The sequence below is a fragment of the Mycolicibacterium sediminis genome (genome assembly GCF_010731735.1).
GTDB classification, from domain to species: Bacteria; Actinomycetota; Actinomycetes; order Mycobacteriales; family Mycobacteriaceae; genus Mycobacterium; species Mycobacterium sediminis.
The window spans coordinates 3,988,279-4,218,964 of the sequence record NZ_AP022588.1 but is presented as its reverse complement, the minus strand read 5'-3'; the positions used below and the strand labels follow the sequence as shown (position 1 = coordinate 4,218,964).

The window sequence follows — 230,686 nt, the reverse complement described above, 5'->3', positions numbered from 1 at the left end:
TTCCGTTCACTGCGGACCCATACAGCAACTGCATCGATCTCGGCGCCGCCGGGGCGTTGACGACGGTGGGCTGGGAACGCACAGTCGACAAGGAAGGCTCCGAAGCCAAAGCGATCAAGCACGCCATCAACACTCAATGGATCTACCCACCCACCGACTCGGCTGACGCGCTGCTCGCGAAGGCCGGCCATTTCAGTAACAGCGCCTACGCACAGGAGATCTCGTGACCACCACCGTTGTAGTCGTCGGCGGCGGATACGCCGGCGTCCTGGCCGCCAACCGGCTGAGCCAGCGTTCCGATACCGACATCGTCATGGTCAACCCTCGGCCGCACTTCGTCGAGCGAATTCGTCTACACCAGTTGGTGGCCGGCAATGACGACGCCGTGCAGGACTACGCGACGGTGCTGACCGACCGCGCCAAGCTGGTGGTCGACTCCGCCACGCGCATCGACGCCGCCAGCCGTCAACTGCACCTGGCTTCGGGAGCCACGATGGGCTACGACTACCTGGTATATGCCGTCGGCAGCACCGCACCGCTGCCCGATGCGGTGCCCGGTGCCCGCGACCACGCCGTCCCTCTTGGTGAATATGAAGCGGCGCAACGGCTTACACAACGCCTGTCGGATGTCCCGTTGCAGGCGCCCATCGTCGTCGTCGGCGGAGGTCTGACCGGGATTGAAGCGGCGTCTGAGTTCGCCGAGGCCGGCCGACGCGTCACCCTGGTCACCGGTGCCTTGGGCCCGTCGCTGGCAAAGGGGGGCCGCCGCTCGGTGGCGAAACGCCTGAAGATGCTGGGCGTCAACGTGGTAGAGAACGCCACCGTCACCCAGGTGCACGCGGATCGAATCACGTTGCGCGACGGCACAGACTTGCCCAGTGCAGCGACGGTGTGGACAGCTGGTTTCGGTGTACCGAACCTTGCCGCCGCGAGCGGCCTGACCACTGACCGGCTCGGCCGGCTGCTCACCGACGAGACCCTCACCAGCGTCGATGATTCCTCGATCATCGCCGCCGGCGACGCCGCCTCCCCGTCGGGTGTGCCGTTGCGGATGAGCTGCCAGCTCGCCATGCCGCTGGCCTCACACGCCGCCGACACCCTCCTGGCCCGCCTGGAGGGCAAGAAACCCACGAACCTGAACCCTGCCTCAGTGGGTCAGTGCATCAGCCTGGGCCGCCACGCCGGCACCATTCAAATGTCGCATTTCAATGATGTTGCCATGCCGATGCATCTCGGCGGGCGCCTCGCGGCCACCATCAAAGAGCAAGTGTGCAAGGGCACTGTGTCGTTCTTGACCAAGGAGGCTCGTAAGCCGGGTAGCTACTCCTGGCCCAAAGGCGGTAAGAGACAAAAGAATCTACAGAAGGGTGCGGCACATGTCTGAGGTCATGGAAAGGCTCACGAAGGCCATGACGGTCATCCAGTCCGTCACACCGCCGATCATCCCCCAGGACGCCGATGCGATGACCGCGATCATCGAATGGGGCCCCGGCGACGCGGGCGCGCCGCCGCACCGTCACCCCGGCGGACCGTGCTTCGGCTACGTCCTGGAAGGCGAGATGCTCTTCGAGCTGGAAGGTGAAGCGCCGCGGGTCATCAAGGCCGGCGAAGCCTTCTGGGAACCGGGTGGCGACGTCATCCACTACTCCGATGGCAACAACCGCGAAGACGTCCCGCTGCGGTTCCTGGTGACCATGCTGTGCCGACCGGGCGTCGACATGTTCGTCCTCGTCGACGACGCCGAACTCGAACAACGCAAAGACCGCCGCATCCCGAAAGGACACTGATGAAGATCACCGTTGTGGGCGCCACCGGACAGATTGGCTCCCAGGTTGTGAAATTGCTCTCCGAAGCAGGCCATCAGGTCGCCGCGGCGTCGCGCTCGTCAGGGGTGGATGCCTTATCGGGCGATGGTGTGGCGGCCGCGTTCGGCGGCGCCGACGTCATCGTCGACGTCCTCAATTCGCCCAGCTTGGAACCCGGCCCGGCATTGGAATTCTTCACCGGCTCGGCGACCACGCTGCTGTCGGAGGCCAAAACGGCACAGGTGAAGAACTACGTGCTGCTGTCGATTGTCGGCGTGGACGGCATCGAGGCCGACGGCTACTTACGCGGCAAACACCTGCAGGAGGAGCTAGTGGCCACCTCCGGTGTGCCCTACACCATCGTGCGGGCCACCCAGTTCCACGAATTCACCGAAGGCATCGCCGGGTCACTGATGGTCGACAAGGAAGTCCGCGCGCCGGATGCGCTTATCCAGCCCGTCGCCGCGGCCGAGGTCGCCGGCTTCGTCGCGCGGGTTGCCGCCGAGGCGCCTCGCCACGGCGTGCTGAATTTCGGCGGGCCGGAGAAGATGCCGTTCACCGAGATGGCCCGCACCGTCTTCACCCATCAGGGCAAGAATTTGCCCATCACCGTCGACCCACAGGCGACCTATTTCGGCGTTCCCGTCCAGCAGAACAGCCTCGTCACCGACGACGGTGCTGAGCGGGGCAGCACCCGCCTGGTCGATTGGCTGAGTCAACAGTGATCGAAGGCGAGCTGGCAGGCCGCACCGCGCTGGTCACCGGCGGCACCGCCGGCATCGGGCTTGCCACCGCTCGTCGACTGGTGGACGCCGGCGCCTTCGTCGTCGTCACCGGACGTAACCGGGAACGCGGCGAACATGCGCAGGGCGAACTCGGACCGCACGCCCGGTTCGTTGCCGTCGACATGGCCGATCCGGCCGGCGTGGACCGGCTCTCCCGTGACCTTGAACTCGACATCCTGGTCAACAATGCGGCACGATTTCCCGCCGCCCTGACCGTCGACCAGGACGAGAGCGACTTCGGTCACACGTTCGCCACCAACGTGCGTGGTCTCTACTTCCTGGTTGCTGCAACGGTTCCCGCGATGATCCGCCGTGGTGGCGGGGCCATCGTCAACATCACCTCCATGGTGGCGTCCAAAGGTGTTCCCGGCGCCTCGGTGTACAGCGCGTCCAAAGCCGCGGTCGAGCAGTTGACCCGGACCTGGGCCGTCGAATTCGGCGCCCACAACATCCGGGTCAACAACGTCGCCCCGGGCCCGACCGCCACCGACGGCGTCGTCACCGAATGGGGCGAAACCAACGACGAACTCGGCCGCGCCCTCCCGCTGGGGCGCACCGCAGATCCCGCGGAGATCGCCGAGGCGATCTACTTCCTGGCCTCACCGAGCGCCAGTTTCATCACCGGCACCACATTGCACGTCGACGGCGGCGGCACCGCCGTCTGAAAGGATCATGATGGACTTCGATGATGTGGTGATTCGCCGCCACTCCTCGCGTATGTTCCTGTCCGACAAGCCCGTCCCGCGAGAATTGCTGAGCGAAGCTCTGACGCTGGCCATGCGGGCACCGTCGAATTCGAATGTTCAGCCCTGGCGGCTGTTTTTGGCATCGGGCGCCCGCCGTGACCGCCTCGCCGCGTCGTTGGCCGCGAAGGTGCGCACCGACCCGCCGCCCACACTGGGTCTGCCCGACTCCCACAGCCACCTGCGCCGCCAGCTCGGCGCCCTGCTCTACGGTGCGATGGGCGTAGCACGCGACGACAGCCAGGGACGCTGGAACGCCCAGCTGCGCAACTGGGACTTCTTCAACGCCCCGGTCGCCGGAATCGTCTGCATGCACCGCGACCTCGGACTGCCCGACGCCGTCGGGGTGGGTATGTTCTTGCAGACCCTGCTGCTCGCCCTGACCGAACGCGGTCTTGACAGTTGCGTGCAGGTCTCGACCGCGCTCTACCCGGACCTGGTGCGCCAGCAGCTCGACATTCCCGACGACCTGACCGTTCTGTGCGGCATCTGCATCGGCTACGCCGACCCTGCCTTTTTGGCCAACAGCATCGACACTCCGCGAAATCCAGTCTCCGAAAACGTCGTTCTTCTTGACGAATAACGTGACTGCAGACCTTCGAGACGAGCTTCGGACAGTCTTCATCTTTCAATTCCTCACCGACGAGCAACTCGATGCGTTGTGCAGCAATGGAAGCGTCCACACTGTCGGGCCGGGGCCGGTAGCTCGTGAAGGTGAGCCGGCCAGTTTCTTCTACGTGTTCCTCGACGGCGGTGAAGTGGTTGCGACCAAGCGATCCGGCGGCCGTGACGTCGAGTTGCATCGCACTTCCGAGCTCGGAACGTACTTCGGCGCGATCTCCAGTTCCACCCACGTCCACGACGTCACTGTCCGAATGACGCTGCGTTCGCGGCTATTCGTGGTTGAGGCCGAGTCGTTCGCCCGCTTTACTCAGAGCTGGTGGCCGATCGCGATGCACCTGCTCGACACCAGTGTTGCCCGCAGTCTGAGTCAGCGTCAACTGCTCGGTTTGCAGGAACGCCAACACGCCTTGGCGACCATGACCGCCGGCCTCACCCACCAGCTGAACAACCCGGCTGCAGCCACCGTCCGGGCGGTGGCCGACCTGCGCGACAGTATGGCTGAGTCCGACCGGAATCTCAGGGCGCTCGCCATGACCGCCCCCGAAGCATTGGGCGACCTGCTCGACATCCGTGCCGGCATCACCAGCTTGGTGGCGACCCCATCACCGTTGTCTCCGCTGGAGACCGCGGACCGCGAAGAAGCACTCGACGACTGGCTCGCGAGGCGCGGTATCGCCGACAGTTGGCGCTACACTTCGGCGTTCGTCGACGCAGGCGTCGACGAAGAGTGGCTTGAGCGCATCGAGACGGCGGTGACAGCGGCGACTTTGGAGTGCGCCGTGAGCTGGATCAAGCAGTTCGTCGACACCGAGATGAGGGTCCGTGAGATCTCCGAGGCCGGCGCCCGCATCGCAGCCCTGGTCAACGGCGTCAAACCCTACTCGCAGATGGACCGCGGCCCATATCAGTGCATCGACATCCACGAAATGCTGCGCAGCACCGTCCTGATGTTCGGCGACAAGATCGCCATGGCCGACAAGGGAAAGCCGGTCACCCTAGTCAAGGACCTCGATTTTTCTCTACCCGAAATACATTGCTATCCCGCTGATCTCAACCAAGTGTGGACGAATTTGATAAGCAACGCGCTCTACGCAATGGACGGGCGCGGCACTCTCACCGTCCGCACCCGGCGCGACGGCGACGCCATGGTCCGGGTGGAGATCTGCGACGATGGTCCTGGGATCCCCCAGCACATTCTCGGTCGCATCTTCGATCCGTTCTTCACCACGAAGCCTGTCGGATCCGGCTCCGGCCTGGGTCTGGACTTGGCGTGGCGGGTCGTGGTGAACCGGCACCGTGGCCACATCACCGTGCAGTCCGAGCCGGGTGACACGCGGTTCATCGTGTGCCTGCCCCTGGAGGCTCCGGCCCCTGACCCCGGTTAAGCGAACTTCTGCCGGAGTTCACGTCGGGTGCGAACGCCCATCTTGGTGTACACCTTGCGCAGATGCCAATCTACGGTGTGTGCACTGAGAAACAGCTGGCTGGCGATCTCCTGGTTGGTCAGACCCTTGCCTGCCAGTTCGGCGATCTGGCGCTCTTGAGGGCTCAGGTCATCGCCGACGGCGGTGGGCGACTTCCTGGTCTTCTGCCCCGCAGCTTGCAGCTCGCGGCGGGCCCGCTCAGCGAACGCCATCGACCCCATCGTGACTAGATCCCTGTGGGCAACTCGCAGCGGCTCTCGCGCCGCAGTCGCAGGACCGTTGCGGCGCAACCACTCTCCGTACAACAGCCGAACCCGAGCCAGTTGCACCACCTGGGAGGTGGCCTCGAAATACCCGATGCTCTGCAGATAGAGCGCTTCGGCGCGCTTTCCGCTGTTGAGAAGCGCTTCCGAGCGGGCCAGCGAACCCAGCGCCCGCGGCGTGCCGGCCGCCAGTGTCCGCTCGCGCAGTTGCTCAAGTGCTTGCTCGGCGAACTGCAAGTCGTTGGTGCGCACAGCCGCTTCGATCGCTTCGACCAACACGTAGCCGTGGAAGCCGAGGTCGTCATACTCGAGTCCTCGGCGTGCGGCGGCAAGGGCGTCGGGGTAGCGGCCACGCCCATTGTTGACCAACGCCGTGGCGTAATGCGCCAACCCAATGGCGCGGCCCTCGCCGCGGAGTCGACTCGACTCGATTGCGGCGGTTGCGAGCGCGGCAACCTCGGTATCGTCACCCTTCCATGCCGCCACGCTGAGGCCGTGATACCGCAACGGGACGTAGTTGATGGCGTTCGACAAATCACCGGCCTCTGCGACTAACCCAGCGGCTGTGGTCAATTCACCGTTGTCTACGTGTGCACCGGCGCGCGACAGCAGCGCCGACGGCAGCAGTGCCATTGCCCCGGCATCAGAGGCCAACCGCACGGCGTGCGCCGACACCGCGCTCCAGCCGTCCTCCCACGTCTCGTGGATCAAGCATTCGTGCACCAGCGGAAAGGCTCGCCAGAACCATCCTGTATCCGAGCGGACGCACCCCATGAGGGCATCCCGTGCGCGGCGCATCGCCGGCATCGCCGCCGCGGCGCCCAGGACCAGGCGATCGGCAAGCGCGTGGGTGATCACGTCGAGTGGCGTCTGCGGTGGCAGGTTCGCCAGCGCTGCCCGGGCGGTCTCGGCGATCTGCACAGTCAGACCGGGCGCGCTGCGACCCACGTACATTGCCGCACTCAGCGCCTCCAGGTACGTCTCGGTAGCCAGAGCAGCGTCCAGGACCTTCAGTTGCGCGGCCACCGCCGTGAATTCGGTGACCGCCTCGGACAAGGCAGCGGCATGCCCGCTGGCCCGTGCCGACGTGAACGCCAATCGCGTCCGCAGCTGGGCCAATCGTGCCCGCTGCAAGTCGGTCAGCGGACCCAGTTCGGCCGTTGCCAGCAGGTGGCGTGACTGGTCGAAGGACGCGATCTCGTGGTGAGCTTCCGCGGCGGCCAGCGCGCGAGTGCTGCGCATGGATGGGTCGGGTGTCAACTCGACTGCCCGCGTCAAAAAAGCTGCCGCGGCGGCTGTTCCGCCCCGTTGCCGCGCTCGGCCCGCCGAGGCCTCCAGGTCGAGCGCTACCGGTTCGTCAAGTGCCTCGCAGGCCAGCGCACGATGCCAGGCCCGACGGTCCGGATCCACCGCGGGGTCGGTCACTGCGGCCAGCGCTCCATGCGCGCGCCGCCGTTGTTCCGGGGTAGCCGATCGGTAGGCGACCGAACGTGCCAGCGGGTGATGAAACTGCACGCGGGTGTCGATCCTGAGAAGTCCAATGTCCTGCGCCGGCAGCATCGCGACGGGTTTGAGGTCCAGGTGCGCCAGCGCGCCGAACAGCAGCGCCGGATCACCCACTGGTTCCGCGGCCGCCGTCACCAGACACATCTGCGTTTCGGCGGGTAGTTCCGACACCAGTTGGAGGTATCGCCCTTCGACGCCAGCGCTCACCGGCCCGTGTTGCGCTCCGGTGGAATCGAGAAGACTGAGGGCTCGTGAGCTTTCGAGCAGTGCCAAGGGGTTACCGCGCGACTCGGCGACGATGCGGTCCGCGACGGCGGAGTCAAGGCGCCCAGGAAGGGCCGACTCCAGCAGCTTGCGGGCGTCCCCGTCGGTGAGCCCGCCGACCGCCAGGGTCGGCAGACCTGCCGTGCCGTCGATCGCACTGCGCTGCGCGAACACCAGACCGACCGCCTCGGCGTCCAGGCGACGCGCGACGAAGAACAGCGTCTGCGCGGACACCGAGTCCAGCCACTGCGCGTCGTCGACCAAGCAGAGCACCGGCCGTTCCTCGGCGGCGGCAGCCAGCAGCCCTAGCACCGCTAGCCCGACCAAGAAGCGATGGGGCGCACCGCCGGCATCGCTGATGCCGAAGGCGTGCTCCAGAGCCTCGCGTTGCGGTAGCGGAAGTCCCACGCGGAAGCCGAGCACTGGTGCGCACAGCTGCTGCAGACCGGCGAACGCCAGATCCATGTCGGACTCCACGCCAGCCACAGACAGCACAGTGCAGTCAGCCGCCGAGTCCCGGAGATTCTGCAGAAGAGCGGTTTTGCCGATACCAGCTTCGCCGACGAGCACCAGAACCTCGCTGCGGCCAGACCGCAGGGCGGTGAGCAGCTGCTGCAGCCTTTGCCACTCGGGATCGCGGCCCGACAACGCCACGACCTGGTAGGAGGTTGTCGTCAACTCACGACCCGTGGGCCAAACACGGGCAAATTCTGCCACGCTTGCGCACGGACGGCAGAGCTACGTGCGATCCCCGGATGCCGACAAACACGGAGCCCGGGTCGAGCCCTGCGCAATGAAATGCAGTAAGCCAGCCGCCCCGTTGATTGGGCGGCGCGAACTCTCCCGAACCGGTGTCGACTGGTCTCGCGGGCGTTGCAGCGCATTCGCAGCGAGGCCATTCACCGCGGTTCAGCGCAACGGCGAAGCAGCGCGTATACAGGGCGGTCCACCATGCCACGCCGTTCCACGGCGGCCACGATCGTGTCGCGGTCTACGGCGAGCAAATAGTCGATGACCGGCGCCCGGTCATAAATCAGTGCGCTGCTGACCACGCCGCGGTACTCGATCGAGCGCACCCGCCCGTTCGGCGTCATGGTCTCGACGTCCCTTCTCCGCGCCGAGACGTCCCGCGAACCCGTGTCGAACAGCGCAAGCAGCGACACCAGGTCGGCGGCGAACACTCCTGTGCCGTCCGTGTCCGGGTACAACAGCGGATCGACGGTCTCGGAGTCGACGAATCCCACCCCCCCCACCAACCACTCTCGATGAACATCTTGCCGCCCGGCGTCTCGGCGTAACTGGGGTCGACCTTCCAGGTACCGATCAACGCCTCCATCCCCACGGGGTCCAGCTCGTCGTAGGAGACCTCCAACTCGCGCTGGGTCACAGCTGTCGTTCCACAGCACTGGATCGGAGTCATCGTGGAGTCCTTTCGCTCTCGGGCGCCCCGGCGGGGCCGATCGGCACAACCGGCCAGGGAACTGGAATAGTCCGCGCTCAGCAACCCCAACGTTCGGGAATAAAACTGAACGATTGACGATTATGTTCAGTATGACTACCGAACAAGCAGCATCGGAGCGACAAAGGTCCGACAACAACCGCGCCCTGGTGGTCGGAATGGGTGTCAGCGGGATCGCCGCAGCAACGCGTCTGCGCGCTGCGGGGTGGACGCCCGTGATCATCGAGCGCGCCGCAGAACGCCGACGGGGCGGCTACTTCATCGGACTCTTCGAGGCAGGAATGATCGCCGCTGATCGACTCGGCATCCTCGGCCACCTTCACGACCGCAATCCCGGCGCCCTCAGCTACCTCATTGACCGCAGCGGACACCAGCTGCGCACCTTCTCCATGAAGGATCTGCCGGGGCGTCCGTGGTTGATGTTGCGTGGTGACGTCGAGCAAGCCGCTTTCGCGACGCTGCCCGCTGATGTGGAGGTCCGTTACTCGACGATGCCGACGGCCATCACACAGGACGACCAGGGGGTTCACGTCACCTTGCTGAACTCGCAGTCCGGCGACACCGTGATCGAACGCTTCGACCTCGTGGTCGGCGCCGACGGACTGCGGTCAACGGTACGGTCCCTGGCATTCGGCCCACATGAGAACTACCTGCATCGCTTGGGGTACATGGTCGCCGCATTCGAATTTCCCGGCACTCCGGCCGGTCTCGAGCCGGGCGTCAGCGTGCAGTTGGTCGAGCCCGACCGGGCGATGTGGGTGTTCGCGTTCGAAGACCACAACCCGACCATCATGATCTCCTACCGGACCGACGACGTAGACGCCGAGTTCACCCGCCCCGCCCCTGAACGCATCCGTGAGGTCTTTTCCGATCAACCCCTCGGAGCCACGCTCGCCGACGTGCTCGGCGTCCTCGACCACGCCGACAATGTGCTCTTCGATTCCGCCGAGCAGGTCCACATGGACCGTTGGCACGAGGGGCGGGTGGTGCTGCTCGGCGATTCAGCATGGTGCGTCACGCTCTATGCGGGGATGGGCGTCTCGGCCGGTCTGATCGGCGCCGACCTGCTGGGTGAGCTTCTTGAACGCCACCCCCACGACACCGCGACCGCGTTGAGCGAATGGGAGCAGGGGCTGCGCCCCTATGTCCAGGAATATCAGGCGGTGGGCCTGAATCAGCGGGCGTTCTTCGTTCCGGACACGTCGGGCCAGGTCCGGCTGCGGCGGGCGATGTCCGTGGTGACACGCTTCTCGATTGGGCGTCGGGTTCTCAGCGCCATCCTGGAGGGCGCCGTGGAGGCGCGGACCGCCGACATCACGGCCACGGCGCTGCAACGTCTCGGAATCAAGCCGCCGCCGACGGTATGAATACAGACGTGACATCCGAACTCCCGGAGCACCATTCTCCGACGGCGGCACGCATCGTCGACGCTGCTCAGGACTTGTTGCAGCGGCGCGGCAGCAAGGCGGTCACCATCGCCGCCGTCGCGCAGAAGGCGCACGTCGGCACGGGCACCGTATACCTCTACTGGTCCAGCAAATCCGAACTCCTTCTCGGTCTGATCGGTCGCGACTTCCTCGATCTGGCCGAACAGTTCATCGGCGACCTGCGGACCGACCCAGATTTGGCCCGGCCCTCTCGGCTGTTCCCGAGCCTGATGAACCGGGCAGCACATCGACCGTTCGTCAAAGCGATGCTGCGCGACGACGACGAACTGCTGGGGTCGCTTGCCGAGGACCCGACGTCCGCGGCACTCGTGGACGCCTTGGGGCCCGACGCGCTGATGAACGCGCTGCTGCCGACCTGGCGGGACAACGGCCTTGCGCGCACGGACTGGAGTCTTGACGCGCAAACCTATGCACTCATGGCGCTCTACCGCGGCTTCCTGCTTCTCGGCGACGAGAAGCACACCGAACCAGCGACGTCGGATCCTGCGACTGTCTTGGCCCAGGCCGTCACCGCGCTGTTGGGACCTGAACGTCCGACGAAGACGCAGATGCGCAGGGTCGTCGCGGACGGCATCGACTTCCTGGAACGCGGTGCCGCATTAGTACGGGAGATCATCGCTGGAAAGAACACGCACTGACCCGCGTATCGCACTGGCGGGGCGACAACAGAAGCGTGCTCGACGGACACCCGGCGGACTTCTAGATGCGCCGACACCCGGTGGTGACGGCGCCCCGGGCGAACCGAAGGTCGTCGGCTAGCGTGCCTGCTCGCGGACTACGGGGTTTCCGTGGGCCTTACCGCCGGAGCGCCTGACAGTGTTGACCCAACGCGGTATTGGAGGCTACGTGAGCGTTGCGGAACTAAGGGGTTGCACCGCCCTGGTGACAGGCGGGACTTCGGGCATTGGACTGGCCACCGCGCAACTACTTACACACGCCGGCGCCCACGTCATCGTCAGTGACGAGGACCCCGACCGGGGCAAGCTAGCCGCAACTCGGCTCGGCAGCGGCACGCGGTTCCTCCCCGCTAGACTTGCCGACCTAGGTGACGTCGATTTTCTTGCGCGGCAGACCCCGATCGACATCCTGATTGCCGCCGCCGTCATCGCCGACCTGCACCTTCTCCAAGGGGTGTATTTCCTCGTGGCCGCGGTGGCCCAACCGATGATCCGCCGTGGCGGCGGCGCGATAATCAACGTTCTCCCCGGCGCGCCCGAGTTCAGCGCTGCCCTCCGATCTCTAACCCGCACCTGGGCGGCCGAATTCGGTCCGCACGGCATCCGGGTCAACAGCGTCGCTCCCGGCCCCCCGGGAACCGACAACGTACTCGGGCGCACAGCGGAGCCCAGTGAAATCGCCGCAGCCATCGCATTTCTCGCTTCACCCCGCGCAAGCTGCATCACCGGCACCACCCTGAGCGTTGACGGTGGAGCCGCCATCGGGCGTACGCGTCAGCGGGTCGCGCGTACGGATCGCTCACGATGGACTGACCCCCGGTCGGGTGACTCCTAACCCGTGAGAACCCGTCCCGACTGACTACGCACCAGTCCAAAGCCGAACACTATGTAGCGGAACACTTTTCACTCGCGTCATCTCGACAGAAAGGCAGCACGGCAATGGCCGAACCCACGACGAGCATTACCGTCATCGGCGCTACCGGCCTGATCGGCCGTCAACTCGTCCCCCTACTCCGCGACGCTGGTCACAACGTCACCGCAGCCTCCCGTGACTCCGGTGTTGACCTGCTCACCGGACAGGGCCTTGACGATGCCCTCGCCGACGCTGAGGTCATCGTCGACGTGATCAATTCCGCCACCCCCGAGGACTCCGCTGAAGCCTTCTTCCATCAGACCGCGGCCAACCTGTCCGCTGCCGCTGCCAAGGCCGGCGTCAGACATTACGTCGTGCTGTCCATCGTCGGCGCAGACGAGATGGCCCTCAAAGCCGGATACATCCGCGGCAAGCTCGCCCAGGAGGGCGCGGCCGCTACCTCGGGGGTTCCTTGGACTGTCGTGCGGGCCACACAATTCCACGAATTGGCTGAACCCATCACCGAATCCCTGATCGCCGCCGACGAGGTGCACGCCCCGGCCGCACTGATCCAGCCCATCGACTCCTCCGAGGTCACCGCGATCCTGGCCCGCGTTGCCGTCAACGAGCCACTCAACACCATTCACAACGTCGGAGGCCCGCAGAAGATGCCGTTCTCCGACATGGCCCGCGCCGTGCTACGCCACCAGAGCCGCACGCTCAACGTCCTCGACGACCCGTCGGCGACGTACAGCGGGCTAAACATCGATTACACAACGCTCGTCACCGACGACGAGGCCGAACTGGGCACCACGCGGCTGGTCGACTGGCTGGCGCGCCGCTGATCTGCTCGGCCCCTTCCACCGCCCGACACCCACGACCCACTACCCACGAAAGGATCTGCGGACATGTGTGCAATCGTCGGCTATGTGGGGCGCCGGCCCGCCTGCAACATTCTGATGGGCGCTCTACACCGGATGGAATATCGCGGCTACGACTCGTCGGGCATCGCGCTGCTCGGTGGAGACGGCGGGCTGACCGTCCGGAGACGTGCCGGCAGGTTGGCCAATCTTGAGGCGGCGCTAGACGATACGGACGGCGACGTTCTCGCCGGCAGCACCGGCGTGGGCCATACCCGCTGGGCTTCGCACGGCCGTCCCACCGACCGCAACGCCCATCCACATCGGGACAGCAGCGGCAAGTTCGCCGTGGTGCACAACGGCATCATCGAGAACTACGCGGCGCTGCGCGCCGACCTGGAGGTCGCCGGCGTCGAGCTCACCAGCGACACCGACACCGAGGTGGCCGTCCACCTGGTGGCGCAGGCCTACCGCGACGGGGAGACCGCGGGAGACTTCGAGGGCTCGGTACTGTCGGTCCTGCGCCAGCTCGAAGGCCACTTCACCCTGGTGTTCGCCTTCGCCGAGCAACCCGGCACCATCGTGGCCGCGCGCCGCTCCACCCCGCTGGTGATCGGCGTCGGTGAGGGCGAGATGTTTCTCGGCTCCGACGTGGCAGCGTTCGTCGAATACACCCGCGAGGCAGTAGAACTCGGCCAGGATCAGGCCGTGGTCCTCACCGCCGACGGCTACCACATCACCGACTTCCACGGTGTCGACGCCTCCAACCACGCTCGCCCGTTCCACATCGACTGGGACCTCTCGGCCGCAGAGAAGGGCGGCTACGAGTACTTCATGCTCAAGGAAATCGCCGAGCAGCCCGCCGCGGTCGCCGACACCCTGCTCGGACACTTCGCCGACGGGCGCATCGTGCTCGACGAGCAGCGCCTCTACGATCAGGAACTCCGCGAGATCGACAAGATCTTCATCGTCGCCTGCGGCACGGCGTACCACTCGGGACTGCTGGCCAAGTACGCCATCGAACACTGGACGCGGCTGCCCGTCGAGGTCGAGCTCGCCAGCGAGTTCCGCTACCGCGACCCGGTACTGGACCGCAGCACGCTGGTGATCGCCATCTCGCAGTCCGGCGAGACCGCCGACACCCTGGAGGCCGTGCGCCACGCCAAGGAGCAGAAGGCCAAGGTGCTGGCCATCTGCAACACCAACGGCAGCCAGATCCCCCGGGAGTGCGATGCGGTGCTCTACACCCGCGCCGGACCCGAGATCGGCGTCGCGTCGACCAAGACGTTCCTGGCCCAGATCGCCGCCAACTATCTCGTCGGTCTGGCGCTGGCGCAGGCCCGCGGCACGAAGTACCCCGACGAGGTGGCCAGGGAGTTCGCCGAGCTGGAAGCGATGCCCGATCTGATCGACCGGGTGTTGACGTGCATGGAACCGGTGACCGCGCTGGCCCATCGGTTCGCCACGTCCCAGACGGTGCTGTTCCTCGGCCGTCACGTCGGGTACCCGGTGGCGCTGGAGGGCGCGTTGAAGCTCAAGGAACTGGCGTACATGCACGCCGAGGGCTTCGCGGCCGGAGAGTTCAAGCACGGTCCGATCGCGCTCATCGAGGACGGCCTGCCCGTCATCGTCGTGATGCCGTCGCCTAAGAATGCTGCGATGCTGCACAGCAAGCTGTTGAGCAACATTCGGGAGATTCAGGCCCGCGGGGCGGTCACGATCGTCCTCGCCGAGGAGGGCGACGACACCGTCCGGCCCTACGCCGACCACCTCGTCGGAATGCCCGCGGTGTCGACGCTGTTTCAGCCGCTGTTGTCGACTATTCCGCTGCAGGTGTTCGCCGCAGGGGTGGCCCAAGCCCGTGGGTACGACGTCGACAAGCCCCGCAACCTCGCCAAGTCCGTCACCGTCGAGTGAACCGACGACGTCTCGATCAGAACTACTGAGCCTGCGCTGGAGGCAGCGGCAACCGCCCTCATTTATCTTTAGTGCTAGTATCTAGTGCACTATGGAATCGCGCGCTGGACACCTGCACTCGGCTAGGCCGATGTGCTCGAACAACACGCTGGGCGAGCAACTGTCGTTTGCGCTCTACGGTGCGGCGAATCGAATGATTCGGCTGCACAAGCCATTCCTGGAGCCGTTGGGGCTGACATTCCCCCAATACCTGGTCATCTTGGCGTTGCTCGACGGTTCCCCGCAGACCGTCGGCGCGCTCGGAGCCCGGTTGCACATGGACACGGGCACGATCACGCCGCTGGTCAAACGCTTGGAAGCAGCGGGGATGGTCTCGCGCGTGCGTGATCGCGCCGACGAGCGGCGGGTGCTCGTCGACCTGACCGCTGCGGGTCGACGGCTCGAATCAAAGGTCCGCGACGTCACCGACCAGATCAAGTCAGCGTGCCAACTCGACGACGCCGGCCTGCACGACCTGCGACGGACGCTTGAAGGACTCGCGTATCCGGCCGTCGACTAACCAACACCAAAATCAAGGAGCCAGAATGAGAATCGGCATCGTCGGCGCCGGCAACATCGGCAAGACGCTGAGTCACAAGCTGAGCGCAGCGGGGCATGACGTCAAGATCGCCAACTCCCGCAGTCCGCAGACGATCGACCCCGAAGCACTGTCCACCGGTGCCCGCGCGGTCGAAGCGGCCGACGCGGTGCGCGATGTCGAGGTCGTCATCTTGTCGATTCCCCTCAATCGCATGCCGGCGTTCGCATCAACTGTCCGCGGCACCGCCCGCCGTCGTCGTCGTCGACACCTCGAACTACTACCCGATGCGCGATGGGCGGATCGGAGCCCTCGACGACGGCGAAATTGAGAGCGTGTGGCTGGCCGAACAGATCGGACGCCCAATCGTCAAGGCGTGGAACGCATCGGGTCGGCGTCATTCGCCGGCGGCATCCCAGCGGTCGATGTCCTCGAGTGAAACCGTCACGTGCCCAACCGACTAGAGGTCGATGCTGGGCGGAATCCGCTCCCCTGCGGCGTCGACGGCAGCTCCATTGTCGGTATCGGCAGCGCTGTATTCGATCGCCCCGGTCCGCAGACCCGTGCTGTGGTCGACCATCCGAGCGAAGAGTGCAGTGCTGTCGGCTTGCCACTTCGCGACGGCGCCGCTCAGAATGGCCGCCGAACCTGCCGGAAGACCGCGCTGGGCAGCTTCAATGCGACCATCCGCGGTCGCGTGCGCCACGCGCACCGTGTCAGCGCGCAAGTCAATCGTCGAAGCCGACAGTTGCAAATCCTCCGGAACAACACGAAGATTTTTCGGCACAGACCCGCTCCTAACTGTGCGGGCACCAGCAGTGCATCCGACGATACCGCGAGCTACAGGAGCCCTCTTGCATCAATCTGTCGACTACTGCCTATCGCCGAATGCAGTTCTTGCCGCCTCGCTGCGCTCATCCAGCAGCGCATCCTTACGGCTTACCGCCCTCCTGTTGCCAGACGCGCGTGGCCGCATTCTGGCCTCTCTGTCAACCTCAAAGAGCCACATTGAACTGCGCGGATGACATGTCTCATTATCGCCGCTAAGACCGCGGATTAGCCCCTACAACTCCGTGGCGGGCTATCCCCGGGCGCGACAGTGCCGAGCGCCGCAAGGCATGCGACGTCGACGCCGGAGACTGGACTGTGGTGCTGCCCGCTGTCGTCGCCTTCCTCGCGCCTTTCCCGGCCAATGCCGACACTGGCGCCATCTCCGAGCCGCGCGCGACCACGAGCCGTTCGTCACCCTCACCGCGGCGGACCGCCTGCTGACGCTGGCACCGTTGAGCTGCGGCGACTCGCTGCGCGTCTACTCCAACGGTCACGGCCAGCGCGAAACGATTGGCCAGCACCGCATCTGCTGGGCCTGCACAGCCAGTGTGCGCGCGCTGCCCGTGTGGTTCGACGCCACCACGGTGCAACCGCCGCGCGCAGCGACGATCCTGCAGCGCGGCTAAATCCTTGCTCGGTCGCTGTCGCGGCCCGCCCAACTCGGCGGTGCGACACCGCCCGCCACGGCTCTGTAAACCCCGCCCAGCTCTTCGCTGTTGAATGCTGCGCCACTCCCCCTCAGTACGACGCGAAACTCACCACAAAGTGGGCTGGTCGCCAAGCAGCGCCGCCTGCACCGCGGCGGCATCCCAGCTATGGCGCACGGCCTCGCATAGCGCCACCGATCGCTCACGCCGAACACCGCGACTGTCGCAGCGGCGCACCGCATGGCCGCCACCGCGACGCATCCGCGCCATCCACTCCATGTTGTCGCCCTGGGAGCCCGACACGGAGTGCTGGTGCGGGTCGGTGTCGGCCGCGATCTTCACGCACACCGGGTTGTCGCATTCATGCAGACCCAGCACGCCCGCTGCGACGCTTCCGCCGGCAATGGCCAACGCGTAGCGGTGCGGACGCACACAGAACCCCACGCTGTCGCGGGTGAGGTAGAACCGGCCGTAGCCATCGGGGCCGATGGCTACGGTCCAAATGTTGCAGCCCGAAGGTGTTGGCCAGCAGACAACGTGGCTGTGCAGGCGCGCGATCTCAGCGGCGTGCACCTGCCGATCGACGACCAGCTCGCCCGCCCTTCTCATGACCGCTGACCTTAGGTCCGGACACCGATACACGGCCGCGCCGCAGGAGCGTACAAGGCCGCCCCCGTGCCGCCGCCGCCGACCAGGAGCTGGCCGCCGTGGACGGTGCTCCCTCGCCGCGTGTTGGACCGCTCGACGCTGCGCACTCGCGCCGCACCGCGTGCCACGCTGCGCGGTCGGGTGGTAGCGGCACCTGTGCTCCACGCCTGCGGCGCAGCGCTGCAGGCCATTTCAGTCATCACGCCGAGGCGGCCTGTGGGCTGTCGGGTTCGCCGTCGCTGCGGCCTGGTGGTGGATCTGCCATGGCGCCGTCCCCGCCTAGTGCATGCAAACCGTTGCTGGGAGCGGTCTTTCCTTCTTCGGAGCGTGCCGCAGCATCGTGCGCACGATACCGATCCCAACCTCGGTGTTCGCGGCGATCGTCGTCAGCGTCTCACCGCGGTCCTGCATGCGCGCGACCGCCGCGCCGGCCTCGGTTCGATGGCCGGCGACTTTCTTGGCTGCCTCGGCGTCGACCTGCGCGCGCAGCTGGGCTAGGCGCTCCTTCTTCCACTGTTCGACTTCGGCGATCTTGCCGACCTCGTACATGAAGGTGGTCGCGTCTTTGATGTTCGCCTTGTCTCGCGCAGCGCGGGCTGCGTTGGCGCGCCGGTTCGCTTCCACGGCTCGTCGCCGGGCCTCCAACTTGGACGTTCCTGCTGCTGTCATGACCGGGACACTAAAACCGGCCGGGCCGAGCTGACCACCACCACAGCCACATTCGCCCTCCACCAAATTTTCGTCGCCGCCCCTGCCGCAGCACCGCTGCCGCCTCACCCCACCGCGCAGCCCGTCCCGTCGCCGCCGCCGCTGCGCCGCCTCAGCTCACCGCCCCACACCCCCGTTCCACGGCCCACCGACAGACCACACACCTCTTGCACTCAGGAAACCCGGCTTTCTGAGACTTTTCTAAGAACCCCCGGTTTGGTGGTGGCTTCGCTAACCCCGGAGTTCGTAGCGTGCGGCGCATGCGGACACCGGCGTGCGCGTCATGGTGATGACGCTGCACAAGCTGACCGCCGGGGACGGCTACCTGTACCTGGTGCGGCAGGTCGCTGCCGCCGACAGCACCGAACGGGGCCGCTCCACCCTGGCTGACTATTACTCCGCCAAGGGCGAGTCGCCGGGCCGCTGGATGGGCCGCGGCCTGGCAGCACTCTCGGACACCGGCCGCTGCGAGGTCAGTCTGCAAGCCCGCGAGGAACTTTGGACTGTCGAGGAAGGTTCGGGGGTCAGCGAGGCGCAAATGCGCGCCCTCTACGGGGTGGGTCTGCACCCCAACGCCGAGCGCATTCAGACCTACGTCACCGGCCGCAACATGGGCAGCCAGCGCGCGGCCAGCCGCCTGGGGCGCGAGTTCGCGGTCCGCGACGGCAAGCCGGAGTTCGCGCGCCGCTTGGCCGTCGCCTTCCGTGATCACAACGCCGAGATAGGTGCGCACTGGAACGCCTCCATCACCCCGGAAGATCGCGCGCAGATCCGCACCCGCGTGGCCGTGGAGCTGTTCGGCGAGGAGTACGGTCGCCCGCCCGCCGACGACCGCGAACTGTCCGGGTTCATCGCCCGCAACACCCGCGCGAAGACCACCGCGGTCGCCGGGTACGACCTGACGTTCTCGCCGGTGAAATCGGTGTCCGCACTGTGGGCCATCGCCCCGCTGTCGGTGGCCGAACAGATCGAAGCAGCCCACGATGCGGCGGTCGCCGACGTCCTGGAATGGCTGCAGGATCAGGCCGCGTTCACCCGCACCGGCGCCGGCGGTGTCGCCCAGGTCGACACCGAAGGGCTCATCGCCGCGGCGTTCACCCACCGCGACTCCCGGGCCGGGGATCCGGATCTGCACACCCACGTCGCGATCTCCAACAAGGTGTCCTATGTCGACGCCAACGGCGTACGCCGCTGGCTCGCATTGGACGGCCAACCACTGCACCGCGTCACCGTCGCGGCCTCGGAGTTGTACAACACCCGACTGGAAGCCCACTTGATCGCCAGCCTGGGTGTGCGCTTCGTTGAACAATCGCGTGGGCGCGGCAAGCGAGCGGTGCGCGAAATCGCCGGAATGTCGTCGGAATTGATGTCGCGGTGGTCGAGCCGGCGCGCGGCGATCAAGGCCCGTACCGCAGAGCTGGCCAAGCAGTTTCAGGCCGATCACGGCCGCGAACCGACCAACGTGGAGATCATCTCGTTGGCTCAGCAGGCGACGCTGGAATCGCGCGAAGCCAAGCACGAGCCGCGCTCGCTGGCAGAGCAGCGCCACGTGTGGCGCACCCAAGCTGTCGAGGTCCTCGGACACCACGGCGTGAGCCAGATGTTGGCCGACACGTTGGCCGCACCGCTGACCACGCGCGAGACCGTGACGATCGACGAGGAATGGATCGCGTCGCGCGCTGGCGAACTCATCGCCACGGTGGCCGAAACACGGTCCACCTGGCAGCGCCACCACGTGCGCGCAGAAGCGCTGCGCATGGCCCGCTCCCACGACGTGGCGCACGATGTCGCATTGGTCGACACGCTCACCGAAACCGCCCTCGGGCACACATTTTCCATACCGCATGCCCGCGTCGCTGACGCCGAGCTGGGCGAGCCCGTGGCGTTGCGTCGCCGCGACGGTGCCAGCGTCTACCGCCGCCACGGCGTCGAGGCCTACACCAGCCGCGAAACACTGACCGCCGAGCGCCGACTTCTGGACGCGGTGCACCGCAGCGACGGCCGTGTCGCATCTGCGACAGATGTCGAACTGGCACTAGCCGATTCGGCCGCGCGGGGGCGCATACTCAACCCCGGCCAGGCCGCGTTGGTCTCGGAAATGGCGACCGCGGGGCGCCGTGTCGCACTCGCACTCGCCCCGGCCGGAACCGGCAAAACCACGGCCATGGCGGCGCTGGCACATGCGTGGCGCAGCTCGGGCGGACACGTCATCGGATTGGCCCCCACCGCCGATGCAGCGATCGTGCTCGGCGAGGACCTCGGCGCGGTCACCGACACCCTCGACAAGTACGTCTGGTCGGCCGACCCCGCCAAGTCCGCGACATCCCGTGTGCCCGACTGGTTCACCCAGGTTGGACCCGACACCCTGATCGTGGTCGACGAGGCCGGCAAGGCCGCCACTGCCGGGCTGGACGCGATGATCACCGACGCGCTGCGCAAGGGTGCCAGCGTGCGCCTGGTCGGTGATGACGGGCAGCTCTCCTCGATCTCGGCCGGCGGCATTCTGCGTGACATCGCCGAGGCCACTGACGCGCTCACCTTGAGCGAAGTGGTGCGGTTCAAGTCGCCCGCCGAGGCCGCGGCCGGGCTTGCCTTGCATGACGCCGACCCGGCCGGAATCGGCTTCTACATCGACCATCACCGCATCCATGTCGGCACCGACGAGACCGCCGCCGACATGGCCTATCAAGCGTGGCGCGCCGACCTTGCCGCCGGCGGGGATTCCATCCTGCTCGCCCCCACCAACGACATCATCAACGAGCTCAACGCCCGCGCCCGCGCCGATCGCCTCGCCGCGGATCCGGACGCGGCAACGGCCCCCTCTGTGGTGCTGGCCGACCAGCTCCACGCCAGCGTCGGCGACACCATCCGCACCCGCAAGAACAACCGACGGATCACGATCGGACGCAACGACTTCGTGCGCAACGGCTACCGCTACACCATCACCGAAGTCCTGCCCGAAGGCGGCGTGAAAGCCCGACACTTGCGCAGCGGGCGCATCGTCACGCTGCCGGCGAAATACATCGCCGAGCACGTCACACTCGGCTACGCGCAGCCACCATCGACTCCGCGCAGGGATTGACCGCAGGCGGGCGCGCTACTCGAGGCACCTGCCACATCGTCGGCTCAGACATGCTGACCCGCCAGCACCTCTACGTCGCCATGACCCGAGGCACCGACGAAAACCACCTCTACCTGTCCACCGCCGAGGGCGACCCCCACCGGCTGCTCTCGCCCAAGGCCACCCACCCCGACACCGCAGTCGACGTCCTGACCAGCACGCTGGCCCGCGACGGCGCCCAAGTCTCGGCCACCACCGCCGCCCGCCAAGCCGCCGACCCCGCCGCGCGCCTGCAAGCTGCGGCCGACATGTACTACGACGCACTCGGCGCGGCCGCCGAGAACTGCCTCGGCGTCGGCGCCCGCGACCGCCTCGATGCCATAGCCGACGAGATCATTCCGGCACTCAGCCGCGCGAAGCCTGGCCGGTGCTGCGCCGCAACCTGTCCATCCTGGCCCTTCGCGGGGCCGACCCGCGCGAGCTGCTCACCGAGGCGCTGGCCAAGGGCAGCGTCGCCGACGCCGCCGACCCTGCCGCGGTCCTGGATCACCGCATCGACCCCGCCGGCACCCATTCGGCCGGCATCGGAGTGCTGCGCTGGCTGCCCGCAATCCCCCAGACCCTGGCCGACGATCCGCAATGGGGCGCCTACCTAGCCCGGCGCGAGGAGCTTGTTGAGGGATTGGCCACCGAGATCCGGACACGCGCACGCGCCTGGACCAACGCCACCGCCCCCGCCTGGGCGCGCCCGCTGATCACCGTCAACCCGGTCTTGACCGCCGAAATCGCGGTGTTCCGCGCCTGCACCGGAGTCGACGAGGCCGACACCCGCCTCACGGGTGCTCGCCAATTCCCGGTGCGCACCCGGGGCGTCCAGGCCGCGCTGCAGCGCCAAGCCTCCGCCGACATCGGTCGACGCAGCGCCGACACCACTCGCTGGAACGACCTCATCGACAGCATCGACCCAAGGCTGCGCTCGGACGCCTACTGGCCGCAGCTGGCCACCCAATTGGTCCAGGCCGCACGCACCACACCCGACCTGCGCCAGATCATCACCACCGCCGCGCGCCAGGGCCCGCTGCCCGACGAGCTGCCCGCCGCGGCGCTGTGGTGGCGCATTGCCGGCGCGCTGTCCCCGACCGCCACCCTGGCCACCACCCATTCGCGGCTACGCCCGCCCTGGGTGAGCGACCTCGACGTCGTGTTCGGGACCGCGCTCGCCGAGACCATCACCTCCGATCCCGCCTGGCCCGGCCTGGTCGCCGCGATCAGCGCCGCGGACCCGCGCAAGTGGACACCGCGCGACCTGCTCCACGTCGCCGCCGAGCAGCTCGCCGACGCCGCACACGACGACCAGCCGATCCCGCCCGGCGACTACGCCCGCCTGATCACCTACACCGTCGATGCGTTCACCCATCGCCTGCACGCCCGACTCGGCGTGGACTTCGACGACCTGCCCACCCCGCAGGACGCGCCGCCCGATCCCGCCGACGAAGCACTGTTCCCCCCGGACCCCGAAGACCCCTCCACCCACAGCCTCGATGAGCATTCGCCATTCGATGATCATTTCGACATTGCCCCGCCCGAAGACTTCGACGCCATCGAATACGGGTCAGAAGAATATGCCGGTCTTGAATTCGAAGACCTCGCAGCTAATCGCCCTACCCCGGAATTGGGCATCACCATGGAATCACTTACTGCCCTGCGCGACGAATACCGCACTGTTCACTACCACATCAAAACGTTGGCCGCCGAAATTCGCGCCGGAAATGGTCCCGCGACGCGCGCCGCCGCAGGCGACCTGCTGCGCATGCGCCGCCAGGTCGACGCCGACCGTCCCTACAGCCTCGCCGTTACCAACGTGATGGCGCAATGGGCCGATGCCGACGCCGCCTACAACGACATCCTGCGTCTGGTCGAACACTGGCGCACCCAGCTCGACCTCCTACTGGCCACTCCCGACGCCGACGAACTCGACATCATCTCGGCGCGCCAACAGATCGGGTTCTACACCGGACTGCTTTCCGCTCAACCGCCGTCGCTGCAATTCCAGCAGGCCCTCGCCGACGCTCAAGCCGCCCGCTCGGCGGCAGCCGGCGGCAGGATCGTCACCGAGAACGACATCGCCATCGCCCGCGGCGACGCCGAGCGCGCCGACCTGGCCACCCTGGCCGCACTGCGCCAGCGTCGACGCGAGCTGCACCGCGACATCGAACGCGCCGACCGCGACATCGCCACCACGTTCGCCGCCGCCCAAAGCGCCACCTCCGACACCCTCGAACAGCTCCTCGAATCCGCCCGCGCGGAAGTCGAACTCCTGCACATCGCCGGCCACCTCGACCCCAAGAGCGTTCCGCTGCTCATCCCCGGCTCCGCTCTGTCCGGCCTCGAACCTCAGACCGGCGATCGGCTCAAGTCCCTGGCCGCATTGCCCTACCGGCTCGCCGTCATTGGTGCCGACATTGAGGACAGTGAAACCGCCGCAGCGCTCTACACCCTGCGCAGCGCCGCCAATGCCGACGACCGGAGGGTGTTGTGGCTGGCAGCATCTGAGTCCAGTTCGGCCCCGGCCCGCGATGCTGAACTGGCCGACACCATCACCACCATCGGCCATGCGCACCAGCAGGTCAGCGAGCAGCAGTGGATGCTGCCGCCCGGGGCCATCGTCGTCATTGACGATCCCGCGACCGCTGACCCCGGCCAGCTCATCGGCCTGGCCCGCCACGCGGTGGCCGCAGACGCCCGGGTCATCCTCATCGACCACGGCACCGATGCAGGGGCCAGCTCGTCGGCGGTGCAGCTGCTCGCTCACTCGCTGCCGTGGAACACCACCCTCACCACCGCGCCGTCCGAGCCCACCGATCCGCTCCTGGCATCGGTGCCAGCAGTCACCCTCGCCGACCGCCTCGGCCGCAAGCGCCTCAGCGAACCATGGCTACACCTGCTCACCCAATACGACGCCGCCGCCAGCGCCGTCCGCTCTGCCCAACGACGCCAACTCGTCCTAGGGTGGCGCGCACGCGAAACGGTCGGCCGCGACCACGGTCGTGAAGCCGGTGCTGGCATCGACGAATAGCTAGGCGATTCTCATTCGCCAGCCGGCATGGGCAAACTGTTGTCAATGGCCAAGTTGAAGTATCCGCTGGTGGCCAGATGAAAGTATCCACCCCGTGCGGTGATTCTTAGGTTGGTGTGGGTTGCTCCTTCCGGTGTTTGGCGTCTTTCATGCGGTAGGAGTCGCCGTCGGTGATGACGACGGTGGCGTGGTGCAGGAGTCGGTCGAGGATGCTGACGGCGGTGGTCTGCTCGGGCAGGAAGCGGCCCCATTGTTCGAAGGGCCAGTGCGAGCCGATGGCCAGGGATCGGCGTTCGTAGGCGCCGGCGACGAGGCGGAACAGCAGCTGGGTGCCGGTGTCGTCGAGCGGGCGAAGCCGAGTTCGTCGAGGATGATCAGGTCGACTCGTAGTAGGGATTCGATGATCTTGCCGACGGTGTTGTCGGCCGGCCGCGGTAGAGGGTTTCGATGAGGTCGGCGGCGGTGAAGTAGCGGACCTTGTGCCCGGCGTGGATCGCTGCGGTTCCTAGGCCGATCAGGGTGTGGGACTTGCCGGTGCCGGCTGGGCCGATGATCGCCAGGTTCTGTCGTGTCCGAATCCATTCCAGGCTCGACAGGTAGTCGAATACCTTTGGCTGGATCGAGGATGCGGCCACGTCGAAGCTCTCCAACGTCTTGGGCACGGGGAACGCGGCGGCCTTGAGGCGGTTGACGACGTTGGAGGCGTCGCGGGCCGCCAACTCGGTTTCGATGAGGGTGCGCAGGACTTCCTCGGGGGTCCAGCGTTGAGTCCTGGCGGTGATCAACACCTCCGGTGCGGTGCGCCGCACCGCGGCCAGCTTCAACCGCCGTAACCCGGCATCGAGGTCGGCGGCCAGTGGTGGAACCGACGGTGGTGCAACGGGTTCGGTGGCAGTCACCGGTGGCGGCTTGGTCATGAGATCACCTCCCCGTCGACTACGGCTGGTGTGATCTTGTAGGCGTCCAGGGAACGGGTCGGGGCGACCGGAAGATCCAGAATCAACGCCTCACCGGCCGGGCGTGGCTGCGGTGCGCCGGTCCCGGCGGCCAGGATCGAACGCACGTCGGCCGCCCGAAACCGGCGAAACGCTACCGCCCGGTGCAGTGCGGCGAGGAGGGCGTCGGTGCCGTGGGCAGCGCCGAGAGCCAGCAGGATCTCCAACTCCGAGCCCAGACGGGTATTGCCGATCGCCGCGGCGCCAATCAGGAACGCGCGCGCATCCTCACCGAGGCCGCAGAACTGTTTCTCGACGGTGGTCTTCGGGCGCGGCCCGCGGCTGGGTGCCGGCCTCGGGCCGTCGTAATGCTCGTCGAGTATCGACACACCACCAGGTGCGACGAGTTCGTGTTCGGCCACGATGACTCCGGTGGCGGGCTCGAGCAGGCACAGTGCGTCGTGGTCGACGACCACGGTCACCGTGGTGCCGATCAGCCTCATCGGCACCGAGTAGCGGGCCGACCCGTACCGGATGCAGGACAAGCGGTCGACCTTGCGTCTCACCGACGGCGCCCCGATCTGCAGACGCAACGATGGAAGTGGTTGCAGCAGATCACGTTCGACTACCAGCCGCTCATCGGGAATCGCACAGATCTCCGAATGGTTCGCGGCGTTCACTTCGGTGCACCACGCCTCGGCCGCAGCGTTGGCATCGCGCAGAGTGATCGGCTTCCCGGTGACCGCGGCCTCGGTCAACAAGGGCACGGCCAGATCGTCCTGGGCGTAACCACACAGACGTTCCACGACGCCCTTGGACTGCGGATCGCTGGCATGGCAGAAATCCGGTGCGAACCCGTAATGGCCGGCCAACCGGACGTAGTCCGGGGTGGGAACGACGACGTTGGCCACCACGCCGCCCTTGAGGCAGGCCATCCGATCGGCCAGCACCCTCGCCGGCACCCCGCCAGCGGCGGCCATGGTCTCGGCGATCAACGCCAACGTGGTCGAAGCCCGCTCATTGGTGGCGAAGCGCACGAAGCGCCACCGGGAGAACGCCAGCACCGCACAGAACAGGAACAACCCCGGTGCGGCTTGTGCCCAGTCGATCACAGGTACTCACCCGGTTCCCACACCGCGGGACGACGTCCGCGATGATTGGTGCTGCGCCACAATGCTTTCGCTTCGGCAACGAGGCGGCGGAAGTTGCGGTCAGAACCCGTGTACCCGGCGGCTCGGGCCTTCGGGAGCAGCCGCTTGGCCGAGATCCGGCCATGCGACTTATCCACCCGTTCGGCCACCAGGTCGGCGACCGAATCGTAGTTGTGCGCCCGTTCGGCTCGCGGTGGCGGCGGCACACCGGCCTGGTCGGCCTCGAACTTGTCGACGATCTTCTTGACCGTCCGGTGGGTGGTGCCGCACTCGTCGGCGGCGGCTCGGTAGGACCCGAGCTGGTGGTAGGCAGAAATGACGTCCATGCGGTCCTTCGCAGACTTCAATGGAACTCCCCGGTGGTGATGGCGATTGGTTGGCGCCTTCACCGTCACCATCGGGGCCCGCAGTTCCTGATCGACACGACGAACACGGGGTGGATACTTTTACCTGGCCAAAAACGGATACCTCTACGTGGCCACCAGTGGGTACTTTTTCATGGCCACGGACAACTGTCGTCGACACGATCTGTGTCACTAATCAAAGCGAGAAAGCGGTCAGATGCGGGCGATAAAACGTCAGCGGCCGAGAGTAGAAGGACTCGCCCGGAACTGGACAGTTAATGAACTATCTAGCGGGTGGTTTCAATGCGAGCATGAATAATCTTCATTATCCATGAACCATTGGCTGAGACGACTTTGCTGCAGACTGCTAAGAGTGTTTGACGCTATGCGGCTGATCAACGTTGATCGACGCGCATATACCTGCCGCCGTGATGACCGGCGGCCCGCCTCCCGCGCCATCCCGGAGAGGTGCGTTGGCCCCTCTTAGGACCTGTGGGCACGGTGTCGTCCAACGCCTGTCTTGATTGCGGTTGGGTTTGTGAGTATCGCCCCAGTTTTGATGCATACCGCGCCGAGGGGGGCGCCCTGCGATGGATCGATGTCGCCATCGGGTCTGATCCAGGCTCGATATTCCCTACCGTTCGACGTGCGGCTGACGACGAGAAGGTCGGTGCTGATGCCCGCGTTGTGGGCAATGGTCCGGAGTTTGCGAGCATTGGCGGCGCATTTCGAGACGCGGTGCTGGCGGCTGTAGAAGCTCTCGAGGGCGGCTTGCGTGATGAACCGGCCGCCGAGTTCCACGTGGTCCACTGTTCGTCCTGCTTCACGCGCGGCCCACCAGCGGTGTGTGGACTGCTCGACAGCGAGCTTTAAGGGGACTTCGACGTCGATGATCGTCAGTTGCTCGTAGTCGTCGGAGGCCAAGTCGGTGACATAGCTGTCTGCTAGGGGCAGCCAGGAGAGGGTTCCCTCCATGACGAAGTTCTCCCCCCGGCGCAGTGACACTGCCCGCACGCGGTTGGCAGCCTCGGTGGAAGCATCATGCACCCATATCGCCAGTTCGCTGGGATGTACCGGCTTGCCATCTGCGAGAACGTAGTTGTGCCGAATGTCGAGAAGGCCGGCCTGGTCCAGTCGCAGCAGGATGAGGTCTTTAATGTCGTCTGGGTCAATGCGACGGTGGTTGGCGGCCAAGTTGTCAATCGCGACCGATTTGCCCGCACCAGGCACGCCGGCGGTGATGATCGCGGCGCGACCGTGCGATGGCGCGTCGTGACTTCGACTTCGGTACTCGAGTGCAATTTCGTCGATCAGCTGATCGCTGAGATAGCGCACAACCGAGCGTGGAACAGCGAACTGCCCTCCTTGGTGGAGGGCAGTCAGCTGAGAATGGACGCTATTGCGCAGTCGGCGGTTGGACTGCGGAGCTGACACTCTCGTATTCCTCGTCGCTGAGTAGTCCGAGTTGGTGGGCAGTGCTTACCTGGGTCCATGTCCCTGGTATGGATCCCTCATGGGGATAGGGTGCGAACTGGGTGAAGGTGTAGTCGAAACCGCGAAGCTGTTCCACCAGCTTGCCGCGGGGAGTCCCGTCGACAGTGGCGCGCAGGATGACTTCCTCGGGACTCGGTGCGTCTCCGAGCGCGCTGGCTCCACGCAGCAGCCGACCCACTCGCGGCTGCGTAGTGGAGAGGACGTCAGCGATTTCTCGTTGGTTCATACCCGACCGCTTAAGCTGGCTTGCTGCCCGCATGTCATCGATGCGCAGCAAGCGTTCGAGTGCCCGGCGAACCTGCGCTCCGTGGGCAATGGCTTCAACTGTGTGTTCGGATTCAACTGTGCGTTCGATCGTTGCAGGCATCATTCCTCCATCTGATACAGAGCGTATCAGCTCCTGAAACGTTGCGTATCACGCCAGCGCGTGGCTGTTGCAAGCACCTAAAGGGTGGCCCGCTTGCGCCGGGCCCGCTCCACGACCTTGCGCGCGCCACTGTGATTCATGCGCCAGCGGGCGACCGCGAGGCTGACGTCAAAAAATTCGGCTGCTTGCTGGTCGGTCGCATTCGCTCGGGCAAGGCGGAAGGCGCCATCGGAGGGAATGAGCATCTCGCCGGAGAGCCAGTCGGCTTCGTCCTCTTGGTCGCCGCCCAGGCCGCACCTACGTTCGTCGGCGGACAGGGAGACGCCGAATTCGTGTTCGAGCACGACGTGGGCAAGCTCATGGCACATCGTGGTGCGTCTGCGGGTCGGCGGTTGGGCATCGTTTTCCAGGATGGCCACACCGGTGCCGATCGGGACCAGTGCTCCCGATAGCGCACTCCCATCTGCCTGGAGAAAGTGATCGCGCGCCGGACCATGTAGGTTGCTCAGTTGGATTACCGGAATCCCGTATTCATCGGCGAACGCGTACGGGTTGAACGGCGAATGTGCGCCGAGGCCAATCTCCGCCCGCAGTTCGAGTGCAAGGCGCTTTGCCTCGGTCTTGAATCCACGTCGCACAGCTCACCCTTGGGCCCGCGCACGTTCGACGGTCGCGCCGATGATCTGCTGAAGGTACCTGACATCGGTCTCGCTCAAGTCTTTTCTGGCTCGCAACAGGGGCGCGAGCTGAGCCATTAGGTCAGGTTCGCGGGTCTGGTCATCGACGGAGTCCATGCCATCGCGCTCGAAGAACTGCTCGGCGGGCATTCTAAGCCACCCGACGATGGTCGCGAATCCGTCGGTGTCTGGCTTCAATCCATTGCCGAGCCTGGAGAGAAGTGAGGGACTGACGCCAATCTCGCCAGCCAACGCACGCCACGACAACTGGCGTTGCTGGCGCGCAGCGTCGAGGGCCGAATACAACAAGGCCGTGTTGATCGTCGTCTTGGCCATATCTCAGTGTCTCACATTTACAACACCGCGTCGTTGTCGGCACGCTGTGTTACAATTGAAACAGCAGATCGGATTTAGAACAGACACCGGAGGTCTCATGCCTGGCAAACGAGGACGCAGCGCCATCACCGGCCGGTTCGTGAAGCAGTCCACGGTGAAGAAGAACCCGAAGACCACGACCAACGAGAGCACCGGCAAGGCTCACAAGAAGAAGAAGTAATTCTGGGTCGCGGCCTGGCCCGACTGCGTTGTCGGTGGTGCGGGCCAGACTAGTCACAACGCACGCGTACCAACACGATCGGAGGGCGGATGGCTCGCCTCAAGCAGCAGTTCAAGGATGCGCTGATTGCCGTCGAACTTGGCGGCGACACATTCAACGCACCCAAGGCCCACCGGCTCGTCCTCGGCGCGCTCGCGGCATTCGCTCCAATGCGCTCGCCAGGTTCGCGGAACCCGGTGCCCAGCGAGGAGATTCTCGATGCATAGCCATGTCACCCACGCTGACCTGTCGGCTTTCGCGGTGAATAAGGTCAACGTGCCTTCCGAGACAGCGAAGTCGCGGCGCACACAGGTTGCGCACCTGCGGACTCGCCTCGAGTCCTACATTGCCGACCATCCCGATTACGACCTTGTGAAGATGCGCGGGTCCGGCAGCGTCGCCAAGCACACCGCCATCAAAACGAGCTCCGACACTGACATCGCCGCATACGTCCGCGCCGGCGCAGTCGGCGGCGTGGACGTCGACGAGACCAAACTTCTCGAATGGCTACGTGACCGCTGTGTAGAGGTCTACGGCGCAACCAAGGACGCCAGCGACTTCGAGATCTCGCACCATGCGGTCGGCATCACGATGCGCGTCAGCGGCCTCAAAATAGACGTGGCTCCGGTCCTCTATGAGGGTGAACCAGAGGACCGTGGATACCTCGTCACCCCAACCGGCGACCGGGTACTCACATCGGTCACCCTGCACAAGGATTTCCTCAATCGGCGGCGTGCGCAGGCCGGCCCCCAATACAAGGAATTCATCCGGCTGGTCAAGGCGTTCGTCCACCGCGCAAAGACCGAGGCGGCAGCCGCCGGGCCCGAGCTTCGATTCAAGTCCTTCCTTGTCGAACTCATCGTTGCGCACCTGTGGGACAACGGCTGGCTGTCGAAACCGTTCGCAATTGACGACTACCCGCGCGCTTTCGAGCAGTTCCTCGCCCATATCGTCATGACCGAACTCAAGGAGCCGATTCTCTTCACGGACTACTACGAGGCCAACAACATCGACACTTGCACCGACGCTGTGCAGGTCTGGGACCCGGTCAACCCGAGCAACAATGTGACACGCGGCTACTCAGACAACGATCGCCAACGCCTAGTCACGCGGTGCTCCGAAGCGCTCGACAAGGTCAACACCGCCTCAGCGGCCGCAAACAAGACCGCCGCCGTTGCAGCGTGGAAAACGCTCTTCGGCCCGACTTTCCCAGGGGCGTAGTGACTACTTCCTCGACGCGCTCGTCCACTTTCACGATCACCAACGCCCGCGAGATCGCAGCCAGCGTCGGCGCCGACCTACGCAACCTGTACTCCAAGTACGGCGATCCCGACCCAGGCCGCATCGAGAAGTTCACCGAGGAACTTGCCCTGTACCTCAAGGCCGGGTACCTCGACTACGTGCAGTTTGGATTCCGCGACGGCGACCGCTGGGTGCTAAAACTCCAATACACCGCGGTCGCAGGCGGATACCTCCGCAACGACACCCCCGGGAACCTACCCAGCGCGATGGCGGTCATCGGTCACGACTTCCACAGCTTCCTCGAGCAGAACTCAGAATTTTTCGCGCTTTCACCTGCGGAACGGGCGGCGTTCAAGGCGACTCTTCCCACGAACCGAACCCCGGGTACAGCTCCGACCGCATACCGCACGATCTCGACCACCGGTGTCCAATTCTCGAACAACGGCCGCGGCCTTGACCGCACCGTCTACCTCGACATCTAACCACGAACCAAAGTCACCGCCTTTTGCGGCTTGTGGCCGCCGCACCACGCCTTAGGGAGCAGACTCAATGCCCAATCCGACCAGCCTTTTTCACCCCGTCATCACCCTGCCCGATGACGTTCGTGCTGACCGCTACGCCCGGTTAGTGGGTCTCGACTCGATCAAGGCCAGGCTGCGAAAAGAGGCCGCCGTTCTCGCCGACCCGTCGACGCTGACCACGTGGGCGGCGAAGAACCACCCCGCGGTGACGCCCGACGACCAGGCGATCACCCTGCTAAAGGACCGCGCGCCTCTGCTGCTGTTCGCCGGCGATGTCGGCTCGGGCAAGTCCGCATTGGCGGAGAGCTTCGGATGTGATCTAGCCACCCACATGGGCATCGAGGTCGAACTGTGGCGACTCAAGCTCTCGACCCGCGGTTCAGGACACGTGGGCGAAATGACCGGCTTGATCAACTCGGCATTCGAGGAGGTCACCTGCGAGGCCAAGCTCGGCCGAAACTACAGCACAGGAAAAGTCACAAAGGTCACGATTATGGTCATCGACGAGGCCGACGCACTCGTCCAGTCCCGCGAAGCGACACAAATGCACCATGAGGACCGTGCAGGTGTAGACGCTTTCCTGGCCGAGATCGACAGCCTGGCGGGCTCCGGCAACCCTCTGCTCGTCGTGATGTGCACAAACCGGCTCACGGCGCTCGATCCCGCGGTTAAACGGCGCGCTGCAGCAACATTCGAGTTCGGTCGACCGAACGACGAGCAGCGCCGCCAGGTCATCACGACGGCGTTCAAGAATTACGATCTCGCCGCGGATACGATCGACAAGCTCGTCATCGCGACCGGACCTCAGGCACCCGACCGTTGCGGCTTCACCTACTCGGACCTTACGCAGCGCCTCGTGCCCACCGCCATCTTGGCCGCCTACCCTGACGACGCGATCACCACGGACCTCTTGCTGACGGTGGCTTCCGACCTCGGTCCCACCCCTGCGTTCAACGACCAGGCCTCGGCATAGCCGGCCTATCAAACCCAATTCCACACGGACCAGGGAGCACCCATGACTCGTTCTTTTGATGTCGCCGCGGCGTTTCGTCGTAAACAATCGACGCTTCTCAACTCCCACGCCTCGATTCGCGACGTAACCAGTCATCCCACGACTGTAGGAACCCACTCTGAGGCTGACTGGGTAGGCGTGTTGAGGGGCTTTCTGCCCGAGCGCTACATCGTCGGGCCAATCTTCGCGGTTGACGCTGAGGGCGCGACCAGCGAACAGATCGATGTAGCGGTCTACGATCGCCAGTACTCGCCTCTCTGGTTCGGATCGCAAGCCGGGGCAGACTTCGTGCCCGTGGAAGCCGTCTACGCGGTTTTTGAGGTCAAGCCGACCATCAATACGACGTACATCACCGCCGCACGCCAGAAGGTCGCGTCGGTCCGTCGGCTGCGCCGGACGTCGGCGCCAATAAAACACGCCGGCGGAAGCTACAGCGCTGTAGACCCCTCGGCCAAACATGTTATCGGCGGACTTCTAGCGGCGGAGGCGTCTTGGGTGGATCGCAAGGCAACCATCGCGAAGCTCCTGGAGCACCTCCCGGCAGTTGGCCTGGTCGACTCGCTGGACATCGGTATTGCCGTCGACACGGTCGCATTCGACTACACACCGGTGCCAGTCGAATTGGGGAGCCGCGAGGACGCGATTCCGCTGCAGTTCAGCGCCGAGAACGATCAATTGATTCACTTTGGGATCCGGCTGTTCCGCCAACTCCAGCAGCTCGGCACCGTGCTTGCGATAGACATGAGTGCGTACGAGACGGCGCTAGCTCGGGAGTAGAACCTCGGCAAACCCCGCCACATCGTTACCTCGCGAAAACCGCTACGCTGCAACAGGATACGCTTAGAGAGGCCGTTCGCACCAGTTTAAAGCCCGGTCCAACCGGGATCTCATCCCAGAGCGAATCGGCCTGGGTCGGGGCGCCGACGCCGTATTGGGCCCCGCCGCTCACAAGTGCGGAGTCCGCACCGGTCATCGACCACAAGTCGGTACGGCGGTCCAACAGAGCAACGCTGCGTCAGGGCGGTCGCCACGGTGAGGCAATGGGAAAGGAGCGCAACAGGCCCGCGCCTGACGGCCTCGGCACTCATTGCATATCGTCAACCCTCCGACGCCAATTCACGGGTTGCGTCACACCCTTGCCACCGGCGATCTAATAACCGCGACTTGCACTATCACATGGATAACCGTCGATATCCACTATTCGCAGCAGAGAGTCACGCAGTGAGAGCCAGAGTGTCCGCAGCGTTCAACTAGCCGCGCTTGCGGCGTCATCACTCCTGCCCCGTGTAGCCGTCACTGCCGCCGTAGGCGACGGCGAAGGACGACTGCGGACTTCTAAGCCGAAGGGCTCTTTCGCGCGGTAGCCAGACTGTGTCAGTCCCACCTGAACGCGTTAACGGAGAGCACTCGCCGTTAGCTATCGTAAAGCGATGGCGAGCCATGGCGGCGACGATAATGGGTCAGGACCTTCCCTACCCACACCAGCACGCCGCTTCGGTCGACTGCCCAACCTCGATGTTGCCGTTGACTTCGACGAGCCGCTGCCTCCGGCCGAGTTAGATGCTTGGGAATGCGCCGATCCGGGCCACCACCAGATCGGTGAACCTGAAACCTAGGTGGCCCGCGCAATTTCGCGTAGCTCCAAAGCCTGCCGAAATTCCCGCTCGCTAGGGATTGCGTTGGTCGCTTATGGCGACGTCGGCCAGCTCAACCAACCATGGGGGTTGCAGTCTTCGACCTTGAAACCAGTCGTCGATGATGCTTCGTCCGATTGCCCGCAATAGTTCTTGTCGTTCAAGCCACGACTCTTCGAGAGCCTGGTTCTGACGGTCCTGATGGTCACGGAACCGTTCGCGTTCAGTAGGCGCACTGTGCGAATAGCAATGTTGCGCAAAGGATCCTGCGCCCAGGTAGAGAGCCGTATTGGTGCACCGTTTGCCCGTCTTGGCCACGAATCCTGTGCATTCCGGTCGGTATCCGGAGAAGTTTTGCGACAGGTCTACATGCGGGAGCCGCTCAAGCTCAGCCTCTAATCGCCCTATCAGACTCTGAGCCGGAGCTCGACGCAGAGCACCTGCTTTCACGGCAGCAGCATGTCGGGCATAAATAGCTCTGGGTCTCGACGGACCCGCGGACCACGAGGACTGGAGCGCCGCGTTCTGCAACAGCAGGCTCGCCGCCCCCCACGTGTGACCTACGAGTCCTCGGACTGCGGTCAGGCCGGCTAGACACTCTTCAAAATTCAGATCGATCTCATCTGCCACCGAAATCAGCACCAGCTCGCACTCGAGAAGAACCACTCGAAGCTTCTCCAGGGTTTCGACGCCCAACGGCGACGCCGAGTCGACTTCCGGTGCGTTGCTGTCGGTCACAGTTGAGCAATGTACTACTAGTAGGGCAGATTCGAAGCCTCGGGCGCCGATTACTAGTTGGTGTGCCAACGCGACCCAGCCAAAACGATCCACAGCGGGTCACGGCGTGGGCAGCTCACCGCCGTGCCGTCGGGGAGACTATCCGCAGCCTGCGCGTCGCCCGCGGGATGACGCAGGAAGCCCTTGCCCTGCAGTCCGGTGTCACACGAAATGTGCTCATCGATGTAGAACATGGCCGACGCGGACTGCTCTATGAGCGGCTGTTCGATATTGCCGAGGCGCTCAGTGTGCCTGCGAGCCGACTCCTCGACCCCTAACCGACGGACCTCCCGGGCTGTCCTCATTGCGCTGCGCAGTCCCGGTCGCGGACAAAGTTAGCGTCGCTTGTCCACCTAGTCGGTTGGCATCGAACACCGCTGGGCCGTGTCGCTACATCCTCCTCGCCGCTCCATATTGGCCGACGACTAACGGGTCGGGGTCGAGAGGTGACCAAGCTGCACCGGTGTCGTCACTTGTCCTCGGACGACGCGGACAGTCGACGAATTCTACGTTTTAGCATGACTTTTCGAGCTAAAGGTCGCGATCCTGGTGGACGCGTCGGTGGGAACTCTCATACGCTCCATCCATCGGCTGAGGTCCCGGCCACCCTCCGAATGGGTCGGGCGGCGTGCACACAGTCGGACGGACAGTGAGGAGGTGAATCAAATTGAAGAAGAATAGTTTTGACGCACTGCCGCTGCTGCTCCCTGTGCCACAGGCGGCCAAGATGCTCGGCATCAGCCGCGCTTCTGCGTACCGGCTAGCGGCTGCAGGCGAACTACCGTCGCGTCGGCTCGGCGGCCGCATCTATATCGTCACTTCAGAGCTTCGCACATTCGTCGCAGCATGAGCCGGCGCCAAGCCATCTGCCGTCTCGCAGCGGGACCGCGCGTTGGTGTCTACCACCGCATGCGGCCTTCTGCGTCATTTCGCGTCTGATTGGTTGGATGGCCTCAACGGGAGAAAGAAATTGTGGTGAGCATTCAACCCTCCGTCCCCGAAAATGCCGGTTCCCAAATAGTCAAGCGTGCACGCCGTGCGGAGCCCATCACAAAACGAACGGCGACGAACGGTTCGGTCACCTACGAATTCCGGGCAGACGTGGGCACGAAGCCTGACGGCACTCGGGATCGGAGGCGCTTCACTTACCGAACTCTCGCTGAGGCGAAGCGCGAATACCGCCGCATCACTACAGAAGTCGCCGCAGGCCAATACGCAAAGAAGTCAACTATCACTGTGGCCGAAGCGTGCGACGAATGGTTGGCCGGCCGCCGAGGCATCCGTAGCGTGACGTTGCAGGGCTACACCCATGACCTCGCCGCAGTACGTCGATTCCTGGGCGGCAAGAAGCTGCAGCAGTTGACCAAGGCCGACGGCGACGCGCTGGTCGACTGGATGCTCACACAGGGGCGCAGCTCACGAAAGCGATCCCGTCCGGGCAGTCTCGCGGGACGCGTCGCGGAACAGATCGCGAGACACCCTGAGGGACTCTCCGCAGCAAGCCTCGCGGCTGCCTATCCGGGTGAGGATGTCCATACCTGCTTGGCAGGCTTGCTCCGAGCCAGTCGCATCACCCGGCTGCGCCGAGGCGTCTACGCCACAAAAGCAGCCAGACCAGAGGGGTCGTCTGTGCGCGGGGTCAAACCCGTAACTGTCCGCTCGACACTAACCACCTTCGGAATGGTGGTTCAGTCCTTCGTCGACCAGGGTGCGCTCCCGCGCAACGTCATTGCGCTCGTAGAGCGCCCAGCTGACGAACTCATCGTGGACCAGCCTCAGACCTCGAAATCCTGGACCCCCGCGGAGGTCCAGAAGTTCCGCACCTCGGTTCGCAACGACAGATTGTTCGCCTGCTGGCTCCTGAGTTGTTACGGGCTTCGCCGCTCCGAGGTTCTCGGTATTCGGTGGTCTGCAATTGAAGGCGACACCCTGTCGATCCGCCGCAGTCGTGTCGCTGTCGGAAAGGAGGCCATCGAGGGGCTGCCGAAGTCGCGCCGTAGCGTTCGGGAACTGCCTCTGCCCGCCGAGCTGGCGAGCGCTTTGGAATACCTCAAGAAATGCCAGCAGGACGAAGCCAAAGCCTTCGGAGTTCCGTGGTCGGACGACCGTCTGGTCGCGGTACGCGAGGATGGCTCCCCCGTTCGGCACGAGTGGTACTCCGGCGAATTTCAACGACTACGCGAACGCGCCGGCCTGCGCCGCATCCACCTCAAGGGTCTTCGCAACACCAGCGTGAGCCTGATGCTGGCCGCCGGTTTGCCGGTGCATGTCGTGGCCGCCTGGCACGGCCATGATCCGGCGGTCTCTTTGTCGATTTACTCCAACGCCCAACGCGACGATCTGCGCGCCGCCGGCGCCGCACTCTTCGGATAGTTCCTGACCCACCAAGCTTCGCTCGGGACACTCTTGGCCCACTGACTCAAAATCACAACAAACTGTTGAAACACAAAACCCGCTCTGACCCCCGTCAGAGCGGGTTTTTCACTGTCGGGCTGACAGGATTTGAACCTGCGACCACTTGACCCCCAGTCAAGTGCGCTACCAAGCTGCGCCACAGCCCGCGGCGCTGCCGGGATCGCCGGCAGCGGTCGAAATGCTACCCCACGGTCCGCCGTCTCCCCGAATCGCACGGCGCGTGCGTCACCGGGCCCCACCCGGGGTAATAGGAACGGGTGACGAAGGTTGGCGACGACACCCCGCTCTGGCTGTTCGCCGATCAGCTCGGCACCTCGACGTATGGCGGCGAGCACGCCCACCGCGAGGTGTTGCTGGTCGAGGCACAGTCCGCGTTGCGCAAGCGGCGCTACCACCGCCAGAAGCTCCACCTCGTCCTCTCCGCGCTCCGGCACGCGGACAAGGGCCTCGGTGACCGGGCGACGCTGTTACGGACCGACGACTACACCGACGCGCTCGAACAATTCGGCCGACCCGTTCTGGTCTACCAACCCACGTCGTTCGCCGCCGAGCGCTTCGTCAACAAGCTCAGCGAGCAGGGCCTGGTCGCCGACGTGCTGCCCACCCCGACGTTCGCGCTGCCGCGCAGTGACTTCAAGGAGTGGGCAGGCGAGCGCACCCGCTTCCGCATGGAGGACTTCTACCGCGACCAGCGCCGCCGCTTCGACGTGCTGATGGAGGGCAAGGACCCCGTCGGGAACCGGTGGAACTACGACGAGGAGAACAGGGGTTCACCTCCGAAGAAGCAGAAGACGCTCGGCGTCCCCAAGCCCTATCAGCCGCGCGAGGACGAGATCGACGAACGGGTCCGCGCCGACCTCGACGCGATGGACCTCGACACCGTCGGCGTCGACGGTCCGCGCCTGTTCGCGGTCACGCCCGTCGAGGCCAAGCGCGCACTGGACCGCTTCATCGAACAGCGGCTGCCGCTCTTCGGCCAGTACGAGGACGCGATGATGGGCGACGACTGGGCCATGTCGCACTCCCTGCTGTCGGTGCCGCTGAACCTCGGCGTCCTGCACCCCCTCGACGCCGTGCACGCCGCCGAACGCGCCTACCGCGAGGACGGCGCACCGCTGTCCGCCGTCGAGGGCTTCATCCGGCAGATCCTGGGCTGGCGCGAGTACATGTGGCACCTCTACTGGCACTTCGGCGAGGACTACGTCGACGAGAACCAACTCGGCGTCCACCAGCCGCTGCCGGACTGGTGGACCGACCTCGACGCCGACGCGATCACCGCTGAGTGTCTGCGGCAGGCGATGGCGGGTGTCCGGGACCGCGGCTGGACTCACCACATCCAGCGGCTGATGATCCTGGGCAACCATGCGCTGCAACGGGGATACCAACCGCGGGACCTCACCGAGTGGTTCTCCACCGCCTTCGTCGACGGCTTCCGCTGGGTGATGCCGACCAACGTCGTGGGCATGAGCCAGCACGCCGACGGCGGCAGGCTCGCGACCAAGCCCTACGCGTCGGGCGGCGCGTACATCAACAAGATGAGCGACCACTGCGGTGACTGCCAGTACGACCCGAAGAAGCGCCTCGGCGACGACGCGTGCCCCTTCACCGCCGGCTACTGGCAGTTCGTGCACCGCAACCGGAACCTGCTGGCCGGGAACAACCGCACCCAGCGAGCCGTGTCGTCGATGGACCGGCTCTCCGACCTCGAACCCGTCCTCGAGCAGGAAGCCGAACGCACCCAGTTCTAGATGGTGACCAGCCGGTAGAGCCCGATCAGGCCGACCACCACGATGACCGCGCGCAACGCGTTCGGCGACAGCCGGCGACCGTAGTGGGCGCCGAGGAATCCGCCGATCAGCGAACCGATCGCGATCAGGCCTGCGGCCGGCCAGCTGATCCGGTCGAACGCCACCAGCGTGTAGGCCACCGCCGCAACGACGTTGACGATCAGCGACAGCAGGTTCTTCGCGGCGTTCATCCGCTGCATGTCCTCGGGCAGCAGCGCCCCCATCACCGCGATCAGCAGGATCCCCTGCGCGGCGGTGAAGTAGCCGCCATAGATGCCCACGGCGAAGGTCCCGAACACCAGCGCCGCCATCCGGCCCCGCGAGATGTGCTCCAGCGACCGGCCGGCGCGCTCGGACCGCGCCCGTGCCCACGCCTGGATCCTCGGACCGACGAGCACCAGGATCAGGGCACCGATGAGCAGTACCGGCACGACGGTGATGAACACCTTCTCGGGCAGGTGCAGCAGCAGCCACGCGCCGCCTATCGCGCCGAGGAGGGACCCGGGGATCTGCCACTTCAGCCGGTGCCACTGGCCCCGGAGTTCCCGCCGATATCCCCACGTGCCGGAGACGCCGCCCGCGACCAGACCGACCGCGTTCGACATCGTGGCGGTGACCGGCGGATAGCCCAGCGCCACCAGCGTCGGAAAGGTGATCAGCGTGCCGGATCCGACGACGGCGTTGATCGCACCGGCTCCGACGCCCGCGAGGGCTATGAGGATCATGTCGAGGACGGGCACCGCCCAGACGTTAGCGGGTCACCCTGAGCCCGCCGTCGGCGAGCGTCCTCTCCGCCGCCGAACGTGCGGTGGCGGTGGGGGAACCGGCCGAATCGCCGCCGTACTCGCACGTACGAGAACCGCCCCGGGCACCGCGGACGGCTCAGCGCGCGTCGTCGACGACCTCGGCCGGCTGCTGCACGTCGTCGACGCCCGCCTCGAACTCCTCGGGCACGAACGCCGGTGCCTTGGACAGCCTCCAGGCGAGGTAGACGAACGTCGCCCAGACCACCACGATGGCCCCGTAGATCAGCGTCGACCACGGGCTCTCGACACCGAAGTACTTCACCAGCTTCTGCGAGTTGGTCAGCACGATGACCCCGCCGACGGCCGTGCCGAGCAGCGCCGGGCTGATCCGGCTCACCAACCACGCGGCGAACGGCGCGGCGATGACGCCACCGACCGCGAGGCCCACCACGATCAGCAGGTTGTCGAAGAACTCCTCGCGCAACCCGATCAGGAACCCCAGCGACGCCGAGACCGCCACCAGGAACTCCGAGGCGCTGACCGAGCCGATCACGGTGCGCGGCGCGGTCTTGCCGCTGGACAGCAGCGTGCTGGTGGTCACCGGACCCCAGCCGCCGCCTCCCGACGCGTCGATGAAACCGCCGAAGAGCCCGAGCGGGGCAAGGAACTTGGCGCCGTGCTTGGTCGTGCCGATCTTCACGGCCGGCGGCGTCTTCAACGAGAAGCGCACCAGCACGTACAGGCCGATGGCCAACAGGATCGCGGCCATGACCGGCGCAGCGTCCTCGGTGGACAGCGACGAGAGCACGGTCGCACCCAGGAACGCCCCGATCGCACCGGGCACACCGAGCTTGAGCACGATGTGCCAGTCGATGTTCTTGAACTTCCAGTGCGACAGCCCGGACGCGAAGGTCGTCCCCACCTCGGCGAGGTGGACGGCGGCGCTGGCCTGCGCGGAGGCGACGCCACTGAGGACCAGCAGGGTCGACGCGGTGACGCCGAAGGCCATGCCCAGGGCGCCGTCGACGAGCTGCGCGCCGACGCCGACGAGGGTGAAGATGATGAGCGAACGCATGGGCTCGACGACTTTCGATGGCGAGGCCGCTCGACGGCGGCCCGGAATGGGTGTGGACGCGTATCAGCTACGCGGACGACACCATTCGTCGAAGGCCACCAATCGCCGGGACGGCCAGAACGGCTCCAGCGCGAACGCAGACGACGGCGCGGTGCGGTAGGCGATCTCGGCCACCAGCGCTCCCCCTGTCTCGTGCGTTCCCGCCACTGTAGTCGTGAGCACCGCCGACGTGCACGGTTGGGATCACCGTGCGCGGATCAGCGCTTGGCGCCCCTCTTCTCGCGGACCCGGACGTTGATCCGGATGGGGCTGCCCTCGAACCCGAACGTCTCGCGCAGCTTGCGCTCCAGGAAGCGGCGGTACCCGGCCTCCAGGAAGCCCGACGTGAACAGCACGAACGTCGGCGGACGCGCCGTCGCCTGCGTGGCGAACAGGATTCGGGGCTGCTTGCCGCCGCGGACCGGTGGCGGCGTGGCGGCGACGATCTCCTTGAGGAACGTGTTGAGTCGTCCGGTCGAGATGCGGGCGTCCCAGGACGCGAGCGCGCCCTCGATCGCGGGCACCAGCCGCTGCAGCGCGCGTCCGGTCTTCGCGGAGATGTTGATGCGCTGCGCCCACTGCACCTGGGCGAGTTCTCGGTCGATCTCCTTGTCGAGCGTGTAGCGGCGTTCCTCGTCGACCAGGTCGGCCTTGTTGAACGCCAGCACCAGGGCGCGGCCCGCTTCGATCACCATGGTCAGGATCCGCTGATCCTGTTCGGTCAGCGTCTCCGAGGAGTCGATCAGGACGACGACCACCTCGGCGGCGTCGATCGCGCCGCGGGTACGCACCGAGGCGTAGAACTCGTGCCCACTCGCCTGCCCCACCTTGCGGCGCAGGCCCGCCGTGTCGACGAAGCGCCAGGTCTTGCCGCCCAGTTCGATCAGCGAGTCCACGGGGTCGACGGTGGTTCCCGCGACGTCGTGCACCACGGACCGCTCGTCACCGGCCAGCCGGTTCAGCAGCGAACTCTTCCCGACATTGGGCTTGCCGACCAGCGCGACGCGGCGCGGTCCCCCGCCGGTGGTCGCGACGGCCGAGGCCTCCGGAAGCGCCTCGAGGACCACGTCGAGCAGATCGGCGACGCCGCGCCCGTGCACCGCGCTGACCGAGTGCGGTTGTCCCAGGCCCAGCGACCACAACGCCGCCGCCTCCGACTCGACGCGCTCGGTGTCGACCTTGTTGGCGGCGAGGAACACCGGCTTGCCGGACCGCTGCAGCCGCTTGGCGGCGGCCTCGTCGGCGGACGTCGCCCCGACCACCGCATCGACCACGAGGATGATCGCGTCCGCGGTGCGCATCGCGACCGTCGCCTGCTCGGCGACCAGCGCCTGCAGCCCCTTGGCGTCGGGCTCCCACCCGCCCGTGTCCTGCACGACGAACCGGCGTCCGAGCCAGTTCGCGTCGTAGGAGACGCGGTCCCTCGTGACGCCGGGGATGTCCTGCACCACTGCCTCGCGCCGACCGAGGATCCGGTTCACCAGCGTCGACTTGCCCACGTTGGGCCGGCCGACGACGGCGACCACCGGCGGTGGCGCGAACTCCTCCTCGAGGTCGGCTGCGAACTCGTCGGAGCCCAGCTCCCATTCGGTCTCGTCGACCCAGGTTCCGTCGTCGTCGCTCATCTGTTCCTCACTCCGGCCCCCTGATGGGTGACCCTCTGCTGGACGAGGTCGACGAGGTGGGCGACCACCTCGGACTCCGTCATGTCACTGGAATCGACTACCACGGCGTCGTCGGCCGCGCGCAGCGGCGACGTGGCTCTGGTCGAGTCGAGGTGGTCGCGGCGGCGCACGTCGGCGAGTACCGCGTCGAAGTCGCCGGGCAGACCGTTCGCCACGTTCTGGTCGTCGCGGCGCTTCGCCCGTTCCTCCGCCGAGGCGGTCAGGAAGATCTTGAGGTCGGCGTCGGTCAGCACCACGGTGCCGATGTCGCGGCCCTCGACGACCACGCTGCCGGGACCGTCGGCCAGGGCGCGCTGCAGGCGGACGAGCTTGGTGCGTACGGCGGGGACGGCGGACACCGCCGACACCGCCTTCGTCACGGCGTCGCCGCGGATCTCCGCCGACACGTCGTCACCGGCGAGGTAGGAGCGGCTGTCGTCCGGATCGAATCCGACCGTCGGTTCGACGGCGGCCGCCACCTCGGCCACTGCCTCACCGTCGTCCGGATCGACTCCAGCGCGGAGCACCGCGAGCGTGACGATCCGATACATCGCCCCCGTATCCAGGTAGCGCGCACCCAGCTGGCGAGCCAAACCCCGTGCGACGGAAGACTTTCCGGTACCCGCCGGTCCGTCGATGGCGACGATCGCGTCACTCACATTCCCACCGCCTTGTACAGTTCGCCGATCTCCTTGCTGGTGAGGACCCGGATGCTGCCCGGCCTCTGCTCGCCGAGGGTGACGGAACCGATGTCGGTACGCACGAGTTCCTGCACCGGGAAGCCCACTTCGCCGAGCAGACGACGCACGATGTGCTTGCGGCCCTCGTGCAGTGTCACCCGCACCATCGACTTGCCCGGTGCGGTCCCGACGACCGCGAAGTCGTCGATCACGACGGGACCGTCCTCCAATTCGATTCCGGCGCGCAGTTTCTTGCCCAGACCGCGCGGCACCGCGCCGAGCACCGTCGCCACGTAGGCCTTGGGCACCTCGAAGGAGGGATGCATCAACCGGTGCGCCAGTTCGCCGTCGTTGGTGAGGATCAGCAGACCCTCGGTGTCCGCGTCGAGACGTCCGACGTGGAAGAGCTTCTGACTGCCACGGATCCGGTACTCGACGATGTCGCCGATGCACGGCCGGCCCCGGTCGTCGGACATGGTGGACTGCATGCCCTTCGGCTTGTTGATCGCCAGGTGGACGAGGGTGTCGTCGAACTTGATCCGGACGCCGTCGACTCTGATGAGAGAGTTCTCGGGATCGACGCGGGTGCCGAGTTCGGTGACGATGTGCCCGTCGACCTCGATGCGGCCGTCGAGGATCATCCGCTCGGCGACGCGCCGCGATGCGACGCCGGCCTGCGACAGCACCTTCTGCAGTCGGACGCCTTCTGTTGGCTCGTTCACGGTAGGTCCTTGTCCACGTCGAAGGCGAGCGGTTCGCTGGTGGGCGCACGGACGCCACCCAGCTTCACGAATCGTGGTTCGCTGCTCAGGGTTTGGGTGATGTCGTCGATGACGTCGACGTCGGGTAGCAGTGGAGCGATGTCCGGCAGGTCGGCCAGCGACGACAGACCCAGGCGCTCCAGGAACAGCTCGGTGGTGGCGAACGTCACCGCTCCGCCGTCGGGGTCGACGCCGGCCTCGGTGATGAGGCCGCGCGCCACCAGCGTCCGGATGACGGCGTCGACGTTGACGCCACGCACCGCGCTGACGCGGGCCCGGGTGACGGGTTGGCGGTACGCCACCACGGCCAACGTCTCCAGCGCGGCCCGGGTCAATTTGGATCGCGTGCCGTCGAGCAGGAGCCGCTCGACGTAGGGCGCATAGCGGCTGCGGGTGTACATCCGCCAGCCACCGCCCGCCTCCCGCAGGTCGATGCCGCTGTCGCGGGCCGTCAACTCCTCCGCTATCTGGTGCAGCTTGGCCGTCACCCGCTGGACGGACTGGTCGACGGCGCTCGCCAGCGCGTCGACCGGAACGGGGGCGTCGACCACCAGCAGGAGCGCCTCGAGGGTTGCCCCGAGTTCGTCGTCGGTCAGCTCCGGTGCCACCGGGACGTCCGAGCCGAGGTCGCCGAGATCGAGGACCGCGGAATCCTGGGCCGTCACCTCGTCCTCGCGCTGCTGATCGTCGTCGTCACTCATGAGTCTTCTTCCACCGCGGCCGCGAGGTCGTCGGTGGACGGCCGGTCGCCGGTCCACGAAACCTGCAGGTTTCCCAGCGGTTCAGGTTGTTCGAATGCTACCGCCCGAGCCCGGTACAGCTCGAGTAGCGCCAGGAAGCGGCCCACGATCTCCAGTCCGCCGGTGCAGTCGGCCACCAGTTCGGAGAACGACGCCCACTCCCCCTCGCCGCGCAGTTGAAGCAACGCCAGGAGGCGTTCGGCTTGTTCCGGCACCGACACGCCGGACACGTGCATGTGGTCGAGCGCGACGGTCGGCACCGGGCGCGGGGTGAACGCCGCCGCGGCGATCTGCGCGAAGTCGTCGGCGTCGACGCCGAGCATCACCTCCGGCAGCAGGTCGGCGTAGCGGTCCTCCAGCGACACCGACCTGGGGTAGCTGCGCATGGCCGCGGCTTCGAGTTCGGCGAACATCTCGGCGACGTGCTTGAACGCGCGGTACTGCAGCAGCCGCGCGAAGAGCAGGTCGCGGACCTCCAGCAGCGCGAGGTCCTCCTCGTCGTCGACGTCGCCTGCGGGTAGGAGGCGGGCGGCCTTCAGGTCGAGCAGCGTGGCGGCGATGACCAGGAACGCCGTGGTCTCGTCGAGTTCGAGCTGGCGGCCGATCGTGCGGGTGTAGGCGATGAAGTCGTCGGTCACCTGGTGCAGCGCCACCTCGGTGACGTCCATCCGATGGGCGAAGATCAGCTGGAGCAGCAGGTCGAACGGTCCCTCGAAGTTGGTCAGCCGAACCTGGAACCCCGCCTGCGGCGCTGCCTCCTGCGACGTCTCCCGATCCGTGTCGGTCGTCACGCGCCGAACCGGTCGATGACCTCACGCGCGAGCGACCGGTACGCCAGGGCACCGCCGGACTTCGGGGCCCACGTCGTGATCGGCTCGCCGGCGACGCTGGTCTCCGGGAAGCGCACCGTGCGCGTGATGACGGTGTCGAACACCAGGTCGCCGAACCGCTCGACCACCCGCGCCATGACCTCGCGGGCGTTGACGGTGCGCGGGTCGTAGCGGGTGACCAGGATGCCGCTGATCGACAGCCTCGGGTTCAGGCGGTCGTGCACCTTGTCGACGGTGTCGGTGAGCAGCGCGAGCCCGCGCAGGGAGAAGTACTCGCACTCGGTGGGGATGATGACGCCGTCCGCGCACGCCAGCCCGTTCACCGTCAGCAGACCCAGCGAGGGCTGGCAGTCGATCAGCACGAAGTCGTAGCGGTCCAGCACCGGATGCAGCGCACGGGCCAGGGACTGTTCGCGGCCGACCTCGTTGACCAGCTGGATCTCCGCCGCGGACAGGTCGATGTTGCTCGGCACCAGATCCAGGCCCTTGACCCGGGTCGTGACCAGCACTTCGTCGATCGACACACGGGGCTCGACCAGCAGGTTGTGCACGGTGTGGTCGAGTTCGTAGTGCGGCACGCCGAGGCCCGCCGACAGCGCGCCCTGCGGGTCGAGGTCGACCAGGAGGACCCGGCGGCCGTACTCGGCCAGCGCGGCGCCCAGGTTGATCGTCGACGTCGTCTTGCCGACGCCACCCTTCTGGTTGCACATCGCGACGACCTTCGCCGGTCCGTGCGTGGTCCTGGGTTGCGGTTCGGGGATGGAGCGGGAAGGGCGCCCGGTGAGGCCGGTTCCGTCGGTCGTGCCGGCTTCGTCACTCATGCGCGATCCGCTCCGCTTCTCGCTGGTGTTCTCCTGCGCGGCCCGCGGCTGGTCAGACGACCTCGGGGGATGGCGGACATCCGCAGAAGTCTAATGGCGACGACGCGCCCGGAATGCCAGACCCGCGGGGAACCGCGCCTACCGTGCGCGGGGATGCGCGCCGGCCCACACCTCGCGCAGCGCGCTGACGGTGACCAGCGTGTAGATCTGCGTCGTGGTGACCGACGCGTGGCCGAGCAGTTCCTGGACCACGCGGACGTCGGCCCCCCCTTCGAGCAGATGCGTGGCGAAGGAGTGCCGGAGCGTGTGCGGCGACACCGCCGCGGAGATGCCCGCCCGCTGCGCCGAGTCCTGCAGCACCTGCCAGGCGCTCTGCCGCGACAACCGGCCGCCGCGCGCGTTCAGGAAGATCGCCGGCGTGCCCTTGCCGCGGCGCGCCAGGTCCGGTCGACCCCGGACGAAGTAGGCGTCGAGCGCGCTCACCGCGGGCCTGCCGATCGGCACGAGCCGCTGCTTGCCTCCCTTGCCCCGCAGCAGCACCGACCGGGAGTGCACGTCCACGTCGTCCACGTCGAGGCCCACGGCCTCCGAGATCCTCGCGCCGGTCGAGTACAGCACCTCGAGCAGCGCACGGTTGCGCAGGGCGAGCGGACCGTCGGCCTCGCCGTCACCACCCGCTCCGTCGAGCAGCGCGAGTACCTCGTCGACGGTCAGGCTCTTGGGGAGGCGTCGCCCAGGCGTGGGCGGCTTGACGGCGCGGGCGACGTCGACGTCGGTGAGTCCCTCGGCCGCCGCGAACCTGTGCAGTCCGCGCACGGCGATCAGCGCACGGGCCGCCGACACCGCCGACAGGGGGGACGCGCCGGCGTCCGGATCGCCCGTGCGCAGCGCGACGAGGAAGTCGCTGACGTCGGTCTCGGAGATGTCGCGCAGGTCGCGGATGCCACGCGAACACAGGTGGGCGGCGTAGCGCCGCAGATCGCGCCGGTAGGAGCTCAGCGTGTTGGCCGCCACGCCACGCTCGATGGTGAGGTGGTCGAGGTAACCCTGCAGCTGGTCGTCCAGAACGGGCGCGACGGCCGTCACGACCGGCGGGCCCGGAACGCCGTCGAGCGGTCGGGCCACGGCGCGTCGACGCCGCGCAGCGCCGTGACGTCGGTGGCGACCGAGGCCGCCAGGATGCCCGCCACGGCGAGCGAGTTGATGATCTCCCCCGCCAGCACCATGTCGACCGCCTCGGCCAGCGGGATCCGCGTGATCGTCAGGTCCGCTTCCTCGTCGTGGGCCTCGGGACGGCCCACCTCGGAGAGGCCGGTCGCCAGGTACAGCCGTACGCTCTCGTCGCTGAACCCCGGCGCCGAGACGACGTCGGACAGGACGTGCCAGGTGTCGGCCGCCAGTCCCGCCTCCTCCTGGAGTTCGCGGGCCGCGGTGAGGTGCGGCGGTTCGTCGCCCATGTCGAGCAGGCCCGCCGGGAGTTCCCACAACCGCCGGCCGACGGCGTGCCGGTACTGCAGCACCATCACCACGTTGCGGTCGTCGTCGAGTGCGACGATGCCGACGGCCCCGAAGTGCTCGACGATCTCCCGCCGGGCGGTGCCGCCACCGGGCATCCGCACCTCGTCGGCGCGCAACGCGAAGATCTTCCCGACGTACAGCGTCTCGCTGGCGACGGTCTCGAAGTCGTGGTCAGCCACGGGTCGCGTGCTCCTCGACGCGCTCGGCGCCGTTGGACCGCTGCTCGTCGAACTCCATCGGAAGCCGTTCGGCCGCCTTGTAGTCGAGCGCGGCCCCTACGAACGCCGAGAACAGGGGGTGCGGCCGGGTGGGTCGACTCTTGAGCTCGGGGTGCGCCTGGGTGCCGACGACGAACGGGTGGACCTCGGCGTCGTACTCGACGAACTCGACGAGGTGCCCGTCCGGCGAGGTACCCGAGAAGCGCAGACCGCTCTCGGCGATTCGGTCCCGGTAGGCGTTGTTGACCTCGTAGCGGTGCCGGTGCCTCTCGGAGACGTCGGTGGACTGGTAGGCCCTCGCGACGATGGAGTCGGGCTCGAGCACCGCGGGGTAGGCGCCGAGGCGCATGGTGCCGCCCAGGTCGGCCTCACCGGCGACGATGTGTTCCTGATCGGCCATCGTCGCGATGACGGGGTCGGGTGTGTCCGGGTCGAACTCCGCCGAACTGGCCCCCGACAGACCCACCGAACGGGCCGCCTCGATCACGATGCACTGCAGGCCCAGACACAGCCCGAGTACGGGCACGCCCTGCCGTCGCGCGAAGGAGATCGCACCGATCTTGCCCTCGATGCCGCGGATGCCGAAGCCCCCAGGGATCAGCACGCCGTGCACGTCGTTCAGCGCGGCGGCCGCGCTGACGTCGGTCTCGCAGTCGTCGGACGCCACCCAGTGGATCTCCACCTTGGCGTGGTGCCAGAAGCCGCCCGCCCGCAGCGCCTCCGCCACCGACAGGTAGGCGTCCGACAGATCGATGTACTTGCCCACCAGCGCGATTCGCACGGTCTCGTTCGGCTCGTGCACCCGCTGCAGCAGGTCGTTCCATTGCGTCCAGTCGACGTCGCGGAACGGCAGGTTCAGCCGGCGCACGACGTAGGCGTCCAGCTCCTCGCGGTGCAGCACCTTCGGGATGTCGTAGATCGACGGCGCGTCCGGCGTGGAGATGACGCCGTCGACGTCGACGTCGCACATCAGGGCGATCTTGTTCTTGAGCGGTTCGGGGACGTCGCGGTCACAGCGCAGGATGAGCGCATCGGGCGAGATGCCGATGCTGCGCAACGCAGCCACCGAGTGCTGGGTGGGTTTGGTCTTCAGTTCGCCCGACGGCGCGAGGTAGGGCACCAGCGACACGTGCAGGAAGAAGCAGTTGTCGCGACCGACCTCGTGGCGGACCTGGCGCGCGGCCTCGAGGAACGGCAGGGACTCGATGTCGCCGACGGTGCCGCCGATCTCGGTGATCACGACGTCGGGACGGTTGCCCTCGTCGTCGGGCTCGGACATCCACAGGATGCGGCGCTTGATCTCGTCGGTGATGTGCGGGATGACCTGCACCGTGTCGCCGAGGTACTCGCCGCGACGTTCCTTGGCGATGACCGTCGAATACACCTGCCCGGTGGTCACATTCGCCGACCCCGACAGGTTCCGGTCGAGGAAGCGCTCGTAGTGGCCGACGTCGAGGTCGGTCTCCGCACCGTCCTCGGTGACGAACACCTCACCGTGCTGGAACGGGTTCATCGTTCCTGGGTCGACGTTGAGGTACGGGTCGAGCTTCTGCATCGTCACCTGCAGACCGCGCGCGGTCAGCAGCTGGCCGAGGCTGCTGGCGGTGAGCCCCTTGCCGAGTGACGATGCGACTCCACCACTGACGAAGAGGTGCTTGGTCGCGGTGTGTGGGTGCTTGCGTAGCGCTGGCAAGGCCTACCTCCGTGGCAACTGGGCAGGTCTTGGTTTCTACGCTGGAAGTCCAGCTCGGGGCCTGCCGACCCACGGAATCTCACCCTAACACCGACGCCGACAGCGCGCGGCTGACGCGCCGGTTCGCTACTGGGCGACCGTGACCGCGGTGGCGCCCTGACCGGTCCCGTACTGCCCCGTCGCGCCGCCCCCCGAGAGATCCCCAAGCGCCAGGACCGCGGTCAGGCGACCGGCCTGGGCGTCGACGTCGTCCACGGTGGCGACCTGACTGCTCAACGCGGGGTCGGAGCGGACCACGGCCACGGCCGACGTGCCCGTCGCCGATCCGCTGCGGCCGGCGACGACGGTCCCGGTGCCGTGCGGCGCCATCGCGGCCGCCAGCCTGGCGACGGTGGCGCCCTGGTTCCCGGCGTCGTCGGCGAGGCCCGCACCGGTAACGATCAGAGCGGTGTCGGCAGCGCCGATCCGCTGATCGCCGTAGGTGAGGAAACCGGTGTCGCGCAGGGTCGCGAGGACCGTGTCGCGCTGGGCGTCGTCCACGGCGGCGCCGGCGGGGCCCTTGCCGCGCAGCAGCGAGATCCCCAGGAGGTCGCCCGCCTGGGAACCCTGGTCGACGAGCGTGGTGCTGAGCTGTCGGCCCGCGGGGACGATCGGCGAGTTCACCACCGACAGCAGCTTCTCCGCCGAGTTGGCGTCGACGAACTCCTGTGTCAGCGCGACGGTGCCCGTCACCGTCCCACCCGATACGCCGACGTAGCGGGTCAGCGCGTCGACGTCGTCGTCGGCGGCATCGGGCGTGCGGAACACGACGACGGACTTGTCCTTGAACGCGTCACGCAGGATCCGCGGCGACATCTGCGCATCGAACTCCCCTGCCGCACCGAGTCTCTCGTTGAGCCCGTTCTTCTCGTCGGTCAGATCGTTGATCTCGTTCTGCATCTCGTGCTTGTCGTCGCGCAGACCGGACAGCAACGTGTTCGAGAGCAGACCGGAACCGAGCATCACGCCGATGGCCAACGCCAGGAACACCGCCGCGAGCGAGATCGCATGCGAACGTAGGGATATCACCGGGCAACTCCTGGTTTGGTCTCGTCGCGCGGGCGGCTCATCGGGGCACTGCTAGGTCACGAAGCCCTGGACCCAGAGCGAGAACTGATCCCAGTAGACCGAGACCCACTGCAGCACGGCCGCGTCCGCGCGCGACACCCACAGCGCGACGATGACGGCGGTCAGCATCGCGAGCACCAGCAGCGCGATGGCGCCACCGGAGATGCGGCTGCGGTACAGGGTGGCGACGGCCTTCGCATCGACCAACTTCTCGCCCACCTTCAACCGGGTGAGGAACGTCGACGGATTGCTGTGCTGCCGTGTGCGATCGAAGAACTCCTCGATGCTGGCGCTGTGCCCCGCGGTCACGATGAGCGACGCGCCGTGGTGGTCGCACAGCAGCAGGGCGAGGTCCGCCGCGGAACCGGCCGCCGGGAAGGTCATGGCACCCACGCCGAGGTCCTGGATGCGTTCGAGCCCCTTCGCGTGTCCGTCGGCGTCCGCCGGCAGCACGACCTGGGCACCCGAGCGAAGCACCTCGACGCTCATGACGTCCGGGTCTCCGACGATGAGTGCGGGCCGGTAGCCGGCCTTGCGCAGCACGTCGGCGCCGATGCCGACGCCGACGAGGACCGGCTGATATTCCTTGATGAAGGGCTTGAGCGCCTTGAGATCGTCGGCGGCGCAGGCGCCCTCGGCAACCACGACGACGTGCCTGCGGCTGACGTCGACGTCGATGTCCGGGATGCCCATGCCGTCGATGAGCAGGGGGCTCTCACTGCGGATGAACTCGATGGTGTTGCCCGCGAAGGCCTCGAGGTGCGCCACCAGGCCGGTCTTCGCCTCGACCATCAGGTCGTGGATCTCCAGGTCGGTGCGTTCGTGACCGAGCGCAAGGCGACGGTCACCGGAGTAGACGCCGCCGTTGTGCAGCCGGACGCGCGCGCCGTCCTTGATCTTCTTAAAGACCTCGGGGCCGGTCTCGTCGATCAGCGTGACGCCGTTGGCGACCAGGACCTCGGGGCCGAGGTTGGGGTAGCGCCCCGAGATCGACGGGGAGGCGTTCACCACGGCGGCCACCTGGGCCTCGACGAGGGCGTCGGCGGTGATGCGGTCGAGGTCGAGGGCGTCCATCACCACGATGTCGCCGGGACCGACGCGACGCAGGAGACGGTCGATGTCGCGGTCGACGCGGGCGGTACCTGTGACACCGGGGCGCGTGCCGGTGTTGCGGGAGAGCAGCGCTGACATCTTCATGCGGCGATTCTGTCGGCCAACCCTCAACTACAGGTGGAGGCGCGCCGTAACACCAGCCTCAGGAGTTGCATTCAGTCACATCTGCAACACGCTTGAGGCGCAGTTCGATGACGGCGTGGGCGCTCAGGCGTCCTGATGCGACTCCTGGCGCGCCGCCTCGAGGAGTTCCCGAGCATGCGCGCGACCACTGTCGGACTCGCCGAGCCCGGCCAGCATCCGGGCGAGTTCGGCGACGCGATCGTCGTCGTCGAGGCGCCGCACCTCGCTGGACTTGCCGCGCCCGCGGGCGCTGTCGACGATGAGGTGGGCGTCGGCGTAGGCGGCCACCTGCGGGAGGTGGGTCACGACGATCACCTGGTGCGTCCTGGCCAACCGGGCCAGCCGGCGTCCGATCTGCACGGCGGCCCGCCCACCAACGCCGGCGTCGACCTCGTCGAAGACCATCGTGGTGCCCTCGGCCGACGCGGCGAGCACGACTTCCAGGGCGAGCATCACCCGCGAGAGTTCGCCGCCGGACGCGCTCTTGGCCAGCGGCAGGACGTCGGACCCCGTGTGCGGGGTGAAGCCGAATTCCACGGCGTCGACGCCGTCGTGACCGGCGTGCACCGTCTCCCCGGTGGGCAGTGTCAGCGGTGCGGAGTCATCGGTGCGCGCGGGAAGCGGCGTCACGGTGATCGCGAAGCCGGCGCCTGCCATCGCGAGGCCGGCGAGTTCGGCGGTGACGGCCTTCGCCAGGGACTTCGCCGCCTTGGTCCGCGCCTTCGTGATGACGGCTGCGGAGGTCACCACCGCCGACTCGAGTTCGGTGACCCGCGCGGCGAGCGCGGCGAGCGCCTCCTCCGACACGTCGAGCTGGGCCAGCCTGCCGCGCGCATCCTCGGCCCACGCCAGCACGCCCGAGATGTCGGCGGCGTACTTGCGGGTGAGTGTGCGCAGCTCGGCCTGGCGACTCAGCTTGGTCTCCAACGTGCTTGCATCGCTGGGCAATTCGGCCAGGAAGTCACCGAGTTCGGTCGACACGTCGCCGATCACGGCCATCGCCTCGGTCAGCCGGCCGGCCAGGCCGCGCAGCGCATCGTCGTCGGTGCCGCCGAGCGCGGCCTGCGCCCGACCCACGCCGTCGGCCGCCGACGAGCCGTCCGAGGTCGGCTCGTCCAGCGATCCCGACAGGGCGGCACGCGCCACGGACGCGGCCTCGCGCAGTGCGTCGAGTTCGGACAGTCGCCGGATGTCGGCCACCAGACCGTCGTCCTCGCCCGGTTGCGGTGCAATGGAGTCGATCTCGTCCAGGCCGAACTGCAGACGGTCGGCCTCCTGCGCGAGTTCCCGGGCCCGTTGCCTGCGGTCAGCGAGATCGCGACGCGCGGTCAGCCACTCTGACCGCGCCTGCCGGTAGCGCGCCAGCGCCGCCTCCACGTCGACGAACCGGTCCAGCGCGCCGAGCTGCTCGTCGGGCCGCATCAGCCTCAGCTGATCGTTCTGCCCGTGCAGCGCCAGCAGTTCGGTGGTGAACGTGCCCAGCGACTTCGCGGGCACGCTGCGACCACCCAGGTATGCCCGCGACGGTCCGTCGCGGCTCACCGACCGCGCCGCGATGACGCTGCCGTCGTCGTCGCGCTCTGCACCCGACGAGTCGAGTACCTCGTCGATGCGGGCTGCGACGCGGGCACCCACGTCATCGGTGGTGAAACGGCCCTCGACGACGGCGCGTTCGCTCCCGGAACGCACCCGGGTGGCGTCGGCGCGGGCGCCGCCGAGCAGGTGCAGGCCCGTGACGACCATCGTCTTGCCGGTGCCGGTCTCCCCCGTGAGAACCGTCAATCCGCGGTCGAACTCGGCGGTCGCGGAGATGATCGCGCCGAGCGACTCGATCCTGATCTCGGAGAGCACTACTGACCGCGCCAGCCCGTGGTCGGCAACCGGAACTTGCGGACCAGCCGGTCGGTGAAGGGCGCACTGTCGAGCCGCACCCACTTCAAGGGCGTCCCGCAGCGCCGGACCTCGAGGCGTCCACCCGGCGGCACGACCATCTCGCGGCGCCCGTCGCAGAACACCATTGCGTCGTAACCGCCCGCTTCGGTCTCGATGGCGATCGCCGCGTTGGGGCTCGTCACCATCGGACGGGCGAACAGCGCGTGCGCATTGTTGGGCACCACCAGGATCGACTCGATGTCCGGCCACAGGATCGGGCCGCCGGCGGAGAACGCGTACGCGGTCGACCCGGTGGGCGTGGAGACCAGCACGCCGTCGCAGCCGAACTCGGAGACCGGGCGCCCGTCGACCTCGAGCACCACCCCGAGCACCCCGAGCCGGGGCCCCTTCTCCAGGCTGGCCTCGTTGAGCGCCCACCCGCGGTGCACGATCTGCCCGTTGACCCGGACGGCCACGTCGAGCGTCATGCGCTCCTCGACGCTGTAGTCGCGCTTCACCACGTGGTCCAGCACGGAGTCGATGGCCTCGGCCTCGGCTTCGGCGAGGAAGCCGACCTTGCCGAGATTGACTCCGAGGACCGGGATCTCGACGTTGCGGGCGAGTTCGGCGGCGCGCAGGAACGTGCCGTCGCCGCCGAGGACGAGCACCAGCTCGCAGCCCTCCGCGGCGCGTTCATCGGCGTCGACGACCTCGATCTCGACTCCGAGCGCCCGGACTCCGTCGGGCGTCGACTGCGCCGAGCTGCGGTCCACGGACTCGGCGGCCAGCACCCGCAGCGCGATGCCGTTGTCGCCGAGCACCTTCTCGACGCGTCTCGTGGTGTCGAAGACGTCATCACGGCCGGTGTGTACCACCAGGAGCACGCATCGTTCGCTGGTCACTGTGGGCCCTCCACGACGGCGCGACGGACGGCGTCGTCGAGTGCGACGCCATCCAAGGACTCCGGCGTGCGGGTTCGCAACCGGAGGAAGTACTCGACGTTGCCCGACGGTCCGGGAAGAGGGCTGGCCGTCACGTCGACCGCCGGCCAGCCCAGGTCGGCCGCACGCAACGCCACGGACGTGACGGCATCGGCGCGCAGTTCCGGATCGCTGACGACGCCGCCGGCGCCGACGCGATCCCTACCGACCTCGAACTGTGGTTTCACCATGGGAACGATATCGGCGTCCGGGGACGCGCACGCGGTCAGCGCGGGCAGAACCGTAGCCAGCGAGATGAACGACAGGTCAGCGACGACGAGGTCGACGAGTCCGCCGATGGCCTCGGGTGTCAGGGAACGCACGTTGGTGCGCTCCAGGACCTGCACCCGGTCATCCGAACGCAGGGACCACGCGAGCTGGCCGTACCCGACGTCGGCGGCCACGACCAGCGCGACTCCGCGATCGAGCAGCACTTCCGTGAACCCGCCGGTCGACGCGCCGGCGTCGAGACAGCGCCGGCCGCTCACGTCGACCCCGAAGGCGTCGAGCGCACCGATCAGCTTGTGCGCACCGCGCGACACCCACGTGCGTTCGTCCGCCGCGACAGTCAGCCGAGCGTCGAGGGACACCGCGGTCGCGGGTTTCGCGGCGGGCATCCCGTCGATCCGCACCCGGCCCGCGCCGATCAACTCGGCCGCCTGCTGCCGAGACCGCGCGAGACCGCGCCTGACCAACTCGGCATCAACCCGGGCACGCCGCGTCACGCCGGGTCACCCGCGGTGCGTCGACGCCGCGGCGCCCCCGCCCGCCTGGCCGTGCTCGACCGATTCCAGCGCCCTGACGAGCAGGTCGTTGGCCTGCTCGAGTCGCGCGGCTATGACGTCGACGTCGGCGTCGGGAGCGTGCGGCGCAGGCATGTCCGCGAGCAGTGCCTCGATCTCGTGGCGGATCTGGTCGGGCTCGATGGTCATCTCGATTCTCACGCTAGCCGATCGGCGGACCGGAGCAGCGACCAGCGTTCGAGGGCGTCGTGTGCAGCGGCGTCGCCGGCGTCGACGGTGATGCGAGCCGAGTCGAGCCCGGCCGCCCAGAGCGCGTGCGCGGTGGCCCGCACCACGGTCAACGGGTCGCCGACGTCCTCGCCGGTGGAGTGCACGGTGACCGCGTCTCCGGACACGTCGACCCGCCAGGCGGGATGCGGTGCGACGCGCAGGGCGTCCGCATCGTCATACAGCGAGCGCAGATCCGGGCCGACGTAGTCCGGGCGCTCGGCGGGGATCGCGTGCACCATGTCGGCGGCGGTACTCACGCCGGTGAGGACGAGCAGGCTCGGCAGGTCGGCGGCTGTCGCACCCGCGATGTCGGTGTCCAGCCGGTCGCCCACCACCAGCGGCGTCCTGAACTCGCCGCGAGCCCGCGCGTCGTCGAGCAGCGCGGGCGCCGGCTTGCCCGCCACCTGCGGATCACTGTCGGTGGCGGTGCGGAGCGCGGCGACCATGGATCCGTTGCCGGGCAACAGGCCTCGCTCCGAGGGCAGTGTGCGGTCGACGTTCGCCGCGACCCAGAGGGCTCCGGACCGGATGGCGAGTGCCGCCTCGGCGAGGATCGCCCAACCCGTGTCGGGCGAGTGACCCTGGACGACCGCGACGGGCCCCTCGTCGAACGTCCGGACCGGCTCCAGGCCGACGTTCGAGACCTCGGCGGCGAGCGAGTCGGTGCCGACGACGAGCACCTTGGCGCCGGGGTCGAGCTGGTCGGCGAGCAGACGGGCGGCGCTCTGCGCGCTGGTCACCACGTCGTCGGCGGTCGCGGCGAAGCCGAGCTCCCTGAGGTGCTCGGCGACGCCCTCGGGCGCCCGCGAGGCGTTGTTCGTGACGTAGAGGGTGCGTGCGGTGATCGACGCGAGCGTCTCCACGGACCCCTCGGTGGCCTGACTGCCTCGGAACACGGTGCCGTCGAGGTCGAGGAGCAGACAGTCGTGATCCTGCGCGAGCGTGCTCACGTCAGGACAGTTCCGTGATGCGCTCTTCGGCGTCAGTCTGACCCTCGAGGTCGGCGGCCGCCGCATTCATGAACCACTGCAACGCATCCGAGGTCCTGTCGAGCGCCAAGAGCGTCTCGGCGTATACGTAGAACAGACGCGCCGCCGTCAGACCGGTGCGGGTCCGATCGAGCGGCGGACTCGACAGAGCGGCCAGCGCCTGTTCGTGCTGACCGAGATCGGACCTCGCGCCTGCGAGGACGATGCGGAGTTCGTCGGCGTCGTCACCGGTGAGTTCCGCGGCCTCCGGGCTGCGGCCGAGTTCGATGGCCTTCTCCGGCCGACCGACCCCGCGCTCGCAGTCGGCGATCAATGGAAGCAGAGCGGACTTGCTGCCCATTCTCCTGGCGGCACGCAATTCGGCGAGGGCCTGTGACCAGTCGCCGTAGTGGTAGGCGGCGATGCCGACCGCTTCCCGAACGGCGGCGATGCGCCCCGCGCGGGTCCGTGCCGCCTGCGCGTGCGCGAGGGCGGCTTCCGGGTCGTCCTCGAGCAGGTCGCCCGCGGCGACGAGGTGCCGGGCGACGAAGTCGGCGGTCGACTTGTCGAGTGTCAGGAGTTCACTGCGCACGTCCGGCGCGAGCTGCTTGGCCTCGATGTCGGGCGGGATCGGCGGCCCGGAGCGTTCGAAGTCCTGGTCGTCGCGTGGTTGGGTACGGCGAGCACGGTCGGGACCCGACGACCGGGGTGCGCCCTGGCCGGAGCGTGCCGGCCGACGTGGACCACCACCGTTCGACGGTCGCTGCGATCGGCGGTCGCCGCCGCCCTGCCTGTCCTCGGCCACGTTGCGCCTCTCTGGTTCGACACGTCGTCTCGAGAAGAATACGGCCTCACTGCGAAACGAGCGAAGACGAACAAATTCAATTCGACGATTAAATGGTCGACAACCCAATAAAGAGAATCACCCCCCACAGTTAAGTGGGGGGTGATTCCTAATGTGTGTTCGGCGGTGTCCTACTTTTCCACCCGTAGGGGTAGTATCATCGGCGCTGGTAGGCTTAGCTTCCGGGTTCGGGATGGGTCCGGGCGTTTCCCTGCCGCTATTACCGCCGTAACTCTATTTTATTTTCAGCCCCGTATTGGTGTTATTTGGTGGTGGGGTGTGGTCTGTCTGATCCTCGTGTGGATGCGTGGTTGCGTACGCGTGTTGTGGTGTGACTTACACGTTTCCTTTGAACCCCCGAGGGGGGTGGTTGTGTGTGTAAGTTTTCGGCCGGTTAGTGCCAGTTCCCTGCACCCATTGCTGGGCTTCTAGGTCTGGTCTATCAATCCCGTGGTCTGCGGGGGGCCTTATCCCACTTAATGGGTGAGAAGCCTGGTCTTGGAGGGGGTTTCCCGCTTAGATGCTTTCAGCGGTTATCCTGTCCGAACGTAGCTATCCAGCGGTGCCCCTGGTGGGACAACTGGTAGACCAGAGGTTCGTCCGTCCCGGTCCTCTCGTACTAGGGACAGGTTTCCTCAAGCTTCTGACGCGCGCGGCGGATAGAGACCGAACTGTCTCACGACGTTCTAAACCCAGCTCGCGTGCCGCTTTAATGGGCGAACAGCCCAACCCTTGGGACCTGCTCCAGCCCCAGGATGCGACGAGCCGACATCGAGGTGCCAAACCATCCCGTCGATATGGACTCTTGGGGAAGATCAGCCTGTTATCCCGGGGTACCTTTTATCCGTTGAGCGACACCCTTCCACTCGGGGTGCCGGATCACTAGTCCCGACTTTCGTCCCTGCTCGACATGTACGTCTCGCAGTCAAGCTCCCTTGTGCACTTACACTCAACACCTGATTGCCGTCCAGGTTGAGGGAACCTTTGGGCGCCTCCGTTACTTTTTTGGAGGCAACCGCCCCAGTTAAACTACCCACCAGGCACTGTTCCTGAACCGGATATACGGTTCGAGGTTAGAAGCCCAATACGATCAGAGTGGTATTTCAACGATGACTCCACCCACACTGGCGTGCGGGTTTCACAGTCTCCCACCTATCCTACACAAACCGTACCGAGCGCCAATACCAAGTTGTAGTGAAGGTCCCGGGGTCTTTTCGTCCTGCCGCGCGTAACGAGCATCTTTACTCGTAGTGCAATTTCGCCGAGTCTATGGTTGAGACAGTTGAGAAGTCGTTACGCCATTCGTGCAGGTCGGAACTTACCCGACAAGGAATTTCGCTACCTTAGGATGGTTATAGTTACCACCGCCGTTTACTGGGGCTTAAATTCTCAGCTTCACACCCCGAAGGGCATTAACCGGTCCTCTTAACCTTCCAGCACCGGGCAGGCGTCAGTCCGTATACATCGTCTTGCGACTTCGCACGGACCTGTGTTTTTAGTAAACAGTCGCTTCTCACTGGTTTGTGCCACCCCCCACCGCTGCCGGCCGCGAGGGCCATGACAGTAAGGGTCCTCCTTCTCCCGAAGTTACGGAGGTATTTTGCCGAGTTCCTTAACCATAGTTCACTCGTACGCCTTGGTATTCTCTACCTGACCACCTGTGTTGGTTTGGGGTACGGGCCGTGTCTGCACTCGCTAGAGGCTTTTCTTGGCAGCATAGGATCACCGAATTCGCCTCAATCGGCTATGCATCACCTCTCGGACTTGTGTGACATCCGGATTTGCCTAGATGTCGTCCTACGGGCTTGCCCCAGTATTACCACTGACTGGTACGGCTACCTTCCTGCGTCACCCCATCGCTTGACTACTACCAGCGAAGGTCCCGCGCAGCCCCACGAACCCTCACACCCGAAGGTGATCGGTGATCGTGGTTTTGGGCGGTTAGTACCGCTGATTCATCACGGGCGCGCATACACGGGTACGGGAATATCAACCCGTTGTCCATCGACTACGCCTGTCGGCCTCGCCTTAGGTCCCGACTCACCCTGGGAGGACTGGCCTGGCCCAGGAACCCTTGGTCTTTCGGCGGGCAAGGTTCTCACTTGCCTTATCGCTACTCATGCCTGCATTCTCACTCCCACACCCTCCACAGCTCCATCACTAGGCTGCTTCATCGGCGTGCAGGACGCTCCCCTACCCATCCTTGCGGATGCCGCGGCTTCGGCGGTGTGCTTGAGCCCCGCTACATTATCGGCGCACAATCACTTGACCAGTGAGCTATTACGCACTCTTTCAAGGGTGGCTGCTTCTAAGCCAACCTCCTGGTTGTCTTCGCGACTGCACATCCTTTTCCACTTAGCACACGCTTAGGGGCCTTAGCCGGCGATCTGGGCTGTTTCCCTCTCGACGCACGGAGCTTATCCCCCGCCGTCTCACTGCCGCACTGTTGACTTACCGGCATTCGGAGTTTGGCTGACATCAGTAACCTTGTGAGGCCCATCCGCCATCCAGTAGCTCTACCTCCAGTAAGGACCATGCAACGCTGCACCTAAATGCATTTCGGGGAGAACCAGCTATCACGGAGTTTGATTGGCCTTTCACCCTACCCACAACTCATCCCTCAGTCTTCAACCTAAGTGGGTTCGGGCCTCCACAACATCTTACTGCTGCTTCACCCTGGCCATGGGTAGATCACTCCGCTTCGGGTCCAGAACACGCCACTACACCACACACTCTTGTGCGGATACGCCCTATTCAGACTCGCTTTCGCTGCGGCTACCCCACACGGGTTAACCTCGCGACATGTCCCTGACTCGCAGGCTCATTCTTCAAAAGGCACGCCATCACCCCACGACGAATCGAAGGCTCTGACGGCTTGTAGGCGCACGGTTTCAGGTACTATTTCACTCCCCTCCCGGGGTACTTTTCACCATTCCCTCACGGTACTAATCCGCTATCGGTCATCAGAAGGTATTCAGGCTTACCGGGTGGTCCCGGCAGATTCACAGCAGATTCCACGGGCCCGCTGCTACTCGGGAACACCACACAAGGCAGACATCGGGTTTTCACGTACCGGGCTCTCACCGTCTACGGCAGGCCATCCCAAGCCACTTCCGCTAACCACGACATTTTCTCACTGCCCTCCAGTCGGATAGAACTGGAAACATGGGTCCCACAACCCCGCACACAACCCCTACCCGGTATCACATGCATGCGGTTTAGCCATCCTCCGCTTTCGCTCGCCACTACTCACGGAATCACTGTTGTTTTCTCTTCCTACGGGTACTGAGATGTTTCACTTCCCGCGTTACCTCCCGCACCCTATGTATTCAGATACGGGTAACACGACATCACTCGTGCTGGGTTTCCCCATTCGGACACCCTCGGATCAACGCTCGGTTGGCAGCTCCCGAGGCATATCGCAGCCTCCCACGTCCTTCATCGGCCTCTGATGCCAAGGCATCCACCATGCGCCCTTAAACACTTACAAAGCACAAAACCATAAACAAAGAAAAAATCACACCACAACAAACCGACACACTCAGTGCAGGCGCCACCCCCATGACGGGAACGGAACCCACGACGCATGCCAGCTTGATGCTCGCAACCACTATCCACGAATCAAACACCACACCCCACCACCAAAACCTGGGGCAACAACCAAACCACCCACACTCTCGTGCGAGCCGGCGCCCCGACCCCACCCCCGACCATCCCCACACAGGGAACGGTCTTACATTCGGGGTGGCGTACACGCGCCGCGGGCTTGTTGTCTCAAAGCCCAATAGTGTGTTGGTGATTCGCGGGCCGGCATCTTCTCCTACCGGTACCCGCACTGCTTGCCATGTGCACCAGACCCCCACCCACTACAGGCACGACCCAACGGAATGTCGAGTCTTGGGGGCCATCCAACGAATCGCCCGGCGCACCGAACCCCCACACGATGTGGGCGGGGCCGAGTCTCGTGGTGCTCCTTAGAAAGGAGGTGATCCAGCCGCACCTTCCGGTACGGCTACCTTGTTACGACTTCGTCCCAATCGCCGATCCCACCTTCGACGGCTCCCTCCCACGAGGGGTTAGGCCACCGGCTTCGGGTGTTACCGACTTTCATGACGTGACGGGCGGTGTGTACAAGGCCCGGGAACGTATTCACCGCAGCGTTGCTGATCTGCGATTACTAGCGACTCCGACTTCACGGGGTCGAGTTGCAGACCCCGATCCGAACTGAGACCGGCTTTGAAGGGATTCGCTCCACCTTACGGATTCGCAGCCCTCTGTACCGGCCATTGTAGCATGTGTGAAGCCCTGGACATAAGGGGCATGATGACTTGACGTCATCCCCACCTTCCTCCGAGTTGACCCCGGCAGTCTCTTACGAGTCCCCGCCATGACGCGCTGGCAACATAAGATAGGGGTTGCGCTCGTTGCGGGACTTAACCCAACATCTCACGACACGAGCTGACGACAGCCATGCACCACCTGCACACAGGCCACAAGGGAACTGATATCTCTACCAGCGTCCTGTGCATGTCAAACCCAGGTAAGGTTCTTCGCGTTGCATCGAATTAATCCACATGCTCCGCCGCTTGTGCGGGCCCCCGTCAATTTCTTTGAGTTTTAGCCTTGCGGCCGTACTCCCCAGGCGGGGTACTTAATGCGTTAGCTACGGCACGGATCCCAAGGAAGGAAACCCACACCTAGTACCCACCGTTTACGGCGTGGACTACCAGGGTATCTAATCCTGTTCGCTCCCCACGCTTTCGCTCCTCAGCGTCAGTTACTGCCCAGAGACCCGCCTTCGCCACCGGTGTTCCTCCTGATATCTGCGCATTCCACCGCTACACCAGGAATTCCAGTCTCCCCTGCAGTACTCAAGTCTGCCCGTATCGCCCGCACGCCCACAGTTAAGCTGTGAGTTTTCACGAACAACGCGACAAACCACCTACGAGCTCTTTACGCCCAGTAATTCCGGACAACGCTCGGACCCTACGTATTACCGCGGCTGCTGGCACGTAGTTGGCCGGTCCTTCTTCTGCACATACCGTCACTTGCGCTTCGTCTGTGCTGAAAGGAGTTTACAACCCGAAGGCCGTCATCCCCCACGCGGCGTCGCTGCATCAGGCTTGCGCCCATTGTGCAATATTCCCCACTGCTGCCTCCCGTAGGAGTCTGGGCCGTATCTCAGTCCCAGTGTGGCCGGTCACCCTCTCAGGCCGGCTACCCGTCGTCGCCTTGGTGAGCCGTAACCTCACCAACAAGCTGATAGGCCGCGGGCCCATCCCACACCGCAAAGCTTTCCCCACCAACCATGCAGTCAATGAGGTGTATTCGGTATTAGACCCAGTTTCCCAGGCTTATCCCAAAGTGCAGGGCAGATCACCCACGTGTTACTCACCCGTTCGCCACTCGAGTACCCCGAAGGGCCTTTCCGTTCGACTTGCATGTGTTAAGCACGCCGCCAGCGTTCGTCCTGAGCCAGAATCAAACTCTCCAAACAAAAACAACCCAACCCAACAGGTCAGGTGAATTCGCAATCAGAAAAATCCGATCAACAAACCAGAACACCAAACAAACTGGCATCCAAAAAACCATGCCCCCCTAAACGAGAAAAAAGGAGACACAGATAAAACAACAAACAAAAACCACCAAACACACTATTGAGTTCTCAAACAACACACCCGCTCCGACCGCGCACGAACCCCGCGGCTGAAAGCCGCTAGCTAGTACTGCGGGCGGATGAGGACCCTCACCGAAGTGCGGGTTTCCCTCTGGGAGTCTGCCGCGCTCCCCGGTCCGAAGTCCGTGTCGCGGCGACCTGAGATAAGTTACGTCAGTGGTAACTCGGAGTCAAATCCGCTGGTAGACGCTCTTTTTCTCGTCGGTCTCATCATCCAACGCGTCGGACTCCGGAAATGTTCCGCTTGCCACGGCGCAGCACCAGCCACCGGCCGTGCAGGAAGTCGCCGGCCTCCGGTGTCCACTCGTCGCTCTCGATCCGGACGTTGTTGACGTAGACGCCGCCTTCGGCCACGGTCCGTCGGGCCGCGCCCCTGCTCGGGACGAGACCGGTCGCCACCAGGAGGTCGGTGATCGCATCCGGTCCCCCGGGCGCCAGTTCGGCGACCTGGTCGTTGCCGGCCTCTCGCAGAGCGGCCGCGAGCGTCGGCTCGTCGAGGTCGGTCAGTTCGCCCCGGCCGAACAGCGCTTGGCTCGCCAGCTCGACCGCATCCGTCGCCGATTGCCCGTGCACCAGGGTGGTCAGTTCCCGGGCCAGTCGGCGTTGGCCGGCGCGTTCGTGGGGACGTGACCTGGTCGCCTCGTCGAGTTCCTCGACCTCGTCGCGCGAGAGGAACGTGAACCACTTGAGGTAGGGCACGACGTCGGCGTCGGCGGTGTTCACGAAGTACTGGTACCAGGCGTACGGGCTGGTCATCTCCGGATCCAGCCAGAGATTGCCGCCGCCGGTCGACTTGCCGAACTTCCTGCCCTCGGAGTCGGTGACCAGGGGGGTCGTCATCGCGTGCACCGTCGCTCCGGCCTTCTGGCGGACCAGGCGTGCTCCGGCCACGATGTTGCCCCACTGATCGGAACCGCCGATCTGCAACGCGCAGCCGAACCGCCGATGGAGTTCCACGTAGTCGTTGGACTGCAGAAGCATGTAGCTGAACTCGGTGTAGGACATGCCATCACCCTCGAGGCGCCGCCGCACGGTCTCACGGTCGAGCATGACGTTGACCGAGAAGTACTTGCCGACGTCGCGTAGGAACTCGATGGCCGACAGTTCGCTGGTCCAGGTCAGGTTGTTCTGCGTGACCGCACCCGTCGGCGTCTCGTCGAACTCGACGAAGCGTTCGAGCTGGCCTCGGATGCGGGAGGCCCAGTCCGCGACGGTGTCCGCGGTGTTCAGCGTGCGCTCGCCCGTCTCCCGCGGGTCGCCGATCATGCCGGTGGCTCCGCCGGCCAGGACGATCGGACGGTGGCCCGCCTGCTGGAACCGCCGGAGGACCAGCAGCGGGACGAGGTGTCCGGCGTGCAAACTCGGCCCGGTCGGATCGAACCCGGAGTACAGCGTCAGCGGACCTGCGGCGAGATCCGCCGCCAGGGCATCTCGATCAGTCGACTGTGCGATCAAGCCGCGCCAGTCCAGTTCATCGAGGATGTCGTCAACCATGCGTCGATCTTCGCGCATCGGCGCCCTCGACCCGTAACCAGTCAGTCGCTCGCTCCCGGGGCCGGCGCCCGCGGGCTGCGACGGAAGGCGGACACCTCCGAACGGCCACCCACCCAGAACCGCCACGGGCGGTCCGCGGCCGTACTCACCCCCACCCGAGGTCCACTCGAGCCCTCGATCGACTCGCCGAGCCGAAGCCGCACCGGGCTCGTCTCGTCGAAGAGATCGATCCCGTTGTCCTCGAGCGCGATTCCCAGCGCAGAGCACAGGTTGCCAGGGCCCCTGGCGAGTTTGGCCGCCGGCACCGCCGGGCCGCGCCGGGTGGACGCGACGACGTCTCCGTCGTCGATCACGGCCGCCCTGAGCAGTACCGCACCTGCGACGCCGTCGAACCCGCACACCACGTTCGCGCACACGTGGATGCCGTGGCTGCGGTAGGTGTACAGCCGGCCCGGCGGTCCGAACATGACCGCACTGCGGGGCCGAGGACCGCGGAACGAGTGCGACGCGGAGTCCGGCCATGGTCCGTCGGGCGGCCCGCCGTAGGCCTCGACCTCGACGATCGTGGCCGTGACGTCACGACCGGTCAGTTCCGCGCCGAGGAGCCGCCGAGCGGCGGCGACCGGGTCGGCGGGCAGGCGGTCGGGAGACACGGTGGCGATTCTGCCGCGTTCCGTTGACAGACCCGGCGACGGGGCGCATTATTCATCGCATGATGACTTCATCGTCCGATGAATTTCAGCGACCGGCCGCGCAACCCGACGATGCGGTGGTCGTCGACCGGCTGGTCGTGATCCGCGGCGGGCGGCGCGCACTCGACGACGTCTCGCTGCGGGTGGGTCGCGGAACCATCACCGGCCTGCTCGGCCCGTCCGGATGCGGCAAGACGACCTTGATCCGCTCGATCACCGGCACCCAGGTCGTCGCCTCGGGATCGGTCACCGTGCTCGGCATGCCCGCCGGCAGTGCCGCTCTCCGTCACCGCGTCGGCTACGTCACGCAGAACGCCACCATCTACGGCGACCTACGAGTCGTCGACAACGTCCGCTACTTCGCTGCGCTGTACGGCACGGGCAAGGCCGCCGCCGACGAGGCGATCACCGCCGTCGGGCTCGGAGACCATCGGGCCGCGCCGTGCGCCGGCCTCTCCGGCGGCCAGCGGAACCGGGTGTCACTGGCCTGCGCACTGGTGTCGCATCCCGATCTGCTCGTACTCGACGAACCCACCGTCGGCCTGGACCCCGTGCTGCGGGTCGACCTCTGGCAGCGCTTCCACGACCTGGCGCGAAACGGCACCACACTGCTGGTGTCGAGCCACGTCATGGACGAAGCCGACCACTGCCGCGACCTGCTCCTGATGCGCCACGGTCGCCTGCTCACCCGTACCACCCCGACGACACTGCGAGAGGACACCGGATGTCAGTCACTGGAGGACGCGTTCCTGACCATCATCCGGCGCACCACCGGGCACGTGGGCGCCGCGGCGGGCTGAGCCCGGTCCCCTACGTCGCCACCACGACGCGGATCCTCCGGCAGCTGGCCGGCGACCACCGCAGCGTCGCCATGATCGTGGTGGTGCCGAGCGCCATCATCGCGCTGATGTTCTTCATGTTCCAGGACGCCCCGCGACGGCCGGGTGTTCCGTCGCCGTTCGACGACGCGTGCCTGATCATGCTCGGCGTCTTCCCGCTGGTCGTGATGTTCCTGATCACGTCCATCACCATGCAGCGGGAGCGCGCGTCGGGCACCTTGGAACGCATCCTCACCACTCCCCTGCGCCGCCTCGATCTGCTCGCCGCGTACGGCACCGCGTTCTCCATCGCCGCGGCCGCGCAGGCCACGCTGGCATGCGTCGTCTCGTTCTGGCTGCTCGGGCTCGACACCGCGGGCAGCCCGGCGCTCGTGTTCGTGATCGCGATCATCAACGCCGTCCTCGGCGTGGGACTCGGGCTGCTCTGCAGCGCGTTCGCGCGCACCGAGTTCCAGGCCGTCCAGTTCATGCCGCTGGTCATCGTGCCGCAGCTGCTGCTGTGCGGGATCATCGTGCCGCGCGACGTGCTGCCCGGCTGGCTGCAGTGGATCAGCGACGTCCTGCCCGCCAGCTACGCGCTCGAGGCTCTTCGGGAGGTGGGCGCGCACCCGGAGATGACTGCGACCGCGGTGCGCGACGTAGCGGTGGTGGTGGGATTCGCCGTCCTGGCCATGGGCCTGGCGGCGGCGACGCTCCGCCGCAGGACTCCGTGAGCAGGCGACCGGGACGCCCCGCGGGCGGGTCCGACAGCCGCGACCGCATCCTCGACCACGCTCGGGAATTGTTCGCCCGCAACGGGTTCGACAAGACCTCCGTACGCTCCATCGCGGCGGGCGCCGGTGTGGACGCGGCGCTCGTCCATCACTACTTCGGCACCAAGCAGCAGTTGTTCGCCGCCGCGATCCACATCCCGATCGATCCCATGCAGGTCATCGGTCCGATGCGTGAGACGCCCGTGGACCAGCTGGGGCTGATGCTGCCGTCGACCCTGTTGCCGCTGTGGGACTCCGAGCTGGGCGCCGGTTTCATCGCGACCCTGCGCTCACTGCTGGCGGGCAACGACGTCGGCCTCGTGCGGTCGTTCGTCCAGGAGGTGATCGCCGTCGAACTCGGAGGTCGCGTCGACGACCCGCCGGGCTCCGGGCGCGTCCGGGTGCAGTTCGTCGCCTCGCAGTTGGTGGGCGTCGTGATCGCGAGGTACATCCTCGAGCTGGAACCGTTCGCGACGCTGCCGGTCGATCAGATCGCCCGGACGATCGCGCCGAACCTGCAACGCTACCTCACAGGCGAACTGCCCGGGCCGGCTCAGGAGTCGTGACGAAGTTCGGTGGGGGCGTCGCCACCCAGCGTGACGACCAGTCCCGCGAGGAGCGAGTCGAGGTGGCGGCCGACGGCCTCGATCTCGGTCGAGCCGTAACTGCCGAACAGCAGGCTCGGCTGATCGACCGCCAGGTTGGTCGTCCCCGCGGGATCGACGTACAGCAGCGTTCGCAGTGGTGCGTGCAGCATCACGGCCGGATCGTGCCGGAACATCCGTTCGGCGATGGTGTGGTTCCCCATCAGGTACTGGCGGCCGGTCCACGGCGCGGACGCCGTGGCGAACACGGCGGTGAGATCGACGCCGTAGTACCGCATGAACCCGTAGGGGGCGGTGCGTTCGGCGAGGTCGAGGTGCTCCTGCCAGGACGTCAGGGCCGCGAAGGCAGCGAGGTCGGCCGTCGGCACGACCTGTTCGTACTGCTCGACGAAGTCCGCGAGGTCGCGGTCGAACGGGATGATGAGGCGACGGTTGGCGTGCTCGACGGAGCCGTTGGTGGTCATGCCCTAAGTATGATCGTGCATACCCAGGGCCGCATTACCGCTAGCTGCAATCACGCACCGGCGAGGGTCACCAGGCGGTCGTGCTCGGCGTCGTCGGTGACGTCGACGGCCTCGTCGACCAGGAGCACGGGAACGTCGCCCTCGATCCGGTAGGCACGACGCAGTCGCGGGTTGTAGAGGACGCCCTCGTCGGCGACGAGCAGCAGCGGCCCACGGTCCTGCGGGCAGACGAGGATGTCGAGCAGCCTCTGGTCCAGTGCCATCGCTCAGCCCTGGGGGATGTCGAGCGGACTCTGGATCGGCTGGCCGTTGCCCGGCGGGATCTGCCCGATGCCGAACTGGGTGGGGCTCTGCGACTGCTGCATCATCCCGCGCTGCTGGGCGCGGCGTTGGAACGACAGCGTCTGCTCGAGCGCCGTCCGCAGGGGCACCTGGTTGGGCCGCTTCGCCAACCCCTCCTGCAGCGCGATCACGTTGCCCTTGGACGGGTAGTAGCCCTGCGACCGCAGCATCATCACGCTGTGGATCAGCTGCGACACCTGGCCGCCACCGCTGCCGGTGTCGTAGTCCGCGGCGATCGTCGCCAGCGCCTGATCGCCGGCCTGCGCATCGCTGGACATGGCGCCGGCACCGCCCGGCGTGATCGGGCTGCCCGGTGCGGACGCCACCGGGGTGACGGGGTTGGTGGGTTCGACGGGCGAGGGTTCCGACAGCGCCGCCGGCGCGGCCGCGAGAAGTCCGGCGACCAGGGCGCCGGAGGCGACCGCTCCGGTTGCGGCGCGACGCCAGCGGGTATTCGTGCTGGTCAGCGAAGTCATCGATCCTCCACGCGAACGGGGCCTGCGACGCTCTGCCGCCAGCCGGGAGCCTAACAGTGTGACCAAGGTGACGCACGGCCTCAGCGGGCCGAGCCCTCCCCCAGCAACTCGGTTCGCACGGCGGCCGTCAACCGCTTGTACACCCCTGTGTCGTCGTCCCGGTACCAGGCGTTACGGGACGGCTTCGGCAGCCCGCCGGACCGCAGCGGACCGAGCAGCGGACGGTAGGACGCGCTGAGCTTCATGTCGGGGACCACGTGCACGACGTCGGGGTGCACTCCCGCCGGCAGCGTCGCGAGCGCCTCGTTGAGGTCGGCGGTCGGGACGCTGCCTCCGGGGGCCAGCGCGAGGGCGGTCACCGCGAGGGCCCTGTCGTCGACCTTGACCTCGTAGGTCGCCGCGAGGTCCACCGCGCCGATCCGACCCGCCGCGTCGTTGACCGTGGCGCTGAACACCGGACCGCGCTCGGTCCGGATGACGCTGCCCCGATGATCGACCAACCAGAAGTCACCGTCCGCGTCGCGGCGGAACAGGTACTCCGTCGACACCCAGAAGTCGGCCGGGGCGAACACGCCGCGCTTGATCGATGCCCTCGGGTCGACGGGACCACGGGGGTGCGCGAGCAGGACGCCCACCTCATTGGTATCGGCGAGCCGGACGAAGCCGCTGTCCTCCTCGAGGATGAGGTCGTCGTCGACGTCGTAGGCCGCGAGTTCGACGCGTCCACCGCCCGGAAGCGGTCGGCCCTCGCTGCCGATCTTGGCTCCCGAGACGTTCGCGAGGACGGCCTGACCGTCGGTGGTCGCGAAGAACTCGACGATGTGCGCCGGCGCGAATTCCTCCTCGATGCGCTTCCAGAGGCCGGTCGGCATGCCGGAGCCGATGAAGAGCCGCACCGGGTGGGTGCCGTTGAGCACGAAGGACGGATCGTCCACCACGTCGCGGAGCATCGCCCAGGTGTAGGACACGACGGTGACTCCGTACTGCCGCAGCTCGTGAACGAAGCGGTCCGGGCGCAGCCCGCGGGACAGCGCGATCCGGGTTCCGCCGACGACGGCGCCACCCACGCTGACGAGCAGCCCCGACTGGTGGTGCAGCGGCGTCAGGCAGTAGACGGTGTCACCGCGTTCGAGGTTCGCCGCCGACGCCGTCCCGAATGCGGACAGCGCCCACCGGAAGTTCGTGATCTGGCGTGCGACGAGTGCGCCGCCGACGGTGGCGAAGGCGACGTAGGCGAGGTCCTTCGCGAAGCCGGGGTTGGGCCGGTACCAGCCGGGCAAGGCGACGACGTCGGGGTCGATCCGCTCCATGTCGACCACGTTCGGGTTGCCCTGCGGGTCCAGGTCGCGGTTCTCACCACCGCCGAGAACCAGCACGCGCAGGGGCAGCCGGGTGGCCGCGTCCAGGTTGCCGGGGTCGGCGATGACGTCCGACACGCCACCCAGCCGGGCCGCCTCGGCGAGGTCGGCATCCGGCGGCATCAGGACCGCGACGGCGCCGAGGCGAGACAGCGCGGCGATCGCGACCAGCGCGCTCGGCCTGGTCTCCATCAGGACGCCGACGTGCGCACCCTGGCGGACCCCGACGCTGATGAGACCGCGGACGACGTTGTTGATGCGGCGGTCGACCGCCTCGTAGGTGTGCACCCGCCCGTCGAACAGCAGGAACTCGCCCTCCGGCGTCGCGACGGCCTGTTCACTCATGATGCGGCCGAGGGAGATTCGCGTGTGGTCGTTGATCTGCCCGAGCCGGGCGAGCCTGGGCAGCGTGCGCGCCGTCTCGACGACCAGCGCACGTGCGGACTTGTTGGCGGTGATGAAGGCGTCTGCGGCCGAACGGGCCACGTTGAAGGTCAGCTCCGCGGCGGCACCGGCGCCGTGGACCAGGCGGGAGGTGAGCGGCACGCCGGTGTCGCTGCCCTGCGGGGGCTGCAACGCCATGGGCACGACGTCCGAGGGCATCCTGCCGTCGCCCGACAGCCACTTGACCCAGCCCGCCACGGTCGGCCAGGTCTGGTCGGCCGCCCGCGACCCCACGACGAGGCCGAAATGCCCGGCGCGGATCAGGTATTCGTAGACGTCGGCCTGCGGCGAGGCGCGCCTGATCCCGCGGACCGACGCGGGCTGGCCGATGTCGTCCACCTCGCCGACGACGGCGAGGATGGGGCAGTCGATGTCGGCGAGCGTGACGAGGTCACCCCGGATCGAGAACCCGCCGCTCATCATCCGGTTGTGCGCGATGAACTGCTTGAGCAGTTCCGCGATCGCCGGCCCGGACCACGCGATGTACCCGTCGGAGGCCAGGAAGCGCCGCTGCTGCTCGCGGGGCAGCAGCGCCTCGCGGTCGTGCAACTGCCGCACGAACTCCACCCGTGACTGGGCGGTCTTGATCGGGTCGAGCAGTTGGAAGCCGGTGCGGGCCATCCAGCCGGGGATGTCGATGCGGCTGAAGACGTGGTCGGCCATGAAGTCGGCCGCACCGACGGCCAGGCCGGCCGGCAGATTGAAGGGCAGCGCGGCCAGCGTGTCCACCGGCGAGCCGAAGGCGACGATGCTGGCGATGCCCTCGGACCGCCGGAACGCGGCGGCCTGGTAGCAGAACATGCCGCCCTGCGAGTAGCCGGCGAGGTGGACGTCACTGTCGGTGAGCTTCTTCACCGTGTCGACGGCCTCGCTGAGGGCGACGATGTGGTCGGAGAGGTTGCGCTGCATGCCGCCCTCGACCTCGTCCGGGGAGCCGAAGTCGATGACCCAGGGGTCGATTCCCGCGGCGTGCAGGATGCCCACGGCGCCTTCCGCGCGGGTGACGTCCCACATGTCGGCCGACATCATCATCGGGTGCACCATCAGGACCGGCGGACCCGGCTCGGCCGCACCCGGGCGGACGTCGGGTGGGAAGTACCGGCGCAGCCGGTACATGGGGACGCTCTCGACGATCTGGAAGGGCGATGGCAGCGCACCGGTTTCGAGTCCGCCGTAGCGCAGCACCTCGAGGCCGTTCTGCGCCGTCGCCATCAGCCGCCCCACGGGTCTGGTGAATGCCGACAGGTCGACCATTGTGCTTCCCTTCACGCTCCCCCGGACCCGCAGTTTTCCGTCGTCATCATGGCACAGCGGCCTGACGGCCCCACCGGCCTCGGTGCGACGGCGGCCACCGGTCGCCGCCTATGATCGGAGGCCGATGGCGAACCTGATCAACGTCGAACGCGTCAGCGTCGGCTACGGCACCCGAACCCTCCTCGACGGCGTGAGCCTGGGCATCGACGAGGGCGAGGCGATCGGTGTCGTCGGCCGCAACGGCGACGGCAAGACGACCCTGCTCCAGATCCTCACCGAAACACGTCCTCCCGACTCCGGACGCGTCACGCACACGTCCGGGACGTCGGTCGGGTACCTGCACCAGGCCGACGACTTCGCCGCCGAGGCCACGATCCGTGACGTCATCGTGGGTGGCAGACCCGACCACATCTGGGCCGCGGAGGCCGAGACCCGCGCCGTGGTCACCCACCTGCTGTCCGAGGTGTCGCTCGACCAGACCGTCGACGATCTCAGCGGTGGCGAGCGGCGACGCGTCGCGCTGGCCGCCGTGCTGCTGGCCGGCCATGACGTGCTGGTCCTCGACGAGCCCACCAACCACCTCGACGTCGAGGTGATCGGCTGGCTGGCGGGTCACCTCGCCGGCAAGCGCACCCAGTCGATCGTCGTGGTCAGCCACGATCGCTGGTTCCTCGACGCCGTCTGCACGAAGACCTGGGAGGTGCACGACGGCACCGTCGACGCCTACGACGGCGGCTACGCCGAGTACGTGCTCGCCCGGGCCGAACGCTCGAGGATCGCCGCGGGCACCGAGAGCCGCCGGCAGAACCTGATGCGCAAGGAACTGGCGTGGCTGCGGCGGGGTCCGCCCGCGCGGACGTCCAAGCCGCGATTCCGCATCCAGGCGGCCAACGACCTGATCGCGAACGAGCCGCCGGCGCGGGATTCGCTGTCGCTGCAGCGCTTCGCGACGGCACGGCTCGGCAAGGACGTGTTCGATCTGCACCGCGTCGACCTCGAACTCGGCGGCAAGACGCTGCTCGACAAGCTGGACTGGTCGATCGGGCCGGGCGCCCGGATCGGTCTCGTCGGGGTCAACGGCACCGGCAAGTCGTCGATCCTCAAGCTCCTCGTCGGTGAGATGCCCCCGACGTCGGGCACGGTCAAGCGCGGTCAGACACTGTCGATCGGCTACCTGAGTCAGGCACTCGCCGAACTGAATCCCGACGAGCGGGTGCTCGACGCGGTCGAGAGCAAGAAGCGGCTCACCGAGGTCGCGGGCGGGCGCGAGGTCAGTACGTCGACGCTGCTGGAGGACTTCGGCTTCACCGGCGACAAGCTCACCACCCGGCTGGGCGACCTGTCCGGCGGCGAGCGACGGCGGCTGCAGTTCCTGCGCCTGCTCCTCGACGAGCCGAACGTGCTGCTGCTCGACGAGCCGACCAACGACCTCGACATCGACACGCTGACCGTCATCGAGGATTACCTGGACGGCTGGCCCGGCACGCTCATCGTCGTGACCCACGACCGCTACTTCCTCGAGCGCGTCACCGACGTCACCTACGCGCTGACCGGCGGCGGCCGCTGCGACCTGCTACCCGGTGGCATCGAGCAGTACCTCGAGGGTCGCATCGCCGCGGAGTCCGCCGCGCCGGCGAAGACCGCCGACCGATCCGAGTCGGCGTCCGCGCGGGAGCGCCGGACCGGAAAGGAGCTGTCGCGCATCGAGAGTCAGCTTGGCAAGCTCGACAGCAGGATCGCGACTCTGCACTCGACGATGGCGGACGCCGCCGCCGACCACGTGAAGGCGGCGGCCCTCAACGACGAACTGCGGGACCTGACCGCACGCAAGGAGTCCCTCGAAGAGGAGTGGCTCGAGCTGGCCGACGGCTGAGTCCGGGCGTCACACCGGGTGGCGCAGTGCCACCCGCAGCCGGTCCGCGGTGTCCCGGACGATGCCCAGCTGCCGGGCGACCTGCACGGGTGCGGTGCCGCCGCGAGCATCGCGCGAGTCGACCGAGCCGGCGACGGTGAGGACCTCGCGCACCTCCGCGGTCAGTCCCGGGTGGATGCCGGCGAGTTCGTCGTCGGCCAGCTCCTCGAGACCCACGCCGCGCGACTCGGCGGTACGCACCGCCGCGCCGGCCGCCTCGTGGGCGACGCGGAACGGGATGCCCTGCCGGACCAGCCATTCCGCGACGTCGGTGGCCAGGGTGTAGCCGAGCGGCGCGAGTTCGGCCATCCGGTCGGTGTCGAAGACGAGGGTCCCGACGAGACCGGCGACCGCGGGCAGCAGCATCTCGAGTTGCCCGACGGAGTCGAACACCGGCTCCTTGTCCTCCTGCAGGTCCCGGTTGTAGGCGAGCGGTTGCGCCTTCAGCGTCGCGAGGAGGCCGGTGAGGTTGCCGATCAGACGTCCGGACTTGCCTCGGGCCAGTTCGGCGATGTCCGGGTTCTTCTTCTGAGGCATGATCGAGCTGCCGGTGGACCATGAGTCGTGCAGCGTGACGTAGCCGAATTCCGTGGTGCTCCACAGGATCACGTCCTCGGCGAGCCGGGACAGGTCCACCGCGATCATCGCCAGGACGAACGCGGCCTCGGCGGCGAAGTCCCTGGCGGCGGTCGCGTCGATCGAGTTGTCGGCCGCCGCGTCGAAGCCGAGTTCCGCGGCGATGGCGTCCGGGTCGAGACCGAGCGACGACCCGGCGAGCGCCCCGGAACCGTACGGCGACACGGCCGTACGCACATCGAAGTCGACGATGCGCGAGACATCGCGCAGCAGCGGGTGGGCGTGCGCCAGCAGGTGGTGCGCCAGCAGGACGGGCTGCGCCGACTGCAGGTGGGTCTTGCCCGGCATGATCGCGGTCGGGTGCGCGGCGGCCTGGGTGGCGAGTGCGGCGACGACGTCGAGGGCGCCGTTGCCCACCCTGGCCATCGCATCGCGCAACCACATCCGGAACAGCGTGGCGACCTGGTCGTTGCGCGACCGGCCCGCGCGCAATCGGCCACCGAGTTCGTCGCCCACCCGGTCGATGAGGCCGCGTTCGAGCGCGCCGTGCACGTCCTCGTCGGACGGCAGCGGCCCGAAGGTACCGTCGGCGACGTCCTCCCCCAGGCTGTCCAGGCCGGCGAGCAGACCGTCGCGTTGGTCCTCGGTCAGCAGTCCCGCACCGAACAGCACCCGCGCGTGCGCCTTGGAGGCGCGGACGTCGTACGGCGCCAGCACCCAGTCGAAGTGCGTCGACTTGCTCAGTGCGGCAAGGGCGTCGGACGGTCCGTCGGCGAATCGTCCGCCCCACAGGGACCCCTCGTTGGTGGTGCTCACGTGGTTGCCTTCCTCCCGCGAGCGTGCGTGAAGTCGGGTTTCCTTGCGGCGTGTCGCCCGCAGACACGCACGCTCGCCGGAGAGGTCGGAGGAGTCACGTGCCCGCCAGGTCCCGCTTCGCGGCGATCTTCGACGACAGGCCGTGCACGTGGACGAAGCCCTTGGCGCTGGACTGGTCGAAGGTGTCGCCCTCGTCGTAGGTGGCGAGGTTGAAGTCGTAGAGCGATTCGGCGCTGCGCCGGCCGTTGACGGCGATGTGTCCACCGTGCAGGACCAGGCGGATCTCTCCGCTGACGTGCTCCTGGGTGTGCGCGACGAACGTCTCGAGCGCGCGCTTCAGCGGCGAGTACCACAGGCCGTCGTAGACGAGCTCGCCCCACTTCTGGTCGGTGTTGCGCTTGAACCGGCCCAGTTCGCGCTCGAGCGTGACGTGCTCGAGTTCGGTGTGGGCGGTGATGAGCACCATGGCGCCCGGCGCCTCGTAGATCTCGCGGCTCTTGATGCCGACCAGGCGGTCCTCGACGACGTCGAGACGCCCGACGCCCTGCGCGCCCGCGCGGCGGTTCAACTCGACGATGGCCTCGAGCACGCTCACCGGCCTGCCGTCGATGGACACCGGCACGCCCCGCTCGAACCCGACGACCACCTCGTCCGGACTGCTCCAGTTGACCGTCGGATCCTCGGTGTAGTCGTAGACGTCCTTGGTCGGGGCGTTCCAGAGGTGTTCCAGGAAGCCCGTTTCCACGGCGCGGCCCCACACGTTCTGGTCGATCGAGAACGGCGAGCGCTTGCTCACGTTGATCGGGATCGCGTTCTCCTCGGCGAAGGCGATGGCCTTCTCCCGCGTCCACGCGTAGTCGCGGACCGGTGCCAGCACCTCGAGATCCGGTGCCAGCGAGGCGAACCCGACCTCGAAGCGCACCTGATCGTTGCCCTTGCCGGTGCAGCCGTGCGCCACGATGCCGCCACCGTGCTCCCGTGCGGCCTCGACGAGGTGCTTGACGATCAGCGGGCGGCTGATCGCCGACACCAGCGGGTAGCGGTCCATGTAGAGCGCGTTGGACTGGATGGTCGGCAGGCAGTACTCGTTCGCGAACTCGTCGCGAGCGTCGACGACGACGGCCTCGACGGCTCCGCAGTCGATGGCGCGCTGCCGGACCACCTCCATGTCCTCACCGCCCTGCCCGAGGTCGATGGCCACGGCCACGACCTCGCGACCGGTCTCCTTGCCGATCCAGCTGATCGCGACCGAGGTGTCCAGACCGCCGGAGTACGCCAGGATGACGCGTTCGGACATTGAATCTCCTTCTCGTTACTACTGAAGCGTTGACGTGCTGGGGTGCGCTCGATGAGCTTCTTCGAAGCGCTCGGCCAGTTGTGCTCCGGTCATCGGGTCGCGGGCGACCACCAGGATGGTGTCGTCGCCGGCGACCGTGCCGACGACGTCCGGCAGGGCCGCGCGGTCGATGGCGCTGGCCAGGTAGTGCGCTGCGCCGGGTGGGGTGCGCAGCACCGCGAGGTTACCGCTGGCATCGGTGGACACCAGCAGGTCACCCAGGAGTCGCGACATGCGCTCGGTGCCGCCCGACACTCCGCGCACCGGGCTGCCGTCCTCCGGCACCACGTACACACCGGTGCCCCCGTCGGCCCCGCGCAGCTTGACCGCACCGAGTTCCTCGAGGTCCCGCGACAGGGTGGCCTGGGTGACGTCGATCCCGTCCGCGGCCAGCATGCCCGCGAGTTCGACCTGACTGCGCACCGAGTGCGACGACAGCAGCGTCACGATCCGCGCCTGCCTGCCTGCCCTGGTGGAGGTCGTCACGACGGTCTCATCCGCGTCGCTCCAGCAGCCACACCAGCAGCGCCTTCTGGGCGTGCAGCCGGTTCTCGGCCTCGTCGAACACCGCGCTCTGCGGTCCGTCGATCACGTCGTCGGTGATCTCGTGACCGCGGTGCGCCGGCAGACAATGCAGGACGACGGCCGCGGGGTCGGCGAGTTCGAGCAACCCCGCGTTGACCTGGAAGGGCCGGAACGGCCGCACCCGGTCCAGGCCGTCGTTCTCCTGCCCCATCGAGGTCCAGGTGTCGGTGACCAGGACGTCGGCGCCGTCGGCCGCGGCGCGGGCATCCGAGGTGACCGTCACGGTGGTGCCCGTGTCGGCGGCGCGCGCGCGGGCGGCGGCGACGAACATCGGGTGCGGTTCGAACCCGACGGGCGCCGCGATCGTCACGTCGATGCCCGCGGTCACGCCGCCCAGCATCAGCGAGTGCGCCATGTTGTTGGCGCCGTCGCCGAAGTAGGTCATGCGCAGTCCCGCCAGCGCGCCTCGGCGCTCGATCAGCGTCTGCAGGTCGGCGAGCACCTGGCAGGGGTGGAACTCGTCGGAGAGCGCGTTGACGATCGGCACCGTCGCGCCCGTGGCCATCGCGGTCAGCCGCTCCTGGGCGAAGGTCCGCCAGACGATGGCGTCGACGTAGCGCGACAGCACCACGCCCGTGTCCTCGAGGGTTTCCTCCCGGCCGAGCTGGGTGCTGCGGCCGTCGACCACCACGGAGTGTCCGCCGAGTTGGGCGATGCCCATCTCGAACGAGAACCTGGTCCGGGTCGAGTTCTTCTCGAAAATGACGGCCACGCCGCGTGGACCCTCGAGGGGGCGCGCGCTGAACGGCGCCTTCTTCAGCTCGGCGGCCAGGGCCAGCACCTCGGCCTGCTCGTCGGGGTTCAGGTCGTCGTCGCGCAGGAAGTGCCGCACTGCGGATGAGGTGGTCACCGTGCCTCCATGGCGTTCTGGGTCGCGGTGTCGAGGATCGCGGGCAGGGCCGTGACGAACGCGTCGAGCTGGTCCTCGGTCACCACCAGGGGTGGCGCGAGGCGCACGACGTCGGGGGTGGCGGCGTTGACGAGGTAGCCGGCGTCGCGGGCGGCCATCTCGACGGCCTTCGCGTGCGGGGCGGTCAGCACGATGCCGCGCAGCAGGCCGCGGCCCCGGACGTGGTCGACGAGCGGGTGGTCGTGCGCCTCGATGCCGTGCGCGAGGGACTTGCCGAGGACGTCGGCGCGGCCGATCAGGTCCTCGTCGGCCAGGGCCGTCAGCACCGCGAGCGCGGCCGCCGTGCAGACGGGGTTGCCGCCGAACGTGCTGCCGTGCAATCCGGGGGTCAGGAGGTCCGCGGCGTCACCGATCGCAAGGCAGGCGCCGATCGGCAGCCCGCCGCCGAGACCCTTGGCGAGCGTGACGACGTCGGGGGTGACGCCGTCCTGCTGGTGGGCGTAGAAGGTGCCGGTGCGTCCGACGCCGGTCTGCACCTCGTCGAGGATCAGCAGCGCGCCGTGCCGAGCGGTGATCTCGCGCGCGGCGACGAGGTAGCCCGGCGGCGGTGTCACGACGCCGCCCTCCCCCATGATCGGTTCGAGGAACACCGCAGCGGTCTCGTCGGACACGGCGGCCGCCAACGCGTCCGCGTCGCCGTAGGGCACGTGGGTGACCTCGCCCGGCAGCGGCGCGAACGGTGCCTGCTTGGCCGGTTGTCCGGTCAGGGCCAGCGAGCCCATGGTGCGACCGTGGAAGGCGTTCTCGGCGGCGACGAGCCGGGTCCGACCGGTCAGGCGGCTGATCTTGAACGCGACCTCGTTGGCCTCGGTGCCGGAGTTCGCGAAGAAGACGCGGGCCCGGACGTCGGCGCCGAGGTGCGCGACGAGCGCCTCCGCCAGCGCGATCCCGGGTTCGGTCGCATAGAAGTTCGACGTGTGACCCAGCGTGTCGAGTTGGCGGGTGACGGCCTCGATGACGGCCGGATGCCGGTGGCCCAGCACGTTGACGGCGATGCCGCCGAGCAGGTCGACGTAGGACTTCCCGTCGACGTCGGTGACCACCGCGCCGTCCCCGCTGGCGAGCGCGACGGCGGGAGTCCCGTAGTTGTCCATCATCACTGCCTGCCAACGGGCCTGCAGCGCCTGGGTATTCGTCATCTCGGCACCACCTTGGTCCCCGACCCTTCGTTGGTGAGCAGTTCGACCAGCACGCAGTGCTCGACGCGGCCGTCGATGACGTGGGCGCTGGGCACTCCGCCTCCGACGGCGCGCAGGCACGCCTCGATCTTCGGCACCATGCCCGACTCGAGTGTCGGCAGCAGCCCCATCAACTCGGCCGCGTCGATCTCGCCGACCAGCGAGCCGCGGTCGGGCCAGTTGGTGTACAGCCCCTCGACGTCGGTGAGCATCAGCAGTTTCTCCGCGCCGAGCGCCTCCGCCAGCGCGGCTGCGGCGGTGTCGGCGTTGATGTTGTGCACCACGCCGTCGACGTCGGGCGCGATGGTCGACACCACCGGTATGCGTCCGGCGCGGATCAGGTCGAGAACCGCGGAGGTGTCCACCTTCTCGACGTCCCCGACGAGGCCGATGTCGGTGGCCACGCCGTCGACGACGACGTCGCGCCGGATGGCGGTGAAGAGGTGTGCGTCCTCGCCGGTGATGCCCACCGCGTACGGTCCGTGCGCGTTGATGAGGCCGACGAGTTCGCGACCCACCTGACCGAACAGCACCATGCGCGCGACGTCGAGGACCTCGGGCGTGGTGACGCGGAAGCCACCCTTGAACTCCCCGGAGATGCCGAGCCGCTTGAGCATGGCGCTGATCTGGGGCCCTCCGCCGTGCACGACGACGGGGTGGATGCCGCAGTTGCGCAGGAAGACCATGTCGGCTGCGAACGCGGACTTCAGGACGTCGTCGGTCATGGCGTTGCCGCCGTACTTGACGACGACGACCTTGCCGTTCAGCTCGGTCAGCCAGGGCAGCGCCTCGGCGAACACCGCGGCCTTGGTCGCGGTCGGGATCGACACGTCTTCGGTGGCGGTCACGAGGAGTACGCCGAGTTCTCTTCGACGTAGGCGTGCGACAGGTCGGTGGTGCGGATCGTCGCGGATCCCGAGCCGACGCCGAGTGCGACGACGACCTCGACGTCCGCGCCGGACAGGTCCACGTCACGGGCACCCGGCGCCCCCACGCCGTCGATGCACACCGGAGATCCGTTGAAGGACACGCTGATCCGGTCCGGCTCCAGCTCGACGGGCGCCATGCCGACGGCGGCCAGCACGCGGCCCCAGTTGGGATCCGAACCGAACAGGGCCGTCTTCACCAGGCTGTCGCGGGCGATGACACGGGCCGCGGTGACGGCATCCTCCTCCGACGCCGCACCGGTGACGGTGATCGCGATCCGCTTGGTCATGCCCTCGGCGTCGGCCTGCAGCTGGGCACAGAGGTCGTCGCAGACGGCGAGGATCGCGGCGTCGAACTCGTCCGGGTCGGGGGTGACCTCGCTGGCGCCGGAGGCGAGCAGCAGCACGGTGTCGTTGGTGGAGCAGCTGCCGTCGACGTCGAGCCGGTCGAACGTCCGTGCCGTCGCCGCGCGCAACGCGCGGTCGAGGGCGTCGGCGTCCACGGCGGCGTCGGTGGTGATCACGCAGAGCATGGTCGCCAACGACGGCGCGAGCATGCCCGCCCCCTTGGCCATGCCGCCGACCGTCCAATCCTGGGCGTGATGCAGCGCAACCTGTTTGGGCACGGTGTCGGTGGTCATGATCGCCGTGGCCGCCTCGGTGCCACCCGACAGGCCACCGGCCATCTCCTGGACGACGACCGTGACGCCGGCCAGCACCTTCGCCATCGGCAGCCGGTCGCCGATCAGACCCGTGGAGCAGACGCCGACCTCGATGGCTCCGGTCTCGCTGCCCCAGTCCGACAGTGCCGCCGCGACGGCCTCCGCGGTCGCGTGGGTGTCCTGGAATCCGCCGGGACCCGTGCAGGCGTTGGCGCCGCCGGAGTTCAGGATCACTGCGCGCAGCCGCCGCGTGGTGATGGCCTGCTGGGTCCACAGCACCGGTGCGGCCTTGACCTTGTTGCGCGTGAACACCGCCGCCGCAGCATGATCGGGGCCCTCGTTGAACACCAGCGCGAGGTCGGGGGTGCCGGAGGCCTTGATGCCCGCGGCGATCCCGGTGGCCCGGAAGCCGGCCGGCGCGGTGACGCCCTGCGTGCGCACGAGGTTCTGGGCGCTGGTGCTCGTCACGGTGCCACCCCCACGGTCGACAACCCGTCCGTCTCGGCCCATCCGAGGGCGAGGTTCATCGATTGCACCGCAGCTCCCCCGGTGCCCTTGACCAGGTTGTCGATCGCGCAGATCGCGACGAGGACACCGGCGTCGGCATCGACGGCGACCGCGATCTGGGCGGCGTTGCTGCCGATCACCGAACCGGTCTTCGGCAGTCGTCCGTCGGGCAGCAGGTGGACGAACGGCTCGTCGCCGTAGGCCTTCTCGTAGGCGGTCCGGATCTCCGAGGACGTCGCCGAGGTCCGCGCCGTGCAGGTGGCGAGGATGCCGCGCGACGTCGGGATCAGCACCGGGGTGAACGAGACGGTGACGTCGCGGTCGGTGACCGCCCGCAGTCCCTGGGCGATCTCCGGCGTATGGCGGTGTGCACCGGCGACGTTGTAGGCCCGCGCGGAGCCGATCACCTCGGAGCCGAGCAGGTCGACCTTGGCCGCGCGGCCGGCACCGGAGGTGCCGCTGACGGCGACCACCGTGACGGCGGGCTCGACGAGGTCTGCGGCGACGGCGGGCAGCAGCGCGAGCAGCGCCGCGGTGGGATAGCACCCGGGCACGGCGATGCGCTTCGTCGTGCGGAGGGTGTCGCGTCCGCCGGGCAGTTCGGGTAGCCCGTAGGGCCAACTGCCCGCGTGCTCGGAGCCGTAGAACCGCTCCCAGGCGGCCGGGTCGGTGAGCCGGAAGTCGGCACCGCAGTCGACGACGAGGACGTCGGATCCGAGCTGCTCCGCCAGCTCGGCGGAGTGGCCGTGCGGCAGTGCGAGGAACACGACGTCGTGACCGCGGAGGACCTCGACGCTGGTGGCGTCGAGCAGGCGGCCCTCCAGCGGCAGCAGATGCGGGTGGTGCTCGGTGACGTCGGTGCCCGCGCTGGCAGCGGCCGTCAGGGCGCCGATCGTCAGGCGACCCTCGCGGTAGGCGGGATGGCCGAGTAGCAGGCGAAGGATCTCGCCGCCGGCGTATCCGCTGGCTCCGGCCACGGCGACGGTGACCGCCTCAGAAGTCATGCACGAAGTCTGCATGTTTATGCAGATGGTTGCAAATTGATTACTTCGGAGGTTCGACCCGTTGTTACGATCGAAACGTGTGCACCGCCGTGACGTGGAACGCGGTCGGAGTGCCGGTGATCATCGTCTCGGGCACGCTACTGCACTTCGCCTTCGATCGGTGCGGCCGCCATGCGTTGGTCGGCGTGTTCGCACCCGTCAACGAGAGCGTTTGGGAACACCTCAAGATGGCGTACTGGCCAACGGTGGCCTACGTCCTCGTTCGATGGACCGTCACAGACGACGTTCCTGCCGACTACTTCGCGGTGAACGCGGCGGCCGTCTACACGATGGGCGTGGTGATACTCGGCCTCTACCTCGTGACGTCGGCAGCACCCTGGCGGCCAAGCCTGAAGGCAAGCCTCGTCACGGATGGTCTGATCTTCGTGGCGGCGGTCGCCGTCGGACAACTGGTTGGACACATCGTCCACTTCTCGAACGGCTGGGCGGGCACCGCCATCGGCGTCGCTGCATTCGCATTGCCCGCCGTCGGATTGGCCGTGACGACGTTCTGGCCGCCACGGCGCGAATTGTTTCGCGACCAGCAGGACCACACGTTCGGGATCCGGCACAGCCCCTAGTGGGCGGCTACCTGCGCTGCGTGGCACCGACGCGTTCGGCCGCCACCGCCACCGCCGCGTCGCGGGCCGCGCTGGCCTCGTCCTCGGTGAGCGTGCGGTCACCGGCGCGGAACCGCAGCGCGAGCGTCAGCGACTTGCGACCCTCGCCGATCTGCGGGCCGGTGTAGACGTCGAACAACCGGACGTCCTCGAGCAGTTCGCCCGCCCCGGCGCGCACCGCGTCGACCACGGACTGCGCGGCGACGTCGGCCGCCACCACGAGGCTGACGTCTTGGAACACCGCGGGGAAGGGTGACACCGCGGGAGCGGGTAGCCGCTCGGCGATCGGCACGGCCGCGAGGTCGAGTTCCACCGCACAGGTTCCCCTGGGCAGTCCGGTGCGTTCCACGACCGCCGGATGCAGTTGGCCGGCATGCCCGACGACGACGTCGCCGACGACGACCTCGGCGCACCGGCCGGGGTGCCACGGCAGCTGCTGGGAGGCGCGCAGCGTGACCTCGACACCGCAGGCCCGTGCCACGATGCGAACCGCCTCGAACGCGTCGGTCGCCTCGACGGGCCGTCCCGGCCCCCACGGGCCCGCGGGTTCGCGCAGTCCGGTCAGCACGATGCCGACGTGCAGGGGTTGGTCGGGCAGCGAGTCGTCGATGGTGGCGATCTCGGCGGCGGTCGGCCGTCGGTCCACCGGGATCCGGTCGAGTGCCCGCGTTCGCGGCGTCGCGACGACGACCTGCTCGATGCCGAACAGCGCGACGTCCACAGCTCCGCGAGACACGTTGCGCGTCAACGCCTCCAGCAGTCCGGGAAGCAGCGTCGAGGCGAGCTGGGGCCGGTCGGACTCCAGCGGGTTGAGCACCGCGACGGTGGCGCGACGTGGATCGTCGGCCGGCAGGCCCCAGGCGTCGAACACTCCTGCGGGCAGGAACGGCGTCGGCAGGACCTCCACGAAGCCGTTGAGCGCCAGGGCCCTTCCGATGGCGCGGCGACGGTACTGGCCCGCCGTGAGGCCACGTCCGGCCGGCGCGGTCGGCAGTACCGACGGGATCCGGTCCAGCCCCTCGAGCCGGAGCACCTCCTCGATGAGGTCGGCGGGCTCGCGAAGGTCGGGTCGCCAGCTCGGCGGCGTCACGACGAGCGACCCGTTCGAGGTCTCCACGCGGCCGCCGATCTGCGTCAGCCGCCGGGCCGCCGCTCCCTCGGCATAGGAGATGCCGGCAGTGCGGTCGGGCAGGTCGATCGGCATGGTCACAGGTGGCGGCGACCAGTCGGTACGCGGGGGGTCGCCGCGCCAATCGGTGAGCGTGGGTTCGGCGGTGCCGCCCGCGATGTCGGCGAGCAGAGCCGCGCAGCGGTCCAGCGCGGCGACCGGGATCGCCGGGTCGACGGTGCGCTCGTAGCGGCGGCCCGCCTCGCTGACCAGACGGAGCCGACGCTGAGTGCGGGACACCGCCGCCGGATCCCACACCGCGGCCTCGAGCAGGACGTCGGTGGTGGTGTCCCGGACCTCGGTGGTACCTGCGCCCATGATGCCGCCGATCGCGGCCGTGGCGACGTCGTCGACGATGAGCACGTCACCGGAGTTCAGCTTGCGTTCGACGTCGTCGAGGGTGACCACGGTCTCGCCCTGTTCGGCGAGGCGTACGTCGAAGCCGCCCGTGATCAGCGTGCGGTCGTGTGCGTGCATCGGCTGGCCGAGTTCGAGCATCACGTAGTTGGTGACGTCGACCGCCGGTGAGATGGCGCGGATGCCGCTGAGCAGCAGGCGGCGCTGCAACCACCACGGCGACACCGCCGTCGGATCGATGCCCGTCACGGGACGCAGACCGAAGCGCAGCACCCCGGTCTCCGGACGCACCACGAGCGGCCACGCCTCGCCCTCGGCGGGCAGCGGTGGCACGTCGGCCGGATCGACGAAGTCGAGGTCCAGCGCGCAGCAGATCTCCCGCGCCATGCCCCTGATCGACAGGCAGTAGCCGCGGTCGGGCGTGATGGCGAGGTGGAACACGACGTCGTCGAGGCCGAGGACCTCGGCCGCCGCGTCGCCGGGTTCGGCGGTCCCGGGCGGCAGCACGATGATGCCGCTGTGGTCGACGCCGAGGTTCAGTTCGGAGGCCGAGCAGATCATCCCGTCCGAGGTGCGGCCGTAGGTCTTGCGCTTGGCGATGGTGAAGTCGCCCGGCAGCGTAGTGCCCGGCAGCGCCACGACGACGAGGTCACCGACGGCGAAGTTCGTTGCCCCACACACGATGTCGCGGGGCTGACCGTCGACGCCGTGCACTCCGACGTCGACCTTGCAGGCGCGGATCGGCTTCTTGAAGTCGGTGAGTTCCTCGATGTCGACGACCCTGCCGATGGTCAGCGGACCGGTGACCGGTCCGACCGGCAGGATCTCCTCGACCTCGTGGCCGATGTCGATGAAGGTGCGTTCGAGGTCGTCGGTCGACACGTCCCAACCGGGTGTCCCGACCCGGATGACGTCGCGCAACCAGCCGTAGGGGAAGCGCATCAGGCACCCACCCCGAACGGCAGGGAGAAGCGGACGTCGCCCTCGACCATGTCCCGCATGTCGGGGATGCCGTTGCGGAACTGCAGCGTCCGCTCCAGGCCCATGCCGAAGGCGAACCCGGAGTACTCGGACGGGTCGATCCCACACGCGCGCAACACGTTCGGATTCATCATCCCGCAGCCACCCCACTCCACCCAGCCGGGACCGCCCTTCTTGTTCTCGAACCAGATGTCGACCTCCGCCGACGGCTCGGTGAAGGGGAAGAAGTGCGGCCGGAAGCGCGTGCGCCCACCCGGGCCGAACTGTGCCCGCGCGAAGGCGTCGAGGGTGCCCTTGAGGTGCGCCATGGTCAGCCCGCGGTCGACGGCCATGCCCTCGACCTGGTGGAACACCGGCGTGTGGGTGGCATCGAGCTCGTCGGTCCGGAAGGTCCGCCCGATGGACACGATGTACACCGGCAGCTCGCGTTCGAGCAACGCGCGCACCTGCACCGGCGAGGTGTGCGTGCGCAGCACCTGCCGAGAACCGTCGGGCGCGACGTGGAAGGTGTCCTGCTCGCTGCGCGCCGGGTGGTCGGGCGGGAAGTTCAGGGCGTCGAAGTTGAACTGCTCGGTCTCGACCTCCGGACCCTCCGCGAGTTCCCACCCCATCGCGACGAACGTGTCGGCCACGTGCTCGGCCAGGATGGTGATCGGGTGGCGGGCGCCGAGCGGCTGCCGGGTCGACGGGAGCGTGACGTCGATGCGCTCGGCGACCAGGGCGGCGGCGTCGCGCTCGATCCGGAGCACGTCCAGCCGTTCGTCGTAGGCGGCCTGAGCCCCCGACCGCGCCACGTTGACCAGGCGACCCGCATCCGCGCGGTCGGACTTGGGCAGCGCGCCGAGCGACTGACGCGCCAACGCGATGGGCGACCGATCGCCGAGGTGGTCGGTCTTCGCCCGCGCCAGGGCGTCGAGGTCGGTGGCGGCGTCGAAGGCGCGCCGCGCGGCACCGACGGCGTCGGTCAGGGCCTGCTCGGTCAATCCCGGCGCCTCCGGGGTCTTCTCGCTCGACGGCTCGGACACCCGGCGATCATAGCTACGGCGCGGGTGTGACTTGCGCTGCCCTCGCGGCGGGTTGGTGGAGATCGAGCCGACCGGAGGGGACGTCCGGGAGCCGGACCAGGAACTCCGTGCGGCCGGGCCGGGACTGCGCGCCGACGGTGCCGCCGTGCGCCTCGACGATCGAGGCGACGATCGCCAGCCCGAGGCCGGAGCTGTTCATCTCCCTCGATCGTGCCTTGTTCGCGCGGACGAACCTGCCGAACAGATCCGGCAGCAGTTCGGGTTCCACCCCGGGGCCGTCGTCGACCACGGACACGGCCACCCACCCGTCGGGATCCTCGGACGGAGGGCGGACCGTGGTCGTCACCGAGACCCCGGCGGGTGTGTGGTTGCGCGCGTTGGTGAGCAGATTGCTCACCACCTGGTGCAGGCGGGCGCGGTCGCCCTCCACCCACACCGGGCCGTCCGGCAGATCCGCCTGGAAGTCGTGGTCCGGCGCGGTGACGGCGACGTCGTTGATCGCGTCGACCACCAGCGCGCACAGGTCGACGGTCTCGATCTCGAGGCCCTGGCCCTCGTCCATCCGGGTCAGGAGCAGCATGTCGCCGACGAGCGCCGTCATCCGGCGGGACTCGGACTCGATGCGCGCCAGCGCGTACTCGGTGGTGGCCGGCAGGCTGGGCCCGTCCTGCCGGGTGAGTTCGGCGTAGCCCCGAATCGCGGCGAGCGGGGTGCGTAGTTCGTGACTGGCGTCGGTGAGGAAGCGCCGCATCCGGCGGTCCGACTCCGCGCGTACCGCCAGCGCCGAGTCGACGTTCGCGAGAAGCCGGTTCAACGTCTCACCGACGATGCCCACCTCGCTGTCCGGGTCGCTGTCGGCGCGACGGACCCGGGTGGTGATGCGGTGGTGCTCGTCGGCCAGGGGTATCCGGGCCGCCCGGGCCGCGGTGGCGGCGACCCGGCGCATGGGCCGCAGCGCCTGGCGAACCAGGACGACGGTGCCCACCGCGGCGAGCACGGCGGCGATCGCGGTGATGCCGAGCACGGCGACGACCTTTATGGCGATGGCCTCGTTCGCACTCTCCATGGACACGGCCGACACCAGGCGCAGCCCGTCCCCGGTCTGCGTGCTGGCGACCCGGAAGCCGCCCTCGTCACCGAGGTCGAGGGTCGCGGGGTGGCTGCCCGTCCAGTCGACCGACTCGAGGTCGGCGATCAGGTCTGGTGGCGCGGACTGCGGACCGTCGTCGTCGAACATCGCGGACGACAGGACGTCGTCTCCGCTCATGACCGCGATCAGCGTGCCGGGCGCTTGACCGGTGAAGTCGGTGAGCGCGGTGACGGGCCGGCCGTCACGGTCGAGATAGGAGTGCTCGAACGCCGCCAGGGAGTGGGCGACCTCGCTGTCGCTGTAGGCGTCGACGTAGAGGTGCATGGTGTAGACCGACAGGGCGCCGACCGCCATCACCAACGTGGTTACCAGGGCCGAGACCCACAGCATCAATTGCCGGCTGAGGGTCCGTGGGCGCCACCACGGTGCCCTCCGCCGCGTCGTCACCGATCCGACCGCAGTTGATATCCGACGCCGCGGATCGTGTGGATCATGGGTTCGCGCCCTGCGTCGATCTTCTTGCGCAGGTACGAGATGTACAGGTCGACGATGCTGGTACGACCGCCGAAGGAGTAGTTCCACACCCGCTCGAGGATCTCCTCGCGGGTGAGCGCGCGGCGCGGGTTGCGCATGAGGTAGCGCAGCAACTCGAATTCCGTGGCGGTGAGGTCGATGCGTTCGCCGCCGCGGGTGACGTCCCGACTGACGCCCTCGAGGACCAGGTCACCGACGCGCAGCGTCTCGTCGTCCAGCGGCGTGGTCTCCCCCGCCCGCCTGAGGAGGCCGCGCAACCTCGCGACGAGTTCCTCCAGGCTGAACGGCTTGGTCATGTAGTCGTCGGCGCCGGCCGTCAGGCCCGTCACCCGGTCGGTGACGGAGTCGCGGGCGGTGAGGAACAGCACCGGCGTGTAGTTCCCGGTGGCCCGGACGCGCTCGAGTATCTGGAGACCGTCGAGGTCGGGGAGCATGATGTCGAGCACCACGATGTCCGGCGTGCTCGCGTCGTACTTCGAGATCGCCTCCTGGCCGTCGTGCGCGACCTCGACGACCCAGCCCTCGTAGTGCAGGGCCATCTTCACCAGATTCGTGAGCGCACGTTCGTCGTCGACGAGCAGGACGCGGATCGGAGATCCGTCGCTACGCCGGATAGGGGGCAACTGGCCAAGGATCGCGGGCCTCGGCGGCGGGTTGCGAGGGTTCACCGACATCGTCGTCATGACACCGATTCTCCGGACCACCCGCTGGACTGTCACGCGGTTCATACGCGATTCTCATAAACCCCAAATGCCGACATGGCCGTTTGGGACGTCGATCACTGGGTACGGGCCGCGTAATCGGCATCACCGCTTGCCAATTGAACCGTCACCGACGACGGTGCGACGCGACACGCCACTGCGCCGGTGTGACGGCGACGACACGGCACGCACGCTCGATGCGTCGTCCGATCTGGTCGATCTCGGTGACCCGCCATACGCTCTCCGGCGCTTGCCAATTGGCCTTCATGGCATCGTATGTTCCCGTAAGGCAACGACCTTCGAGGACCATTCCGGGAACGTCGACGAGCGTCAGGGCCCTCCCGGTGGCACGGTCAGGACAGCGCGTGCCGCTCGAAGTCCGGCACCATGTCGGTGGCGCTCGGCGTCGGCCGGGTTCGCAGTGCGGACAACCGGGAGGCCAGGCCGCCGACCAGCGCGCACAGCAGCCCGCAGGACGTCGCGGGCACCAGGGCGGCGGTAGTGCTCACCACCATCGCGAAGCCGAACCACGACGCGACGGCTAGCATGCCGAGCCGCCACCTGGTCCATGGCTCGGGTGCGCCGAAGCGCGTGGCCACCAGGGCTCCCAGCACCAGCGCGAGACCGTGGCCGGCGTCGGTGAAGTCACCACCGGTGGCGACGACCGCGGCGCCGACCCCGATCCACCAGCCGATCCAGAGTGCCTGCCACCGTCGTGGGAGTGCAGCGGTCATCGCACCGAGCACGGCCATGGCTCCGTAGCTGACCCCGACGTCGGTGGCTCGGGTGATGTCGGTCGACGTCCACCCCTCCTTGACAGCGGCGATCAGGCCGGCCGCCACGAGCAGCGTCGCCCCGACGTGGCCCACCATGAAGGCGACCACCAGACGAGTACTCCCCCAGAGCAACTCGGCAAGCGCCAGGAGGCAGAGCAGGTTCGGCAGCCACACGGCGATCGCGCCGGCATCGACGACGAACGCGCTGCCGAGCAGAGTCCCGAAGTGCCCGTGGGCGAGGTTGTGCAGGTTGGTGCTCGCCTTCTCGACGATGCGTTCCCGTGCCAGCGGATCGAGGGTGGCCAGCGCCGACGTCACGACGAGCAGCATCGCGCCGTATGCGAGGGTCACCCGCAGTCGAGCAATCCGCATCAGACCTGCGCGCACCATTGGATCAACTATGCCCCCGGGGGCGACGCTTCCTCCGCATCGGCGGCTGGCAGATCCCTGCGAATCTTCAGCCAGTACATCGCGAGATCCTCGGGTACGCCGGAGATCCTGGGGGCGAACAACTGCTTGCGGATCCGCTTCGCGGTAACCCCCAGCGCGTCCAACTCCTCCGCCGGAATCCGTTCCAGGGTGGAGTGCGACACCACCACGCCGCCGCGGGTGGCGCGGTCCATCACGCGCGCGGCGATGTTCACGTCGATGCCCAGCCAGTCCGAGCCGATGCGCTGGGGGCGGCCGGTATGAACCCCGGCGCGCACCCGCAGCGTGTATCCGTCGACCTCGACGGTCTTGGCCGCCTCGAGGACCTGGAGCACCGCGCGCACGGCGGTCGTCGGATCGCCGAAGACCGCCATGGCGCCGTCACCCATGCGCTTGACGATCTGCCCACCGGCCGCGAGGAGCGGCGGCTCCATCACCTGGGTGACGCGGCGGAGCAGTCTGAGCGTCGCGTCGTCACCGGCGACCAACGACCAGTCCGAGAACCCGACGAGGTCGGTGAAGACGAGCGTGACCTCGCGGTACGCGGGCTTGCCCGACACCCGCTCGGTGAGTGCCTGCCATACCTGGAGGGCGCCGAGGCTCACTTCGCGGGACGCGGCCTCGCGGTCCAGGATCCGGTCGGCCGCGCGGGCGGCGGCCCGGGGACCGCCGACGCCCGCCGCCGACAATGGATCACCGAAGTCGGGATCCCCCGGCAGCGCGCGCCTGGCCCGCCGCAGGAAGGCCACCACGCCCGGACTGTGGTTGGTGGCCTGCAACCACCCGAACGGGCCGCTCGCGCCGTACCCGGAACCGGTGCGCTGCTGCCCTCCCGGTCGTTCCTCGAACGACTCGACATCCACCCCGCAACCCTAGGTGCCGGTCGGAAGGACCGGCAACGACGGCCCGCCGCCGCGCGCCGGTCACGGTCGGACCGTCAGTCTCGCCATGTGCGGCCGCGCTTCGTGGACAACACGCGTTGTCACCCATATCGTGAGGACACGACCCGGAGTGAGAGATGGGTGACGACGCCATGACCATTGGTTCCACGACCGTCGACGGACGCGCCACGGCTCCCGACCCGCTCGGTCCGGATTCGCTCACCTGGAAGTATTTCGGGGATCTGCGGACGGGTCTGATGGGCGTGTGGATCGGCGCGATCCAGAACATGTACCCGGGTCTCGGGGCGGCCGTGGAGGACCACTCCGTCGTCCTGCGGGAACCGTTGCAGCGGGTTGCCCGGTCGGTCTACCCCATCATGGGCGTCGTCTACGACGGTGACCGCGCCGCACGGACGGGCGCCCAGATCCGCGGTTACCACGACACGATCAAGGGCGTCGACTCCCTGGGTCGGAGGTACCACGCGCTGGACCCGGAGACCTTCTACTGGGCGCACGCGACGTTCTTCATGCTGATCATCAAGACCGCCGACTACTTCTGCGGTGGCCTCACCGACGCCGAGAAGCGGCAACTGTTCGACGAGCACGTGCGGTGGTACCGCATGTACGGGATGAGCACGCGCCCCATGCCGGCGACGTGGGACGCGTTCTGCGAGTACTGGGACAAGACGTGCCGCGAGGACCTCGAGATCACCAAGGCCGCACGCGACATCTTCACCATCCGCATCCCGAAGCCGTGGTTCGTGATGGTCCCCACGCCCGTCTGGGATCAGGCGTTCAAGCCGCTGGTCGCCGGCCAGCGGTGGATCGCGGCCGGACTGTTCGATCCCGTCCTGCGCGAGAAGGCCGACATGCGGTGGACGCCGAAGGACGAGGCGGTGCTGCGACTGCTCGGCAAGCTCGTCGACCTCGCCTTCGTCGCCGTACCCGACGAGATCCGACTGCATCCCCGGGCCCTGGCGGCCTACCGCCGCGCGGAGGGCCGCATCCCGGCTGATGCGCCACTCGTCGAGGCACCGGCGTTCACGGGTCCGCCGCGCGACCGCCGCGGCCTGCCGATGCACTACGTACCCCGCGGTCCGTCGCTCGCCGAGCGAGCTGGATCATTGGTGCACGCCACGTTCTCGCTGGGCGGTCTCCGACCCGCGAGCGCCAGACGGATCAGCCGACGAAGGGTTGCGTGACAGATGCTGGAATGGTCCGACGTGGACGTCGCCGTGCGCGACGCGGTTCGCGAATTCGTCGACAGGGAAATCCGGCCTCATCTCGACGAACTCGAGAGCGGCGACATGGCGCCCTACCCGATCGTGCGGAAGCTGTTCTCCACGTTCGGGATAGATGCGATGGCCAAGGAGTCACTCGAGCGGCGGTTGGCGAAGCTGCGCGACGGGGGCAGTGCGTCCCAGACGTCGTCGGGCGGCATGTTCGGCGGCGGCGGCGACCAGGCGGGCATGGGCTTCGTGCTGATCAGCGAACTGTGCCGCGTCAGCATGGGCCTCGTCACCGGCGTCGGCGTCAGCCTCGGGCTGACCGTTCCGACCATCGCGTCCCGGGGCACCCTGGACCAGCAGCAGCGCTGGCTGCCGGAACTGGTCACCTACGAGAAGGTCGGGGCGTGGGCCATCACCGAACCCGACTCCGGGTCGGACGCGTTCGGCGGCATGAAGTCCTACGTCGTGCGCGACGGTGACGACTACGTCCTCAACGGCCGAAAGACGTTCATCACCAACGGTCCGGACGCCGACGTCACGGTCGTCTACGCGAAGCTGAACGAGGACGGAGCCCCGACGGCGGACCCACGTCGGCGCAAGGTGCTCACATTCGTGCTCGACCGTGGCATGCCGGGATTCGTGCAGTCCGCACCATTCCGCAAGATGGGGATCCACAGTTCGCGGACGGGAGAATTGTTCTTCGACAACGTGCGACTCGGCCGCGATCGACTGCTCGGCGAGACCGAGGACAACGAGGCCGGAGACGGGCGTGACAGCGCCAAGTCGAACTTCTCCTCCGAGCGCATCGGCGTGGCCGCCATGGCGCTCGGCGTCATCGAGGAATGCCTGCGGCTGTCGGTCGACTACGCCAGGGAGCGCACGCTGTGGGGCCAGGAGATCGGCCAGTTCCAGCTCATCCAGCTGAAGCTGGCCACCATGGAGGTCGCGCGGATGAACGTGCGCAACATGCTGTTCCGCGTCATCGAGGCCGCGCAGTCCGGTCACCCGATCTCGCTGCCGGAGGCGTCGGCGATGAAGTGGTACTGCTCGCAGGCCGCCACCGACGTCGCGATGGAAGCCGTGCAGTTGTTCGGCGGCAACGGCTACATGACCGAGTATCGCGTCGAGCAGTTGGCCCGCGACGCCAAGTCGCTGATGATCTACGCCGGTAGCAACGAGGTGCAGATCACCCACGTGGCCAAGGGTCTGCTCAGCGGCTGACGCGGGCACTCTCGTACAGGCAGATCGCCGCCGCGGCGGCGACGTTGAGACTCTCCGCGCTCCCCCGCATCGGGATGCGGACGCGCACGGCGGCGGCAGCGGCCACCTCGACGGGCAACCCGTGGGCCTCGGAACCGAACAGCCAGGCCGTCGGCACGTCGAGATCGAGGTCGTCCAACGATCGCTCACCGTCGAGTGTCGCCGCCATCACGACCAGTTCCGCGTGGACGAGGTCGGAGATGAGCGCGAGCGTGTCGGCCGCCTCGACGACCGGCACCGAGAAGATGCTGCCCGCCGAGGCCCGCAGGCACTTCGCGTTGTAGGGGTCGACGCCGTCACCGGCCAGGATCAGCGCGTCGGCGCCCATCGCGTCGGCGAGCCGGATCAGCGTGCCCGCATTGCCGGGGTCGGCGGTGTCGACGGCGACCGCCACGAGTCGTGGCGTCGACAGCACGTCCGCCAACGACGCGTCCAGCATCCGGCAGACCGCCACCAGCCCGACCGGGGTGACGGTGTCCGACAGCGCCTTTGCGGCGCGTTCGGTCACCAGGTGCACGGGGGCGTCGACCAGCAGGTCGCGGTAGCGATCGGCGGCGGCCTCCGTGGCGAAGACCTCGTCGACGAGACCACGCCGCAACGCCGACTCGACGAGGTTGGAGCCTTCGGCGAGGAAGCGTGCGGCGTGGCGTCGTCCGGCGGGACGCTGCAGCTTGATCGCCGCAGCTACCCGATTCGACCTCTCGGTCAGGAGTGTCAGGCGGCTTCGCCCGACGGTGCGTTGACGTCCTCTGGCAGGGCGCCCTTCGCGACCTCGACGAGGGCGGTGAAGGCGGCCGGATCGCTGATGGCGATCTCCGACAGGTTCTTGCGGTCCACCTCGACGCCCGCGGCCTTGAGACCCTGGATCAGGCGGTTGTAGGTGATGTCGTTGGCCCGGGCCGCGGCGTTGATGCGCGAGATCCACAGCTTGCGGAACTCACCCTTGCGGGCGCGGCGGTCGCGGTAGGCGTAGGTCAAGGAGTGGAGCTGCTGTTCCTTGGCCTTGCGGTAGAGCCGCGAGCGCTGGCCGCGGTAACCCTTGGAGGCCTTGAGGACTGTGCGCCGCTTCTTCTGGGCGTTGACTGCGCGCTTCACGCGTGCCATGGGGTGTTCCTATTCTCGATCGGTCGAATGGAAGGCCGCGGAGGGCCTGCGGGCTTGGTCAGCCGTTGAGCATCTTGGTGACGCGGGCGGTGTCGTTCGCAGCGACCGTGGTGCGGCCGTCGAGACGACGGGTGCGCTTGGTCGCCTTGTGCTCGAGCAGGTGTCGCTTGCCGGCCTTCTGGCGGACGATCTTGCCGGTTCCGGTCTTGCGGAACCGCTTCGATGCGCCGCTGTGGGTCTTCGCCTTGGGCATTGCAGTCCTCAGTTCTGTGGTGTGTCGGTCGGTGCTTCGTCGGCCGGCGTCGTCGTGGCCGGAGCTGGGGTCGCCGGGGCGGTCGGTGCCTGCGTGTTGGTACGCGGTGCGGCCGGGGCGTCTGCGTCACTCGCCGCCTTGGCGCGGGTCTTCGCGCCGCGGTGCGGTGCCAGCACCATCGTCATGTTGCGGCCGTCCTGCTTCGCGGAGGTCTCGACGAAGCCGTAGTCGGCGACGTCGGCGCCCAGCCGCTGCAGGAGCCGGTACCCGAGTTCGGGCCTCGACTGCTCACGCCCGCGGAACATGATCGTGACCTTGACCTTGGACCCCGCTTCGAGGAAGCGGACGACGTGACCCTTCTTGGTCTCGTAGTCGTGGGGGTCGATCTTCGGCCGGAGCTTCTGTTCCTTGACGACGGTCTGCTGCTGGTTCTTGCGAGACTCGCGAGCCTTCTGAGCCGTCTCGTACTTGAACTTGCCGTAGTCCATGATCTTGCACACCGGAGGCTTGGCATCCGGTGCTACTTCGACAAGGTCGAGATCGGCATCCGCGGCGACGCGGAGGGCATCTTCGATGCGCACGATGCCTACCTGCTCACCACCCGGTCCAATGAGGCGGACTTCGGGTACGCGAATGCGCTCGTTGATGCGTGTCTCAGTGCTGATGGGGCCTCCTATGTAGTCTTCGAGGAGACCTACCACCACGGCACCCAAACAGGACGGGCCCCGTCGATGACAGGGCCCGATGCCGACCGGTCGCGACGCAGAGGCGTCGCCTGTGCATCGCACAGAACGGGTACCTCGCGGTACCTGTGACCGGACCGTCGAGCCGGTGAGGGCCGACGGTGGGAGCGGGACTCCACTTGTTGTCCCGGCATTCGCCGAGACGGTCGCGCATGCCACTCTAGCAGCCATGACCGAAGTTCCCGAACTGCCCGACGAGACAGCAGGCCCTCCCACGCGCGAGTTGGCCGAGATCCCCGCCGTCGAGGTGATCACCCGGGCGGCCGTCATGTTGATGTCGGCGGCCGCCGAGAAGCTCGGTCTGGGCGACGACGATCCCGACGAGAGCCCGCACCGGGACCTCGACGAGGCCCGTCGGCTCATCGAGGCACTCGCGGGCCTGCTCAAGGGGTCGGTGCAGTACCTCGGCCTGCACGCCGGGCCACTGCGGGACGGTCTGAAGGGCCTGCAGCTCGCCTTCCGCGAATCCAGCGCCGCGCCCGAGGAGCCGGGCAAGGGTCCTGGAGAGTGGTTCACCGGACCCGTCTGGTAGCACGCGCCCACTTCAGTCCCACCCATTTCCCGGTTGGACCGAATATCCTCGCGCCCTATGACCCTGGCCTCGCTCAACAAGCCGGCGAACGACAAGCACCGCTCCGCCTCGTGGTGGGTTCCCGCCGCGGCGGGGTGGACGGTCGGCGTCATCGCCACGTTGTCGTTGCTGGCCAGCGTCTCGCCGCTGATCCGGTGGACGATCAGGATCCCGCGGGTCTTCGTCAACGACTACATCTTCAACTTCCCGGACACCAGTTTCGCCTGGGCATTCGTGCTGGCTCTGCTGGCCGCGGCGCTCGCCGCCCGCAAGCGGATCGCCTGGTGGATCCTCGTCCTCTACATGGTGGCCGCGTCCGGGTGGAACATCGCCGACCTGGTGATGGGCGACGAGAGCGTCATGGACGACATCGGGGAGGTCATCGGGCTGGCGTTCCACGTCGCCGCCATCGCATTCCTGGTCCTCGCCCGCAACCAGTTCTGGGCCCGGGTCCGGCGTGGCGCACTGGTCAAGGCGGCGGCGGCGCTGCTGGCCGGCATGGCCGTCGGGACGCTCATCGGCTGGGGGCTGCTCGAGCTGTTCCCCGGGTCCCTGGCCCGCGAGGACCGGCCCTGGTATGCGCTCAACCGGGTCAGCGCCTTCGCCGGCGCCGACTCGGACACCTTCAGTGGACACCCCCACGTCCTGGTCAACGCGCTGCTCGGCCTGTTCGGCGCCGTCGCCCTCATGGTGGCGGCCGTCGTGCTGTTCCAATCGCAGCGGGCGGAGAACGCACTCACCGGCGAGGACGAGTCGGCCATCCGCGGGATGCTCGAGCTGTACGGCAAGAACGATTCGCTGGGCTACTTCGCCACCCGTCGGGACAAGTCGGTGGTGTTCGCCCCGAACGGACGCGCCGCGATCACCTACCGCGTCGAGGTGGGTGTCTGCCTGGCCAGTGGCGATCCCGTCGGCGATCCCAAGGCCTGGCCCGCGGCGATCGCCGCATGGCTCGAGCTGTGCAAGACCTACGGGTGGGCACCCGGCGTGATGGGCGCCAGTTCGGCTGCGGCGCAAGCCTTCCGCGAGGGCGGCCTGAACGCACTGGAACTCGGCGACGAGGCGATCCTCTACCCCGACCGCTACAAGCTCTCCGGCCCCGACATGAAACCGGTCCGTCAGGCGGTGACCCGAGCCCGCCGTGCGGGGTTGACGGTGCGGCTGCGCCGCCATCGGGACCTGTCCCCCGCCGAGATGGCCGCGGTGGTGAAGCGTGCCGACTCCTGGCGCGACACCGAGACCGAGCGCGGCTTCTCGATGGCCCTGGGCAGGCTCGGCGACCCCGCCGACAGCGACTGCCTCCTCGTCGAAGCGGTCCGCGAGACGGGGAGTGACGCCGGAGACGACGAGGTCGTCGCCATGCTGTCCCTGGTTCCGTGGGGCACCAACGGTGTTTCGCTGGACCTCATGCGGCGCTCCCCCACCTCACCCAACGGCACGATTGAGCTGATGGTCAGCGAACTCTGCCTGCAGGCCGAGGACATCGCCGTCACCCGAATCTCGCTGAATTTCGCGATGTTCCGCTCGGCCTTCGAGGAGGGTGCCCAACTCGGGGCGGGCCCGGTCGCCCGGCTGTGGCGGGCGCTGCTGGTGTTCTTCTCCCGGTGGTGGCAGCTGGAGACGCTGTACCGCTCGAACATGAAGTACCAGCCCGAATGGGTGCCCCGGTTCGCCTGCTACGAGGACGCGCGGCTGGTGCCGCGGGTGGGCATCGCGTCGGTCATCGCCGAGGGCTTCCTGGTGCTTCCGTTCAGCAGGCGCAACAAGCAGCACACCGGCCAGCATTCTGCGGTGCCTGAGAGCCTCGTCGAATCGGGGCGGCTGCACGGCGACGGCTCCGCACCCGACATGACCGGCATCTCGGTCGACGACGACGCCCCCAGCCGGTCCCGCCTGCCCGAGCAGGTCCGCGTCCGGATGGCCAAGCTGAAGACGTTGCAGGACAGCGGCATCGACGCCTATCCCGTGGGTCAGGCGCCGAGCCACACCATCGCCCAGGCGCTGGCGACCGCGGACGTCCCCGTCAGCGTCGCCGGCCGCGTGCTGCGCATGCGCGACTACGGTGGCGTGCTCTTCGCCCAGGTGCGCGACTGGTCCGGTGAGGTGCAGGTCCTGTTCGACGACTCGCGACTGACGGAGGGCAAGACCGCCGACGTGACCGGCGCGATCGACCTCGGCGACCTCGTCGAGGTCACCGGCGTCCTCGGCCGGAGCAGATCGGGCACCCCGTCCCTGCTCGTCGACGAGTGGCGGCTGATCGGCAAGTGTCTGCGTCCGCTGCCGGACAAGTGGAAGGGCCTCACCGACCCCGAGGCACGCGTGCGGACACGCTACGTCGACCTCGCGATCAACACGGAGTCGCGCGACCTCATCACCGCACGCAGCCGGATCCTGAACTCCATCCGGGAGACGCTCGTCGGCAAGGGCTTCCTCGAGGTCGAGACGCCGATCCTGCAGCAGATCCACGGTGGCGCCAACGCGCGGCCGTTCATGACGCACATCAACGCCTACGACCTCGACCTGTACCTGCGGATCGCGCCCGAGCTGTACCTCAAGCGGCTGTGCGTCGGGGGCGTGGAACGGGTCTTCGAACTCGGCCGGGCCTTCCGCAACGAGGGTGTCGACTTCAGCCACAACCCGGAGTTCACCCTGCTCGAGGCCTATCAGGCACACGCCGACTACAACGTGTGGGTCGACGGGTGCCGCGAGCTGATCCAGAACGCCGCCGAGGCGGCCAACGGCAGCCAGGTCGTGATGCGCCCCGGCGACACCGAGGGCACCCTGGTGGCCGTCGACATCTCCGGATCGTGGCCGGTGAAGACGGTGCACGGCGCCGTGTCGGAGGCGCTCGGACAGGACGTCGGCCCCGAGACCGACCTGGCGACGCTCCGGTCGCTGTGCGACGGGGCGGGCGTGCCGTACCTGACCCACTGGGACGCGGGCGCCGTCGTCCTCGAGCTGTACGAGCGACTCGTCGAGGGACAGACGCAGAACCCGACGTTCTACAAGGACTTCCCGACGACGGTGTCACCGCTGACCCGACCGCACCGGAGCATCCCCGGCGTCGCCGAGCGGTGGGACCTGGTCGCCTGGGGCGTCGAGCTGGGCACCGCCTACAGCGAGCTGACCGACCCCGTCGAACAGCGCAGGCGCCTGCAGGAGCAGTCGTTGCTCGCCGCCGGTGGCGATCCCGAGGCCATGGAGCTCGACGAGGACTTCCTGCAGGCCATGGAGTATGCGATGCCGCCCACCGGTGGCCTGGGTGTCGGCGTGGACCGCGTCGTCATGTTGATCACGGGCCGCAGCATCCGCGAGACGTTGCCGTTCCCGCTGGCGAAACCACGCTAGACGCCAACTCGTTGCGGGCTCCCTGCGACCCCACAGCCGGCTACCAGCTTCGCCGTCCACGATGACGGGGTGACGACTTCGACGCCGAGGATCGCCGGCTTGCTGGCAGACGCCGCCGGAACCTGGGGCCCGCAGCGACTTTCGCTGATGCACGGCTGGCTGCCGCTGGCCGTCCAGGTGCTGGCCGCGGTGGTGCTGATCGCGGCCGTCGGGTGGCGGCACCCGCGGTGGCGCATCGTCTGGCTGCCGCTGGCCGTCGTGCTCGGCCTCGCCCTGACCGCCGTCGCCTACTGGTACGTGTCGTCCGAAGGACTCGCGGGCGATCCGGCGCCGAGGCAACTGTGGGCCTGGACCGCGGTCACCGGCGCGGCGCTCGTCGTCCTCGTCGCCGGCTGGCGGAGTGCGTCGTGGTGGCGGCGCGGGGTGTCCGCGGTCGCGGTACCGCTGTGCCTGCTGTGCGCGGCACTCGCCCTCAACCTCTGGGTCGGCTACTTCCCCACCGTGCAGGTGGCGTGGAACCAGCTGACCGCGGGACCGCTGCCCGATCAGACGGACCAGGCGACGGTCGTCGCGATGCAGAAGTCGCGCACGATCCCCCAGCGCGGATCGGTGGTGCCGGTCACCATCGACTCGACGCCGTCGGGGTTCAAGCACCGCGGCGAACTCGTCTACCTGCCGCCGGCGTGGTTCGCCTCCGATCCGCCCCCGCCGCTGCCCACGATCATGATGATCGGCGGCGAGTTCAACACCCCGGCCGACTGGCTCCGGACCGGCAACGCGGTGAAGACGGTCGACGACTTCGCCGCCCAACACGGCGGCAACGCACCGGTTCTGGTGTTCGTCGACTCCGGGGGGGCCTTCAACAACGACACGGAGTGCGTGAACGGGTCCCGCGGCAACGCGGCCGACCACCTGACCAAGGACGTCGTCCCGTTCATGGAGAAGACCTACGGTGTCAGCGCGAAGCAGGCGAACTGGGGCATCGTGGGCTGGTCGATGGGCGGCACCTGCGCCGTCGACCTCGCCACGATGCACCCCGACATGTTCGGTGCTTTCGAGGACATCGCCGGCGACCTCGCACCGAACTCGGGAACCAAGCAGCAGACGGTGGACCGGTTGTTCGGCGGGAGCGAGGCCCAATACGCCAGCTTCGATCCGACGGCGGTGATCACCAAACACGGCCCCTACGCCGGTGTCTCGGGGTGGTTCGACGTCAACGGATCCATGCCGTCGGCCCCGACCGTGGTCAACGTGAACAACGAGGGCAACGGACTCGGCGGCCGTGACGCCGCGGGACGCACCAGCGACCAGACCGTGGCGGCGGAGTCGCTGTGCGGGCTCGGCGGCGTGAACGGGATCGACTGCGCGGTGGTGCAGCAGCCGGGCAAGCACGACTGGCCCTTCGCCGCACAGGCGTTCGTCGCGGCGCTGCCGTGGATGGCCGGGAAGATCGGCACGCCGGGCGTCCCCGTGGAGCCACTGCCCAGCCCGACGCCGCAACCCGTCGCCGCGCCCGTGCTGCAGGCCGCGGCCAGATGAGTCCGGACGTGGATTACGGCGCCTTCACCATGGCGTAGGGGGCATACTGTGCTGCGACTCGACACGGTCGAAAGGTTCCCCACCGCACATGAGCACGGCGATCATCGGCACCGGCTTCATGGCTCGCGTACACGCCGAGGCACTGGCGCGCATCGGCGTCCCGGTGCTCGGCGTCGTCGGATCCTCACCGGAACGCGCAGCGGCGACGGGACTGGCGCCGGTCTACGAGAGCGTGGCCGAGGCGCTGGCCGACGACCGCGTCACCACCGTCCACGTCTGTTCACCGAACCACCTGCACTCCGAGCAGGCGCTGGCGGCGCTGCGGGCCTGCAAGCACGTCGTCTGCGAGAAGCCCCTGGCCATGACCTCCGAGCAGGCCCGCGAACTGCGCGACGTCGCAACGGGTTCGGGTCTCGTCCACGCCGTCTGCTTCATCAACCGCTTCTACCCGCTGTGCGGTGAGGCCGCGGCGCGGGTGGCGTCCGGCAGCGTCGGCTCGGTGCGCCTCGTCACCGGCGGCTACCTGCAGGACTGGCTGTCGAAGGACACCGACTGGAACTGGCGTCTCGAACCCGATCTGGGCGGTTCCCTGCGGGTGGTCGGCGACATCGGTTCGCACTGGCTGGATCTCGTCAGCTTCGTGACCGGCCACCGTGTCGAGGCCGTCATGGCGGACCTCACCACGCTCGTACCGGAACGCCGGCGTCCGCTCGGTTCGGTGGAGACGTTCGCCCGCTCGTCGGCCGAAGCCGAGCCGGTCGCGGTCACGACCGAGGACGTCGCCGGCATCCTGCTCAGATTCGAGGGCGGTGCCCGCGGCGTGCTCTCGCTGTCGCAGGTGTCGCCGGGCCGCAAGAACCACCTCAGCTTCGACGTGAGCGGCTCGGAGTCCTCACTCGGCTGGGGCACCGAAGACCCCGAACGGCTGTGGATCGGTAACCGCGACGGACCGAATCAGATCCAGTTCCGCGACGCCGGCGACGTCCCCGCGGGGCATGCCCAGGGATACCAGGACACGTTCAAGGCCCTGTTTCGCGCGGTATACGCCGCGATCGACTCCGGCGGGGCACCGGCGACACCGGACTACCCGACCTTCGACGACGGCCTCGAACAGGCGCTGGTCGCCGACGCCATCGACGACAGTGCGCGCCACGGCCGGTGGGCCACCGTGCGACGCGGCACGTGATCGCGGTCCGCGGCCGGACGGCGCCTCAGTAGTCCGACTCGGCGGCCAGAACCTCGGCGAGGAACGCGTCGGGCCCAGGACGGGCGAGCCGTGCGCGCGCGAGTTCGCGAACGCGGCTTCGGAGTTCGACCGCGGCGGCGGACGCCTCGACGCCGGCGCCGACGTCGACGCGGACCGACGTCCAGTCGTGATTCCAGGCCGAACCCTCCGCCACGGGCCCGCCCGCGTCGGTCAGGGCCATCCGGGCCACACCGTTCGCGTCGAGCGCGCCGTGTCCGGTGACGTCGCCCGCCCGCAGTCGGACGTCGATGCCGGTGGCGGGCAGCAGTCCCGCCATGGCCACCCGCACCGTCGCGACGGCGACACCGTCGGCCGCCTCGACCCGCCACTCGACGGTCTCCTCGGCGGCGTCGAACACGTTCGGCGGGACGGCGTCCCAGTTGACCGATGCCGCACCGCCGGCCACCGCCATCCGGGACGGCCCGCCGCCACCCGGCCCGGCGGCCAGGGCGTAGTCGGCGCGCCGGGCGGGCACGTCGTCGACCACGATGGGCGCCGCGTCCCAGACGCCCGCATCCTCGGCGAGTTCCCGGCACGCATCGATCAGTGCGATCACCCGGGGGTCACCGTCCTGCCGACGCGTCTCGAGCGCCGACCGACGCCCGACGAGGAGTTCGCCGACGTCGGCGTCCACCGCATCCTCGTCGAGGAACCCCTCGGCGGCCACCTGCGCGACCGCCAATTCGGCATCGAGCAGGGCGCCGTCGAGTTCGGCGATGCCGTCGCGGAGGCTGCTCGGCCACCACCTGCGCGCCCAGTGGCCGATCGCGATGCGCCGCAACGGAATCAACGGCGCCTCGTCGATCTCGACGCCCGGAACGTCGACCGCACCCTCGACCGGCCGGTCGGCCAGTGCGTTGACGAGGGCCGTGTGCCCCTCGACTCCCACGACGTGCCACAGCCAGTCCGCCGCGGCCACGTCCGTGAACGTGATGCGGGTGGCCGCGACGCCGCCGGGATCGTCCACGGTCCAGGCGAGCACCGCGCCCTGGACCTCGAGCACGGCGAGCGCGGGCGGCCCCGACACCGCGGGGCCCGTGCTCCACAACCCGCCGTCCGCCTCGAAATTCACCGCGCCACCTCGAGTTCCAGCATCGACTTGATCCTCTGCCGGTGATCCAGGCTGACCGACCGCGCCACGCCCTCGAGCAGCCCGCGTACGTCGTCGACGTCGTCGCACGGTTCCTGCCAGACGTCGCGGCCGTGCAGCCGGGCCCAGAGTCGCGCCACGTACGGTCGCGCGAACGCACCGAGATCGTCGATCACCTGCTGCTGTCGAGGGTGAATGGGCTCACCCGCCGCCAGGTATCGCCGGGCGTGGAGCACGTAGGCCTCCTTGCGCAGCCGGGCCTGGATCGTGCGGCTCAGCTCGAACCGCGGCACCGCGGACTCGTCGAGCGGTGCCAGGTCCACCGCGATCTCGATGCCTGCGACCAGCGCCGCCTGCTTGTCCTCCGCCATCAGCCCCCACGGCGCGCATGCCCGGTCGACCTCCTCGGCGCACAGCGACGGGATGTCGGGCAGTTCGTCGCGATCCAGCGCCCGGCGCAGTGTCCCCCGCACCCGTTCCACCACGCTGCGGTCCAGCGGCCGCGATCTCTCGGCGGCCGTCCACACCAGTGGCGGGCACTGCGGCTCGGTGGAACTCAGCCCTACCTCGGTGATCGACCACGGCAGCGCCCGGGGGTCCGTGCGTGCACGCGCCCCGAAGTCGAACGGCGTCGCGTCGGCGACCAGCGCCGTCCACACCCGCTGCCGGGCCATCCTGGCGCCGTGGCCGGCAGCCGCTCCGAGCACCGTCGTGAGCCCCGCGAGGAACGGTCCGGGGATGCCGTCGCCCGCCCGGACGTCGCCCCAGCCGAGGATCAGCTGCTGCTCGAGTCCGGCGATGACGCTCTCGTCGTCGACGTACCGGTTCAGCACCTCGATCGCCGTGCGGTCACGGTCCTCGTGAATCCCCCGGAGTACCGCTTCCGCGGCGTCGCGTGGCGAACCCTGCTGCGACGGCAGGCCTCTGGTGGTCGCGAGTTCGAAGCACACCGGGAAGTAGAGTTCCTGCGCGTTGCCACTGGTGATCTTCAGGCGGCGCCGCTCCGCCTTCAACAGCTCGAACCACGTTGCCGCACAACGAAGTCGAGGCGCGTTGTCGAGGATGACCTCCAGCGCCTCCGACGCCGTGGCCGCGTCGAGCAGCGGAGCGGAGAACTGCGGGTTCGACCGGAGCCGCAGCACGAGCGGATCCAGGATGCGCTTGATGGTCCGGCGCAGGGGGCCGCCGTCCGCCGCACTGAGGACCTCGACGCCCGGGCCGATGGCGCGCCACGCCTGATCGATCACCACACGCCGCGGCGTGGTGACGGCGGCGGCGGGTGCCGTGAGATGCCCGGTGCTCATCGGTCCACCATAGGGGTCGACGACGAAGTTGGGTTCGGTAGCGACGGGCCAGCGGGACCCTGGTGCCCGTGTCCAATGCGCTGCTCACCTCGTCGATCGTCGCCCTCCTCGCCGCCCTCGCCGTCGCCACCCTCCATCGGTGGCGGCCACCCTCCTCCGACGCCGGGCCGCGCGTCCGTCCCGACCGTCGTCCCGTGGTCGGCATCGGGACCGTCCGCTCGACCGCCGACCCCATCGTCGTCGAGGTCGAGAGCGTCTCGGGCCAGCGGTTCGTGGGGCGGCTGGCGCGCGGCGACGACGCCGTGACGGCCGCCCTTCGACCGGGCGTCGTCCTACTGGTGTCCTTCGATCCCTCTGCGCGCGAGCAGCTCTCGCTGCCCGACGACGTCGTCGCCGTCGGCGCGGCGTTCGACCGGGCTCCGGCCGATGCCGATGCTCCCGTCACCGACGGGCGCATCGACCTCGTCCGGGACGGCACCAGGGCGTCCGGCGTCATCACGGGCATGCGGGCGACGGGCGCCATCCGTGACGACCGCCGCGAGGTCGAACTCGACCTGATGGTCCGCCGACCCGGTGGTGGGCAGTTTCCGGTCCACGAGACCGCACTCGTCCCGTCGTCCGCACTCGGCAGGGTGACGCCCGGCAGCATCGTCGACGCCTACTACCGCAGTGACGACGAGACCGCGGTCGCGGTGTGCGTCCCACGCGGCTAGCGGTCAGCGCGCGCCGTCGACCGCGAAACTGACCATCGCCGCCCAGTACAGCGGGCTGGCAGTCGGATCGCCGCTGCGCCAGCGGTTCAGCTCGTCGCGCTGCCACCGATTGATCGCGCCGCCGGCCTCGACGTCCTGGTGTGCCCGGTCGATCGCGACGACGACGTCCGACATCGGGTCGGCGGCGGAGCCGGTGAACTGCCGGTACCCGGCCGTCGTCGGCAGCGACCACAGCGTCGCGGTGACGAGTTGCGCGCCGCCCAGCACCATGGCGGCGACCAGGCCGGTGGCCTCGTCGAACCGATAGTCCCCGCCAGAGGCGCACGCGAGCAGCGCCACCCGGGGAGGGATGGGCAGCGCCAGGGACATCACGTCCCCGGCGGTCAGCGGCTGCTCGTCGGCGAGATGCAGTGCGGACCGGTCCGCGCTTCCCGACTCGGCCGCGGTGGCGTGCCCGACGTAGAGCAGGCGGCCGGGTGGTGCGGCGAGCATCGCGGCCAACCACCGTCGGTCGACGTCGGTGCGCCGGAACAACTCCACCGCGCTGCCCACGTCGGGAAGGACCCGTCCGCGCGACATCGACTGTGAAAAGTGCTGCGCCACCGGGGTGTCCGGGTGCGGCCGGCCCAGGACCGAACCGAGTGAGGAGTCGGCACGTTGCCCCGGGACGCGCGGATCGAGGATGAGCAGGGGTGGCCGGTCGGCCGCCGCCGACCAGTCGCAGCGCGGTCGGGTTGCGTTCGCGATGTTGGCCGGCACCGACATCAACACGTCCACCAGGTCGAGCAGACGACGGCCGTCGGCGAGGTCGGACGGTTCGGCCTCGGGCCACGGTATCCGTGCCGCCGACGTGCCCTCGACGGTGACCGCTGCGACGCGGGCCCGCACCATCGAGTCCGCCTCGGGGCGCAGCAGCGGCCACGCGAGCAGACCCCACGGCACACGCGCCAGCCGGGCGCTCGGCGACACGAACACCACCGCACGCGGGTCTGGGGCGAACTCGGCCAGAAGGCGCCAGCACCCGTCGGACAGGAGCAGGACGCCGAGGCGGTAGGCGAGGACGTGCTCGGTCGAGCGCGTGGCGAGCGGGCCGCGAACGAGTGCCCGACGGAGTGCGTCGCCGACCGATTCCTCGGCAACCGGCTCGGGCAGCGCGTCGCGTAGTTCGGCGAGCGCGGCGAGCAGCAGCGGCTCCTCGATCACCCACGTGACGGTCCGGGACGGGTCGCCGACGACGCGCAGGCTGCCGTAGGTGGCGCGGCCGACGTCGGCCAGCCGCAGGACCAGGGTCGGGCGGCTCACGGCCACGTGGACCAGGCGGTCTCGTCGGTCGTGACGTGCTGGCCGTAGCGCTCCAGGGCGAGACGCCGGTAGCGGGCGAGCACCGGCGCTCCCGTCGGGTCCATCGCGAGCGGCGGGAGCGGACCGAGCCGGATCAGTGACGGGCCGGTGTCGACGGGCGGCCCCGACGCGACCAGCGCGAGTTCGTCGACGTCGCTGGGCGGCGCCGGCGCGGTGGTGACGCGCGACCACTCGGCGGCGTCGGACTGGCCGCGGTCGGCGCTGAAGGTCCCGCGCGCGCTGTGGTATTCGATCAGCTCCCCGGTGAGTTCGGTGTTCTCCCAGTCCCACGAGACGGCGAAGGCGCCCGCGAGCAGCGGCGCCGAGATGCCCTCCGCCCATCTCGCCCTGGCCTCCGGGTCGGAGATCGAGTAGCGCACGGAGTCGACGGCCAGAGCTGCCGGCAGCTTCAGATCGGCCGCCCGCGAGAGCTTCTCCATCGCCGACGCGAACGCCGGACCGTCGTGCTCGGTCCGGGTGGCGCCCAGCGAGGTGCGGTACCGGGCCTCCAGTGCGGCCCAGTCGTCGTCCGGGTCCCCCGCCCCGTCGAACCCGAGATCGGCGAGGGCGTCGGCGCGCCACACCGTGCCCAGGTGGTCGTCGAGCCGGGCATACGCGACCCAGCTGCTGCGCGGAGACTCGTCGAGACAGCCGCGCGCCTGCTCGACCATGTCCCGCGCGTCCCCGTACCGACCCCGGATGATCGCGATCCAGCTGCGCTGCAGCAGAATCCGGTGAATGTGCAGCGGCTTGCCCAGTTCGCGCCAGTGCCGCTCCGCGTGTTCCCAGCTCTCGTCGGCGGCCTGCAGCAGACCCGCGCCCATCCGGGTCAGTCCGAAGTAGAGCCAGCACCTCGACACGTCGTGGGCACGGGCGTAGGTGGCGATCGTGGGGTACGCCTCGTTGATCAGCCGCTCGGTGGCCATCTGATCGCCGCGGGCCCAGCAGGCGGTACCCCGTTCGAGACCGGTGCGAGCCGTGGCCAGATCCCAGTTCCTCGCCGCGGCCCGCGCCCCGGCACGCCGCAACCACGGCTCGGCGTCGTCGAGGCGTCCGGTCTCGATGCAGTACCTGGCGTAGCCGAGCGCCCCGACGACGAACAGGTTGTCCGATGCCTCACCGTCGTCGGCGCTCTCGTCGATCTGGTGAATGACGAACTGCCACAGCGTCACCGAGCGGACGTGCAGGTCGTCGTCGCACAGCGCCAGGGCACAGTTGATCCGCGCGTGCGTTCGCAACAGGCGGAATTCGTCGGCGAACTCGTCATCGCCGTCGCCGGACCCCATGCCGTCGAGTTCGGCCAACCCGATCGCCGCGGCCTCGTGGTCGCCGAGCGCCGCCGCCAGCCCGACGTCGAGGCACTGCGCCCGGCGGGTGTAGCGGCGCGTCATCCGACGGATGTCCGGCGTGGTCATCGTGCAGTGGTCGAGGACGTCGGCGGATGCCGTGCCCGCCAGGATCGACGCGTAGACGGCCAGGCACTCCCGGATGCGGCGGACGCCCTCGCGGGTGCCCTCGTAGGCCGTCCTGACCAGGTACAGCTCGCCGAGCTGCGCGAGCGTCTCGAGCATCAGATCGTCGCGGTCGACCTGCTCGATCCGGGGCATCAGCGACAGGAGGAGTTCCTTGGCCGCCGTCTCGTCGGCCGCCAGCGCGAGGTGGCGGGCCCGATCGAGGTCGTCGACGATCGACACCGCGCAAGCATAGTGCGCGGGCAGTTCACCGGAGGGCTGGTCAGCGCAGGTCGACGGCCGAAGGCGGCGGACGCGTCGAGCGCGTCCGCCGCCGATGTGACCGTCGGTCAGGAGCAGGTCACCTTGATCTCGAACTTCTTCGTCACCATCCCCGCCATCGGGTTGTTCATGTCGGCGCCCTGCGCGTCACCCGTGATGGTGTAGCTGTTCCCGTCGACCGAGACGCTTGCGCTGCCGGTCTTCATGCCGCCCATCTCGGACACCGCCAGGGCACTGCCGTCCACGACCAGCCCGAGCGACTCGACCTTCGGCGTGGCCGCGTCGGTCATCACCACGCCCAATCCCTGGGCGCCGCCGCCGATCGGCGCGCTCGCGATGTTGATCTTGCCGGCCTGCTTGACGCAGGTGACCGACTTGAGGTCGAGGCCGGCGAGGTTCTGGCCCTCGACCTTGACCTCGGTGCCACCGCTCGAGCTGCTGGTGCCGGTGCCCGCCGCGGCGGCGGGCGCCTCGCCCTTGTCGTCGGAGCACCCGACCAGTAGCAGCGCTGCTGCAATCAGGCCGATCGTCGCGGTGCCGATTCGCTGAGTGCTCGTGTTCATCTGACGCTCCTTCACAACACGTCGCCCCATTGGCGTCGTCGTGAAGCAAGTACACGAGCCCGGAATCGCTACCGATCCCAACAATCCGGCGCGGTACGGTGACCATGTGCCCGACACCGACCCCGTCGACCAGCCCGCCGACGAGCCGCACCTCGACGAGGTGCTGGACGCGGAAGTGGTGTCCGCAGACGAGGTCCACCCCGGCACCCCGACGGTCGACGTCACGGCCGGGCCCGTCGCCACGCCGCCCATGGACACCGGCTACACCGCCGCGGGTGTGCCGACGTTCGACTCCGTCCGCGAGAAGATCGAGGGCCGTTTCGGCACCGCGATGGGCGCCGCGGAACTGGCCGCCGAGACACCCGAGGGCCGCAGCGCCGACGAGCAGTACGAGGCCCGTCAGAAGGCTGCCGCCGACCGCTTGGCGCAGATCCGCGCGTCGATGAAGTCCGCCGACGACTCCTGAGGTGCGGCGCTTCACGACCGCCGAGAGGCGGGCCCGGCTCGGGCGACGGCATCTCCTGGCTTCGTCCGACCAGTCGGCAGAGTCGGCCGCAGACGTCGCGCGGCGCTTCGTCGGGCTGCACGCCACCGATCCGGCGACGCCGTACCTGAGCCTGTGGGCCAGGGTTCCCGACTTCGGCGTGACCGATCTGGACACCGCGCTCTACGAGGCGCGAACGGTGGTCAAGCATCTCGCCATGCGGCGGACGCTGTGGGTGGTCGACGTGACCGATCTTCCCGCCGTCCAGGCCGCCGCGAGCGATCGCGTCGCCGCCACCGAGCACAGGCGGCTCGTCGGCGATCTCGTCAAGGCCGGCATCGCCACCGACGGTGACGCCTGGCTGGAGGCCGCCGCCGCCGCGGTACTGGCTCACCTCGCCGAACACCGCCATGCGACGGCGCGCGAGCTGCGAGCCGCGCTCCCCGAGTTGGCGGGCACGTACGACCCGGCGCCCGGAAAGACCTGGGGCGGAATCGGTCCCGTGTCGCCACGGGTGATGACCGTGATGGGCGTGCGGGGCGACCTGGTCCGCGGACCGAACGAGGGAACGTGGACGACGTCGCGTCCTAGGTGGCTGACCACCTCGGAGTGGCTCGGCTCCCCCGGCGCGCCCGTTCCGCCCGCCGACGCGCGGGCCACGCTGATCACCCGGTGGCTGCGCACGTTCGGGCCGGCGACCAAACTCGACGTCAAGTGGTGGTTCGGTCACACGCTGACGTGGGCACGGGACGGTTTGCGGGACGTCGGCGCCGTCCCGGTCGAGCTGGAGGGCGTCGACGCGCCCGGATACGTGCTGCCCGACGACCTCGAGCCGGAGCCGGACACCGAACCGTGGGCGGCGCTGCTGCCCGGACTGGACGTCACGACGATGGGCTGGCAGGACCGGGGGTGGTACCTCGGGGAGCATCGCGATCGGGCGTTCGACCGCAACGGCAATGCCGGGCCGACGGCGTGGTGGAACGGACGCGTGGTCGGCGCGTGGGGTCAGGACGAGGACGGGCGCGTCGTCCTCGCACTCGCCGAGGACCTCGGCGACGAGCCGACCGCCGCGCTGAACCGCAGGGCCACCGCGTTGACGGAATGGCTTGCGGGCACGCGGATCAAGCCCCGCTTCCCGTCCCCCCTGACGCGGACGATCGGTTAGGCGCTGACCTTCACCTTGCGCGGCTTCTTGACCGGAGCCGCCGCGACGGGAAGCAACTCGGCGAGGTAGTGACCGGTGTAGCTGTCGGGGTTCGCCGCGATGTCCTCGGGCGTCCCGGTCGCCACGACGGTGCCGCCGCCCGAACCGCCCTCGGGGCCCATGTCCACGATCCAGTCCGAGGTCTTGATGACGTCGAGGTTGTGCTCGATGACGATGACGGTGTTGCCCTTGTCCACCAGACCGTTGATCACCTTGAGCAGCTTGCGGATGTCCTCGAAGTGCAGGCCGGTGGTCGGCTCGTCGAGGATGTACACGGTGCGTCCCATCGAGCGCTTCTGCAGTTCGGCGGCCAACTTCACGCGCTGGGCCTCGCCGCCGGACAGCGTCGGTGCCGGCTGCCCCAGACGGACGTAGCCGAGGCCGACGTCGACCAGGGTCTTGAGGTAGCGGTGGATCGACGAGATCGGCTCGAAGAAACCCGTCGCCTCCTCGATCGACATGTCCAGCACCTCGGCGATGGTCTTGCCCTTGTAGTGCACCTCGAGTGTCTCGCGGTTGTACCGGGCGCCGTGACACACCTCGCACGGCACGTACACGTCCGGCAGGAAGTTCATCTCGATCTTGAGAGTGCCGTCACCGGAACACGCCTCGCACCGGCCGCCCTTGACGTTGAACGAGAACCGGCCGGGCTGATAGCCGCGCACCTTCGCCTCGGTGGTCGCCGCGAACAACGTCCGGATCTTGTCGAACACTCCGGTGTAGGTGGCCGCATTCGAGCGGGGGGTTCGGCCGATCGGCGACTGGTCGACGCGCACCAGCTTGTCGAGCTGATCGAGCCCGTTGATCCTGGTGTGCCTGCCCGGCACCTGGCGGGCGCCGTTGAGCTTGTTCGCCATGACCGTCGCCAGGATGTCGTTGACCAGCGTCGACTTGCCCGACCCGGACACCCCGGTCACGGAGGTCAGTACGCCCAGCGGGAACGACACGTCGACGTCGTGCAGGTTGTGCTCGCGCGCCCCCACCACGGTGACCTGCCGCTTGCGGTCGATCGGTCGGCGGATCTCGGGGACCGCGATGCTCTCCCGGCCGGACAGATAGGCGCCGGTGATCGAGTCGCGATTCTTCAGCAGGTCCCGGTAGGTGCCGCTGTGCACGATGTTGCCGCCGTGCTCGCCCGCCGCCGGTCCGATGTCGACCACCCAGTCCGCGTGGGCGATGGTGTCGAGGTCGTGTTCGACGACGATCAGCGTGTTGCCGAGGTTGCGCAGGCGCACCAGCGTCTCGATGAGCCGCCGGTTGTCGCGCTGGTGCAGGCCGATCGACGGCTCGTCGAGGACGTAGAGCACGCCCACCAGGCCGGAACCGATCTGCGTCGCCAGCCGGATGCGCTGCGCCTCGCCGCCGGACAGCGTGCCGGCCGCGCGCGACAGCGAGAGGTAGTCGAGCCCGACGTCGAGCAGGAAGCCCAGACGTGACTGGACCTCCTTGAGCACCTGCCCGGCGATCGCGGTCTCGCGGCTCCCGAGCGTCAGCGCGTTCAGGAAGCGGGAGCAGTCGGCGATCGACAGCTCGCAGACCTGGGCGATGGACTTGGCGCCGAATTCGCCCGCCGTCAGCGACACCGCGAGGATCTCGGGCTTCAGTCGGGTGCCCTGACAGACGGGGCACGGGACGTCGCGCATGAAGCCCTCGTACCGTTCCTTCATCTGCTCGGACTCGGTCTGCTCCATGCGGCGCTGGAGGAACGCCATGACGCCCTCGAAGTCGGCGTAGTACGAGCGGGTCCGGCCGTACCGGTTCTTGTACCGGACGTGCACCTGCTCGTCGCAACCCTCGAGGATCGCCTTGCGCGCCTTGGCGGGAAGCTTGTTCCACGGCGTCTTCATGTCGAACCCGAGAGCATCCCCGAGGCCGGCCAGCATGCGGGTGAAGTACTCCGCGGACTGCCCCATCGACCAGGGGGCGATGGCGCCCTCGCCGAGCGTCAACTCCCCGTCCGGCACCACCAGTTCGGGGTCGACCTCCTTGCGGATGCCCAGGCCGGTGCATTCGGGACAGGCGCCGTAGGGCGAGTTGAACGAGAACGAGCGGGGCTCGAGGTCGTCGACCGCGAGCGGATGGCCGTTCGGGCACGCCAGCTTCTCGGAGAACCGCTGCTCACGCTGCGGGGTGTCCTCCTCCTGGTCGACGAACTCCAGGACGACGATGCCGTCGGCGAGCCCGAGGGCCGTCTCGACGGAGTCGGTGAGGCGCTGCTTGGACGAGGCCTTCACGGTGAGGCGGTCGACCACCACCTCGATGTCGTGCTTCTCCTGCTTCTTCAGCTTCGGCGGGTCGGTCAGGGGATGCACGACGCCGTCGACCCGCACGCGGCTGTAGCCCTGGGTGTTGAGCTTGTCGAACAGGTCGACGAACTCGCCCTTGCGGGTGCGGACGACGGGCGCGAGCACCTGGAACCGGGTGCCCTCCTCCATCGCGAGGACCTGGTCGACGATCTGCTGCGGCGTCTGCCGCGCGATCCGCTCGCCGCAGAACGGGCAGTGCGGGGTGCCCGCGCGGGCGTAGAGCAGGCGCAGGTAGTCGTAGACCTCGGTGATGGTGCCGACGGTCGAGCGCGGGTTGCGGTTGGTGGACTTCTGGTCGATCGACACCGCGGGCGACAGGCCCTCGATGAAGTCGACGTCGGGCTTGTCCATCTGGCCGAGGAACTGCCGGGCGTAGGCCGACAGCGACTCCACGTAGCGGCGCTGACCCTCGGCGAAGATGGTGTCGAATGCCAGCGATGACTTGCCCGATCCGGACAGGCCGGTGAAGACGATCATCGCGTCCCGCGGCAGGTCCAGGTCGATTCCACGCAGGTTGTGCTCGCGTGCACCCTTGACGATCAGGCGGTCGGCCAACTGATGATTCTCCTGATTCTCATGACGTCCCGCACGGCCAGAAAGCTGTCCGCGCACATGCTATGTCCACCCACCGACACGTCCCGGTCGAGCCCGCTACCGTGGCGGACATGACTGCCGTCACCGACGACTACACCGGACACGTCGATCCCGGAACCGCTGCCCGTCGCACGCTGCCCGGCGCCACCATCGTCAAGACGTCGGTGGGCCAGATGGACAACAACTCCTACCTGGTCATGTGTTCCCAGACCGGCGAGTCGCTACTCATCGACGCGGCCAACGATGCGCCCGTCCTCCTCGACCTCATCGAACGGTACGCGCCCCGGCTCGCCCTCATCGTGACGAGTCACCAGCACCCCGACCACTGGGTCGCCCTCGACGACGTGGTCGCCAAGACCGGGGCGCCGACCGCCGCCCACGCGCTCGATGCCGAACCGCTGCCCGTGACGCCCGACCGCACCCTGGCCGACGGCGACACCGTCGAGATCGGCGATCTCCGCCTCGACGTCATCCACCTTCGGGGGCACACCGAGGGTTCGGTCGCGCTGGCACTGACCGGGCCGGCCACCGACGGCGCCGTCCACCTGTTCACCGGCGACTGCCTCTTCCCCGGGGGCGTCGGCAAGACCTGGCGCGACGGGGACTTCGAGCGTCTGCTGGACGACGTCACCGCCAAGGTGTTCGACGTCTATCCCGACTCGACGGTCGTGTACCCGGGCCACGGTGACGACACCACGCTCGGCGCCGAACGGCCGCACCTCGCCGAGTGGCGCGAGCGGGGCTGGTGAGCATGGACCGGGCGACGAGTGGGACGCTGACGACCACGAGCGCCGCCAGGCGTCGTGGGATTCACACTGGAGCGATGACGATGCGCGGTGCGGTATGAGCCCCTGGCCGACTCCCGACAAGCCCGGCCCCGGACAGGAGTCGGTGTGGGACTATCCCCGGCCGCCACGGCTGGAGGAGTTCCGCGGCTCGATCACGATCGACCTCGGCGGCGAGACGATCGCCTCGACCGACCACGGCTGGCGGGTGCTCGAGACCAGCCACCCCCCGACGTACTACGTGCCGTCGTCGGCGTTCCGTCCGGGCGTGCTGCGGGACGCCGACGGCTCGTCGTGGTGTGAGTGGAAGGGCCAGGCCAGCTACTACGACCTGGTCACCGACCGCCGGACCGCGCAGCGAGCGGCCTGGACCTATCACTCACCGACGCGAGGTTTCACGCCCATCGCGGGTGCGATCGCCGTGATGGCGGCGCAGACGGACGGGTGCACCGTGAACGGCGAACGGGTCCAGCCCCAGCCGGGCGGGTTCTACGGCGGCTGGGTGACGAGCTGGGTCACCGGCCCGTTCAAGGGCATCCCGGGCTCGATGGGCTGGTAACCCGGCTCGGGACTACGACGTGTGGACGATGAGCACGTCGGTCTTGGACCGGCGAGCCACGTTGGCGGGAACCGAACCGAGCAGGCGTCCGGCGATCGTGCTCAGGCCGACGTTGCCGACGACCAGCAGATCGGCCTTGACCTCTCCGGCGAGTTCGACCAGGGCGTCGACGGGAGCACCGACGATGGCCCGCTCCTCGACGTTCTCGGCGCCGGCCGCGTGTGCGCGGTCCCGGGCCTCACGGAGGATGGCGTAGATCGGCGCGTTGCCGGACATCTTGTAGCCCTCGTCCTTGAGGACGTCGGCCGCCCGCTGATCTTCGCTCTGCGGGAAGTAGGCGGTGGTGACGATCAGCTTGGCGCCGGAACCCGCGGCGATGGAGCCCGCGCGGTCCACTGCGCGCAGCGACGAATCCGAGCCGTCCGTTCCGACAACCACGGTGGTGTAGCCGCTCATGCATGCCCTCCAAGTATCGATTCCAACGCCATCCGAGACCCTAACCCGTTACCCACTGGACGCGGGCTGATTCGCCCGGATGGCGGGCGTTCTACCGGCACTGATGGTAACCGGCACGCAGGCCGGACTCGCTCGTTGGTGACGAACGGTACCCGTGTCGGGTGGCTCGACCGACGTCGCAGCACCAGGGCGGACGTGACCTGGGCCATCCGTCGTAACCGCCCGCCAGGAATCATCGTGGCCGTCAACGAGATTCGATGGGCAACGTCGTCACTCGCGGTGACGGGGGTCGAAGTTGTGCGGCTCGGTGTCGGCCACCTCCACCGCAAAGTCGGTGTCGGAGAACGTATAGCGGTACCACGGCTCGTCGTCGCAACGGCCGAGCTGGTGGCGCAGATTGCTGAACGCTCCGTACACCGTGCGATACGACTGCCCGTTGAACCGCTGCAGGATCTCCTTCCACGTCCTGGGTGCGGCCCGGATGAAGTCCGCCATGTCCGCGGTCAATTCGTCCTCCGACATCACCACGACGTCGGACGGCGGGTCCCCCAGTTCGAAGACCGTGCTCCGGTCGAAGTGGGACCGGACGAACTTCGGACTGATGGGGATGGTGCAGTCGAGCCCGATCTTCGACGCGGTGCCCGGTGGCGCGTCCTCGGCGATCATCGGGTCGACGGTCATCGTGTTCCCGTTCGGAATGGTGACCGTGTCCAGGTGCGGCATGTAGCGGAACGCCATCGCGAACTGGACCGCGTTGTCGTCCCAGATGTCGACGTCCTCGTCGAACACCATGGCGATCTTCGGCAGCCCCTGCTTGGAACACGTCAGCATCACGCCGAGGGCCTGCTTCGAGTCTCCAGCTCCGCGGGGCTTGATCTTGGCGTAGGCGATGTTCGACAGCCCGCCCAGCGGCGCCCGCACCTCCTTCACGTCGATCCCCGCCATCGCCAGCCCGCCGTAGAGGTCGGACTCGATCATCGGCAGCTGAAGCATGTTGTCCGTGTACCAGGGGTGGGTGCCGCCGATCGTGGCGTGCTGGAATATGCCGCCCTTGCGGAACGTCATGGCCGTCACCACCGCACGGAAGTTGGCCTTGATGCCTCCGCCGTACATCCCGGTGAACTCCCCGTAGGGGCCCTCGTCGTGGGTCAGCCCCTCGGTCGCCATGAGCACGCACTCGATCACGATCTCGGCGTTCGCGGGCACGAGGAGGTCGATGGTCTCGCACTTCACCAGTCGAGCGGGGTGCCCGTAGAAGTTGCCGAGCACCTCGAAGTCGTCGGTGCCGGGCGGGACGCCGGTCAGCGCGGCGACCTTGTCCACCAGGGGTCCGCCGAGGACGATGGCGAGTTCCAGGTCCTGCCCCTTGGCCTGTGCCGCTTGCGCATTGAGACGTGCGCGGTGCGACGTGCACGTCATGTCGAACATCTTCTCGTTCTTCGTCCGGAACATGCTGCGGTAGATGCCCCAGTCGTAGACGCCGGTGTCGGGGTGCTTGGTGACCACCAGGTTGTCGTTGGTGTAGGCGTGCCCGTCCCGGTCGTGGTGCAGGAAGAGCGGCAGCCGGGTCAGGTCGACGTCGTCGCCAGTGAGGATCACCTCCTTGCACGGCGCGGTGTCGACCACCTCGGGCTTGATGCGGCCCTTCCCGAGTTCGACCATGCGACGCCCGGTCTCGCTCTTGTCGCAGCCGAGTGCCCAGGCGGTCTGGTCCTGGTTCGAGTAGGCGTTGGCCAGGAACTGGAATTCACAGTCGGTGACCTTCTCGACCAGCACCGCGGTGAGGGGGTGCGCCTCCATCACCGCGGGCAGTTCGTCGACCCGCTTCTCCTCTTTGACGCGGACCAGCAGGCCTGCCTTCTCCATGTCGTCGACGAAGTCGCTCAGACTCTGCTGGGGCATGGTGCGCCTCTCATTCGAAAGCGGTTGCCGGCTGGCCGGTTTCGACGTAGTCGCGCAGATGGTGCAGGAGTACGCCCCACGTCGTGTTGCACTTGCGGAAGTTCCCGTGCGTGCCGGGCCAGCCGCCGTGCCGAAGCTCGACGAGGGTGCGGCCCTCGGTGGGTGCGACGGTGAACGTCGCCGTGGTGCCGACCGAATCACCGGGGCCGCGGGTGCACCGCCACTCGACCTGGGTGGTCGGGTCGGATGTGACGACCTCCCAGCCGAATTCGGGGTGTCCGGAGTAGGCGAACACCCACTCGCTGCCCACCTCGCCGGTGCCCGTCGTGTTGGGGGTGTGCCACCCCTTCACCCCGTCCAGGGTGCTCAGCGCGGCGAACACCTCCTCGGGCGAAGCGGAGACCTTGATCTCGTGGTCGATCTCGGGCATGTCGGCTCCTAGCGGTCGTCGAGTTCTGGAAAGTCGTAGTCCCGCCAGCCGGGAACGTCGGCGACCTCGACGAACTCCAGCCCGTGCTCGGCGACCGAGGGTCCGCACGCGTCACCGGCCACCTTGATCACGGTGCCGTACGGGTAGGTGGCATCGATGCCCAGCGCCGAGCCGGTCCGCCGATCCAGCGGGATCGACTCGTCGATCGACGGATCGAGGGGGCCGGCGCCGAGCCCGTCGACGAGGATCACGTCCCGCGCGGGCTGGCTGCGGAACGACACCGCCCACTCGACCTGCTCCGAATCCTGGACGTCGATGTCCGGGTCCACGACGATCACGGTCTTCGGTCGCACGTTGGTGCCCATCGCCGCGAGGATCGCCGCACGGGCCTCCCCCGCGTACCGGGGGCGCATCGCGATCACGACGTAGAACGACACCCCGCCGGACTGCGGGATGGCGACCCTCTCGATGGTCGGGAACTGCAGGCGCATCATCTGCAGGAACGACGCCTCGAACGCCAACTGCTTGAGCGTGTGGTTCTCGGTGGGCGGGACACCGGTGAGCAGCGCCTGGAAGTAGGCGCCGTTGCGGTGGGTGAGCGCCGTGGGCCGCGCAATGGGCTTCATCGATGCAGGCGTGTAGTACCCGGTGTACTCGCCCAGCGGACCCTCCATCACCGTCGTGCCGAAGTCCACCTCGAACTCGATGACGAACTCGGCATGCGCGGGGACCTCGAGGTCGATCGTCCGGCACTTCACCAACTCGACCGCGGACCCGCGGAGCCCACCGGCCACCTCGAAGTCGTCGGTGTCGTCGGGCACCTGGATCGGACCGGTGTAGGCGAGCATGGGATCGACGCCGATGACCAGCGCCGCCCGAAACGTCTTGTCCCCCCGCGCGACCGCCTTGGCCATGTTCTTCCCGAACCGGTGGAAGGGCTGCGCCATGAACGACAGCGTGTGCGCGTCGATGATCTCGAAGCGGTAGTGGCCGAGGTCGGGGACACCCGTCAGCGGATCACGGCTGACTACGATCCCCGGCGTGATGTACGGCCCGCCGTCGTCGGGGCTGTACCTCGGCACCGGCAGCGTCGTGAGGTCGATGTCGTCGCCCAGGACGACGTTCTCGTGCACCGGTGCGTCGGTGATCACGACGGGCGCGATCCGACGGCTCAGCCCGTCGAGGATGCGCTGCATGACGCCCGCCTCGTCGCTCTCGTAGGCGATGAGCGCCTTGGCGCGCGAGTTGTAGACGCCTCCCACCAACGGGAATTCGGTGCCGTTGTCGGTGAACACGACCGCCGGGCCGGCGACCGACGCGCTCTTGCGCATCGCCTTGGCCACGTCCAGTTCCAGCGCGACGGGGCGGTCGACGTCGATCAGTTCGCCCTGGGCCCGCAGCTCGTCGAGAAACTCGCGGAAATCCTGGAACGCCATGGTGGGATGCCCCATACTCTCTGCGTGAAGGTGGCGAGTGACTACAAGATGTACCGTGCCAAGATCACGGTGGCAAGGGGTGGCACCCGCCACGTGCCCCGTGAGCGATGACGTCGGATTCACCCGCTTCGTCCTCGACCTCTACGGCGCTCCGGGAGTCTCGTCGGCGTGCGTGCTGCTGCAGGACCGGTGCGCCGTCGACGTGAATGTCGTTCTCTTGGCAGCCTTCGTCGGCGTTCACGGAGGGCGCGTCCCGACCCAGGCCGAACTCGACGACGCGGCCGCCGACGTCAAACCCTGGCAGGACGAGGTGGTCGTGCCGCTGCGACGGGTGCGCCGCCGGCTGACCGGCGGGCCCGACCACCCGCCCAGCGCCGCGTTGCGCGCCCGCATCAAGGACGTCGAACTGGAGGCGGAGATGATCGAACTCGAGCGGCTGGGGGTCATCGCCGAGGGCCTGACCGCCGTCGTCGACTCCCCTGCCGGCACGACGGCGTCCGAGCGGGTCACCGCCGCCATCGTGCGGGTACTCGGCACGTCGGACCCGTTGGCCGACGAGCAGGCGGCGGTCGACGTGATCGCCCGCGCGGCAGCGGCACTCGGTGACGGAGCGTCGCGGTGAGGCGCGTCATCGTGGGTATCACGGGAGCGTCGGGCGCGATCTACGGCATCCGCACCCTCGAGCTGCTCAAGAAGCTCGACGACGTCGAGACCCATGCCATCGTCACCCCGTCGGCACAGCGGACGATCGCCCACGAGACCGACTACCGCCCCGACGACATCCGCGACCTCGCCGACCACCTCCATCACCCGCGGGACATCGGGGCCGCGGTGTCGTCGGGATCGTTCGTGACCGCGGGCATGCTGGTGGCACCCTGCTCGGTGAAGACGCTCAGCGGGATCGCGAACAGCTACGGCGACGAACTGGTGGTCCGTGCCGCCGACGTCTGCCTCAAGGAGCGCCGACGGGTCGTTCTCCTGTTGCGCGAGACGCCGTTTCACGCCGGACACATCGATCTGATGGCGCGGGCGACGGCCAACGGCGCCATCGTCATGCCGCCTGTCCCCGCCTTCTATGCCATGCCGACGTCGATCGAGGACATCGTCGACCAGACGGTGAGCCGTGCCCTGGAACTCCTCGACGTCGTCGTGCCTGGCATCAAGCGCTGGGACGGCAGATCCGTGCTGCCCGACGACGGCTAGCGCCGCCCAGCGTCACCCGCGGCCGAAGTACAACTCCTGGGTCGCGATGCACACCAGCTGGCCCGAGCGGTTGTACATGGTGGACGTGGCGAGTCCCCTACCGTCGATCCCGCTCGGCGAGTATTGATCCGACAGCACCCAGTCGGAGAGGTCGACGGGCCGGTGGAACCACAGCGCGTGGTCGATCAGCGCGTTGAAGGTGCTGACCGCCGTCGCCCGGCGCATGACGAGCGCCGTCTCGAGCATCGTCGTGCCCGACAGGTAGGTCAGCAGGGAGCTGTGCAGAACGGGGTCGGCGGCCACCGAGTCGACCGGCTTCCACCACATTCGGATCCGTGGCGACGGTTCGGGGAAGTCGAGCGCGAGCCGCGGCGGAGGATCGACGTAGCGGAGATCGAACGGCTTCGGCTGCACCCAGTAGCCGCCCAGCTCGTCCGAGTAGCTGCCCAGCTGATCCTGCACGGGCGGTAGGGCCTCCGGGTCGGGAACCGTGGGCATCGGGCTCTGGTGCTCGCCGCCACCGACCGCGGTACTGAACGAGACGAGTGCCTCGAGCAGCACCTCGCCGTCCTGGCTCGCCGTGATCTTGCGGGTGGACAGCGTCCCGCCGTCGCGGGATCGGACGACGTGGAAGTCGACCGGACGGCGGGCGTCGCCGGCGCGCAGGTAGTAGACGTGCAGGCTGTGCGGCAGCCGGCCCGGCGTGGTCTTGCCGGCCGCCATCAGCGCCTGGCCGGCGATGTGCCCGCCGACGATGTGGTGGGCCGGGTTGTCCATCTGCGCGGCCGTGAAGTGTTCGTCACCGATCTGCCGGACCTGCAGTGTGGTGATCACGTCGGCCAGCGATGGCCATGAGTAGGTCACGGCGGGCATCATGCCGCACCCGGACCCCGCCGCGGTCGCACGGCCCCCCGATGAGCAAGCTCACGGCGAACGCCGGTTCGCTTTGGTGGTTAGGCCAGCTAAGCTGGGCGGCATGTCGTCCATGAAGGCAGCGGTCGCCGGTGCGCTGGCAGTCGCCGGTCTGTGGGCGGGTGCCGCGGTCGCCAACGCCGAGCCGACACCCGCTCCCACTCCGCCTCCCGCGCCCAAGACGACGATCGACGGCGACGGCACCTACACGGTGGGCGTCGACATCGCACCGGGCGTGTACAAGTCGGCGGGCCCACTCGACGGCAGCGCCTGCTACTGGAAGCGCCTCAACGGCGACACGATGGTCGACAACGGGCTGACCAAGAAGTCACCGGTGGTCACCATCGACCCCACCGACACGACGTTCCGCACCAGTGACTGCCAGTCCTGGGAGATGACCGACTGCTCGCAGGTCGACTGCAAGGGTCCCAGCGGACTCCCGCCGGGCGCCCTGGGTCCGCTGCTGAGCATCCTCGGCGGCCAGATCAACCCGGGCGCCACCGCGCCGGGACCGCCGCCGTCCGCGGCTCCCGCGCCCGCCGGCTAGACCCCCCACGACGCAGGATGGGCACCGCCGAAACGGTGCCCATCTACGCGCGATGCGAGCGAGTGACGGGATTCGAACCCGTGTGAACGGCTTTGCAGGCCGGTGCCTAGCCACTCGGCCACACCCGCATCGACCTGAACGATGCCACCCCCCGCTCCGATCAGCCAGCCTTTCGCTCTCCGTGATCGCTACCGCGTGCGCACCGGTGACGAACTCCGCGGTGCATCCCGGGGCGCCGCGATAGCTTGGTCGGCATGCAGCAGTGGTTGGCCGACCCCCCGTTCTTCGGCGGGCCGGGCCAGGGAACGCGTCAGATCGTCGAGTTGTTCGTCGCCTTCGGGCTCACGGCGCTGATCGGTCTGGAACGCGAGGTGCAGGGCAAGAGCGCCGGCCTGCGCACGCAGACCATCGTCGGCACCGCGTCGGCGCTCATCCTGCTCGTCAGCAAGTACGGCTTCCTCGACGTGGTGACCTCCGACCTGGTGGTGGTCGACCCGTCCCGCGTCGCCGCTCAGATCGTCTCCGGCATCGGGTTCCTCGGCGCGGGCATCATCATCTTCCGCCGCGGGTCGGTGCACGGGCTGACCACCGCGGCCGCCGTCTGGGAGTCCGCCGCGATCGGGATGGCCGCCGGGGCGGGACTCCTGCTGCTGGCATGCACCGTGACGGCCATGCACTTCATCATCATCCTGGGGTTCATGCCGGTCGCGCGTCGGCTGGCGTCCCGGCTCGGCGGCGCCGTCAGGCTGCACATCACCTACGAGGACGGTCGCGGAGTGCTTCGGCAGATCCTGGAGGCCAGCAGCCGACGCAACTGGCAGCTCACGGAGTTGGCCGCCGATCCCGCCGGCGAACCACTGGGGGCACCGGACGGTCACGTCGGCGTCCAGGTGACGCTCGTGGGCTCGGGAATCCTGCGCGCGCCCATGGTGCTGGCCGACATCGACGGCGTCTCGGGCGTTCGCCAACTCGACGACGATCCCGACTAGAGCCCCGCGCGGGACGCTCGATACGACGCCGTCACGCCGACGATCGCCAGGGCGGCGAACGTCGCGAACAGCCACCGCGCCGCCGTGGCGTCACCCCGTTCGGTCGCGTTCACGACCACCCCGGCGAGGCCTGCGCCGAACGCGCCGCAGATGAGTTGGACGGTGCTGATCGCCGCCGCGGCCGTTCGACCCTCGACCGGATCCCGCACCGATCCCATCGCCCACGCCGACAGGTGCGGCCAGGCGATCCCGACGCCGATACCCGTCACGAACAACGCGGCCGCCCAGATCGCGACCACGCCGACACCGGCCCCGTCGGTCATGCTCACCGCACCGATGGTCAGCCCGGATGCCATCACCAGCGGCGCCGCCGCCACCAACCACGGGATCCGCCGCCGTGTCCGCACCGATGCGCTGGAGATCTCGCTGACCGTCCACCCGACCGACAGGGACACGGCCAGGAAGCCGGCGGCGACGGGTGCCAGACCGGCCAGTCGCTGACCGAACAGCGGCACGTACATGTCGACCATGGTGGCCGCCATCAGGAGCCCGAGCGTGGGGTAGATCCACTTCAGCGGACCCGCTCGGAACGCCGTGGCGGGCAGCACCGTTGCCGACGCGCGGCGGTCGACGATCAGGAAGGCCCCGACGAGGGCGACGCCGAGCGTCAGCAGACCGGCGGTGAGCGCGGCGTTCCGGGCGACGCCCGCGGCGCTGACCACCAGCGCGGCCGCACCCAGGAGCAGCAGCGACCACACCGGCACCCGGCTGACGTCGGTGGCAGGCGTGTGGGACCGACTCGGCAAGGCGAACGGAACCAGCACGGCGACCAGCACCGTGAGGATTGCCAGCGCCACGAACGCCCACCGCCACGACAGGTACTGCGCGAACAGCCCACCGGACGCCGGCCCCACGATGGTGCCCAGACCCCACATCGCCGAGACGAGGGCCGACGCCTTGGTCCACAGCGACTGCGGCAGAGTCGAATTGATGACGGCGTAGCCGAGTCCGGCCAGGAGCCCGCCGGCCGCTCCCTGCACCACCCGTCCCACCAGGAGAAACTCCATGCTGGGCGCGAGGGCGCACAGGGCGCTGCCGATCGTGAACCCGCCCAGTGCCGACAGGTAGGACCAGCGGGCGCCCAGCCGTGAGAGCGTCGCGCTCACCGTGGTCGCCGTGATCACCGACGCCACCAGGTAGACCGTCGTCACCCACGCGTAGAAGCGCTGGCCCCCGATGTCGGCGACCGCGCTCGGAAGCAGGCTGACCGTGAGGAACTCGTTGGTCGCGTACAGCGCCACGCCGCCGGCCAACACGGTCGACGCACGGCCGTACCTGCGCCCCAACAGATCGCGCCAGCCGTCCACCCGGCGCGCCGCGGTCTCCGTCACCGGGCCTACGTTAGGAGCTCAACCGCCGTTGAGGTCAAGCGGACCTACTTCAGCCCCGCGGCGTCCATGCCGCGCAGTTCCTTCTTCAGGTCGGCGATCTCGTCGCGGATGCGTCCGGCGAGTTCGAACTGCAGATCGCGCGCCGCCGTCATCATCTGCGCCGTCATGTCCTTGATCAGGTCGGCGAGTTCCGCGCGGGGCATCGACTTGGTGTCGCGACCCTCGTACACGCCTGCACTGACCGCACGACCCGGCTCGCCCTGGGCCCGCCGACCTCGCGACGCGTTGCGGCCGGATCCGCCGACGTCGATCGTCTCGGTGTCGTCGGCCTCGCGGTACACCTGGTCGAGGATGTCGGCGATCTTCTTGCGCAGCGGCTGCGGGTCGATGCCGTGGGCCTCGTTGTAGGCGACCTGCTTGGCGCGCCGACGATCGGTCTCGTCGATGGCCTCCCGCATCGAGTCGGTGATCTTGTCGGCGTACATGTGCACCTCGCCGGACACGTTGCGCGCCGCACGGCCGATGGTCTGGATGAGGCTGCGCGTCGACCGCAGGAACCCCTCCTTGTCGGCGTCGAGGATCGACACCAGCGACACCTCGGGGAGGTCGAGGCCCTCACGCAGCAGGTTGATGCCCACCAGCACGTCGTACTCGCCGAGGCGGAGCTGGCGGAGCAGTTCGACGCGGCGCAGGGTGTCGACCTCGGAGTGCAGATACCGCACCCGGATGCCCGTCTCCAGCAGGTAGTCGGTGAGGTCCTCGGCCATCTTCTTCGTCAGCGTGGTGACCAGGACGCGCTCGTCGAGTTCGGTGCGCTTGCGGATCTCGCCGATCAGATCGTCGATCTGCCCCTTCGTCGGCTTCACCACGATCTTCGGGTCGATCAGGCCGGTCGGGCGGATGACCTGCTCGACGAACTCGCCGCCGGACTGGCTCAGCTCGAACGCCCCGGGCGTGGCCGACAGGTACACCGTCTGTCCGATGCGGTCGGCGAACTCCTCCCACGTCAGTGGACGGTTGTCGACGGCCGAGGGCAGGCGGAAGCCGAAGTCCACCAGGTTGCGCTTGCGGGACATGTCGCCCTCGTACATGCCGCCGATCTGCGGCACGGTCACGTGCGACTCGTCGATCACCAGGAGGAAGTCCTCCGGGAAGTAGTCGATCAGCGTGGCGGGCGCCGTACCGGGTCCGCGGCCGTCGATGTGCCGGGAGTAGTTCTCGATGCCCGAGCAGAAGCCGACCTGCTTCATCATCTCGAGGTCGTAGTTGGTGCGCATCCGCAGCCGCTGCGCCTCCAGCAGCTTGCCCTGCCCCTCGAGTTCGGCCAGGCGGTCCTCGAGTTCCCTCTCGATGCTGGAGATGGCCTGCGCCATCCGCTCGGGCCCGGCCACGTAGTGCGTCGCGGGGAAGATGCGCAGCGAGTCGACCTTGCGGACGATGTCACCGGTCAGCGGATGCAGGTAGTACAGCGCCTCGATTTCGTCGCCGAAGAATTCGATGCGGACGGCCAGTTCCTCGTACGCCGGGATGATCTCGACGGTGTCCCCGCGGACCCGGAACGAGCCACGCGTGAACGACATGTCGTTGCGGGTGTACTGGACGTCGACCAGCAGCCGCAGCAGCGCGTCGCGAGGGACCTCCTGACCGACCTGCAGTTCGACCGAGCGGTCCATGTAGGACTGCGGCGTGCCGAGACCGTAGATGCAGGACACCGACGCCACCACGACGACGTCACGCCGGGACAGCAGGCTCGACGTCGCCGAGTGCCGCAGCCGCTCGACGTCGTCGTTGATCGAGCTGTCCTTCTCGATGTAGGTGTCCGTCTGGGCGATGTACGCCTCGGGTTGGTAGTAGTCGTAGTACGAGACGAAGTACTCGACCGAGTTGTTGGGCAGCATGTCCCGAAGTTCGTTCGCGAGCTGCGCGGCGAGCGTCTTGTTGGGCGCCATCACCAGCGTGGGACGCTGCAACCGCTCGATGAGCCACGCCGTGGTGGCCGACTTGCCCGTGCCCGTGGCGCCCAGCAGCACGACGTCGCGCTCGCCCGCCCGGATGCGCCGTTCGAGGTCCTCGATGGCGGCCGGCTGATCGCCCGCGGGCTCGTACTCGCTGACCACGTCGAAGCGGTTGCCGGTCCGGACCATCGACTCCACGGGACGGTGCTCCGAGTGCGCGAGCACCGGGTGTTCTGTCGCGAAGGCCATGGTCACAGGGTAAGCACGGACACCGACAACTTCATTCCCGCCGGTCCCGCGCACGCGCTACCGTGACGCCGTGCGCGAACCCGTGCGGATGGCCCTGCGACTGCTGGGCGCGGCGTTGCTGGCGCTCGGCCTCGCCTGCGCGGTGCTGCTGGTGTGGCCGGGGCCCGGCCGCGTCGCGGACGTCATGGGCGTGACCTGCGGCGATGGCGGTCTGGGTCCGGCGCACCAGTGTGGCTGGCTCGACGCGGCCGGTCTGCTGTGGAGCGGACTGACCGGCGGTCTGCTCGCCGGGTTCGTACTGCGGATGCTGACCCGTCCGGAGGGCAAGCGACCCTTGGTGATCGATCTCTCGAGGCGCAGGCGATGACCGTGCACCCGCCGAAGCGCGAGGTCTTCGACATCGGCAACCAGACCAACACCGACCCCAAGGGCATCGTGCGCGACGTCGACGTCTACGACGTCCGGCCGTGGGGGTTGTACATGGCCCGCCCGACACCGGGTCGAGCGCAATTCCACTACCTCGAGTCGTGGCTGATGCCCGAGCTGCAGCTGCGGGCGTCGGTCTTCCACTTCTCCCCGGGCCACGAACGCGACCAGGACTTCTACCTCGACGTCGGGCTCGTCACCGCGGACGGCGACGTCTGGCACACCGAGGACCACTATCTCGACCTCGTCGTGCGCACCGGTGACGGCGTGGAACTCCTCGACGTCGACGAGTTGCTGGAGGCGGCCGCCGCAGGGTTCCTGGACGGGGAGTCGGCCGAGCGTGCCATCCGCGTGGCGCTCCAGACGGTCGACGCGCTCGCCCGCCACGACTATGACCTGGGCGGATGGCTGCGGAGCCGTGGAATGGTCCTGACGTGGTCGTCAGCGTAGGATTTTCGATCATGAGAACCGGCACGCGTGGATGGTTCGCGGCGAACGCCGCAGCCGTCCTGGCGTTCGGCGCCCACGCCGGCGTTCCGAGCGCGCTGGCGGACCCCGAGTTGCCGCCCCCACCCCCCGTCGCGCAGCAGGAGTCGGCCGACGCCGCACCGCAGTTCGGACCGGGACCGCACAACGTAGTGTACCGGGCGCGCGTCGACGGCGTCTCGCGCGGCGCGTCGATCACCTACAAGCTCTCGGACACCGAGTTCAACACCGCCGATCCGACGATGGTGCCGGGCCGCACCTTCGAGGCGACCGGCGTCATCTCCGACCCGCAGCAGGCCGGGATGCAGGTGTCCATCCAGTGGCCGTACTCGGCCAGCCTGCACTGCGACATCCTCGTCGATGACCAGATCGTTGCGCAGGCAGATCAATTCGTCGCGCCCCGCTTCACCCCGCAACGCAACGACCCCGGGTACGGGGTCCTCAGCTGCGGTTCGGTCACCAACTTCCCGCTGGGCAACACGGCATCCGTCGATACGCCGGGCGTCGAGGCACCGGCACCCGTCGACGCGGCGCCGCCCCCACCCGTCACCTGACCCGACTCAGGGCGCCCAGCCCGTGGCGTCCGCCCACGCGATCGCGCGGTCGTACGCGCTGCCGAACCACGGCTCCTTGGCATCGGCGTAGGCGCCGGTGTCGGCGTGACCCGCTGCGGCGACCTCGCGCTTGAGTTCGAGGTACTCGGCGCGGACGTCGGGATCCGCGCGCAGCCAGTCGCGAAACACCAACGCGAACAGCTGATTCGGCAGACCGTCCACCCGCAGGTGCACGTTCGTGGGCCGGCCCGGGTCCGCCGAGGCGTGCAGGCGCTTGGCCCACGCCGACTCGTCGCCGGAGTGTGGCTCGTCGCCGACGACGTCGGCCACCCGGGGGTAGCCCGCCGAGGCCAACGCGTCCGCCAGCTCGTCGGCGACGTCGAGGTCGGCCACGGTGACCTGGACGTCGATCACGTCCTTGGCGTCGAGACCCGGTACGGCGGTGGAGCCGACGTGGTCGATGCGCACCGCGTGGTGCCCGCAGGTGGTGGTGAGTCGGGCGACGATGCGGCGGGCCTGCTCGGGCCACGTCGGATCGGCCGGGACGAGGACGGGATCGGTCGACGCCGGTCTGCCGGCCCGGAGGTTGTCGGCGAAGGGTTCGATCCTGTCGTCCCACAGCGCGCGTGCCGCGGCGGCGAGATCGGCTGCGGTGCCTGCGTTGTCGAGCCACACGTCGGCGACGGCGCGACGCTGCTCCTCGGTGGCCTGGGCGGCGATCCGTGCGCGGGCATCGGCATCGGTGAACCCGCGGTGCTCGATCAGCCGCGCGATCCGGACGTCCTCGTCGGCGTGCACGATGACGACGAGCGGGAACATCGGTGCCATCTGGGACTCGACGAGCAGCGGGATGTCCTCGATGATCACCGCGTCGTCCGCGGCCGCCTCGATGAGTTCCTGGCGACGGGCGCCCACCAGCGGGTGCACGATGCCGTTGAGCGTGGCCCGCTTGTCGTCGTCGCTGAAGGCGACCGCCGCGAGCGCAGGCCGGTTCAGCGAGCCGTCCTCCTGCAGGATCTCCTCGCCGAAGGCCTCGACGAGCTTGGCCAGACCCTCCGTTCCGGGTTGGACGACCTCGCGGGAGATGACGTCGCCGTCGACGACGACTCCCCCGAGTTCACTGAACGTCGACGACACCGTCGACTTGCCGGCGCCGATTCCGCCGGAGAGACCGATTCGCAGCACGGGGTCAGTCTGTCAGGCGCGGGCGCCCGGTCAGCCCTCGACGCCCGTCAGTTCGACGGTCGGGTGCTCGAGGGTGGTCTGCGCGATCGTCGAGCCGTCCGCCAGGTTCAGTGCGACCAGTCGACGGGAGCCGGGGTCGCTGACGTAGGCGACGCCGTCCTGCACGTGCAGGTTCGGCATCGGGGACTGCCACTCGTCGGGCTCGGTCCACGCGGCGATGACGGGGATGTGCGCGGTGCGCTGTGCGGTGGCCGGGTCGAACACGTGCAGGTGTCCGTCCGTCCCGAGAATGATGGCCTCTCCCCCGGGACCCCGGTCCAGGGAGCGGAAGCTGTAGCTGGCGTCGATCGGCACCACCCTGATCGTGCCCGTGGCGGTGTCGGTGAGGGTGAACCGCTGCGGCCGTTCGAGTTCGGCGTCGGGGTCGGTCTTGTAGTCGCCCAGCACGACGGTGGACGCCTCGCTGCCGGCCTGGTTGCCGATCCGGCCGTACGGGTCGGGACCGGCGACCTTGCGGATGTCGTTGCCACGGACGATCAGGATGCCGTCCTCGCAGCCGAAGGTCAGGACGCCGTCGGCTGCGGCGGCCTCACCGTGCAGACCCGGGCACTGGTCGTTGGCGGCCACCGGCTGTCCCGACCGGTCGAGAACCTTTGCGCCGGAACGGCTTTCCTCGTCGCCGACGCTGACGACCGTCGTCCCGTCCGCCCGCGCCACCGCGACACCGTGGTGTGGTGCGATGGTCATGGATCTCTCGACGACGCCGTCACCCTCGAGCAGCACGGCGGGATCGACGACGTCGATCGCCCCGGTGCCGTCGGAGAACAGCGTCAGCATGCCGTCGTGGGCTACGGCATGGCCGGGTTCGGCGCCGCCGTAACGGATGTCGGTCATCGCGGGCGTGGCGGTGTAGTGGTGGCCGTGGTCGCCGTGCGCCTCCGTCCACGTGCCCAGGTCCAGCGCCGCGAAGCCGCCGGACTGTGACACCAGGACGTGGCGGCCGTTCGCCGCGGGGTTGAGTCTCGTGAAGCCCTCGACCGGGACGTCGGCGACGGTCCGAAGCGTGCGGGCGTCGACGATCAGCACGCCGCCGTCGTAGCTCAGCGCGAGACGCGGGGTGGCCGTGGCGCGCTCGACCGGCGCGGCCGTCGTCGTCGTGGCAGGCGCCGGGGCTGCACCGTTCTGAGCGGCGCTGCAGCCGACGGCCAACGACGATAGGGACAGGAGGGCCAGGAGGCGGGTCGTCGGGATCACGACGCGAAGCCAACCAGCTAGTGAAAATCATTGTCAAAAAGCGATGCGTGCACGTGTCGGCGTGACGAGCCAGTACAGGTGGTCGTCACGGCGCCCGCGTCACGACAGGGAACGACGTTTCGCGGCAACGAGGACGCCCGCGAAACGGCGAACGCCCCGGCTCGGGTGAGCCGGGGCGTCCGTCGTGAACGACTACTGGTTAGGCGTTGCCTGCCAGCTTCTCGCGAAGCGCAGCAAGCTGAGCATCGCTGGCGAGCGTGCCGCCGGTGGGCTCGTCGCCACGCGACGACGTCGTCGTCTGTGCGGACGCGGGACGGCTGGCCGCCTCGGCGTCGGCCGCGGCGAACTTCTCCATCTGCGCGGTGTGCATCTTGTGGCGGCGCTCGGCCTCGGCGTACCGGGCCTCCCACTCGTCACGCTGCTTCTCGAAGCCCTCGAGCCACTCGTTGGTGTCGGCGTCGAAGCCCTCGGGGAAGATGTAGTTGCCCGCTTCGTCGTAGCTGTCGGCCATGCCGTACTTCGACGGGTCGAACTCCTCGGTGTAGTCCTCGTTGGCCTGCTTGAGGCTCAGCGAGATCCGGCGACGCTCGAGGTCGATGTCGATGACCTTGACCATCGCGTCGTCGCCGACCTGGACGACCTGGTCCGGGACCTCGACGTGGCGCTCGGACAGCTCCGAGATGTGCACCAGGCCCTCGATGCCCTCCTCGACGCGGACGAACGCACCGAACGGCACCAGCTTGGTGACCTTGCCCGGCACGATCTGCCCAATGGCATGCGTGCGAGCGAAGTGGCGCCACGGATCTTCCTGAGTGGCCTTGAGCGACAACGACACCCGCTCGCGATCCATGTCGACGTCGAGCACCTCGACGGTGACCTCGTCGCCCACCTGAACCACCTCGGAGGGGTGATCGATGTGCTTCCAGGACAGCTCGGAGACGTGCACAAGACCGTCGACGCCGCCGAGATCGACGAACGCGCCGAAGTTGACGATCGAGCTGACGACGCCCTTGCGGACGGCGCCCTTCTGCAGCTGGTTGAGGAACTCGCTGCGCACCTCGGACTGGGTCTGCTCCAGCCAGGCGCGGCGGCTCAGCACCACGTTGTTGCGGTTCTTGTCCAGCTCGATGATCTTCGCCTCGATCTCGCGACCGATGTACGGCTGCAGATCGCGGACGCGTCGCATCTCCACCAGCGACGCCGGCAGGAAGCCGCGCAACCCGATGTCGAGGATCAGGCCGCCCTTGACGACCTCGATGACGGTGCCCTTGACGGCCTCGTCCTTCTCCTTGAGTTCTTCGATCGTGCCCCAGGCGCGCTCGTACTGAGCCCGCTTCTTGGACAGGATCAGACGGCCTTCCTTGTCCTCCTTGGTGAGGACCAGCGCTTCGACCTCGTCGCCGACGGACACAACCTCTGAGGGGTCCACGTCGTGCTTGATCGAGAGTTCACGGGAAGGGATGACGCCTTCGGTCTTGTACCCGATGTCGAGCAAGACCTCGTCGCGGTCGACCTTGACGATGGTGCCTTCGACGATGTCGCCATCGTTGAAGTACTTGATGGTCTTGTCGATCGCGGCGAGAAAGTCCTCGGCCGAGCCAATGTCGTTGATGGCTACTTGCGGCGAGGTGATGGAGGGACTTGGCATATGGTGGATGGCTCCGGACAGGTTTAATCGTAGGGACGGTTTCGGTGAGGTTCCGGCGCATCGGCACCGGCACCCTGTGCACCCGGGTAACTCGCGATGACGCACACAGGTACCGGTAAATCGTACTCGCCGGGTTGACGCAGGCCAAACCCGGTCCGCCTTCCCGACTACCCTGCTCGGGTGCACCCTTCGTCGATGCAGCCGCCACGACCCCTTCCGATGCCCGCGCTCCCGCGGCGGATCCGCAAGGTCGGCGCACCGATCGGCGTATTGATCCTGCTCGGGTTGGTCACCGGCCTCATCGTGATCGGGCTGACGGCGCTCAATCCCGTCGGCACCGCCGTGGGGTTCGTGCTCTCCACCGTCGCCATCGCCGTCGTCGTGCTGGCGTACGTCTGGCTCGACAGGTGGGAGCCAGAACCCCCGAGGCTGCTGGTGCTGGCGTTCCTGTGGGGCGCCTCCGTCGCCGTCATCGTGTCGATGATCCTGAGCCTCTGGCTGGAGGCGCTGATCGCGCCGGCCGCCGGAGGTTCGGAATCGCCCAGCTTCGTGTCGGTGGCGATCATCGCGCCGGTGATCGAAGAGGCGGCGAAGGGCCTGTTCCTGCTGATCATGCTGACGGGTCGGCGGCGCAACGAGATGAACTCGCTGACCGACTGCCTGGTGTACGCCGGCCTGACGGCGGCGGGCTTCGCCTGGCTGGAGGACATCCTCTACATCGGCGGCGGTGAGACCCTGGGTGACTCACTGCTCACGGCGGCCATGCGGCTGATCATGGCCCCCTTCGCCCACCCCCTGTTCACCACGATGCTCGGCATCGGCGTGTACTTCGCGATGCAGCGACGCAACCCGCTTGCCAAGGTGGCGTTCATCGCGCTGGGATACGCGGGCGCGGTCCTCATGCACGGGCTGTGGAACGGATCCTCGCTGGTGGGCCCCGGCGCCTACTTCGGCGTGTACCTGCTGTGGATGGTGCCGATCTTCGTGCTGGTGATCGGCCTGGGGATGCACGGCAGGCGCCGGGAGCAGCGCGTCGTGGCCGGCAAGCTGCCCGGGATGGTCGCCGCCGGCCTCGTCACGCCGAGTGAGGCGACCTGGCTGGGGTCGATCCGCAACCGCAAGCTGGCGATCACCGAGGTACGCACGCACCACGGCAAGCCCGCCGCGAAGCAGGTGAAGGCGTTCGCCGCCCAGGTCGTCGAACTCGCCTTCGTGCGGGACCGCATCGACCGTGGTTTCGGCGACGACCGCGTGCAGGCGCTGCTCACCGAGGAGGCCTACTGGGTGCACGCCGCCCGCGCCGGCGCACCGACGCTGCAGTGGCTGGCGACCTACCGCATCCCCGGCTGACCGGCAGCCCACTCCCAGTTTCGCGGCATACCGTGCGGCCGTGATCCAGCACATCGTCGACTACGCGGGCATCACCGCCCTGGCCGCATCCGGAGCCGTCGTCGGGATCCGCAAGGGTTTCGACCTCTTCGGCATCGCCACCCTCGCCGTCCTGTCGGGCGTGGGCGGCGGCATCCTGCGCGACGTCCTCCTCGACATCGACCCGCCCTCGGCTCTGCAGCGCTGGCCCGACGTCACGCTCTGCGTCGTCGTCTCGATCGTCACCACCGTCTTCGCGAAGGCGGTCATCCGGCTCGGCCGGCTGGTGCTGGTGCTCGACGCGCTCGGGATGGGGTTCTTCGCCACGTCGGGCGCGGCGATCTCGGTCGACCACGGCGCGAGCTGGTTCGCCGCCGCCGTGCTGGGCATGATCAGCGCGGTCGCCGGCAGCATCATGCGCGACGTCGTCGCCAGGGACGTGCCGATGGTGATGGGACCCGACGACATGTACGCCGCACCCGCGATGCTGGGCTCGGTGCTCTACGTCGTCATCGACCATGCGGGCGCACAGTGGCTCGCGGTGGTCGTGGGCTCACTGGTGGCGACGCTGCTTCGATTGGCCGCGATCACCTTTCACTGGCGGCTGCCGACCGGCCCGCGGGATCTCATCGCCCACGTCCACCGGCATCCCGTGTCACCGCACGTGGGCTGACGGGATCCGCGCTCAGTGCGCCGCGGCGTCCCAGCTTCGGCCGTAGCCGACCGACACCTCGAGCGGGACGTTCAGCGGATACGCCCCGCCCATCTCGTCCCGGACCAGCGCCTCGAGGGCATCGCGTTCACCCTCGGCGACCTCCAGGAGGAGTTCGTCGTGCACCTGCAGCAGGATGCGCGACGTCAGTCCCGCCTCCTTGATCGCGGCGTCGACGTTGATCATCGCGACCTTGATGATGTCGGCGGCGCTGCCCTGGATGGGTGCGTTGAGCGCGGCCCGCTCCGCCGCCTCGCGCACGTTGCGATTGCTGCTGTCGAGTTCGGGCAGGTAGCGCCGGCGACCCAGCACCGTGGAGGTGTAGCCGTCCTTGCGCGCCTGGTCGACGATCTCGCGTAGGTAGTCGCGGATGCCGCCGAACCGGTCGAAGTACTGGTCCATCTGCACCTTGGCCTCCTCGGTGCTGATCTTCAGCTGCGCCGACAGCCCGTAGGCGCTGAGCCCGTAGGCCAGTCCGTAGGACATCGCCTTGACCCGTCGCCGCAGTTCTGCGGTGACCTCGTCGATCGGGACGTCGAAGGCGCGGGAGGCGACGAAGGAGTGCAGGTCCTCCCCCGTGTTGAACGCCTCGATGAGGCCCTCGTCGCCCGACAGGTGGGCCATGATCCGCATCTCGATCTGGCTGTAGTCGGCGGTCATCAGCTCCGCGTAGCCGTCGCCGACGACGAAGCCGTCGCGGATCTGCCTGCCCGCCTCGGTGCGGATGGGGATGTTCTGCAGGTTCGGCTCGGTCGACGAGAGCCGACCGGTCGCGGCGATGGTCTGGTTGAACGTCGTGTGGATGCGGCCGTCGGAGGCGACCGAGTTGAGCAGACCGTCCACCGTCACCTTGAGACGCGTGGCGTCGCGATGCGTCAGGAGGTGCTGCAGGAACGGATGGCCGGTCTTGTCGAACAGCGTCTGCAGCGCGTCGGCGTCGGTGGTGTACCCGGTCTTGGTGCGCTTGGTCTTCGGCATCTCGAGTTCCTCGAAGAGCACGACCTGTAGCTGCTTGGGTGACCCGAGGTTGATCTGCTTGCCGATGACGCCGTAGGCGGCCTCCGCCGCGTCGCGGATCTGATCGGCGAACTGACTCTGCAACGTGCCGAGCAGGTCGAGGTCGACGGCGATGCCTGCCGACTCCATCTCGGCCAGTGCGCGTTGCACGGGCAGTTCCATCTGTCCCAGCAGCGACGACGAGTCGATGCGGGCCAGTTCCTCGTCGAGCGCGGTGGCGAGGTCCATCACGGCCGACGCCCGCAGGATGAGCGTCTGGATCGCCTGGTCGTCGACGCCCTCCGAGTCGTCGAGCAGCGAGAGTTGCTGCTGCTCGGGGCTTTCGGCGCGCAGCTCGCGGCGCAGGTAGCGCACGGAGAGGTCGTCGAGCGCGAAGCTCCGCTGCCCGGGACGCACCAGGTACGCCGCCAGCGCGGTGTCCGAGGTGACGCCACGCAGCGTCCACCCCCGTCCCTCGAGGTCGTGCATGGCGAGCTTGGCCTCGTGCAGCGCCTTGGGCGGACCCGGATCGGCCAGCCACGAGGCGAGGGCCGCCTCGTCCTCCGGGATCAGCGTGGAGGTGTCGACGTAGACGCCCTCGCCGTCGGCCGCGACGATCGCCAGCGCCGTCGCGTCGCCGTCGAACGCGAGATGGGTGCCGACCACGGCCATGCCGAACCGGTCGCCGAGGCTGTGCTCGGACAGCCAGGCCGCCATCGTCCCCGGCACGAGGGCCCCGCCGCGGACGTCGAAGCCCAGCTCGACCTCGGGGTCGGCCGACGCCAGCGTCTCGAACAGCCGATCCCGGAGCACCCGGAACTCGAGGTCGTCGAACAGGCGGTGGATCTGGTCGCGATCCCACGGCTGCATGCGGAGCGTGTCCGGGGTCTGCGGGAGCGGCACGTCCTTGACCAGGTCCGTGAGTTCGCGGTTCAGGATGACGTGGGACAGGTTGGCGCGCAGCGAGTCTCCGACCTTGCCCTTGACCTTGTCGACCTGGTCGACGAGCGCCTGCAGGGAGCCGTACTCGACGATCCACTTCGATGCGGTCTTCTCACCGACGCCCGGGATGCCGGGCAGGTTGTCGCTGGGGTCGCCGCGCAGGGCCGCGAAGTCCGGGTACTGCGCCGGGGTGAGCCCGTACTTCTCGACCACGGCCTCCGGCGTGAAGCGGGTGAGTTCGCTGACGCCCTTGCGCGGATAGAGCACCGTGACGTCGTCGGAGACCAGCTGCAGGGCGTCCCGGTCGCCGGTGACGATGAGGACGCGGTAGCCCTGACTCTCGGCCTGGGTTGCCAGCGTCGCGATGATGTCGTCGGCCTCGAACCCGGGCTCGGCGAGCGTGGTGATTCCCAGCGCCAGGAGCACTTCCTTGGTGATGTCGATCTGACCGCGGAATTCGTCCGGGGTGGCCGAGCGACCCGCCTTGTACTCCGGATAGCGGTCCATCCGGAAGGTCTGGCGCGACACGTCGAACGCCGCGGCGACGTGGGTGGGCTGCTCGTCGCGGAGCAGGTTGATCAGCATCGCGGTGAAGCCGTACACCGCGTTGGTGGTGAGTCCGCTCTGCGTCTTGAAGTTCTCTGCGGGCAGCGCATAAAACGCCCGGAAGGCCAGCGAGTTGCCGTCCAGCAGCAGCAACGTGTGCTTGGGATCAGCGACGTCGGCAGCGGCGGCGCTCTGCGGCGCGGTCTTGGCAGGGCTCACGCCCTCACTCTATTCGGGGCCTCCGACGCCCATCCGCCGCCGAGCCATTTGCACCAGAACCCTGCCTGCGGGGTTCACCGGACCGCCGGACCGCCACGCCAGGATCAGCCGGCCCCGCAGCTGCGGGGTCATCCGGAGGACGTGCAGACCGGTCCGCGACGACGCCGCGACCTCGGGCAGGATCGCCACCCCCAGGCCGTGCTCGGCGAGGTCCGCCAGCGCCGACGGCGTGCTCGCCTCGAACGCGACGCGGACGTCGACGTGGGATCGTGCGCACGCCTGGTCGAACTGGTCGCGGATGCCCGCGCCCCGGGCAAGTGCGATCACGGGTCGACCGGCGAGGTCCGCCAGCGCGATGGACCGGCGGCGCCGCCACGGGTGGTCCGAACAGACGGCCGCCACGATGCGCTGATCGGTGAGCACCTCGGCGGACAGTCCCGTCGGCGTCCGCGGACCCACCGACACGATGGCGACGTCCAACCGGCCGGTGCGCACGCCGTCGATCAGGTTGTCGGAGGTGTCGGCGCCGAGGGTGATGTCGACGGCGGGGTGGGCGCGGTGGAAGTCGGCGAGGAGCGCTGGCATGTCGACGTCGTGCGCGGTGACGGTGCCGATCCGGACGGAGCCGCGGAGCAGACCGCCCACCTCGTCGACCGCAGCGGCGACGTCGGTCACCGCGGCCAGTGCCGCCCGGGCATGCGTCAGTGCGGCCGCACCGGCGGCGGTCAGCCGGACCGCCCGGCGGCTGCGGTCGAACAGCCGTTGTCCCAGTTCGCGTTCGAGTCTCGCAATCTGCGCACTGACCGCCGGCTGCGCAACGTGGATGCGCTCGGCGGCGCGGGTGAAGTTGGCCTCCTCGGCGACCGCGACGAAGTATTCGAGCTGACGCAATTCCATAAGCGTTGATTATAGTTTTCCGAGGAACTGGGTATTGGACGTATGCCTGGACAGCCCACAGTGTGGAGGCATGACCACCTACGTGCTCGTCCCGGGCATGTGCCACGGCTCCTGGTGTTTCGACGAGCTGTCCGCGTCGTTGCGAGCGGCCGGACACCGCGTCGTCGCGCTGACGCTGACCGGGGTCGCAGAACGGGCGCACCTGACCCCCGGCGGAGTCAACCTCGACACCCACGTCACCGACGTCCTCGCGGCGATCGGAGCCGACGCCCGCGAGGACGACCTGGTGCTCGTCGGCCACAGCTACGGCGGCATGGTGATCACCGGTGTCGCCGACCAAATTCCCGATCGTATCGACTCCCTGGTGTTCCTCGACGCGGTCGTGGCCTGGGACGGCGAATCCTGCTGGGACGTCGTCAACGACGAGGAGCGCGCCTGGTACCTCGACGTCGACGACACGGGATTCGGAGTACCGCCGATGCCCTTCTTCGACGAGCGCGCGACGTCGCATCCACTGGCGACCCTGCTGCAGCCACTCCGCCTCACCGGTGACCTGTCCCGGTTCCGGCGACGCGAGTACGTCTACGCGCTCGGCTGGCCGGGTGACTCCCCGCTACGCCCCTCCTACGAGCGCGTGCGGGACGATCCCGGGTGGAACTGCCACGAACTGGACGGCGGGCACAACCTGATGCGCGACAACCCGGACGACCTGGTCCGGATCCTGCTCGACGTCGCGTCCGGGTAGAACTGCAACACGTTGCAGTTTCCGTGCGCTGATCGTTTACGCTGACCGGGTGCCAGGTGAAACCGACGCCGCAACGCAACTACCGGCCATCGACGGATGGTGGAGCCTGGACGATTCCGGTGCCCCCCACCTGATCGCCGGGAAGTGCACCCAGTGCAGCACCTACGTCTTCCCGCCCCGGGCGAACAACTGTCCCAACCCCGCCTGCGACGGCGACGATCTCGCGCAGGTGCCGCTCTCCCGGCGCGGCACGGTGTGGAGCTACACCGAGAACCGCTATCCCCCGCCGGCCCCGTACCCCGCGCAGGAGACCTTCGAGCCGTTCGCGATCGCCGCGGTCGAACTCGCCGACGAGGGACTGATCGTCCTCGGGAAGGTCGCCGACGGCACGCTGGCCGCCGACCTGAAGGTCGGCATGGAGATGGAGTTGACCACGATGCCGCTGTACACCGACGACGACGGCTTCGTGCGCAGCGTCTACGCCTGGAGGATTGCATGAGCACCCCCGATCAATCCCCCACGTCGCTGCGCTCCGGCCCGCCGGACCCGCTCTACATCCTCGGCGCCGGCATGCATCCCTGGGGCAAGTGGGGACGCGACTTCACCGAATACGGCGTCGTCGCCGCACGTGCCGCGCTGGCCGAGGCCGGACTCGACTGGCGTCAGATCCAACTGGTCGCCGGCGCGGACACGATCCGCAACGGCTACCCCGGCTTCATCGCGGGCTCGACGTTCGCCCAGAAGCTCGGATGGAACGGCGTGCCCGTCAGCTCGAGCTACGCGGCCTGCGCCAGCGGCTCGCAGGCGCTGCAGAGCGCGCGCGCCCACATCCTCGCCGGGTTCTGCGACGTCGCCCTGGTGGTCGGCGCCGACACCACCCCCAAGGGCGCGTTCGCCCCGGTCGGCGGGGAGCGCAAGAACGACCCGGACTGGCAGCGCTTCCACCTAATCGGCGCGATGAACCCCGTGTACTTCGCGCTGCTGGCGCGCAGGCGGATGGACCTCTACGGCGCGACGTCCGAGGACTTCGCTCGGGTGAAGGTGAAGAACTCCCGGCACGGCCTGCAGAACCCGAATGCCCGCTACCGCAAGGAGTCCGCGGTCGAGGACGTGCTGGCGAGCCCGGTCGTCTCGGACCCGCTGCGCCAGCTCGACATCTGCGCCACCAGCGACGGCGCTGCGGCGCTGATCGTGGCGAGCAAGGCGTTCGCCGAGAAGCACCTGGGCTCACTGGAGGGTGTGCCGTCGGTGCGTGCGGTCAGCACCGTGACCCCGCAGTACCCGCAGCACCTGCCCGAGTTGCCCGACATCGCCACCGATTCCACGGCAGTGGTGCCCGGGCCCGACCGCGTCTTCAAGGACCAGATCCTCGACGCTGCCTACGCCGAGGCCGGCATCGGACCCGAGGACGTCAGCCTGGCCGAGGTGTACGACCTGTCGACGGCGCTCGAACTCGACTGGTACGAGCACCTCGGGCTGTGCGCCAAGGGCGAGGCCGAGGAACTGCTCCGCAGCGGCGCGACGACGATCGGCGGCCGCGTGCCGGTCAACGCGTCGGGCGGGCTGGCGTGCTTCGGCGAGGCCATCCCCGCGCAGGCGATCGCGCAGGTCTGCGAACTCACCTGGCAGCTCAAGGGTCAGGCCATCGGCAGGCAGGTCGAGGGCGCCACGGTGGGCGTGACGGCCAACCAGGGACTGTTCGGCCACGGCTCGTCGGTGATCGTCGCGCGCTGAGTCGGGCGCGACGGTGCGCAAACTCCGGTTTGCGACCGGCGTGTCGCCCGCAGACTCGCACGCTCGCCGAGGGGGTTGCCTGACGAGGGGTCAGGCGACGCCGAGGTAGGCGGCGCGAATGCTGTCGTCCTTCAACAGGTCCGGCGCCCTACCCTCGCGGGTGACGCGGCCCGTCTCCAGGATGTACGCGCGGTCCGACCGGCTCAGTGCCTGCTGTGCGTTCTGCTCGACGAGCAGCACCGTCGTTCCCTGACCATTGATCTCGGAGATGATCTTGAAGATCTGCGAGATGACCATGGGCGCCAGGCCCATCGACGGCTCGTCGAGCAGCAGCACCTTGGGCCGGGCCATGAGCGCGCGACCGATCGCCAGCATCTGCTGCTCGCCACCGGAGAGCGTGCCACCGACCTGCGAGCGTCGTTCGGCGAGCCGCGGAAACGTGGTGAACACCCAGTCCAGCCGCTCGCGGTGCTCGCCCTTCGACGGGAACTTCCTTCCGTAGCAACCCATCTCGAGGTTATCCACCACGGACATGCCGGGAAACACGCCACGTCCCTCGGGTGCCTGGATCAGCCCGTCGGTGACCCGCTTGTGGGCCTTGATGCGCGAGACGTCCTGGCCGTCGAACCACACCGATCCCGACGTCAGCGGACGCAGGCCGGAGATCGCACGCATCATCGTCGTCTTGCCCGCGCCGTTGCTGCCCAGCAGCGTCACCAGTTCGCCCTCGCGGACCGTCAGCGACACACCGTGCAGAGCCTGAATGCGCCCGTAGTGCACCACGGCGTCGCGCACCTCGAGCAACACCGGCCGCGGATCGAGGTCAGTGGGCGGAGTCGTCTCAGGCGAGTTCGTCATCGGGCACTCCCAGGTAGGCGGCGATCACGGCGGGATCCTCGCGGATCTCGGCGGGCAGACCGTCGGCGATCTTGCGGCCGAACTCGAGCACCACGATGCGGTCGGTGACGCCCATGACCAGACGCATGTCGTGTTCGATCAACAGCACCGTGTAGCCGTCGTCCCGGATCGCCTGGATCAGCTCGATGAGCGCTGACTTCTCGCTCGGGTTGAAGCCCGCCGCGGGTTCGTCGAGGCACAGCAGCTTCGGCTCGGTCGCCAGTGCGCGGGCGATCTCGAGCCGGCGCTGGTCGCCGTAGGGCAGGTTCTTCGCCTTCTCCTCGCCGCGGTGGGCGATGCCGACGAACTGCAGCAGAGCGGCGGCGCGCTCGATCGCGTCGCGTTCCTCCCGACGGTGACGAGGGGTACGGATGAGCGCCCCCGGCACCGAGGTCTTGTGGCGTGCGTCGGTGCCGACGACGACGTTCTCCAACGCCGTCATCTCACCCCACAGCCGGATGTTCTGGAACGTCCTCGCGATGCCGCGACGGGTGATCTGGTGCCGCTTGATCTTGCCCAGCGGTGCACCGTCGAACGTCACGCTGCCCGACGTCGGCCGGTAGACGCCGGTAATGGCGTTGAAGCACGTCGTCTTGCCCGCGCCGTTCGGGCCGATGAGCCCGAGGATCTCGCCGCGCCGGATGTCGAAGGTGACGGCGTCGAGTGCGGTGAGCCCGCCGAACTTCACGGTGAGTTCGTTGGTGGCGAGCAGGGATTCGCCCTCGGCCACCTGGACGGGGCGGTGCAGGAGGGCGAGGTCCTCGTCGATCAAAGTCTCGTCGGTGCCGGGGTGATCGGTCATGCCGCCGCCTTCGAATCGTCGGCACTGCGCAGCAGCTTCTTCGCCGACTTGCCGTATGCGAGGAGCTGCTGGCGCACCGGGAACAGGCCCTGGGGCCGGAAGACCATCAGCACCACCAGTGCCAGCCCGAAGAACAGGTACTTCAGGTCGCCGAGGTTGATCCCCATGAACTCGACGCCCAGCAACCGGTTCGGCAGGTAGACGATGATGAATGCGCCGAAGATGACGCCGAGCTTGTTGCCCTGGCCGCCGAGCACCACCGCACACAGGAACAGCATCGAGTTGATGATGTTGAAGGTGGGCGGCGCGACGTACTGCACCTGACCGGCGTACAGCGCGCCGGAGAGGCCGCCGATGGCCGCGCCGATCACGAACGCCCACAGCTTGAAGCGGAAGGTGTTGACGCCCATCACCTCGGCGGCGTCCTCGTCCTCGCGGATCGCCACCCAGGCGCGGCCGACGCGGCTGCGCTCCAGATTGCCGACGAGCAGCAGGATCCCGACCATGAACAGCAGCCCGAGCCAGAACCACCAGGTGCCGTAGTTGGCGTCGCCGGCCGAGTTGCCGTTGGAGAACACGCCGTTGGGCAGGCCCTCCTTCTCCCCCACGTGCGGGTAGGCGATCTGGTTGAGTCCGCGCGGGCCGTTGGTGACGTCGGCCAGGTTGTCGGCGAGGAGCCGGATGATCTCGCCGAAGCCGAGGGTCACGATCGCGAGGTAGTCACCGCGCAGTCGCAGCGTCGGGGTACCGAGGATCAGACCGGCGAGCGCGGTGACCGCCATCGCCAGCGGCACGCACGACAGCCACGCCCAGTCGGAGCTGAAGAATGCGCTGGTGCCCATGACGTTCCATGGGCTGTCGGGGCTGGTCAGGAGGGCAACCGTGTAGGCGCCCACCGCGTAGAAGCCGACGTAGCCGAGATCCAGCAGACCCGTCTGCCCGACCACCACGTTGAGGCCGATCGCAATGATGGCGATCATCGCGAACTGCGCCATGGTGCCACCGAAGCTGATGCCGGGGGTGTCGAGGAACGGCGGCGTGTACAGCGGCAGCAGCGCGAGCAGGCCGAAGCCGACGACGCCGAACGCCCACTTGTGCGTCCGGCCCAGGCCGGACCACCAGCTGCGGAGACCATCGCCCGGCGCCAGCAGGCGGCTGGTCCGTCCGGTCGGTGCCTCACCGTCGGTGGTGGCGTCGGTGGTCGTCTCTTCGTCACCGGGGCGGGTCATGCTCGCGCCTTTCCGAGACTCTCGCCGAGGATGCCGGTGGGCCGGATCAGCAGCACCAGCACCAGCAGGACGAAGGCGACGACGTCACGCCACTGCGTGCCGAACACCGCCTGACCGTAGTTCTCCATGATGCCGAGCAACAGCCCGCCGAGCAGGGCACCGCGCAGGTTGCCGATGCCGCCGAGCACCGCGGCCGAGAACGCCTTGATGCCCAGCAGGAAGCCGCCCGAGTAGATGATGCCCTGCGGCACCTTCAACGTGTAGAGCAGCGCGGCCGCACCGGCGAGCAGGCCGCCGATGAGGAACGTCGTCATGATGATGCGTTCGCGGGAGACGCCCATCAGAGTCGCGGTGGTCGGATCCTGGGCGACGGCGCGGATGCCGCGGCCGAACTTGGTGCGGTTGATCGCCGTGTCGGTCAGCAGCGCGAGAACCAGTGCGGCGACCACGATCACGATGGTCACGTTGGACACCGTCGCACCGAAGATCGTGAACTGCGTCTTGGGCTGAACCAGGACGATCGGCTGCTGGGCGTTGGATCCGCCGTACCCGGTGATCAGGCGCGGCAGAATGAAGTGCACGAATTCCTGCAGCACGAACGACATTCCGATGGCCGTGATCAAGAACGTCAACGGCCGGGCGTTGCGTTTGCGCAGCGGCCGGTAGGCGATGAACTCGAGACCCACCGCCGCGGATCCCGACACCAGCATGGCGAAGAGCATCGCCACCGCCAGGTACAGCACCGTCAACCCGATGCCCCTGCTGTAGGCGTTACCGCTCGGCGTGAAGCCGAGGATGACGTCGAGGCAGAAGTACGCGCCGAACATGCCCAGCATGAAGATCTCGGAGTGCGCGAAGTTGATCAGCCGCAGGACGCCGAACACCAGGGTGTACCCGACTGCGACCAGGGCGTAGATGGCACCCCACGACAACCCGTCGATCGTGAACTGCCAGAAGCCGTTCAGCAGGTTGTCGACGTTGAAGTTGATGTTGGCGGCGGTACATACGTACTCACCCAGACAGTCGGACGTCATCCGGGGGCGGCTCCTTGCGACGAGGGACGGGCGACCTCAACGGAAAACGCGTCCGGAACGGGCTGGTTCCGGACGCGTTTCCGTCGTCGAGTTTCCTACTGGACCTTGAACATCCAGATCAGGTTCGTCGTGAGTTCACCGGCGGGGGTCCACTGGTACTTGCGGGCCACGCCCTGGCCGTCGTAGTTGCGAACGAAGTCCAGCAGGGCCGGCCGCGTGATCGCACCGGAGTCGATGCCCTTGAGCAGGATCGTCCCCAGGTCGTAGCCCTCGGTGCTGTAGGTACCGGGGTCGGCGTTGAACTTCTGCTTGTACTCCTCGGCGAACGTGCCGGTCGCCGGGCCGCACGGGCAGGACAGCAGCGCGTCCTTGGCGGCCTCACCGGCCTGGTCGACGAACTGCTGGTCCTTCGTACCGTCGGCGCTGACGAACGTCGCGGTCACGCCGCCGTCCTTCAGCTGCTGCACCAGCGGTGCGGCCTCGGAGTAGTAGCCCCCGTAGAACACCGCGTCCGGGCTGGCGCCCTTGAGCTGGGTGACCGCGGCCGAGAAGTCCTTGTCGCCCTTCTTGACCGAGATGTTGCACGTCGAGTCGGCGACGGGCCCGAGGGTCTCGCGGACCGCGGTCGCGAGACCGAGGCCGTAGTCGGTGCTGTCGTCCACGACGCAGATCTTCTTCTGCTGCAGCGTGTTCTTCAGGTAGTTCGCCACCGACGGACCCTGCACGGCGTCATTGGCGAGGCCCCGGAAGAAGGTCTTCCAGCCGTTCTCGCTCAGCGTCGGATTGGTCGCCGACGCGGTGACCGCGACCAGGCCGGCCTGGTCGAACACCGTTCCGGTGGCCTTGGTCTCACCCGAGAACGCCGGACCGACGAGCCCGACCGTGTACTGGTCGTCGACGATCTGCGGCGCGATCGCGGTCGCCTTCTGCGGGTCGCCCTCGGTGTCGAACTTCTTGAGCTGCACCTGGCAGCCCGGGTTGGCGGCGTTGTGCTTGTCGATCGCGAGCTGCACGCCGTTGACGATGTTGATGCCCAGTGCGGCGTCGGGCCCGTTGAGGGCACCGGCCATCGCGATGGACACCGGCGGGCAGGTGGCCTTCCCGTCGCCCGCCGGGTCGGCCGGGGTGGTGCCCTCCGCGGGCTTCACCTCCGCGCCGTTCTCGTCGATCTGGACCTGCTCGACGATCTTGAGAGCGGTTTGCGAGGAGTTCTCCTCGGGCGCCGACTGATTACAGCCGGCGAGGGCCAGCACAAGCATGCCTGCGCTGCCGAGAGCAAATGCACTCCGTGCGACACGACCGTGCACGTTTCACCTCCGGGTCAGAGTTGTCATCGGCGTCGCCACCGCGGCGCGGATCGGCCGGCGCTGCGACGCTTCGGGTAGAACATAGCCAACGCGTGGCCGTAGTGCGTGTTGTTGGGGAATGCGAGCCGTCCAACGACCGATTCGACGGCGCGAACGGCGACGGAGGAAACGCAGTCGTTACTCGTCGCCGGGGGCGTCGAGGGTCTCGAGGACCACCTCGGCGACGCGGCGCATCGTGGTCCGGCGGTCCATCGCCGCGCGCTGAATCCATTTGAACGCTTCGGGTTCGGACATCGCCTGCTTCTCCTGCAGCAAACCCTTGGCCCGCTCGACGAGCTTGCGCGTCTCGAGCCGATCCGACAGCGTGGCGACTTCCAGCTCCAGCGCGGCGATCTCACCGAAGCGGCTGACGGCCAACTCGATCGCGGGGATCAGGTCGGTGATGGAGAACGGCTTCACCAGGTATGCCATGGCGCCCGCGTCCCGGGCGCGCTCGACCAGCTCGCGTTGGGAGAACGCGGTCAGGACGACGATCGGCGCGATGCGCTTCTCGGCGATCTCGGCCGCGGCGTCGATGCCGTCGCGCCGCGGCATCTTGACGTCCATGATGACGAGGTCGGGCCGGAGGCTCTCCGCCAGTTCGACGGCCTCCTGGCCGTCTCCGGCTTGGCCGACGACGTCGTACCCCTCCTCACGCAGCATCTCGGCCAGGTCGAGGCGGATGAGGGCCTCGTCCTCGGCGATGAGGACACGACGCGCCGCAGCGGCGTCCGGCGTAGAAGCGGTCATCCGCACATTGTGGCGTGAGGAGCGCAGTTCAGCGACCTCGGGGCCGTGACGAGCGACGACGGCGATCCTCTAAGGTGGGAAACCGCGCTCAGGCGTTGGCCCCCGTATCCCAACTGGCAGAGGAAACGGATTCAAAACCCGTCCAGTGTGAGTTCGAATCTCACCGGGGGCACCACTGACGACTGCTAGCGGGATTCACCGCCATCAGCGCCGTCTGCGCCACGTTCCCCGTCGGCGCCGGGCGTGCCATCGGCTCCCGCCGCACCGCCCTTGCCACCGTCGCCGCCGGCGCCACCCTTTCCGCTGCGGCCGCGGAAGAGGCCACCCCGTCCGCCGCTTCCCCCGGCACCACCGGCTCCCCCGGCCCCACCGTCTGCTGCGCCATCCGTCGCGTTCATGTCCGCTCCCATCGGTTGGGGTGACACCGCCGCCATCGGCGCTGCGCCCTCCGGCAACATAGCCCAGGCGGGCCTGCGCGGCGGCGGGCGCTCCCGTGGGCCGCGCGTAGTGAGTCAAAGCCCCATCACGGCAACGACATTCGCCAGCCCGGCGACCAACCTCGTCCCGGCCCGAGGCTGGTCGCCGGGACCGCGCGAACATGCAGCCGGCGGCAGTCCGACGGAGTGGTCGTCGCATTCCCGGACCAGCGGGTTCGCGCGAAGTTACGCTCAGCCCGTGGCGATCACGGACGATCGATCATGGCCCGAGGACGTGGCGCATGCACGTCCGTGGACGGCGTGCGTACGGTCGCCGGCACTCGAGCTGACCGAGGCGGGCTGCGCCGGGCACCGCGCGGAGTCGTCGACCCGGCAGATGCGGGTCCTGCGGGTGACGACCCGGATCGCCGCCGTGGTCAGCGTCTTCTTCGGCGTGCAGCAGTTCTTCGTGGTCCCGGATGCGCGGTGGTTGTCGCTGATCAACGTCGCGACGGCCGCGGTGTTCCTGGTGGTGCCGAAGCTGGACCGGTTCGGCGAGCTGGTGCCGCCGGTGGTGTTCGTGGCGGTGGCGTACGCGTCGATCACGGTGTCGGCGGTCTACGTCGGCAGCGGGATCGGCCTGCAGTTCTACTACGTGGTGGCCGCGACCATCGTGGTGCTGATCCTGGGGATCGAGCACATCGCACTGGCGTCGGGCTTCGCAGTCCTCGGCGCCGTGACCGTGGTGCTGCTCGAACTGAACGTGCCGCACGACACGGGTTCTCAGCCCGATTGGGCGTTCCGGCTCGGCTTCATCGTCAACACCGCTGCCGCGTGGGTGCTGGTCGTGGCCACGGTGTGGTTCGCGCTGCGGGAGATCGCCCGGGCCGAGGACGCCATGGAGATGGAGTACCAGCGATCCGAGTCGCTCCTGGCCAACATCTTGCCGGTGTCGATCGCGGAGCGGCTGAAGGATCCCGCGCACACCGTGATCGCCGACCGGTACGACGACGCGTCGATCCTCTTCGCCGACATCGCCGGATATACGAAGCGGGCCAGTGACACGTCGCCCACCGACCTCGTCACCTTCCTCGACGCGTTGTACACCGATCTCGACGCCCTGGTCGACCGCCACGGCCTCGAGAAGGTGAAGACCAGTGGGGATTCGTACATGGTGGTGAGCGGCGTTCCGGAGGCCCGCCCGGACCACCTCGCCGCGCTGGCCAGGCTGGCACTGGACATGGCCGAGGCGGTGGCCGGACTGACCGATCCGCAGGGGCGAGAGGTTCCCCTGCGGATCGGTCTGGCCGCCGGGCCGGTGGTGGCCGGCGTGGTCGGCGCCCGGAAGTTCTTCTACGACGTCTGGGGAGACGCGGTCAACGTCGCCTCCCGGATGGAGTCCACCGACGTCGAGGGGCGCATCCAGGTGCCCCAGGACGTGTACGCGAGGCTCCGGTCGCAGTTCACGTTCGAGGAGCGGGGCGACATCGACGTGAAGGGCAAGGGCGTCATGCACACCTGGTACCTGACGGGCCCCGCCGCTTAGACCTTGCGGTTCTCCGACTTGATCAGCCAGGCCAGCTTCTCCAGGCCGTCGATCAGCTGGTGCAGGATGTCGGCCGTCGTCGGATCCTCGGCGTCGACGCCGTCGTGGACGTCGCGCATGGTGTCGACCGTCGCGTACACCCGAGTGGTGATCAGGTCGACGGCTTCGGTCGTGTTGATCTCGTAGGCCGGGAATCGCGGCAGCGACGTCGCGGCGGCCACGGTGTCCGAGCGGCCGTCCGGTACGGCGTCCAGTGCCCGCAGACGTTCGGCGACGGTGTCGCTGCCCGTCCGGGCGACGTCCACCAGCTCGTCGAGTTGCAGGTGCAGGTCGCGGAAGTTGGTGCCGACCACGTTCCAGTGCGCCTGCTTGCCCTGCAGGTGCAGTTCGATCAGGTCGACGAGCACGCGCTGCAGGCTCGCGGTGAGTGCGGGCGAGGCCTGCACTCCGCTCACGTCGGACTCCTGGCGGCGGTTGGTTTCGATGGTGGTCATGGTGTCACTCCCTTCGTCACCAGGAGCAACGCCGCGGCGGGTCCGCCTCATGGCGGTGTGGCGAGTGAACGCCCTCACACTTCCTGGTCCTGCTGCGCCAGCAGCCGCGCGTACCCGGCGCCCATCGCGAGCAGCACCAGTCCCACCACGATGAAGACGATGACGCGGAAGATGCCGTCGAGCGTGCCGAGGTCGAAGACGAACAGCTTCGACACCGCGGCCACCACCAGCGCCATCCCGCCGCCCACGGACAGCGAACGCTCCGCGCGGGGCAGTCGGACGGCGTGCCGCAGCAGCGCGGCCGCCACCCCGATCCAGACGATGGTCGCGGCGACGTGACCGGCGAAGAAGCCCTCGTCGCCGCCGGCGACGAGCACGCCGGCCGTGACCGTGAACGTCGTGACGGCGTAGAGGGCACCGATGCCCGACGCCGCCCACAGCAGCCGCGTGACGTCGGCGTCGAGACCACCGCGGGTCACCCACGACCACGCGATCAGCGCCGCACACGTCGCGGCGAGCACACTGCTGATCAACGTCGAGACGGCCGGTGCCGTGCCGAGTTCGGTCGGGGTGAACAGCGCCGCGAGAGGAGCCACGTCGAGGTAGTAGAGCGCCCCGACGGCGGCGAACGCGGTGGCCGAGAGCCGTGCCGCCACGCTCGTCCGGCCTGCGACGGCCAGTACGCACGCCATGCCGAACAGCACCGGCGCGGCGATCGGGCCGTCGAACGCGACGGCCACCGCGACGAGCGCCGCGACGGCCGACAGCGCCGACCACACCCGGCGTACCGGCTCGGTCACACCCGGCAGGCCGTCGCCGAGCAGCACCAGACCGAGGACCACGGCCGCCAAGGCACCGGCCAGGATCGCGGACGTCGCCCGTCCGGCCGTGGTCGCCAGTCCGAGCACGGGCAGCGAACCCGCGGCCGCGAGCAATGCCACCCGGGTGGGATGGCTGCTGCTCGGCAGGAGCAGCAGGGCCCCGACGAACGCCAACACCGCCGCCAGCGCACACGCGCCGGCGATCCACGGTGCCCGTCCCGGTGCCGGGTCGACCGCCACCAGCGCGACCAGCAGGGGAAGCGTGGGCGCGGCGATCCGGGCGGCGTGCATGCCGATCCAGTCCCTGCCGAGTTGCACCGGCAGCGACGCAGCCGCCAGCACCAGCATGAACCCGATGACCAACAGGGTGATGCCGTCGGCCATCGCCGGGGCCAGCCCGATCAGCGGCACCAGGACGAGCAGTCCCAGCTGCTCGGAGTCCCACCGGCGGGCCAGCGTCAGACCACCACCAGCGACCACGGAGGCGATGGCCAGCCCGGCCGCGGCCGGCACCCACTCGTAGATGCTGGTGACCGCGAAGACGTCGATGTAGGCGGCGGCGATGCCCGTCGCGGCGAGCGCGATGGCCCCCACCCGACCCCCGGCCCTGCGGTTCAGCGCCCACCCGGCGCCGGCGAGTACCGCGGCGAGCACCGCACCCGCCGCCACCCGGACCCCGGGTGCGAGGATCCCGGCCTGCGCGGCCAGCACCAGGAGCAGGGCGACGCCGATCAGGGTCACCGCGACGCCAGCTACGGCGAGTGCCTTGCCGATCCAGCCCTCCGACCGCACCTTGGGCGGTGCGGGCACCCGCGGCGCGGGCGGCGGCGGAGGCATCGGTGCAGGGGGCATCGGTGCGCGGGGCATGGGCGGAGCCGTCGGCTGTGCCCACTGCGGGCCGGCCGGTCCCGGGTGCGGTGCGGGCATGGGTGCGGCCGCCGGCTGCGGCCGCCCGACGGGCGGGGCCGCGGCCGACCAGGCGGCCGCGGGCGCCACTGGTCGTTCGACGACGATGCGAGACAACTCGCGGAGATCCGACGATGCCCGCGCCATGTAGCTCGCCATGACGGCGAAGTCGGCGGACAACCGCCCGATGACGGCCTGTTCGGGTTCGGTCATGACGCCATGCTGGCATCCCGCGCCGCCGGTGAGGATGAGTATTACTACCCGACGGGCCGGGTCAGTCGTCCAGACCGTGCTCGATGGCGTAGCGGGCGAGTTCGACCCGGTTGGCCACCTGCAGCTTGCGGAACGTCGCCTGGACGTGGTTCTCGACGGTCCGGTGGCTCAGCGACAGTCGCTCCGCGATCTGCCGTGCGGTCAGACCCTTGGCGACGAACCTCAGCACCTCGGTCTCGCGGTCGGTGAGGCTCGGCGTCGACGGGCCGGCATCCGGCGTGCGCGCGATGCGGCGGTACTCCCCCAGCACCAGCCCGGCGAGCCCGGGGGTGAAGACCGCCCGCCCCTCGGCCGTAGCCCGGACCGCCTGTGCGAGTTCGACTTTGGAGGCGCTCTTGACCAGATAGCCCGTGGCGCCCGCCTTGACGGCCTCCAGTACGTCGTCCCGCTCGTCGGACGCCGACAGCACGAGCACGCGCGTACCCGAGGACACCTCGAGGACGGCCTCCGTTGCCTGCGTGCCGGTCCCGTCGCCCAACCTCATGTCCATCACGACGACGTCCGGCTTGACGACCCCGGCGCGGCGGCGGGCCGACTCCACGCCGTCGGCCGTGGCGACGACGTCGAAGCCCTGGTCCTCGAGATCCCGGGCGACCGCATCGCGCCAGATCGGGTGGTCGTCGACGACCATGACCGTGCACGTGCGCTCAGCCTCGCCCGCCATCGGACCCTGCCTTCCGGGGAACCGTCAGTTCCCACTCGGTGCCCTCGCCCGGCGCGGTGACGAGCCGCGCGGTGCCACCCATCCAGTCCAGTCTGCCGACGATCGACTTGGCGATGCCCATCCTGCCCTCGTCGACCGCCTGGTTCAGCCTGCCGTCGGCGATGCCCACCCCGTCGTCGCGCACGCTCACGACGACGGCGTCCTCGAGGTCCTCGAGCAGGACGAAGGCGCGGGCATCGGCACCCGCGTGCGCGACGACGTTGTCGAGTGCGTTGGCGACCGCGGCGTTCAGCTCGGATGCCACGGCGGCGTCCAGCGGCACCGGCGTCGCGGGCAGGCTCAGGAACACGCGGTCCGACTCGTGCGACCGGAGGAGGCCCGCGACGTCCACCGACGCATCCCCCGTCGGCGCCGGACCCGAACCCGCGCTCACCAAACGCCGCAGCGCGCGCTCCTGCTCTCCCGCCAACTCGGCGAGTTCGGCGGTGGCGCCGCCGATCTCACGTCCCCGCCGCGCGACGAGGGCGAGCACCTGGATCGCGCCGTCGTGCACCTCGCGCGAGAGACGCTCACGCTCCTCGACCGCCGCGGCGAGCCGGACCGCCTGCTCCAGTTCGGCGTGTGCCCGCCGTGCCGTCAGCGCGGCCATCCCGACCGCCAGGCCCACGGCGAGTTCGATGACGGCCGTCGCGTTGCGGCCGAGGTTGACGCTCACGTAGCCCTTCAGGACGGCGTTGGCCACCACCACCACGACCCCTGCCGCCATCCCGGAGAGGGGACCGAGCAGGATCGCGGCCGAGATCGTCGCATTGGTGGCCCACAGCGTCGTCGGCCACGACTGGTTGTCCGCGACCCACTGGTCGGAGGCCACGAACTCGGTCGACAGGACCAGCGCGACCACGACGGCGAGTTCGGCACCCACCCACGCCGGCCGTCGGCCGAACCCGCGAAGGTAGGCCACCGCGCAGGCCGCGCTCCACGAGATCAACGCCGCGAACAGCACCCAGCCCGCGACCCGCCGGTCCAGGTCGTCGTTGACCGCGACCTGGAAGTACAGGGCGTAGACGCAGCTCAGCAGGCGGAACCCCTGCGCTGCCCGCCACAGCGGCGTGGCCGGGTCCTGCTGCACCGTCGCCGCCTACATCACCTTCGACAGGAAGGCCTGCGTCCGTTCGTGTTTCGGGTTGCTCAGGACCTCGCGGGGGTTGCCGCTCTCGACGATGACACCACCGTCCATGAAGACCAGTTCGTCGGCGACCTCCCGCGCGAACCCCATCTCGTGGGTGACGACGAGCATCGTCATGCCCTCGCCCGCAAGCTGCTTCATGACCGCGAGCACCTCGCCGACCAGTTCGGGATCGAGCGCCGAGGTCGGCTCGTCGAACAGCATCAGCTTCGGCTCCATGGCGAGGGCCCGGGCGATCGCCACGCGCTGCTGCTGACCGCCGGACAGCTGCGCCGGGTAGGCCTCGGCCTTGGGCGACAGCCCCACCCGGTCGAGCAGTTCGCGGGCCTTCTTCACCGCCGCGTCGCGTTTGACGCCTTTGACCTGCATGGGCGCCTCGACGATGTTCTCCAGGGCCGTGCGGTGCGGGAACAGGTTGAAGTGCTGGAACACCATGCCGATCTCGCGTCGCTGCTTGGCGGCGTCCTTCGGGCTGATCTCGTGGAGCTTGCCGCCGCGTTCGCGATATCCGATGAGGTCGCCGTCGACGTAGAGGCGACCGGCGTTCACCTGCTCGAGGTGGTTGATGCAGCGCAGGAACGTCGACTTTCCGGAACCGGACGGGCCGACGATGCACATCACCTGACCGCGCTGAACCTCGAGCGTGACGCCCTTGAGGACCTGCAGCGCACCGAAGCTCTTGCAGACCTGCTCGGCCTTGACCATGGTCGTCACGGGTGCGGCTCCCCCATCTGCGCCTTGGCGAGCGCCTCGAGCTGTTTGGTGGTCAGCTTCCGCGACGAGCCGCGGGCGTAGTACTTCTCGAGGAAGTACTGCCCGACCATGAGGACGCTCGTGACGAGGAGGTACCACGTCGACGCGACCAGGAGCAGCGGCACCGGGTCGAAGATGCGGGCGGCGATCTCGCGGGTGGCGATGCTGTACACGTCGAAGGCGTACGGGACCGCGGTGACGAGCGACGTGGTCTTCAGCATGCTGATGACTTCGTTGCCGGTGGGTGGGATGATGACTCGCATCGCCTGCGGCAATACCGTCCGGCGCATCGCCAGACCCCAGGACATGCCGAGCGCGGTCGACGCCTCGAGCTGCCCCTCGGGCACCGAACTGATTCCGGCACGGATGATCTCGGCCATGTAGGCGGACTCGTTGAGCGCCAGACCCAGCATCGCCAACAGGAACGGGATGGACAGCGATTGCAGGTCGAGGGTGAAGAACGTCGGCCCGAACGGAACGCCGACTTGGAGCTTGGAGTAGATGACCGGGACCAGACCCCAGAACGCCAGCTGCACGTACACGGGGGTGCCGCGGAAGATCCAGAGGTACACCCACGACACCGAGCGGAAGACCGGGTTGTTCGACAGCCGCATGACCGAGAGCAGCACGCCGAGGACGACGGCGATCACCATCGAGTAGACGGTCAGCTGCAGGGTGTTGAACACCCCCAGCATGATGCGATCGTTGAAGAGGTACTCGCCGTAGGTCTGCCAGCCGTACGCGGGGTTGGTGGCCGCGCCGTAGAGGAACAGCGCGACCAGGACGACGATGACGCCCGCCGACACCCACCGCCACGGATGCCGTAGCGGAACGGCGTCGATGGCGGCTGGATCACTGGGTGGCGGCGGGGCGTCGGCAATCATCGGGTGGGTCAGCTGACCGCGCCGTTGATGACGGGCTTGTCGATCATGCCGTTCTCGACGCCCCAGTTGGTCGCGATGGTCTTGTAGTCACCGCTCTCGATGAGGTGCTCGAGCGCCTTCTGCAGCGACTGCGCCAGCGGCGAGCCCTTCTTCACCGGCCAGCCATACGGGGCAGCATCGAAAATCTCACCGGCGGCTTCGAGCTTGCCCTTGGTTTCCTTGATCGCATTCGACGTCACCGGCGAGTCCGCCGACATGGCCTCGGTCTGGCCGAGCACGACCGCGTTGGTGGCGGCGTCCTGACTATCGAACTTCACGATTTCGATAGCAGGCTTACCCGCGTCGGTGCACGCCTTGCTCTTGGCCGGCAGCTCGTCTGTGTCCTGGTAGGTGGTCGCCTGGACCGCGACCTTTTTCCCGCACGCGTCGGTGGGGTTGATACCCGCCCCGACCTTTTGCGCCCACTGAGTGCCCGCGGAGAAGTAGGTGACAAAGTCGACCGTCTGCTCCCGTTCCTTGGTGTCGGTGAACGAGGACATGCCGACGTTGAAGCTGTCGCCCTGGATGGACGGGATGATCTTGGCGAAGTCCGCCTCGCGGTACTCCGGGGTGAGTCCCAGGGTTCCGGCGATCGCGTTCATCAGGTCGACGTCGAAGCCGACGATCTTGCCGGACTCGTCCTTGAACTCGTTGGGCTTGTAGGGGATGTTGACGCCGACGATCAGCTTGCCCGACGACTTGATGTCCTCGGGCACGGTGTTGGCGATGTCGTCGACCTTGCTGGCGTTGGGCGCCGCTGCGGGACTGGTCGATGGTGCAGAATTCTCGGTGCTGGACGAACAGCCGGAAACGGCCAGAGCGCCGGTGGCGGCGAAGACCGCTGCCAGACGCCACATCTTTCCACGTGACACGAGTTGCCTCATCTTTCTACGTCGGGCCGTGTTGGGGTCCCCTCCAGCGGAGGAGGTTAACGACCATGCACCGACTGCGCATGGCCGGTAACGAGACATTAACGACCCCGCGACGCCGACGGCGGCGTTATCGGCCACGACCGGCGTGCCCGCCGACGAATGCGGGCGCGGCCAGCAACGCTGTGCGACACTGCGCACATGACGGCGCATCCGGTCCTGCCCGGGACACCAAGTCTGTTGCCCCACCTGTGGAAATCGGTCCTCGTGTCGGGCGTCCTGGCGCTCGCGCTCGGTGTCGCGGTCGTGGCGTGGCCGAACATCTCGATCACCGTGGCGGCCATCTTCTTCGGCGCCTACCTGTTGATCACGGGCATCGAACAGGTCGTCTTCGCGTTCAGCCTGCACGTCGCCGCGGGCGGTCGGGTCCTGCTGTTCATCAGCGGCGCCGCGTCGCTGATCCTCGCGGTACTGGCGTTCCGCCACCTCTACGACGCCGTCCTGCTGCTGGCGATCTGGATCGCCGTCGGCTTCGTCTTCCGCGGCGTCGCGACCACGGTGTCGGCGATCAGCGACCCGACGCTGCCCGGCCGCTGGTGGAACGTCTTCGTCGGGGCGCTCAGCCTGGTCGCGGGCGTCGTCGTCCTCGCGTCGCCCTTCACCTCGATGGAGACCCTGGCGCTGGTCGTCGGCATCTGGCTCATCGCGCTCGGCGTGATGGAGATCGTCGCCGCCATCGGCATCCGCAAGACCACTAACGGTTCCGTTGCCGCGAGCACCTCCAACCCCGAGGTCACGCCCCCGCCGAGCGGGACCACCACCGCCTGACGTTCCCTCCGTCACCTTTTCGGATCCGGCGCCCCGCACCTACTACGATCTGTCGTAGATAGGGCAACGGAGCCCGGAAGAGGTGAACATGGACGCCCTCGACGTATCCCGGTGGCAGTTCGGCATCACGACCGTGTACCACTTCGTCTTCGTCCCGCTGACCATCGGTCTGGCCCCGCTCATCGCGGTGATGCAGACCGCGTGGGTGGTCACGGGCAACGCCGCCTGGTACCGGCTGACCCGGTTCTTCGGCAAGCTCTTCCTGATCAACTTCGCCCTCGGCGTCGCCACGGGCATCGTCCAGGAGTTCCAGTTCGGCATGAACTGGAGTGAGTACTCCCGATTCGTGGGCGACGTCTTCGGCGCACCGCTGGCGATGGAGGGACTGGTCGCGTTCTTCTTCGAGTCCACCTTCATCGGGCTCTGGATCTTCGGCTGGACGCGCCTGCACCGGCTGGTCCACCTCGCCTGCATCTGGATCGTCGCTCTCGCCGTCAACGCCTCGGCGTTCTTCATCATCGCCGCGAACTCGTGGATGCAGCACCCGGTCGGCGCCCGGCTCAACCCGGACAACGGCCGTGCGGAGCTGACGAGCATCGTCGCCCTGTTCACCAACAACACCGCGGTGTCGGCGTTCTCGCATGCGGTGGCCGGCGCCTTCCTCACGGCAGGCACCTTCGTGGCCGCCGTGTGCGCGTGGTGGCTGGTGCGCGCCCGCGACACCACCGAGTCCCGCACGATGTACCGGCCTGCGGCCATCCTGGGATGCCTGGTCGCGCTCGTCTCCGCGGGAGCGCTGGCCTACACCGGCGACGTGCAGGGCAAGCTGATGTTCGAGCAGCAGCCGATGAAGATGGCATCCGCGGAGTCGCTGTGCCACACCGCCACCGACCCCGACTTCTCCGTCCTGACCGTCGGCACCCACAACAACTGCGACAGCGTCACCCACGTCATCGAGGTGCCCTACGTGCTGCCGTTCCTGGCCCAGGGGCAGTTCGAGGGCGTGACGCTCGAGGGCGTCAACGACCTCCAGCAGCGGTACGAGGCGGAGTTCGGTCCCGGCGACTACCGGCCCAACCTCTTCGTGACCTACTGGTCCTTCCGGGCGATGATCGGCCTGCTCGCGGTGCCCGCGCTGTTCGCCCTCGTCACCCTGTGGCTCACCCGGGGCGGCCGGATCCCGGACCAGCGCTGGTACTCGCGGTTCGCCCTGCTGACGCTGCCCACCCCGTTCCTGGCCAACAGCGCAGGCTGGGTGTTCACTGAGATGGGCCGCCAGCCGTGGGTGGTGGTGCCCAACCCGACCGGCGACCCCGGCCTCCGGTTGACCGTCGCGCAGGGCGTCTCCACCCACGGGGTCGGCCTGGTGCTCACCTCTCTGCTGCTCTTCACCGCCGTATACGCCGTCCTCGCGGTCATCTGGTTCTGGCTGCTACGCCGCTACGTGGTCGAAGGGCCGCTGGAGCACGACTCGGAACCCGCGCCGCCGGCCCCACCGGGTGACGCCGAGATCGCACCCCTGTCCTTTGCGTACTGAGTCGTTCGTCCACTGAGGAGCGTCACCATGCAACTGCAGGACTACTGGTTCGTCGCACTTGCCGCACTGTTCCTCGGCTTCCTCGTGCTCGAGGGATTCGACTTCGGCGTGGGAATGCTGATGCGGTTCTTCGGCAGCGACGCCGGCGACGATCGGGAGCGCCATCAGCGCGCGGTGCTCAACACCATCGGCCCCGTCTGGGACGGCAACGAGGTGTGGCTGATCACCGCGGCGGGTGCGATGTTCGCGGCGTTCCCCGCCATGTACGCCACCCTGTTCTCCGGCCTCTACCTCCTGCTGCTCGCGATCCTCGTCGGCATGATCGTCCGGGTCTGCGCCATCGAGTGGCGCGGCAAGATCGACGACCCGCGCTGGCGATCGACGGCCGACACCGCGATCGCCGTCGGGTCCTGGCTCCCCGCGGTGCTCTGGGGCGTCGTGTTCGCCGCCATCGTGCAGGGTCTACCCGTCGACGCCGACGCGCAGATCCGGCTCGGCATCACCGATGTCGTCACCGGCTACACCGTGCTCGGCGGGCTCACCACCGCCGGACTGTTCGCGTTCCACGGCGCGGTGTTCATCCGGTTGAAGACGTCCGGAGCGGTCCGTGACGAGGCGACGTCGTTCGCCGCGCGTCTTGCCGCCCCGGTCACCGCCACCGTGGCCTGCTTCGGCCTGTGGACCGAACTCGCACACGGCAGCGACTGGACCTGGCTCGTCCTCGGCGTCGCGGTTGTGGCGCAGCTGACGGCGGTGATGCTGGTGTGGAGCAGGGGCGGCGACGGCTGGACGTTCGCGTGCACGACGATCGTCGTCGCTGCGGTCGTGGTCCTCCTGTTCGGCTCGCTCTACCCGGACGTCATCCCGTCGACGCTCGACCCGGCGTGGAGCCTGACGGTGGACAACGCGTCGTCCTCGCCGTACACGCTGAGGATCATGTCGTGGATGGCACTCGTCGTCACACCCCTGGTCATCGGATACCAGGCCTGGACGTACTGGGTGTTCCGGCAACGCATCTCGGCCGACCGCATCCCCGACCCGACCGGTCTGAGCCGGCGGACGTCGTGACCCCCCTGGGCGCGTCGCGGGCCATCAGACGCCATCTCGTCGCGTCGGTGTGCTGCGGCGTGGTCATCGCGGGCGCCTCCATCGCCGGCGCCGTGGTGCTGGCGCACGTCGTGGCGGGAATCATCGGTGACTCGTCGACCCGCGACCTCGCGTACTGGGCACCTGCGCTGGTGGTCCTCGCCGCGCTGTGGTCGGCGCGCGCCGTCGCCCAGTGGGCCCAGGCGCGGCTGGGTCAACGCGGCGCCACGGCCGCCATCGCCGAGACCAACGCCCGCATCCTGACCACCGTCACCTCATTGCCGCCGCGGGACCTCGCGAGGGTCCACGACGACGCGGCGCTGCTCGTCACGCGCGGGATCGACGGGCTACGGCCCTATTTCACCCGCTACCTGCCTGCGGTGGTGCTGGCCGGGATCGTCACGCCGACAGCCGTGGTGACGATGGCGTGCTACGACCTCGGGTCGGCAGTGGTGGTGCTGATCGCGCTGCCCCTGATACCGCTGTTCATGGTGCTGATCGGGCTGGTCACCCGTGACCGATCGGCCGCCTCGCTGGCGGCCATGGGCACACTGCAGGCCCGACTGCTCGACCTCGTCGCGGGCATCCCGACGCTGCGCGCGCTCGGTCGCGCCGAGGGTGCCATCCCGCGGATCGACGAACTCGCTGCGGCGCACCGACGCTCGGCGATGGCCACGCTGCGCATCGCGTTCCTGTCCGCACTGGTGCTCGAACTCCTGGCGACGCTCGGCGTGGCCCTGGTGGCGGTGTCGGTCGGCCTGCGCCTCGTCTTCGGCGAGATCCCGCTCGCCAACGCCCTCACCGCACTCCTGCTCGCCCCCGAGGTGTTCTGGCCGCTGCGCCGCGTCGGCGTCGAGTACCACGCCGCCCGGGACGGCACGACCGCGTCGGAGCAGGCCACGGCACTGCTCTCCGACATCGATGCGCCCACACCGGGAGTCGGCACGGTCGTCCCGGAGGGTGCCACCATCGAACTCGTCGGCGTCGGCGTCGACGGACGGGACGGACCTGCCCCCGACGGGCTGACCGCCACGATCGCACCCGGCACCGTGACCGTGCTGACCGGACCCAACGGCGCCGGCAAGAGCACCGTGCTGCAGACCATCCTCGGGCTCGTGCCGCCGACGACCGGCCGGGTGCTCGTCGACGGCCACGACGTCACCAGCCTCGACCCCACGCGGTGGTGGGCGCAGATCGCGTGGCTGGCGCAGCGGCCCGTACTGATTCCAGGGACGATACGCGAGAACCTCGAGCTGTTTGGCCGGGTGGTACGGCTCGACGAGGCCTGCCGCGCAGCCGGATTCGACGAGGTCCTGGCCGGCCTTCCCGACGGCCTAGACACCGTGGTCGGTCGGGACGGCGTCGGGCTGTCACTCGGCCAGCGGCAGCGGCTCGGCCTGGCGCGGGCGCTCGGATCCGACGCCCGGCTGCTGCTACTCGACGAGCCCACGGCACACCTCGACGACGACCTCGAACACCGGGTCCTCGAGGCCATCGCCGAGCGGGCGCGCACCGGTGCCACCGTCGTGGTGGTCGGGCACCGCGACGTCGTGCGGTCCATCGGCGACCACGTCATCACGGTGGGAGGAGCCAGCCTTGTCCACTGACACCGTCGCAGGCGCCGTCGCGCTCCTGCGACCACGGGTCCCCCGCCTGCTCGCGGCGATCGCGCTGGGCGTGCTGTCCCTCGGCAGCGCGCTGGCGCTCGCCGGTGTCGCGGCGTGGCTCGTCGCCCGTGCCTGGGAGATGCCACCCATCCTCGACCTGAGCGTCGCCGTCGTCGCGGTGCGGGCGCTGGGGATCTCGCGCGGGCTGCTCGGGTACTGCGAGCGACTCGCCACCCACGACACCGCGCTGCGCGCCGCCGGTCGGGCCCGCACCGAGACGTTCCGGCGGCTCACCGCGGCGCCGACCGAGTCGGTGATGCGCTGGCACGGCGGCGAACTGGTGTCGCGCCTCGGCGGATCCGTCGACGAACTCTCCGACGTCCTGGTCCGGGCGGTGCTCCCGATCGCCGTCGCCGCCGTCCTCTCGGTGGGCGCAGTCGTCGCCGTCGCGGTCATCTCGCCCCTCGCGGGTGCCGTGCTCGCCGCGGGCCTCGTGGTCGCGGGGATCGTCGCACCGTGGGCGGCGGCGCGGGCGGCGAGCGCCGAGGAGTTCGGAGCCGCGGACGCCCGGTCCGAGCGCGACACGGCGGCGATGACCGCGCTCGATCACGCCGCCGAACTACGGGTCGCGGGCCGTCTCGACCTCGTCATCGCCGACACCGCCCGGCGGCAACGCGCGTGGGGCGCGGCGGCCGACCGGGCCGCGCGCCCGGCGGCGGCGGCCGTGGCGATGCCGACACTCGCCATCGGGATGAGCGTGCTGGGCGCGGTCGTCGCCGCCGTCTCGCTGGCATCGACGCTGTCGCCCACCACCGCGGCGATCCTGATGCTCCTGCCCCTCTCGGCGTTCGAGGCGACGACGGCGTTGCCCGGCGCGGGCGTGCAGTTGACCCGTGCCCGCGTCGCGCTCGACCGGTTGACCGGGTTGACCGCGCGCCAGGGGGGCCGCACCCGCCCGGCCGTGGACCCGCCGCACGTCGACCCCGGCTCGCGGCTGGCCGTGGTCGGGCCGAGCGGCAGCGGCAAGACCACCTGGCTGATGGCGATGGCCGAGCGGCAGGGCCCGCCGATCACCGGATTCTTCCCCGAGGACGCACACCTCTTCGACACCACGGTGCGCGACAACCTCCTCGTCGCCCGGGGTGATGCGTCCGACGACGAACTGCTCGACGCGCTCGACGACGTGGGACTCGACGCGTGGCGCCGCGGGCTGCCGGACGGTCTCGACACCGTACTCACCGGCGGCACGGCCGCAGTCTCGGCCGGCCAGCGCAGGCGGCTGCTGCTGGCCCGGGCACTCGTGTCCGACTTCCCCGTCGTCCTGCTCGACGAGCCCACCGAACACCTCGACGCCGCCGACGCCGAGCGTCTGCTCACCGAGATGCTGACGCCCGGCGCGATGTTCGACGCCGCCCGCACCGTCGTCGTGGCCACCCACCAGCTGCCCGACGCCGTCGGCTGTCCCGTCGTGCGCGTCGATTCCGGCGGGTACCCTCGGCAGGCATGACCGGATATCCGGGCGGGTATCCACCGCCAGCTGGGCCCGAGGGGCAGCAACCGCCGCAGGAACCGTTCTCCCAGCAGCCCTTTCAGCAGCCGCCACAGGGCTACAACGGTTACCCGTATGGTCCCGGCGGCTATGGCTACGGCTATGGCGGCCCACCACCGCCGGCGGCACCGCGCAACGGTCTGGGCATCACGGCGCTGATACTCGGGATCGTCGGCCTACTCGCGTTCTGGTCGGTGATCGGCGGCGTCCTGTTCGGTGCTGCCGCCGTGATCGTCGGCATCGTCGCCCGCAACCGGGCCAAGCGTGGCGAGGCCACCAACGGAGGGGTGGCCATCGCGGGAATCGCGTTGGGCGCGTTGGCCGTCGTCGTGTCCATCGCGTTCATCGCGGTCTGGGTGGGGCTGTTCGAGGAGGTCGGTGGCACCGACTACCTGGATTGCGTGCAGCGAGCCGGCAGCGACGAGCAGGCCCTCGACGGGTGCATCCAGCGTCTCACCGACCGCGTCAACGACGAGGTCGGGACGACGGCGCCGACGCGCTAGCGGCCCGGGAAGTGCTTGACGATGCCTTCCTGCACCACCGTGGCGATGACACGTCCGGACTCTTCGAAGAAGTGCCCCGTGCCCAGACCGCGTGACTCCGCGGCCACCGGGGACGTCGTCGAGTAGAGCACCCATTCGTCGAACCGGATCGGCCGGTGGAACCACACCGAGTGGTTCATCGTGACGGCGAAGATGCGGTCGAACCCCCACGACAACCCGTGGGTGGTGATGATCGAGTCCAGCACCGTGGTGTCCGACGAGTAGACCAGGGCCGCCGCGTGCAGCACCGGATCGTCGGGCATCTCCCCCTGAGCGGTCATCCAGACGCGGTTGTGGCCGAGGCGGTCGCCCTTGTCGCGCATCACCCACGCCGGGTCGTTGGTGTAGCGCCACTCGATCGGCCGCAACGCCTCGGCGAAGAGCGGCACCGTCTGCTCGTAGCCGCGCAGGAGGTCGTCGATGGTCGGCAGTCCGTGCGGCGGGTCGACGACCGGTACGTCGACGTCGTGCTCGAGGCCGCGACCGCCGGCCAGGTGCGACACCAGAGCGCACCCGAGCAGGACGCCGTCCTGGGTGACGTCGACGCGACGGTTGGCGAAGCGGCGTTCGTCCCTGAGCCGGACGACGGTGAACTCGAGGTCGCGACTCGGGTCGCCACCGGCGACGAAGTGCATCGACAGCGCGCTGGGCGGCAGCGTCGCACCCACCGTCCGGCTGGCCGCGACGAACGCCTGCGCCATCATCTGCCCGCCGAAGGTGCGGATCGGGTTCTTGCTGGGGTGCCCGCCGGTGAACTCGTCGTCGCCGACGCGGGTCAGGTCCAGCACCCGCATCAGTTCACCGAAGTCCGGGTGCCTGCCCGCCGTCCGAGCGCCGGTCACCCGAACCTCCTCGTCGATGTCCGTTCGTCCCGATGCACCGGTCGTGATGCGATCAGGCGTGGTCGTCCTCGCCGATCCGGTGCACGTGGATCAGGTTGGTCGAGCCTACGGTGCCGGGGGGCGCACCCGCGACGATGACCACCAGGTCGCCGCGCTTATAGCGACCCAGCGACAGCAGTGACTCGTCGACCTGGCGGATCATGCCGTCGGTGGTCTGCATGTGCGGCACGATGAACGTCTCGGTGCCCCACGTCAGTGCGAGCTGGCTGCGCACCTCGGGCAGCGGCGTGAACGCCAGCAGCGGCAGCGGGGTGTGCAGACGCGCCAACCGCTTGACGGTGTCACCGGACTGGGTGAACGCCACCAGCGCCTTCGCGTCGAGACGCTCGCCGATGTCACGGGCCGCGTAGGAGATGACGCCGCGCTTGGTGCGGGGCACGTGCGTGAGCGGCGGGGCGGCCGTCGAGTTCTCCTCGACGGCGCTGACGATCCGCGCCATGGTCCGGACCGCCTCGAGCGGGTACTTGCCCACCGACGTCTCCCCCGACAGCATCACCGCGTCGGCGCCGTCGAGCACCGCGTTGGCGACGTCGGAGGCCTCGGCCCGGGTGGGGCGAGAGTGCTCGATCATCGACTCGAGCATCTGGGTCGCGACGATGACCGGCTTGGCGTTCTCGCGGGCCATCTGGATGGCGCGCTTCTGGACCAGCGGGACCTCTTCGAGCGGCAGCTCGACGCCGAGATCACCGCGCGCCACCATGATCGCGTCGAACGCGAGCACGACGGCCTCGAGGTCGGCGATGGCCTCCGGCTTCTCCAGCTTCGCGATGACCGGCACGCGGCGGCCGACCCGGTCCATCACCTCGTGGACGAGTTCGATGTCCGACGGCGAGCGCACGAAGGACAGCGCCACCAGGTCGACGCCGAGTTCCAGGGCGAACTCCAGGTCGGCGATGTCCTTCTCCGACATCGCGGGCACCGACACGTTCATGCCGGGCAGGGACAGGCCCTTGTTGTTGCTGACCCGACCGCCCTCGGTCACGGTGCAGACCACGTCGTTGCCGTCGATGTGCTCGACCACGCAGCCGACGTTGCCGTCGTCGATGAGCAGCCGGTCACCCGGGGAGGCGTCGATCGCGAGGTTCTTGTAGGTCGTGGACACGCGGTCGTGGGTGCCCATGAAGTCGTCGACGGTGATCCGCACCGTCTCGCCGGCCACCCACAGGGTGGCGCCGGTGGCGAACCGGCCCAACCTGATCTTGGGGCCCTGCAGGTCGGCCAGGATGCCGACGGCGCGCCCGGTGGCATCGGAGGCGTGCCGGACCCGCTCGTAGTTCAGCTTGTGGTCGGCGTGGTCGCCGTGGCTGAAGTTGAGCCGTGCCACGTCCATGCCTGCTTCGACGAGCGCCTTCAGCATTTCGTCGCTGCCGGTTGCCGGGCCGAGGGTACAGACGATCTTTCCGCGTCTAGTCACGTCTGGTGAGCTTACTCGTTGATCGATTCAGACGACGAGTTCAGAAAGACGCGTCACACTGCCGCAAGAGGTAGCGCACCCGGCCTGACCGGCGCGGGAAGGTCCGACTCGCCCATCAGGAAGACGTCGACCGCGTGGGCCGCGCTGCGCCCCTCGGCGATGGCCCACACGATCAGCGAGGCGCCCCGGTGAGCGTCGCCACAGACGAACACCCCGGGTGCGTCGGTCTGCCAGTCCGACCCGCACGGCAGCGCGCCGCGACCGTTGAGCCGCAACCCCAGGTCGTCGAGCAGCCGCATGTGCTCGACCCCCTCGAAGCCGATCGCGAGCAGCGCCAGGTCGCACGGGATCTCGATGGGGTCGCCGACGGCGGTGATCACCCGGCGCCCCTCGCCGTCGCGTTCCACGCGCACCTCGGCGATCTCCATGGCCCGCACGTGACCTCCCTCGTCGCCGATGAAGCGCTGCACCGCCACCTCGTAGCGGCGCGCCCCACCTTCGGCGTGCGCCGGGGACAACCGCGTGCTGAGCACCATCGGCCAGGTGGGCCACGGCGAACTCGCCTGGTCGCGTTGCTCGGGCGGCTCGGGGTTGTAGTCCAGCTGCGTCACCGACGTCGCGCCCTGCCGGTGCGCGGTGCCCAGGCAGTCCGCGCCCGTGTCACCCCCGCCGATGATCACCACGTGGCGACCCTCCGCGGAGAGCGGCGACCTACCGTCGCCCTCGCATTCGCGGTTGGCCGGAACCAGGTGCTCCATGGCGAGGTGGACGCCCTCGAGGTGGCGGCCCTCGACCTCGTTGTCGCGGGCGCGAAGCGCCCCGACCGCGAGCACCACGGCGTCGTGCTGGGCGCGTAGCGCGTCGACGCTCAGGTCGACCCCCACCTCGCAGTCGGTGACGAATCGGGTTCCCTCGGCCCGCATCTGCGCCAGCCGCTGGTTCAGGGTCGACTTCTCCAGCTTGTACTCGGGGATGCCGTACCGCATCAGACCGCCGATCCGGTTGTCCCGCTCGTAGACCGTCACGTGGTGACCGGCCCGCGTGAGCTGTTGCGCCGCAGCCAGTCCCGCGGGTCCCGAGCCGACCACGGCGACGCTCCTACCCGTCGCGATCGCTGCGGGCTGGGGCTCGACGATGCCGAGCTGCCAGGCATGGTCGGCGATCGTGTTCTCGATGCGCTTGATGGTGACGGCGCCGCCGGTGGTCTCGTCGGAGATCGACAGCACGCACGCCGATTCGCATGGCGCCGGACACAGCCGGCCGGTGAACTCGGGGAAGTTGTTGGTGGCGTGCAGCCGGTCGCTCGCGGCGTCCCACCGACCCCGGCGCACCAGGTCGTTCCACTCGGGGATGAGATTGCCCAGCGGGCAGCCCGCAGAGCCGGAGTGACAGAACGGGATTCCGCAGTCCATGCACCGGCGTGCCTGATCGGACACCTCGGCCGCCCGCTGCAGCGGGTCCTGCCGCTCGTACACCTCGCGCCAGTCGCCGACGCGTTCGTCGACCGGGCGCTTGGCCGCCTCGATCTTCGGGACCTTCAGGAATCCGGTGGGGTCAGCCACGGGTCGCCTCCATGATCGCCGCGTCCACGTCGCGACCCTCGGCCTTGGCCATCCGGGTCGCCTGCAGCACGCGCTGGTAGTCGGTGGGCATGATCTTGGTGAACTGGGCGCTGCGCCGCGGCCAGTCCGACAGCAGCGACCTCGCCACCGTGCTGCCGGTGAGATGGGCGTGCGCGGTGACGATCTCGCACAGCCACTCCAGGTCCTCGGACTCCGGGCGCTGCAACTCGACCATCGCGGGGTTGACGTTCGCCGGGTGCAGCCCGAGCACGTAGGCGATGCCGCCGGACATGCCCGCGGCGAAGTTGCGGCCCGTCCTGCCGAGCACCACCACCCGGCCACCGGTCATGTACTCGCACGCGTGGTCGCCGACGCCCTCAGCGATCGCGATCGCGCCGGAGTTGCGGGCGCAGAACCGTTCTCCGACCCGGCCGCGGAGGTACACCTCACCGGACGTGGCGCCGTAGAGCAGCGTGTTGCCGGCGATGACGTTGTCCTCGGGGATGAACAGGACGTCGTCGGGCGGCCGGACGACGACGTGGCCGCCCGAGAGTCCCTTGCCGACGTAGTCGTTGGCGTCGCCGATCAGCTCGATCGTCACCCCCGGCGGCAGGAACGCGCCGATCGACTGGCCGGCCGAGCCGGTCAGGGTCACGTGGATCGTGTCGGTCGGGAGCCCCTGCGCGCCGTAGCGGCGGGTGACCTCGGCACCCAGCATCGTGCCCACCGTGCGGTTGACGTTGCGCACCGGTAGTTCCAGCCGCACCGGATGGGCGTCCTCGAGGGCACCCTCGGCGAGCGCGATGAGCGTCTGGTCCAGCGCCTGATCCAGGGCGTGGTACTGGTCGGTGGTCTTGCGCCTCGGGGTCTCGCCGCCGTGCGCGTTGGTCGGCATCGCGAAGATCGGGCTCAGGTCGAGTCCCTTGCTCTTCCAGTGCGCGACGCCGGGCGCGGTGTCGAGCACGTCGGCCTGACCGACGGCCTCGTCGATGCTGCGGAAGCCCAACTCCGCCAGCTGCCGTCGTACGCCCTCGGCGATGAACCGGAAGAAGTTGACGATGAACTCGGGCTTGCCGTTGAACCGGGCCCGCAGCTCCGGGTTCTGGGTGGCGACCCCGACCGGGCAGGTGTCGAGGTGGCAAACCCGCATCATGATGCAGCCGGCGACGACCAGCGGTGCGGTGGAGAAGCCGAACTCCTCGGCGCCCAGCAGCGCGGCGACGACGACGTCGCGCGCGGTGCGCATGCCACCGTCGGCCTGCACGGTGATGCGGTCGCGCAACCCGTTGAGCACCAACGTCTGCTGGGCGTCGGCCAGGCCGATCTCCCAGGGCAGCCCGGCGTGCTTGAGCGACGTCAACGGCGCCGCGCCGGTGCCGCCGTCCCACCCCGAGATCAGGACCACGTCGGCGTGCGCCTTCGAGACACCGGTCGCGACCGTGCCGACACCGACGGAGCTGACCAGCTTGACGTGGATGCGCGCCTGGTCGTTGGCGTTCTTCAGGTCGTGAATCAGCTGCGCCAGGTCCTCGATCGAGTAGATGTCGTGGTGCGGCGGCGGCGAGATCAGCCCGACGCCGGGCGTCGAGTGCCGTGTCTTGGCGATGCTCGGGTACACCTTGTAGCCCGGGAGCTGACCGCCCTCACCGGGTTTCGCGCCCTGGGCCATCTTGATCTGGATGTCGGTGGCGTTGACCAGGTAGTCGCTGGTGACCCCGAAGCGGCCCGACGCGACCTGCTTGACCGCACTGCGGCGGCGTGGGTCGTAGAGCCGGTCGACGTCCTCGCCGCCCTCGCCGGAGTTGGAGCGGCCGCCGATCTGGTTCATCGCGATGGCCATGGTCTCGTGCGCCTCGGCGGAGATCGACCCGTAGCTCATCGCCCCGGTGTTGAAGCGGGTGCAGATCGACTCGACCGACTCGACCTCGTCGAGCGGCACGGGCGGCCGCTGTCCGACCTTGAACTCGAAGAGCCCGCGCAGCGTGCCACCCTCCCGAGACAGCCGATCGACCTCGTCGGTGTACCGGGCGAAGACCTCGTCGCGGCCGGTGCGGGTCGCATGCTGGAGCAGGAACACGGTTTCCGGCGTGAACAGGTGCAGCTCGCCCTCGCGGCGGAAGGCGTACTCGCCGCCCACCTCGAGCCGCCGGTGCACGCGCTCGGTGGGGTTCTCCGGGTACGCGCGGCGGTGCCGCAGCTTGACCTCCTCGGCGACGACGTCGAGACCCACGCCGCCGAGCCGCCCGGGCGTCCCGGTGAAGTACTCGTCGATGACCGCGCGGTCCAGGCCGACGACCTCGAACGCCTGGGCCGCGGTGTAGGACGCGACGGTGGAGATCCCCATCTTGCTCATCACCTTCATGACGCCCTTGCCGAGCGCCTTCAGGTAGTTACGCACCGCCGTCGTCGTCTCGACGCCGGTCAGTTCGCCCTCGCGGACCAGGTCCTCGATGGACTCGAACGCGAGATAGGGGTTGACCGCGGCGGCACCGAAGCCGATCAGGAGCGCGATGTGGTGGACCTCGCGGGCGTCTCCGCTCTCGACCACCAGGGCCACCATGGTGCGCTCCTTGGTGCGCACCAGGTGGTGGTGCACGGCGGACACCGCGAGCAGCGACGGGATGGGGGCCCGGGTGTGGTCGGAGTCGCGGTCGGAGATCACCAGCGTCCGTGCGCCGTTGGCGATCGCCTCGGAGGCACGGGACCGGAGGTCCTCGATGGCCTCGGCCAGACCCTCACCGCCACGCTCGACGTCGTAGAGCGCGCGCAGCACCGTGGTCCGCAGTCCGGGATGATCGCCGTCGTCGTTGATGTGGACGATCCGGCTCAGTTCGTCGTTGTCCAGGACCGGCCAGCGCAGCAGGATCTGCCGACACGACGCCGGGGTCGGCATCAACAGGTTGTGCTCGGGGCCCATCACCCGCGCCATCGACGTCACGATCTCCTCGCGGATCGCGTCCAGCGGCGGGTTGGTCACCTGGGCGAACATCTCGACGAAGTAGTCGTAGAGCTGGCGTGATCGCTGCGACAAGACCGCAGCCGGGGTGTCGGTGCCCATCGACCCCAGCGGCTCGCCACCCGAGGCGGCCATGGGCGTCAACAGGATCCGCAGGTCCTCCTCGCTGTAGCCGAAGGCGATCTGACGCCGCACCACCGAGTCGTGGTCCGGCTTCATGCGACCCCGGTCCGGCAGCGTCGCCACGTCGAGCAGGCCCGCGTCCAGCCATTCGCCGTAGGGATGGGCCGCCGCCATCTCGGCCTTGATCTCCTCGTCGGTGACGATCCGGCCCGCCGCCGTGTCGATCAGGAACATCGTGTTCGGCTCGAGGCGACCCTTGGCCACCACCTCGGCCGACGAGATGGGCAGCACGCCGCTCTCACTGGCCAGGATCACCCGGTCGTCGATGGTGCGCCACCACCGGCCCGGCCGTAACCCGTTGCGGTCCAACACCGCTCCGACCAGGGTGCCGTCAGTGAAGGTCACGCACGCCGGCCCGTCCCAGGGCTCCATGATCGAGGCGTTGAACTGGCAGAACGCCTTGCGCTCCGGGTCCATCGTGGTGTTGTTCTCCCACGCCTCGGGGATCATCATCATCACCGCGTGCGGGAGACTGCGTCCGCCGAGGTGCAGCAGCTCGAGCACCTGGTCCAGCGAGGCGGAGTCCGAGGCGTCGGGCGTGCAGATGGGCGACAGCCGGCCGAGATCACCGGTGATGAGCGGACTCTCGAGCATCGCCTCCCGGGCGTGCATCCGGTTGCGGTTGCCGCGCACCGTGTTGATCTCGCCGTTGTGGGCGACGAAGCGAAACGGGTGCGCCAGCGGCCAGGACGGGAACGTGTTCGTCGAGAACCGGCTGTGCACGATGGCGATGGCGCTGGCGCACCGCTCGTCGCGCAGATCGGTGAAGAACAGCGGCAGCTGCTTGGTGGTCAGCATGCCCTTGTAGGTCATCGTGCGGCTCGACAGGCCGGTGAAGTAGACGCCGGTGCGTGCCTCGTCGTCACTCGGGACGTGACCGGCACGCTTGCGCAGCGGGTACACCAGGCGATCCAGGTCGATCCCGCCCGGCCGACTCCCCTCGACTTCCGATGCGGTGACGAAGAACTGGGCCATGAACGGCATGCACCCGCGAGCGGTCTCGCCGAGGTCGGCTCCGTCGGGGTCCACCGGCATCGACCGCCAGCCGAGGGCGATCAGGCCCTCGTCGGCGGCGATGCCCTCGACGCGCCGCATGGCCGCGGCCCTGTCGTCGGGATCCATCGGGAGGAAGCAGACGCCCGCCGCGAACGTGTTGGCGCCGTTGACGTCCGGCTCGGGAAGGTCGAAGTCGACCACCTCGCGCAGCAGGTCGACCGGCAACTGCAGGAGGATGCCGGCACCGTCGCCGCTGTTGGTCTCCGCACCCGCCGCGCCACGGTGGTCGAGGTGTTCGAGGGCCAACAGTCCGTCGGACACGATGCCGTGTGACCGCCGACCCTTGATGTCGGTGACCATGGCGACGCCACAGGAATCCGATTCGTGCTGCGGGTCGTACAGACCCTGGGCAGCGGGCAGTGCCGAGAACAGCATCGAGGTGTACCTCCGCAGTCCGGAAACGATTTCCGGGACTGCACCGGCCCGAACGCCAAGTCTAACAGCGAACCCGCAGGTCTACCCTTCGGCGAACGTCGGCACCAGGGGGAACCCCGGCCAGTTGCGGAGCACCGTCCACGCGATCGCGGCGACGCCGATGATCACCATCGCGGGGACCGGCATCAGCGGCCGGCCGCGTCGCCACCGCGTCACCAACCACAGCGCGAGCAGGGGTGCGCCGACGAGGACGAACGCGTTGTCCGTGACCGCCGCGGCGACGTCGCCGTGCAGCAGGTCGTGGGTCATGCGGATCCCGCCGCACCCCGGACAGTCCCATCCGGTGAGTGCCCGGAACGGGCATGCCGGGAACAGGAAGCCCGGACGGTGCGGATCCGCGAGCCCGACGTAGGCGAGGCCGCCGATCAGCAGCGCGCCCGTCCCGAGCGCGACACCGGGGCGTGCGACGTGACGGGACGTCACCGGTCGCCGCCCGGGCACCGTGCGTGCGAGGCCGCGCTAGTTGCCATCGCGGAGCGGGCGCCCCTCGGGGTCGCGGACCTTGTCGGTCAGGATCATGATGGCGTCGATGATGCCCCAGACGATCGCAGCGACGCCGCAGGTGACCAGGCCGACGACGAGCTGAATGACGCCCATCTTGGTGTCGCCGAGGTAGAAGCGGCCGATGCCGAGGACGCCGATGAGGCCCACCAGCTGCAGCAGACCGGCCACGAGCTTCGACTTCTCGGAGTACGGCTCACCGGTCAGGGGATGCCTGCCGTAGGGCGCCGACGGGTCGTAGAAGGCGCCGCCCGGGGCGGGCGGCGGGTACTGCGGCGGTTGCTGCTGGTAACCGGGAGGCGGCGGGAAGCCCGGCTGCTGCGGGTACCCGGGCTGCCCCTGGTACCCGGGCTGCTGCGGGTATCCAGCCTGGTCCTGGTATCCGGGAGGCGGCGGGGTCGGCGGCGTCGACGACTCTTCGCGCCCACCGAACTGCGGTTCCGTCATGTGATCAGCATGCCAGACGAGCGCGCCGCTCAGGGCGATCCGGCGATGCCATCGACGTCGACGCCTAGCGGCGCTTCCACCACCGGCGGCGCTGTTGCGGGGCGTTCGCCGCGGTGGCCGACGGGGTCTCGGGCTTTGCAACGACGGTGGTCGACTGGGACTCGGGCGTCTCGGACTCAGCCGTCTCGGACTCCCCGGCCACCTCGTCGGCCAACGCATCCGCCTCATCAGCACCCGTCGCCGCAGCCTCGTGCACCTCGGCAGCATCACCCTCGGCGGCGACCACCTCGTCACCCTCCACCGAACCCAGCCCATCCTCGGGCTCGGCCTCGGTCGACTCAGGCTTAGTCGTCTCGGACTCGCCGGCCACCTCGTCGGCCAACGCATCCGCCTCGTCAGCACCCGTCGCCGCAGCCTCGTGCACCTCGGCAGCATCACCCTCGGCGGCGACCACCTCGTCACCCTCCACCGAACCCAGCCCATCCTCAGGCGCGGCCTCGGTCGACTCGGGCTCGGGGTCGGCGTTCAACGCCTCGGCCACCTCGGTGCCCTCGACGGCCACCGGGGCCGGCTGGTCGGAGGCGTCCTCGGTGAGTCGCGTCGCGTCGGCGACTGCGGCCTCGTGCACCTCGGCGGCGTCGTCCTGAGCCGCGACGACCTCGTCGCCGTCCACCGAACCGAGCCCGTCCTCCGGTGCGGAACTGTCGGCATCCGCGGACTCGTCCTCCGCGGCGACGTCGTCGGCCAGTCCCTCGGCGTCCTTCGCGTTCTCCGCAGCAGCCACGTGTACCTCCGACACATCGTCCTGGGCGGCGACGACCTCGTCGCCTTCGACCGACCCCAACCCGTCCTCGGGCTGCGCGGCGGACTCATCGGACTCGCCGGCCTCCGCACCCGCCTCGGCGAACGCCACCGCCTCGGCGATGTCCTCCGACGACGCAGACTCCACCTGCTCGGCCAGATCCTCGGCCTCGTTCCTCGCCTCGGACGCACCGGGATCGGGATCGGCGGAAATGTCATCGGGCACCACGATCGCCGTCCTGGTGTCCCCGGTGTCGTCCACCGACTCCTCTGCCACGTCGTCTGCCAGACCCTCGGCGTCCTGAGCCCCCTCGGACGTCGCCTCGTGTACCTCGGCGACGTCGTCCTGGGCGGCGACGACCTCGTCGCCGTCGACCGACCCCAACCCGTCCTCGGGCTTCGCGGCGGACTCGGACTCGTCGGCCGCGGCACCCGCCTCGGCGAACGCCACCGCCTCGGCGATGTCCTCCGACGAAGCGGTCTCCACCTGCTCGGCCAGATCCTCGGCCTCATTCCTCGCCTCGGAAGCACCGGGATCGGCGTCGGCGTCGATGTCGTCGGGCACCACGATCGCCGTCCGGGTGTCCCCGGTGTCGTCCACCGACTCCTCGGCCGAGTCGTCGGCCGGACCCTCGGGCGTCGCTGCGGACTCATCGCGTTCGTCGTCGCGCTCGGCGACGACCGCAGCGGCGACGACGCCGGTGGTCGCGGCCGCGGCGGTCACGCTCTCGGCGACGTTCTCGAGTCGCGACTCCTCGTCACGATCGGCGTCGTTGCCGCGCAGGGTCTCGGGCGCCTCGCGGCCCTTGGTCGCGACCATCACGTAGACGACGGCGGCGATAAAGACGAACGTCGAGGTGAACGTGTTGACCCGGATGCCCGTGTCGCCGATCGTCGTCGCGTAGTCGCTGCGCATCAGCTCGATCCAGAAGCGGCCCAGGCAGTAGCCCGCGACGTACAGCGCGAACAACCGGCCGTGTCCGATCTTGAACCGTCGGTCGATCAGCAACAGGAGCGCGAAGATCGCGAGGTTCCACAGCAGTTCGTAGAGGAACGTGGGGTGGACGACCTCGATCAGCTGCCCGGTCGACACGCCGTTCAGCGAGTCGGGCACCCCGGCGGCGTTGCGGCGCTCGAAGACCTCGAGGCCCCACGGCAAGGTCGTCGGGCGTCCGTACAGCTCCTGATTGAAGTAGTTTCCCAGCCGTCCGATCGCCTGGGCGAGGATGATGCCCGGCGCGATGGCGTCGCCGAAGGCGGGCAACGGGATGCCGCGGCGGCGGCACGCGATCCACGCACCGACGCCGCCGAGCGCGACTGCACCCCAGATGCCGAGGCCACCGTCCCAGATGCGCAGCGCCGCAACGAAACCCTTGCCGGTATCGCCGAAGTACGTCGTCCAGTCGGTGATGACGTGGTAGAGCCTGCCGCCGACGAGGCCGAACGGCACGGCCCACAGGGCGATGTCGTAGATGACGCCCGGCTCGCCACCGCGGGCGGTCCAGCGCCGGTCGCCGAGGATCAGCGCGGCCACGATGCCGGCGAGGATGCACAGCGCGTACGCCCGCAACGGGAACGGCCCAAGGTGCCAGACGCCCTGCGCGGGACTGGGGATGTATGCCAGCAGTGTCGTCGTCACGCGGAGACCCTCTGTCGGACGCCCTCGGCGAGTTCCTCGGTGAGCGCGCGCACGGCGGGCAACCCGTCCGCCAGCGCGGTGACGAGTGCCGATCCGACGATGACGCCGTCGGCGTAGGCGCCGATCTCGGCGGCCTGCTCGCGTGATCGCACGCCCAGCCCGACGCCGACGGGGATGTCGGACACGGCCTTGGAGCGGGCGACGAGTTCCGGGGCGGCGTTCGACACGACGTCCCGCGCGCCCGTCACGCCCATGGTGGAGGCGGCGTAGACGAAGCCTCGGGAAGCCTCGACCGTGGCGGCCAGCCGTTCGGGCGTCGAGGACGGGGCGATGAGGAAGATCCGGTCCAGGCCGTGCTCGTCGGAGGCGGCCATCCACTCGTCGGCTTCGTCGGGGATCAGGTCGGGCGTGATCAGCCCGAGGCCCCCCGCGGAGGCCAGGTCGCGCGCGAAGGCGTCGATGCCCCACTTGAGGACGGGGTTCCAGTAGGTCATGACGACCGCGCGTCCGCCCGCGTCGCTGATGGCCTCGACGGCGGCGAGCGCGTCGCGCACCCGGACCCCGTGGCGCAGTGCGGTTTCGGTGGCGGCCGCGATGGTCGGGCCGTCCATCCCCGGATCGGAGTAGGCGACGCCGACTTCGATGATGTCGCAACCCGATTGGGTCATGGCGACCATGGCCTCGATGGACGTCGAGACGTCCGGGTACCCGGTCGGCAGGTAGCCGATCAGGGCGGAGCGGTTCTCGTCGCGGCACGTCGAGAAGACGTCGGACAGTGTGCCGGTCATGTCGTGGGTCCCTTGTCGTCCAGCAGGTCGAACCACTTCGCGGCGGTCTCCACGTCCTTGTCGCCGCGGCCGGAGAGGTTGATCAGGATGATCGATCCGGGGCCCAGCTCGACGCCCAGCTTGAGGGCGCCGGCGATGGCGTGCGCGGACTCGATCGCCGGGATGATTCCCTCGGCGCGGCACAGCAGGGCCAGGGCGTCCATCGCCTCGGTGTCGGTGATCGGGAGGTACTGCGCGCGACCCAGGTCCTTGAGGTACGCGTGCTCGGGGCCGACGCCCGGGTAGTCCAGACCCGCCGAGATCGAGTGGGACTCGATGGTCTGGCCGTCCTCGTCCTGCAGCAGGTAGGAGAACGAGCCCTGGAACGCGCCGGGCGTGCCGCCGGTGAAGGTGGCCGCGTGCCTGCCGGTCTCGACGCCGTCACCGGCCGCCTCGTATCCGACGAGACGGACCGCGGGATCGTCGATGAAGCTGTGGAAGATGCCGATCGCGTTGGATCCGCCGCCGATGCAGGCGGTGACCGCGTCGGGCAGACGGCCGGCCTGATCCAGGATCTGGGCGCGGGCCTCCATGCCGATGATGCGCTGGAAGTCGCGGACCATCGTCGGGAACGGGTGCGGGCCCGCGGCCGTGCCGAAGCAGTAGTAGGTCTCGTCGGCGTTGGACACCCAGTCGCGGAACGCCTCGTTGATGGCGTCCTTCAGCGTCTTGGACCCGGACTCCACCGAGACGACGCGGGCGCCGAGCAGGCGCATCCGTGCGACGTTGAGCGCCTGGCGGGCGGTGTCGACCGCACCCATGTAGACGACGCACTCCAGACCCAGCAGCGCGCACGCCGTCGCGGTGGCCACGCCGTGCTGGCCCGCGCCGGTCTCGGCGATGACGCGCTTCTTGCCCATCTGACGCGCCAGCAGCGCCTGACCGAGCACGTTGTTGATCTTGTGGGATCCGGTGTGGTTGAGGTCTTCCCGCTTCAGGAACAGCCGGGCCCCGCCGGCGTGCTCGCTGAGCCGCTCCGCCTCGTAGAGCGGCGAGGGGCGACCGGTGTAGTGCCGCTGCAGATCGTCGAGTTCGTCGAGGAACGTCTGGTCGGTGCGCGCCTTCTCGTAGGCGGCGGTGACCTCCTCGATGACGGCCATCAGCGCCTCGGCGACCAGACGGCCGCCGTACGCGCCGAAGTGCCCGCGGGCGTCGGGATCGTGGACGGTGGGTTCGGCGATGGCAGCGCTCGAGCGCGGCAATTCAGGACCGGATGACAAGGACATCTCGACTTCTCTCCGCGCAAGCGGCTCTTCGCCAGGTCAGCGAGAGGGTTTTGGGCAGGACGGGTGAGTACCCGCCGTGACCAGATCGGCAACCGCACTGCGCGGATCGCCACTGGTGACGAGTCCCTCACCGACGAGGACGGCATCGGCGCCGGCTCCCGCGTAGGCCAGCAGGTCGGCCGTACCGCGCACGCCGGACTCGGCGACGCGGATGACATTGGAGGGCAGACCGGGTGCGATGCGGGCGAAGCAGTCACGGTCCACGTCGAGGGTCTTCAGATCGCGGGCGTTGACGCCGATCACGCGGGCACCGGCGGACAACGCACGGTCCGCCTCCTCCTCGGTGTGCACCTCGACGAGCGCGGTCATTCCCAGCGATTCCGTGCGGTCGATCATCGACACCAGAGCCTGCTGCTCGAGTGCCGCGACGATCAGCAGCAGCATGTCGGCACCGTGGGCACGGGCCTCGTGGATCTGGTAGGGACCGATGACGAAGTCCTTGCGCAGCACCGGAATCGAGACCGCGGCGCGCACGGCGTCCAGGTCGTCGAGCGAGCCGTGGAAGCGGCGCTCCTCGGTCAGGACGCTGATCACGCGGGCGCCGCCGGACTGGTAGGCGCGGGCCAACTCGGCGGGGTCGGCGATGGAGGCGAGTGCGCCACGGGACGGGCTCGCACGCTTCACCTCGGCGATGACACCGATGCCGTCTTCCCGCAGGGCGGCGAGGACGTCACGCGGAGGCGCGGCGTGCTTCGCCCTGTCCTTGACGTCGGCCAGGCTGACCGCGGCCTCGCGGACGGCGACGTCGGCGCGGACTCCCTCGATGATGGAGTCGAGCACGGTGGCCGAACTCATGAGCCGTCGGTGTCCTTCCGGGAATTACCGGCCACCCCGATGCCGCCGGATTCTTCTGCTTCGAAGCGTAACCGCCGACGAGCCATTCGTTGTCACCGACCCTCGGTGCGCTCGGCGGTCGGGTCCCGCCCCTCGTCGAGCGCGTCCCAGATCATCCGCTCGCTCATCCCGTCGCCGCCCGTACCCTCGGCGTCGCGAACCGCGTCCTCGCGGCGCGTGGCGGGCGCCGCGTACTTCGACGTCGCTGCCGGACGGGTCGCGGCGCGGAGCAGGAGCACCGCCCCGACGAGCGTGAACACTGCCGCGACCAGCACCAGCACCGAACCCGGGTATTGCCGGTCGCTGGCGGTCAGCGCGATGACGGGCACGTCGGCCACCGTGGCGGCGTACTCGGCGACGTCGGGCATCACCCACAGCGAGATCGCCAGGTAGGCCAGCCCGGCGCTGACCACCGCGAGCAGCACCGCCAGGATGCGCAGCGCCCACCCGCGGACCGCCAGCGGTGCCAGGGCCGCCGCCCCGAGCAGCGCCGCCACCGGCACGAGGGCGGCCGACCAGGTCGAGCCCGTCAGCGTCGTCGTCTTCGGCGGGCCGAGCCCGTCGGCGGACTCGAGCACCGCCCAGGTCATCCGCGACGCCACCCACAGACCGACCGCGGCCAGCAGGAGCAGCAGCTGCCCGATGCGGGTCACGGCTCGGCCAGGGTCTCGGCGGCGGCGATGGCGCTGAGCACGGCCCGCGCCTTGCTGGCCGCCTCGTTGAACTCGTAGGGGCCGTTCGAGTCGGCCACGACTCCCCCGCCCGCCTGCACGTAGGCCGTGCCCGCCCGCATCAGTGCCGTCCGGATCGCGATCGCGAAGTCGGCGTTGCCCGCGAAGTCCAGGTAGCCCAGCACGCCGCCGTAGAGGCCGCGTCGGGTCTTCTCGACCTCCTCGATGAGCTGCATCGCCCGGACCTTCGGCGCGCCGGACAGCGTGCCCGCCGGGAAGCATGCCGTCACGGCGTCGAGGGCGGTCCTGCCGTCGGCGAGGTGGCCGGTGACGGTCGAGACGAGGTGCATGACGTGGCTGTAGCGCTCGATGTGGCTGTAGTCCTCGACGCGCACCGTCCCCGGGCGGCACACCCGGCCCAGGTCGTTGCGGCCCAGATCCACCAGCATCAGGTGCTCGGCGCGTTCCTTCTCGTCGGAGAGCAGTTCCTTCTCGAGCAGGACGTCCTCCTCCTCGGTGTCCCCGCGCCACCGGGTGCCGGCGATCGGATGTGTGGTCGCCTTGCCGTCCGCGACGGTGACGAGCGCCTCGGGACTCGAACCGACGACCGAGAAGTCGAGGTTGCCGTCCGCGTCGGGCACGTTGAGCAGGTACATGTACGGGCTGGGGTTGGTGACCCGCAGCATCCGGTAGACGTCGAGCGGGTCGGCGGCGGTGTCCATCTCGAACCGCTGCGACGGCACCACCTGGAACGCCTCGCCCGCCTCGATGTCCCCGACCAGCTTGTCGACAATCGCGGTGTACTCCTCGACCGTGCGCTGCGAGCGGTGGGTGGGCGTCGGGCGGCTGAACGTGGCGACCGTCGACCCCAGGGGTTCGGCCAGCGCGGCGGTCATGACGTCAAGACGGCGCACCGCGTCGTCGTACGCCTCGTCGACGCGCTCGTCGGTGCCGTTCCAGTTCACCGCGTTCGCGATCAGGGTGATGGTGCCCTCGTGGTGGTCCAGCGCCGCGACGTCGGTGGCCAGCAGCAGCAGCATGTCGGGCAGGCCGAGGTCGTCGACCACCAGTTCCGGCAGCCGCTCGAGCCGCCGCACCATGTCGTAGGCGAAGAACCCGACCAGGCCGCTGGACAGCGGCGGGAGCCCGGGCAGCTGCGCGGTCTCCAGCAACTCGAGGGTGGCGCGCACCGCGTCCAGCGGATCGCCGCCGCTAGGCGCGTCCCGCGGCGTCACCCCCAGCCACACCGCCTCGCCGTCGCGCACCGTCAGCGCCGACGGGGCACCGGCGCCGATGAAGGACCACCGCGACCAGGACCGCCCGTTCTCCGCCGACTCCAGCAGGAAGGTTCCCGGCCGGTTGTCGGCCAGCTTCCGATAGGCCGACAGCGGGGTCTCGCCGTCCGCCAGCAGCTTGCGGGTCACGGGCACCACGCGGTGCTCGGCGGCGAGCGCTCGGAAGTCCTCCCGCGTGGTCGTGACGGCGAGCGTGGAGGGGGCGGCGGTCGGGGACACGGGTCGATTCTCCCAGATCGGGGGCCGGCTCCCGCGAGTCAGCTAGCCGAACGCCGACGCCAGGGGCGTGGACCCGCCCGGCTCGACGGGCTCGGTCAGCTCGATCGGCGCCTGCGCCATGAACCTCGGCGTGCGGCCACGGTGCTCGTCGGCGGCGTGCACCGTGAACGGGTGCACCACGTAGACGTCGCCGGGCGCTCCGGTGGCGTGGTGCACCGGTGCTCCCCCACTGGCCTGATCGACGACGGGCCCGGCCACGAACGGGTCCAGTCCGTCCGCGCCGAGGACGCGCGCGACGTCGCGGTGCGAACCCGCGCGGATCCGGGTGGGCGCGTCGTCGGGCCCGACGTCGGACAGCAGGGTGAGCAGCAGCACGGTCCGGGGCCGCCCGCTGACCGACCACGACCCGTCCGGCCCCGGCGTGTTCGCATCGACGTGCCAGCCCCGGTCGTCGACCGTCGGTGGAACCGGGAAGCGGACCGGGACGTTGCCGAGCGCCCCGCGGGGCCGCCACCCGCCCCGACCGCAGATCAGGTCGAGGGCCGTCCGGAGCACCGGACTCGCGACCAGCTCGCCGAACGGACCGGCACCGGTGAGGTCGGCCGTCCACCGCACCGGCTCGGTCCACGGCCCGTCGGGTGACAGGCCCAGGCGATCCCACAGCAGGTCCCGCGCGGCGTCGGCGACGGCACGCGGGACGGTGCGCTGAACCCGCACGTAGCCGTGCGCGCGGAAGGCATCGAGATCGACCATCGATGCGAGCCTCCCACCGCGGTCAGCGGGCCGCCACCGGAATTTCGGGGCGTAACGTGATCGGCCATGACCTCTCTCAAGCAGGGTGACCGCGTCGGTGGGTTCGAGCTGCCGGACCAGACGGGCGCCGTGCGCAGCCTCGACGGCCTGCTCGCCGACGGGCCCGTGGTGCTGTTCTTCTATCCCGCCGCGATGACGCCGGGGTGCACCAAGGAGGCCTGCCACTTCCGCGACCTCGCCGGGGAATTCACCGCCGTGGGCGCGAGCCGGGTCGGGATCAGCGCCGACGCCGTCGCCAAGCAGGCCCAGTTCGCCGAGCAGCAGAAGTTCGACTACCCGCTGCTCTCGGACGTCGACGGGGTCGTCGCCACTCAATTCGGCGTCAAGCGAGGACTTCTTGGGAAGCTGATGCCGGTCAAGCGGGCCACCTTCGTCATCGACACCGACCGCACCGTGCTCGCCGCCATCGCCAGCGAGTTCAGCATGGACACCCACGCCGACAAGGCGCTGGAGGTGCTGCGCCAGCGTCAGTCCGCCTGATGGGTGCGGTCCTCGAACTCGCCGACGTCACGTTCCGGCGCGACGGCAAGCAGATCATCGACGGCATCTCGCTGACCGTGCGGGCCGGCGAGCACTGGGCGCTGCTCGGGCCGAACGGCGCGGGCAAGAGCACGCTGCTCGGTTTCTGTGCGGCGCAGACCTTTCCGACGACGGGCACGGTGCGGGTGCTCGACGGGCTGATGGGCCGGGTGGACCTGTCGGCGCTGCGCCACCACATCGGTCACGTCGACCCGCGGCATCGGCTGCGGAGTCCGCTGTCCGTGCGCGAGGTGGTGCTCACCGGCATCACCGCCACGATCGACCGGCCGATGCGGTGGACTCCCACGGCCGACGAGGTGGCGCGGGCCGACGCGATGATCGAGTCGGTCGGCCTGGAACGCAAGGCCGACGACCAGTGGCCGAAGCTGTCCCAGGGCGAACGCGGACGCGCGCTGATCGCACGGGCGCTGGTGTCCGACCCGCGCCTGCTGCTGCTCGACGAACCGACAACGGGCCTCGACGTCGCCGCACGCGAACAACTGCTCGAGACCATGGACGCGCTCGACGAGACCCACCCCGACGTGGCATCGATCCTGGTGACCCACCACCTCGAGGAGTTGCCGACCACCACGACGCACGCCATCCTCATCGCCGACGGTCGGACGGTGGCCTCGGGCCCGGCCCGCGAGGTGGTCACCACCGACAACGTCACGACCGCGTTCTCGCACCCCGTGGAGGTCGGATTCTCCGACGGCCGCTGGACCGCCCGCGCGACGACAACACGCCGATACCCGTTGTGACCGAACAGGACCCGACCCCGGAGGACCGATGAGGACGTTCGCACGTCTCGGCACCACCACCGTCGCCGGCGTGGCTCTCGCCGCCGCCATCGCGGGCTGCTCGTCGGGGTCGCCCGACTCCTCCGACGCACCCGCGGCCGCCTCGACCGCCCCGGTGTCGTCGGCGCCGGCCATCACTTCCGCCGCGGCGTCGCGGCCGCTCTCGGACTTCGCCGACGAGCCCGTCGACCCCGGACGGTCACCGACCTACTCGTTCGCGACGCCGAGCCGCCAGATCCAGTGCCGGGTGGTGGAGGGCAGCCTGGCCTGCCAGACCGACGAGCATCCCCACACCGTCGCCGACGGTGCGCTGTGCGGCTTCTATCCGGGCGAGGAACAGGGGCGAGCGCGGCGGTTCGGGTTCCTGGAGCAGCGAGCGACGCCGTGCGCCACCATCATCCAGGGCGACCGATACGACTCACCGCACACGCTGGCCTACGGTGACAGCGTGTCCGTCGAGCTGTCGGCGGGGCGCTCGGTCACCTGCACGTCGGCCGTCGACGGACTGACGTGCACCCAGGCCGGCGGAACCGGGCAGACGGGCTTCTTCCTGTCGGCCGACGCGTTCACCGTCTTCTGAGACCGGCGGTCAGCGTTCCGGCGCCAGCAGTTCGTCGGCGTCGAAGCAGGTGTGCTCGCCGGTGTGGCACGCGGCACCGACCTGGTCGACGTCGAGCAGCACCGTGTCGCCGTCGCAGTCCAACCGCACCGAGTGCACGTACTGGGTGTGGCCCGACGTCTCCCCCTTGACCCAGTACTCGCCACGCGACCGCGAGAAGTACGTCGCCTTGCGGGTCGCCAGCGTGCGGGCCAGTGCCTCGTCGTCCATCCACGCCACCATCAGGACCTGACCGGTGCCGTGTTCCTGGGCGACGGCCGCGAACAGACCGTCGGCGTTGCGCTTCAGGCGCCCCGCGACGTCCGGATCCAAGCTCATCGGGCCCCACCGTTCTTCGCGCGAGCGCTCATCGGGCCACACCGCTCTTCGCGCGAGCGCTCATCGCACCACGATGCCTTCCTCGGCCATTGCCGACTTCACCTGACCGATCGTCAGCTCCTTGAAGTGGAAGACGCTGGCCGCGAGCACCGCATCGGCACCCGCCTCGACCGCGAGGGCGAAGTCGCCGGCCGCGCCCGCGCCGCCGCTGGCGATCACCGGCACCGTCACCGCGGCCCGGACGGCCCGCAGCATCGCGAGGTCGAAGCCGGCCTTGGTGCCGTCGGCGTCCATCGAGTTCAGCAGGATCTCGCCGACGCCGAGTTCGGCTCCGCGCGTTGCCCATTCGACCGCGTCGATGCCGGTGCCGCGGCGGCCTCCGTGGGTGGTGACCTCCCACCCGGACGGAGTGGGCGCGGATCCCGCGGGCACGGTGCGGGCATCGACCGACAGGACGATGCACTGCGACCCGAACTGTCGCGACAGCTCGGCGAGCAGATCGGGGCGCGAGATCGCCGCCGTGTTGACCGACACCTTGTCGGCGCCGGCCCGCAGCAGGGTGTCGACGTCGTCGATCGAGCGGACGCCTCCACCGACGGTGAGCGGGATGAAGACCTGTTCTGCGGTGCGCCGCACGACCTCGAGCATGGTGCTGCGGCCCGACGACGACGCGGTCACGTCGAGGAACGTGAGTTCGTCGGCACCCTCGGTGTCGTACACCGCCGCCAGCTCGACGGGATCGCCCGCGTCACGGAGGTTCTCGAAGTTCACGCCCTTGACGACGCGTCCGGCGTCGACGTCCAGGCACGGGATGACCCGGACGGCCAGGCTGTCACCCGCCCGTGCGTCGTGGTTCACCGGTAGTCCTCCGGCGATCCGATGGACGCGACGATCTCGAGGATCTCGGCGTGCACGTCGGGTGCGCCGCCGACCGCGGACAGCGAGGACGGGGTCCACCGTTCACCCGCGAGGTCGGTGACCACGCCACCGGCCGCGCGGACCAGCGCCACTCCCGCGGCGTGGTCCCACACGTGATGGCCGAAGCTGATCGCGCCGCCCAGCACACCTGCGGCCGCGTAGGCGAAGTCGACCCCGGTGGCACCGTGCATGCGGATCCGGGAACACTTGCGGCTCAACTTCTCCAGGAACGCCACCCGGTACGGGCCCGGGAACCGACCGCGTGAGGCGATGTTGAACGTGCCGGAGCCGACGATGCACTCCGACAGGTTCGCCGAGCCGAGCGAGGGCTGTTCGACGCCGTTGACGTACAACGGCTTTCCGACCACCGCCGTGTAGCGCTGATCGGTGAACGGCAGCCACGTCAGCCCGGCCACCGGCTCGCCGTCGCGCAGCAGACCCAGCAGGATCGCCGCCGTCGGCAGGCCGGCCGCGTAGTTGAACGTCCCGTCGATGGGGTCGAGCACCCAGACCAGGTGCGAGTCGATGTCGGCGCCGCCGAACTCCTCGCCGTGCACGCCGATCCCGGTGGCCGACTCGAGCGCCGCGACGACCTGCCGTTCGATGGCGAGGTCGACCTCGGTGGCGAAGTCGTCGCCCTTCTTCGCGACCGCGGACTGCGCGCGGTGGCCAGCGACGAACGGGTGCGCGGCGTCGTCGAGGATCGTCGTCGCCACGCGCACCAATGCGTCGAGATCGGGGTCGGCCATGGCGAATCCCCTAGCGGCTGACCGCGTCCAACGCCTGCGGCAGCGTGAACCGCCCGGCGTAGAGCGCCTTGCCGACGATCGCGCCCTCGACGCCGCGATCGGTCAGGGTCGCGATGGCCTCGAGGTCGGCGATGCTCGACACCCCGCCGGAGGCGATGACGGGAACGCCGGTCCGGTCGGCGACCTCGCCGAGCAGATCGAGGTTGGGCCCGTCGAGCGTGCCGTCCTTGGTGACGTCGGTGACGACGAATCGGGAGCACCCCTCGCGGTCGAGACGCTTCAGCACCTCCCACAGGTCGCCGCCGTCGGTCTCCCATCCGCGGCCACGGAGCCGGTGCGCACCGTCGACGATCTTCACGTCGAGCCCGACGGCCACCTTGTCGCCGTGCTCGGCGATGACCTTCGCGCACCACTGCGGGTTCTCCAGCGCCGCGGTGCCGAGGTTCACCCGGGCGCATCCCGCGGCCAGCGCTGCGGTCAGCGAGTCGTCGTCGCGGATGCCGCCCGACAGCTCGACGGCGACGTCGAGCGTGCCGATGACCTCGGCGAGGAGTTCACGGTTCGAGCCCCGGCCGAACGCCGCGTCGAGGTCGACGAGGTGGATCCACTCGGCGCCGTCACGCTGCCAGCCGAGGGCGGCGTCGAGCGCGGAGCCGTAGTCGGTCTCGCTACCTGCCACGCCCTGGACCAGGCGGACGGCCTTGCCCTCGACGACGTCGACGGCGGGCAGCAGGATGAGGGGCGTCTTAGCGGGCACGACGGATCACCCTAGTTCCTTCAGCCAGTTGGACAGCAGGGCCGCACCGGCGTCGCCACTCTTCTCGGGGTGGAACTGCGTGGCCCACAGCGGTCCGTCCTCGACGGCCGCAAGGAAGCGCACGTGGTGGTTGGCCCACGTGAGCTTCGCGCTCGGGTCGCCCTCCCACGTCTGCGCGGCGTAGGAGTGCACGAAGTAGAAGCGGGTCTGGGGATCCATGCCGGCGAACAGCCGGGTGTCGTCGGCCGCCTCCACCACGTTCCAGCCCATGTGCGGGATGACGGGTGCGTCGAGCCGGACCACCGAGCCCGGCCACTGGGCGCAGCCCACGGATTCGACGCCGAACTCGACGCCCCGGGCGAACAGGATCTGCATGCCGACGCACACCCCGAGCACGGGTTGGTCGTTCGCCAGCCGCGAGGCGACGATCTGCTCCCCGCCGATGGCCCGCAGGCCGGTCATGCACGCCTCGTACGCGCCGACGCCGGGCACCATCAACCCGTCGGCGGCCGCGGCCGCGGCAGGGTCCGAGGTGACCTCCACGTCGGCGCCCACCCGTTCCAGGGCGCGCTGCGCCGACCGCAGGTTGCCCGAACCGTAGTCGAGCACGACGACGGACCTTCTGGTCACAGAGTGCCCTTCGTGGACGGCACGCCCGTGACGCGGGGATCGGGTTCGACGGCCTGGCGCAGTGCGCGGGCGACGGCCTTGAACTCGGCCTCGGTGATATGGTGCGGATCGCGGCCGTACAGCGTGCGGACGTGTAGCGCGATGCGCGCGTTGTAGGCCAGCGATTCGAAGACGTGGCGGTTGATCACGGTGTGGTACGGCGCGCTCGAGCCCGCAATCGTGAAGTGCACCATGAATTCCGGCTCACCGGTGTGCACGAAGTAGGGCCTGCCCGACACGTCGACGGCCGCGTGCGCCAGCGTCTCGTCCATCGGGATGAAGGCGTCGCCGAACCGACGGATCCCGCGCTTGTCGCCGAGGGCCTCGCCGAGTGCCTGACCGAGCACGATGGCGGTGTCCTCGACGGTGTGGTGACCCTCGATCTCGACGTCGCCGGTGGCGTGCACGGTCAGGTCGAAGCTGGCGTGGCTGCCGAGCGAGGTGAGCATGTGATCGAAGAACGGCACCCCCGTGCTGATGTCGGTCCGGCCGGTGCCGTCGAGGTCGATCTCGACGACGATGTCGGATTCCTTGGTCTTGCGTTCGACTCTCGCGCGGCGAGATGCCGGTGCGTTCGCCGGACTGTTCATCGTGGGGCTCCTAGGGGGCTGCTGGTGATGGTCGATTCGGTCTCGGCGAGGCGGCCGCTCGCGTCGAGGAACACGTCGTTCTCCTCCTCGAGTCCGACGGTGGCGCGCAGGTAGCCGGGGATTCCGACGTCCCGGATCAGCACCCCGTCGTCGAGGTAGGCCTGCCAGGCCGCGGGCGCGTCGGCGAACTCGCCGAAGAGCACGAAGTTCGCGTCGCTGGGGATGACCCGGAAACCCATGCCCGACAGTGCCTCTGCGACGCGCTCGCGCTCGGCGATCAGCGTCGCGACGCTGCCCAGCGTGTCGTCGGCGTGACGCAGCGCGGCCCGGGCGGCCACCTGGGTCACCACCGAGAGGTGGTACGGCAGCCGGACCAGGAGCAGCGCGTCGATCACGGCGGGGTCGGCGACGAGGTAGCCGAGCCGTCCGCCGGCGAAGGCGAAGGCCTTGCTCATCGTCCGGGTGACGACGAGCTTGGCGGGGAAGTCCTCGAGCAGGTGCGCGGCGCTGGGCTGGGAGGAGAACTCGCCGTAGGCCTCGTCGACGATCACCACACCGGGTGCGGCCTCGAGCAGCTGACGCAGGTCGTCGAGCGAGACGCTCTGCCCGGACGGGTTGTTGGGGCTCGCGAGGAACACCACGTCGGGACGGCGGTCGACGACGGCGGCCACCGCGGCCTCGACGTCGAGGCCGAAGTCCTCGGCCCTGCTCGCCTCGAGCCAATCGGTCTGCGTGCCGTCGGAGATGATCGGGTGCATCGAGTAGGACGGCACGAATCCGAGGGCGGTGCGGCCGGGGCCGCCGAAGGCCTGCAGCAGTTGCTGCAGGATCTCGTTCGACCCGTTGGCCGCCCAGACGTTTCCGGTGTCCACGCGCACCCCGACCTGAGCGGTCAGGTAGGCGGCGAGGTCGCTGCGCAGGAGCACCGCGTCGCGGTCGGGATACCTGTGCAGCTCGGACGCCGCGTCGCGCACCGAGGCCGCGACGTCGTCGACGAGCGCCTGAGTCGGTGGGTGCGGGTTCTCGTTGGTGTTGAGCCGCACGGGAACCGACAGCTGCGGTGCCCCGTAGGGCGACTTGCCCCGGAGGTTGTCGCGCAGCGGCAGGTCGTCCAGCGTGATCTTCTGCGTCACTTGGCTCTAACCAATCCCCGCGTCGCTGCGCTCCGGCCCGCCGAACCTCCGCCGGACCGCCTCACCGTGGGCCGGCAGGTTCTCGGCGTTGGCGAGCGCGATCACGTGCTCCGCGACGTCCTTGAGCGCCGCCTCGCCGTAGTTCACGACGTGGATGCCGCGCAGGAACGTCTGCACCGACAACCCACTCGAGTGCCGCGCGCACCCCGCGGTCGGCAGGACGTGATTGGACCCCGCGCAGTAGTCCCCCAGGCTGACGGGTGAGAACGCGCCGACGAAGATCGCTCCGGCGGAACGGATCCGGCCGGCGACCGCGGCGGCGTCGACCGTCTGGATCTCGAGGTGCTCGGCCGCGTAGGCGTTGACGACGCGGATCCCGGTATCGATGTCGTCGACCAGCACGATCGCCGACTGCCTGCCCGTCAGCGCCGTCGTGACGCGCTCCCGGTGCACCGTCGTGGCGAGCTGCGCCGCCAGCTCGACGTCGGTGGCGTCGGCCAGGTCCGGGCTCGTGGTGACCAGCACCGAGGCGGCCATCTCGTCGTGCTCGGCCTGGCTGATGAGGTCCGCGGCGACGTGCACGGCATCGGCCGAGTGATCGGCGAGGACGGCGATCTCGGTGGGGCCCGCCTCGGAGTCGATGCCGACCTGGGACCGGCAGATCCGCTTGGCGGCGGTCACGTAGATGTTGCCCGGACCGGTGATCATGTCGACGGGGGCGAGTTCGGCGCCGTCGGTGTCGGTGCCGCCGTACGCCAGCAGCGCCACACCCTGCGCACCGCCGACCGCCCACACCTCGTCGACGCCCAGGAGTTCGGCAGCAGCGAGGATCGTCGGGTGCGGCAGCCCATGAAAGGGCCCATCCGGGTCGGACTGCGGCGGGCTCGCGATGACGAGTGACTCGACGCCCGCGATCTGCGCCGGCACGACGTTCATCACGACGCTCGACGGATACACCGCGTTGCCGCCGGGCACGTAGAGGCCCACCCGATCGACGGGCACCCACCGCTCCGTGACCGTGGCGCCCGGCCCGAGCGTGGTGGTGGTGTCGGTCCGGCGCTGGTCGCCGTGCACGGCGCGGGTCCGCTCGATCGCGACCTCGAGTGCGGCGCGCACGGCCGGATCGAGCGTCGCGAGTGCCGCGGTGAGGCTCGCGGCGGGCACCCGGACCGCGGCGGGCCGCAGACCGTCGAAGCGCTCGCCGAACTCGAGCGCCGCCTCGGTGCCCCGTTCGGCGATGGCGTCGACGATCGGGCGCACCGTCGGAAGCACCGAGTCGACGTCCACGCCGCCGCGCGGCAGCACCGCGCGCAGCCCGGCCACCGTCGGGGTCTTCCCCCGTAGGTCGATGCGGGGCATCGTCGAACCGGATGACGAGCTGTTCACGGCTACCTCCATGCCTCTATTGTCCCAGAGCAGACCAAATCGAATCCGGGAGCCGTCATGTCCACGTCGTCGTCGAGGAAAGACCACCCCAACAACGCCCCCGGCGTTCCGATGCTGATGCCGGTGTGGTTGGAACGTCTGCAGATCAAGTACGTCAACCCGCTGCTGCGGCCGCTGTCGAAGCGCATGCCCGGCTTCGCGGTGATCCGCCACCGCGGGCGCACGTCCGGCAAGGATTTCGAGACGATCGTCACCGCCTACCGCACGGACGACCTCCTCGCCATCGGGCTGATGCACGGCAAGACCAACTGGGTGAAGAACGTGCTCGCCGCCGGTGAGGCCGACATCCACGTCGGCCGCGAGGACCTCCATCTCATCAACCCCCGGGTGCTGCCCGCGGGCACGGTCGATCCGGCCCTCCCCCGTGTGCCGCGTGCCCTCGCCAAGCGGCAGGGCACGTTCGTCGCCGACATCGCCTGACCCGCCCGCAGCCGGGGCCGGATAACCGGTTGAGCCCCGCGGCGCCCGGCTGCCACACTTCGGCCCATGACGTGGCAACTGTGGCTGGCGTTCCTGGGTGCGGCGATCCTGATCGCGCTGAGCCCGGGTGCAGGCGCGATCCAGTCGATGGCCACCGGGCTGACCCACGGCGTGCGCCGCGGATACTGGAGCATCCTCGGCCTCGAGATCGGCCTGATGCTGCAGCTCGCGCTGGTCGCGCTCGGTCTCGGCGCCGTCGTCACCAACTCGATCGTCGCGTTCACCGTCATCAAGTGGGTGGGGGTGGGCTACCTGCTGTACCTCGCGGTCCGGCAGTGGCGTGCGGCCCCGCACGACCTCGGCGAACGAGTGGACGCGCCGGGTGACGGCGGCAGGCTCGCACTGGTGGTCCGCGGATTCCTGGTCAACGCGACGAACCCGAAGGGCCTGGTGTTCTTCCTGGCGGTGCTGCCGCAGTTCGTCGTGCCGACGCAGCCGTTGCCTCCGCAGTACCTGGCGATCGGCGTCACGATGATCGCGGTCGACGTCGTCGTGATGGGCCTCTACACCCGGCTCTCGGTGCGGCTCCTGCGCGTGATGCACACCCCGCGCCGGCAGACCCTCGTCAACCGCAGCTTCTCCGGACTCTTCGCCACCGCCGCGGTGCTGCTGTCGCTGGTGCGACGCGGCGCCGCCGCCTGACGGAGGCTAGACGTCGAGGCCGACGTCGAGCACCCGCACGGAGTGGGTGAGCGCGCCGATGGCGAGGTAGTCGACGCCGGTGCCCGCGTACTCGGCGGCCGCGTCCACCGACAGGCCACCCGAGGACTCGAGCAGGGTGCCGGGCGCACGGGAGTCCCGGCGCTGCACAGCGACCTGCGTCTGCCACACCGGGAAGTTGTCGAGCAGGACGAGTTCCACGTCCTCGCCGAGGATGTCGTCGAGCTGCTCGAGGGAGTCGACCTCCACCTCGCACGGCAGATCCGGGGCGACGGCGCGAACCGCCTTGAGCGCCTCGAGGACCCCGCCGGCCGCGGCGACGTGGTTGTCCTTGATGAGCGCGGCGTCGCCCAGCCCCATCCGGTGGTTCACGCCGCCGCCCACCCGCACGGCGTACTTCTGCAGTATCCGCAAGCCCGGCAACGTCTTCCGGGTGTCGCGGATCTGCGCGCGGGTGCCCGCCACGGCGTCCACCCACTGCGCCGTGGCGGTGGCGATCCCGCTGAGGTGACAGACCAGGTTCAGCATCGTGCGTTCGGCGGTGAGCAGTCCGCGCGTCGTCGCCTCGACGCGCAGCAGCACTGCGCCGGCGTCGAGTAGCGTGCCGTCCTCCACCTGGTCGAGCACCTGGTACGCGCCGGCGCCCAGCACCTCGTCGAGCACCATCAGTGCCACCTCGACTCCCGCGGCGACGCCGGGTTCACGGGTCACCATCGCTGCGATCGTCGTGGCGTCCGCGGCCACGGTCGCCTCCGAAGTCACGTCGGGGCCGTAGCGCAGATCCTCGGCGAGGGCGCGGCCGATGGCGGCGGCGGCCTCCGCCCGTTCCGACTCGGTGAGCCTCACGCGCACACCTCCACCGGCAGTGCCTCGACGGACACGGCGACGGCCCTGCCGACGGTCGGGCGGCCCGACGAGTGGCGCACGACCGTGCTCGCCGCCCGAGCCGGATCGGTTCCGGGGTGGTCCGACCGGTGGTGACACCCCCGCGATTCCGTGCGGTCGCGGGCCGCGGCGACGAGTGCCCGGGCGGACGCCACGAGGGCGGCGTCCTCGAGGTCGACGCGACCGCGCAGCGGCACCGCCGTGGCGGCGTCGAGCATGCTCGCCAGGGTGCGCAGTCCGGCGCCGTCCCGGACGACGCCGGCGTGCCGGGACATCGCCCGCTGCAGTTCGTTGCGCGGCAGCGTCATCCGACGTTCACCGCTGGGCAGGACCACCGGCGCCGGACCCGCATCGATCGCGTGGCCCGCCGCCGCGCGTCCGGCGCGACCGCCGACCACCAGACCCTCGAGCAGGCTGTTGGACGCCAACCTGTTGGCGCCGTGCATGCCGGTGCGCGCGACCTCGCCCGCGGCGAACAGGCCGGCCAGTTCGGTCTTGCCCGTCACGTCGGTCACCACGCCACCGCAGCTGTAGTGGGCGCCGGGCACCACGGGGATCGGCTGCAGCGCAGGGTCGATGCCCGCCGCCCGACAGGCGGCGGTGACCGTCGGGAAACGCGTCGCGACGTCGGGGACGACACGCGCGTCCAGGTAGACGCAGGCGTCCCCGGTCTCGGTCAGGCGGGCCTCGATCGCCGCCGCCACGACGTCGCGCGGCGCGAGGTCGCCCATCCGGTGTACGCCGGCGGTGATCGATCCACCGCGTGCGTCCACCAGACGCGCTCCCTCGCCGCGCAGCGCCTCGGTGACGAGCGGACGCCGCCCCGCCGCGTTGCCGTCGAAGAGCATCGTGGGATGGAACTGGACGAACTCGACGTCGCTCACCGGAACCCCGGCCCACAGCGCCAGTGCCACGCCGTCGCCGGTGGAGCCGTCGGGATTGGTGGTGGCCGAGTACAGGTGACCCATCCCGCCCGTGGCCAGGACGACCGACGGCGCATGGATCAGGCCGAGGCCGGCACCGTCGTGCACCAGGACACCGGTCACCGCGTCGTCGGTCCGAAGTACCTGCAGCACGACGTGATCGAATCGGACGTCGAGGAGGTCGGCGGCGCGGTCGAGCGCGCGCTGCACCTCTGCTCCGGTGGCGTCGCCGCCCGCGTGCACGATGCGGCGCCGGGAGTGCCCACCCTCCTTGGTCAGCGACCACCGGCCGGGCGCCGCCTCGTCGAAGCGCGCACCGGCACCGACGAGGTCGGCGACGGCTCCGTACCCGTCGGCGACGATCGAGGTCACCGCGACGGGATCACACAGCCCGCCGCCCGCGGCGATGGTGTCCGCGACGTGCGCCTCCACCGAGTCGTCCCCGTCGGGGATGACGACGGCGATGCCGCCCTGGGCGTAGAACGTCGCCGTCGATCCGGTGGGCTCGGCGGCCTTGCTCAGGACCACGACGCGCGCACCGCGTCGTTGGGCCGCCAGCGCCGCGGCGAGCCCGGCCACGCCGGTGCCGACGACCACGACGTCGGCGCGCTGCTGCCAGTAGCCGGGCCCCCCGCAGGACGTGGTGGTCATTCCCCGCCGCCGGGCTGTCCGATCTCGATCATCCGCCGAACGCTGGCTCGCGCCAGCCGTGCGGTCTCCAGGTCTACGTGGACCTCGTCCGCACCCTCGAGCAGGCAGCGGAGCAGCGCTGCCGGCGTGATCATCTTCATGTAGCCGCACGACGCGCGGTCGTTGACGGCCAGGAAGTCGACATCCGGTGCGGCACGGCGCAACTGGTGCAGCATCCCGACCTCGGTGGCCACCAGGACCTGACGTGCGCGGGTCGCCCTGGCCGCGTCGAGCATGCCGCCGGTGGACAGGATCTTGACCCGGTCCTCGGGGACGGCGCCCTCGCCGGCGAGGTAGAGCGCCGAGGTGGCGCAGCCGCACTCGGGGTGCACGTACAGCTCGGCGTCGGGGTGGCTGCGGGCCTGCGCGGCGAGTTCGTCGCCGTTGATGCCCGCGTGGACGTGGCACTCGCCGGCCCAGACGTGCAGGTTCGTGCGGCCGGTGATCCGGCGCACGTGCGCGCCGAGGAACTGGTCGGGGCAGAACAGCACGTCGCGGTCGGCGGGGATGGAGGCGACCACCTCGACGGCGTTGGACGAGGTGCAGCAGACGTCGGTGAGCGCCTTCACCGCGGCGGTCGTGTTCACGTAGGAGACCACGACGGCGTCGGGGAACTCCGCCTTCCAGGCCCGCAGGTCGTCGGCGGTGATCGAGTCGGCCAGCGAGCAGCCCGCCCGCTGGTCGGGGATCAGCACGGTCTTCTCGGGGCTCAGGATCTTCGCCGTCTCGGCCATGAAGTGCACGCCGCAGAAGACGATGGTGTCCTCCGGGGCCTCGGCCGCGATCCGGGACAGCGCCAGGGAGTCGCCGACGTGGTCGGCCACGTCCTGGATGGCGGGCAGTTGGTAGTTGTGCGCCAGCAGCGTCGCGCCCCGGAGGTCGGCGAGCCTGCGGATCTCGGCTGCCCACTCCTCGTCGGCCACGACGCCGCCGTAGCCACCGGGGCCGTCGGTGATGCGTGCGGCCCACCCGCCTGACTCCGCCGTGCGGTCCAACACCGTCATGGCCGTCTCCTTTGACTCGGGAGGTTTTCGACTTATGATCGAAAACATGCCTCATCGTAGCACCTCCCACGAAGTGCTGGCCGTCGTGTTTCAGGTCCGCCGGCTCGACACCCGGACGCCCCGGCTCAGCGTGCTGCTGTGGGAACGCGCCATGGCACCCCAGCGGGGCTCCTGGTCCCTGCCCGGTGGCCAGCTCCGCGACGACGAGGACATGACCAGCTCGGTGCGCCGTCAGCTCGCGGAGAAGGTCGACCTCCGGGAGGTGGCCCACCTGGAACAGCTCGCGGTGTTCAGCCAGCCGGATCGGGTGCCCGACAGCGTGTTCGGCGGCCGCGCCATCGCCTCGACGTTCCTCGGCCTGGTGCCCGCCCCCGCCACGCCGGCCCTTCCGTCCGACACCCGGTGGCACCCGGTCGACGCGCTCCCCCCGATGGCCTTCGACCACGAGACGATGGTCGCCAACGCCCACACCCGGCTCAACGCCAAGCTCTCCTACACCAACATCGGCTTCGCACTCGCGCCCCAGGAGTTCGCGCTCTCGACGCTGCGCGACGTGTACGGCGCCGCCCTGGGCTATCAGGTCGACGCGACCAACCTGCAGCGGGTCCTGGTCCGGCGCGGAGTCATCACCCCCACCGGAACCACCGCGAAGTCGGGCCCTGGCGGGGGGCGGCCCGCCGCGATGTACCGCTTCATCGAGTCGCGCTACCGGGTCACCGACGAGTTCGCCGCACTTCGTCCGCCGGGGTGAAACCCGGCCCCTGCTTGGCCCTAAGGGATCCGTAAGAGACAATGGCTGGATGGATTTTGGCAATGCGGCCGAGGCAACCGGCGCCGAGTGGATCGGCCAGGTCCCTCACCAGGAGCTTCAGCCGCGCCAACGACCACAGCTACCTGACAGCGATTCGTTCTACCTGCCCCCGGACGGCTTCGAACACGCCCGTCCCGGCACGGTGCTGCGGTCGCGCGACGTGTCGCTGGCATTCATGGGTCTCGTTCCCCAGAAGCTGACCGGCACCCAGCTGCTGTACCGGACCGTCGACATGAACGGGCTGCCGGACACCACGGTCACCACGGTGATCGTGCCCACCGAGCGCGACAGCGTGCGGCCCTGTCCGATCGTGTCCTACCAGTGCGCGATCGACGCCATCTCCGGACGGTGCTTCCCCTCGTACGCCCTACGGCGCGGCGCCAAGGCCGTCGGCGCCCTCGCGCAGTTCGAGTTCCTGTTGATCTCCGCGGCGCTGGCCGAGGGCTGGGCGGTCTCGGTGCCCGACCACGAGGGATCCGACGGCATCTGGGGCGCCCCGCGCGAACCGGGCTACCACATCCTCGACGGCCTGCGTGCCGCGCTGAACTTCGAGCCCCTGAACCTGTCGCAGGAGGCACCGGTCGGCCTGTGGGGCTACTCCGGCGGCGGCCTCGCCACCGCATGGGCCGCCGAGACGTACGCGCAGTACGCGCCCGAACTCAACGTCGTCGGCGCCGTCCTGGGCTCCCCCGTCGCCGATCTGGGCAGCGCGTACAGGCGGCTCAACGGCAGCCGCTTCTCCGGGCTGCCCGCCCTGGTGGTGGCCGCGCTCACCCACGTGTATCCGGAGCTCGACCGGGTGATCGACCAGCACGCCACGCCCGACGGCAAGAAGATGCTGGCCCGCCTCCATCGGATGACCACCGCACACGCCGTCCTGTGGCTGAGCGGCAAGGACATGGACGACCTCGTCGACCGGCCGCTGCAGGAGATCCTCGACACGCCCGAGGTGCAGCACGTCTTCGAGAGCATCAAGCTCGGCACCAGCACGCCCACGCCGCCGGTACTCATCGTCCAGGCCGTGCACGACAAGATCGTGTCGGTCGACGACATCGACCGGCTGAGCGAGACCTACGAGCGCGGCGGTGCGCACGTGACCTACCACCGCGACATGTTCAGCGAGCACATGCTGCTGCACCCGCTGTCCGCGCCGATGGCGCTGCGGTGGCTGCGCGACCGCATCAACGACCGGCCGCTCTCGGAGAACCGTCTGCGCACCCAGTGGCCGACGATGCTCAACCCGTCCACCTACCGGGGCATGCTGCGCCTCGGGTTCATCAGCGCGAAGGTGATCCTGGGTCGACGGGTGGAACGTCGTCCGCTGTCCGTGCTGGATCAGTAGCCGCGGCCGGCGCCGGCGGGGCCACCATCGGCCGCGCGTGACCGAATGCCGTCTCGACCGGCGGCCATGCGCCGAGGTCGTCGCGCAGCGTCGACAGCGTGAACACGGCGTAGACGAGCGCGGCGATGCCGGCCGGGAAGACGACGGTCAGCGCGATCTGCAGCGGGGTGTGCCCGAAGAACACGGCGGGCGCCTCGGTGAGGTAGTACACGCGGCGTTCCGGGCTCACCGGCGCCGATGCCATGTCGACGGCGCCGTGACGCCAATGGGCCAGTGCCGCACCGACTCCCGCCGCCGCACCCGCTGCGGCCATCGCCCCCACCGACAGCGCCGTGACGGTGAGCGGGCCGCGGTGTGCCCGCCACCGCCACGCCCACACGGCGGCGACGATCGCGACGACCGACACCATGCCGACGAGCAGGAACGCCCCGAGGAACAGGTGGTCCGCACCGTCGCCGACGTACCCGTGCACGCGCTCGCCGGAGCGGTTCAGGCCGATGGCGGCGGAGATGCCGGGTGCCAGCCACGCCCACGCGGCACCGACGAGCACACCGGCCAGCGTCAGTGCCGCCACCAGGGTGACTGCTGCGCGCTGACGCGAGGTGCGCGGCGGCTCCTGGGCACTCGGGGGCGCGAGCACCGGTCCGGCGGAGTGGGTCATCGCTTCTCCAGATCCTTCGAGTCGAGCGCACCGTGCCGGGAACACCGGGCCGACCACCCGTCCGGCCGCACCTGGACGATCATCCGGCGCGCACACTCCGCGCAGAACCGCGGCGGCTCCAGGCCCAGACGTGCGGCCGCCGGGGTGTCACCGCCCTCGGGTTCCCCGGTGTAGACGTTGTACCTCGGCGCCACCGTCACAGTGTCGCGTTGAGCGCCTTGATCGGCATCTGCAGGTCCTCGAGCAGTTCGAGGTCCGCCTCTGCGGGGCGACCGAGCGTGGTCAGGTAGTTGCCCACGATCACGGCGTTGATGCCGCCGAGGATGCCCTGCTTGGCGCCGAGGTCGCCGAGGGTGATCTCGCGCCCGCCGGCGAACCGCAGCATCGTGCGCGGTAGCGCGAGACGGAAGGCCGCGACGGCCTTCAGTGCCTCCGACGCGGGCAGGACGTCGAGATCGCCGAACGGCGTGCCCGGGCGGGGATTGAGGAAGTTGAGCGGCACCTCGTGCGGGTTGAGTTCGGCGAGGTTCGCGGCGAACTCGGCGCGCTGTTCGAGCGTCTCGCCCATGCCGAGGATGCCGCCGCAGCAGACCTCCATGCCGGCCTCGCGCACCATCTCGAGGGTGCCCCAGCGCTCTTCCCAGGAGTGCGTGGTGACGACGTTGGGGAAGTGCGACCGTGCGGTCTCGAGGTTGTGGTTGTAGCGGTGCACGCCCATGCCCACGAGCTGGTCGACCTGCTCCTGGGTCAGCATGCCCAGCGAGCAGGCGATCTGGATGTCGACCTCGTTGCGGATCGCCTCGATGCCCGCCGCCACCTGAGCCAGCAGACGCTCGTCGGGTCCGCGGACGGCCGCGACGATGCAGAACTCCGTCGCACCGGACTTCGCGGTCTGCTTGGCGGCCTCGACCAGGCTGGGGATGTCGAGCCACGCGCTGCGGACCGGCGAGGCGAACAGTCCCGACTGCGAGCAGAAGTGGCAGTCCTCGGGGCAGCCGCCGGTCTTGAGGCTGATGATGCCCTCGACCTCGACCTCGGGCCCACACCACTTCATCCGGACGTCGTGGGCGAGGGCCAGCAGGTCCTCGAGGTGGTCGTCGGAGAGCTGCAGCACCGCCAGCACCTGTTCCTGGTCGAGGCCCTCGCCCCGGTCCAGCACCTGCTCGCGCGCCACGTCCAGCACGCTCGTCGCCGCTCTCGTCACCCGGCACTCCATCTCTGCATCCGACGTCTGCACGTCCCACTTGAACGGTGTTTAGGATACAGGCGTGGAACCGCACCACCGCTACGGCCGGTCAGAAGTGGTCGACCGTGCCGCGCACCTCCTGGACGAGTACGGCATCGCCGACCTGACCATGCGTCGGCTGGCGCGCGAACTCGGCCTCACCCCCGGCGCGCTCTACTGGCACTTCGCCGACAAGCAGGAACTCCTCGGCGCGGTCGCCGACCGCATCCTCGAGCCCGCCGCACGTCCCGTCGCCGACGCCACGTGGACCGCGCGCATCCTGGCCATCGGCGCCGCGCTGCGCGACGCGCTGCTCTCCTCCACCGACGGCGCCGAACTGGTGTCCGCGACGTTCGCCTCCGGCCGCTCGGCGGTCCTCGGCCGGATCGTCGCGCAGCTGGTCGACGCCGCCGGGGGCGCGGGCTTCGAACCCGGCACCGCGGAGCTGGCCGCCCGCACGGTCGTCTACTACGTGCTGGGGTTCACCGCCGACGAGCAGTCCCGGCTCCAGTGGGACGCGGCGGGAGCACTGACCGGCACGCAGTCGGTCTGGGACTCGGATCCCAACGGCCGCTTCGCCTTCGGGCTCCGGCTCCTCGTCGACGGGATGTCGGCGCAGAGGCAGTCAGGCACCCAGGATGGTGTCGACACGGGCGTCGCCATCCCATCGGCGTAGCCGGTCCAACACGCCCACCAGCTCGACGGCCTCGATCACGGCGAGCGCGGCGGGCAGATCGGTCGGCGCCAGCCGGCGGCACAGCGTCACGTGCGGCGTCCACCGGCCGGGCAACGAGTGCGGGAAGGGCCCCGGCGTCTGATGCGGCGCGCAGATCGCCGAGACGTGGTCGTGGAAGCCCAGCAGGGGCACCGACGGCAGCACCAGCCGAGCCAGGGTCAGGCTCCGTCGACCGAACACCACCGGCGCCCCGAGCCGACACTCGAGCGGCAGGTCCCCGATCACGTCGGCCAGCAGCGGATCGACGTCGGCGGCGATGTGATCGGACACCGCGACCGTGACGTGCGGGCGGTTGGTGGGCGACCGATGGCGGGCCTGGCTCGGCAGCCCGGTGTCGGCGAGCGCCGCCCACTCCCGGCGGACCGCCGCGTCGGTGGCGTCGTCGACGAGCAGTTCGAGCGAGTGGGCCACTACAGCAGACTCCGCACCCAGCGGTCGTCGAACGCCGACTGACTGAGGTCGGCGAACGCCGCGGGATCGAGGGCACCGGCGCCGGCGGGAAGCGCGGCACGCACCGGCGCGATCGCGCCCAGGGCGACGCGATTGGTGGCTTCGGCAGGTCCGGGCCGCAGGGGGAAGGACCCCACGACGACACCGGCGCACCGCACGCCCCTGGTCTCCAGCGCCTCGACCGTCAACGCCGTGTGGTTGAGGGTGCCCAGCCCCGCGGCCGCCACCACCAGGACCGGCGCCCCGACGTCGGTGGCGACGTCGCGCAGCGTGACCCCGTCGGCGCCGATCTCGACGAGGACGCCGCCCGCGCCCTCCACGATCACCAGGCGCCCCGGCTCGTCCGCGCCAGAGACCAACTCGCGCAACTGCATTCGGGTGGGCAGCGGCGTTCCCGCCAGCTCCGCGGCGGCCACGGGTGCCAGCGGTTCGGGGTACCGCCAGCCGCGGACCAGCGCGTCGACGCCGGCCAGGCGGGCCACCTCGGCGAGGTCGTCGTCGCCCTCGGTCAGCGTGGGGCCGGACCCGGTCTGCACCGGCTTGCACACGGTGACCGGGATGCCGGCCAGCCTGGCGTGGCATGCGAGCGCGGCGGTGGCGACGGTCTTGCCCACGCCGGTGTCGGTCCCGGTGACGACGACGACGCTCACCCGCGTGCGTCCGCAAGCACCTCGGTGAGCACGCGTCCGGCGAGCGCCAGTTCGTCGGCGTCGAGCGACGCGCGGGCGGTGAGGCGCAACCGGGAGGTGCCCACGGGCACCGTGGGCGGCCGGAAGCAGCCGACGCGCACGCCGCGGTCCAGGCAGGCGGCGGCCGCGGCGAACGCGACGTCCGGTTCGCCGAGGATCACCGACACCACCGCCGAGCCCGGCACCTCGGCGACGCCGCACACCCCGGCGAGCGCCGCCGCGTGCCGCAGGACGTCGTCGGCCCGCCACGGCTCGGCACGCAACACCGTCAGCGCGGCCCATGCGGCACCGACCGCGGCCGGAGCGAGACCGGTGTCGAAGATGAAGGGCCGGGCGGCGTCGATCAGGTGGGCGCGGACCGCCGCGGGACCCAGCACCACGCCGCCCTGGCTGCCGAGCGCCTTGGACAGCGTGGTCGTCACCACCACGTCGGACGCCCCGGCCAGGCCCACCTCGTGCAGCAGGCCCCGGCCGCCGGTCCCCCGCACGCCGAGGCCGTGGGCCTCGTCGACGATCAGCAGCGCGCCGTGCCGACGGCAGACGTCGTGCATCGCCCGCAGCGGGGCCATCGCGCCGTCGGCGCTGAACACCGAGTCGGTCAGGACGACGGCGCGCTCCTCGGTCCGGTCGCGCAGCGCCACGTCGATCGCGTCGACGTCGCGGTGCGGGGTCACCACCACCCGTGACCGCGACAGCCGGCACGCGTCGACCAGCGACGCGTGCGTGTAGGCGTCGGACACCACGACCGCACCCGGACCCGAGAGTGCCACCACCGCACCGAGATTGGCGGTGTAACCCGACGAGAACACCAGCGCCGACTCGGCCCCCACGAAGTCCGCGAGGTCCGACTCGAAGCCCTCGTGCAGTTCGGTGTTGCCCGTCACCAGCCGCGACCCGGTGGACCCGGCACCCCAGGTGCGCAGCGCCTCGACCCCGCCCTCGATGACCGCGGGATGCGTCGAGAGTCCGAGGTAGTCGTTGGAGGCGAGGTCCAGGTCGACTCCGACGGGCGGACGGGTGCGCAGCGACCGGCGCAGGCCGGCGTCGCGGCGCTGCGCCTCGACCTCGCCGAGCCAGGCCAGCGGGGAGGGCATCGCCGACACGGCGTGCGACGAACGTGGGCGCGTCACCTGGTACTCCTCCGACCGAGACCCCTACCTGAACACCGTTCAGGTTAGTGCACGGGCGACGGCGACCATCCCGGCCCCGATAGTCGCCACCTCGTCGGGCGTGCAGACGAACGGCGGCATCGCGTAGACGAGGTTGCGGAACGGGCGGAGCCACAACCCGTGGTCGAGGGCCGCCCTGGTGGCCACCCGCATGTCGACGGGCTGTGCCATCTCGACGACGCCGATCGCGCCGAGGACCCGCACGTCGGCCACGTTCTCCAGCTCGCGGGCCGGCGCGAGACCGTCGCGCAGTCCCGCCTCGATCGCGCGCACCCGGCCGCGCCAGTCCTGACCGATCAGCAGCTCCACCGATGCCACGGACACCGCGCACGCGAGCGCGTTCGCCATGAACGTCGGACCGTGCATCAGCGCGCCTGCCTCGCTGGCGCTGATCGTCTCGGCCACTTCGGTGGTGCACAGCGTCGCCGCGAGCGTCAGGTAGCCGCCCGTCAGCGCCTTCCCCACGCACATCACGTCGGGCGCGACGCCCGCCAGGTCGGCGGCGAACATCTCCCCCGTCCGGCCGAACCCGGTGGCGATCTCGTCGAAGATCAGCAGCACGTCGTGGCTCGAGCACGCCGCGCGCAGATCGGCGAGATAGCGGGGGTCGTGGAAGCGCATGCCGCCCGCGCCCTGCACGACCGGTTCGACGATCACCGCCGCCACCTCGTCGGCCCGGTCGGCGAGCTGCGCGGCGAACGCGCGGGCGTAGGCGGGGTCGTACTCCGACGGCACCCGGGGGGCGAACACCTGCGGGGTGAGCACCCCCGCCCACAGCGAGTGCATGCCGCCGTCCGGGTCGCAGACGCTCATCGGGGTGAACGTGTCGCCGTGATATCCGCCACGCCACGTCATGAGGCGGTGCCGGCCCGGCCGGCCGCGCGCCACCTGGTACTGCAGCGCCATCTTCGCCGCGACCTCGACCGACACCGACCCCGAGTCGCTGAAGAAGACGGTGTCCAGACCGGCCGGGGTGACGTCGACGAGCAGCTGCGCGAGCCGTGCGGCCGGTTCGTGGGTCAGGCCCCCGAACATGACGTGGTTCATCGTCGCCAACTGGCGGGTTATCGCGGCGTCCAGCACCGGGTGGCCGTGCCCGTGGATCGCCGTCCACCACGAACTCATCGCGTCGATGACCTCGACCGGGTGGCCGTCGCGGACCACCGTCACGCCCGTCCCCTTCGCGCCGACCGCGACGACCGGAGGCACCGCGGCGGCGCCGATGGTGCTGTACGGATGCCAGACGTGGGCAGCGTCGATCGCGCTGATCTGGGCGGGCGTCAACGCTGCCACCGGGCCATCCTCTCGCATCCCGTGCGCCACTGTTCGACATGGGCGCGCACGAGCCCGCACGGTAGATTGTCCGACGACCATGCTGACCCTCGCCCCACCCCGGACGGCGCCGCGCACCGATTCCGGGTCCACCGAACCCGCCTCGATGGGCACGCGGGCGTCCGGGTTCTATCGGCACGACCTCGACGGTCTGCGCGGCATCGCGATCGCGCTCGTCGCCGTGTTCCACGTGTGGTTCGGCAGGGTCTCCGGTGGCGTCGACGTCTTCCTCGCACTGTCCGGGTTCTTCTTCGGCGGCCGGCTGCTCCGCGCGGCGCTCAGCCCGACGGCGTCGCTGGCCCCGCTGCCCGAGGTGATGCGGCTGGTGCGGCGTCTGCTGCCCGCCCTGGTGGTCGTCCTGGCCGCGTCCGCCGTGCTGACGATCCTGGTCCAGCCCGAGACCCGGTGGGAGACCTTCGCCGACCAGAGCCTCGCGAGCCTCGGGTACTACCAGAACTGGGAGCTGGCGAACACCGCCTCGAACTATCTGCGCGCGGGCGAGGCGGTCAGCCCGCTGCAGCACATCTGGTCGATGTCGGTGCAGGGGCAGTTCTACGTGTCGTTCCTGCTGCTGGTGTTCGGCCTGGGCTTCCTGCTGCGCCGCCTCCTGGGCCGCCACCTGCGCGTCGTGCTCGTCGTCCTGCTGTCGGCACTGACCATCGCGTCGTTCGTGTACGCGATCATCGCGCACCAGGCCGACCAGGCGACCGCCTACTACGACAGCTTCGCCCGGGCCTGGGAACTCCTGCTCGGCGCGCTCGCGGGCGCACTGGTGCAGCACGTCCGATGGCCGATGTGGCTGCGGACCATCGTCTCGGTGATCGCGCTGGCCGCAATCCTGTCGTGCGGCGCGTTCATCGACGGGGTGCACGAGTTCCCCGGACCGTGGGCCCTGGTGCCGGTGGGCGCGACCATCCTGTTCATCCTCAGCGCCGCCAACCGCGCCGCCGACCCCCACCTCGAGGGCTCGGACGGCCGGATGCCGCTACCGAACCGCCTCCTGGCGACCGCACCGTTCGTGTCGCTCGGCGCGATGGCCTACTCGCTGTACCTGTGGCACTGGCCGCTGCTGATCTTCTGGCTCGCGTACAGCGGGCACACCAGTGCGACGCTGCTGGACGGCGCGGTCGTGCTGCTCGTCTCCGGCGTGCTGGCCTGGCTGACCACCCGCTACGTCGAGGACCCGCTGCGCCTGCGCTCGTCCGGTGCGCAGAAGGCCAAGTCCGCCGTGCCGCTGCGCACGCGGTTGCGCCGACCGACGATCGTCCTCGGCTCGATCGTGACACTGCTGGGCGTGGCGCTCACGGCGACGTCGTTCACGTGGCGTGAGCACGTGACCGTCCAGCGGGCCAACGGCAAGGAACTGTCCGGGCTGTCGTCGCGGGACTACCCGGGGGCGCGCGCCCTGGTCAACCGCGCCAAGGTGCCGAAGCTGCCGATGCGACCGACGGTCCTGGAGGCCAAGGACGACCTGCCGCAGACCACCCTCGACGACTGCATCGGCGACTTCGACGACGTCGACGTGATCAGCTGCGCCTACGGGGACGAATCGGCCACCCGCACCATCGCCCTGGCGGGTGGCTCGCACGCCGAACACTGGATCACCGCCCTGGACCTCCTCGGCCGCAAGCACGGGTTCAAGGTCGTCACCTACCTCAAGATGGGTTGCCCCCTGACCACCGAGGAGGTGCCTCTGGTCATGGGCGACAACCGCAAGTACCCGGCGTGCCACGAGTGGAACGAGAAGGTGATGCCGCGGCTCATCGCCGACCACCCGGACTTCGTGTTCACCACGTCGACCCGGCCGTGGAACGTCAAGGACGGCGACGTCATGCCCGGTACCTACGTCGGCATCTGGCAGGCGCTGTCGGACGCGGGCATCCCGGTGCTGGCGATGCGCGACACCCCGTGGAACGTGCGCGACGGCGAGCCCTTCTTCCCGTCCGACTGCCTGGCGAAGGGCGGCGACGCCATCTCCTGCGGCATCAAGCGGTCCGAGGTACTGTCCGACCGCAACCCCACGCTGGACTTCGTCGCGCAGTTCCCGCTGCTGAAGCCGCTCGACATGAGTGATGCGGTGTGCCGTGAGGACTACTGTCGCGCCGTGGAGGGAAACGTCTTGATCTACCACGACTCCCATCACTTCACGGCCACCTACATGCGCACCATGACCACCGAGTTGGGCCGCCAGATAGCCTCGATCACCGGCTGGTGGTGAGGCGTGGTCTCCGCGATCTGGCCGGGCGCGGCGTACCCCCTGGGCGCCACGTACGACGGGGCAGGAACCAACTTCTCGGTGTTCTCCGAGGTCGCCGACCGGGTCGACCTGTGCCTCATCGACACCGACGGCACCGAGGAACGGATTCCGTTCGACGAGTGTGACGGCTTCGTCTGGCACTGCTACCTGCCCACCGTCTCGCCCGGACAGCGGTACGGCTTCCGCGTCCACGGCCCGTGGGATCCGGCCGCCGGACACCGGTGCGACCCGAGCAAGCTGCTCCTCGACCCGTACGGCAAGTCGTTCCACGGCGAGTTCGAGTTCACCCAGGCGCTGTTCTCCTACGACCTGGCGGCCGAGGACCTCGCCGCCGGCGGCACCCCACCGCGGGTGGACTCACTGGGTCACACCATGACCAGCGTCGTCATCAACCCCTTCTTCAACTGGCAGTCGGACCGCGCCCCGAACACCCCGTACCACGAGACCGTCATCTACGAGGCGCACGTCAAGGGCATGACGCAGACGCACCCCGCGATCCCCGAGGAGCAGCGCGGCACGTACGCCGGACTGTCCCACCCGGTGATCATCGATCACCTGAAGTCGCTGAACGTCACCGCGATCGAGCTGATGCCCGTGCACCAGTTCCTCCACGACCACCGGCTGGTGGACCTCGGACTGCGAAACTACTGGGGCTACAACACCTTCGGCTTCTTCGCGCCGCACCACCAGTACTCGTCCAACCAGAACGCCGGCGGCGCGGTCGCCGAGTTCAAGACCATGGTGCGGTCGTTCCACGAGGCGGGCATCGAGGTCATCCTCGACGTCGTCTACAACCACACCGCCGAGGGCAACCACCTCGGTCCGACAATCAACTTCCGGGGCATCGACAACGCCGCCTACTACCGGCTGCTCGACGGCGACCTCAAGTACTACAAGGACTTCACCGGCACCGGCAACAGCCTCAACGTGCGGCACCCCCACACGCTGCAGGTGATCATGGACTCACTGCGCTACTGGGTACTCGAGATGCACGTCGACGGCTTCCGGTTCGACCTCGCCTCGACCCTGGCGCGCGAGTTCTACGACGTCGACCGGCTGTCCGCGTTCTTCGACCTGGTGCAGCAGGACCCCGTCATCAGTCAGGTCAAGCTCATCGCCGAACCCTGGGACCTCGGCGAGGGCGGTTATCAGGTCGGCAATTTTCCGGGTTTGTGGACCGAATGGAATGGGAAGTATCGCGACACCGTTCGTGACTACTGGCGAGGAGAACCCGCATCCCTTGGCGAATTCGCATCTCGACTCACGGGGTCCTCGGACCTCTATGAGGCGACGGGCCGGCGTCCCAGTGCCAGCATCAACTTCGTCACCGCCCACGACGGTTTCACGCTCGCGGACCTGGTGTCCTACAACGAGAAGCACAACGAGGCCAACGGCGAGGACAACCGGGACGGCGAGAGCCACAACCGGTCATGGAACTGCGGCGTCGAAGGCCCGACCGACGACCCGGACATCCTCGCCCTGCGCGCCCGGCAGCAGCGCAACGTGATAACCACCCTTCTGGTGAGCCAGGGCACACCGATGATCAGCCACGGCGACGAGTTCGGTCGCACCCAGCACGGCAACAACAACGTCTACTGCCAGGACTCCGAGATCTCCTGGATGGACTGGTCGATGTGCGAGACCAACGCCGACCTGATGACGTTCTCGCGTCGCGTCACCACGCTCCGCAAGGAGCACCCCGTGTTCCGGCGACGGCGCTTCTTCGAGGGCAAGCCACTCGTGCGCACCGACGACCAGGTCCGCGACATCGCCTGGCTCACCCCGTCCGGCACGGAAATGACGTCGCGCGAATGGGATTCGGGCTTCAAGTTCGTCGCCATGTTCCTCAACGGCGACGCCATCCCGTCCCACGACGCACGCGGCGAACGCGTCGTCGACGACACCTTCCTGCTCTGCTTCAACGCACACAGCAATCCCGTGGACTTCGTCGCCCCCGGCGCCGACTACGCGGCCGAATGGACCGGCGCACTGGACACCGCGGACCCGACCGGAGCCACCGACCTGGTGCTCGCGGCGGGCGAGACGGCATCCATGCAGGGCCGGTCCGTCATCGTCCTACGAAAGACGGCTTAACAGAACATGTCATCCCGACCCATCCTCTCCACCTACCGCCTGCAGATGCGGGGTGACCAGTTCACCTTCGCCGACGCCGTCGACCTGATCGACTACCTCGACGACCTCGGCGTCAGCCACGTCTACCTCTCCCCCATCCTGACCGCGGCGGCGGGCTCGACCCACGGCTACGACGTCACCGACCCCACCACGGTGTCCGCCGAACTCGGTGGGCCCGAAGGGCTCTCGCGACTGTCGGCGGCCGCCCACGAACGCGGCATGGGCGTCATCGTCGACATCGTGCCCAACCACGTCGGCGTGGACGACCCCACCCAGAACGCCTGGTGGTGGGACCTGCTGACGCACGGCCGCGAGTCGGCGTACGCATCCTTCTTCGACATCGACTGGACCCTCGACCCGGACGGCCGGATCGTGCTGCCCGTGCTCGGTTCCGACGACGACCTCGCCGGCCTCGAGGTGGACGGCGACGTGCTGCGCCTCGGCGACCGGACGTGGCCCATCGCACCGGGCACCGGTACGGGCACCGCGGCCGAGGTCTACGACCGGCAGCACTACCGGCTGATCGGCTGGAAGCACAACGTCTGCGGGTACCGCAGGTTCTTCTCGATCACCTCGCTGGCGGGTCTGCGCCAGGAGGACCGCGCGGTGTTCGACGCCACGCACGTCGAAGTCAAGCGCTGGTTCGACGAGGGCATAGTCGACGGCATCCGCATCGACCACCCGGACGGCCTGTCCGACCCGACGCTGTACCTTCGGTGGCTGCGCGAGCTGACCGGCCCCGACGCGTGGATCGTCATCGAGAAGATCCTCGCGGTCACCGAGCCGCTGGACCCGACGCTTCCCGTTCAGGGCACCACCGGCTACGACGCGCTGCGCGAGATCGGTGGACTCTTCATCGACCCGACGGGGCGCGACGCCCTGACCGAGCTGGTCGACACCGCCGACGTCGCGCACTCCGAAATGCCCGGCATGGCCCGCGCGCTGAAGGTCAAGGCCGTCACCGACACGTTGAGCAGCGAGCTGGCCCGCCTGACCCGCGCCATCGTCGCCGCCACGGGCGAGGACCACCCCCGGGTCCCCGCAGCGGTGGCCGAGCTGCTGAGCCACGTGGGCGTGTACCGGTCGGACTACACGCCGCTGTCGACCGTCCTCTCGGTCGCGGCGGCCGAGAGCATCGGCACCGCACCCGAACTCGCCGAGGCGCTGTCGATCGTGATCACCGCCGCGGAGACCAGCCCGGAGGTGTCGACCCGCCTTCAGCAGCTGTGCGGCGCGGCCACGGCCAAGTCCATGGAGGACTGCCTGTTCTACCGTGACGCCCGGCTGGTGTCGCTCAACGAGGTGGGCGGCGAACCGGAGTGGTTCGGCGTCGGCAAGGCCGAGTTCCACGACCGCACCGCGGTCCGCGCCCGGTCGTGGCCCGCCGCCATGACGACGCTCACCACCCACGACACCAAGCGTGGCGAGGACGTCCGGGCCCGCATAGGCGTCCTGTCACAGGTGCCGTCGCTGTGGAGCGAACTGGTCGGGGGGTGGCTGGCCGCCACGCCGCCACCGGACACCGGCACCGCACTGTTCCTGCTGCAGAACGTCTTCGGCGTCTGGCCCATCACCGGCCACGTCACCCAGGAGCTGCGGGAGCGGCTGCACGCCTACACCGAGAAGGCCATCCGGGAGGCCGCCACCCACACCACCTGGAACGATCCGGACGCCGACTTCGAGGACGGCGTGCACGCGTGGCTCGACGCGATCCTCGACGGGCCGGTCGCCACGGAGCTGACCTCGCTGGTGGGCCGCCTCGATCCCTACGGCCGCAGTGATGCCCTGGGCCAGAAGCTGATCCACCTCACCGCCCCCGGCGTCCCCGACGTGTACCAGGGCACCGAACTGTGGGAGGACAGCCTCGTCGACCCCGACAACCGCAGGCCGGTCGACTACGCGATGCACCGGCAGGCGCTGAACACCCGCGACCACAACAAGCTGCGCGTCACCACCGCGGCACTGCACCTGCGCCGTGAGCGTCCCGAGGTCTTCACCTCGGCCGGCTACCGTCCGATCCCCGCCGCGGGTACCGCACGCGAGCACGTCGTGGCGTTCCAGCGCGGCGCCGACGTGCTGGTCGCGGCGAGCCGCTGGACCGCACGGCTGGCCGAACCCGGCTGGGGCGACGCGACCATCGACCTGCCCGAGGGGACCTGGACCGAGCGGCTCACCGGCCGCAGCCTTCGCGGGCGGGTGGCCGCCGCCGACCTGTTCGCCGAACTGCCCGTCGCACTACTGGAGAAGGACGCGTGACCGACCACGAATTCGCCGTCTGGGCCCCCCGGCCCGAGCTGGTCCGACTGGACCTCGACGGCACCGTCCACGACATGACCCGCTCCGACGACGGCTGGTGGCGGACCACCGTCGACGCCGAACCCGATGCGCGCTACGGGTTCCTGCTCGACGACGACCCGAAGGTGCTGCCCGACCCACGCTCGGCGCGCCAGCCCGACGGCGTCCACGAACGCTCGGCGCTATGGGACGCGGCCCAGGCCACGTGGAGCGACCAGGACTGGGTGGGCCGCTCCATCGAGGGCGAGGTCGTCTACGAACTCCACATCGGCACGTTCACGCCCGAGGGCACCCTCGACGCCGCCGTCGAGCGCCTCGACCACCTGCTCGACCTCGGCGTGGGCGTCGTGGAACTCATGCCGGTCAACGCCTTCGGCGGCACACACGGCTGGGGCTACGACGGCGTGCTCTGGTATGCCGTTCACGAGCAGTACGGCGGCCCCGACGCCCTGGTGCGGTTCGTCGACGCCTGCCACCGCAAGGGTCTCGGCGTGCTGATCGACGCCGTGTTCAACCACCTCGGGCCGTCCGGCAACTACCTGCCGATGTTCGGGCCCTACCTCTCGAGCGCCAGCAACCCGTGGGGCGAGGGCATCAACATCGCCGACGACGACTCCGACGAGGTCCGTCGCTACATCATCGACTGCGCGCTGCGCTGGATGCGCGACTTTCACGCCGACGGCCTGCGGCTGGACGCCGTGCACGCGCTGGTGGACACCACGGCCGTCCACATCCTCGAGGAGCTGGCGACCGAGACCGATTCGCTGGCAACCGAACTGGGCCGTCCGCTGTCGCTGATCGCCGAGAGCGACAAGAACGATCCGCGGCTCATCACCCCGCGAGACCGCGGCGGCTACGGCATGACGGCGCAGTGGGACGACGACATCCACCACGCCATCCACACCGCCGTCTCCGGTGAGCGGCAGGGCTACTACGGCGATTTCGGCTCGCTGGCGACGCTCGCGCAGACACTGAAGAACGGGTACTTCCACGCCGGCACGTACTCGTCGTTCCGGCACCGCCGGCACGGCAGGCCGCTGGACACCACGACCATTCCCGCCACCCGACTGCTCGCGTACACGACGACCCACGATCAGGTCGGCAACCGCGCGACCGGTGACCGGCCCTCGCAGAACCTGACCCCCGGTCAGCAGGCGGTCAAGGCGGCCCTGGTCCTCGGATCGCCGTACACCGCAATGCTGTTCATGGGTGAGGAGTGGGGTTCGTCGAGCCCGTTCCAGTTCTTCAGCAGCCACCCCGAACCAGAGTTGGCCCGCGCGACCGCGGAGGGCCGCAAGGCCGAGTTCGCCGCGCACGGCTGGGACGCCGACGAGATCCCGGACCCGCAGGACCCGCAGACGTTCCAGAACTCGAAGCTCAAGTGGGACGAGGTCCGCGAGGCCGACCACGGCCGGTTGCTCGACACCTACCGTCGGCTCATCGCGCTGCGGCGCGACGAACCCGACATGGCCGACCACTGGCTCGACGACCTCGGCGTGGACTTCGACGAGGACGCCCGCTGGATCGTGCTGCGGCGCGGCAGCCTCGCCATCGCGTGCAACCTCGGCGAGTCCCCTGCCGCGGTGCCCGTCACCGGCGAGGTGGTGTGCGCCTGGGACGAACCCGACGTCGGCCAGACCACGACGATCCCCGGCCACTCGTTCGCCGTGCTGCGGACCGCGACGGCCTAGCTGGTCAACCGGCCATCCACAGGGCACCGGTCTGTGGATGGGCGGTTGAGTCGGACGCCGACTGCGCCGACCATTCGGTCATGAGCATCCTTCCGATCCCGCCCGCCCACACCGCGACCGACCCCATCGCCAGCCCCGCCGACCTGAGGCAGCGGTGGCGGGCACTGGTCGGGGCCTCGACGTCCGACGAGCATCTGCTGCGGTTCGCATTCGTCGGCGTCGACCGCCGACTGATCACGGTGCTCAGCGAGGTCCCCATCCACGGCATACGACCGGCGACGCTCGTCGACGACCTGATGGTCTCGCTCGCCGTCCTGGTGGCCGGCATCGGCGAGGGCAGCTCGGTGGCCTTCCTGCTGACGCGGCCGGGGACCGGCGGGGTGTCGCGCGCGGACCGCGCCTGGGTGGACGCGCTCGTCGCCGGTGCCGCCGAGCACGGGGTGCCGATCGAGCCGGTCTTCCAGGCCCGCGGCGGCGACGTCGTGCCCGTCTTGCCCGGGTCGGCCGCCGCCTAGGACGGTCAGGTCAGGTAGCGGTAGGTCGGCGACCCGGGTTCGAGGAGTTCGACCTGGCAATCCGAGGTCTTCATCCTCGCCAGCAGTCCCTCGAGGTCGGCCGCCGAGCCCAGCTGGATGCCGACCAGCGCCTCACCGGTCTCGCGGTTGTTGCGCTTGACGTACTCGAAGAGCGTGACGTCGTCGTTCGGCCCGAGCACCTCGTCGAGGAAGCGCCGCAGTGCGCCTGGCTCCTGAGGGAAGTCGACCAGGAAGTAGTGCTTGAGACCGAGGTGCACCAGCGAGCGCTCCAGCACCTCGCCGTAGCGCGACACGTCGTTGTTCCCCCCCGAGACCAGGCAGACCACGACCGAGTCCGGCGCGACGTCGGCCTCCATCAGCGCGGCGACCGACAGGGCTCCCGCGGGCTCGGCGATGATGCCCTCGTTCTGGTACAGGTCGAGCATCGCGGTACACACGGCGCCCTCGTCGACGGTGGTCACCGACACCATGTCGCCTGCTGCGGTGAGTGCCGCGAACGGGAGGGCCCCGGCCCGCGCGACCGCCGCGCCGTCGACGAACTGGTCGACGTGCTCGAGTGTCACCGGCTCGCCCTTGGCCAGCGCGGCGACCATCGCGGCGGCGCCGGCCGGTTCCACGCCGAGGACCGCCGTGGTCGCCGTCCGCTCCGCAAGGTAGGTGGTCACGCCGCTGAAGCAGCCGCCGCCACCGACGGGGACCACGACCAGATCGGGCTCCTGGCCGAGCTGCTCGAGGATCTCGACGGCGATCGTGCCCTGCCCGGCCATGGTGCGCAGATCGTCGTACGGGGGCACCAGCGTCGCGCCGGTGCGGGCGACGTCGTCGAGCGCGGCCGCCGCGGCGACGTCGTAGGTGTTGCCACCGACGATCAGTTCGATGAAGTCTCCGCCGTGGTAGCGGATGCGGTCGCGCTTCTGCTTCGGGGTCTTGGCGGGCACGTACACCCGGCCACGAACGCCCATCGAGCGGCAGGCCAGCGCGAAGCCCTGCGCGTGGTTGCCGGCCGACGAGCACACCACGCCCGCGGCGAGTTCCTCCGGGCTCAGCTGCATCAGCAGGTTGTAGGCGCCGCGCAGCTTGTACGAGCGGACCGCCTGGAGGTCCTCGCGCTTGAGGTAGACGCGCGCTCCGGTCAGGGTGGAGAGACGGTCGCTGAACTGCAGCGGGGTCTTCGCGACGACGTCGGAGATCCGCTCGGCGGCCGCATCGATGTCGGCCGCGGACAGGGGTGCGTTCAGCGGCAGTCGTCGGGGTTCCTGGCTCAGCTCAGCGGACACCGCTCAATGGTGCCACCGCAGGCGCCCGGCCCGGAAACCGTGCGGACCGGATCCCGCGTTTCGGCTGGCCGAAACTTCGGTTACGAGCTACTGTGGAACACATGACCGCACCAACGAACACACCGGGCCGGGTGCTCATCGCGGGCGTCCCGTGGCCGGTGTACAAGCTGGTGGCGCTGGCCGTCGGCATGCTGGTGTTCGTCGTGGTCGGCCTCGCCACCCTCACCGTCGCATCGGCTGTCGTCGCCGCGTCCGCCGTGGCGACCGTGACGTGGCTCGGCCTCGGCCTGTTCCACTCCTCCGCGAGCCGCTAGCCCTCGGCCAGGCCGCGCAACGTCTCGAGGTCGGCCCGCACCGCACGGGCATCCGCCTCGAAGTCCTCGTCGCTCATCTCGGGTCGTCGCCGCAGCGTGAACACGACCTCGCAGCGCTCGTCGCCCGCCGGTATCACCCGCATCGGGTTGTAGACCTCCTCCCCCGTCGGCATCGTCACGACGTGGTCGAGGACGCCGAAGTCGTTGACGGGGGCGAACCGGACGTCCACGTCGGCCAGTGCGGGATCGGCCAGCCCCGCTGCCCACCGCTCGAGGTTTCGCTGGTCCGAGGCGAAGGCGTAGACCGCGTCCGCCGCGGCGGCGATCCACACGCCGACGTGTCGCGAACCCTCCCGTGCACCGGTCATCGCGTCAGCTGCCGAGACACCCCGGCCCGAGTAGGGCCTTCAGGTCGCCCATCAGAGCCGACGACGGCGTGACGCGCAGACCCTGATCCAACTCGAGGGTGGTGATGCGCTCGCCGCTGATCAGCCGCAGATGCACCTGAGACGTCCCGGGGTGGTTCGCGAGCACCTGCTTGAGCGCCGTCACCTTCTCGAGGGTGCACTGCCGCGTCGGCAGGCTCACGGCCAGCGGACGGTTGGCCTGGGCGCTGGAGAAGTCCGGCACCACCAGATCGTTGACGATCAGGGACAGCCGGTCGTCGCGGGCGTTGACCTTGGCGCCGATGATCACGACGGCGTCGTCGGCGATGTCGGCTCCGAACGTGGCGTACGTCTGCGGGAAGAACATCACCTCGATGCCACCGGTGAGATCCTCGAGCTGTGCCGACGCCCAGGGCAGTCCGTTCTTGTTCACCCGCCGGTTGACCGACGCCAGGATGCCACCGACCCGCACCTGGGTGTCGGCGGCGACGTCACCGTCGAGGATCGCCGGGATCTGGGTGTCCACCTGGGTGGCGAGGAGGTGCGCCACGCCGTTCAGCGGGTGGCCGGAGACGTAGAGCCCCAACATCTCCCGCTCGAGGGCGAGCTTGTGCTTGTCCTCCCACTCGTCCTCGGGCACCTTGATCGTGAACACGGAGTCGGTGGCGGTGTCGGCACCGCCGAAGAGGTCGAACTGACCCATCGCCTCGGCCTTCTTGGTGCCGAGCACCGAGTCGACCGCATCGGTGTGGATCAGGAACAGGCCCTTGCGCGAATGGTCCAGCGAGTCGAAGGCACCCGCCTTGATCAGCGACTCCGTCACCTTCTTGTTGCAGGCCGTGACGTGGATCTTGTTGAGGTAGTCGGAGAAGTCGGTGTACTTGCCTTTCTCGGCACGGGTGCTGATGAGCGACGCCACGACGTTGGTCCCGACGTTGCGCACGGCGCCCAGCCCGAACCGGATGTCCGTGCCGACCGACGCGAAGTTCAGCACCGACTCGTTGACGTCCGGCGGCAACACCGTGATGCCGAGCCGGCGGCAGTCCGCCAGGTAGACCGCGGCCTTGTCCTTGTCGTCGCCGACGGAGGTAAGCAGGCCCGCCATGTACTCGGCCGGGAAGTTGGCCTTCAGGTAGGCGGTCCAGTAGGACACCAGGCCGTAGCCCGCGGCGTGCGACTTGTTGAAGGCGTAGCCGGCGAACGGGAGGATGGTGTCCCACAACGCCTTCACGGCCTTCTCGGAGAAGCCGTTGGCCGTCATGCCCTCCTTGAAGCCCTGGTACTCGGCCTCGAGGACCTCGAGCTTCTTCTTGCCCATCGCCTTGCGCAGCGCGTCGGCCTTGCCCATCGAGTACGAGGCGACCTTCTGCGCGATCAGCATGATCTGCTCTTGGTAGACGATCAGGCCGTAGGTCTCGGAGAGGATCTCCTTGAGTGGTTCCTCGAGTTCGGGGTGGATCGGCTTGATCGCCTGCCGGTCGTTCTTGCGGTCGGCGTAGTCGTTGTGGGCGTTCATGCCCATCGGGCCGGGCCGGTACAGCGCCAGCACGGCCACGATGTCGTTGAACTCGGTGGGCTGCATCCGGCGCAGCAGGTCGCGCATCGGACCGCCGTCGAGCTGGAACACGCCGAGAGTGTCACCGCGGGAGAGCAATTCGTACGCGGCGGGATCGTCGAGGGACAACGACTCGAGATCCAGGTCGATGCCCCGGTTGGCCTTGATGTTCTCGATGCAGTCGCCGATGATCGTGAGGTTGCGCAGCCCGAGGAAGTCCATCTTGAGCAGGCCGATGGCCTCGCACGACGGGTAGTCCCAGCCGGTGATGACCGCGCCGTCCTGGGCGCGCCGCCACAGCGGGATGGCCTCGATCAGCGGCTCGGAACTCATGATGACCGCGCACGCGTGCACCCCGGCGTTGCGGACCAGGCCTTCCAGGCCACGCGCGGTCTCGTAGATCGTGCGGACGTCGGAGTCGGTGTCGATGAGGCTTCGGACCTCCGCGGCCTCCTTGTACCGCTCGTGGGTGGGGTCGGTGATGCCCGACAGCGGGATGTCCTTCGCCATGATCGGCGGCGGCAGGGCCTTGGTGATGCGGTCGGCGATCGCGAAGCCGGGCTGCCCGTAGTTGACGCGGGCCGAGTCCTTCAGCGCCGCCTTGGTCTTGATGGTGCCGAACGTGATGACCTGCGCGACGCGGTCACTGCCCCACTTGTTGGCGGCGTAGCGCAGCATCTCGCCACGGCGACGATCGTCGAAGTCGATGTCGATGTCGGGCGCGGACGGGCGTTCCGGGTTGAGGAACCGCTCGAACAGCAGACCGTGCGGGATCGGGTCGATGTTGGTGATGCCCATCGAGTAGGCCACCAGCGATCCGGCGGCCGACCCGCGGCCGGGACCCACCCGGATGTCGACCGAGCGGGCGTAGTTGATCAGGTCGGCGACGATGAGGAAGTACGCCGGGAAACCCTTGTCGCAGATGACGTTGATCTCGTAGTCGGCCCGGACGGTGTACTCCTCGGGCACCCCGGCCGGGAACCTCCGCTTCAGCCCCTCGGCGACCTCGTGCCGCAGCCAACTGCCCTGATCGTGTCCCTCGGGCACGGGGAAGACGGGCATCCGGTCCTTGGGCGCCCACACGTCGGCGTAGGACTGCACGCGCTCGGCGATCAGCAGCGTCGAGTCGCAGGCACCCGGGACCTCGGCGTCCCACAGCGCGCGCATCTCCGACGCCGGCTTGATGTAGTAGCCGTCGCCGTCGAACTTGAACCGCGCGGGGTCCGACAGCGTCTTGCCGGTCTGGACGCACAGCAGGGCCTCGTGGTTGCGGGAGGCCTCCTTGGTGACGTAGTGGCAGTCGTTGGTCGCCAGCGGCGGGATGTCGAGCTGGCGTCCGATCTCGAGCAGGCCCTCGCGGACGCGGCGCTCGATCTCGATGCCGTGGTCCATCAGCTCGAGGAAGAAGTTCTCCGCACCGAAGATGTCCCGCCACTTGGCGGCCGCCTCGAGCGCCTCGCGCTGCTGCCCGAGACGCAGCCGCGTCTGCACCTCCCCCGAGGGGCAGCCGGTGGTCGCGATGATCCCCGCCGAGTACTCGGCGATGATCTCGGCGTCCATCCTCGACCACTTGCCGAGCTGTCCCTCGAAGGACGCCAGCGAGGACAGCTTGAAGAGGTTCCGCAGGCCGGTCGCGTTCTCCGCGACCATCGTCATGTGCGTGTACGCGCCGCTGCCGGACACGTCGTCGCTCTTCTGGCTGGGATCGCCCCACTGCACGCGCTTGGTCTCGAACCGCGACGCCGGGGCGATGTAGGCCTCGACGCCGATGATCGGCTTGACGTCGGCATCCCTTGCCGCGTTGTAGAACTCGCTGGCCCCGAACATGTTGCCGTGGTCCGTCATGCCCAGCGCGGGCATCTCGAGGCGCTTGGCCTCGGCGAACATGTGCTTGACCTTCGCCGCACCGTCGAGCATCGAATATTCGGTGTGGTTGTGCAGGTGCACGAAGGATCCGCTCATAGGCCCGTCAGTCTATGGCCGACCTCCGACGACGCTCGGCGTGTCGCGAGACCGTGTCTCGTCAGATCTCGTCGACGGGGCGTCCGGTGAGCAGTCCGCCCGAGAAGATCTCGGCGAGTTGGCTGGTCACCCTGGTGATGTCGGTCCGCTCGTCGAGGAAGCCGCCGCACATCCCGACCCCCCACAGCACCGCGTGCAGCATGTCGGCGACGGGCCAGACCTCGGTGCCCGCGTTCAGCTCCCCGCGGTGCACCGCGTCGGACACCAGGGACACGAGGTGCGCGCGCAGCGCGTCGCCACGGTCGAAGGCGAGTTCCGGATTGCGGCTGGCCTCCAGTCGAGCGCTGATCAGGAACGCCACGTGCGACGCGTCGCGGAAGTCGGTGCCGTGAATGGCTCTCACGAGGGCCACCAGCGACTCGGCCAGGGTGTCGCAGCGGGCGGCGCCGGCGACGCACTCGTCGATCAGGGCCGAGGCGTCCGCCACCAGCGCGTCGTAGATCTCCTCGCGCGAGCCGAAGTAGTAGTGCAGCGTCGGGCGGCTGAGATCGGCCTCCTCGGCGATCGCCTTGAACGTGGCCGCGGGGTACCCCCGCTGGTTCATCACCCGCCGCGCGGCGTCCAGGATGCGGCCGCGCGTCACGACCGCGTCGGACCCGACCGGCCTCCCCCGCCGCCTGGGCGCGCGCGGGCGTTCGTCGATCTGCGACATGGTTCCCCGACCTCACCGGCGCCTGCTCGGATGCCCGCCCTAGCAAAAGGTATGACATAGCTGACCAATGGTCAACCACGGCGCCCGAGGGACTGCAACGCCGGTGAGCGCCCGCTAGGGTTCGGCGACCGAGACCCGCGCGGCCTTGCCACGCAACGCACCGAACGTCATTACGACGAGCGCGACCCAGATCAGGCCGAAGCCGATCCAGCGGGCGGGTGGCATCGCCTCGTGGCCGATCAGCACGCCCCACGCCATCTGCAGTGCGGGGTTCAGGTAGAACAGCAGCCCGACGGTGACCAGCGGCAGGCGCTGGGCGGCGGCCGCGAAGAGCAGCAGCGGGATGGCCGTCACCGGTCCCGCCAGCACCAACAGCACGGTGTGGCCTGCGCCGTATCCGACGAAGTGCCCGTCCCCGACCACCTCGAGCGCCACCAGGTAGCCGCCCGCGATCGGCAGCGCCAGCAGTGTCTCCACCGCGACGCTGACCCGCGGATCCGCGTCGACGACCTTCTTCACCAGGCCGTACAGCGCGAAGGTCACCGCCAGCCCGGCCGCGATGTACGGCGGCGTGCCGACCCCCGCCGTCAGCACCACCACGGCGACGACGGCGATCGCCAGCGCGACCAGCTGCCACCGGCCGATCCGCTCCCGCAGGACCAGCACGCCGAGTGCTACGGTGACCAGCGGGTTGATGAAGTAGCCGAGCGCCGCGTCGACGACGTGGCCGTGCGTGGCGGCATAGATGTAGATGCCCCAGTTGGTCGAGACCAGCGCGGACGCCGCCGCCAGCTGCAGCCAGGTGCGCGCCCGCAGCCGGCGCAGGTCACCGATCCGCCGGGCGACCAGCAGCACCAGCACCAGGCACAGCGCGCTCCACACGATCCGGTGGGCCAGCACCTCGAGCGACCCGGCGGGCAGCAGCAGCGGGAAGAACCCGGGGCACAACCCCCACCACGTGAAGGCGCCCACCCCGAAGAGAACTCCGGACCGGTGGCGCGCCGGGTCGGCGACCTCCGTCACGACTCGTGACGCAGCGTGTCCAAGGCGCGCTGGAGGTCCGCGGGGTAGGGGCTTGTGATCTCGACGCGGCGGCCGTCCGCCGGATGGGCGAACGCCAGCGAGCGGGCGTGCAGCCACTGCCGCTCCAGGCCGAGCCGCGCGGCCAGGGTCGGGTCGGCGCCGTAGGTGAGGTCACCGCAGCACGGATGGTGCAGGGCGGCGAAGTGCACCCGGATCTGGTGCGTACGACCGGTTTCCAGGTGGACGTCCAGCAGGCTGGCCCGCACGAACGCCTCGACGGTGTCGTAGTGGGTGACGCTGTCGCGGCCACCCTCGGTGACGGCGAACTTCCAGTCGTGACCGCGGTGCCGCCCGATGGGCGCGTCGATGGTCCCGCTCGACGGATCGGGGTGGCCCTGCACGAGCGCGTGATAGCGCTTGTCGACGGTGCGCTGCTTGAAGGCACGCTTGAGCACCGTGTAGGCCCGCTCCGACAGCGCGACGACCATGACGCCCGACGTACCGACGTCCAGCCGGTGCACGATGCCCTGGCGCTCGTGCACGCCCGACGTCGTGATCCGGAAGCCCGCGGCGGCCAGGCCACCGAGCACGGTCGGGCCCGTCCAGCCCACCGAGGCGTGTGCCGCGACGCCGGCGGGCTTGTCCACCGCCACGATGTCGTCGTCGGAGTACAGGATCGTCATGCCCTCGATGTCGACCGCGGGGTTCTCCAGCGGGCCGGGTTCCTCGGGCAGCGTCACCTCGAGCCACGACCCCGCCACCAGTCGGTCGCTCTTGCCGGCGGCCTGGCCGTCGAGCGCCACCCCGCCGCCCTCGGCGATCCCCGCGATCACCGTCCGCGACAGGCCGAGCAGCCTGGCCAGTCCCGCGTCGACGCGCATGCCCGCCAGCCCCTCGGGAACCGGCATGGAACGGCTCGTCACGTCTCGGAGTCGTCCGGCGTGCGGCGGCCGGCCGGATCGGCGTCCACCGGTTCGGCGGGTGCGGGGGCGTCTGCGGTGGCCGGGGCGTCGTCGGTGCCCCGGTGCCTGTCGGGGGCGTCGAAGTCGAACCCGAACAGCGACAGCACGACCAGCAGGATCGCGCCGCCGACGACGGCCGGGTCGGCCACGTTGAACACCGGCCACCAGCCGATCGAGAGGAAGTCGACGACGTGTCCGCGCAACGGCCCCGGCGACCGGAAGAACCGGTCGACGAGGTTGCCCAGTGCGCCGCCGAGGATCATGCCCAACCCCAGCGCCCACCACGGCGAGACCAGGCGGCGACCCATCCAGACGATGCCGACGACCACGCCCGCAGCAACCAGCGTGAGCACCCACGTGTAGCCGGTGGCCATCGAGAACGCCGCACCGGAGTTCCGCACCAGCGTCCACGTGACGGTGTCACCGATGATCGACACCGGCTGTCCCGGTACGAGCAACCGCACGGCCAGCACCTTGGTCACGACGTCGAGCGCGAGCACCACGGCCGCGACCGAGAGCAGCAGGCGCATGCGGCGTCGCGGCGACCGCGGATCGGTGGCCCCGTCCGCGGTCACTGGCTCGACCGAGCCCGTTGATTCGTCAGTCACTCCCCCATCATCCCAGCATCGGCGTGCGGAATGATCGCCGCATGAACGAAGCCCACGCCGGAATGGACGGCCCGTGAGCAAGGTCGTCGTGATCACCACCGGCGGGACCATCGCCACCAGCGCCGATGCCGACGGCGTCGCGCGCACGACACGGACCGGCGCCGACCTGCTGGATGCCGTGGACGGCGGTCACGGCGTCGAGGTCGTCGACCTGCTCGCGGTCGACAGCTCCGAGCTGGGACCCGTCGAGTGGGCCGCGATCGTGACCGCGGTCGACGTCGCGTTCCGCGGCGGCGCCGGCGGGGTGGTGGTGACCCACGGCACCGACACCATGGAGGAGACCGCGCTGTGGCTCGACCTCGCGGGTGTCGCCGGTGGCCCGGTCGTCCTCACCGGCGCCATGCACTCCGCCGACGCGCCCGACTCCGACGGTCCGGCCAACCTGCGCGACGCGCTGGCGGTCGCCCGTGCCCCCGGGGTCGACGGCGTCCTGGTCTGCCTGGGAGGCACGGTGTGGCGACCGCTGGGCCTGACCAAGACCGCCGCGGGCTTCGTCGGGGACGTCGCCGGCACGGTCTCCGCGTCGGGGGCCGCGATCGACGGGCCCGGCCGCCGGCCCGGGTTCGGCGGTCCGCTCTCGCCGTCGGTACGCGTCGACGTGGTGGCCGCCTACGCGGGCAGTGACGCGGTGGCGATCGACGCCCACGTCGCGGCCGGTGCGCGCGGCATCGTGCTGGAGGCCATGGGCTCGGGCAATGCGGGCGCGGCGGTCGTCGACGGCGTGCGGCGGGCTCGCGACGCCGGAGTGGCGGTCGTCGTCTCGACGCGGGTTCCCGGCGGGCGGGTCTCGGCGCGGTACGGCCCCGGCCGGGCGCTGGCCGACGCCGGTGCGGTCGCCGCGCCGACGATCCGGCCCGCACAGGCCCGGGTGCTGTTGATGGCGGCACTGTCGGCAGGCGCCGACGTGCACGACGTCTTCTCGGCGTGGGGCTGACCGGACGTCAGGTCTCGTCGCGTGGACCGTCACCCGTCATCCGGGCGACGAAGTCCGGCCAGTCCAGGCTGTCGACCGGGTTCGCTCGACTCACCTCCGCCGAGTCGACGGGAAGCGTGTGCGCCACACCCGGGCCGGTGCTGCGGGTCTCGAAGCGGATGGTCATCACGCCGTGCCCCGCACCCTGCACCCAGCCGTGCCCGCGGGTGACGTGCACGACGTCGTCCCCGATCCGCCACGGCGACTCGGTGGGGGCCGTCGGTGCCGCCTCGGGCGCCGACGGAACGCCGTCGGCGGCTTCGAGCGTCTGCTCCAGATCGGGAAACAGGGACTCCTGCTGAACGTCCGACAGACCCGAGAAGCCGACCCCCAAGAGCCGGATCGGGCCGATCTCGACGGGGTCGAGCAGCAGACGTCGCGCCGCGGTGATCAGCGTGGTCGCGTCGGTCGTGGCGTACGGCAGGGTGGCCGACCTCGTCAGCGTGCTCATGTCCGACTTCTTCATCTTCACCGTGACGGTCCTCGCGCCGCGGCCGTCGCGGCCCAGCCGCGCGTGGGCGTGCTCCCCGATCGGATCCATGGCCTCGCGGACCTGCCCGAGCGTCGTCAGGTCCACGGCGAACGTCGACTCGGCGCTGATCTGCTTCGAACTCGCCCGCTCCGCGACCGGGCGGTCGTCGATCCCGCGGGCCAACCGGTGCAGCGCTGGGCCGACGGTGCCGCCGAGCACGTCGGCCGCCTCGGCGTGCGTGAGGGCGGCGAGCGCGCCGATCGTGTCGATCCCCAACCGGTGCAGGCGCTCCTCGGCCACGGGTCCGATGCCCCACAGCCGACGCACCGGGAGCCCGGCGAGCAGCGTCTCCTCCTGGGCACGCTCGACGACGCGGATGCCGTCCGGCTTGGCCAGACCCGACGCGATCTTCGCGATCTGCTTGCCCGACCCCGCCCCCACCGACGCCACCAGACCGGTCTCCGCGCGGACCCGCTCCCGCAGCAGTTCGCAGAACCGCTCGACGTCGCCCGCCGAGGCGCCGACGAGTTCGGCGGGCTCCCCGAACGCCTCGTCGAACGAAAGCTGTTCGAGCACGGGCACCATCGCCCGCACCGTGTCGAGTACCCGATTGCTGGCGACGCCGTAGACCACGCCGCGCGGCGGGAGGACCACCGCCGACGCCCCCACCAGCCGTCGGGCCTGGTGCATGGGCATGGCCGACTTGGCGCCGAAGACGCGCGCCTGATAGCTGGCGCCGGCGACGACCCCGCGGCCACCCAGACCCCCGACGAGGACCGGCCGGCCGCGCAGCGTGGGCCGCGTCAACTGCTCCACGGAGGCGAAGAACGCGTCCATGTCGAAGTGCAGGACCCAGCGGCCGTCCATGACCGAGATGCTAGTGCGGCCGCCGTCCGGACCGATGCGGCTAACCTGACGTCCATGGCCCACGACGTCCCGATCGGTGACGACTCCATCCGCCTCGGGCAGTTCCTCAAGCTCGCATCGCTTCTCGACAGCGGGTCGGACGCGAAGTCGGCGATCGCCGACGGGCAGGTCACCGTCAACGGTGACGTCGAGGTGCGGCGCGGCCGTCAGCTCCACCCCGGCGACACCGTCACCATCGGCGGCGAATCGGCGCGTGTCACGCAGGGCTGACCTGCCGACATAGCATGTCCGCGTGGACAACACGCTGGCGTACATCGACCAGGGCTCGTTCCTCGCGCTGCGGGCCCTCGGCCGGGGTCCAGTGATCCAGTTCACCTGGGTGTACGACCACCCGGTCGACGTCGACGGGCTACGTCGGTTCCACGCCAACCTCGGCGTCGGACTGCTCGGACGGCGTATCGAGCGGTCACCGCTACCCTTCGGACGCGATCGGTGGGTGACCGCGCCGCCACCCGACGCGCTCGAGATCGCCAGCCGGGACCGCGCCCGCGCCGACGTGTGGGCGTGGGCCGACGAGCGGGTGCGGGTGCCCGTCGATCCGCGGCTGGGGCCGTCGTGGCACCTGGGCGTACAGCCCTTCACCGAGGGCGGGGCCGGCGTGACGCTGGTCGTGTCGCACTCGATCGGCGACGCGATGGCGATCAACCTGGCGGTCCTGGACGCGGTCCGCGGCGTCCGGCGCGACCTCGGCTATCCGGCGCCCGGGTCGCGCACGCGTGGCCGCGCGATGCTCGACGACGGGCGCCGCACCGTGCGCGACCTACCCGAGATGGCCCGGGCCGTCGGGGCGGCGGTGCGGGTGGCACGCGCCGAACGCGACGGTCTCGCCACGTCGGTGAAGTCCGGATCCCCACCGCGGCGACGCGGGGCGTCCCGAAAGGTCGTGGCCCCCAACGCGACGGCGTTCGTCGACCTGTCGCACTGGGACGAGCGCGCGAGATCCCTCAACGGGACCAGCAATTCGCTGTTCGCCGCGGTGGGCGCCCGCCTCGCCGGGATCCTCGGCAGGGTCGGCGACGACGGTCTGGTCAGGCTGTCGCTGCCGGTCAGCGAGCGCGGTCCCGACGACACCAGGGCCAACGCCCTGACCGAGGCATCCGTCACCGTCGACCCGGAGACGGTGACGACGGACCTCACCGATCTGCGCCGTGACGTGAAGGACGCGCTGACCGCTCTCGCCGTCGCGCCCAACGACCTCCTCGGCCCACTGGCGCTGGTTCCCCTGACCCCCGCGTTCCTGGTGCGGCGACTCGAGGGCATGGTGGCGCAACTCGGCAGCCCGGTCGGATGTTCGAACCTCGGCCAGTTCACCGACGACGCGAACCGCCCCGACGGCACCGACGCCGAGCGCTTCGCGGCACGGCTCATCGAGCCCGGGGTGACGACGGACGTGCTGGACCGGATGGGCGGCCTACTGTTCCTCGGCTGCACGCGCATCGGCACCATGGTGTCGATCACCGTCACGAGCTGGGTGCCCGGTGGGGCGAACACCCATGCGGCGGTGCGAAGTTCGCTCCGCCGCACGCTCGACGACATGCAGGTGTCCGCGACCGTCGAGTGACCCTCAGGCCTTGGCGAGCGTGACGGTCACGCCGTCGCCGATCTCCGTCCCGCCGCCGGCCTCACCCAGTTCGAAGCTGACGGCGAGGATCTCGCCCGCGATCAGGTCGGCGTGGGTACGGGCCCAGGCCTCCCGCTCCGCCGGCACCGACATCACGACGGTGATGCGGTCGGACACGTCGAGCCCGGTGGCCTTGCGCAGGTCCTGGAGTTCGCGAACCCGGTCCTTCGCCCAGCCCTCCGCCTCCAGTTCCGGGGTGACGGTGCCGTCGAGCACGACCAGTCCCGCGCCCTCGGGCAGTGCTGCCGTCTGAAGTGGTTCCGCAGCAACGAGTTTGGAGCTGTACTCCGTCGGCAGCAGCGTGGCCGGCCCCGCGGTCAACGTGCCGTCGGGGTTGACGACGCCCTCGCCCGCCTTGACCGCCTTGATGGCGGCCTGCACGTCCCTACCGATGCGCGGCCCCGCCACCTTCGCGTTCACCGTCATCTCGAAGCGTCCGTAGGCGGCGACGTCGTCGGTGAGGTCGACGGCCTTGACGTTCAACTCGTCGGCGATGAGGTCCACGAACGGCCGCAGCCGAGCCGAGTCCTCCACCGCGACGGTGAGTTTCGGCAACGGCAACCGGACGCGCAGCTTGTTGGCCTTGCGCAGCGACGACGCCGCCGAGCACACGGCGCGCACCTGGTCCATCGTGACGACCAGGTCGGGATCGGCGGGCAGCGAGCCGGCCTCCGGCCAGTCCGTCAGGTGGACCGACCGCTCACCGGTGACACCGCGCCAGATCACCTCGGAGAGCAGCGGCAGCAGCGGCGCCGCGAGCCGTCCGGTCACCTCCAGGACGGTGTGCAGCGTGTCGATGGCGTCGGCGTCCTCGTCCCAGAAGCGCGACCGCGACCGGCGCACGTACCAGTTGGTGAGCGCCTCGGTGAACTGCCGCAGCTGGTCGCAGGCACCGGAGACGTCGCACACGTCGAGCGACGCGGTGAGGTCGTCGCGCAGCACCGCGAGCTTCGCCAGCACGTACCGGTCGAGCACGTGCGTGGAATCCGTTCGCCAGGTGCCCTTCTCGGACGCGTACAGCGTCAGGAAGCTGTAGGCGTTCCAGAACGGGAGCATGACCTGCCGCACCCCGTCGCGGATCCCCTGCTCGGTGACGATCAGGTTGCCGCCCCGCAGGATCGGCGACGCCATGAGGAACCAGCGCATGGCGTCGGAGCCGTCGCGGTCGAACACCTCGCTGACGTCCGGATAGTTGCGCAGCGACTTGCTCATCTTCTGGCCGTCGTTGCCCAGGACGATGCCGTGCGAGACGCACGTCTTGAACGCCGGACGGTCGAACAGCGCGGTGGCCAGCACGTGCATCATGTAGAACCAGCCGCGGGTCTGCCCGATGTACTCGACGATGAAGTCGGCCGGAAAGTGCGGCTCCTCCCCCGCCCGACCGTCACGGGCATCGCCGCCGAGGAACCACTCGGCGTTCTCGAACGGGTAGTGCACCTGGGCGTACGGCATCGAACCCGAGTCGAACCAGACGTCCAGCACGTCCTCGATGCGGCGCATCGTGGAACGACCGGTCGGGTCGTCGGGGTTCGGGCGGGTGAGTTCGTCGATGAAGGGCCGGTGCAGGTTGTCGGGCCGCACCCCGAAGTCCCGCTCGAGCTCGTCGAGACTGCCGTACACGTCGATGCGGGGGTACTCGGGATCGTCGGAGGTCCACACCGGGATCGGCGTGCCCCAGTAGCGGTTCCGCGAGATCGACCAGTCCCTGGCGTTCGACAGCCACTTGCCGAACTGGCCGTCCTTGACGTGCTCGGGGTACCAGGTGATCTGCTGGTTGAGTTCGACCATGCGGTCGCGGAAGGTGGTGACCGCCACGAACCACGACGACACGGCGCGGTAGATGAGCGGGTTCCGGCAGCGCCAGCAGTGCGGGTAGGAGTGGTCGTAGGTCTCGTGCCGCAGCAGCACCGGAGCGTTGACCGCGGCAGGACCGGTGCCGTTCTTGAGGTCGCGGATGATCTCGGGGTTCGCCTCGAAGACCTGCAGCCCCGCGTAGTCCGGGACGGTCCGGTCGAACCGGCCCTTGGCGTCGACGGGGGTGACCGCGACGATGTCCGCGGCGTCGGCGGTGGTCTTGTCGTCCTCGCCGTAGGCCGGCGCCATGTGCACGATGCCGGTGCCGTCGTCGGTGGTGACGAAGTCGCCGGGCAGCACCTGGAAGGCGTTGCGCGCCTCGTCGGCGTCGACGAAGTAGGCGAACGGGGGGACGTATCGCAGGCCGAGCAGGTCGCGGCCGGACAGGGTCGCCAGCACCGTCGGCTCCTCGCCGAGTTCACGGGCGTAGGACGCCAGCCGGGACTGCGCGAGCACGAACCGTCGCCCGTCGGCGTCGACGACCACGTAGTCGATCTCGGGGTTGACCGCGACGGCCTGATTGGAGGGCAGGGTCCACGGGGTCGTGGTCCACACCAGGACGTACGCGCCGTCGAGGTCGTGCCCGTTGCCCTCGATGCGGAAGCCGACGGTCAGCGCCGGGTCCTGCCTGTTCTGGTAGACGTCGTCGTCCATGCGCAGCTCGTGGCTCGACAGCGGCGTCTCGTCGTTCCAGCAGTACGGCAGCACGCGGTTGCCCTGGTACGCCAGACCCTTGTCCCACAGCTGCTTGAAGGCCCAGATCACCGACTCCATGAACCCGAGGTCGAGGGTCTTGTAGTCGTTGTCGAAGTCAACCCACCGGGCCTGACGGGTGACGTAGCTCCGCCACTCCTCGGTGTACTTCAGCACCGATGCGCGACAGGCGTCGTTGAACTTCTCGATGCCCATCTCTTCGATCTGACTCTTGTCGGTGATGCCCAGCTGACGCTGCACCTCGAGTTCGGCGGGCAGACCGTGGGTGTCCCAGCCGAAGCGACGCTCGACCTTGTGGCCGCGCATCGTCTGGTAGCGCGGCACGATGTCCTTCACGTACCCGGTGAGGAGGTGCCCGTAGTGCGGCAGGCCGTTGGCGAACGGGGGCCCGTCGTAGAAGACGTACTCCTGCGCGCCGTCGCGCCGGTCGATGCTGGCGCGGAAGGTGCCGTCACGCTGCCAGTAGTCGAGGACGTCGAGTTCGAGGTCGGGGAAGCTGGGCGATCCACTCGCCGGCTTGGGGTAGGCGCTCACGGCGTCTCGTGTCTCCTGTGCCAGGGTCATCGGCACGGGGACGACGCCGCGCGTTTGCGCGGACACCGCGGTACCACCCCGCTTGCGCACCAGGTACGCCGCTCTCGAGAGGCTGTGACGGGCCCACCCGTCCGGTTCTACTGAGCGCGCTCGCGCGCACCGTTCTTCCGAAGGCTCCCCGGTGATGGCCGGATCGGCGCCGTGTCGTCGATTCTAGGTGGTGGCGGGCGGAGCCGGCCACACGGCTCGCGTGGTCAGTAGGCCATCGCGAGTTCGGCGCCCGCGACGATGGGCGCCGACGCCTCCGAGGTGAGTTCGATCAGCGCGTAGGGAAACTGTTCGGCGATCTCCTCGACGGTGTAGGCCTCGAAGCTCCTGGCGTCGTACCACCAGTCGAGGACCATCACGCCGTCACGCCGGTGGGCGTGCAGCTCGAGCGCGTGGCCCATGCCGGCGGATCCGGCGTCGCCCTTGTCGAGCGCGAACAGCACGTCGGCGACCGCGTCGCCGTGGCTGCGCACGCCGTGCACGGCGCGGTAGAGCGACAGTGCGGCTACCGCGTGGTGCACGCCGGACAGCATGTCGGTGGCGGACAGGTCGTCCGGTCCGGCGCAGCTCAGCGAGACGGGGTGCAGGGCAGCGCCATGACCTGCGACGTCCACGGCGACGACGCCGTCACCGATGCAGCGCTGCACGGCCCTGCCGAGCGCGGCGATGAGCAACTCCTCGGCCGTCAGACCGAGCGCGGCGCCCGCACCGTCGAGTTCCATCGTCAGCACGTCGGACAGTGGCGCGGAGTACACGGCCAGGTCGCCGAGCGCGGGCCGTCCGTCGACGTCGAAATCGGTCAGCTGCAGGTTTGCGCACATCATGGAGATCAAGTTACAGCGTCATTCCCAGAATTGGGATACCTCTCTCAGAACTGTGACGGCCATGTCAATAACGAGCAATCCGTCCGAGTGACGAACCACACTGCCCAAAGCAGGGATGTGCCGCTATGGTGAACCGATGCCACGCACGGACGAGAACGGCCGGCAGCTCAAGGCCCTGCTCGACTACCTGCTCGACGGCGACATCGACGCCAAGGCGATCTACGACGCCCTCGGCACGTCCAGCAGCACGTACTACCGCCGCATCAAGGAAGCCGACTACCCCAACGCGCAAGAACTGCGACAGGTGTCGGACCGCTTCGGCCTCAGCTATCCCGACCTGCAGGTTCGGTTCGGGCTCATGAGCCGCGAGGAGGTGTGGAGCTACCTCGAGTCCGCACCCGTGATGGTGGCGACCGCGACGGAGCCAGCTACCGAGCAGCGCACCGTCCGCCGGCCGAAGTTGTCCGAATTGACTCCGCGGCAGGACGCGCCGCCGCTTTAGCAGTAGTCTTTGCTGAACGAACTCCGTGTCGAAGGCGAACGCACAATGGCCCTGGCAATACTCATCGCGATCACCATGGCGTGCATCGCGTGGAGCCTGTGGATCCGCCGGGTCACGTGGTCGTGCCGCTGGGAAGTGGCCGCCACCCTCAACATCGCCCTGCAGGGCGCAGCCGTGCTCCTCATGTCCCCGTTCGCGTCCGAGACCCTCGGCCACTGGTTGCACGCCCTGACCGGCAAGTGGAACCTCGAGGACTACATCGGACACGACCTCTACATCGTCGCGGCGTCCGCGATCGTCTACAACGCGCTGGGCCGGCTGCAGGACGACCACTCGATGCAGAAGACCTTCCGCCAGTTCGTCGAGCGGCCCGCGACGCTGTGCATCCCCCTGCTCCTCGCGGTGTTCTCGCTGGGCAACGGCGCACGCACCTACCAGGCCGACTTCTTCGAACTCCCGACCGACTTCTGGCTGGGCACCTACTGGGTGCTGCTGTGCGGCACGCTCATCTATCTGCTGGGCTACGGCTCGCGTGCGCTGATGGTGCTGCGCAAGGACCCGCGGTCGCGCCGGGTGGCCAACATCTATCTGTTCGCGTCGTTCTGCGGCATCATGGCCTGCGTCGTCCGCATCGTGACGTCGTTCGTGCCCTCCCTCCAGCCGGTCGAGAACGGCACGCTGGTGTGGTTCTTCGCATGCATGTGCGGCGCGGGGTTCGCGCTGACGTCGGCGCACTCCTGGCGCATCAAGACGAAGTGGTTCTCCGCCGCCCGTCGATGATCGTCGCCACCCGTCGCGGCTAACCGCCTGCGCCGAAGTCGATTTCGAATGCCCCTCACCGCGTGGTTTGATTCCTGGAGTTCGCGCCCACCGATCCGTGCCGTCAGCAAGGGGACTCAGCAGTGCTCGACTCGTCGATTCCGGAGCTACTTCGCGAACGAGCCAGCCTGCAACCCAACGACGCGGCCTTCACGTTCATCGACTACGAACGCGAGCGCGACGGCGTCGAGGAGACGCTGACGTGGGCGCTCCTCCAGCGCCAGGTCGTCGCACTCGCCGCCGCGATCCGCGAACACGCCGAGATCGGCGATCGGGCGGTGATCCTCGCCCCCCAGTCCATGGCGTACGTGCTGGGCTTCCTGGCGTGCTTCGAGGCAGGAGTGATCGCGGTGCCGCTCTCGACTCCGGTGGTCGGCGCCCACGACGAACGCGTCGCCGCCGTCGTCCGCGACGCCCGGCCGACCGTGCTGCTCACCACCTCGACCACCGTGGACGCCGTGACGCCCTACGCGGCGGCACGTGACGGTGGGCCGGCGCCCGCGGTCGTCGTGATCGACGAACTCGACCTCACGGTGCGCGTCCGCTCGACGTCGCGGCGCGAGACCCCGCCCGACACCGCATACCTGCAGTACACGTCGGGTTCGACCCGGATTCCGGCCGGCGTCATGGTCTCCCAGCGCAACCTGTTCGCCAACTTCGAGCAGCAGGTCGGGGCGCTGCTGAGCGAGTACGGCAAGGTGGCGCCCGTCGGCACCACCACCGTGTCCTGGCTGCCCTTCTACCACGACATGGGTCTCATCCTCGGAATCGTCGCCCCCATCATGGGTGGCTGGCACTCCGTGCTGATGAGCCCCATCGCCTTCCTGCAGCGCCCGGCCCGGTGGATCCGGCAGCTGGCCCTGCGCAGCCGGGCCCTCACCGCCGGACCGAACTTCGCACTGGACCTCGCCGCGGCCCGCACCACCGACGAGGACCTGGCGGGACTCGACCTCGGCGACGTGCTCGCCGTGATCTGCGGCGCAGAACGCGTGCAGCCGGTGTCGGTGAGGCGGTTCACCTCCCGCTTCGCGAAGGCCGGCTTTCAGCCGAAGGTCATCAGGCCCTCCTTCGGGCTGGCCGAGGCCACGCTGTTCGTCGCCACCGACGACCCGACCGCGCCGCCCGCCGTCGTCACCTTCGACACCGACAAGCTCACCGCGGGCGTGGCCGAGCGCAGCTCCGAGGGCACCGGCCTCATCAGCTACGGCGTCCCGCGCTCACCGCGCATCCTCGTCGTCGACCCCGAGACCCGTCGCGAGACGCCCGCCGCCACCATCGGTGAGATCTGGGTGCGGGGCGACAACGTGTGCGCGGGCTACTGGAACAAGCCCGAGGAGACCGCGCACACCTTCGGCGGGGTCCTCGCGGACCAGCCGGAGTCGGGCGAAAGATGGTTGCGCACGGGCGATCTCGGCTTCGTCGACGGTGAGGAACTGTTCATCATCGGCCGGATCAAGGACCTGCTGATCGTGCGGGGCCGCAACCACTACCCCGACGACATCGAGGCGACCGTGGGGGCCGTCTCGGGCGGCCGGGTCGCCGCGATCTCGGTCGACGACGACACCGAGGAACAGCTGGTGGCGATCGTCGAGGTGAAGGAACGCGCCACCCCCGAGGAGACCCGGGAGAGACTGTCGGACGCGAAGAGCGAGATCACGTC

Annotated in this window: 206 protein-coding genes, 3 tRNA genes, 3 rRNA genes and 3 pseudogenes (2 of these 215 running past the window's edge); 82 read left to right on the top strand and 133 right to left on the bottom strand. The window is 69.0% G+C overall.

The genetic code is table 11. The features are described 5' to 3' along the window. The 7 genes in view from G6N64_RS20170 to G6N64_RS20140 are tightly spaced (at most 7 nt apart) and all read left to right on the top strand, a layout consistent with a single transcriptional unit that may run on beyond the window. A protein-coding gene (locus tag G6N64_RS20170; protein ID WP_163799128.1) for an NAD(P)/FAD-dependent oxidoreductase crosses the window boundary here: on the top strand, positions 1–227 show its 3' portion. Its footprint begins 973 nt before the window's first position; only the last 227 of its 1,200 coding nucleotides appear in the window; the start codon falls outside the window, past its left edge; it ends in the stop codon at positions 225–227. Further along, positions 224–1,384, top strand: coding sequence for an NAD(P)/FAD-dependent oxidoreductase (locus tag G6N64_RS20165; RefSeq protein ID WP_163799126.1), 1,161 nt, complete (start codon positions 224–226; stop codon positions 1,382–1,384). The genes G6N64_RS20170 and G6N64_RS20165 overlap by 4 nt, the downstream gene beginning before the upstream one ends. Then, on the top strand, positions 1,377–1,787 hold the full coding sequence (locus G6N64_RS20160) for a cupin domain-containing protein (RefSeq protein ID WP_029104971.1): 411 nt from the start codon (positions 1,377–1,379) through the stop codon (positions 1,785–1,787). Before G6N64_RS20165 ends, G6N64_RS20160 begins: the two co-directional genes overlap by 8 nt. After that, the gene (locus G6N64_RS20155) at positions 1,787–2,530 is read left to right on the top strand and encodes an SDR family oxidoreductase (RefSeq protein ID WP_163799124.1); all 744 of its coding nucleotides are present in this window, start codon (positions 1,787–1,789) and stop codon (positions 2,528–2,530) included. Before G6N64_RS20160 ends, G6N64_RS20155 begins: the two co-directional genes overlap by 1 nt. After that, positions 2,512–3,255, top strand: coding sequence for an SDR family NAD(P)-dependent oxidoreductase (locus tag G6N64_RS20150; protein WP_231387977.1), 744 nt, complete (start codon positions 2,512–2,514; stop codon positions 3,253–3,255). Before G6N64_RS20155 ends, G6N64_RS20150 begins: the two co-directional genes overlap by 19 nt. Positions 3,256–3,262: 7 nt before the next feature. After that, positions 3,263–3,916: a nitroreductase gene (locus tag G6N64_RS20145; RefSeq protein WP_174266848.1), complete on the top strand. Its 654-nt coding sequence runs from the start codon at positions 3,263–3,265 to the stop codon at positions 3,914–3,916. Further along, positions 3,906–5,342 carry an ATP-binding protein gene (locus tag G6N64_RS20140; protein ID WP_246230724.1) on the top strand — a complete coding sequence of 479 codons (1,437 nt, stop codon included), beginning with the start codon at positions 3,906–3,908 and terminating at the stop codon, positions 5,340–5,342. The genes G6N64_RS20145 and G6N64_RS20140 overlap by 11 nt, the downstream gene beginning before the upstream one ends. Here the strand turns inward: G6N64_RS20140 and G6N64_RS20135 are convergent. Further along, positions 5,339–8,092, bottom strand: a complete 2,754-nt coding sequence (locus G6N64_RS20135) for a helix-turn-helix transcriptional regulator (RefSeq protein WP_246230723.1) — start codon at positions 8,090–8,092, stop codon at positions 5,339–5,341. The two genes, G6N64_RS20140 and G6N64_RS20135, sit on opposite strands and share 4 nt — an antisense overlap. 221 nt (positions 8,093–8,313) lie before the next feature. Continuing rightward, positions 8,314–8,658, bottom strand: coding sequence for a DUF4334 domain-containing protein (locus G6N64_RS20130; RefSeq protein WP_163799120.1), 345 nt, complete (start codon positions 8,656–8,658; stop codon positions 8,314–8,316). Positions 8,659–8,965: 307 nt separating this feature from the next. On the opposite strand from G6N64_RS20130, the gene G6N64_RS20125 reads away from it, so the two are divergent. From G6N64_RS20125 to G6N64_RS20095, 7 genes are all read left to right on the top strand, one after another. After that, on the top strand, positions 8,966–10,240 hold the full coding sequence (locus G6N64_RS20125) for an FAD-dependent monooxygenase (RefSeq protein WP_246230722.1): 1,275 nt from the start codon (positions 8,966–8,968) through the stop codon (positions 10,238–10,240). Between the two features lie 8 nt (positions 10,241–10,248). Next, positions 10,249–10,959 carry a TetR/AcrR family transcriptional regulator gene (locus G6N64_RS20120; protein ID WP_246230721.1) on the top strand — a complete coding sequence of 237 codons (711 nt, stop codon included), beginning with the start codon at positions 10,249–10,251 and terminating at the stop codon, positions 10,957–10,959. A 208-nt stretch (positions 10,960–11,167) separates the two neighbouring features. Next, complete coding sequence (locus G6N64_RS20115) at positions 11,168–11,833, top strand: SDR family NAD(P)-dependent oxidoreductase (protein WP_163799115.1); 666 nt, start codon at positions 11,168–11,170, stop codon at positions 11,831–11,833. Between the two features lie 104 nt (positions 11,834–11,937). Beyond that, positions 11,938–12,696, top strand: a complete 759-nt coding sequence (locus tag G6N64_RS20110) for an SDR family oxidoreductase (protein WP_163799112.1) — start codon at positions 11,938–11,940, stop codon at positions 12,694–12,696. Between the two features lie 63 nt (positions 12,697–12,759). After that, a complete protein-coding gene (glmS, locus tag G6N64_RS20105) occupies positions 12,760–14,628 on the top strand; it encodes a glutamine--fructose-6-phosphate transaminase (isomerizing) (protein WP_163799110.1) in 1,869 nt (622 codons plus the stop codon). Positions 14,629–14,821: 193 nt separating this feature from the next. After that, positions 14,822–15,187, top strand: a complete 366-nt coding sequence (locus G6N64_RS20100) for a MarR family winged helix-turn-helix transcriptional regulator (RefSeq protein WP_197748291.1) — start codon at positions 14,822–14,824, stop codon at positions 15,185–15,187. Further along, positions 15,156–15,536 (top strand): NAD(P)-binding domain-containing protein, encoded by a 381-nt coding sequence (locus G6N64_RS20095; RefSeq protein ID WP_197748290.1) that lies wholly within the window; start codon positions 15,156–15,158, stop codon positions 15,534–15,536. The genes G6N64_RS20100 and G6N64_RS20095 overlap by 32 nt, the downstream gene beginning before the upstream one ends. Positions 15,537–15,665: 129 nt before the next feature. Here the strand turns inward: G6N64_RS20095 and G6N64_RS20090 are convergent, their stop codons facing one another. Continuing rightward, positions 15,666–15,992 carry a type VII secretion target gene (locus G6N64_RS20090; protein WP_163799106.1) on the bottom strand — a complete coding sequence of 109 codons (327 nt, stop codon included), beginning with the start codon at positions 15,990–15,992 and terminating at the stop codon, positions 15,666–15,668. Between the two features lie 496 nt (positions 15,993–16,488). Here G6N64_RS20090 and G6N64_RS20085 point away from each other — a divergent pair, with 496 nt between their 5' ends. Beyond that, entirely contained in the window at positions 16,489–16,662 is a 174-nt protein-coding gene (locus G6N64_RS20085; RefSeq protein WP_163799104.1) for a hypothetical protein, read from the top strand. A gap of 129 nt (positions 16,663–16,791) precedes the next feature. Here the strand turns inward: G6N64_RS20085 and G6N64_RS20080 are convergent, their stop codons facing one another. Together G6N64_RS20080 and G6N64_RS20075 are read right to left on the bottom strand one after the other, a co-directional pair. Continuing rightward, complete coding sequence (locus G6N64_RS20080) at positions 16,792–17,292, bottom strand: hypothetical protein (protein ID WP_163799102.1); 501 nt, start codon at positions 17,290–17,292, stop codon at positions 16,792–16,794. A gap of 318 nt (positions 17,293–17,610) precedes the next feature. Continuing rightward, positions 17,611–18,000 carry a hypothetical protein gene (locus tag G6N64_RS20075; protein ID WP_246230720.1) on the bottom strand — a complete coding sequence of 130 codons (390 nt, stop codon included), beginning with the start codon at positions 17,998–18,000 and terminating at the stop codon, positions 17,611–17,613. 322 nt (positions 18,001–18,322) lie between these two features. On the opposite strand from G6N64_RS20075, the pseudogene mobF reads away from it, so the two are divergent. Next, positions 18,323–24,176: pseudogene (gene mobF, locus G6N64_RS20070) on the top strand (MobF family relaxase). 106 nt (positions 24,177–24,282) lie between these two features. Here mobF and istB read toward each other — a convergent pair. The 6 genes and pseudogenes from istB to G6N64_RS20040 all read right to left on the bottom strand — a co-directional run bounded on the left by istB (position 24,283) and on the right by G6N64_RS20040 (position 29,480). Continuing rightward, a pseudogene (istB, locus tag G6N64_RS20065) lies at positions 24,283–25,093 on the bottom strand (IS21-like element helper ATPase IstB). Then, positions 25,090–26,609 (bottom strand): annotated as a pseudogene (gene istA, locus G6N64_RS20060) (IS21 family transposase). The pseudogenes istB and istA overlap by 4 nt, the downstream one beginning before the upstream one ends. A 480-nt stretch (positions 26,610–27,089) precedes the next feature. After that, the gene (locus G6N64_RS20055; protein ID WP_163799101.1) at positions 27,090–27,941 is read right to left on the bottom strand and encodes a zeta toxin family protein; all 852 of its coding nucleotides are present in this window, start codon (positions 27,939–27,941) and stop codon (positions 27,090–27,092) included. 61 nt (positions 27,942–28,002) lie between these two features. Further along, positions 28,003–28,467 (bottom strand): sigma-70 RNA polymerase sigma factor region 4 domain-containing protein, encoded by a 465-nt coding sequence (locus G6N64_RS20050; protein WP_163799098.1) that lies wholly within the window; start codon positions 28,465–28,467, stop codon positions 28,003–28,005. A gap of 77 nt (positions 28,468–28,544) precedes the next feature. Beyond that, entirely contained in the window at positions 28,545–29,105 is a 561-nt protein-coding gene (locus G6N64_RS20045; protein ID WP_163799097.1) for an ImmA/IrrE family metallo-endopeptidase, read from the bottom strand. A gap of 3 nt (positions 29,106–29,108) precedes the next feature. After that, positions 29,109–29,480: a helix-turn-helix domain-containing protein gene (locus G6N64_RS20040; protein WP_163799095.1), complete on the bottom strand. Its 372-nt coding sequence runs from the start codon at positions 29,478–29,480 to the stop codon at positions 29,109–29,111. Between the two features lie 97 nt (positions 29,481–29,577). Between G6N64_RS20040 and G6N64_RS30515 the strand changes: the two genes are divergently transcribed. From G6N64_RS30515 to G6N64_RS20015, 6 genes are all read left to right on the top strand, one after another. After that, on the top strand, positions 29,578–29,700 hold the full coding sequence (locus G6N64_RS30515; protein WP_264002220.1) for a hypothetical protein: 123 nt from the start codon (positions 29,578–29,580) through the stop codon (positions 29,698–29,700). An 89-nt stretch (positions 29,701–29,789) separates the two neighbouring features. Then, complete coding sequence (locus tag G6N64_RS20035) at positions 29,790–29,966, top strand: hypothetical protein (protein WP_163799093.1); 177 nt, start codon at positions 29,790–29,792, stop codon at positions 29,964–29,966. After that, positions 29,959–30,960 (top strand): CBASS oligonucleotide cyclase, encoded by a 1,002-nt coding sequence (locus G6N64_RS20030; protein WP_163799091.1) that lies wholly within the window; start codon positions 29,959–29,961, stop codon positions 30,958–30,960. The genes G6N64_RS20035 and G6N64_RS20030 overlap by 8 nt, the downstream gene beginning before the upstream one ends. Then, a complete protein-coding gene (locus tag G6N64_RS20025; protein ID WP_163799089.1) occupies positions 30,960–31,463 on the top strand; it encodes an HORMA-1 domain-containing protein in 504 nt (167 codons plus the stop codon). Before G6N64_RS20030 ends, G6N64_RS20025 begins: the two co-directional genes overlap by 1 nt. 67 nt (positions 31,464–31,530) lie before the next feature. After that, entirely contained in the window at positions 31,531–32,475 is a 945-nt protein-coding gene (locus G6N64_RS20020; RefSeq protein WP_163799087.1) for an AAA family ATPase, read from the top strand. 42 nt (positions 32,476–32,517) lie between these two features. Continuing rightward, positions 32,518–33,291 carry a DUF6602 domain-containing protein gene (locus tag G6N64_RS20015; protein ID WP_163799085.1) on the top strand — a complete coding sequence of 258 codons (774 nt, stop codon included), beginning with the start codon at positions 32,518–32,520 and terminating at the stop codon, positions 33,289–33,291. Positions 33,292–34,181: 890 nt separating this feature from the next. On the opposite strand, the gene G6N64_RS20010 is transcribed toward G6N64_RS20015, so the two are convergent. After that, positions 34,182–34,886 carry a hypothetical protein gene (locus G6N64_RS20010; RefSeq protein WP_163799083.1) on the bottom strand — a complete coding sequence of 235 codons (705 nt, stop codon included), beginning with the start codon at positions 34,884–34,886 and terminating at the stop codon, positions 34,182–34,184. A gap of 62 nt (positions 34,887–34,948) precedes the next feature. Here G6N64_RS20010 and G6N64_RS20005 point away from each other — a divergent pair, with 62 nt between their 5' ends. From G6N64_RS20005 to G6N64_RS30295, 3 genes are all read left to right on the top strand, one after another. Further along, positions 34,949–35,203: a helix-turn-helix domain-containing protein gene (locus G6N64_RS20005; protein ID WP_163799081.1), complete on the top strand. Its 255-nt coding sequence runs from the start codon at positions 34,949–34,951 to the stop codon at positions 35,201–35,203. A 431-nt stretch (positions 35,204–35,634) separates the two neighbouring features. Beyond that, the gene (locus tag G6N64_RS20000) at positions 35,635–35,775 is read left to right on the top strand and encodes a helix-turn-helix domain-containing protein (RefSeq protein ID WP_281361507.1); all 141 of its coding nucleotides are present in this window, start codon (positions 35,635–35,637) and stop codon (positions 35,773–35,775) included. 125 nt (positions 35,776–35,900) lie between these two features. Next, the gene (locus G6N64_RS30295) at positions 35,901–37,298 is read left to right on the top strand and encodes a site-specific integrase (RefSeq protein WP_246230719.1); all 1,398 of its coding nucleotides are present in this window, start codon (positions 35,901–35,903) and stop codon (positions 37,296–37,298) included. A gap of 114 nt (positions 37,299–37,412) precedes the next feature. Here the strand turns inward: G6N64_RS30295 and G6N64_RS19990 are convergent. Continuing rightward, a tRNA-Pro gene (locus tag G6N64_RS19990) sits at positions 37,413–37,486 on the bottom strand. Between the two features lie 111 nt (positions 37,487–37,597). On the opposite strand from G6N64_RS19990, the gene G6N64_RS19985 reads away from it, so the two are divergent. Then, positions 37,598–39,088 carry a cryptochrome/photolyase family protein gene (locus G6N64_RS19985; RefSeq protein WP_163799079.1) on the top strand — a complete coding sequence of 497 codons (1,491 nt, stop codon included), beginning with the start codon at positions 37,598–37,600 and terminating at the stop codon, positions 39,086–39,088. Here the strand turns inward: G6N64_RS19985 and G6N64_RS19980 are convergent. The 24 genes from G6N64_RS19980 to G6N64_RS19865 form a co-directional block, all read right to left on the bottom strand. After that, positions 39,085–39,867 (bottom strand): sulfite exporter TauE/SafE family protein, encoded by a 783-nt coding sequence (locus tag G6N64_RS19980; RefSeq protein WP_163799077.1) that lies wholly within the window; start codon positions 39,865–39,867, stop codon positions 39,085–39,087. The genes G6N64_RS19985 and G6N64_RS19980 overlap by 4 nt on opposite strands. 142 nt (positions 39,868–40,009) lie before the next feature. Then, positions 40,010–40,948, bottom strand: coding sequence for a sulfite exporter TauE/SafE family protein (locus G6N64_RS19975; protein ID WP_163799075.1), 939 nt, complete (start codon positions 40,946–40,948; stop codon positions 40,010–40,012). Between the two features lie 257 nt (positions 40,949–41,205). Continuing rightward, positions 41,206–42,612: a ribosome biogenesis GTPase Der gene (der, locus tag G6N64_RS19970; RefSeq protein ID WP_163799073.1), complete on the bottom strand. Its 1,407-nt coding sequence runs from the start codon at positions 42,610–42,612 to the stop codon at positions 41,206–41,208. After that, a complete protein-coding gene (gene cmk, locus G6N64_RS19965; protein WP_163799070.1) occupies positions 42,609–43,310 on the bottom strand; it encodes a (d)CMP kinase in 702 nt (233 codons plus the stop codon). Before cmk ends, der begins: the two co-directional genes overlap by 4 nt. After that, entirely contained in the window at positions 43,307–44,053 is a 747-nt protein-coding gene (locus tag G6N64_RS19960) for a pseudouridine synthase (protein WP_163799068.1), read from the bottom strand. The genes cmk and G6N64_RS19960 overlap by 4 nt, the downstream gene beginning before the upstream one ends. Beyond that, positions 44,050–44,793, bottom strand: a complete 744-nt coding sequence (gene scpB, locus G6N64_RS19955) for an SMC-Scp complex subunit ScpB (RefSeq protein ID WP_163799065.1) — start codon at positions 44,791–44,793, stop codon at positions 44,050–44,052. The genes G6N64_RS19960 and scpB overlap by 4 nt, the downstream gene beginning before the upstream one ends. Continuing rightward, positions 44,790–45,623, bottom strand: coding sequence for a segregation/condensation protein A (locus G6N64_RS19950; RefSeq protein ID WP_163799063.1), 834 nt, complete (start codon positions 45,621–45,623; stop codon positions 44,790–44,792). Before G6N64_RS19950 ends, scpB begins: the two co-directional genes overlap by 4 nt. Continuing rightward, a complete protein-coding gene (locus tag G6N64_RS19945; protein WP_163799061.1) occupies positions 45,620–46,483 on the bottom strand; it encodes a ParA family protein in 864 nt (287 codons plus the stop codon). Before G6N64_RS19945 ends, G6N64_RS19950 begins: the two co-directional genes overlap by 4 nt. A 138-nt stretch (positions 46,484–46,621) precedes the next feature. Continuing rightward, on the bottom strand, positions 46,622–47,548 hold the full coding sequence (gene xerD / locus G6N64_RS19940; protein WP_163801960.1) for a site-specific tyrosine recombinase XerD: 927 nt from the start codon (positions 47,546–47,548) through the stop codon (positions 46,622–46,624). 17 nt (positions 47,549–47,565) lie between these two features. Then, positions 47,566–48,180, bottom strand: coding sequence for an NUDIX domain-containing protein (locus G6N64_RS19935; RefSeq protein ID WP_163799059.1), 615 nt, complete (start codon positions 48,178–48,180; stop codon positions 47,566–47,568). Next, positions 48,173–49,912 carry a CTP synthase gene (pyrG, locus tag G6N64_RS19930; RefSeq protein WP_163799056.1) on the bottom strand — a complete coding sequence of 580 codons (1,740 nt, stop codon included), beginning with the start codon at positions 49,910–49,912 and terminating at the stop codon, positions 48,173–48,175. Before pyrG ends, G6N64_RS19935 begins: the two co-directional genes overlap by 8 nt. A 126-nt stretch (positions 49,913–50,038) precedes the next feature. Continuing rightward, complete coding sequence (locus G6N64_RS19925; RefSeq protein WP_163799054.1) at positions 50,039–50,980, bottom strand: copper transporter; 942 nt, start codon at positions 50,978–50,980, stop codon at positions 50,039–50,041. A gap of 51 nt (positions 50,981–51,031) precedes the next feature. Further along, positions 51,032–52,216, bottom strand: a complete 1,185-nt coding sequence (gene steA, locus G6N64_RS19920; RefSeq protein ID WP_163799052.1) for a putative cytokinetic ring protein SteA — start codon at positions 52,214–52,216, stop codon at positions 51,032–51,034. Positions 52,217–52,339: 123 nt separating this feature from the next. Then, positions 52,340–54,106, bottom strand: coding sequence for a DNA repair protein RecN (gene recN / locus G6N64_RS19915; protein WP_163799050.1), 1,767 nt, complete (start codon positions 54,104–54,106; stop codon positions 52,340–52,342). Next, the gene (locus G6N64_RS19910; RefSeq protein WP_163799048.1) at positions 54,106–55,029 is read right to left on the bottom strand and encodes an NAD kinase; all 924 of its coding nucleotides are present in this window, start codon (positions 55,027–55,029) and stop codon (positions 54,106–54,108) included. The genes recN and G6N64_RS19910 overlap by 1 nt, the downstream gene beginning before the upstream one ends. Further along, positions 55,026–55,832, bottom strand: coding sequence for a TlyA family RNA methyltransferase (locus G6N64_RS19905; RefSeq protein WP_163799046.1), 807 nt, complete (start codon positions 55,830–55,832; stop codon positions 55,026–55,028). The genes G6N64_RS19910 and G6N64_RS19905 overlap by 4 nt, the downstream gene beginning before the upstream one ends. Before the next feature lie 6 nt (positions 55,833–55,838). Beyond that, positions 55,839–56,039, bottom strand: a complete 201-nt coding sequence (locus G6N64_RS19900; RefSeq protein ID WP_163799043.1) for a hypothetical protein — start codon at positions 56,037–56,039, stop codon at positions 55,839–55,841. An 8-nt stretch (positions 56,040–56,047) separates the two neighbouring features. Beyond that, positions 56,048–57,070: an HAD-IIA family hydrolase gene (locus G6N64_RS19895; RefSeq protein WP_163799041.1), complete on the bottom strand. Its 1,023-nt coding sequence runs from the start codon at positions 57,068–57,070 to the stop codon at positions 56,048–56,050. A gap of 1 nt (position 57,071) precedes the next feature. Then, entirely contained in the window at positions 57,072–57,893 is an 822-nt protein-coding gene (locus G6N64_RS19890) for a proline-rich domain-containing protein (protein ID WP_163799039.1), read from the bottom strand. A 157-nt stretch (positions 57,894–58,050) separates the two neighbouring features. Further along, positions 58,051–58,163: ribosomal RNA gene (gene rrf / locus G6N64_RS19885) — 5S ribosomal RNA — on the bottom strand. 143 nt (positions 58,164–58,306) lie between these two features. Continuing rightward, positions 58,307–61,422: ribosomal RNA gene (locus G6N64_RS19880) — 23S ribosomal RNA — on the bottom strand. 488 nt (positions 61,423–61,910) lie between these two features. Then, positions 61,911–63,429, bottom strand: a 16S ribosomal RNA gene (locus G6N64_RS19875). The 16S, 23S and 5S rRNA genes sit together here, the layout of an rRNA operon. Before the next feature lie 390 nt (positions 63,430–63,819). Continuing rightward, a complete protein-coding gene (gene tyrS, locus G6N64_RS19870) occupies positions 63,820–65,103 on the bottom strand; it encodes a tyrosine--tRNA ligase (protein ID WP_163799037.1) in 1,284 nt (427 codons plus the stop codon). A gap of 41 nt (positions 65,104–65,144) precedes the next feature. Further along, a complete protein-coding gene (locus G6N64_RS19865) occupies positions 65,145–65,756 on the bottom strand; it encodes a DNA-3-methyladenine glycosylase (protein ID WP_163799035.1) in 612 nt (203 codons plus the stop codon). Positions 65,757–65,815: 59 nt separating this feature from the next. Here G6N64_RS19865 and G6N64_RS19860 point away from each other — a divergent pair, with 59 nt between their 5' ends. Genes G6N64_RS19860 through G6N64_RS19850 form a run of 3 tightly spaced genes read left to right on the top strand, consistent with a single transcriptional unit; the run spans position 65,816 to position 67,952 of the window. After that, the gene (locus G6N64_RS19860) at positions 65,816–66,595 is read left to right on the top strand and encodes an ABC transporter ATP-binding protein (protein WP_163799033.1); all 780 of its coding nucleotides are present in this window, start codon (positions 65,816–65,818) and stop codon (positions 66,593–66,595) included. Then, positions 66,520–67,347, top strand: a complete 828-nt coding sequence (locus G6N64_RS19855; protein WP_163799031.1) for an ABC transporter permease — start codon at positions 66,520–66,522, stop codon at positions 67,345–67,347. The genes G6N64_RS19860 and G6N64_RS19855 overlap by 76 nt, the downstream gene beginning before the upstream one ends. Then, the gene (locus G6N64_RS19850) at positions 67,344–67,952 is read left to right on the top strand and encodes a TetR/AcrR family transcriptional regulator (protein WP_163799030.1); all 609 of its coding nucleotides are present in this window, start codon (positions 67,344–67,346) and stop codon (positions 67,950–67,952) included. Before G6N64_RS19855 ends, G6N64_RS19850 begins: the two co-directional genes overlap by 4 nt. On the opposite strand, the gene G6N64_RS19845 is transcribed toward G6N64_RS19850, so the two are convergent. From G6N64_RS19845 to G6N64_RS19830, 4 genes are all read right to left on the bottom strand, one after another. After that, the gene (locus G6N64_RS19845; RefSeq protein WP_197748289.1) at positions 67,940–68,455 is read right to left on the bottom strand and encodes a DUF302 domain-containing protein; all 516 of its coding nucleotides are present in this window, start codon (positions 68,453–68,455) and stop codon (positions 67,940–67,942) included. The two genes, G6N64_RS19850 and G6N64_RS19845, sit on opposite strands and share 13 nt — an antisense overlap. Before the next feature lie 50 nt (positions 68,456–68,505). Then, on the bottom strand, positions 68,506–68,718 hold the full coding sequence (locus G6N64_RS19840) for a Trm112 family protein (RefSeq protein WP_163799029.1): 213 nt from the start codon (positions 68,716–68,718) through the stop codon (positions 68,506–68,508). Positions 68,719–68,721: 3 nt separating this feature from the next. Beyond that, a complete protein-coding gene (locus G6N64_RS19835; RefSeq protein WP_163799027.1) occupies positions 68,722–69,273 on the bottom strand; it encodes a hypothetical protein in 552 nt (183 codons plus the stop codon). An 80-nt stretch (positions 69,274–69,353) separates the two neighbouring features. Then, a complete protein-coding gene (locus G6N64_RS19830) occupies positions 69,354–72,329 on the bottom strand; it encodes an acyl-CoA synthetase (RefSeq protein ID WP_163799025.1) in 2,976 nt (991 codons plus the stop codon). Positions 72,330–72,453: 124 nt separating this feature from the next. On the opposite strand from G6N64_RS19830, the gene G6N64_RS19825 reads away from it, so the two are divergent. Continuing rightward, entirely contained in the window at positions 72,454–74,202 is a 1,749-nt protein-coding gene (locus G6N64_RS19825) for an ABC-F family ATP-binding cassette domain-containing protein (protein WP_163799023.1), read from the top strand. Positions 74,203–74,211: 9 nt separating this feature from the next. Here the strand turns inward: G6N64_RS19825 and argH are convergent, their stop codons facing one another. From argH to argC, 8 genes are all read right to left on the bottom strand, one after another. Further along, on the bottom strand, positions 74,212–75,633 hold the full coding sequence (gene argH / locus G6N64_RS19820) for an argininosuccinate lyase (protein WP_163799020.1): 1,422 nt from the start codon (positions 75,631–75,633) through the stop codon (positions 74,212–74,214). Between the two features lie 94 nt (positions 75,634–75,727). Next, positions 75,728–76,930 carry an argininosuccinate synthase gene (locus G6N64_RS19815; RefSeq protein ID WP_163799018.1) on the bottom strand — a complete coding sequence of 401 codons (1,203 nt, stop codon included), beginning with the start codon at positions 76,928–76,930 and terminating at the stop codon, positions 75,728–75,730. An 18-nt stretch (positions 76,931–76,948) separates the two neighbouring features. Then, the gene (locus tag G6N64_RS19810; protein ID WP_163799016.1) at positions 76,949–77,455 is read right to left on the bottom strand and encodes an arginine repressor; all 507 of its coding nucleotides are present in this window, start codon (positions 77,453–77,455) and stop codon (positions 76,949–76,951) included. A 7-nt stretch (positions 77,456–77,462) separates the two neighbouring features. Further along, positions 77,463–78,386 carry an ornithine carbamoyltransferase gene (argF, locus tag G6N64_RS19805; RefSeq protein ID WP_163801958.1) on the bottom strand — a complete coding sequence of 308 codons (924 nt, stop codon included), beginning with the start codon at positions 78,384–78,386 and terminating at the stop codon, positions 77,463–77,465. Between the two features lie 14 nt (positions 78,387–78,400). Further along, positions 78,401–79,603 carry an acetylornithine transaminase gene (locus G6N64_RS19800; protein WP_163799014.1) on the bottom strand — a complete coding sequence of 401 codons (1,203 nt, stop codon included), beginning with the start codon at positions 79,601–79,603 and terminating at the stop codon, positions 78,401–78,403. After that, positions 79,600–80,490 (bottom strand): acetylglutamate kinase, encoded by an 891-nt coding sequence (gene argB / locus G6N64_RS19795; RefSeq protein ID WP_409370731.1) that lies wholly within the window; start codon positions 80,488–80,490, stop codon positions 79,600–79,602. The genes G6N64_RS19800 and argB overlap by 4 nt, the downstream gene beginning before the upstream one ends. Further along, positions 80,487–81,698 carry a bifunctional glutamate N-acetyltransferase/amino-acid acetyltransferase ArgJ gene (gene argJ / locus G6N64_RS19790; protein WP_246230718.1) on the bottom strand — a complete coding sequence of 404 codons (1,212 nt, stop codon included), beginning with the start codon at positions 81,696–81,698 and terminating at the stop codon, positions 80,487–80,489. Before argJ ends, argB begins: the two co-directional genes overlap by 4 nt. After that, positions 81,695–82,741 (bottom strand): N-acetyl-gamma-glutamyl-phosphate reductase, encoded by a 1,047-nt coding sequence (gene argC / locus G6N64_RS19785; RefSeq protein ID WP_197748288.1) that lies wholly within the window; start codon positions 82,739–82,741, stop codon positions 81,695–81,697. The genes argJ and argC overlap by 4 nt, the downstream gene beginning before the upstream one ends. Positions 82,742–82,818: 77 nt before the next feature. Between argC and G6N64_RS19780 the strand changes: the two genes are divergently transcribed. Further along, complete coding sequence (locus tag G6N64_RS19780; RefSeq protein WP_163799009.1) at positions 82,819–83,361, top strand: DUF6512 family protein; 543 nt, start codon at positions 82,819–82,821, stop codon at positions 83,359–83,361. A gap of 7 nt (positions 83,362–83,368) precedes the next feature. On the opposite strand, the gene pheT is transcribed toward G6N64_RS19780, so the two are convergent. From pheT to G6N64_RS19750, 6 genes are all read right to left on the bottom strand, one after another. Next, positions 83,369–85,867, bottom strand: a complete 2,499-nt coding sequence (gene pheT, locus G6N64_RS19775; RefSeq protein WP_163799007.1) for a phenylalanine--tRNA ligase subunit beta — start codon at positions 85,865–85,867, stop codon at positions 83,369–83,371. Continuing rightward, positions 85,867–86,889 (bottom strand): phenylalanine--tRNA ligase subunit alpha, encoded by a 1,023-nt coding sequence (gene pheS / locus G6N64_RS19770; RefSeq protein ID WP_163801956.1) that lies wholly within the window; start codon positions 86,887–86,889, stop codon positions 85,867–85,869. The genes pheT and pheS overlap by 1 nt, the downstream gene beginning before the upstream one ends. A 55-nt stretch (positions 86,890–86,944) precedes the next feature. Continuing rightward, complete coding sequence (locus tag G6N64_RS19765; protein WP_163801955.1) at positions 86,945–88,411, bottom strand: sensor histidine kinase; 1,467 nt, start codon at positions 88,409–88,411, stop codon at positions 86,945–86,947. Between the two features lie 53 nt (positions 88,412–88,464). Continuing rightward, positions 88,465–89,238, bottom strand: coding sequence for a response regulator transcription factor (locus tag G6N64_RS19760; protein WP_163799004.1), 774 nt, complete (start codon positions 89,236–89,238; stop codon positions 88,465–88,467). A gap of 371 nt (positions 89,239–89,609) precedes the next feature. Next, complete coding sequence (locus G6N64_RS19755; protein ID WP_163799002.1) at positions 89,610–90,422, bottom strand: rhomboid-like protein; 813 nt, start codon at positions 90,420–90,422, stop codon at positions 89,610–89,612. Between the two features lie 8 nt (positions 90,423–90,430). Next, a complete protein-coding gene (locus tag G6N64_RS19750; protein ID WP_163799000.1) occupies positions 90,431–91,324 on the bottom strand; it encodes an adenylate/guanylate cyclase domain-containing protein in 894 nt (297 codons plus the stop codon). 170 nt (positions 91,325–91,494) lie between these two features. On the opposite strand from G6N64_RS19750, the gene G6N64_RS19745 reads away from it, so the two are divergent. Both G6N64_RS19745 and G6N64_RS19740 read left to right on the top strand, forming a co-directional pair. Further along, on the top strand, positions 91,495–92,544 hold the full coding sequence (locus G6N64_RS19745; RefSeq protein ID WP_197748287.1) for an oxygenase MpaB family protein: 1,050 nt from the start codon (positions 91,495–91,497) through the stop codon (positions 92,542–92,544). A 3-nt stretch (positions 92,545–92,547) separates the two neighbouring features. After that, a complete protein-coding gene (locus tag G6N64_RS19740) occupies positions 92,548–93,792 on the top strand; it encodes an acyl-CoA dehydrogenase family protein (protein ID WP_163798996.1) in 1,245 nt (414 codons plus the stop codon). On the opposite strand, the gene G6N64_RS19735 is transcribed toward G6N64_RS19740, so the two are convergent. From G6N64_RS19735 to infC, 4 genes are read right to left on the bottom strand one after another with little or no spacing between them, the layout of a single operon-like run. Beyond that, a complete protein-coding gene (locus tag G6N64_RS19735; RefSeq protein ID WP_163801954.1) occupies positions 93,782–94,549 on the bottom strand; it encodes a TrmH family RNA methyltransferase in 768 nt (255 codons plus the stop codon). The genes G6N64_RS19740 and G6N64_RS19735 overlap by 11 nt on opposite strands. After that, the gene (gene rplT / locus G6N64_RS19730; protein ID WP_163798995.1) at positions 94,546–94,935 is read right to left on the bottom strand and encodes a 50S ribosomal protein L20; all 390 of its coding nucleotides are present in this window, start codon (positions 94,933–94,935) and stop codon (positions 94,546–94,548) included. Before rplT ends, G6N64_RS19735 begins: the two co-directional genes overlap by 4 nt. 58 nt (positions 94,936–94,993) lie before the next feature. Beyond that, a complete protein-coding gene (gene rpmI, locus G6N64_RS19725; protein WP_163798992.1) occupies positions 94,994–95,188 on the bottom strand; it encodes a 50S ribosomal protein L35 in 195 nt (64 codons plus the stop codon). A gap of 8 nt (positions 95,189–95,196) precedes the next feature. Next, entirely contained in the window at positions 95,197–95,889 is a 693-nt protein-coding gene (gene infC, locus G6N64_RS19720; RefSeq protein ID WP_163798990.1) for a translation initiation factor IF-3, read from the bottom strand. Positions 95,890–96,100: 211 nt separating this feature from the next. Between infC and G6N64_RS19715 the strand changes: the two genes are divergently transcribed. The 4 genes from G6N64_RS19715 (at position 96,101) to G6N64_RS19700 (ending at position 102,575) form a co-directional block, all read left to right on the top strand. Beyond that, a complete protein-coding gene (locus G6N64_RS19715) occupies positions 96,101–96,463 on the top strand; it encodes a DUF1844 domain-containing protein (RefSeq protein ID WP_163798988.1) in 363 nt (120 codons plus the stop codon). A gap of 57 nt (positions 96,464–96,520) precedes the next feature. Further along, complete coding sequence (gene lysX, locus G6N64_RS19710; RefSeq protein WP_163798986.1) at positions 96,521–99,850, top strand: bifunctional lysylphosphatidylglycerol synthetase/lysine--tRNA ligase LysX; 3,330 nt, start codon at positions 96,521–96,523, stop codon at positions 99,848–99,850. Positions 99,851–99,997: 147 nt separating this feature from the next. Further along, a complete protein-coding gene (locus tag G6N64_RS19705; protein WP_163801953.1) occupies positions 99,998–101,389 on the top strand; it encodes an alpha/beta hydrolase in 1,392 nt (463 codons plus the stop codon). A gap of 88 nt (positions 101,390–101,477) precedes the next feature. After that, positions 101,478–102,575, top strand: a complete 1,098-nt coding sequence (locus G6N64_RS19700; RefSeq protein ID WP_163798983.1) for a Gfo/Idh/MocA family protein — start codon at positions 101,478–101,480, stop codon at positions 102,573–102,575. 25 nt (positions 102,576–102,600) lie between these two features. Here the strand turns inward: G6N64_RS19700 and G6N64_RS19695 are convergent, their stop codons facing one another. Continuing rightward, complete coding sequence (locus tag G6N64_RS19695) at positions 102,601–103,707, bottom strand: hypothetical protein (RefSeq protein ID WP_163798981.1); 1,107 nt, start codon at positions 103,705–103,707, stop codon at positions 102,601–102,603. Then, positions 103,704–105,029: a hypothetical protein gene (locus G6N64_RS19690; protein ID WP_163798979.1), complete on the bottom strand. Its 1,326-nt coding sequence runs from the start codon at positions 105,027–105,029 to the stop codon at positions 103,704–103,706. The genes G6N64_RS19695 and G6N64_RS19690 overlap by 4 nt, the downstream gene beginning before the upstream one ends. 68 nt (positions 105,030–105,097) lie before the next feature. On the opposite strand from G6N64_RS19690, the gene G6N64_RS19685 reads away from it, so the two are divergent. Continuing rightward, positions 105,098–105,742, top strand: a complete 645-nt coding sequence (locus tag G6N64_RS19685; protein ID WP_163798977.1) for a hypothetical protein — start codon at positions 105,098–105,100, stop codon at positions 105,740–105,742. Between the two features lie 3 nt (positions 105,743–105,745). Here G6N64_RS19685 and G6N64_RS19680 read toward each other — a convergent pair whose 3' ends face one another. From G6N64_RS19680 to G6N64_RS19675, 3 genes are all read right to left on the bottom strand, one after another. After that, a complete protein-coding gene (locus G6N64_RS19680; protein ID WP_246230717.1) occupies positions 105,746–107,050 on the bottom strand; it encodes a CHAT domain-containing protein in 1,305 nt (434 codons plus the stop codon). Beyond that, positions 107,041–108,777 carry a serine/threonine-protein kinase gene (locus G6N64_RS30290; protein WP_246230716.1) on the bottom strand — a complete coding sequence of 579 codons (1,737 nt, stop codon included), beginning with the start codon at positions 108,775–108,777 and terminating at the stop codon, positions 107,041–107,043. The genes G6N64_RS19680 and G6N64_RS30290 overlap by 10 nt, the downstream gene beginning before the upstream one ends. Before the next feature lie 107 nt (positions 108,778–108,884). Then, a complete protein-coding gene (locus G6N64_RS19675; RefSeq protein ID WP_163798973.1) occupies positions 108,885–109,379 on the bottom strand; it encodes a lipoprotein LpqH in 495 nt (164 codons plus the stop codon). A gap of 106 nt (positions 109,380–109,485) precedes the next feature. On the opposite strand from G6N64_RS19675, the gene G6N64_RS30285 reads away from it, so the two are divergent. After that, entirely contained in the window at positions 109,486–109,845 is a 360-nt protein-coding gene (locus tag G6N64_RS30285; protein ID WP_174266847.1) for a PspA/IM30 family protein, read from the top strand. Between the two features lies 1 nt (position 109,846). Continuing rightward, on the top strand, positions 109,847–111,028 hold the full coding sequence (locus tag G6N64_RS19665) for a winged helix DNA-binding domain-containing protein (RefSeq protein WP_163798972.1): 1,182 nt from the start codon (positions 109,847–109,849) through the stop codon (positions 111,026–111,028). Here the strand turns inward: G6N64_RS19665 and uvrA are convergent. Then, complete coding sequence (gene uvrA / locus G6N64_RS19660; RefSeq protein ID WP_163798971.1) at positions 111,025–113,928, bottom strand: excinuclease ABC subunit UvrA; 2,904 nt, start codon at positions 113,926–113,928, stop codon at positions 111,025–111,027. The two genes, G6N64_RS19665 and uvrA, sit on opposite strands and share 4 nt — an antisense overlap. Before the next feature lie 110 nt (positions 113,929–114,038). On the opposite strand from uvrA, the gene G6N64_RS19655 reads away from it, so the two are divergent. Beyond that, on the top strand, positions 114,039–114,716 hold the full coding sequence (locus G6N64_RS19655) for an MBL fold metallo-hydrolase (protein WP_163798968.1): 678 nt from the start codon (positions 114,039–114,041) through the stop codon (positions 114,714–114,716). Between the two features lie 94 nt (positions 114,717–114,810). After that, positions 114,811–115,311, top strand: coding sequence for a DUF427 domain-containing protein (locus tag G6N64_RS19650; RefSeq protein ID WP_163798966.1), 501 nt, complete (start codon positions 114,811–114,813; stop codon positions 115,309–115,311). A 12-nt stretch (positions 115,312–115,323) separates the two neighbouring features. Here G6N64_RS19650 and G6N64_RS19645 read toward each other — a convergent pair whose 3' ends face one another. From G6N64_RS19645 to G6N64_RS19630, 4 genes are all read right to left on the bottom strand, one after another. Further along, the gene (locus G6N64_RS19645) at positions 115,324–115,767 is read right to left on the bottom strand and encodes a universal stress protein (protein WP_163798964.1); all 444 of its coding nucleotides are present in this window, start codon (positions 115,765–115,767) and stop codon (positions 115,324–115,326) included. A 270-nt stretch (positions 115,768–116,037) separates the two neighbouring features. Next, positions 116,038–117,669 carry a UbiD family decarboxylase gene (locus G6N64_RS19640; RefSeq protein WP_163798962.1) on the bottom strand — a complete coding sequence of 544 codons (1,632 nt, stop codon included), beginning with the start codon at positions 117,667–117,669 and terminating at the stop codon, positions 116,038–116,040. 10 nt (positions 117,670–117,679) lie between these two features. After that, complete coding sequence (locus G6N64_RS19635) at positions 117,680–118,099, bottom strand: SRPBCC family protein (protein ID WP_163798961.1); 420 nt, start codon at positions 118,097–118,099, stop codon at positions 117,680–117,682. An 8-nt stretch (positions 118,100–118,107) separates the two neighbouring features. Continuing rightward, positions 118,108–119,535, bottom strand: coding sequence for a UbiD family decarboxylase (locus tag G6N64_RS19630; RefSeq protein ID WP_163798959.1), 1,428 nt, complete (start codon positions 119,533–119,535; stop codon positions 118,108–118,110). A gap of 100 nt (positions 119,536–119,635) precedes the next feature. On the opposite strand from G6N64_RS19630, the gene G6N64_RS19625 reads away from it, so the two are divergent. Both G6N64_RS19625 and G6N64_RS19620 read left to right on the top strand, forming a co-directional pair. Then, positions 119,636–120,157, top strand: coding sequence for a TIGR02444 family protein (locus tag G6N64_RS19625; protein ID WP_163798957.1), 522 nt, complete (start codon positions 119,636–119,638; stop codon positions 120,155–120,157). An 11-nt stretch (positions 120,158–120,168) separates the two neighbouring features. Continuing rightward, a complete protein-coding gene (locus tag G6N64_RS19620; RefSeq protein WP_246230715.1) occupies positions 120,169–120,738 on the top strand; it encodes a UbiX family flavin prenyltransferase in 570 nt (189 codons plus the stop codon). 12 nt (positions 120,739–120,750) lie between these two features. On the opposite strand, the gene G6N64_RS19615 is transcribed toward G6N64_RS19620, so the two are convergent. Then, complete coding sequence (locus G6N64_RS19615) at positions 120,751–121,611, bottom strand: acyl-CoA thioesterase (RefSeq protein WP_246230714.1); 861 nt, start codon at positions 121,609–121,611, stop codon at positions 120,751–120,753. Between the two features lie 103 nt (positions 121,612–121,714). On the opposite strand from G6N64_RS19615, the gene G6N64_RS19610 reads away from it, so the two are divergent. After that, positions 121,715–122,197, top strand: a complete 483-nt coding sequence (locus tag G6N64_RS19610) for an Rv1352/Rv1906c domain-containing protein (RefSeq protein ID WP_163798950.1) — start codon at positions 121,715–121,717, stop codon at positions 122,195–122,197. A 57-nt stretch (positions 122,198–122,254) separates the two neighbouring features. Here G6N64_RS19610 and G6N64_RS19605 read toward each other — a convergent pair. Continuing rightward, positions 122,255–122,325: transfer RNA gene (locus G6N64_RS19605), tRNA-Cys, on the bottom strand. Positions 122,326–122,451: 126 nt separating this feature from the next. Here G6N64_RS19605 and G6N64_RS19600 point away from each other — a divergent pair. Beyond that, positions 122,452–123,186 (top strand): MgtC/SapB family protein, encoded by a 735-nt coding sequence (locus tag G6N64_RS19600; RefSeq protein ID WP_163798948.1) that lies wholly within the window; start codon positions 122,452–122,454, stop codon positions 123,184–123,186. Here the strand turns inward: G6N64_RS19600 and G6N64_RS19595 are convergent. After that, positions 123,183–124,577, bottom strand: a complete 1,395-nt coding sequence (locus tag G6N64_RS19595) for an MFS transporter (protein ID WP_163798946.1) — start codon at positions 124,575–124,577, stop codon at positions 123,183–123,185. The two genes, G6N64_RS19600 and G6N64_RS19595, sit on opposite strands and share 4 nt — an antisense overlap. Positions 124,578–124,621: 44 nt before the next feature. Further along, positions 124,622–126,781 carry an excinuclease ABC subunit UvrB gene (uvrB, locus tag G6N64_RS19590; protein ID WP_163798944.1) on the bottom strand — a complete coding sequence of 720 codons (2,160 nt, stop codon included), beginning with the start codon at positions 126,779–126,781 and terminating at the stop codon, positions 124,622–124,624. A gap of 70 nt (positions 126,782–126,851) precedes the next feature. On the opposite strand from uvrB, the gene G6N64_RS19585 reads away from it, so the two are divergent. The 3 genes from G6N64_RS19585 to G6N64_RS19575 are packed head-to-tail and all read left to right on the top strand — an operon-like array spanning position 126,852 to position 128,247. Next, on the top strand, positions 126,852–127,148 hold the full coding sequence (locus tag G6N64_RS19585) for a hypothetical protein (protein WP_163798942.1): 297 nt from the start codon (positions 126,852–126,854) through the stop codon (positions 127,146–127,148). Between the two features lie 2 nt (positions 127,149–127,150). Beyond that, positions 127,151–127,657, top strand: coding sequence for a ribonuclease FAU-1 family protein (locus G6N64_RS19580; RefSeq protein ID WP_163801951.1), 507 nt, complete (start codon positions 127,151–127,153; stop codon positions 127,655–127,657). 11 nt (positions 127,658–127,668) lie between these two features. Next, positions 127,669–128,247 carry a hypothetical protein gene (locus tag G6N64_RS19575; protein ID WP_163798940.1) on the top strand — a complete coding sequence of 193 codons (579 nt, stop codon included), beginning with the start codon at positions 127,669–127,671 and terminating at the stop codon, positions 128,245–128,247. 6 nt (positions 128,248–128,253) lie between these two features. Here G6N64_RS19575 and coaE read toward each other — a convergent pair whose 3' ends face one another. The 3 genes from coaE to rpsA all read right to left on the bottom strand — a co-directional run bounded on the left by coaE (position 128,254) and on the right by rpsA (position 132,334). Further along, on the bottom strand, positions 128,254–129,432 hold the full coding sequence (coaE, locus tag G6N64_RS19570; RefSeq protein ID WP_163798938.1) for a dephospho-CoA kinase: 1,179 nt from the start codon (positions 129,430–129,432) through the stop codon (positions 128,254–128,256). Positions 129,433–129,462: 30 nt separating this feature from the next. Continuing rightward, positions 129,463–130,683 carry a zinc metallochaperone AztD gene (gene aztD, locus G6N64_RS19565; protein WP_409370746.1) on the bottom strand — a complete coding sequence of 407 codons (1,221 nt, stop codon included), beginning with the start codon at positions 130,681–130,683 and terminating at the stop codon, positions 129,463–129,465. A 202-nt stretch (positions 130,684–130,885) separates the two neighbouring features. After that, complete coding sequence (rpsA, locus tag G6N64_RS19560) at positions 130,886–132,334, bottom strand: 30S ribosomal protein S1 (RefSeq protein ID WP_163798935.1); 1,449 nt, start codon at positions 132,332–132,334, stop codon at positions 130,886–130,888. A gap of 195 nt (positions 132,335–132,529) precedes the next feature. Between rpsA and G6N64_RS19555 the strand changes: the two genes are divergently transcribed. Both G6N64_RS19555 and G6N64_RS19550 read left to right on the top strand, forming a co-directional pair. Further along, a complete protein-coding gene (locus tag G6N64_RS19555) occupies positions 132,530–133,684 on the top strand; it encodes a PrsW family intramembrane metalloprotease (protein ID WP_163798933.1) in 1,155 nt (384 codons plus the stop codon). 40 nt (positions 133,685–133,724) lie between these two features. Continuing rightward, entirely contained in the window at positions 133,725–134,375 is a 651-nt protein-coding gene (locus G6N64_RS19550) for a trimeric intracellular cation channel family protein (protein WP_163798931.1), read from the top strand. Between the two features lie 12 nt (positions 134,376–134,387). Here G6N64_RS19550 and polA read toward each other — a convergent pair whose 3' ends face one another. Both polA and G6N64_RS19540 read right to left on the bottom strand, forming a co-directional pair. Further along, positions 134,388–137,117: a DNA polymerase I gene (polA, locus tag G6N64_RS19545; protein WP_163798929.1), complete on the bottom strand. Its 2,730-nt coding sequence runs from the start codon at positions 137,115–137,117 to the stop codon at positions 134,388–134,390. Between the two features lie 9 nt (positions 137,118–137,126). After that, the gene (locus tag G6N64_RS19540) at positions 137,127–138,014 is read right to left on the bottom strand and encodes a LysR family transcriptional regulator (RefSeq protein WP_163798927.1); all 888 of its coding nucleotides are present in this window, start codon (positions 138,012–138,014) and stop codon (positions 137,127–137,129) included. 70 nt (positions 138,015–138,084) lie between these two features. On the opposite strand from G6N64_RS19540, the gene G6N64_RS19535 reads away from it, so the two are divergent. From G6N64_RS19535 to G6N64_RS19525, 3 genes are read left to right on the top strand one after another with little or no spacing between them, the layout of a single operon-like run. Further along, positions 138,085–138,759, top strand: a complete 675-nt coding sequence (locus G6N64_RS19535) for an alpha/beta fold hydrolase (RefSeq protein ID WP_163798925.1) — start codon at positions 138,085–138,087, stop codon at positions 138,757–138,759. 49 nt (positions 138,760–138,808) lie between these two features. Continuing rightward, complete coding sequence (locus tag G6N64_RS19530) at positions 138,809–139,258, top strand: Zn-ribbon domain-containing OB-fold protein (RefSeq protein WP_163798922.1); 450 nt, start codon at positions 138,809–138,811, stop codon at positions 139,256–139,258. Further along, positions 139,255–140,493, top strand: coding sequence for a lipid-transfer protein (locus G6N64_RS19525; protein WP_163798920.1), 1,239 nt, complete (start codon positions 139,255–139,257; stop codon positions 140,491–140,493). The genes G6N64_RS19530 and G6N64_RS19525 overlap by 4 nt, the downstream gene beginning before the upstream one ends. A gap of 90 nt (positions 140,494–140,583) precedes the next feature. Here G6N64_RS19525 and G6N64_RS19520 read toward each other — a convergent pair whose 3' ends face one another. From G6N64_RS19520 to G6N64_RS19495, 6 genes are all read right to left on the bottom strand, one after another. Then, on the bottom strand, positions 140,584–141,351 hold the full coding sequence (locus G6N64_RS19520; protein WP_163798918.1) for an ABC transporter ATP-binding protein: 768 nt from the start codon (positions 141,349–141,351) through the stop codon (positions 140,584–140,586). Then, positions 141,335–142,192 (bottom strand): ABC transporter ATP-binding protein, encoded by an 858-nt coding sequence (locus tag G6N64_RS19515; RefSeq protein WP_174266846.1) that lies wholly within the window; start codon positions 142,190–142,192, stop codon positions 141,335–141,337. The genes G6N64_RS19520 and G6N64_RS19515 overlap by 17 nt, the downstream gene beginning before the upstream one ends. Further along, on the bottom strand, positions 142,189–143,421 hold the full coding sequence (locus G6N64_RS19510) for a branched-chain amino acid ABC transporter permease (RefSeq protein ID WP_163798916.1): 1,233 nt from the start codon (positions 143,419–143,421) through the stop codon (positions 142,189–142,191). The genes G6N64_RS19515 and G6N64_RS19510 overlap by 4 nt, the downstream gene beginning before the upstream one ends. Further along, entirely contained in the window at positions 143,418–144,455 is a 1,038-nt protein-coding gene (locus tag G6N64_RS19505) for a branched-chain amino acid ABC transporter permease (RefSeq protein ID WP_163798914.1), read from the bottom strand. Before G6N64_RS19505 ends, G6N64_RS19510 begins: the two co-directional genes overlap by 4 nt. A gap of 95 nt (positions 144,456–144,550) precedes the next feature. Continuing rightward, on the bottom strand, positions 144,551–145,762 hold the full coding sequence (locus tag G6N64_RS19500) for a branched-chain amino acid ABC transporter substrate-binding protein (protein ID WP_163798912.1): 1,212 nt from the start codon (positions 145,760–145,762) through the stop codon (positions 144,551–144,553). A gap of 177 nt (positions 145,763–145,939) precedes the next feature. Beyond that, the gene (locus tag G6N64_RS19495) at positions 145,940–146,551 is read right to left on the bottom strand and encodes a two-component system response regulator PdtaR (protein ID WP_163798910.1); all 612 of its coding nucleotides are present in this window, start codon (positions 146,549–146,551) and stop codon (positions 145,940–145,942) included. Positions 146,552–146,649: 98 nt separating this feature from the next. Between G6N64_RS19495 and G6N64_RS19490 the strand changes: the two genes are divergently transcribed. Continuing rightward, positions 146,650–146,726 (top strand) — tRNA-Leu (locus G6N64_RS19490). Positions 146,727–146,736: 10 nt separating this feature from the next. Here G6N64_RS19490 and G6N64_RS30060 read toward each other — a convergent pair. Next, positions 146,737–146,949: a hypothetical protein gene (locus G6N64_RS30060; protein WP_197748286.1), complete on the bottom strand. Its 213-nt coding sequence runs from the start codon at positions 146,947–146,949 to the stop codon at positions 146,737–146,739. A gap of 277 nt (positions 146,950–147,226) precedes the next feature. On the opposite strand from G6N64_RS30060, the gene G6N64_RS19480 reads away from it, so the two are divergent. Further along, on the top strand, positions 147,227–148,513 hold the full coding sequence (locus G6N64_RS19480; RefSeq protein WP_409370732.1) for an adenylate/guanylate cyclase domain-containing protein: 1,287 nt from the start codon (positions 147,227–147,229) through the stop codon (positions 148,511–148,513). On the opposite strand, the gene G6N64_RS19475 is transcribed toward G6N64_RS19480, so the two are convergent. From G6N64_RS19475 to G6N64_RS19445, 7 genes are all read right to left on the bottom strand, one after another. Next, the gene (locus G6N64_RS19475; protein WP_163801948.1) at positions 148,510–148,998 is read right to left on the bottom strand and encodes a Dps family protein; all 489 of its coding nucleotides are present in this window, start codon (positions 148,996–148,998) and stop codon (positions 148,510–148,512) included. The genes G6N64_RS19480 and G6N64_RS19475 overlap by 4 nt on opposite strands. 83 nt (positions 148,999–149,081) lie before the next feature. Further along, a complete protein-coding gene (locus G6N64_RS19470; protein WP_163798908.1) occupies positions 149,082–150,947 on the bottom strand; it encodes a DUF2339 domain-containing protein in 1,866 nt (621 codons plus the stop codon). 61 nt (positions 150,948–151,008) lie between these two features. Next, positions 151,009–151,671: a response regulator gene (locus G6N64_RS19465; RefSeq protein WP_163798905.1), complete on the bottom strand. Its 663-nt coding sequence runs from the start codon at positions 151,669–151,671 to the stop codon at positions 151,009–151,011. Beyond that, positions 151,655–152,800, bottom strand: a complete 1,146-nt coding sequence (gene macS, locus G6N64_RS19460) for a MacS family sensor histidine kinase (RefSeq protein WP_246230713.1) — start codon at positions 152,798–152,800, stop codon at positions 151,655–151,657. The genes G6N64_RS19465 and macS overlap by 17 nt, the downstream gene beginning before the upstream one ends. A gap of 9 nt (positions 152,801–152,809) precedes the next feature. Then, positions 152,810–153,562, bottom strand: a complete 753-nt coding sequence (locus G6N64_RS19455; protein WP_163801946.1) for an amino acid ABC transporter ATP-binding protein — start codon at positions 153,560–153,562, stop codon at positions 152,810–152,812. A 5-nt stretch (positions 153,563–153,567) separates the two neighbouring features. Continuing rightward, positions 153,568–154,494, bottom strand: a complete 927-nt coding sequence (locus tag G6N64_RS19450) for an amino acid ABC transporter permease (protein ID WP_163798903.1) — start codon at positions 154,492–154,494, stop codon at positions 153,568–153,570. Positions 154,495–154,502: 8 nt separating this feature from the next. Next, complete coding sequence (locus tag G6N64_RS19445; protein ID WP_264002280.1) at positions 154,503–155,417, bottom strand: ABC transporter substrate-binding protein; 915 nt, start codon at positions 155,415–155,417, stop codon at positions 154,503–154,505. A 168-nt stretch (positions 155,418–155,585) separates the two neighbouring features. Here G6N64_RS19445 and G6N64_RS19440 point away from each other — a divergent pair, with 168 nt between their 5' ends. The 6 genes from G6N64_RS19440 (at position 155,586) to G6N64_RS19415 (ending at position 162,512) form a co-directional block, all read left to right on the top strand. Then, complete coding sequence (locus tag G6N64_RS19440; RefSeq protein WP_246231282.1) at positions 155,586–156,230, top strand: HdeD family acid-resistance protein; 645 nt, start codon at positions 155,586–155,588, stop codon at positions 156,228–156,230. 88 nt (positions 156,231–156,318) lie between these two features. After that, the gene (locus tag G6N64_RS19435) at positions 156,319–157,767 is read left to right on the top strand and encodes a cytochrome ubiquinol oxidase subunit I (RefSeq protein ID WP_163798899.1); all 1,449 of its coding nucleotides are present in this window, start codon (positions 156,319–156,321) and stop codon (positions 157,765–157,767) included. A gap of 27 nt (positions 157,768–157,794) precedes the next feature. Continuing rightward, positions 157,795–158,835: a cytochrome d ubiquinol oxidase subunit II gene (gene cydB, locus G6N64_RS19430; protein ID WP_163798897.1), complete on the top strand. Its 1,041-nt coding sequence runs from the start codon at positions 157,795–157,797 to the stop codon at positions 158,833–158,835. 23 nt (positions 158,836–158,858) lie between these two features. Then, positions 158,859–160,460 carry a thiol reductant ABC exporter subunit CydD gene (gene cydD, locus G6N64_RS19425; RefSeq protein WP_163801944.1) on the top strand — a complete coding sequence of 534 codons (1,602 nt, stop codon included), beginning with the start codon at positions 158,859–158,861 and terminating at the stop codon, positions 160,458–160,460. After that, the gene (locus G6N64_RS19420; RefSeq protein ID WP_163798895.1) at positions 160,450–161,967 is read left to right on the top strand and encodes an ATP-binding cassette domain-containing protein; all 1,518 of its coding nucleotides are present in this window, start codon (positions 160,450–160,452) and stop codon (positions 161,965–161,967) included. The genes cydD and G6N64_RS19420 overlap by 11 nt, the downstream gene beginning before the upstream one ends. Beyond that, complete coding sequence (locus G6N64_RS19415; protein WP_163798893.1) at positions 161,964–162,512, top strand: DUF4190 domain-containing protein; 549 nt, start codon at positions 161,964–161,966, stop codon at positions 162,510–162,512. The genes G6N64_RS19420 and G6N64_RS19415 overlap by 4 nt, the downstream gene beginning before the upstream one ends. On the opposite strand, the gene G6N64_RS19410 is transcribed toward G6N64_RS19415, so the two are convergent. The 13 genes from G6N64_RS19410 to G6N64_RS19350 form a co-directional block, all read right to left on the bottom strand. Further along, entirely contained in the window at positions 162,509–163,345 is an 837-nt protein-coding gene (locus G6N64_RS19410) for an acyl-CoA thioesterase (RefSeq protein ID WP_163801943.1), read from the bottom strand. The genes G6N64_RS19415 and G6N64_RS19410 overlap by 4 nt on opposite strands. Positions 163,346–163,445: 100 nt before the next feature. Continuing rightward, positions 163,446–164,867 carry a pyruvate kinase gene (gene pyk, locus G6N64_RS19405; protein WP_163798891.1) on the bottom strand — a complete coding sequence of 474 codons (1,422 nt, stop codon included), beginning with the start codon at positions 164,865–164,867 and terminating at the stop codon, positions 163,446–163,448. A 53-nt stretch (positions 164,868–164,920) separates the two neighbouring features. After that, entirely contained in the window at positions 164,921–166,429 is a 1,509-nt protein-coding gene (locus G6N64_RS19400; protein ID WP_163798889.1) for a glutamate synthase subunit beta, read from the bottom strand. Further along, entirely contained in the window at positions 166,422–170,999 is a 4,578-nt protein-coding gene (gene gltB / locus G6N64_RS19395; RefSeq protein WP_163798887.1) for a glutamate synthase large subunit, read from the bottom strand. The genes G6N64_RS19400 and gltB overlap by 8 nt, the downstream gene beginning before the upstream one ends. Positions 171,000–171,080: 81 nt before the next feature. After that, a complete protein-coding gene (locus G6N64_RS19390) occupies positions 171,081–171,482 on the bottom strand; it encodes a DUF2752 domain-containing protein (RefSeq protein ID WP_163798885.1) in 402 nt (133 codons plus the stop codon). Between the two features lie 36 nt (positions 171,483–171,518). After that, positions 171,519–172,007 (bottom strand): TM2 domain-containing protein, encoded by a 489-nt coding sequence (locus tag G6N64_RS19385; protein ID WP_163798883.1) that lies wholly within the window; start codon positions 172,005–172,007, stop codon positions 171,519–171,521. A gap of 64 nt (positions 172,008–172,071) precedes the next feature. Continuing rightward, complete coding sequence (gene lgt, locus G6N64_RS19380; protein WP_163798881.1) at positions 172,072–174,447, bottom strand: prolipoprotein diacylglyceryl transferase; 2,376 nt, start codon at positions 174,445–174,447, stop codon at positions 172,072–172,074. Then, a complete protein-coding gene (gene trpA, locus G6N64_RS19375) occupies positions 174,444–175,235 on the bottom strand; it encodes a tryptophan synthase subunit alpha (protein ID WP_163798879.1) in 792 nt (263 codons plus the stop codon). Before trpA ends, lgt begins: the two co-directional genes overlap by 4 nt. Continuing rightward, positions 175,232–176,500: a tryptophan synthase subunit beta gene (gene trpB, locus G6N64_RS19370; protein ID WP_163798877.1), complete on the bottom strand. Its 1,269-nt coding sequence runs from the start codon at positions 176,498–176,500 to the stop codon at positions 175,232–175,234. Before trpB ends, trpA begins: the two co-directional genes overlap by 4 nt. A gap of 36 nt (positions 176,501–176,536) precedes the next feature. After that, positions 176,537–177,355 (bottom strand): indole-3-glycerol phosphate synthase TrpC, encoded by an 819-nt coding sequence (gene trpC, locus G6N64_RS19365; RefSeq protein WP_163798875.1) that lies wholly within the window; start codon positions 177,353–177,355, stop codon positions 176,537–176,539. A 92-nt stretch (positions 177,356–177,447) separates the two neighbouring features. Further along, the gene (locus G6N64_RS19360; protein WP_163798873.1) at positions 177,448–178,047 is read right to left on the bottom strand and encodes a TIGR02234 family membrane protein; all 600 of its coding nucleotides are present in this window, start codon (positions 178,045–178,047) and stop codon (positions 177,448–177,450) included. Beyond that, a complete protein-coding gene (locus G6N64_RS19355; RefSeq protein WP_163798871.1) occupies positions 178,044–179,579 on the bottom strand; it encodes an anthranilate synthase component I in 1,536 nt (511 codons plus the stop codon). Before G6N64_RS19355 ends, G6N64_RS19360 begins: the two co-directional genes overlap by 4 nt. Positions 179,580–179,621: 42 nt before the next feature. After that, a complete protein-coding gene (locus tag G6N64_RS19350) occupies positions 179,622–180,332 on the bottom strand; it encodes a phytanoyl-CoA dioxygenase family protein (protein ID WP_163798869.1) in 711 nt (236 codons plus the stop codon). A gap of 66 nt (positions 180,333–180,398) precedes the next feature. On the opposite strand from G6N64_RS19350, the gene G6N64_RS19345 reads away from it, so the two are divergent. The 3 genes from G6N64_RS19345 to G6N64_RS19335 are packed head-to-tail and all read left to right on the top strand — an operon-like array spanning position 180,399 to position 182,291. Beyond that, positions 180,399–180,872, top strand: a complete 474-nt coding sequence (locus G6N64_RS19345; RefSeq protein WP_163798866.1) for a peroxiredoxin — start codon at positions 180,399–180,401, stop codon at positions 180,870–180,872. Next, complete coding sequence (locus G6N64_RS19340; RefSeq protein ID WP_163798864.1) at positions 180,872–181,672, top strand: ABC transporter ATP-binding protein; 801 nt, start codon at positions 180,872–180,874, stop codon at positions 181,670–181,672. Before G6N64_RS19345 ends, G6N64_RS19340 begins: the two co-directional genes overlap by 1 nt. A gap of 28 nt (positions 181,673–181,700) precedes the next feature. Further along, positions 181,701–182,291 (top strand): hypothetical protein, encoded by a 591-nt coding sequence (locus G6N64_RS19335; RefSeq protein ID WP_163798861.1) that lies wholly within the window; start codon positions 181,701–181,703, stop codon positions 182,289–182,291. A gap of 9 nt (positions 182,292–182,300) precedes the next feature. On the opposite strand, the gene hisI is transcribed toward G6N64_RS19335, so the two are convergent. The 8 genes from hisI to hisD are packed head-to-tail and all read right to left on the bottom strand — an operon-like array spanning position 182,301 to position 188,862. Next, positions 182,301–182,648, bottom strand: coding sequence for a phosphoribosyl-AMP cyclohydrolase (hisI, locus tag G6N64_RS19330; protein WP_163798859.1), 348 nt, complete (start codon positions 182,646–182,648; stop codon positions 182,301–182,303). Between the two features lie 60 nt (positions 182,649–182,708). After that, on the bottom strand, positions 182,709–183,506 hold the full coding sequence (hisF, locus tag G6N64_RS19325) for an imidazole glycerol phosphate synthase subunit HisF (RefSeq protein WP_163798857.1): 798 nt from the start codon (positions 183,504–183,506) through the stop codon (positions 182,709–182,711). Beyond that, positions 183,503–184,315: an inositol monophosphatase family protein gene (locus G6N64_RS19320; RefSeq protein ID WP_163798856.1), complete on the bottom strand. Its 813-nt coding sequence runs from the start codon at positions 184,313–184,315 to the stop codon at positions 183,503–183,505. Before G6N64_RS19320 ends, hisF begins: the two co-directional genes overlap by 4 nt. 10 nt (positions 184,316–184,325) lie before the next feature. After that, the gene (gene priA / locus G6N64_RS19315) at positions 184,326–185,072 is read right to left on the bottom strand and encodes a bifunctional 1-(5-phosphoribosyl)-5-((5-phosphoribosylamino)methylideneamino)imidazole-4-carboxamide isomerase/phosphoribosylanthranilate isomerase PriA (RefSeq protein WP_163798854.1); all 747 of its coding nucleotides are present in this window, start codon (positions 185,070–185,072) and stop codon (positions 184,326–184,328) included. A 6-nt stretch (positions 185,073–185,078) separates the two neighbouring features. Continuing rightward, complete coding sequence (gene hisH / locus G6N64_RS19310) at positions 185,079–185,702, bottom strand: imidazole glycerol phosphate synthase subunit HisH (RefSeq protein ID WP_163798852.1); 624 nt, start codon at positions 185,700–185,702, stop codon at positions 185,079–185,081. Further along, a complete protein-coding gene (hisB, locus tag G6N64_RS19305) occupies positions 185,699–186,331 on the bottom strand; it encodes an imidazoleglycerol-phosphate dehydratase HisB (RefSeq protein ID WP_163798850.1) in 633 nt (210 codons plus the stop codon). Before hisB ends, hisH begins: the two co-directional genes overlap by 4 nt. Further along, complete coding sequence (locus tag G6N64_RS19300; protein WP_163798848.1) at positions 186,328–187,464, bottom strand: histidinol-phosphate transaminase; 1,137 nt, start codon at positions 187,462–187,464, stop codon at positions 186,328–186,330. The genes hisB and G6N64_RS19300 overlap by 4 nt, the downstream gene beginning before the upstream one ends. Positions 187,465–187,470: 6 nt before the next feature. Continuing rightward, on the bottom strand, positions 187,471–188,862 hold the full coding sequence (hisD, locus tag G6N64_RS19295) for a histidinol dehydrogenase (protein WP_163798846.1): 1,392 nt from the start codon (positions 188,860–188,862) through the stop codon (positions 187,471–187,473). Between the two features lie 45 nt (positions 188,863–188,907). Between hisD and G6N64_RS19290 the strand changes: the two genes are divergently transcribed. Both G6N64_RS19290 and G6N64_RS19285 read left to right on the top strand, forming a co-directional pair. Then, positions 188,908–189,330, top strand: coding sequence for a nitroreductase family deazaflavin-dependent oxidoreductase (locus G6N64_RS19290; RefSeq protein WP_197748285.1), 423 nt, complete (start codon positions 188,908–188,910; stop codon positions 189,328–189,330). Positions 189,331–189,396: 66 nt separating this feature from the next. Continuing rightward, positions 189,397–190,032 (top strand): LysE family transporter, encoded by a 636-nt coding sequence (locus tag G6N64_RS19285; RefSeq protein WP_163798844.1) that lies wholly within the window; start codon positions 189,397–189,399, stop codon positions 190,030–190,032. A gap of 6 nt (positions 190,033–190,038) precedes the next feature. Here G6N64_RS19285 and nadC read toward each other — a convergent pair whose 3' ends face one another. From nadC to nadA, 3 genes are read right to left on the bottom strand one after another with little or no spacing between them, the layout of a single operon-like run. Then, entirely contained in the window at positions 190,039–190,896 is an 858-nt protein-coding gene (gene nadC, locus G6N64_RS19280; RefSeq protein ID WP_163798842.1) for a carboxylating nicotinate-nucleotide diphosphorylase, read from the bottom strand. Beyond that, on the bottom strand, positions 190,893–192,509 hold the full coding sequence (locus G6N64_RS19275) for an L-aspartate oxidase (RefSeq protein ID WP_163798841.1): 1,617 nt from the start codon (positions 192,507–192,509) through the stop codon (positions 190,893–190,895). The genes nadC and G6N64_RS19275 overlap by 4 nt, the downstream gene beginning before the upstream one ends. Continuing rightward, a complete protein-coding gene (gene nadA / locus G6N64_RS19270) occupies positions 192,506–193,552 on the bottom strand; it encodes a quinolinate synthase NadA (RefSeq protein WP_163798839.1) in 1,047 nt (348 codons plus the stop codon). Before nadA ends, G6N64_RS19275 begins: the two co-directional genes overlap by 4 nt. A gap of 46 nt (positions 193,553–193,598) precedes the next feature. Here nadA and G6N64_RS19265 point away from each other — a divergent pair, with 46 nt between their 5' ends. After that, positions 193,599–194,303: an NUDIX hydrolase gene (locus G6N64_RS19265; protein WP_163798837.1), complete on the top strand. Its 705-nt coding sequence runs from the start codon at positions 193,599–193,601 to the stop codon at positions 194,301–194,303. Between the two features lie 49 nt (positions 194,304–194,352). Beyond that, entirely contained in the window at positions 194,353–195,705 is a 1,353-nt protein-coding gene (locus tag G6N64_RS19260; RefSeq protein ID WP_163798835.1) for a lipase family protein, read from the top strand. Here G6N64_RS19260 and G6N64_RS19255 read toward each other — a convergent pair. From G6N64_RS19255 to bioB, 3 genes are read right to left on the bottom strand one after another with little or no spacing between them, the layout of a single operon-like run. Next, positions 195,641–196,366: a DUF2567 domain-containing protein gene (locus G6N64_RS19255; protein WP_163798833.1), complete on the bottom strand. Its 726-nt coding sequence runs from the start codon at positions 196,364–196,366 to the stop codon at positions 195,641–195,643. The genes G6N64_RS19260 and G6N64_RS19255 overlap by 65 nt on opposite strands. Then, entirely contained in the window at positions 196,363–196,560 is a 198-nt protein-coding gene (gene bsaP, locus G6N64_RS19250) for a biotin synthase auxiliary protein BsaP (protein ID WP_163798831.1), read from the bottom strand. Before bsaP ends, G6N64_RS19255 begins: the two co-directional genes overlap by 4 nt. Positions 196,561–196,562: 2 nt before the next feature. Further along, positions 196,563–197,582, bottom strand: a complete 1,020-nt coding sequence (gene bioB, locus G6N64_RS19245; protein ID WP_163801941.1) for a biotin synthase BioB — start codon at positions 197,580–197,582, stop codon at positions 196,563–196,565. Positions 197,583–197,634: 52 nt separating this feature from the next. Here bioB and G6N64_RS19240 point away from each other — a divergent pair, with 52 nt between their 5' ends. Then, a complete protein-coding gene (locus tag G6N64_RS19240; RefSeq protein WP_246230712.1) occupies positions 197,635–198,267 on the top strand; it encodes a TetR family transcriptional regulator in 633 nt (210 codons plus the stop codon). Here G6N64_RS19240 and G6N64_RS19235 read toward each other — a convergent pair. The 4 genes from G6N64_RS19235 to G6N64_RS19220 form a co-directional block, all read right to left on the bottom strand. Then, positions 198,217–198,738, bottom strand: a complete 522-nt coding sequence (locus tag G6N64_RS19235; protein WP_163798829.1) for a 2'-5' RNA ligase family protein — start codon at positions 198,736–198,738, stop codon at positions 198,217–198,219. The genes G6N64_RS19240 and G6N64_RS19235 overlap by 51 nt on opposite strands. Next, a complete protein-coding gene (gene bioD / locus G6N64_RS19230; protein WP_163798827.1) occupies positions 198,738–199,427 on the bottom strand; it encodes a dethiobiotin synthase in 690 nt (229 codons plus the stop codon). The genes G6N64_RS19235 and bioD overlap by 1 nt, the downstream gene beginning before the upstream one ends. Further along, complete coding sequence (locus G6N64_RS19225; RefSeq protein WP_163801940.1) at positions 199,424–200,560, bottom strand: 8-amino-7-oxononanoate synthase; 1,137 nt, start codon at positions 200,558–200,560, stop codon at positions 199,424–199,426. Before G6N64_RS19225 ends, bioD begins: the two co-directional genes overlap by 4 nt. A gap of 75 nt (positions 200,561–200,635) precedes the next feature. Further along, a complete protein-coding gene (locus G6N64_RS19220; RefSeq protein ID WP_163798825.1) occupies positions 200,636–201,946 on the bottom strand; it encodes an adenosylmethionine--8-amino-7-oxononanoate transaminase in 1,311 nt (436 codons plus the stop codon). A 61-nt stretch (positions 201,947–202,007) separates the two neighbouring features. Between G6N64_RS19220 and G6N64_RS19215 the strand changes: the two genes are divergently transcribed. The 5 genes from G6N64_RS19215 to G6N64_RS19195 all read left to right on the top strand — a co-directional run bounded on the left by G6N64_RS19215 (position 202,008) and on the right by G6N64_RS19195 (position 210,858). Then, positions 202,008–204,185, top strand: a complete 2,178-nt coding sequence (locus G6N64_RS19215) for an acetyltransferase SucT (protein ID WP_163798823.1) — start codon at positions 202,008–202,010, stop codon at positions 204,183–204,185. Positions 204,186–204,188: 3 nt separating this feature from the next. Next, complete coding sequence (glgX, locus tag G6N64_RS19210; protein WP_163798821.1) at positions 204,189–206,318, top strand: glycogen debranching protein GlgX; 2,130 nt, start codon at positions 204,189–204,191, stop codon at positions 206,316–206,318. A 6-nt stretch (positions 206,319–206,324) separates the two neighbouring features. Then, on the top strand, positions 206,325–208,613 hold the full coding sequence (gene treY / locus G6N64_RS19205; protein WP_163798819.1) for a malto-oligosyltrehalose synthase: 2,289 nt from the start codon (positions 206,325–206,327) through the stop codon (positions 208,611–208,613). After that, positions 208,610–210,343: a malto-oligosyltrehalose trehalohydrolase gene (treZ, locus tag G6N64_RS19200; RefSeq protein WP_163798816.1), complete on the top strand. Its 1,734-nt coding sequence runs from the start codon at positions 208,610–208,612 to the stop codon at positions 210,341–210,343. The genes treY and treZ overlap by 4 nt, the downstream gene beginning before the upstream one ends. A gap of 80 nt (positions 210,344–210,423) precedes the next feature. Beyond that, a complete protein-coding gene (locus tag G6N64_RS19195; RefSeq protein ID WP_163798814.1) occupies positions 210,424–210,858 on the top strand; it encodes a hypothetical protein in 435 nt (144 codons plus the stop codon). 5 nt (positions 210,859–210,863) lie between these two features. Here the strand turns inward: G6N64_RS19195 and ilvA are convergent, their stop codons facing one another. Next, a complete protein-coding gene (gene ilvA / locus G6N64_RS19190; RefSeq protein ID WP_163798812.1) occupies positions 210,864–212,156 on the bottom strand; it encodes a threonine ammonia-lyase IlvA in 1,293 nt (430 codons plus the stop codon). A gap of 101 nt (positions 212,157–212,257) precedes the next feature. On the opposite strand from ilvA, the gene G6N64_RS19185 reads away from it, so the two are divergent. Further along, on the top strand, positions 212,258–212,470 hold the full coding sequence (locus G6N64_RS19185; RefSeq protein ID WP_163798810.1) for a hypothetical protein: 213 nt from the start codon (positions 212,258–212,260) through the stop codon (positions 212,468–212,470). On the opposite strand, the gene G6N64_RS19180 is transcribed toward G6N64_RS19185, so the two are convergent. The 6 genes from G6N64_RS19180 to lspA form a co-directional block, all read right to left on the bottom strand. After that, positions 212,467–212,838, bottom strand: coding sequence for an SRPBCC family protein (locus G6N64_RS19180; RefSeq protein ID WP_163798809.1), 372 nt, complete (start codon positions 212,836–212,838; stop codon positions 212,467–212,469). The two genes, G6N64_RS19185 and G6N64_RS19180, sit on opposite strands and share 4 nt — an antisense overlap. Positions 212,839–212,842: 4 nt before the next feature. Beyond that, on the bottom strand, positions 212,843–216,373 hold the full coding sequence (dnaE, locus tag G6N64_RS19175) for a DNA polymerase III subunit alpha (RefSeq protein ID WP_163798806.1): 3,531 nt from the start codon (positions 216,371–216,373) through the stop codon (positions 212,843–212,845). 61 nt (positions 216,374–216,434) lie between these two features. Continuing rightward, positions 216,435–217,085: a TetR/AcrR family transcriptional regulator gene (locus tag G6N64_RS19170; RefSeq protein WP_163798805.1), complete on the bottom strand. Its 651-nt coding sequence runs from the start codon at positions 217,083–217,085 to the stop codon at positions 216,435–216,437. Between the two features lie 114 nt (positions 217,086–217,199). Next, entirely contained in the window at positions 217,200–218,108 is a 909-nt protein-coding gene (gene rarD, locus G6N64_RS19165) for an EamA family transporter RarD (RefSeq protein ID WP_163798803.1), read from the bottom strand. Further along, a complete protein-coding gene (locus tag G6N64_RS19160; RefSeq protein ID WP_163798801.1) occupies positions 218,105–219,031 on the bottom strand; it encodes an RluA family pseudouridine synthase in 927 nt (308 codons plus the stop codon). The genes rarD and G6N64_RS19160 overlap by 4 nt, the downstream gene beginning before the upstream one ends. Beyond that, positions 219,028–219,678 carry a signal peptidase II gene (gene lspA / locus G6N64_RS19155; RefSeq protein ID WP_197748284.1) on the bottom strand — a complete coding sequence of 217 codons (651 nt, stop codon included), beginning with the start codon at positions 219,676–219,678 and terminating at the stop codon, positions 219,028–219,030. The genes G6N64_RS19160 and lspA overlap by 4 nt, the downstream gene beginning before the upstream one ends. A 73-nt stretch (positions 219,679–219,751) precedes the next feature. Here lspA and G6N64_RS19150 point away from each other — a divergent pair, with 73 nt between their 5' ends. Continuing rightward, positions 219,752–220,672, top strand: a complete 921-nt coding sequence (locus G6N64_RS19150) for an asparaginase (RefSeq protein ID WP_163798799.1) — start codon at positions 219,752–219,754, stop codon at positions 220,670–220,672. Positions 220,673–220,679: 7 nt separating this feature from the next. Here the strand turns inward: G6N64_RS19150 and G6N64_RS19145 are convergent, their stop codons facing one another. Continuing rightward, on the bottom strand, positions 220,680–222,050 hold the full coding sequence (locus G6N64_RS19145; RefSeq protein ID WP_163798796.1) for a DNA polymerase IV: 1,371 nt from the start codon (positions 222,048–222,050) through the stop codon (positions 220,680–220,682). Positions 222,051–222,104: 54 nt separating this feature from the next. Here G6N64_RS19145 and G6N64_RS19140 point away from each other — a divergent pair, with 54 nt between their 5' ends. Both G6N64_RS19140 and G6N64_RS19135 read left to right on the top strand, forming a co-directional pair. Further along, the gene (locus G6N64_RS19140) at positions 222,105–222,320 is read left to right on the top strand and encodes an RNA-binding S4 domain-containing protein (protein ID WP_163798794.1); all 216 of its coding nucleotides are present in this window, start codon (positions 222,105–222,107) and stop codon (positions 222,318–222,320) included. A 22-nt stretch (positions 222,321–222,342) separates the two neighbouring features. Continuing rightward, the gene (locus G6N64_RS19135) at positions 222,343–223,671 is read left to right on the top strand and encodes a hypothetical protein (protein ID WP_163798793.1); all 1,329 of its coding nucleotides are present in this window, start codon (positions 222,343–222,345) and stop codon (positions 223,669–223,671) included. Positions 223,672–223,674: 3 nt separating this feature from the next. On the opposite strand, the gene ileS is transcribed toward G6N64_RS19135, so the two are convergent. Next, on the bottom strand, positions 223,675–226,833 hold the full coding sequence (gene ileS / locus G6N64_RS19130; protein ID WP_163798791.1) for an isoleucine--tRNA ligase: 3,159 nt from the start codon (positions 226,831–226,833) through the stop codon (positions 223,675–223,677). 254 nt (positions 226,834–227,087) lie between these two features. Next, positions 227,088–227,705: a condensation domain-containing protein gene (locus G6N64_RS19125; protein ID WP_163798789.1), complete on the bottom strand. Its 618-nt coding sequence runs from the start codon at positions 227,703–227,705 to the stop codon at positions 227,088–227,090. Between the two features lie 136 nt (positions 227,706–227,841). Between G6N64_RS19125 and G6N64_RS19120 the strand changes: the two genes are divergently transcribed. The 3 genes from G6N64_RS19120 to G6N64_RS19110 all read left to right on the top strand — a co-directional run. Continuing rightward, positions 227,842–228,207 (top strand): XRE family transcriptional regulator, encoded by a 366-nt coding sequence (locus G6N64_RS19120; RefSeq protein WP_163798787.1) that lies wholly within the window; start codon positions 227,842–227,844, stop codon positions 228,205–228,207. A 45-nt stretch (positions 228,208–228,252) separates the two neighbouring features. After that, entirely contained in the window at positions 228,253–228,987 is a 735-nt protein-coding gene (locus tag G6N64_RS19115) for a hypothetical protein (protein ID WP_163798785.1), read from the top strand. 122 nt (positions 228,988–229,109) lie between these two features. Then, a protein-coding gene (locus tag G6N64_RS19110) for a fatty-acid--AMP ligase (protein WP_163798783.1) crosses the window boundary here: on the top strand, positions 229,110–230,686 show its 5' portion. 148 nt of this gene lie beyond the right edge of the window; the window shows 1,577 of its 1,725 coding nt (coding positions 1–1,577); its start codon is at positions 229,110–229,112; the stop codon falls past the right edge of the window.

Coding starts and splice junctions, on each gene's coding strand:
- G6N64_RS19195 (WP_163798814.1), top strand. CDS start 210,424: ATGAGCATCCTTCCGATCCCGCCCGCCCACACCGCGACCGACCCCATC.
- der (WP_163799073.1), bottom strand. CDS start 42,612: ATGAGCGACGACGACGGAACCTGGGTCGACGAGACCGAATGGGAGCTG.
- G6N64_RS19335 (WP_163798861.1), top strand. CDS start 181,701: ATGAGGACGTTCGCACGTCTCGGCACCACCACCGTCGCCGGCGTGGCT.
- G6N64_RS19845 (WP_197748289.1), bottom strand. CDS start 68,455: ATGACCACCAACGGCTCCGTCGAGCACGCCAACCGTCGCCTCATCATC.
- G6N64_RS20050 (WP_163799098.1), bottom strand. CDS start 28,467: ATGCCTGCAACGATCGAACGCACAGTTGAATCCGAACACACAGTTGAA.
- rplT (WP_163798995.1), bottom strand. CDS start 94,935: ATGGCACGCGTGAAGCGCGCAGTCAACGCCCAGAAGAAGCGGCGCACA.
- hisB (WP_163798850.1), bottom strand. CDS start 186,331: ATGAACAGTCCGGCGAACGCACCGGCATCTCGCCGCGCGAGAGTCGAA.
- pheT (WP_163799007.1), bottom strand. CDS start 85,867: ATGCGCTTCCCCTACGGCTGGTTGCGCGACGTCATCCGGGTCGGGACA.
- G6N64_RS19285 (WP_163798844.1), top strand. CDS start 189,397: ATGACGTGGCAACTGTGGCTGGCGTTCCTGGGTGCGGCGATCCTGATC.
- G6N64_RS19690 (WP_163798979.1), bottom strand. CDS start 105,029: ATGAGCACCGGGCATCTCACGGCACCCGCCGCCGCCGTCACCACGCCG.
- G6N64_RS19635 (WP_163798961.1), bottom strand. CDS start 118,099: ATGCCCGAGATCGACCACGAGATCAAGGTCTCCGCTTCGCCCGAGGAG.
- G6N64_RS19215 (WP_163798823.1), top strand. CDS start 202,008: ATGCTGACCCTCGCCCCACCCCGGACGGCGCCGCGCACCGATTCCGGG.
- G6N64_RS20015 (WP_163799085.1), top strand. CDS start 32,518: ATGACTCGTTCTTTTGATGTCGCCGCGGCGTTTCGTCGTAAACAATCG.
- G6N64_RS19555 (WP_163798933.1), top strand. CDS start 132,530: ATGCAGCCGCCACGACCCCTTCCGATGCCCGCGCTCCCGCGGCGGATC.
- G6N64_RS30515 (WP_264002220.1), top strand. CDS start 29,578: ATGCCTGGCAAACGAGGACGCAGCGCCATCACCGGCCGGTTCGTGAAG.
- G6N64_RS19435 (WP_163798899.1), top strand. CDS start 156,319: ATGGACGCCCTCGACGTATCCCGGTGGCAGTTCGGCATCACGACCGTG.
- G6N64_RS19470 (WP_163798908.1), bottom strand. CDS start 150,947: ATGACCGAACCCGAACAGGCCGTCATCGGGCGGTTGTCCGCCGACTTC.
- G6N64_RS19675 (WP_163798973.1), bottom strand. CDS start 109,379: ATGAACACGAGCACTCAGCGAATCGGCACCGCGACGATCGGCCTGATT.
- argC (WP_197748288.1), bottom strand. CDS start 82,741: ATGACTTCTGAGGCGGTCACCGTCGCCGTGGCCGGAGCCAGCGGATAC.
- G6N64_RS19705 (WP_163801953.1), top strand. CDS start 99,998: ATGCACGGCTGGCTGCCGCTGGCCGTCCAGGTGCTGGCCGCGGTGGTG.
- G6N64_RS19220 (WP_163798825.1), bottom strand. CDS start 201,946: ATGCGAGAGGATGGCCCGGTGGCAGCGTTGACGCCCGCCCAGATCAGC.
- G6N64_RS19855 (WP_163799031.1), top strand. CDS start 66,520: ATGTCAGTCACTGGAGGACGCGTTCCTGACCATCATCCGGCGCACCAC.
- trpC (WP_163798875.1), bottom strand. CDS start 177,355: ATGAGTTCGGCCACCGTGCTCGACTCCATCATCGAGGGAGTCCGCGCC.
- G6N64_RS19350 (WP_163798869.1), bottom strand. CDS start 180,332: ATGGTCGATCTCGATGCCTTCCGCGCGCACGGCTACGTGCGGGTTCAG.
- G6N64_RS19125 (WP_163798789.1), bottom strand. CDS start 227,705: ATGATGTGCGCAAACCTGCAGCTGACCGATTTCGACGTCGACGGACGG.
- G6N64_RS20160 (WP_029104971.1), top strand. CDS start 1,377: ATGTCTGAGGTCATGGAAAGGCTCACGAAGGCCATGACGGTCATCCAG.
- trpB (WP_163798877.1), bottom strand. CDS start 176,500: ATGTCCTTGTCATCCGGTCCTGAATTGCCGCGCTCGAGCGCTGCCATC.
- G6N64_RS19120 (WP_163798787.1), top strand. CDS start 227,842: ATGCCACGCACGGACGAGAACGGCCGGCAGCTCAAGGCCCTGCTCGAC.
- G6N64_RS19975 (WP_163799075.1), bottom strand. CDS start 40,948: ATGCGTTCGCTCATCATCTTCACCCTCGTCGGCGTCGGCGCGCAGCTC.
- G6N64_RS19900 (WP_163799043.1), bottom strand. CDS start 56,039: ATGACCATCGAGCCCGACCAGATCCGCCACGAGATCGAGGCACTGCTC.
- G6N64_RS19520 (WP_163798918.1), bottom strand. CDS start 141,351: ATGACGAACTCGCCTGAGACGACTCCGCCCACTGACCTCGATCCGCGG.
- G6N64_RS19255 (WP_163798833.1), bottom strand. CDS start 196,366: ATGACCCACTCCGCCGGACCGGTGCTCGCGCCCCCGAGTGCCCAGGAG.
- G6N64_RS20145 (WP_174266848.1), top strand. CDS start 3,263: ATGATGGACTTCGATGATGTGGTGATTCGCCGCCACTCCTCGCGTATG.
- G6N64_RS19415 (WP_163798893.1), top strand. CDS start 161,964: ATGACCGGATATCCGGGCGGGTATCCACCGCCAGCTGGGCCCGAGGGG.
- nadA (WP_163798839.1), bottom strand. CDS start 193,552: ATGACGGTGTTGGACCGCACGGCGGAGTCAGGCGGGTGGGCCGCACGC.
- G6N64_RS19645 (WP_163798964.1), bottom strand. CDS start 115,767: ATGAGCGGCTACACCACCGTGGTTGTCGGAACGGACGGCTCGGATTCG.
- G6N64_RS19505 (WP_163798914.1), bottom strand. CDS start 144,455: ATGACGTCCGACTGTCTGGGTGAGTACGTATGTACCGCCGCCAACATC.
- G6N64_RS19180 (WP_163798809.1), bottom strand. CDS start 212,838: ATGACCGGTGCACGGGAGGGTTCGCGACACGTCGGCGTGTGGATCGCC.
- G6N64_RS19275 (WP_163798841.1), bottom strand. CDS start 192,509: ATGACCACCACGTCCTGCGGGGGGCCCGGCTACTGGCAGCAGCGCGCC.
- trpA (WP_163798879.1), bottom strand. CDS start 175,235: ATGACCGGCACACTGTCCGACGTCTTCTCGACGTGCCGCGACGAGAAC.
- G6N64_RS19640 (WP_163798962.1), bottom strand. CDS start 117,669: ATGCCCCAGCAGAGTCTGAGCGACTTCGTCGACGACATGGAGAAGGCA.
- G6N64_RS19610 (WP_163798950.1), top strand. CDS start 121,715: ATGTCGTCCATGAAGGCAGCGGTCGCCGGTGCGCTGGCAGTCGCCGGT.
- G6N64_RS20035 (WP_163799093.1), top strand. CDS start 29,790: ATGGCTCGCCTCAAGCAGCAGTTCAAGGATGCGCTGATTGCCGTCGAA.
- G6N64_RS19760 (WP_163799004.1), bottom strand. CDS start 89,238: ATGACGACGATGTCGGTGAACCCTCGCAACCCGCCGCCGAGGCCCGCG.
- dnaE (WP_163798806.1), bottom strand. CDS start 216,373: ATGAGCGGATCCTTCGTGCACCTGCACAACCACACCGAATATTCGATG.
- bioB (WP_163801941.1), bottom strand. CDS start 197,582: ATGGAGTGCCGGGTGACGAGAGCGGCGACGAGCGTGCTGGACGTGGCG.
- G6N64_RS19755 (WP_163799002.1), bottom strand. CDS start 90,422: ATGGTGCGCGCAGGTCTGATGCGGATTGCTCGACTGCGGGTGACCCTC.
- G6N64_RS19185 (WP_163798810.1), top strand. CDS start 212,258: ATGACCGCACCAACGAACACACCGGGCCGGGTGCTCATCGCGGGCGTC.
- G6N64_RS19225 (WP_163801940.1), bottom strand. CDS start 200,560: ATGCCCTCCCCGCTGGCCTGGCTCGGCGAGGTCGAGGCGCAGCGCCGC.
- G6N64_RS19495 (WP_163798910.1), bottom strand. CDS start 146,551: ATGACCGCTTCTACGCCGGACGCCGCTGCGGCGCGTCGTGTCCTCATC.
- hisD (WP_163798846.1), bottom strand. CDS start 188,862: ATGGAGGTAGCCGTGAACAGCTCGTCATCCGGTTCGACGATGCCCCGC.
- gltB (WP_163798887.1), bottom strand. CDS start 170,999: ATGCTGTTCTCGGCACTGCCCGCTGCCCAGGGTCTGTACGACCCGCAG.
- G6N64_RS19145 (WP_163798796.1), bottom strand. CDS start 222,050: ATGGACGGCCGCTGGGTCCTGCACTTCGACATGGACGCGTTCTTCGCC.
- G6N64_RS19825 (WP_163799023.1), top strand. CDS start 72,454: ATGGCGAACCTGATCAACGTCGAACGCGTCAGCGTCGGCTACGGCACC.
- G6N64_RS19445 (WP_264002280.1), bottom strand. CDS start 155,417: ATGAGGCAACTCGTGTCACGTGGAAAGATGTGGCGTCTGGCAGCGGTC.
- G6N64_RS20075 (WP_246230720.1), bottom strand. CDS start 18,000: ATGACAGCAGCAGGAACGTCCAAGTTGGAGGCCCGGCGACGAGCCGTG.
- G6N64_RS19715 (WP_163798988.1), top strand. CDS start 96,101: ATGACCGAAGTTCCCGAACTGCCCGACGAGACAGCAGGCCCTCCCACG.
- G6N64_RS20080 (WP_163799102.1), bottom strand. CDS start 17,292: ATGAGAAGGGCGGGCGAGCTGGTCGTCGATCGGCAGGTGCACGCCGCT.
- G6N64_RS19265 (WP_163798837.1), top strand. CDS start 193,599: ATGCCTCATCGTAGCACCTCCCACGAAGTGCTGGCCGTCGTGTTTCAG.
- lysX (WP_163798986.1), top strand. CDS start 96,521: ATGACCCTGGCCTCGCTCAACAAGCCGGCGAACGACAAGCACCGCTCC.
- G6N64_RS19260 (WP_163798835.1), top strand. CDS start 194,353: ATGGATTTTGGCAATGCGGCCGAGGCAACCGGCGCCGAGTGGATCGGC.
- G6N64_RS19575 (WP_163798940.1), top strand. CDS start 127,669: ATGAGAACCGGCACGCGTGGATGGTTCGCGGCGAACGCCGCAGCCGTC.
- G6N64_RS20040 (WP_163799095.1), bottom strand. CDS start 29,480: ATGGCCAAGACGACGATCAACACGGCCTTGTTGTATTCGGCCCTCGAC.
- G6N64_RS20020 (WP_163799087.1), top strand. CDS start 31,531: ATGCCCAATCCGACCAGCCTTTTTCACCCCGTCATCACCCTGCCCGAT.
- G6N64_RS19835 (WP_163799027.1), bottom strand. CDS start 69,273: ATGACTTCGCTGACCAGCACGAATACCCGCTGGCGTCGCGCCGCAACC.
- scpB (WP_163799065.1), bottom strand. CDS start 44,793: ATGAGTGACGACGACGATCAGCAGCGCGAGGACGAGGTGACGGCCCAG.
- rpsA (WP_163798935.1), bottom strand. CDS start 132,334: ATGCCAAGTCCCTCCATCACCTCGCCGCAAGTAGCCATCAACGACATT.
- G6N64_RS30060 (WP_197748286.1), bottom strand. CDS start 146,949: ATGAACGCGACGGATGGCGCAGCAGACGGTGGGGCCGGGGGAGCCGGT.
- G6N64_RS19385 (WP_163798883.1), bottom strand. CDS start 172,007: ATGACGGAACCGCAGTTCGGTGGGCGCGAAGAGTCGTCGACGCCGCCG.
- G6N64_RS19535 (WP_163798925.1), top strand. CDS start 138,085: ATGACCACCTACGTGCTCGTCCCGGGCATGTGCCACGGCTCCTGGTGT.
- G6N64_RS19700 (WP_163798983.1), top strand. CDS start 101,478: ATGAGCACGGCGATCATCGGCACCGGCTTCATGGCTCGCGTACACGCC.
- treY (WP_163798819.1), top strand. CDS start 206,325: ATGTCATCCCGACCCATCCTCTCCACCTACCGCCTGCAGATGCGGGGT.
- glmS (WP_163799110.1), top strand. CDS start 12,760: ATGTGTGCAATCGTCGGCTATGTGGGGCGCCGGCCCGCCTGCAACATT.
- G6N64_RS19410 (WP_163801943.1), bottom strand. CDS start 163,345: ATGCGGGTGCTGGACCTGACCCGCGTCGGCGACGACGAGTTCACCGGC.
- G6N64_RS19320 (WP_163798856.1), bottom strand. CDS start 184,315: ATGGCCGACCCCGATCTCGACGCATTGGTGCGCGTGGCGACGACGATC.
- cydB (WP_163798897.1), top strand. CDS start 157,795: ATGCAACTGCAGGACTACTGGTTCGTCGCACTTGCCGCACTGTTCCTC.
- G6N64_RS19465 (WP_163798905.1), bottom strand. CDS start 151,671: ATGGCGGGCGAGGCTGAGCGCACGTGCACGGTCATGGTCGTCGACGAC.
- G6N64_RS19540 (WP_163798927.1), bottom strand. CDS start 138,014: ATGGAATTGCGTCAGCTCGAATACTTCGTCGCGGTCGCCGAGGAGGCC.
- G6N64_RS19945 (WP_163799061.1), bottom strand. CDS start 46,483: ATGAGTGACGAAGCCGGCACGACCGACGGAACCGGCCTCACCGGGCGC.
- G6N64_RS19525 (WP_163798920.1), top strand. CDS start 139,255: ATGAGCACCCCCGATCAATCCCCCACGTCGCTGCGCTCCGGCCCGCCG.
- G6N64_RS20110 (WP_163799112.1), top strand. CDS start 11,938: ATGGCCGAACCCACGACGAGCATTACCGTCATCGGCGCTACCGGCCTG.
- G6N64_RS19510 (WP_163798916.1), bottom strand. CDS start 143,421: ATGACCCGCCCCGGTGACGAAGAGACGACCACCGACGCCACCACCGAC.
- G6N64_RS19815 (WP_163799018.1), bottom strand. CDS start 76,930: ATGTCCGAACGCGTCATCCTGGCGTACTCCGGCGGTCTGGACACCTCG.
- G6N64_RS19745 (WP_197748287.1), top strand. CDS start 91,495: ATGACCATTGGTTCCACGACCGTCGACGGACGCGCCACGGCTCCCGAC.
- G6N64_RS19455 (WP_163801946.1), bottom strand. CDS start 153,562: ATGGTCAAGGCCGAGCAGGTCTGCAAGAGCTTCGGTGCGCTGCAGGTC.
- rpmI (WP_163798992.1), bottom strand. CDS start 95,188: ATGCCCAAGGCGAAGACCCACAGCGGCGCATCGAAGCGGTTCCGCAAG.
- G6N64_RS19630 (WP_163798959.1), bottom strand. CDS start 119,535: ATGGCGTTCCAGGATTTCCGCGAGTTTCTCGACGAGCTGCGGGCCCAG.
- G6N64_RS19600 (WP_163798948.1), top strand. CDS start 122,452: ATGCAGCAGTGGTTGGCCGACCCCCCGTTCTTCGGCGGGCCGGGCCAG.
- G6N64_RS19830 (WP_163799025.1), bottom strand. CDS start 72,329: ATGGTCGACCTGTCGGCATTCACCAGACCCGTGGGGCGGCTGATGGCG.
- hisI (WP_163798859.1), bottom strand. CDS start 182,648: ATGAGCTTGGATCCGGACGTCGCGGGGCGCCTGAAGCGCAACGCCGAC.
- G6N64_RS19765 (WP_163801955.1), bottom strand. CDS start 88,411: ATGCTGTGGGTCTCGGCCCTGGTAACCACGTTGGTGATGGCGGTCGGC.
- G6N64_RS19650 (WP_163798966.1), top strand. CDS start 114,811: ATGAGCCCCTGGCCGACTCCCGACAAGCCCGGCCCCGGACAGGAGTCG.
- G6N64_RS19515 (WP_174266846.1), bottom strand. CDS start 142,192: ATGACCGATCACCCCGGCACCGACGAGACTTTGATCGACGAGGACCTC.
- G6N64_RS20030 (WP_163799091.1), top strand. CDS start 29,959: ATGCATAGCCATGTCACCCACGCTGACCTGTCGGCTTTCGCGGTGAAT.
- G6N64_RS19340 (WP_163798864.1), top strand. CDS start 180,872: ATGGGTGCGGTCCTCGAACTCGCCGACGTCACGTTCCGGCGCGACGGC.
- uvrB (WP_163798944.1), bottom strand. CDS start 126,781: ATGGCCTTCGCGACAGAACACCCGGTGCTCGCGCACTCGGAGCACCGT.
- G6N64_RS19140 (WP_163798794.1), top strand. CDS start 222,105: ATGGCCCACGACGTCCCGATCGGTGACGACTCCATCCGCCTCGGGCAG.
- G6N64_RS19290 (WP_197748285.1), top strand. CDS start 188,908: ATGTCCACGTCGTCGTCGAGGAAAGACCACCCCAACAACGCCCCCGGC.
- tyrS (WP_163799037.1), bottom strand. CDS start 65,103: ATGGTTGACGACATCCTCGATGAACTGGACTGGCGCGGCTTGATCGCA.
- G6N64_RS19800 (WP_163799014.1), bottom strand. CDS start 79,603: ATGACGAATACCCAGGCGCTGCAGGCCCGTTGGCAGGCAGTGATGATG.
- G6N64_RS19840 (WP_163799029.1), bottom strand. CDS start 68,718: ATGGCACTGGACCAGAGGCTGCTCGACATCCTCGTCTGCCCGCAGGAC.
- G6N64_RS19345 (WP_163798866.1), top strand. CDS start 180,399: ATGACCTCTCTCAAGCAGGGTGACCGCGTCGGTGGGTTCGAGCTGCCG.
- G6N64_RS19615 (WP_246230714.1), bottom strand. CDS start 121,611: ATGCCCGCCGTGACCTACTCATGGCCATCGCTGGCCGACGTGATCACC.
- G6N64_RS19860 (WP_163799033.1), top strand. CDS start 65,816: ATGATGACTTCATCGTCCGATGAATTTCAGCGACCGGCCGCGCAACCC.
- G6N64_RS19655 (WP_163798968.1), top strand. CDS start 114,039: ATGACTGCCGTCACCGACGACTACACCGGACACGTCGATCCCGGAACC.
- G6N64_RS19115 (WP_163798785.1), top strand. CDS start 228,253: ATGGCCCTGGCAATACTCATCGCGATCACCATGGCGTGCATCGCGTGG.
- G6N64_RS19740 (WP_163798996.1), top strand. CDS start 92,548: ATGCTGGAATGGTCCGACGTGGACGTCGCCGTGCGCGACGCGGTTCGC.
- G6N64_RS20100 (WP_197748291.1), top strand. CDS start 14,822: ATGATTCGGCTGCACAAGCCATTCCTGGAGCCGTTGGGGCTGACATTC.
- G6N64_RS19170 (WP_163798805.1), bottom strand. CDS start 217,085: ATGTCGCAGATCGACGAACGCCCGCGCGCGCCCAGGCGGCGGGGGAGG.
- G6N64_RS19450 (WP_163798903.1), bottom strand. CDS start 154,494: ATGATTGCCGACGCCCCGCCGCCACCCAGTGATCCAGCCGCCATCGAC.
- G6N64_RS20125 (WP_246230722.1), top strand. CDS start 8,966: ATGACTACCGAACAAGCAGCATCGGAGCGACAAAGGTCCGACAACAAC.
- steA (WP_163799052.1), bottom strand. CDS start 52,216: ATGAAGATGTCAGCGCTGCTCTCCCGCAACACCGGCACGCGCCCCGGT.
- G6N64_RS20155 (WP_163799124.1), top strand. CDS start 1,787: ATGAAGATCACCGTTGTGGGCGCCACCGGACAGATTGGCTCCCAGGTT.